Origin of the sequence: Pseudomonas sp. KD5 (assembly GCF_012932895.1) — a bacterium.
Classification (GTDB): Bacteria; Pseudomonadota; Gammaproteobacteria; order Pseudomonadales; family Pseudomonadaceae; genus Aquipseudomonas.
In genome coordinates, this window is the sequence record NZ_JDWJ01000003.1 from 111,098 (window position 1) to 284,811 (window position 173,714).

Annotated in this window: 161 protein-coding genes, 4 tRNA genes and 1 pseudogene (1 of these 166 cut by a window edge); 88 read left to right on the forward strand and 78 right to left on the reverse strand. The window is 59.3% G+C overall.

Features of this window, described 5'->3' with window-relative positions:
• The 3 genes in view from mpl to AF70_RS07515 are tightly spaced (each overlapping or abutting the next) and all read left to right on the forward strand, a layout consistent with a single transcriptional unit that may run on beyond the window.
• Nucleotides 1-303, forward strand: partial view of a UDP-N-acetylmuramate:L-alanyl-gamma-D-glutamyl-meso-diaminopimelate ligase gene (gene mpl, locus AF70_RS07505; RefSeq protein ID WP_019581356.1) — the end only. It extends 1,047 nt beyond the left edge of the window; the window shows 303 of its 1,350 coding nt (coding positions 1,048-1,350); its start codon lies beyond the left edge, outside the window; it ends in the stop codon at nt 301-303.
• Nucleotides 300-932: a flavin prenyltransferase UbiX gene (gene ubiX, locus AF70_RS07510; protein WP_007937469.1), complete on the forward strand. Its 633-nt coding sequence runs from the start codon at nt 300-302 to the stop codon at nt 930-932. The genes mpl and ubiX overlap by 4 nt, the downstream gene beginning before the upstream one ends.
• Nucleotides 925-1,209 carry a YceK/YidQ family lipoprotein gene (locus tag AF70_RS07515; RefSeq protein ID WP_028938834.1) on the forward strand — a complete coding sequence of 95 codons (285 nt, stop codon included), beginning with the start codon at nt 925-927 and terminating at the stop codon, nt 1,207-1,209. The genes ubiX and AF70_RS07515 overlap by 8 nt, the downstream gene beginning before the upstream one ends.
• A gap of 40 nt (nt 1,210-1,249) precedes the next feature.
• On the opposite strand, the gene AF70_RS07520 is transcribed toward AF70_RS07515, so the two are convergent.
• The 3 genes from AF70_RS07520 to AF70_RS07530 all read right to left on the reverse strand — a co-directional run bounded on the left by AF70_RS07520 (nt 1,250) and on the right by AF70_RS07530 (nt 4,205).
• Nucleotides 1,250-1,891, reverse strand: coding sequence for an oxidoreductase (locus AF70_RS07520; protein WP_018925742.1), 642 nt, complete (start codon nt 1,889-1,891; stop codon nt 1,250-1,252).
• Between the two features lie 27 nt (nt 1,892-1,918).
• On the reverse strand, nt 1,919-3,634 hold the full coding sequence (locus AF70_RS07525) for a C13 family peptidase (RefSeq protein WP_018925743.1): 1,716 nt from the start codon (nt 3,632-3,634) through the stop codon (nt 1,919-1,921).
• 115 nt (nt 3,635-3,749) lie between these two features.
• Entirely contained in the window at nt 3,750-4,205 is a 456-nt protein-coding gene (locus AF70_RS07530; RefSeq protein ID WP_018925744.1) for a MaoC family dehydratase, read from the reverse strand.
• 188 nt (nt 4,206-4,393) lie between these two features.
• Here AF70_RS07530 and AF70_RS07535 point away from each other — a divergent pair, with 188 nt between their 5' ends.
• Genes AF70_RS07535 through AF70_RS07545 form a run of 3 tightly spaced genes read left to right on the forward strand, consistent with a single transcriptional unit; the run spans nt 4,394 to nt 6,070 of the window.
• Nucleotides 4,394-4,756, forward strand: a complete 363-nt coding sequence (locus AF70_RS07535; RefSeq protein ID WP_019581353.1) for a CidA/LrgA family protein — start codon at nt 4,394-4,396, stop codon at nt 4,754-4,756.
• Nucleotides 4,753-5,469, forward strand: coding sequence for an LrgB family protein (locus tag AF70_RS07540; RefSeq protein ID WP_007937459.1), 717 nt, complete (start codon nt 4,753-4,755; stop codon nt 5,467-5,469). Before AF70_RS07535 ends, AF70_RS07540 begins: the two co-directional genes overlap by 4 nt.
• A 10-nt stretch (nt 5,470-5,479) precedes the next feature.
• Nucleotides 5,480-6,070, forward strand: a complete 591-nt coding sequence (locus AF70_RS07545; protein ID WP_018925747.1) for an LON peptidase substrate-binding domain-containing protein — start codon at nt 5,480-5,482, stop codon at nt 6,068-6,070.
• 39 nt (nt 6,071-6,109) lie between these two features.
• On the opposite strand, the gene AF70_RS07550 is transcribed toward AF70_RS07545, so the two are convergent.
• From AF70_RS07550 to AF70_RS07570, 5 genes are all read right to left on the reverse strand, one after another.
• Nucleotides 6,110-7,720: a hypothetical protein gene (locus tag AF70_RS07550; protein ID WP_155954610.1), complete on the reverse strand. Its 1,611-nt coding sequence runs from the start codon at nt 7,718-7,720 to the stop codon at nt 6,110-6,112.
• A 268-nt stretch (nt 7,721-7,988) separates the two neighbouring features.
• Nucleotides 7,989-9,815: a hypothetical protein gene (locus AF70_RS07555; protein ID WP_155954611.1), complete on the reverse strand. Its 1,827-nt coding sequence runs from the start codon at nt 9,813-9,815 to the stop codon at nt 7,989-7,991.
• Between the two features lie 70 nt (nt 9,816-9,885).
• The gene (locus tag AF70_RS07560) at nt 9,886-13,356 is read right to left on the reverse strand and encodes a calcium-binding protein (protein WP_231508954.1); all 3,471 of its coding nucleotides are present in this window, start codon (nt 13,354-13,356) and stop codon (nt 9,886-9,888) included.
• Nucleotides 13,357-13,626: 270 nt separating this feature from the next.
• On the reverse strand, nt 13,627-14,943 hold the full coding sequence (locus AF70_RS07565) for a bifunctional DedA family/phosphatase PAP2 family protein (RefSeq protein ID WP_028938836.1): 1,317 nt from the start codon (nt 14,941-14,943) through the stop codon (nt 13,627-13,629).
• A gap of 100 nt (nt 14,944-15,043) precedes the next feature.
• On the reverse strand, nt 15,044-15,742 hold the full coding sequence (locus AF70_RS07570) for a DNA-3-methyladenine glycosylase (protein ID WP_028938837.1): 699 nt from the start codon (nt 15,740-15,742) through the stop codon (nt 15,044-15,046).
• A 177-nt stretch (nt 15,743-15,919) separates the two neighbouring features.
• Here AF70_RS07570 and AF70_RS07575 point away from each other — a divergent pair, with 177 nt between their 5' ends.
• The 13 genes from AF70_RS07575 (at nt 15,920) to AF70_RS07635 (ending at nt 28,497) form a co-directional block, all read left to right on the forward strand.
• Complete coding sequence (locus AF70_RS07575; RefSeq protein ID WP_028938838.1) at nt 15,920-17,191, forward strand: glutamate-5-semialdehyde dehydrogenase; 1,272 nt, start codon at nt 15,920-15,922, stop codon at nt 17,189-17,191.
• 1 nt (nt 17,192) lies between these two features.
• Nucleotides 17,193-17,882 (forward strand): nicotinate-nucleotide adenylyltransferase, encoded by a 690-nt coding sequence (nadD, locus tag AF70_RS07580; protein WP_018925751.1) that lies wholly within the window; start codon nt 17,193-17,195, stop codon nt 17,880-17,882.
• A gap of 72 nt (nt 17,883-17,954) precedes the next feature.
• On the forward strand, nt 17,955-18,449 hold the full coding sequence (gene rsfS, locus AF70_RS07585; protein ID WP_019581345.1) for a ribosome silencing factor: 495 nt from the start codon (nt 17,955-17,957) through the stop codon (nt 18,447-18,449).
• A gap of 9 nt (nt 18,450-18,458) precedes the next feature.
• The gene (gene rlmH / locus AF70_RS07590) at nt 18,459-18,926 is read left to right on the forward strand and encodes a 23S rRNA (pseudouridine(1915)-N(3))-methyltransferase RlmH (protein ID WP_007937439.1); all 468 of its coding nucleotides are present in this window, start codon (nt 18,459-18,461) and stop codon (nt 18,924-18,926) included.
• A gap of 10 nt (nt 18,927-18,936) precedes the next feature.
• Nucleotides 18,937-20,832, forward strand: coding sequence for a penicillin-binding protein 2 (gene mrdA, locus AF70_RS07595; protein WP_018925753.1), 1,896 nt, complete (start codon nt 18,937-18,939; stop codon nt 20,830-20,832).
• A gap of 31 nt (nt 20,833-20,863) precedes the next feature.
• Complete coding sequence (gene rodA / locus AF70_RS07600) at nt 20,864-21,967, forward strand: rod shape-determining protein RodA (protein ID WP_050438283.1); 1,104 nt, start codon at nt 20,864-20,866, stop codon at nt 21,965-21,967.
• A 17-nt stretch (nt 21,968-21,984) separates the two neighbouring features.
• Entirely contained in the window at nt 21,985-22,995 is a 1,011-nt protein-coding gene (mltB, locus tag AF70_RS07605; protein WP_028938839.1) for a lytic murein transglycosylase B, read from the forward strand.
• Nucleotides 22,995-24,005, forward strand: coding sequence for a septal ring lytic transglycosylase RlpA family protein (locus AF70_RS07610; RefSeq protein WP_028938840.1), 1,011 nt, complete (start codon nt 22,995-22,997; stop codon nt 24,003-24,005). Before mltB ends, AF70_RS07610 begins: the two co-directional genes overlap by 1 nt.
• A gap of 182 nt (nt 24,006-24,187) precedes the next feature.
• Entirely contained in the window at nt 24,188-25,345 is a 1,158-nt protein-coding gene (locus AF70_RS07615; protein WP_018925757.1) for a D-alanyl-D-alanine carboxypeptidase family protein, read from the forward strand.
• A gap of 83 nt (nt 25,346-25,428) precedes the next feature.
• Nucleotides 25,429-25,704 (forward strand): DUF493 domain-containing protein, encoded by a 276-nt coding sequence (locus AF70_RS07620; RefSeq protein ID WP_003215438.1) that lies wholly within the window; start codon nt 25,429-25,431, stop codon nt 25,702-25,704.
• Nucleotides 25,704-26,351, forward strand: coding sequence for a lipoyl(octanoyl) transferase LipB (lipB, locus tag AF70_RS07625; protein ID WP_019581344.1), 648 nt, complete (start codon nt 25,704-25,706; stop codon nt 26,349-26,351). The genes AF70_RS07620 and lipB overlap by 1 nt, the downstream gene beginning before the upstream one ends.
• A 1-nt stretch (nt 26,352) precedes the next feature.
• Entirely contained in the window at nt 26,353-27,375 is a 1,023-nt protein-coding gene (lipA, locus tag AF70_RS07630; protein ID WP_007937422.1) for a lipoyl synthase, read from the forward strand.
• 174 nt (nt 27,376-27,549) lie between these two features.
• Nucleotides 27,550-28,497, forward strand: coding sequence for an LD-carboxypeptidase (locus AF70_RS07635; protein ID WP_019581343.1), 948 nt, complete (start codon nt 27,550-27,552; stop codon nt 28,495-28,497).
• Between the two features lie 94 nt (nt 28,498-28,591).
• Here the strand turns inward: AF70_RS07635 and AF70_RS07640 are convergent, their stop codons facing one another.
• The 5 genes from AF70_RS07640 to leuS all read right to left on the reverse strand — a co-directional run bounded on the left by AF70_RS07640 (nt 28,592) and on the right by leuS (nt 34,765).
• On the reverse strand, nt 28,592-29,914 hold the full coding sequence (locus AF70_RS07640) for a lytic murein transglycosylase (protein ID WP_019581342.1): 1,323 nt from the start codon (nt 29,912-29,914) through the stop codon (nt 28,592-28,594).
• Between the two features lie 62 nt (nt 29,915-29,976).
• Nucleotides 29,977-30,141, reverse strand: coding sequence for an alternative ribosome rescue factor ArfA (gene arfA, locus AF70_RS07645; protein WP_003176285.1), 165 nt, complete (start codon nt 30,139-30,141; stop codon nt 29,977-29,979).
• Between the two features lie 244 nt (nt 30,142-30,385).
• Entirely contained in the window at nt 30,386-31,423 is a 1,038-nt protein-coding gene (gene holA / locus AF70_RS07650) for a DNA polymerase III subunit delta (RefSeq protein ID WP_007937416.1), read from the reverse strand.
• Between the two features lie 39 nt (nt 31,424-31,462).
• Nucleotides 31,463-32,068 carry an LPS assembly lipoprotein LptE gene (gene lptE / locus AF70_RS07655; protein WP_019581341.1) on the reverse strand — a complete coding sequence of 202 codons (606 nt, stop codon included), beginning with the start codon at nt 32,066-32,068 and terminating at the stop codon, nt 31,463-31,465.
• A 90-nt stretch (nt 32,069-32,158) separates the two neighbouring features.
• Nucleotides 32,159-34,765, reverse strand: coding sequence for a leucine--tRNA ligase (gene leuS / locus AF70_RS07660; protein WP_019581340.1), 2,607 nt, complete (start codon nt 34,763-34,765; stop codon nt 32,159-32,161).
• Nucleotides 34,766-35,045: 280 nt separating this feature from the next.
• Between leuS and AF70_RS07665 the strand changes: the two genes are divergently transcribed.
• Both AF70_RS07665 and AF70_RS07670 read left to right on the forward strand, forming a co-directional pair.
• Entirely contained in the window at nt 35,046-35,366 is a 321-nt protein-coding gene (locus tag AF70_RS07665) for a hypothetical protein (protein ID WP_019581339.1), read from the forward strand.
• Between the two features lie 106 nt (nt 35,367-35,472).
• Nucleotides 35,473-36,252: a YdcF family protein gene (locus AF70_RS07670; RefSeq protein ID WP_019581338.1), complete on the forward strand. Its 780-nt coding sequence runs from the start codon at nt 35,473-35,475 to the stop codon at nt 36,250-36,252.
• 38 nt (nt 36,253-36,290) lie between these two features.
• On the opposite strand, the gene lnt is transcribed toward AF70_RS07670, so the two are convergent.
• The 5 genes from lnt to miaB all read right to left on the reverse strand — a co-directional run bounded on the left by lnt (nt 36,291) and on the right by miaB (nt 41,723).
• On the reverse strand, nt 36,291-37,814 hold the full coding sequence (gene lnt, locus AF70_RS07675) for an apolipoprotein N-acyltransferase (RefSeq protein WP_019581337.1): 1,524 nt from the start codon (nt 37,812-37,814) through the stop codon (nt 36,291-36,293).
• Nucleotides 37,815-37,828: 14 nt separating this feature from the next.
• On the reverse strand, nt 37,829-38,668 hold the full coding sequence (locus AF70_RS07680) for an HlyC/CorC family transporter (RefSeq protein WP_007909641.1): 840 nt from the start codon (nt 38,666-38,668) through the stop codon (nt 37,829-37,831).
• 5 nt (nt 38,669-38,673) lie between these two features.
• Entirely contained in the window at nt 38,674-39,168 is a 495-nt protein-coding gene (ybeY, locus tag AF70_RS07685) for an rRNA maturation RNase YbeY (RefSeq protein ID WP_018925765.1), read from the reverse strand.
• Nucleotides 39,161-40,165: a PhoH family protein gene (locus AF70_RS07690; protein ID WP_019020889.1), complete on the reverse strand. Its 1,005-nt coding sequence runs from the start codon at nt 40,163-40,165 to the stop codon at nt 39,161-39,163. The genes ybeY and AF70_RS07690 overlap by 8 nt, the downstream gene beginning before the upstream one ends.
• Before the next feature lie 229 nt (nt 40,166-40,394).
• Nucleotides 40,395-41,723 carry a tRNA (N6-isopentenyl adenosine(37)-C2)-methylthiotransferase MiaB gene (gene miaB, locus AF70_RS07695; RefSeq protein WP_019581336.1) on the reverse strand — a complete coding sequence of 443 codons (1,329 nt, stop codon included), beginning with the start codon at nt 41,721-41,723 and terminating at the stop codon, nt 40,395-40,397.
• Nucleotides 41,724-41,857: 134 nt separating this feature from the next.
• Between miaB and AF70_RS07700 the strand changes: the two genes are divergently transcribed.
• Nucleotides 41,858-42,187, forward strand: a complete 330-nt coding sequence (locus AF70_RS07700; RefSeq protein ID WP_003185742.1) for a DUF1820 family protein — start codon at nt 41,858-41,860, stop codon at nt 42,185-42,187.
• Nucleotides 42,188-42,381: 194 nt separating this feature from the next.
• On the opposite strand, the gene AF70_RS07705 is transcribed toward AF70_RS07700, so the two are convergent.
• The 4 genes from AF70_RS07705 to AF70_RS07720 form a co-directional block, all read right to left on the reverse strand.
• Nucleotides 42,382-42,936: a tetratricopeptide repeat protein gene (locus AF70_RS07705; RefSeq protein ID WP_028938841.1), complete on the reverse strand. Its 555-nt coding sequence runs from the start codon at nt 42,934-42,936 to the stop codon at nt 42,382-42,384.
• A 224-nt stretch (nt 42,937-43,160) separates the two neighbouring features.
• Nucleotides 43,161-44,444: a glutamate-1-semialdehyde 2,1-aminomutase gene (gene hemL, locus AF70_RS07710; RefSeq protein ID WP_028938842.1), complete on the reverse strand. Its 1,284-nt coding sequence runs from the start codon at nt 44,442-44,444 to the stop codon at nt 43,161-43,163.
• A gap of 16 nt (nt 44,445-44,460) precedes the next feature.
• Nucleotides 44,461-45,084: a thiamine phosphate synthase gene (gene thiE, locus AF70_RS07715; protein ID WP_019581335.1), complete on the reverse strand. Its 624-nt coding sequence runs from the start codon at nt 45,082-45,084 to the stop codon at nt 44,461-44,463.
• Between the two features lie 32 nt (nt 45,085-45,116).
• Nucleotides 45,117-45,914, reverse strand: coding sequence for a hydroxymethylpyrimidine/phosphomethylpyrimidine kinase (locus AF70_RS07720; protein ID WP_019581334.1), 798 nt, complete (start codon nt 45,912-45,914; stop codon nt 45,117-45,119).
• Nucleotides 45,915-46,341: 427 nt separating this feature from the next.
• On the opposite strand from AF70_RS07720, the gene AF70_RS07725 reads away from it, so the two are divergent.
• The 4 genes from AF70_RS07725 (at nt 46,342) to AF70_RS07740 (ending at nt 52,756) form a co-directional block, all read left to right on the forward strand.
• Nucleotides 46,342-48,723: a hybrid sensor histidine kinase/response regulator gene (locus AF70_RS07725; RefSeq protein ID WP_028938843.1), complete on the forward strand. Its 2,382-nt coding sequence runs from the start codon at nt 46,342-46,344 to the stop codon at nt 48,721-48,723.
• 75 nt (nt 48,724-48,798) lie between these two features.
• Nucleotides 48,799-50,448 (forward strand): acyl-CoA dehydrogenase family protein, encoded by a 1,650-nt coding sequence (locus tag AF70_RS07730; RefSeq protein WP_028938844.1) that lies wholly within the window; start codon nt 48,799-48,801, stop codon nt 50,446-50,448.
• A gap of 95 nt (nt 50,449-50,543) precedes the next feature.
• A complete protein-coding gene (gene amn, locus AF70_RS07735) occupies nt 50,544-52,043 on the forward strand; it encodes an AMP nucleosidase (RefSeq protein ID WP_019650901.1) in 1,500 nt (499 codons plus the stop codon).
• Nucleotides 52,044-52,114: 71 nt separating this feature from the next.
• Nucleotides 52,115-52,756, forward strand: coding sequence for a pseudouridine synthase (locus AF70_RS07740; protein ID WP_028938845.1), 642 nt, complete (start codon nt 52,115-52,117; stop codon nt 52,754-52,756).
• On the opposite strand, the gene AF70_RS07745 is transcribed toward AF70_RS07740, so the two are convergent.
• Complete coding sequence (locus AF70_RS07745) at nt 52,751-52,960, reverse strand: DUF2788 domain-containing protein (RefSeq protein ID WP_007937369.1); 210 nt, start codon at nt 52,958-52,960, stop codon at nt 52,751-52,753. The genes AF70_RS07740 and AF70_RS07745 overlap by 6 nt on opposite strands.
• A 233-nt stretch (nt 52,961-53,193) precedes the next feature.
• On the reverse strand, nt 53,194-53,673 hold the full coding sequence (locus AF70_RS07750) for an Lrp/AsnC family transcriptional regulator (protein ID WP_007937367.1): 480 nt from the start codon (nt 53,671-53,673) through the stop codon (nt 53,194-53,196).
• A gap of 448 nt (nt 53,674-54,121) precedes the next feature.
• On the opposite strand from AF70_RS07750, the gene AF70_RS07755 reads away from it, so the two are divergent.
• Nucleotides 54,122-55,264, forward strand: coding sequence for a DUF6515 family protein (locus AF70_RS07755; RefSeq protein WP_028938846.1), 1,143 nt, complete (start codon nt 54,122-54,124; stop codon nt 55,262-55,264).
• On the opposite strand, the gene AF70_RS07760 is transcribed toward AF70_RS07755, so the two are convergent.
• Together AF70_RS07760 and AF70_RS07765 are read right to left on the reverse strand one after the other, a co-directional pair.
• Nucleotides 55,258-56,154 carry a cation diffusion facilitator family transporter gene (locus tag AF70_RS07760; RefSeq protein ID WP_019581329.1) on the reverse strand — a complete coding sequence of 299 codons (897 nt, stop codon included), beginning with the start codon at nt 56,152-56,154 and terminating at the stop codon, nt 55,258-55,260. The two genes, AF70_RS07755 and AF70_RS07760, sit on opposite strands and share 7 nt — an antisense overlap.
• A 29-nt stretch (nt 56,155-56,183) precedes the next feature.
• Nucleotides 56,184-56,603, reverse strand: a complete 420-nt coding sequence (locus AF70_RS07765) for a hypothetical protein (RefSeq protein ID WP_019581328.1) — start codon at nt 56,601-56,603, stop codon at nt 56,184-56,186.
• A 97-nt stretch (nt 56,604-56,700) separates the two neighbouring features.
• Between AF70_RS07765 and hrpB the strand changes: the two genes are divergently transcribed.
• Nucleotides 56,701-59,217: an ATP-dependent helicase HrpB gene (gene hrpB / locus AF70_RS07770; RefSeq protein ID WP_028938847.1), complete on the forward strand. Its 2,517-nt coding sequence runs from the start codon at nt 56,701-56,703 to the stop codon at nt 59,215-59,217.
• Between the two features lie 83 nt (nt 59,218-59,300).
• On the opposite strand, the gene AF70_RS07775 is transcribed toward hrpB, so the two are convergent.
• The gene (locus AF70_RS07775; RefSeq protein WP_019650904.1) at nt 59,301-60,380 is read right to left on the reverse strand and encodes an endonuclease/exonuclease/phosphatase family protein; all 1,080 of its coding nucleotides are present in this window, start codon (nt 60,378-60,380) and stop codon (nt 59,301-59,303) included.
• Nucleotides 60,381-60,454: 74 nt separating this feature from the next.
• The gene (locus AF70_RS07780; protein WP_019581325.1) at nt 60,455-61,129 is read right to left on the reverse strand and encodes a YciC family protein; all 675 of its coding nucleotides are present in this window, start codon (nt 61,127-61,129) and stop codon (nt 60,455-60,457) included.
• A 177-nt stretch (nt 61,130-61,306) separates the two neighbouring features.
• Between AF70_RS07780 and AF70_RS07785 the strand changes: the two genes are divergently transcribed.
• From AF70_RS07785 to AF70_RS07795, 3 genes are all read left to right on the forward strand, one after another.
• On the forward strand, nt 61,307-62,080 hold the full coding sequence (locus AF70_RS07785) for a DUF2076 domain-containing protein (RefSeq protein ID WP_028938848.1): 774 nt from the start codon (nt 61,307-61,309) through the stop codon (nt 62,078-62,080).
• A 159-nt stretch (nt 62,081-62,239) separates the two neighbouring features.
• Nucleotides 62,240-62,719: an NYN domain-containing protein gene (locus AF70_RS07790; protein ID WP_018925783.1), complete on the forward strand. Its 480-nt coding sequence runs from the start codon at nt 62,240-62,242 to the stop codon at nt 62,717-62,719.
• Nucleotides 62,720-62,741: 22 nt separating this feature from the next.
• Nucleotides 62,742-63,353: a PolC-type DNA polymerase III gene (locus AF70_RS07795; RefSeq protein WP_028938849.1), complete on the forward strand. Its 612-nt coding sequence runs from the start codon at nt 62,742-62,744 to the stop codon at nt 63,351-63,353.
• A gap of 131 nt (nt 63,354-63,484) precedes the next feature.
• Here the strand turns inward: AF70_RS07795 and AF70_RS07800 are convergent, their stop codons facing one another.
• Nucleotides 63,485-63,931: an Lrp/AsnC family transcriptional regulator gene (locus AF70_RS07800; protein ID WP_028938850.1), complete on the reverse strand. Its 447-nt coding sequence runs from the start codon at nt 63,929-63,931 to the stop codon at nt 63,485-63,487.
• 164 nt (nt 63,932-64,095) lie between these two features.
• Here AF70_RS07800 and yedA point away from each other — a divergent pair, with 164 nt between their 5' ends.
• Together yedA and AF70_RS07810 are read left to right on the forward strand one after the other, a co-directional pair.
• Complete coding sequence (gene yedA / locus AF70_RS07805) at nt 64,096-65,028, forward strand: drug/metabolite exporter YedA (RefSeq protein WP_028938851.1); 933 nt, start codon at nt 64,096-64,098, stop codon at nt 65,026-65,028.
• A 65-nt stretch (nt 65,029-65,093) separates the two neighbouring features.
• The gene (locus tag AF70_RS07810) at nt 65,094-66,428 is read left to right on the forward strand and encodes a DEAD/DEAH box helicase (RefSeq protein WP_028938852.1); all 1,335 of its coding nucleotides are present in this window, start codon (nt 65,094-65,096) and stop codon (nt 66,426-66,428) included.
• Nucleotides 66,429-66,464: 36 nt separating this feature from the next.
• Here the strand turns inward: AF70_RS07810 and AF70_RS07815 are convergent, their stop codons facing one another.
• Nucleotides 66,465-67,706, reverse strand: a complete 1,242-nt coding sequence (locus AF70_RS07815) for a TIGR03862 family flavoprotein (RefSeq protein ID WP_028938853.1) — start codon at nt 67,704-67,706, stop codon at nt 66,465-66,467.
• Between the two features lie 185 nt (nt 67,707-67,891).
• The gene (locus AF70_RS07820; RefSeq protein WP_019650911.1) at nt 67,892-68,812 is read right to left on the reverse strand and encodes a histone deacetylase; all 921 of its coding nucleotides are present in this window, start codon (nt 68,810-68,812) and stop codon (nt 67,892-67,894) included.
• Between the two features lie 90 nt (nt 68,813-68,902).
• Here AF70_RS07820 and AF70_RS07825 point away from each other — a divergent pair, with 90 nt between their 5' ends.
• The 3 genes from AF70_RS07825 (at nt 68,903) to AF70_RS07835 (ending at nt 71,038) form a co-directional block, all read left to right on the forward strand.
• Entirely contained in the window at nt 68,903-69,472 is a 570-nt protein-coding gene (locus tag AF70_RS07825; RefSeq protein WP_028938854.1) for a GNAT family N-acetyltransferase, read from the forward strand.
• A 106-nt stretch (nt 69,473-69,578) separates the two neighbouring features.
• Nucleotides 69,579-70,448 (forward strand): acyl-CoA thioesterase II, encoded by an 870-nt coding sequence (gene tesB / locus AF70_RS07830; protein WP_028938855.1) that lies wholly within the window; start codon nt 69,579-69,581, stop codon nt 70,446-70,448.
• Complete coding sequence (locus AF70_RS07835; protein ID WP_028938856.1) at nt 70,445-71,038, forward strand: HAD family hydrolase; 594 nt, start codon at nt 70,445-70,447, stop codon at nt 71,036-71,038. Before tesB ends, AF70_RS07835 begins: the two co-directional genes overlap by 4 nt.
• A 32-nt stretch (nt 71,039-71,070) precedes the next feature.
• On the opposite strand, the gene AF70_RS07840 is transcribed toward AF70_RS07835, so the two are convergent.
• From AF70_RS07840 to AF70_RS07850, 3 genes are all read right to left on the reverse strand, one after another.
• Nucleotides 71,071-72,033 (reverse strand): alpha/beta fold hydrolase, encoded by a 963-nt coding sequence (locus AF70_RS07840; protein ID WP_028938857.1) that lies wholly within the window; start codon nt 72,031-72,033, stop codon nt 71,071-71,073.
• A complete protein-coding gene (locus AF70_RS07845) occupies nt 72,033-72,926 on the reverse strand; it encodes a neutral zinc metallopeptidase (RefSeq protein WP_028938858.1) in 894 nt (297 codons plus the stop codon). Before AF70_RS07845 ends, AF70_RS07840 begins: the two co-directional genes overlap by 1 nt.
• A 158-nt stretch (nt 72,927-73,084) precedes the next feature.
• On the reverse strand, nt 73,085-74,803 hold the full coding sequence (locus tag AF70_RS07850; protein WP_028938859.1) for an FAD-dependent oxidoreductase: 1,719 nt from the start codon (nt 74,801-74,803) through the stop codon (nt 73,085-73,087).
• A 174-nt stretch (nt 74,804-74,977) separates the two neighbouring features.
• On the opposite strand from AF70_RS07850, the gene AF70_RS07855 reads away from it, so the two are divergent.
• The 4 genes from AF70_RS07855 to AF70_RS07870 all read left to right on the forward strand — a co-directional run bounded on the left by AF70_RS07855 (nt 74,978) and on the right by AF70_RS07870 (nt 78,768).
• Nucleotides 74,978-75,754 carry an IclR family transcriptional regulator gene (locus AF70_RS07855; RefSeq protein WP_019581312.1) on the forward strand — a complete coding sequence of 259 codons (777 nt, stop codon included), beginning with the start codon at nt 74,978-74,980 and terminating at the stop codon, nt 75,752-75,754.
• 144 nt (nt 75,755-75,898) lie between these two features.
• Nucleotides 75,899-76,954 carry a Gfo/Idh/MocA family protein gene (locus AF70_RS07860; RefSeq protein WP_028938860.1) on the forward strand — a complete coding sequence of 352 codons (1,056 nt, stop codon included), beginning with the start codon at nt 75,899-75,901 and terminating at the stop codon, nt 76,952-76,954.
• Nucleotides 76,955-76,956: 2 nt separating this feature from the next.
• Nucleotides 76,957-77,772 (forward strand): sugar phosphate isomerase/epimerase, encoded by an 816-nt coding sequence (locus tag AF70_RS07865; protein ID WP_028938861.1) that lies wholly within the window; start codon nt 76,957-76,959, stop codon nt 77,770-77,772.
• Nucleotides 77,773-77,889: 117 nt separating this feature from the next.
• On the forward strand, nt 77,890-78,768 hold the full coding sequence (locus AF70_RS07870) for a DMT family transporter (protein WP_018925799.1): 879 nt from the start codon (nt 77,890-77,892) through the stop codon (nt 78,766-78,768).
• A gap of 6 nt (nt 78,769-78,774) precedes the next feature.
• Here the strand turns inward: AF70_RS07870 and AF70_RS30030 are convergent, their stop codons facing one another.
• The 3 genes and pseudogenes from AF70_RS30030 to AF70_RS07880 form a co-directional block, all read right to left on the reverse strand.
• A complete protein-coding gene (locus AF70_RS30030; RefSeq protein ID WP_371929195.1) occupies nt 78,775-79,638 on the reverse strand; it encodes a methyl-accepting chemotaxis protein in 864 nt (287 codons plus the stop codon).
• A pseudogene (locus AF70_RS30035) lies at nt 79,630-80,397 on the reverse strand (MCP four helix bundle domain-containing protein); the annotation flags it as partial. The pseudogene AF70_RS30035 and the gene AF70_RS30030, both read right to left, overlap by 9 nt.
• Before the next feature lie 97 nt (nt 80,398-80,494).
• The gene (locus AF70_RS07880) at nt 80,495-81,832 is read right to left on the reverse strand and encodes an MFS transporter (RefSeq protein WP_018925801.1); all 1,338 of its coding nucleotides are present in this window, start codon (nt 81,830-81,832) and stop codon (nt 80,495-80,497) included.
• Nucleotides 81,833-82,322: 490 nt separating this feature from the next.
• Between AF70_RS07880 and quiC the strand changes: the two genes are divergently transcribed.
• Nucleotides 82,323-84,224 (forward strand): 3-dehydroshikimate dehydratase QuiC, encoded by a 1,902-nt coding sequence (gene quiC / locus AF70_RS07885; RefSeq protein ID WP_028938864.1) that lies wholly within the window; start codon nt 82,323-82,325, stop codon nt 84,222-84,224.
• A gap of 103 nt (nt 84,225-84,327) precedes the next feature.
• Entirely contained in the window at nt 84,328-85,005 is a 678-nt protein-coding gene (locus tag AF70_RS07890; protein ID WP_019581305.1) for a TetR/AcrR family transcriptional regulator, read from the forward strand.
• Between the two features lie 109 nt (nt 85,006-85,114).
• On the opposite strand, the gene AF70_RS07895 is transcribed toward AF70_RS07890, so the two are convergent.
• The 5 genes from AF70_RS07895 to AF70_RS07915 form a co-directional block, all read right to left on the reverse strand.
• A complete protein-coding gene (locus AF70_RS07895) occupies nt 85,115-85,969 on the reverse strand; it encodes a shikimate dehydrogenase (protein WP_028938865.1) in 855 nt (284 codons plus the stop codon).
• A gap of 5 nt (nt 85,970-85,974) precedes the next feature.
• Nucleotides 85,975-86,415 (reverse strand): type II 3-dehydroquinate dehydratase, encoded by a 441-nt coding sequence (gene aroQ / locus AF70_RS07900; RefSeq protein WP_007937291.1) that lies wholly within the window; start codon nt 86,413-86,415, stop codon nt 85,975-85,977.
• Nucleotides 86,416-86,545: 130 nt separating this feature from the next.
• Complete coding sequence (locus AF70_RS07905; RefSeq protein ID WP_028938866.1) at nt 86,546-87,457, reverse strand: LysR family transcriptional regulator; 912 nt, start codon at nt 87,455-87,457, stop codon at nt 86,546-86,548.
• A gap of 132 nt (nt 87,458-87,589) precedes the next feature.
• Nucleotides 87,590-88,669 carry a tRNA (uridine(54)-C5)-methyltransferase TrmA gene (gene trmA, locus AF70_RS07910; RefSeq protein ID WP_019581302.1) on the reverse strand — a complete coding sequence of 360 codons (1,080 nt, stop codon included), beginning with the start codon at nt 88,667-88,669 and terminating at the stop codon, nt 87,590-87,592.
• On the reverse strand, nt 88,666-89,961 hold the full coding sequence (locus AF70_RS07915; RefSeq protein ID WP_018925809.1) for an NCS2 family permease: 1,296 nt from the start codon (nt 89,959-89,961) through the stop codon (nt 88,666-88,668). Before AF70_RS07915 ends, trmA begins: the two co-directional genes overlap by 4 nt.
• Before the next feature lie 226 nt (nt 89,962-90,187).
• On the opposite strand from AF70_RS07915, the gene AF70_RS07920 reads away from it, so the two are divergent.
• A complete protein-coding gene (locus AF70_RS07920; protein WP_028938867.1) occupies nt 90,188-90,643 on the forward strand; it encodes a DUF4879 domain-containing protein in 456 nt (151 codons plus the stop codon).
• 67 nt (nt 90,644-90,710) lie between these two features.
• Nucleotides 90,711-91,262: a DJ-1 family glyoxalase III gene (locus tag AF70_RS07925; RefSeq protein WP_028938868.1), complete on the forward strand. Its 552-nt coding sequence runs from the start codon at nt 90,711-90,713 to the stop codon at nt 91,260-91,262.
• A 5-nt stretch (nt 91,263-91,267) separates the two neighbouring features.
• Here AF70_RS07925 and AF70_RS07930 read toward each other — a convergent pair whose 3' ends face one another.
• From AF70_RS07930 to AF70_RS07940, 3 genes are all read right to left on the reverse strand, one after another.
• A complete protein-coding gene (locus AF70_RS07930; protein ID WP_019581299.1) occupies nt 91,268-91,555 on the reverse strand; it encodes a HigA family addiction module antitoxin in 288 nt (95 codons plus the stop codon).
• A gap of 14 nt (nt 91,556-91,569) precedes the next feature.
• Nucleotides 91,570-91,848: a type II toxin-antitoxin system RelE/ParE family toxin gene (locus tag AF70_RS07935; protein ID WP_019581298.1), complete on the reverse strand. Its 279-nt coding sequence runs from the start codon at nt 91,846-91,848 to the stop codon at nt 91,570-91,572.
• Between the two features lie 136 nt (nt 91,849-91,984).
• Nucleotides 91,985-93,229, reverse strand: coding sequence for an MFS transporter (locus tag AF70_RS07940; RefSeq protein WP_019581297.1), 1,245 nt, complete (start codon nt 93,227-93,229; stop codon nt 91,985-91,987).
• A 425-nt stretch (nt 93,230-93,654) separates the two neighbouring features.
• On the opposite strand from AF70_RS07940, the gene AF70_RS07945 reads away from it, so the two are divergent.
• The 3 genes from AF70_RS07945 to AF70_RS07955 are packed head-to-tail and all read left to right on the forward strand — an operon-like array spanning nt 93,655 to nt 96,333.
• Entirely contained in the window at nt 93,655-95,097 is a 1,443-nt protein-coding gene (locus AF70_RS07945) for a cytochrome ubiquinol oxidase subunit I (RefSeq protein WP_019581296.1), read from the forward strand.
• A 3-nt stretch (nt 95,098-95,100) separates the two neighbouring features.
• Nucleotides 95,101-96,108, forward strand: coding sequence for a cytochrome d ubiquinol oxidase subunit II (gene cydB / locus AF70_RS07950; protein WP_019581295.1), 1,008 nt, complete (start codon nt 95,101-95,103; stop codon nt 96,106-96,108).
• A 57-nt stretch (nt 96,109-96,165) separates the two neighbouring features.
• Entirely contained in the window at nt 96,166-96,333 is a 168-nt protein-coding gene (locus tag AF70_RS07955; protein WP_081625770.1) for a DUF2474 domain-containing protein, read from the forward strand.
• 71 nt (nt 96,334-96,404) lie between these two features.
• Here AF70_RS07955 and AF70_RS07960 read toward each other — a convergent pair whose 3' ends face one another.
• A complete protein-coding gene (locus tag AF70_RS07960; protein WP_028938869.1) occupies nt 96,405-97,529 on the reverse strand; it encodes a class I SAM-dependent methyltransferase in 1,125 nt (374 codons plus the stop codon).
• Nucleotides 97,530-97,700: 171 nt separating this feature from the next.
• Entirely contained in the window at nt 97,701-98,411 is a 711-nt protein-coding gene (locus AF70_RS07965; RefSeq protein WP_019581292.1) for an autoinducer binding domain-containing protein, read from the reverse strand.
• Nucleotides 98,412-98,704: 293 nt separating this feature from the next.
• On the opposite strand from AF70_RS07965, the gene AF70_RS07970 reads away from it, so the two are divergent.
• Entirely contained in the window at nt 98,705-99,481 is a 777-nt protein-coding gene (locus AF70_RS07970; RefSeq protein ID WP_028938870.1) for a ferredoxin--NADP reductase, read from the forward strand.
• Between the two features lie 44 nt (nt 99,482-99,525).
• Here the strand turns inward: AF70_RS07970 and mscL are convergent, their stop codons facing one another.
• Nucleotides 99,526-99,939, reverse strand: a complete 414-nt coding sequence (mscL, locus tag AF70_RS07975) for a large-conductance mechanosensitive channel protein MscL (RefSeq protein WP_019581290.1) — start codon at nt 99,937-99,939, stop codon at nt 99,526-99,528.
• 285 nt (nt 99,940-100,224) lie between these two features.
• Here mscL and katB point away from each other — a divergent pair, with 285 nt between their 5' ends.
• From katB to radA, 3 genes are read left to right on the forward strand one after another with little or no spacing between them, the layout of a single operon-like run.
• The gene (gene katB / locus AF70_RS07980) at nt 100,225-101,766 is read left to right on the forward strand and encodes a catalase KatB (protein WP_028938871.1); all 1,542 of its coding nucleotides are present in this window, start codon (nt 100,225-100,227) and stop codon (nt 101,764-101,766) included.
• A gap of 57 nt (nt 101,767-101,823) precedes the next feature.
• Nucleotides 101,824-102,378 (forward strand): ankyrin repeat domain-containing protein, encoded by a 555-nt coding sequence (locus AF70_RS07985; protein WP_028938872.1) that lies wholly within the window; start codon nt 101,824-101,826, stop codon nt 102,376-102,378.
• 45 nt (nt 102,379-102,423) lie between these two features.
• Nucleotides 102,424-103,791, forward strand: coding sequence for a DNA repair protein RadA (radA, locus tag AF70_RS07990; protein WP_019581287.1), 1,368 nt, complete (start codon nt 102,424-102,426; stop codon nt 103,789-103,791).
• 64 nt (nt 103,792-103,855) lie between these two features.
• Here radA and AF70_RS07995 read toward each other — a convergent pair whose 3' ends face one another.
• Nucleotides 103,856-104,224 (reverse strand): PilZ domain-containing protein, encoded by a 369-nt coding sequence (locus tag AF70_RS07995; protein ID WP_019581286.1) that lies wholly within the window; start codon nt 104,222-104,224, stop codon nt 103,856-103,858.
• 160 nt (nt 104,225-104,384) lie between these two features.
• On the opposite strand from AF70_RS07995, the gene AF70_RS08000 reads away from it, so the two are divergent.
• From AF70_RS08000 to yjiA, 3 genes are all read left to right on the forward strand, one after another.
• Entirely contained in the window at nt 104,385-106,451 is a 2,067-nt protein-coding gene (locus AF70_RS08000) for a carbon starvation CstA family protein (RefSeq protein WP_028938873.1), read from the forward strand.
• Nucleotides 106,452-106,466: 15 nt separating this feature from the next.
• Nucleotides 106,467-106,664 carry a YbdD/YjiX family protein gene (locus tag AF70_RS08005; protein ID WP_007937254.1) on the forward strand — a complete coding sequence of 66 codons (198 nt, stop codon included), beginning with the start codon at nt 106,467-106,469 and terminating at the stop codon, nt 106,662-106,664.
• Between the two features lie 121 nt (nt 106,665-106,785).
• Nucleotides 106,786-107,748 carry a GTPase gene (gene yjiA, locus AF70_RS08010; protein ID WP_028938874.1) on the forward strand — a complete coding sequence of 321 codons (963 nt, stop codon included), beginning with the start codon at nt 106,786-106,788 and terminating at the stop codon, nt 107,746-107,748.
• Between the two features lie 72 nt (nt 107,749-107,820).
• Here the strand turns inward: yjiA and lanM are convergent, their stop codons facing one another.
• The 8 genes from lanM to AF70_RS08050 all read right to left on the reverse strand — a co-directional run bounded on the left by lanM (nt 107,821) and on the right by AF70_RS08050 (nt 120,214).
• A complete protein-coding gene (gene lanM, locus AF70_RS08015) occupies nt 107,821-110,907 on the reverse strand; it encodes a type 2 lanthipeptide synthetase LanM (RefSeq protein ID WP_028938875.1) in 3,087 nt (1,028 codons plus the stop codon).
• Nucleotides 110,908-111,028: 121 nt separating this feature from the next.
• Nucleotides 111,029-111,181, reverse strand: a complete 153-nt coding sequence (locus AF70_RS08020) for a hypothetical protein (protein WP_019581282.1) — start codon at nt 111,179-111,181, stop codon at nt 111,029-111,031.
• Between the two features lie 176 nt (nt 111,182-111,357).
• The gene (locus tag AF70_RS08025; RefSeq protein WP_169342470.1) at nt 111,358-111,501 is read right to left on the reverse strand and encodes a hypothetical protein; all 144 of its coding nucleotides are present in this window, start codon (nt 111,499-111,501) and stop codon (nt 111,358-111,360) included.
• Between the two features lie 297 nt (nt 111,502-111,798).
• Nucleotides 111,799-112,494 carry a GntR family transcriptional regulator gene (locus AF70_RS08030; protein WP_028938876.1) on the reverse strand — a complete coding sequence of 232 codons (696 nt, stop codon included), beginning with the start codon at nt 112,492-112,494 and terminating at the stop codon, nt 111,799-111,801.
• A 43-nt stretch (nt 112,495-112,537) separates the two neighbouring features.
• Complete coding sequence (locus tag AF70_RS08035; RefSeq protein ID WP_019581280.1) at nt 112,538-113,242, reverse strand: FadR/GntR family transcriptional regulator; 705 nt, start codon at nt 113,240-113,242, stop codon at nt 112,538-112,540.
• A gap of 53 nt (nt 113,243-113,295) precedes the next feature.
• Nucleotides 113,296-114,609 (reverse strand): C4-dicarboxylate transporter DctA, encoded by a 1,314-nt coding sequence (locus AF70_RS08040; protein ID WP_018925865.1) that lies wholly within the window; start codon nt 114,607-114,609, stop codon nt 113,296-113,298.
• Between the two features lie 255 nt (nt 114,610-114,864).
• The gene (gene glyA / locus AF70_RS08045; RefSeq protein ID WP_019581278.1) at nt 114,865-116,118 is read right to left on the reverse strand and encodes a serine hydroxymethyltransferase; all 1,254 of its coding nucleotides are present in this window, start codon (nt 116,116-116,118) and stop codon (nt 114,865-114,867) included.
• Nucleotides 116,119-116,365: 247 nt separating this feature from the next.
• Nucleotides 116,366-120,214, reverse strand: a complete 3,849-nt coding sequence (locus tag AF70_RS08050) for a bifunctional diguanylate cyclase/phosphodiesterase (protein ID WP_028938877.1) — start codon at nt 120,212-120,214, stop codon at nt 116,366-116,368.
• A 286-nt stretch (nt 120,215-120,500) separates the two neighbouring features.
• Between AF70_RS08050 and ettA the strand changes: the two genes are divergently transcribed.
• The gene (ettA, locus tag AF70_RS08055; RefSeq protein WP_018925869.1) at nt 120,501-122,165 is read left to right on the forward strand and encodes an energy-dependent translational throttle protein EttA; all 1,665 of its coding nucleotides are present in this window, start codon (nt 120,501-120,503) and stop codon (nt 122,163-122,165) included.
• A 93-nt stretch (nt 122,166-122,258) separates the two neighbouring features.
• Here the strand turns inward: ettA and AF70_RS08060 are convergent, their stop codons facing one another.
• The 4 genes from AF70_RS08060 to AF70_RS08075 form a co-directional block, all read right to left on the reverse strand.
• A complete protein-coding gene (locus AF70_RS08060; protein WP_019581276.1) occupies nt 122,259-122,753 on the reverse strand; it encodes a GreA/GreB family elongation factor in 495 nt (164 codons plus the stop codon).
• Nucleotides 122,754-122,823: 70 nt separating this feature from the next.
• Nucleotides 122,824-123,180, reverse strand: a complete 357-nt coding sequence (locus AF70_RS08065) for a hypothetical protein (protein WP_007938453.1) — start codon at nt 123,178-123,180, stop codon at nt 122,824-122,826.
• 84 nt (nt 123,181-123,264) lie between these two features.
• Nucleotides 123,265-125,118: a DUF4105 domain-containing protein gene (locus AF70_RS08070; RefSeq protein WP_028938878.1), complete on the reverse strand. Its 1,854-nt coding sequence runs from the start codon at nt 125,116-125,118 to the stop codon at nt 123,265-123,267.
• A 107-nt stretch (nt 125,119-125,225) separates the two neighbouring features.
• Nucleotides 125,226-125,714 carry a DUF3015 domain-containing protein gene (locus AF70_RS08075; protein WP_018925873.1) on the reverse strand — a complete coding sequence of 163 codons (489 nt, stop codon included), beginning with the start codon at nt 125,712-125,714 and terminating at the stop codon, nt 125,226-125,228.
• A gap of 275 nt (nt 125,715-125,989) precedes the next feature.
• On the opposite strand from AF70_RS08075, the gene AF70_RS08080 reads away from it, so the two are divergent.
• Together AF70_RS08080 and AF70_RS08085 are read left to right on the forward strand one after the other, a co-directional pair.
• Nucleotides 125,990-128,428 (forward strand): Lon protease family protein, encoded by a 2,439-nt coding sequence (locus tag AF70_RS08080; RefSeq protein ID WP_019581274.1) that lies wholly within the window; start codon nt 125,990-125,992, stop codon nt 128,426-128,428.
• Between the two features lie 328 nt (nt 128,429-128,756).
• Nucleotides 128,757-129,098: a hypothetical protein gene (locus AF70_RS08085; protein ID WP_019581273.1), complete on the forward strand. Its 342-nt coding sequence runs from the start codon at nt 128,757-128,759 to the stop codon at nt 129,096-129,098.
• Nucleotides 129,099-129,104: 6 nt separating this feature from the next.
• On the opposite strand, the gene AF70_RS08090 is transcribed toward AF70_RS08085, so the two are convergent.
• Nucleotides 129,105-130,934: a hypothetical protein gene (locus AF70_RS08090; protein WP_028938879.1), complete on the reverse strand. Its 1,830-nt coding sequence runs from the start codon at nt 130,932-130,934 to the stop codon at nt 129,105-129,107.
• A gap of 160 nt (nt 130,935-131,094) precedes the next feature.
• Between AF70_RS08090 and AF70_RS08095 the strand changes: the two genes are divergently transcribed.
• The 3 genes from AF70_RS08095 (at nt 131,095) to AF70_RS08105 (ending at nt 132,759) form a co-directional block, all read left to right on the forward strand.
• Entirely contained in the window at nt 131,095-131,583 is a 489-nt protein-coding gene (locus AF70_RS08095) for a TIGR00645 family protein (RefSeq protein WP_007938436.1), read from the forward strand.
• Between the two features lie 134 nt (nt 131,584-131,717).
• A complete protein-coding gene (locus AF70_RS08100) occupies nt 131,718-132,011 on the forward strand; it encodes a DUF6482 family protein (RefSeq protein WP_019581271.1) in 294 nt (97 codons plus the stop codon).
• A 130-nt stretch (nt 132,012-132,141) separates the two neighbouring features.
• Nucleotides 132,142-132,759 carry an FKBP-type peptidyl-prolyl cis-trans isomerase gene (locus AF70_RS08105; protein ID WP_007938433.1) on the forward strand — a complete coding sequence of 206 codons (618 nt, stop codon included), beginning with the start codon at nt 132,142-132,144 and terminating at the stop codon, nt 132,757-132,759.
• Between the two features lie 61 nt (nt 132,760-132,820).
• Here AF70_RS08105 and AF70_RS08110 read toward each other — a convergent pair whose 3' ends face one another.
• From AF70_RS08110 to AF70_RS08120, 3 genes are all read right to left on the reverse strand, one after another.
• Nucleotides 132,821-133,078 carry a hypothetical protein gene (locus AF70_RS08110; protein ID WP_018925879.1) on the reverse strand — a complete coding sequence of 86 codons (258 nt, stop codon included), beginning with the start codon at nt 133,076-133,078 and terminating at the stop codon, nt 132,821-132,823.
• A gap of 205 nt (nt 133,079-133,283) precedes the next feature.
• The gene (locus AF70_RS08115) at nt 133,284-133,625 is read right to left on the reverse strand and encodes a zinc ribbon domain-containing protein YjdM (RefSeq protein WP_007938431.1); all 342 of its coding nucleotides are present in this window, start codon (nt 133,623-133,625) and stop codon (nt 133,284-133,286) included.
• 157 nt (nt 133,626-133,782) lie between these two features.
• Nucleotides 133,783-134,751, reverse strand: coding sequence for a polyprenyl synthetase family protein (locus AF70_RS08120; protein WP_019581270.1), 969 nt, complete (start codon nt 134,749-134,751; stop codon nt 133,783-133,785).
• Nucleotides 134,752-134,991: 240 nt separating this feature from the next.
• Here AF70_RS08120 and rplU point away from each other — a divergent pair, with 240 nt between their 5' ends.
• The 5 genes from rplU to AF70_RS08145 all read left to right on the forward strand — a co-directional run bounded on the left by rplU (nt 134,992) and on the right by AF70_RS08145 (nt 138,749).
• On the forward strand, nt 134,992-135,306 hold the full coding sequence (gene rplU, locus AF70_RS08125) for a 50S ribosomal protein L21 (RefSeq protein WP_007901869.1): 315 nt from the start codon (nt 134,992-134,994) through the stop codon (nt 135,304-135,306).
• 33 nt (nt 135,307-135,339) lie between these two features.
• Complete coding sequence (gene rpmA / locus AF70_RS08130; RefSeq protein WP_003228360.1) at nt 135,340-135,597, forward strand: 50S ribosomal protein L27; 258 nt, start codon at nt 135,340-135,342, stop codon at nt 135,595-135,597.
• Between the two features lie 195 nt (nt 135,598-135,792).
• Entirely contained in the window at nt 135,793-137,016 is a 1,224-nt protein-coding gene (gene cgtA / locus AF70_RS08135) for an Obg family GTPase CgtA (RefSeq protein WP_018925882.1), read from the forward strand.
• Between the two features lie 137 nt (nt 137,017-137,153).
• Nucleotides 137,154-138,272: a glutamate 5-kinase gene (proB, locus tag AF70_RS08140; protein ID WP_028938880.1), complete on the forward strand. Its 1,119-nt coding sequence runs from the start codon at nt 137,154-137,156 to the stop codon at nt 138,270-138,272.
• A 12-nt stretch (nt 138,273-138,284) separates the two neighbouring features.
• Nucleotides 138,285-138,749: a CreA family protein gene (locus AF70_RS08145; protein ID WP_007938427.1), complete on the forward strand. Its 465-nt coding sequence runs from the start codon at nt 138,285-138,287 to the stop codon at nt 138,747-138,749.
• Nucleotides 138,750-138,872: 123 nt separating this feature from the next.
• On the opposite strand, the gene rpsT is transcribed toward AF70_RS08145, so the two are convergent.
• Nucleotides 138,873-139,151 carry a 30S ribosomal protein S20 gene (gene rpsT, locus AF70_RS08150; protein WP_007901883.1) on the reverse strand — a complete coding sequence of 93 codons (279 nt, stop codon included), beginning with the start codon at nt 139,149-139,151 and terminating at the stop codon, nt 138,873-138,875.
• 387 nt (nt 139,152-139,538) lie between these two features.
• On the opposite strand from rpsT, the gene murJ reads away from it, so the two are divergent.
• The 6 genes from murJ to ispH all read left to right on the forward strand — a co-directional run bounded on the left by murJ (nt 139,539) and on the right by ispH (nt 147,036).
• Nucleotides 139,539-141,077, forward strand: a complete 1,539-nt coding sequence (murJ, locus tag AF70_RS08155; protein WP_028938881.1) for a murein biosynthesis integral membrane protein MurJ — start codon at nt 139,539-139,541, stop codon at nt 141,075-141,077.
• A gap of 129 nt (nt 141,078-141,206) precedes the next feature.
• Nucleotides 141,207-142,157, forward strand: a complete 951-nt coding sequence (gene ribF, locus AF70_RS08160; RefSeq protein WP_018925885.1) for a bifunctional riboflavin kinase/FAD synthetase — start codon at nt 141,207-141,209, stop codon at nt 142,155-142,157.
• Nucleotides 142,158-144,989 carry an isoleucine--tRNA ligase gene (gene ileS / locus AF70_RS08165; protein ID WP_019581267.1) on the forward strand — a complete coding sequence of 944 codons (2,832 nt, stop codon included), beginning with the start codon at nt 142,158-142,160 and terminating at the stop codon, nt 144,987-144,989.
• The gene (lspA, locus tag AF70_RS08170; protein WP_019581266.1) at nt 144,982-145,494 is read left to right on the forward strand and encodes a signal peptidase II; all 513 of its coding nucleotides are present in this window, start codon (nt 144,982-144,984) and stop codon (nt 145,492-145,494) included. The genes ileS and lspA overlap by 8 nt, the downstream gene beginning before the upstream one ends.
• A gap of 7 nt (nt 145,495-145,501) precedes the next feature.
• A complete protein-coding gene (gene fkpB, locus AF70_RS08175) occupies nt 145,502-145,939 on the forward strand; it encodes an FKBP-type peptidyl-prolyl cis-trans isomerase (RefSeq protein ID WP_172901223.1) in 438 nt (145 codons plus the stop codon).
• A 149-nt stretch (nt 145,940-146,088) separates the two neighbouring features.
• On the forward strand, nt 146,089-147,036 hold the full coding sequence (gene ispH, locus AF70_RS08180) for a 4-hydroxy-3-methylbut-2-enyl diphosphate reductase (protein WP_018925888.1): 948 nt from the start codon (nt 146,089-146,091) through the stop codon (nt 147,034-147,036).
• On the opposite strand, the gene AF70_RS08185 is transcribed toward ispH, so the two are convergent.
• Entirely contained in the window at nt 147,005-147,562 is a 558-nt protein-coding gene (locus AF70_RS08185) for a GspH/FimT family protein (protein WP_019581264.1), read from the reverse strand. The two genes, ispH and AF70_RS08185, sit on opposite strands and share 32 nt — an antisense overlap.
• A gap of 131 nt (nt 147,563-147,693) precedes the next feature.
• On the opposite strand from AF70_RS08185, the gene AF70_RS08190 reads away from it, so the two are divergent.
• Genes AF70_RS08190 through thiO form a run of 7 tightly spaced genes read left to right on the forward strand, consistent with a single transcriptional unit; the run spans nt 147,694 to nt 154,494 of the window.
• The gene (locus AF70_RS08190) at nt 147,694-148,167 is read left to right on the forward strand and encodes a GspH/FimT family pseudopilin (protein WP_019581263.1); all 474 of its coding nucleotides are present in this window, start codon (nt 147,694-147,696) and stop codon (nt 148,165-148,167) included.
• Complete coding sequence (pilV, locus tag AF70_RS08195) at nt 148,164-148,613, forward strand: type IV pilus modification protein PilV (RefSeq protein ID WP_019581262.1); 450 nt, start codon at nt 148,164-148,166, stop codon at nt 148,611-148,613. The genes AF70_RS08190 and pilV overlap by 4 nt, the downstream gene beginning before the upstream one ends.
• Nucleotides 148,610-149,323, forward strand: a complete 714-nt coding sequence (locus tag AF70_RS08200) for a PilW family protein (RefSeq protein WP_018925892.1) — start codon at nt 148,610-148,612, stop codon at nt 149,321-149,323. Before pilV ends, AF70_RS08200 begins: the two co-directional genes overlap by 4 nt.
• Nucleotides 149,324-149,334: 11 nt before the next feature.
• The gene (locus tag AF70_RS08205) at nt 149,335-149,814 is read left to right on the forward strand and encodes a PilX N-terminal domain-containing pilus assembly protein (RefSeq protein ID WP_019581260.1); all 480 of its coding nucleotides are present in this window, start codon (nt 149,335-149,337) and stop codon (nt 149,812-149,814) included.
• Nucleotides 149,801-152,923, forward strand: a complete 3,123-nt coding sequence (locus AF70_RS08210) for a pilus assembly protein (RefSeq protein ID WP_028938882.1) — start codon at nt 149,801-149,803, stop codon at nt 152,921-152,923. Before AF70_RS08205 ends, AF70_RS08210 begins: the two co-directional genes overlap by 14 nt.
• A 13-nt stretch (nt 152,924-152,936) precedes the next feature.
• A complete protein-coding gene (locus AF70_RS08215; protein ID WP_019581258.1) occupies nt 152,937-153,338 on the forward strand; it encodes a type IV pilin protein in 402 nt (133 codons plus the stop codon).
• A gap of 55 nt (nt 153,339-153,393) precedes the next feature.
• Nucleotides 153,394-154,494 (forward strand): glycine oxidase ThiO, encoded by a 1,101-nt coding sequence (gene thiO, locus AF70_RS08220; protein ID WP_019581257.1) that lies wholly within the window; start codon nt 153,394-153,396, stop codon nt 154,492-154,494.
• Nucleotides 154,495-154,513: 19 nt separating this feature from the next.
• Here thiO and AF70_RS08225 read toward each other — a convergent pair whose 3' ends face one another.
• The 4 genes from AF70_RS08225 to AF70_RS08240 form a co-directional block, all read right to left on the reverse strand.
• A complete protein-coding gene (locus AF70_RS08225; RefSeq protein WP_019581256.1) occupies nt 154,514-155,860 on the reverse strand; it encodes a sigma-54 dependent transcriptional regulator in 1,347 nt (448 codons plus the stop codon).
• Nucleotides 155,857-157,446 (reverse strand): PAS domain-containing sensor histidine kinase, encoded by a 1,590-nt coding sequence (locus tag AF70_RS08230; protein ID WP_019581255.1) that lies wholly within the window; start codon nt 157,444-157,446, stop codon nt 155,857-155,859. Before AF70_RS08230 ends, AF70_RS08225 begins: the two co-directional genes overlap by 4 nt.
• Nucleotides 157,436-157,669, reverse strand: coding sequence for a PP0621 family protein (locus AF70_RS08235; protein ID WP_019581254.1), 234 nt, complete (start codon nt 157,667-157,669; stop codon nt 157,436-157,438). Before AF70_RS08235 ends, AF70_RS08230 begins: the two co-directional genes overlap by 11 nt.
• 136 nt (nt 157,670-157,805) lie before the next feature.
• Nucleotides 157,806-158,822, reverse strand: coding sequence for an outer membrane protein assembly factor BamD (locus AF70_RS08240; RefSeq protein WP_018925899.1), 1,017 nt, complete (start codon nt 158,820-158,822; stop codon nt 157,806-157,808).
• 151 nt (nt 158,823-158,973) lie between these two features.
• Between AF70_RS08240 and rluD the strand changes: the two genes are divergently transcribed.
• The 7 genes from rluD to AF70_RS08275 all read left to right on the forward strand — a co-directional run bounded on the left by rluD (nt 158,974) and on the right by AF70_RS08275 (nt 164,064).
• Nucleotides 158,974-159,936 (forward strand): 23S rRNA pseudouridine(1911/1915/1917) synthase RluD, encoded by a 963-nt coding sequence (gene rluD, locus AF70_RS08245; protein ID WP_007901932.1) that lies wholly within the window; start codon nt 158,974-158,976, stop codon nt 159,934-159,936.
• Nucleotides 159,933-160,655: a peptidoglycan editing factor PgeF gene (gene pgeF / locus AF70_RS08250; RefSeq protein WP_028938883.1), complete on the forward strand. Its 723-nt coding sequence runs from the start codon at nt 159,933-159,935 to the stop codon at nt 160,653-160,655. Before rluD ends, pgeF begins: the two co-directional genes overlap by 4 nt.
• Before the next feature lie 130 nt (nt 160,656-160,785).
• Nucleotides 160,786-163,350: an ATP-dependent chaperone ClpB gene (gene clpB, locus AF70_RS08255; protein WP_019581252.1), complete on the forward strand. Its 2,565-nt coding sequence runs from the start codon at nt 160,786-160,788 to the stop codon at nt 163,348-163,350.
• Nucleotides 163,351-163,649: 299 nt separating this feature from the next.
• A tRNA-Asn gene (locus tag AF70_RS08260) sits at nt 163,650-163,725 on the forward strand.
• A 9-nt stretch (nt 163,726-163,734) separates the two neighbouring features.
• Nucleotides 163,735-163,811 (forward strand) — tRNA-Pro (locus AF70_RS08265).
• Nucleotides 163,812-163,816: 5 nt separating this feature from the next.
• Nucleotides 163,817-163,892, forward strand: a tRNA-Lys gene (locus AF70_RS08270).
• Nucleotides 163,893-163,987: 95 nt separating this feature from the next.
• Nucleotides 163,988-164,064 (forward strand) — tRNA-Pro (locus AF70_RS08275).
• Nucleotides 164,065-164,248: 184 nt separating this feature from the next.
• On the opposite strand, the gene AF70_RS08280 is transcribed toward AF70_RS08275, so the two are convergent.
• The 6 genes from AF70_RS08280 to AF70_RS08305 form a co-directional block, all read right to left on the reverse strand.
• Complete coding sequence (locus AF70_RS08280; RefSeq protein ID WP_019581251.1) at nt 164,249-164,650, reverse strand: EF-hand domain-containing protein; 402 nt, start codon at nt 164,648-164,650, stop codon at nt 164,249-164,251.
• Between the two features lie 340 nt (nt 164,651-164,990).
• Nucleotides 164,991-166,289, reverse strand: coding sequence for an NAD(P)/FAD-dependent oxidoreductase (locus tag AF70_RS08285; protein WP_019581250.1), 1,299 nt, complete (start codon nt 166,287-166,289; stop codon nt 164,991-164,993).
• Between the two features lie 60 nt (nt 166,290-166,349).
• Nucleotides 166,350-166,523: a DUF3094 domain-containing protein gene (locus tag AF70_RS08290; RefSeq protein WP_032830895.1), complete on the reverse strand. Its 174-nt coding sequence runs from the start codon at nt 166,521-166,523 to the stop codon at nt 166,350-166,352.
• Between the two features lie 161 nt (nt 166,524-166,684).
• Complete coding sequence (locus AF70_RS08295; RefSeq protein ID WP_007938395.1) at nt 166,685-167,311, reverse strand: DUF1780 domain-containing protein; 627 nt, start codon at nt 167,309-167,311, stop codon at nt 166,685-166,687.
• Between the two features lie 110 nt (nt 167,312-167,421).
• Complete coding sequence (locus tag AF70_RS08300; RefSeq protein WP_018930176.1) at nt 167,422-167,871, reverse strand: potassium channel family protein; 450 nt, start codon at nt 167,869-167,871, stop codon at nt 167,422-167,424.
• 22 nt (nt 167,872-167,893) lie between these two features.
• Nucleotides 167,894-168,997 carry an AI-2E family transporter gene (locus tag AF70_RS08305; RefSeq protein WP_028938884.1) on the reverse strand — a complete coding sequence of 368 codons (1,104 nt, stop codon included), beginning with the start codon at nt 168,995-168,997 and terminating at the stop codon, nt 167,894-167,896.
• A 274-nt stretch (nt 168,998-169,271) separates the two neighbouring features.
• On the opposite strand from AF70_RS08305, the gene AF70_RS08310 reads away from it, so the two are divergent.
• From AF70_RS08310 to AF70_RS08320, 3 genes are read left to right on the forward strand one after another with little or no spacing between them, the layout of a single operon-like run.
• Nucleotides 169,272-170,639 carry an aromatic acid/H+ symport family MFS transporter gene (locus AF70_RS08310; protein ID WP_028938885.1) on the forward strand — a complete coding sequence of 456 codons (1,368 nt, stop codon included), beginning with the start codon at nt 169,272-169,274 and terminating at the stop codon, nt 170,637-170,639.
• Nucleotides 170,636-171,856, forward strand: a complete 1,221-nt coding sequence (locus AF70_RS08315; protein ID WP_028938886.1) for a benzoate/H(+) symporter BenE family transporter — start codon at nt 170,636-170,638, stop codon at nt 171,854-171,856. Before AF70_RS08310 ends, AF70_RS08315 begins: the two co-directional genes overlap by 4 nt.
• Nucleotides 171,857-171,873: 17 nt before the next feature.
• A complete protein-coding gene (locus AF70_RS08320; RefSeq protein WP_028938887.1) occupies nt 171,874-173,142 on the forward strand; it encodes an OprD family porin in 1,269 nt (422 codons plus the stop codon).
• A 9-nt stretch (nt 173,143-173,151) separates the two neighbouring features.
• Here AF70_RS08320 and AF70_RS08325 read toward each other — a convergent pair whose 3' ends face one another.
• Nucleotides 173,152-173,394: a DUF2790 domain-containing protein gene (locus tag AF70_RS08325; RefSeq protein ID WP_028938888.1), complete on the reverse strand. Its 243-nt coding sequence runs from the start codon at nt 173,392-173,394 to the stop codon at nt 173,152-173,154.
• Nucleotides 173,395-173,714 lie beyond the last annotated feature (320 nt).

Genomic DNA, 173,714 nt, shown 5'->3' on the forward strand with positions numbered 1-173,714 from the left:
GATGCGCCGCTGATCGCGATCATCGAGCCGCGCTCCAACTCCATGAAGCTCGGTGCTCACCGTGATGGCTTGCCGGAAAGCGTAGTCGATGCCGATCAGGTGATCTGGTATTCGCCGGCCAACCTCGGTTGGGACCTGGGCGCCACGGCGGCGTTGTGCACCGTGCCGTCGATTGTCAGCGATTCGCTGGAAGGCATCATCGAGCGGGTGAAGAGCCAGGCCCAGCCCGGCACGCACGTGGTGATCATGAGCAACGGCGGCTTCGGCGGCCTGCACGGCAAACTGGCCGAGGCGCTGCAATGAACAATGGTCCGGAACGCATCACGCTGGCGATGACCGGCGCTTCGGGCGCTCAGTACGGCTTGCGCCTGCTCGACTGCCTGGTGCGTGAAGACCGCGAGGTGCACTTCCTGATTTCCAAGGCCGCGCAACTGGTGATGGCCACCGAGACCGATGTCTCGCTGCCGTCAAAGCCGCAGATGATGCAAGCCTTCCTCACTGAATACACCGGCGCCGCCGCTGGGCAGATTCGGGTGTACGGCAAGGAAGACTGGATGTCGCCGGTGGCATCGGGCTCCGGCTCGCCGGCGGCGATGGTGGTGGTGCCGTGTTCCACCGGAACCTTGTCGGCTATCGCGACCGGTGCCTGCAACAACTTGATCGAGCGGGCGGCCGACGTGACGTTGAAGGAGCGCCGCCAGCTGATTCTGGTACCGCGCGAGGCGCCGTATTCGAGCATTCATCTGGAGCACATGCTCAAGCTGTCGAACATGGGCGTGACGATTCTGCCGGCATCGCCAGGCTTCTATCATCAGCCGCAAACCATTGATGACTTGATCGACTTCGTCGTGGCGCGAATTCTCAATCTGCTGAACATTCCGCAAGACATGCTGCCGCGCTGGGGTGAACACCATTTGAGCAGTGATGAATAAGCTGCTGATCATTCTGCTGGCGGTGCAACTGGCGGGCTGCGCCACGGCGCGCACCCTCGATGCCGCCAAACCTGGGGCGCCGGTGGTGTATTCGGGGACGCGTCTGGATTTGTATGCAATGAACGGCGGTTGCTGCGCCAAGGACAGATTTGGCGCAGAAGCGCCGAGTTATCCCGGTGTTGATCTGCCGGCCAGTGCGTTGCTCGACACGCTGCTGTTGCCGTTGTCATTGTTGACGGTTTTAGGTGTTGGGTTTCAGGCGACCGGAGGGTTGTAAGGGTAGCTGCGCCCCCTCGCGGTCCGATGTCGACCTGAAATTACTTGCCTAACTTGCGCAACTCATCCGACTCGACAATCCGTACGCCATCCTGCTCTTCCAGCGCCAGGCGCCACATGGCGCGGGCCAGTTGGCAGGCTTCGATGCCGTGGTATTTGCCCGGAATCAATTTCGACAACGGACCGGCAACCCGTTCGGCCAGTCGCGGCTCGGCGCGATCGCCCAGCAACAGCGAAGGCCGGCAGATGGTCAGCTGCGGCCAATTCTGCGCACGCAATGCGTGTTCCATCTCGCCTTTAACCCGGTTGTAGAAAATCGGCGATCTGCGGTCGGCCCCCAAGGCACTGATCACGATCAGGTGCCGTGCGCCCATTTCCCGGGCGCGTTTGGCGAAGGCCACGACCATGTCCAGGTCCACCGCGCGAAACGCTTCCTCGGAGCCGGCTTGCTTGATCGTGGTGCCGAGGCAGCAGTAGGCGACGTCGACGCGACCGTTCAATTGCGGCAGAAACTCCGTCGGGTCACCAACCGGGTTTTCCAAGTGAGGGTGTTCGGCCAGTGGCCGGCGTGAGGGGGCTAATACGCGTGCAATCGTTGGCTCGTTGAGCAGACGGTCAAGCAAATGTTCACCGGTTAACCCGGTAGCTCCGGCAAGCAATACATGCTGAGGCGTCAAGTACATAGTTATTCCCCCTTGATACTGTTCAGCTTAGTTGCTCTTTTCATCCTTGCTGATAGAGACACTTTGCAGTGCCTTTCGTGCCTGTTGCTTGCGTAACAATTGCCAGTGGGCGAGCACGGCTTTCGGTGCCCAGATCTGTGGTTCGGAGGCTTCGAAGCTGTCGGCCAACTCACGCTCGGCCACGGTGGCGCTGGCCCGTTTGAAGGCTTGCTCCAGATCGTCGGTCTGGTTCAGCGCCTGTGCGAACAGTGCGTCGCCGAAATAGGTGAAGTTGGCTTCTTCCGAACACCCGAAGGACACCCGGTCGGCGCGCGAGGCGGTCATGATCAGGGTGTGTTCATCCTTGAGGGCAGGGATGAAGCCGCCGGAATAACAGGACGAAATCACGATAATCTTGTCGCGCTTCTTCAGGGGCGCGAGGACGGCGGCGAGTTCGTCGGCCGGCAGGTCGGCCAGCTCCATGCGTGGCTGGTCGAGTACCAGCTCGTGTTCACTGGAGCCATGGCTGGTCAGGTAAATGAACAGCAAGTCCTCCGGACCACTGCGCTCGGCCAGGGTCTGGGCGGCGCGGCGCAGGTTTTCCCGGGTGGCCATCGGCCGGTCGCCGAGGTGGTCGCGATGGTTGACCAGACGAATCTGGCCGAAAGCGCCGAAACGGCTGGCGAGCATGTTGGCGACGTAGTCGGATTCGCGCAGGAACACGCTCTGCTTGCCGTCACCGCCCAGGGTCAAGGTGTACAGTTCAACCGCCGGAGTTGAGGCCGGCACGTTGGCCAGTGCTTCGTCGAGCAAGCGGCCCTGGGCCAGCAAGCCGAGTTCCAGGGTGTCGGGCAGCAGCTTGCCGTCGGCGTCGCGCACGCGCTGGCTGTTGATCCAGGTGCCGCTCAGCACTGTGCCATCGGTCAGCACCAACGTGCCTTTGCCCTGATAGTTGTCGCCGTCGAACTGGCCGATATAGAAACTGCCATCGGCCAGGTTCAAGCGGCCCTGGCCGGTGAAGCGCCAGTCGCTGAACTGACCGATGTAGTGACTGCCATCGGCGCCGATCAACTCGCCCTTGCCGTTCAGCACGCCTTCCTTGAACTGACCGATCCAGACATCGCCATCGGCGTTTTCGTAGCGGCCTTTGCCATGCAGTTGATTATTCTTGAACCCACCGACGTAGATATCGCCATCGGCGCTGTTGAAAGTACCGTTGCCTTCCAGTTGGCCATCGACGAAATGCCCGGTGAACTGATTGCCGCTGGCATCGCTGCGCTGGCCTTCGCCGTTGGGTTTGCCGTGGGCGAACTGACCCTGGTACTGGCTGCCGTCTTCGAGTTCCAGACGACCGAGCCCTGAATATTGGTCGGCCTTGAATTCGCCACGATAGGTCATGGCGTTTTCTTTGAGGGTGCCTTCACCGTCCCGTCGACCGGCCTTGAAACCGCCGGTGTAGCTGCTGCCGGTGGTGGTCAGCGTGCCCTGGCCGTCGAACAGCCCCTGCTGGAACTGCCCGCGATAGACCTCGCCGTTGCTGCCGTGCCATTCGCCCTGGCCATGCCATTGGCCTTTGTCGAAGTGACCGGCGTACCAGCTGCCGTTCGGGTAATCGATGCGACCCTCGCCTTGCAGCAAGCCGTTGACCAGATCACCACGATAGCGTCCGCCGTCCGGCAGGCGGGCGTCGGGGGGCAGCAGCGATTCGCCATCGCCGCAAGCGGTGAGCATCAGGGTCAGGGCAAGGAGTGCAAGTGAGCGCATAGCGGGATCCGGGCAATTAGGCGACGGAGTATGCCGCAGCTATGTGTCGCATTTATAGAGACACGGCACAGACACAGCGCGAAACAGCATGAGCTGCTTCGCAATCAGGCATGTGTCAGACGAAGCAGAGGGACAGTGGCTCGGCGATATAGGCCGGTTTGTCCGATCCTTCGATTTCAAGCGTAGCGGTGGCCTTGAGCAGCCATTGGCCGGGTTTCTTCTCGGTGACGTCGTTCATGTCGACCTTGAGTCGAACCCTGGAATTAACCTTCACAGGCTGGATGAAACGCACGCTGTCCAGGCCATAGTTGACCACCATCTTCGCGCCTTCGGGCAGGATGAGGATGTCTTCCATCAGTTTGGGGATCAGCGACAACGACAGGAAACCATGGGCGATGGTGCTGCCAAAAGGCGTTTGCGCGGCTTTGACCGGGTCGACATGGATGAACTGATAATCGCCTGTGGCTTCTGCGAACAGGTTGATGCGTTCCTGGTCGATGGTGAGCCATTGGGAACATCCGAGTTCCTTGCCGACATAATCTTTGAGCTCTGCAACTGGAACATAGGGCATTGAGACTCTCCTTGGGTTCATCGGATTTATAGTTTTTCGAGTGGGGGCTTGACCTCCCTGCGAACCACTTTAGATCAACATGACAAATTGCTCCGGTCAACTGACCATGCTTTTGGCGAATGCCGACTCATAGCGTGCTTATAATGTCGGGCCCCTTCTTGGTTGGGGGAGAGCGCGGGAGAGGATGGATGTTGTTACGTGGCCTGACCTGGCTGGTGCTGTTTCAATTGCTCGGCACAGCCCTCAATCATCTGTTTTTGCCGGTGCTGCCGGGGCCGATCATTGGCCTGCTGTTGCTGCTGGTGTATCTGATCAGCCGCGGTCAAGTCGGCGAACCGCTGAACCTTGCGGCCAGCAGCCTGCTGCGTTATTTGCCGTTGCTGCTGGTGCCGCCGGCCGTGGGCGTGATGGTCTACGCCACTGACATTGCCGCGGATTTCTGGGCGATCACCGGTGCGCTAGTGTTGTCGCTGGTGCTGTCGATGGCCTTCGCCGGGGTGCTGATGCAGCGCCTGGTCAAGCGTCACACCCATTCCGAGGACAGCCAATGATGTTCGATTGGCACGGCGCCTGGGCGTCGGTGATTCATCATCCGCTGTTCGGCATCGGCATTACGCTGGGCGCGTATCAATTGGTGCTGGCGGCGTTCGAGAAAACCCGCTGGATTTTTCTGCAACCGGTGCTGGTCTCCATGCTGCTGGTCATCGGCGTGCTGGTCAGTTGCGGCCTGAGTTACGTTGAGTACCGCAAGAGCACCGAGATCCTCAGTATCTTGCTCGGGCCGGCCACTGTTGCGCTGGCGGTGCCGCTGTACCTCAACCTGCGGCGGATTCGACAGTTGTTCTGGCCGATATTTACTACGCTGGTGATAGGTGGCGTGGTCGCCACGGGCATGGGTGTGCTGCTGGGGTGGTGGTTCGGCGCCGAACACATGATCCTGATGACCATGGCCCCCAAGTCGGTGACTTCGCCGATAGCCATGCTGGTGGCCGAGCAGATTGGTGGTGTCGCGGCGCTGGCGGCGGTGTTCGTGTTGATTACCGGGGTGATCGGAGCGATCTTCGGGCCGAGTCTTTTGACCCGTCTCGGTGTCCACAGCCCGGAGGCCCGCGGTATGGCACTGGGCATGACCGCCCATGCGGTCGGCACCTCCGTGGCCTTGCAGGAAAGTGAAGAGTGCGGCGCCTTCGCGGCGCTGGCGATGAGTCTGATGGGCGTGGCCACGGCGGTGTTCCTGCCGTTGGCGGTGTCGATGGTGGTGTAAGGAAATGTCTATGAGTCTGCCGCTTTTCCCGCTGAACACAGTGCTGTTTCCGGACTGCATCCTCGACTTGCAGATATTCGAGGCGCGCTACCTGGACATGATTGGTCGCTGCATGAAACAGGGCAGCGGCTTCGGCGTGGTGTGCATTCTCGAGGGCGAAGAAGTCGGCATCGCTCCTGAAGGCTACGCGCGGGTGGGGTGCGAGGCGCTGATCACCGATTTTCATCAGCAGGACAACGGGCTGCTGGGCATTCGGGTAAAGGGCGGGCGGCGTTTCCACGTGGTGCGCACCGAGGTGCAGCGCGACCAGTTGATCGTCGCCGAAGTCGAGTGGCTCAAAGATGAGCCTGAACAACCGTTACAGGATGAAGACGCCGATCTGGTGGCGCTGCTCAAGGCCTTGGCGGAACACCCGATGGTCGAAGCACTGAGCATGGGCACCGAAGCGACGGGGCAACAGTCGCTGGCCAATCAGTTGGCCTACCTGTTGCCTTTTTCCGAGGTGGACAAGATCGACTTGCTGCAACTCGATGATCCGCAGCAACGGCTGGATGCGATTCAGGCGTTGCTCGATGAGTTGCAGGGTGAGTTATTTGCCTGATTTCAGGTGATTGATTGCGTGGGTAAGTCGAACGCCGCGTTAACTCTGATTTTCCGACAGTGAAGGCCAGACGATATCGTTGGCAAACCACTCCTTGTTGCCACTGAGCAAAAGAACCGGTTTGCCAGCCGCTGCAACTTCAGTGATCAGACGGTCATATTCATCTGTGTTGTTGGCGCCAGAGTGTGTTCGTTCTTCCACTCTTCTGGCGTAGCTGTCATCGGCGGCATCGGCGTGATCCTGCAGATCTTTGACTCGTACCGCTTTTTGGTAGCCGGAATCAAATACCCAGATCCGATCGGCGCTGATGCCTCGTCTCGAGACTGAAAGTAGTGCTTCCAGATCATCCTCGGGGAACCAGTTCGGGCCGTTTGCTGCGCGGTTGAACGCATGGTTTTCTTCGCCCAGTACGATTTCCATGTTTCGGCTGTCGATTGCATAAACGAACTGAATTTGTTGTTTGTGCCTGGTCGTTTCGTAGTTGCGCTCCAGGTCGAGTTGCAGTGAACTGTCCGATTCTGAGCCGCTGCTGGCGATTTGCGAGGTGGCGGAAACATCGGAAACATCGGAGGCGTCGGAGTCGTCATCGGGTTGCTTGCCCGGGTATTTATTGGTTTGACTGTTGTAAAGCAGATACTCCGGGTCCGGCTCGTCCGCACCATACATTTTTGCGGCCTTCAAACTCACTGTGACGCTCATGGCTTTTTGGGTGGTTGCATAGGGTTTGTGGTTGTAGCGGGGCAGCATCCAGCCATCATTCGCCAGTTCAAACGGTGTGCGCTCATCCCCCCTGAATACAGCGGGGATATCGGTCCGGTACAGGCAGTTGTTTCTGTTTCGCGAGTAGCCAGCTTTTACCAGAAAGCTATCGAGAAACTCGTTGGTCAAACTGAGATGAAGCTCATACAGGCCGGTAGTTGCTGTTCCGTTCCTCAGGTGACGTAAGTTTGGCTCTATCTCGCTGTACAGCAGGTCGTGTCGATGAGGATTGCCAGTCTCGCTGCTCATCTGCTTATGCTGTTCAGCCCATTCGGGAATCTTGAGATTTTCCAACATGTCCTTGTGCAGACGCGTTTGCTGTCCCGGGGATAAATTGTAAGACCTTAGAAGTGTTTCGAGCTCGTTGGCCGTTTTGTCTGGATAGAGCGACTTCAGTGGACCATCGATCAATTGAGTCCGTGGATTCTGACCTTGTTGCGTAATGCTCGGGCGTGAGCTTGCAGGAGTGTCTGTAACGCTCCGTTGCTCACCTGGAGACTGGACTTTTGGATGCTTATCGGGGAGGGTTGTTTCAAGCACTGACTCATTGGCCAGGGAACGTTTCAGACTGACTGTTTCTCTCGCCTGAAGCCGCTGACTCCAGGTGGCTTCCCCATCGTTTTTGTAAAGCGCAGGTCCTTGCGGCTGCTTTTTGTAAAGGTCTGTCGCTCGATAAGCCCCGGCAGCGTCATCGAATTCCACATAGACGGTTCCTTCGTTTTTAACGTCTACAAATTTGCGTGAGACGATTGTCCGAAACCCGTGTTCGTCAGGCAGTGGCATGGTCCGCAGCATGGCGGGGCGCAATAAATAGGGGGCCAGACCCGAGTTTGCCAAGGGTTGTAAAGGTTGTCTGACGAGGGTTTCCGTAATGTCCAGTTTCGTAGGCACGGGAACCCCTCTGTCGAGTGATATTGCGACAGTAGCGCCGCTCCCGTGTTCAGGCCTCGCCGGGTGTGGCGTTTGCCGATGATGAAAAACGGAGCTGCCAGGCATTGCAGATGGCGGAAGTAGGGTGTCTGGCCGTAAGCGCGGCGGATTGACGTTGATTGTAGAGATGTCAACTGCGGGAAGCTTTGTAGGAGGTTTTACAGGCATGGTAGAGGTGCTCAAATCCGTTTAAGCAAAGAAATGTTATAGGGCTTATGTAACAAATGACTTACGACATGGGCGCCACGGTGGGCCAAATAATATCGTCGGAAGAGATCGTCTGGTTTTCCGGGAGTTTGATCCCCCAGCCTTTGTCGACGACTTGAGCAACCAACTGATCATAACGATCCCGGTTATAGGCTCCGGTCCAGGTTTCATGTTCTAAAGCGTCAGCGTTGTTACCTGCCTGCTCGTAAACATCATTGACGGGAGCGGCACGTGTCAGATCGGAATTGACCAGCCATACCCGGTCGGAACTCAAGCCCCTTTTCGATATTGAGATAACGCCTTCCAGCGCGTCGGGCTGGAAGCTTGCCGAGCCATCACTATTGAGATAGAGGTTTTCTCGTCCCGGCACTACCTCAATACCTCGGGTGTCGATCATGTAGATAAAACCAACATGTTGCCTGTATCTGATGGGTTCATAGTCTCGCGACTTATCAAGGGTAAATGAGCTGTCGGAATCCGAATTCGATGACTCATTACGGTAGTCCTCATCAGAATCATCATCATTCCTGCCTTTTGGATGCTTTCGCAATCCAGGAAACAGATTGGCCTGGGCGTTATATCGCAACTTGTCGTTTTTCGCGTGCCCACCCAGGTTGCTTGCATATTCCTTCGCATCCGACAGGAGAAAAGTAGCGCTTTGCGCTCGTTGTGTGACCGTTTGGGGAAGCCCTTCGCGCGCGATCATTCGCCGATCCCTTGCCAGTTCGAACGGCGTTCGATCATCCCCCCTGAACAAGGCGGGAATATCGGTACGGTATAAAAGACCATGTTTGTTGCGCTGATAACCGATCGACGCGGAAAAATGGTCGAGAAACTCACTGGAACAATATAAATCAGGTGGGGAATAATCGCGTTGCGGTCGACGTCTCAGTTGGGGGATAACAAGCGCAACCTGTGCGGCAATGAGGTCGAACCTTTGAGGATTGTCCACTTGTGAAGATAAATGCTTATGAGTTTCCGCCCACGCAGGGAAAGTGCGAGTTTCGTTCATGTCTCGAAGTAAACGTGTAAGTTGGCCGCTGCTTAAGTTGTACGATTCGAGTAACTCAAAGCGTTCGCTTCTTGTCTTGTTCGGGTATAGCCATTTCAAAGGCCCATCGATTAACAGCCCTCCCGCATCGATAGAGTCGACGGTATCGGGTGTGCTCGACTGAGCGGTCAAGCCATACTCTGTTCTCTTGGTACTGGGTTGGGAGGCGAGTGACTCTTTCTCCAGAGAGTCCGAGCGCTTCCTGCTGTGCCCGGGTTGCGCCTCGATAATTGGAGGTTGATGTATGGCAGATTGATCAGGATTGCCTTCGCTGATCGCTTCTTTTTGACGCCAGGTCAGAGCTCCCTCATTTTTGTACAGCGCGGGGCCGGGAGGGAGCTTCTTGTAGAGATCAGTTGCGCGGTAGGTTCCGGTGACGATGTCGAACTCCACATACGCGGTTCCCTCATTTTCGATATCTACAAACTTGCGCCCTTTCATCCATCGGAACCCTTGGCCATCGGGTGGTTGCATACCGCTTAGCAGGGCGTGTCGCAGCAAGTACGTCGCCAGGCTGTCCTTGGTTGCCAGTGCGCTGGGTTGCACCCCTGGAGTATCTGATATGTCTACCCCCGATTCGGGCGCCGATACGTCTTCGACACTATTTGATACGCCGATATTTATTTCATCTGGCGGGAATGGCTGCCGGCCTTGAAGATGAGAATCGTGTGGGTTGACTATGGCTGAGTGTTGTCTCGTTGGCGTTTCGTTTCCGGTAGGCAATCTGGGTGGTTGCAGAGCGTCAGGTGATAAGTTGACTCCGTCCGGTTTTAATCGATGTGGCGGTTTTGGACGCATGTTGGCGCTCCTTGACGTTTAATAATTGGGGGCTGAATAAACGTGGAATAAAGGTTTAAGGCGGATCAGGTTAGTCTACGATTTCCAGGTTTTCGATTCTCAAACTGCGCGACCAGTCCGTGTCGATAGTCCAGTTGTCAATTTCTGTGTCGTAATAAATGTTTCCTGGTGTGGCGTCATTTGTTCGAAGGTTTTCGATGCTGATCAGTTCGGCGACAAGGCCGTCGTTTCGTTTGTGTTTAATGATGTCCGATACAATAGCGGCAATGCTTGGGTAGCGATTCGCGTTGAGGGCATGTAGGACGGCAACTTCGAACAAAGGGTCGATGCGATAGTGGCTCCCGGATGAAACAATAACGTTGATCGTTTCCAGTGGTATGTCAGACACTTCGGTATTTGGCAGTTGAATATGGACACTTCCAATTTTCAGGAAGTTGTTTTTAATGTTTATCCCATCCCGGGTGATGTTTTCTGCAAGACGAAGCGTGTAAATGTTCCAGGTCGAGCCGCTGGAGGTTTTGGCCGCGGCACCGGGAGTCGACAGCCGCAGGGATGTATTGTCGGTCGGGTAGAGGTCATAGGATGACGCTTGTCCTTCCAGCGAATAAACGGAGCTGTGTGACACTGAATCGATATCGACACGCTGCGGAACCGCTTTCAAAAGACGTCTGTCGCAGGTGGGTTTGGCGAATACATATTTTCCTGGTTTTTCACGCAATGAGCCGGTGCTGTCGATGACTCTGTACCCGGGATGTTTGTTGTCATCGAGGTAGGCGTTTTCAGGGAAGTCCAGCCAGTAGGATTTACCGTTACGCATTACCAGGGTGAACGAGTGAACGCTCTTCCAGCCCGAGGACATGATGCCGGCGCCCCTATCGGTTTTTTTTCCGGGATCCTCTTCAACACTGCCGTGAATCAGAAGAGAGCTTGCGTTCTTGAACGAAATCTGGAAATGCGTGTTTGAATAATTCAGGTAGCTAAAGCTGTGTCGAGGAGTAGAGGTCACTGTGTAAATAGCGTTGATCTCTGTGATTTCGTCACTGTCAAAGTCTACGTATAAAATGCTGGATGTATGGCTGTCAGGCGTGTCGACGAAGAAGACGGTTCTGTAAGTCTCACGGGCCACAAAGTAGGATGAGTGCTTGGTGCTGGGGACTCGTTGAACGCGGCTGTTGACAATGATGGGCGGTGTTTTTGGCGTTCCCATGACTACCACAATGACCTTGACCCTCTGTTCCGTCAGACCGTTTATAACGGCAGGCAGATCGGCCTTTAGTTGGTAACCATCCTCGGTGATAAATAAAAGCCTGGGGTTGCGTAACGAGCGTTTGTCCGTCAGCGTTTCATACACGTCATTAATGACCAGTTGCCGTTCCGGTTGGAAAGACTCCGTGTTTTGCAGGGATGAAATGACCAAAGCGTTTTCGCGGATGTGCCAGTCCTGAACACGCTCTAGCGTGACGCCAAGGTGAATGACGCTGAGATCTTGGCCATCTTCTGCAATGGACACTGAATGCGTCATGCCGTTGAGGTAGTAGGTGTCCGCACCGCGACCACCATTGACTCTGCAGTCGTTGCCTCGAATAACGATCTGATCATCGCCCGCGCCGGCATTGATGCGGTCGTGGCCGTTTGCAATGATGTAATCAGCCTCGTCGGAACCTGTAACCAGGTTATATGCACCGGCCAGGGTTTCGACTTTTTCGATGGAGTGGATGTTTGAGTGCAGGGCTGGAGCGGTAGCGGTATCCGGTGATCGTAACCCGAGCTTTCCGCTCTTCAGATCAACGTCGTACCCGACATAAAAAGTGTCATCCGGCCCATGGCGTACCGGAACATGCTTGCCCTGAAGCGATAACGTGTCTGTGCCGGCTCCGCCTCGTAATGTATTGACCTGTCCGGTTGGCGGCGCTTTCTTGAGGCTTTGAGCGGCGGACTGGAAAAGGAACGAATCGTGCTTTTCGCCTCCCTTCAGCGTTTTAATGCCGGAGGAATAGCTGAAGTAGTTCGGTTTGCTTCGAACTCCAATGATGCTGTCGTTACCGCCGCCTAGCTGCCAGAGGACGCCTTTCGAAGGACCCGTTTCACCGACAAGGGCATTGGGAATGCCTGTCGGAAGGCCTTCTGTGGCGTCGTAGACGTCATCGGTCTCTTTGACCACGGGTACGTTGACCGTTACAAAGGAGGGTTCACCGCTGGCTTCATCCCATTCGAACTTATGGTGCCGGGTGGGTTGTAATTGCACTTCATATCGCCCGTTCACCACCGCTTCGACACTGTCCTTCAGTTCATTTTTGAGCCAGTCGGTGCTGGTGCTATCGAGCGCCTTGGCATAATCGCTGTAGGTTTTGGCGACGGCAAAACGGTCCAGGACCTCTTTGTCCTGATTCTGACCGGTAAAGGCAAACCAACCTGCCCGCCAGCGTTCATGCATGCTCAACTCGATGTAATCGTCGATATCGTCAACCATCCGTGCAGCACCATAAATTCTGGCGCCGACAATCAATATCGCGGCGGCGGCGATTCCCACGGGGCCGGCGGCTTTGAATCCGAGTAGCGCGGCGCACCCCAGTATGGTGGAAAGACCTGCGCTGGTCAGGCTGAGCGCGGCATTGAAGTAATGGTCCTGCGCTTCTTTTCCCTTGGCATCGGCGGCATCGTTGAACGATTTGATCGCAGTGTAGAGATCGAAGGGAAGCGTCAGGACACTGGCCATCAGGCCGGCCCCTCTACTCAGTACTTGTCCAATGGTTGTTCTGCCGAAATGTTCAAATGTTTTTGCTCCGCTGCGAATCATGGCCTCGCCGGTCTTCGCCAGGCCGCGTTCGATAATCAGCGAGCCGATTTCTGCTGCGCCTCCCCCGACATTGATCGCAGCTTCGTCCCAATGGCCTTTTTTGATCGCTTCAGCTGTGCCGATAATCGCGCTATAGAGGCCGTATGCCTGAAGACCGACGCCCATGGAGCTCATGCCATAACTCTTGGTCCTGTCAATCCAGGCAGGCAAATGATCGGGCAAGGGGTTTTTGTTGATGTCCAGGCGTTGAGTTGATTTCAACAAGCTACCGATTTTCTGAACGGGCACTGTCGAGGCGTCTGACTCTTTTAACAAGGGAGGAGCGGTGGTTGAGCGTTGTGTGGCGATTTCAAAAAGCAGAGTGGCGGGGATGTGGCTCTGGTGTACTTCCACTGCTTTGATACGTTGTTCGACTTTGGCAGGATCAAACTCCAGTGAATCGATGAATACCTGATCAGGTATTGCAAAGTAAGTGTTGGTGCTGGTAACGAGTTCACCGTTAATCATGGCGCCCATCGCATGAAGTTCTATGCGACTGACCGAAAACTCTCCGATGTGCAGAAAACCAAATAGTGCGTCAAGATCTTGAAGGTTGGGTTGTCTGGGTTTTAGTTCAAGCGAGTTGGTTTCTGAAGTTTGCGTAATATGACGGGATTCAACCAGTGGTGTGGCGGAGGAGGGTGATAAAATATCTGTGATATTTATAGCGTCATTTCTATTTGTTAGCGTGACGGATAGGGGCATGAATTTTATCTTTTATGGGTTGTTTTTAACTGATGAGTGCTCCGTGAGTGGTGGTGAATATTGCATGGCGTTTTGTCTGTTTCGATGATATTTGTTTTTCTGGATGTTTGTTGTTTTTGATAATTGTGGGGGGCTCTGTTTAAGAAAAAACTAATAACTAGATCGATGATCTAGTTATTAGCAGTGCGTGCGACAAGGTATCGGGAGGGGGCAGGTCTGGTCATGTCCAATGAAACCCGAGCATTGCGCCCGGTTTTTTCGTAGCCGTAGTCAGTAGGCATATCGCAGCATTGCATGTGGCAAATGCCGCAACGCAAAGAACCCAAACAGCACTATCAGCGCCGGCAATATCAGCCACCAGACCTTGGGTGGCATCGCGTTGAGCGGCGTCTGACGCTGGCTCAGCCACAGGCTCGCCGCGCACACGCACGCCGCCAGCATCGCGCCGGCCAGCACATCCGTTGGCCAATGCGCGCCCAGATACACCCGAGACAGAGCAATCGCCAGCGCCGGCAAGCAGCCGAGCAGCAACCACGTCAGACGCATCCGCGGCGGTTGGTCGCGACCGGCCAGTACGGCCAGTGTCAGGAACAAGGCGAATGACCCCGAGGCGTGACCGCTGGGCATGCTGTAGCTGGTGAGTGGGTCGCTAAGCACTTCTGGGCGCACACGGGCAAAAAACTGCTTGGTAAACGTGTTGCCGAGGGCGGTAAAGAGCAGGGTGCCACCGGCGAAGATGGCCTGACGCCATTGTCGGGTAAGCAGCAGCAAGCCGGTCAGCAGGGCGCTGAACACCAGCATGTTGCGGAACTCGCCAATCAACGTAAATGTGACGGCCACTTCATCGAGCATCTGGCTACGGTGCTCCTGCACCAGGGTCATCACACCTTGATCGAGGGCGGTCAAATGCGGGTAGCCGATAAACAGCCCCACCAGAATCAGAAAGCTCATGCCGGTAATCAGCGCCGTCGCTTTGCGATGGCGGCCCATGCTGCTGGTAATACTCAAGCCCACCATGACGGCGATGCTGCCGGCAACGATCCCGGCCTCGGGCCAGAACCCTTCCGGCAACGGCAAGCGAATCGCCGCGCCTGTGGCCCAGCCGGGTATCAGATAGGCAACGCTCCAGCCCGCGGCGGCCAACAGGCTGACGGCGGCGAAGCGGGGGAAGGGCATGTCGAACATTCCTGCGACCATCGGCAGCATTGGTCGCAACGGGCCGATAAAGCGTCCGACTAACAGGCTGGCAATGCCATAACGCTGAAAATACGCTTCGGCCCCGGCGATCCATTCCGGATGATGGCGCAACCCCGGCAGGCGCCGGATGTTCTGGTGGAAATGTCGCCCCAGGAAATACGAAACGATGTCGCCCAGCACGCCGCCGAGGAAACCCAGCAGCAATGTTTCACCCAGCGACAGTGCGCCACTGCCGGCCAGTACTGCCACGGCAAACAACAACACCGTACCGGGTACGATCAGCCCGGCAATCGCCAGGCACTCCACACACGCCACTACGAACACTGCCATGGCCAGCCACTGCGGATTGACCGTCAGCCAACCGGTCACGCTATCGAGCCATGGGCCCATAAAAACAACTCCATCGAATGTTCACTTGGCCCCAAAGGGACGAATCTCCCAAATACTGAAAGACCGCTTTCACTGGGATTCCCGTTTGCCCGGGCATGTTTCAAGTCAGCAAAAAATAATCGCGCCCTTCGACCTGACCCCGACGCAACGGGTTGCGTGTGCAGTACGGCGCGTAAGCCGCATCGACGAAGCGGTACATTAAATGTCCGTCGCGCCCCTGGGGGATGCCCAGGCGTGTGGTCTGGATGATGTGGCCGGGCGCAGGCCCGATGTCTTCCACCAGCAGCACTTCATGGTCAAAACGCTTGGCGTCCCAGACCGGCACCTTCAGCCCCAGCGCCTTGCACAGCAACGTCTGTCCGGCGCACAGCTTTTGCGAGGGGCGAGGGCGGCCCTGGGCGTCGGGATTGTTCAGCAGCATCTGCGCCAGGCTGGCTGGCCCGCTCAGTTCATCGACCCATGGATAGGCGGATTTGATCAGCACCGCATTGCCCGGACCTTGGGCACTGAAGTTCAGGGAATCGCCGCCGCGGGCGTAATACATATAAATGTGGCCGCCATCCAGAAACAAAGCCTTACGCTTTTCTGTGTAACCCAAGGAGGCGTGGCTGCCTTTTTCTTCGCAGTAATAGGCTTCGGTCTCGATAATTCGGGCGCTGAGCCACAGGTCGTCGACCCGGTGGCGGATGATTTTGCCCAGCAGATCCCGGGCCAGTGTTTGGGCATCACGGTCGAAAAATGCATCCGGCAGCGCCTTGGGCGTGCGTGTGTCGGCGGTGCGAACGGTCAGATTAGTCATGATGAACAGCGTTTATCAGGGCTGATTGAGTCGTGATGATAACAATATGCGGCTTAATCACGGCTGAACGTCGGCAAATTGCTCTCCATTTCGACCATCCGCCCGTCACCGCTGTTAGTCCAGAGACGCGACAGCTATAATCTGCCGCTTTCCTCTTTACCAAGACCACAGCAGACCATGACTGAGTCCGTTCTTGACTACATGACCCGTTTGGGTCGCGCCGCCCGCGAAGCTTCCCGCGTGATCGGCCGTGCCAGCACCGCGCAGAAAAACCGCGCCTTGCAGGCGGCCGCCAATGCGCTGGACGCCTCCCGCGCCGAGCTGTCCGCAGCCAATGAACTGGATTTGGCCGCTGGCCGCACCAATGGTCTTGAGCCGGCCCTGCTGGAACGCCTGGCGCTGACTCCGGCGCGCATCGACGGCATGATCGTCGGTTTGCGTCAGGTCGCGGCCTTGCCGGACCCGGTCGGCGCGATCCGCGACATGAGTTACCGGCCGTCGGGCATTCAGGTCGGCAAGATGCGCGTGCCGTTGGGCGTGATCGGGATCATCTACGAGTCCCGGCCTAACGTGACCATCGATGCTGCCAGCCTGTGCCTGAAGTCCGGCAACGCGACCATCCTGCGTGGCGGCTCCGAAGCGATTCACTCCAACCGCGCCATTGCCGCCTGCATCCAGCGCGGCCTGGCCGAGGCCGATCTGCCGGCCGCGGTGGTGCAAGTCGTCGAAACCACCGACCGTGCCGCCGTCGGCGCGCTGATCACCATGCCCGAATACGTCGACGTCATCGTACCCCGTGGCGGCCGTGGCCTGATCGAACGGGTCAGCCGCGATGCCCGCGTGCCCGTCATCAAGCACCTGGACGGCATCTGTCACGTCTACGTCAGTGCCCACGCCGATCTGCCGAAAGCCCAGCGCATCGCATTCAACGCCAAGACTTACCGTTACGGCATCTGCGGCGCGATGGAAACCCTGTTGGTCGATCAAGCCGTCGCCAAAGAGTTTCTGCCGGCGATGGCTGCCCAGTTCCGCGAAAAAGGCGTCGAACTGCGCGGTTGTGAGCGCACTCGGGCGATCATCGAGGCCGTCGCGGCCACCGAGGAAGACTGGACCACCGAATACCTGGCGCCAATCCTCTCGATTCGCGTGGTCGACGGGCTGGATCAGTCCATCGAGCACATCAACCAGTACGGCTCCCATCACACCGACTCGATCGTCAGCGAAAACCTGGCCGACACCCGGCGTTTCGTGGCTGAAGTCGATTCGTCCTCGGTGATGATCAACACCCCGACCTGCTTCGCCGATGGCTTCGAATACGGATTGGGTGCCGAGATTGGCATTTCTACTGATAAGCTGCACGCCCGCGGCCCAGTGGGCCTCGAAGGTCTGACCTGCGAGAAGTACATCGTGGTCGGTGACGGTCAGCTGCGCGGCCAGGAGTCGCTCTGACTTGGGCGACCTCGACCCGTCAGCCCCAGTGACCGCCAGCGAGCCCCGGCCTCGACGCATTGGCGTACTGGGCGGGACCTTCGACCCGGTGCACATCGGCCATTTGCGCGGTGCGCTGGAAGTCGCCGAATCGCTGGCTCTCGATGAGTTGCGTCTGACACCCAGTGCCAGGCCGCCCCATCGGGACAAGCCGCAGGTATCGGCGAAGGACCGTCTGGCGATGGTCAAGTGCGCGGTGGCCGGTGTGGCACCGTTGGTGGTGGATGCCCGCGAATTGCAGCGGGACAAGCCGTCCTACACCATCGACACCCTGGAACTGATGCGCGCCGAACTTGCCGCTTCAGACCAGGTTTTTCTGCTTTTGGGCTGGGACGCATTTTGCGGCCTGCCCACTTGGCACCGCTGGGAAGAGTTGCTCCAGCATTGCCACATCCTGGTGCTGCAACGCCCGGATGCCGACAGCGAACCGCCGGATGCCTTGCGCAACCTGCTGGCAGCACGTTCGGTGAGCGACCCGCTGGCCCTCAAAGGGCCGAGCGGACAGATTGCATTCGTCTGGCAGACACCGCTCGCGGTATCCGCCACCCAGATCCGTCAACTGCTGGCCAGCGGTAAGTCGGTACGTTTCCTGGTGCCCGACGCGGTCCTGGCCTACATCGATGCGCACGGACTTTACCGTGCGTCGAACTGAAAAAGGGCGCGCTTCAAGGCACGTGAATGCGTGTATCGAAGCGCCCGAACATACGAGCAAAACGAGTTTTATATGACTGACAAAGACGTAAACAAAGTAAAGCGCAAGGGCACATTCAAGAGCGCACCGCTGCCAGTAGAAGCACCAACTGGCGCGCCACTGGCCGGCGAAGAGCTGGTCAAGGTTGCCGTAGCAGCCCTGGAAGACGTCAAGGCCCAGGACATCCAGGTGATCGACGTTCGTGAAAAGCAGAGCATCACTGACTACATGATCATCGCCACCGGTACGTCCAACCGCCAGATCGGCGCGATGCTGGACAAGGTCCGCGAAGCCGTCAAAGCCCAAGGCGTCAAGCCGCTGGGTGAAGAAGGCAAGGGCGACAGCGACTGGGTGCTGCTGGATATGGACGACGTCATCGTGCACATGATGACCGCCTCGGCGCGCCAGTTCTATGACCTGGAACGCCTGTGGGCCGGCGCCGAGCAAAGCCGTTCTGCCAGCGCTGCACACCACAGCCCTGAGAACACCCATGAGCATTTCACCAAGCTCAACAAAGACCAGCAATAAGGGAACGCTGTGCGACTGCGACTGATCGCCGTCGGTTCACGCATGCCCAAGTGGGTGGAAGAAGGCTGGCATGAATATGCCAAGCGTCTTCCTTCCGAGCTGGCGCTGGAACTGGTGGAAATTCCGCTCAACACCCGCGGCAAGAACGCTGACGTGGCGCGCTTTATCCGTCAGGAAGGCGAAGCCATGCTGGCCAAGGTCGGGCCGAACGAGCGCGTTGTCACCCTCGAAGTCCACGGCAAGCCCTGGAGCACCGAGCAACTGGCGGTCGAACTCGATCGCTGGCGGCTGGACTCGCGCACGGTGAATTTCATGGTCGGCGGCCCCGAGGGGCTGGCGCCGGAAGTCTGTGCCCGGGCGGATCAACGTTGGTCGTTGTCGCCGTTGACGTTGCCGCACCCGCTGGTGCGGATTCTGATCGGCGAACAGCTGTATCGTGCCTGGACAGTGCTGTCCGGCCACCCTTACCACAAGTAGTTCTGCCCTCATGTCCCAGCCGATCCGCATCAAGGACCACGAAAAAGACGCCCGTCTGGTGCGTGGCCGCGTCGTGTTCGGGGCTATTGCGGTAGTGACGCTGATCGGCGTGCTGATCGCGCGGCTGTATTTCCTGCAGGTGATCCAGTACGAGTACCACTCGACCCTGTCGGAAAACAACCGCGTCCATGTGCAGCCGATTCCGCCGACTCGCGGGCTGATCTACGACCGCAATGGCGTGGTGGTGGCCGACAACCGGCCCAGCTTCAGCCTGAGCATGACTCGCGAACGCTCCGGCGACTGGCAGCAAGTGCTCGATGTGATCGTCGAAGTGCTTGAGCTGACGCCCGAGGACCGGGTGATCTTCGAGAAGCGTATGCGTCAGGGGCGTCGGCCGTTCGAGCCGGTGCCGATCCTGTTCGAGCTGACCGAAGAGCAGATCGCCCGCATCGCGGTGAACCAGTTCCGTCTGCCGGGTGTGGAAGTGGTCGCACAGCTGGTTCGTCACTATCCGCAGGGCGCGCACTTTGCGCACTCAGTGGGATATATGGGGCGGATCAACGAGAAAGAGCTCAAGTCTCTGGACCCGGTGAGTTACAGCGGCACCCATCAAATTGGCAAAACCGGCATCGAGCGCTTCTACGAGCCCGAATTGCACGGTCAGGTTGGTTACGAAGAAGTCGAGACTAACGCCCGTGGCCGCGTGCTGCGGGTACTCAAGCGTACTGAACCGATTTCCGGCAAGGACATCGTCCTGAGCCTGGACATCAAATTGCAGGAAGCCGCCGAAGCCGCACTTGGCGGTCGCCGTGGCGCGGTCGTGGCGCTGGATCCGGCGACCGGCGAAGTGTTGGCGATGGTCAGCCAGCCGAGTTTCGACCCGAACCTGTTCGTCACCGGCATCAGTTTCAAAGCTTACTCCGAGCTGCGTGACTCCATCGACCGGCCACTGTTCAACCGCGTGCTGCGCGGTCTGTACCCGCCGGGCTCGACCATCAAGCCGGCGGTGGCGATTGCCGGCCTGGATGCGGGCGTGGTCACGGCGTCGACCCGGGTGTTCGACCCGGGCTACTACATGCTGCCCAACTACGATCACAAGTACCGCAACTGGAACCGTACCGGTGACGGCTTTGTCGATCTAGACACGGCGATCATGCGTTCCAACGACACCTACTTCTATGACCTTGCGCACAAGCTGGGGATTGATCGGTTGTCGTCCTACCTGAGCAAATTCGGCATTGGCCAGAAGGTCTCCCTGGACATGTTCGAAGAGTCGCCGGGGCTGATGCCGACACGGGAATGGAAGCGCGTGACCCGTCGTCAGGCCTGGTTCCCGGGCGAGACGCTGATTCTGGGGATCGGGCAGGGCTATATGCAGTCCACTCCGTTGCAACTGGCGCAGGCCACGGCACTGGTGGCCAACAAGGGGGTCTGGAATCGTCCGCACCTGGCCAAGACCATCGAGGGCGAGAAACCGAAGGATGAAAATCCGATGCCGGACATTATCCTGCGCGACCCTTCGGACTGGACCAAGGTCAATCACGGCATGCAACAGGTGATGCACGGTGCCCGGGGTACGGCGCGCAAGGCATCGATCGGCGCGCAATACCGGATCGCCGGCAAAAGTGGTACGGCCCAGGTGGTCGCGATCAAACAGGGCGAGAAGTACGACCGCTCCAAGGTGCAGGAGCGCCACCGCGACCACGCCTTGTTCGTCGGCTTCGCGCCGGCCGACAACCCGAAAATCGTGGTGTCGGTGATGGTCGAGAACGGCGAGTCCGGCTCCGGCGTCGCCGCGCCGGTGGTGCGTCAAGTGATGGACGCCTGGCTCCTCGACCAGGACGGCCGACTGAAAGCCGAATACGCCAGCCCTATCAGTGCGGAGGCTACGGCCCGTGAAGAATAATTTCGATCGCATGCTCTCCAGCGAGGATGTGATGCGTCGCCGTGCGACGCTGTTGCAACGCCTGCACATCGACGGCCCGCTGCTGATCCTGCTGCTGACCCTCGCCGCCGGCAGCCTGTTCGTGCTGTATTCGGCCAGCGGCAAGAGCTGGGATCTGTTGGCCAAGCAAGCCACTTCCTTCGGCATCGGCCTGGTATCGATGATCGTCATCGCCCAGTTCGAACCGCGCTTCATGGCCCGCTGGGTGCCGCTCGGCTATGTGGTCGGCGTGATCTTGCTGGTGGTGGTGGACGTCATGGGCCATAACGCCATGGGGGCCACCCGCTGGATCAATATCCCCGGGGTGATCCGCTTCCAGCCCTCGGAATTCATGAAGATCCTGATGCCGGCGACCATCGCCTGGTACCTGGCCAAGCGTTCCTTGCCACCCCAGCTCAAGCACGTGGGGATCAGTCTGGTGCTGATCGGTGTCCCGTTCATTCTGATCGTGCGTCAGCCCGACCTTGGCACTTCGTTGCTGATTCTCGCCGGGGGCGCGTTCGTGCTGTTCATGGGCGGCCTGCGCTGGCGCTGGATCCTCAGCGTGATTGCGGCCGCCGTGCCGGTGGCCGTGGCGATGTGGTTCTTCATCATGCACGACTATCAAAAGCAGCGAATCCTGACCTTCCTCGACCCCGAAAGCGATCCGCTGGGCACGGGCTGGAACATCATTCAGTCGAAAGCGGCCATCGGTTCCGGTGGCGTGTTCGGCAAGGGCTGGTTGCTCGGTACCCAGTCGCACCTGGACTTCCTGCCAGAAAGCCACACCGACTTCATTATTGCGGTGCTGGGTGAAGAGTTCGGCCTGGTCGGTATCTGCGCGCTGTTGCTGATTTACCTGTTGTTGATCGGTCGCGGGCTGGTGATTACCGCCCAGGCCCAGACATTGTTCGGCAAGTTGCTTGCGGGCAGCCTGACCATGACGTTTTTTGTTTACGTTTTCGTCAACATCGGTATGGTCAGTGGCCTGTTGCCGGTGGTAGGGGTGCCGTTGCCGTTCATTAGCTACGGAGGAACTTCGCTGGTGACGCTACTGTCAGCGTTTGGGGTTTTGATGTCGATCCATACCCATCGCAAGTGGATCGCGCAGGTTTGAATAAGGTGAAGATTTCAATGCAAGTAATGCGTGGCTGGGCGACTCGATACGCACCGTGGGTCGGCCTGGTGAGCATCCTTGGTTCCGTGCAGGAAGCATTGGCCGGCGATTACGAAGGCTCAGCCCAGGTGGCCGAGTTCGTTGGTGAAATGACCCGTGACTACGGCTTTGCCGGTGAACAGCTGATGGGCGTGTTCCGCGAAGCCGAGCGCAAACAGTCGATTCTGGACGCGATCTCCAAACCCGCCGAACGCGTCAAGCAGTGGAAAGAATATCGCCCGATGTTCATCACCGACGCGCGCATCGCCCGTGGCGTGGACTTCTGGCGTCAGCACGAGGCGGTGCTGGCCCGTGCGGAGCAGGAATACGGTGTGCCGGCGCAGGTGATCGTCTCGATTATCGGCGTCGAGACCTTTTTTGGTCGCAATACCGGTAATTATCGGGTGATCGACGCCTTGTCGACCCTGGGTTTCGACTATCCTCCCCGTGCTGATTTCTTCCGCAAGGAGTTGCGTGAATTCCTGCTGCTGGCCCGTGAAGAGCAGGTCGACCCGTTGACCCTCAAAGGCTCCTACGCCGGGGCCATGGGCTTGCCGCAATTCATGCCGAGCAGTTTTCGCGCCTATGCGGTGGATTTCGACGGTGACGGCCACATTAATATCTGGACCAACCCCGATGATGCCATCGGTAGCGTCGCCAGTTATTTCAAGCAACACGGCTGGGTCGCCGGCGAACCTGTGGTCAGCCGTGCCGATGTGCGCGGCGATCAGGTGGACGACGGGTTGACCGACGGCATCGAACCTACGAAAACCGTCGGGGAGTTGCGGGCGCTGGGCTGGTCGAGTCATGATGCGCTGCGCGATGATATGCCGGTCACGGCTTTCCGCCTGGAAGGTGACAATGGCCCTGAATACTGGATGGGCCTGACGAATTTTTACGCGATCACGCGTTATAACCGCAGCGTGATGTACGCCATGGCCGTACATCAACTGTCTGAACAGCTGGTCCAAGCACGGGGCGTCAAGTAATGCGGGCATTGCCTATGAATAAACCCCTGAAGCTCATGGCATTCGCCGCGTTGGCGTTGCTGGTCGCCAGTTGTTCGACCAGCCGCTCACCGACTCAGAAGTCTTCCACCGCCGTTCGTTCGGCCCCCGGCCTGGATATCAACCGGGCGCACAAGGATGGCGCACCCTGGTGGGACGTCGACGTATCGCGCATCCCGGATGCCACGCCGACCCTGCACAGCGGTCCCTATAAAGCCAACCCGTACACCGTGCTGGGCAAGACCTACTTCCCGCTGCAGGAATCCAAGACCTACGTCGCGTCGGGCACGGCGTCCTGGTATGGCACCAAGTTTCACGGCCAGAACACCGCCAACGGCGAGGTGTATGACCTGTATGGCATGAGCGCCGCCCACAAGACCTTGCCACTGCCAAGTTACGTTCGGGTGACCAACCTGGACAACAACAAGACGGTGATTCTGCGGGTCAATGACCGTGGGCCGTTCTATTCGGACCGGATCATCGACTTGTCCTACGCGGCTGCCAAGAAGCTTGGCTACGCTGAAATCGGCACAGCGCGGGTCAAGGTCGAAGGCATCGACCCGCAGGAATGGTGGGCGCAGAAAGGTCGTCCGGCGCCGTTGATGCTCAACGAGCCGCAAGTGGCGCAAAATGCCGCGCCGACCGTGACTGCTTCCACTGGCACCGTCGAGCAATGGACGCCACCGCCGCAGCAACACGCCGCAGCCGTTGTGCCTGTGCAGATCGATGCAAAAAAAAACGCTTCTGTACCAGCCTCTGGCCAGTATCTGCAGGTGGGCGCGTTCGCCAACCCGGACGCTGCAGAGCTCCTGAGATCGAAGCTCAGCGGGATGGTGAGCGCTCCGGTGTTCATCAGCTCGATCGTGCGTAACCAGCAGACACTGCATCGGGTGCGCATGGGGCCGATCGGCTCTGCGGGTGAAATCCAGCAGGTGCAGAACAGCGTGCGGCTGGCCAATCTCGGTTCACCGAGCCTGGTCAGCGCCGAGTAACACGTAGTACTTGATTGACGGTTCGCTTGCGGTTTGGGGGGCGAACCGGGTTGTTGGCTCGTTGAAGAACAAAAGCCCGGCAAGGGTTACAGAGTGAGCAACTGAACACGTGACAGCTTTTTGAAAAGTTGTCTGATTAGTTTTGCCCTAGGGCAGTTTCCATTAGCGATTTCGAGAGACGGATGAACATCACCACCTTTGCCAAACGCCTGTGCCTGCTAGTCCCGCTGCTTCTCTCACCCGCGGCTTTCGCGGTCGAGATGATGCCGTCGCCACCGCAATTGGCCGCCAAAGCCTACGTACTCATGGACGCCAGCAGCGGCAACGTGCTGGTAGAGAACAACGGTGACCAGCGTCTGCCGCCGGCCAGCCTGACCAAGCTGATGACCGCGTACATCGCGACCCTGGAAATCCGTCGTGGCCAGATCGGCGAAAACGATCCGGTGACCGTCAGCGAGAACGCCTGGCGTACCGGTGGTTCGCGGATGTTCATCAAGGTCGGCTCGCAAGTTACCGTCAGCGACCTGCTGCACGGCATCATCATTCAGTCGGGCAACGACGCCAGTGTTGCGCTCTCCGAGCACATCGCCGGCAGCGAAGACGCATTCGCCGACCTGATGAACAAAACCGTTGCTGATCTGGGCATGACCAATACCCACTTCATGAACCCGACCGGTCTGCCGAACCCGGAGCACTACTCGTCGGCTCACGACATGGCCGTACTGGCTCGCGCGATCATCCACGAAGACCCGGCTCACTACGCGATCTACTCGCAGAAAGAGTTTTTCTGGAACGGCATCAAGCAGCCTAACCGCAACCTGCTGCTGTGGCGCGACAAGACTGTCGACGGTCTGAAAACCGGTCACACCGACGAAGCCGGCTACTGCATGGTGTCTTCGGCCGTACGTGATGGCATGCGCCTGATCGCCGTGGTGTTCGGCACCAACAGCGAAGTGGCTCGTGCTGCCGAAACCCAGAAGCTGCTGACTTACGGTTTCCGCTTCTTCGAAACCCAGACCTTCTATCAGAAAGGCGCCGAGCTGGCTCAGGCACCTGTCTGGAAAGGCACCACCAATCAAGTCAAGGCCGGCCTGGCTGAAGACCTGACCATGACCTTGCCAAAAGGCCAGCTGAAGAAGCTTGCTGCCAGCATGACCATGAACCCGCAACTGGTTGCACCCATCGCCAAGGGCGACGTGATCGGTAAAGTCGAAGTGAAACTGGACGACAAAGTGGTGCACAGCGCCGATCTGATCGCTCTGGACGCAGTCGACGAGGGTGGTATCTTCCGCCGCATGTGGGATAGCATCCGTCTATTCTTCTACGGCTTGTTCAACTGATAGTGTGCACCTGCATGGCCCCGCGCTGATCCGGCGTGGGGCCTTGCTGTCGCCACGGCTTACGCTTACGAGGCCGTTACGCCATGACCGATACCGAAGTAAAGGCGCCTAAGATCGAATTCCCCAACGTTGATTACCCGGTTAAGGTGATCAGCGATACGGGTGTGGGCAACAAAGACAAGATCATCGAGATCGTCAAGAAACACGCGACGATCAACCATGACCGCGTTGATGAGCGCCAAAGCACCAACGGCAAGTACACCACGATTCAGTTGCACATCGTCGCCACCGACCAGGACCAGCTGTACAACATCAACAGCGAGCTGCGGGCTACCGGCTTCGTGCACATGGTGCTGTGATGCCTGGCACGCTGGGCTTTCGCGAACTCGGCCAGATGGCTTACGAGCCGGTCTGGCATGCCATGCAACGCTTCACCAACGAACGCGGCAGCGATGCCGCCGACGAGATCTGGCTGGTCGAGCACTCTCCGGTGTTCACCCAGGGCCAGGCCGGCAAGGCTGAGCACCTGTTGCTGCCAGGCGATATTCCGGTGGTGCAGGTCGATCGCGGTGGTCAGGTGACCTACCACGGTCCGGGCCAATTGGTGGCCTACCTGTTGCTGGATGTGCGCAAGCTGGGGTTCGGCGTGCGTGACCTGGTCAGCCGCATGGAGCAGTGCCTGATCGAGTTGCTGGCCAGTTACGGCGTGACCGCATCCGCCAAGCCGGATGCACCGGGTGTCTATGTCGATGGCGCGAAAATCGCGTCCTTGGGTCTGCGGATCCGCCACGGTTGTTCCTTTCATGGCCTGGCCCTGAACGTGGATATGAACCTGGAACCGTTTCGACGGATTAATCCCTGCGGCTATGCCGGGCTGGCGATGACCCAGCTGCGCGATCACGCAGGACCGATTGAATTTGCCGAGGTAAGTGCCCGGCTGCGCGCGCAGCTCGTCAAACACCTCGACTATGCTGAGCAGACGACCCTAACGGGCGGAATCGATTGATATGACTACTGATGCAGTGCAAACCATGATCCCGACGCTCGATGTCACCGAGCGTCCGGCCCCGCGTGCCAAGGTTGAAGCCGGCGTCAAGCTGCGCGGCGCCGAGAAGGTTGCACGCATCCCGGTGAAGATCATCCCGACCACCGAACTGCCGAAGAAACCTGACTGGATTCGCGTGCGCATCCCGGTTTCCCCGGAAGTCGACCGCATCAAGGCCCTGCTGCGCAAACACAAGCTGCACAGCGTTTGCGAAGAAGCATCCTGCCCGAACCTGGGCGAGTGCTTCTCCGGCGGCACCGCGACCTTCATGATCATGGGCGACATCTGCACCCGTCGTTGCCCGTTCTGCGACGTTGGCCATGGTCGTCCGAAGCCACTGGACGTGAACGAACCGGAAAGCCTGGCTATCGCCATCGCCGACCTGAAACTGAAATACGTGGTCATCACCTCGGTAGACCGTGACGACCTGCGTGACGGTGGTGCCCAGCACTTTGCCGACTGCATCCGCGAAATCCGCAAACTGTCGCCGAACGTACAGCTCGAAACCCTGGTCCCGGACTACCGTGGCCGTATGGACATCGCGCTGGAAATCACCGCTGCCGAGCCGCCGGATGTGTTCAACCACAACCTGGAAACCGTGCCGCGCCTGTACAAGGCTGCGCGTCCGGGGTCGGATTACCAGTGGTCGCTGACCCTGCTGCAACGCTTCAAGCAGATGATGCCGCACATTCCGACCAAGTCCGGCCTGATGCTGGGTCTGGGCGAAACCGACGAAGAAGTCATCGAAGTCATGAAACGCATGCGCGAACACGACATCGACATGTTGACCCTGGGCCAGTACCTGCAACCGTCCCGCAGCCACTTGCCGGTCCAGCGCTTCGTGCACCCGGACACCTTCGCCTGGTTTGCCGAGGAAGGTTACAAGATGGGCTTCAAGAACGTCGCTTCCGGCCCGCTGGTACGCTCCTCGTACCACGCCGACGAGCAGGCGAAGCTGGTCAAGGCCGAATTGATGTCGTCCTGATTCCGCGCTGAAAAAAGAACACGCCCGCAAGGTTAGTCCTTGCGGGCGTTTTCATTGGCGGTGCCCACATCCTCTTCAGGCTTTTCCTGCAAGCCGTGGTGCGACTGACCCTCTTTTGTTTATTCCCGTTCCTGACTACTGTGTGCTGAAGCATTCACACAGGGAGAATCATGGATGACTGCTCGACCGACCCACACCCTTTGTCCTCACGTCCCTGTTCCGGCCTTGCCGCCTGCAGGGCTGATCGGCGTCATTGCGCCTGCCGGCCCCGCTGCCCTGGACACCGATAAAGCGATTGCCTGGATGCGCGCTCGCGGCTATTCGCTGCGAGTGTTCCCCGGCGTTTACGAGAAAGACGGCTACCTGGCCGGCAGCGACGATGTGCGGCTCAATGACTTGCACGCGGCATTTACCGACCGCGAGGTCGACGCCATCATCTGTTTGCGTGGCGGTTACGGTACGCCGCGTTTGCTCGATCGTATCGATTTCGAGTTACTGCGCAACAATGCCAAACCGTTCATCGGCTATAGCGATATCACTGCACTGCATCTGGCAATCAGCCGTTATGCAGGTTTCGTGACGTTTCACGGCCCGATGCTCAATGCTGACCTGCTGGGTGACAAGCAGAAACCCACCGAGTCCTCGTTTTTCAACATGTTGCGCGGGCAGGTGACGGCGGACAGCGTGCTGGTGCACCCGGCGGCCTACCCGTTGACGACCGTCTCGCCAGGCATTGCTTACGGGCGTTTGCTGGGGGGCAATCTGTCGATGATCGCCGCGACCATGGGCACGCCTTACGAGATCGACGCCGAGGGCGCCATCCTGTTCATCGAAGACATCAACGAGCCGCTTTATCGCATTGATCGGCTGCTGACCCACTTGCGTCTGGCCGGCACGCTGCACAAGTTGCGCGGGGTTCTGGTGGGGGATGTGGCGGGCGTGGACACAATCGCGCTGGAGGGCTTGCTCAAGCAGACCTTCGCGTCGTTGCGCATACCCGTGCTGGCGGGGTGGCGCAGCGGGCATTGCGACCCGAACCTGACGTTGCCGATGGGGGCACTGGTCAGGCTGGATGCGGGGAGCAAGACGTTGGTGTTGGAGCAGGATGTGGTGATCAAGTAACAACACATCGCAAAAAAAGATCGCAGCCTTCGGCAGTTCCTACAGGTGTACACAAAACCCTGTAGGCGCTGTCGAAGGCTGCGATCTTTTGCTTTTAGCGGTTACGCAAACCTTCGAGCAACTTGTGCGTAGGGTACCCATCCGCCGGCCAGCCAAACGACTGCTGCGCGCTGCGGATTGCTTTACGGGTATTGGCGCCGATGATGCCGTCGGGGGTGCCGGCGTCATAGTTCCGGGCGCTCAGCAGGGTTTGCAGCTCGATTCGCTCGGTACGGCTCAGCGGCAAGTCATCTTTTGGCCATAGACCGTTGATCAGGCCACCGCCATTGAAACGCTCAGACAACAGGCTCACGCCCAAGGCGTAGGACGAAGAGTTGTTGTACTTGAGGATTGCGCGGAAGTTATCGAAGATCAGGAATGCCGGGCCGCGATAGCCTGCCGGCAGGAGCAGGGCGGCCGATAGGTGTTCGGAACCGGCCGGAACCTGGACACCATTGGGCAGGGTGACCCCCAGTTGCTGCCACTCGGCGACGCTTTTGCGGATCGCGCCATCGGCCAGGACGTAATTGAAGCTGCTCGGCAGTTGTACTTCGAAGCCCCACGGCTGGCCTTTCTGCCAGCCAGAGCTTTGCAGGTAGTGCGCGGTCGAAGCCAGTGCATCAGCGGCGCTGTTCCAGATGTCACGGCGGCCATCGCCGTCGAAGTCCACGGCGTGGGTGTTGTAGGTGGTCGGGATGAACTGGGTCTGGCCCATGGCGCCCGCCCAGGAGCCGAGCATTTTCTCGGGTTCAATATCGCCCTGTTGCAGGATTTGCAGGGCAGCGATCAGCTGCGCGTGAGCAAAGCCTGGGCGTCGACCTTCATAGGCCAGGGTTGCCAGGGAGTTGATCACAGACTTGTTGCCCTGGAACTGACCGAAGTTACTCTCCATGCCCCACACCGCCACCAATGCCTGACGGTCGACGCCATAGCGCTGTTCGATGCTTTGCAGGATATCGGCGTACTGGCTGACCAGTGCCTGACCTTTGCGCACCCGCAGCGGCGACAGCGCGCCATCGAGGTATTCCCACACCGGACGAGTAAATTCCGGCTGGCTGCGGTCGGCACGGATCACGCTGGCGTCCAAACTGACATTGGCAAAGGCACGGTCGAACAGGTCGGCGCGAATGCCGGCGGCGAGGGCGTCTTTGCGAAAACCCGCCTGCCATTCAGCAAAGGTCTGGGTGGGCTGGATGTCGAGATTCTCACCGGTCGGAACCACCGGTGGAATGACCGCAGGGGCCGTGGCAACGGCTTGGGTCTGAAGCGGCTGGGCGTCGGCGGCGGTGGGTTTTTCCGCGCAGGCGACAAGCAGAACGAGGCTGGAGGCAGCTATCAATTGGCGAAGGTGCCAACGACGGGAAAGACAAAGGGGCATGCACAGGTCCAGAGGATACGAATCAGGTGCAGACCTTAACATGTTGAGCGATGGCTTGCCTTTCAGGCTGCCAGAAAGTAAGAAGCCTCCCAGCTATTAGACTGGAAGGCTTCGCGGCGGTAGCTGCCTTTGCCCTTGCCGGCTCGTTCCTGACGGCTGCGGAACAGTGGCTGGGCGATGATGGATTTGGCCTTATTGGGGCCATGCTTGGATGGCTTTTTGCTCATGATGATCTCTCGCAAGTGAGTGGATTTTGCGGGGCAAATCATCGGCCGAAGTTGGGGTTCTGTCTAGTCCCGCATTGCGTAGGACCTTTCGCCGATCGCCCTGTAGCAGCTGGCGAAGCCTGCGTTCGGCTGCGCAGCAGTCGTAAACCCTGAGTCCGGAATCATCCTGACACACTGCGTCGTCTGACTTGGCGACTGCTTCGCAGCCGAACGCAGGCTTCGCCAGCTGCTACAGAGAGCGTGCTTACTCGGCAGGCAACGACAATCTCTGCCCAGCCATCAACAACGTCAACCGGCTCAAACTCATCCAGGGTGAACCCGCCGCCTGGCCTTTGATTTGCGCGTCGATGCGCTGTGCTTCAAGCAGCAATTGCGCCCAGCGTTGCGCCGAGTAGCGTTGCAGTGCCTTGCTCATCAGCGGTTTGCGCTTGTCCCAGACCGGCGGTCGGGCCTGACTGAAGGCTTTGTCCAGCGGCACGCCCTGGCTGTATTGCAGCGACAGGTTGGCCAGCAGGCGCAGTTCACGGGCCAGCGCCCAGAGAATCACTGGTGGTTCGACGCCTTCGCCGCGCAGCCCTTCGAGCATGCGCAGGGCATGAGCGGCTTCGCCGTTGAGGATAGCGTCGGTCAAGCCGAAGACGTCGAAGCGCGCACTGTCGGCCACCGCCGCTTGCACGGTTTCGACAGTGATCTGACCACCTTCGGCCATCAGCTTGAGCTTTTCGATTTCCTGGGCGGCAGCCAGCAAGTTGCCTTCGACCCGAGCGGCGATCAGTTCGACGGCGTCCTGGCTGGCGGAAAGCCCGGCCTGGGACAGTCGTTGACGAATCCAGCTCGGCAACTGGTTGGTGTCCACGGGCCAGATTTGCACGAACTGGGTCTGCGGACCTTCGACCAGCGCCTTGCCCCACTTGGTTTTCTGCGCACTGCCATCAAGCTTGGGCAGGCTGATCAGCAGCAGCGTGTCTTCTGCCGGGCGCGAGCAGTACTCGATGAGCGCGGCGGCGCCTTTGTCACCAGGTTTGCCGGAGGGCAGGCGCAGTTCCAAAAGACGTTTTTCGGCGAACAGCGACATGCTTGCACCAGCCTGCAGCAGCGTACCCCAGTCGAAACTGGCGTCGGCGGCGAAGACCTGGCGTTCATCGAAACCTTGTTGGCGGGCAGCGGCGCGAATGGCGTCGGCGGCTTCCTGGCACAGCAGTGGGTCATCGCCACTGATGATGTAGACCGGCGCAAGAGCGCCTTGCAGGTGTTTGCCGAGTTGGGCGGGGGCGAGTTTCATAAGAGGAGGCGAACGGGGCGTCTGAGCGCCCCGTAAGTCTTACTGCTGCGGCAGTTCGACAGGCGACTGACGCGGAGTCTCCGCTTCAGCCTTCTGCGCCGCTTCCAGCGCGGCGGCTTCAGCCTTGGCCCGGGCGTCGGCGGTCTGTTGCAGCTGTTCCAACTGAGTCGGGGTGAGCTGTTGCAGACGCAGCATCATGCGTTGAACCAGTTCACGACGAATGTCCTTGCGGGCATCGTTGGCTTCCTGGTCGGAACCCACCAGGTTGTTGCCGTCATGGATGAACACCTTCTGCACTTCAAGTTTGTCGCTCAGCAGTGGCAGGTCACCCTGACCACGGATGTCGTAATTGAGCACGGTGTTCACCTGGTACTCGCCAGTACGGCCGGCACCGGCATAGCTGAGGATGCGCTGGCTTTCCTGCTCATCGGTCAGCACCAGTTTGTAAGGTGCGCCGGTGTAGACCCGGACGCCGCTGCTTTCCAGTATCTGACGCAATTGTGTCACGGTTTCGCCGTAGGCATTGCGGGCGCTCAGGTCGAGTTCCTTGATCGCCAGTTCGGTGGTGCCGGTGCCACGCAGGTGGAAACCGCAGGCGCTCAGCAGGACTGCAAGGCCCATCACCAGCAAATTGCGTTTGATCATCTTGTTGCTCCCCTTGAAACCATGTGGGCCGGTCAAACGGCCCGAAAGGTTTTACTCGGCGCCAGGCTCACCTGGCGCCCGATCCAATTTTTAGCTGGCGACGATATTGACCAGTTTCCCGGGCACTACGATCACTTTACGAATAGTCAGGCCATCGACGAAGCGCAGGACGTTTTCGTTGGCCCGTGCGGCGGCTTCAACTTCTTCGCGGCTGGCGCTGGCTGGCATTTCGATGTGGCCGCGCAGCTTGCCATTCACTTGAATGACCAGTTGCAGGCTGTCTTGTACCAGGGCGCTTTCGTCCAGCACCGGCCAACCGGCGTCGATCACCGGGTCGGCGTGGCCCAGGCGATGCCACAGCTCGTGGCTGATGTGCGGGGTGATCGGGGCGAGCAGCAGAGTCACGGTTTCCAGACCTTCGTGAATCAGCGCGCGATCCTGTTCGGTGCCTTGCGGGGCTTTTTCCAGCACGTTCATCAGCGTCATCACCTGGGCGATGGCGGTGTTGAATTTGTGGTTCTGGCCGACGTCGTGGCTGGCCTGCTTGATGGCCTGGTGGATCGAACGGCGAATGGCTTTCTGCTCGTCGTTCAGGCTGGCGACATCCAGTTTGCCCGGCAGGCCCTGAGTGACGTGTGCTTGAGCCAGGCGCCAGACACGCTTGAGGAAGCGGTGCGAACCTTCAACTCCGGAGTCGGACCATTCCGCGCTCATGTCAGGTGGCGAGGCGAACATCATGAACAGGCGGCAGGTGTCTGCGCCGAACTGGTCAATCATCGACTGTGGGTCGACGCCGTTGTTCTTCGACTTGGCCATCTTCTCGGTGCCGCCGATTTCCACCGGCAGGCCATCTGCGATCAGCTTGGCGCTAATGACCTTGGCCTTGCTGTCGCGTTCGAGTTCGACGTCCGCCGGGTTGAACCAGGTGTAGGCACCGTTGGCTTCGCGACGGTAGTAAGTCTCGGCGATCACCATGCCCTGGGTCAGCAGGTTCTTGAACGGCTCGTTGGAGCTCACCAGGCCTTCATCGCGCATCAGCTTGTGGAAGAAGCGCGCGTAGAGCAGGTGAAGAATCGCGTGTTCGATACCGCCGATGTACTGATCCACCGGCAACCAATGGTCGGCCGCCGATTTTTCTACCAGGCCACCTTCAAAGTGCGGCGAGGCGTAACGGGCGTAGTACCACGAGGACTCGACGAAGGTGTCCATGGTGTCGGTTTCACGCTTGGCCGGTGCGCCGCATTTCGGGCAAGCGCACTCGTAGAACTCGGGCATGCGCGCCAATGGCGAACCAGCGCCATCCGGTACCACGTCTTCCGGCAGCACGACAGGCAGTTGATCTTCCGGGACCGGCACATCACCGCAAGTATCGCAGTGGATGATCGGGATCGGGCAGCCCCAGTAGCGTTGACGGCTGATGCCCCAGTCGCGCAGACGGAACTGGGTGCGCGAGGCGCCGAGGTTTTTCTTGATCAGTGCGACTTCGATGGCGTCGAAAGCGCCTGCGAAGTCGAGGCCGTCGAACTCGCCGGAGTTGATCAGCGTGCCGTACTCGCCGTAAGCGTCCTGCCACGGGGCAGGATTGGTGTCACCTGCACTTGTGCGCACCACCGATTTGATCGGCAGGTTGTACTTGTGAGCGAACTCGAAATCACGCTCGTCGTGCGCCGGAACTGCCATGACCGCGCCATCGCCGTAGTGCATCAGCACGTAGTTGGCGACCCATACCGGGAGTTTCTCACCGGTCAGCGGGTGCTCGACGAACAGCGAGGTCGGCAGGCCTTTTTTCTCTTGAGTGGCGACGTCGGCTTCAGCAACGCTGCCGCCCTTGCATTCAGCGATGAACGCTTGCAGTTCAGGGTTGTTCTGCGCCGCCAGGGCAGCCAGAGGGTGTTCGGCGGCCACGGCAACGTAGGTTGCGCCCATCAGGGTATCCGGACGGGTGGTGAAGACTTTCAACGCGCCGGCTTCACCGATGGAAGCGACGTCGTATGGGAACTGCACTTCCATGCCGCGGGATTTGCCGATCCAGTTGCGCTGCATGGTCTTGACCTGTTCAGGCCAGCCAGTCAGTTCGTCGAGGCTCTCCAGCAGCTCATCCGCGTAAGCGGTGATCTTGAAGTAGTACATCGGGATTTCGCGCTTTTCAATCAGCGCGCCGGAACGCCAGCCGCGACCGTCGATCACTTGCTCGTTGGCCAGAACGGTCTGGTCGACCGGGTCCCAGTTCACGGTGCCGCTTTTTTTGTAGATCACGCCTTTTTCGAACAGGCGAGTGAACAGCCATTGTTCCCAGCGGTAGTAATCGGGCTTGCAGGTGGTCACTTCGCGCGACCAGTCCACCGCCAGGCCCAGGCTACGCAGCTGGCTTTTCATGTAGGCGATGTTTTCGTAGGTCCACTTGGCGGGCGCTACGTTGTTCTTCATCGCGGCGTTTTCCGCCGGCATGCCGAAGGCGTCCCAACCCATGGGTTGCAGGACGTTCTTGCCTTGCATGCGCTGGTAGCGGGAGATCACGTCGCCGATGGTGTAGTTGCGCACGTGCCCCATGTGTAGCTTGCCGCTGGGGTAAGGGAACATCGACAGGCAGTAGAAAGTCTCCTTGCCTGGCTGTTCACTGACTTCAAAGGACTTTTGCTCGTCCCAGAACGACTGGGCGGCGGCTTCGATTTCACGGGGCTGATATTGTTCGTGCATGGCTACTTTTGAACTGAATAGGGGTGGCCTAATCCTCTTCAATGCAACGCTGGACGGTGATGACGCCAAATCGGCGTTTCGCTGCCCAGCCGAGCTGGAAGTGGAGTTACAGGAAGCGCCGTAGCATACATGACGGCACTCTACCGAGGGAAACCCTGATTACACGCAAGGGCGCGGCCAATTCCCGCCCCAAGGGCCGTTGGTCGCGGCGCTCAGCCGGTTTTTTCAGCGAAGCTAAGCTCTAAAAGGGGAGTGAGTCTTATCTTCAATGAGGTGATGGATGGTTGATTCACAGCAAAAAGCTACAAAACCGGAGTTGTACGAAAGACTGATCGACCGTCTCGCAATGGCCCTGGACGCGGCCAAAACCGCTGGACGGCTTCGCGACGAGCGTCCCCTGGAGCTGGAACTGCGTGGTTTGACCCCCGCAGAGTTTGAACTGGTCAAGGCCTATCTGGACCGCAGTGAACGTGAAACGCACGGATGCTTGTCAGCAGCAGTGAAGCAACTCGAGGCACCACGTACGGCCAAGATTGTCTGGCTCAAGGATAAGACACCCGGCGGAGGCGCGGTAAAGGTCCGGTCTCTGCAGTTCAAGTAAGGACACTTGAAACCATCGCATATGGTTTTTTGAAATAAAGTCCTTCCGCATTTGTTGTCGCATTGCGTTAACCCACTTAGGCTTCGGGCATCTATGGAGATGCCCGATGCCTTTTCGTTATTTCATTAAACAACTTCTATTGCCGCCCGGCGTTCTTTTGCTGTTACTGGTACTCGCCTGGTGGTGGCGCCGCTCAAGGCCGAGGCTGGCGGGAGCGTGCTTCGTTATGGGGGTGGGCGGCTTCTGGTTGATGAGCCTGCCAGTCATGGTGGAGTGGACTGCCAGGGTTCTGGAGCGCGAGCCGCCGCTCGTACGCGAGGAATGGGCCACCCTGGGCCAGCGCGCCGATGCGATCGTGGTGCTGGGTTCCGGGCGTGAGCGTGGCGACCTGGCCTGGGGCGTCGACCAGCCCACCGGCGTAGGACTTGGGCGCGAGCGTTATGCCGCGCGTCTAGCCAAGGCTTCCGGCTTGCCGATTCTGGCCAGCGGCGGCCTGCATTACGGGACACCGCCGACTGAAGCGCAGCTGATGGCGGATTCGTTGCTCGATGATTTTGGCGTGACGGTACGCTGGCAGGAAGGGCGCAGCCGCACAACGTGGGAAAACGCGCAGTTCAGCGCCCAGGTATTGTTGCCGCAGGGGATCAAACGGGTGGTGGTCGTGACTCAGGCGTGGCATATGCCGCGGGCGGTCTGGAGCTTTGAACAGGCCGGATTTGAGGTGGTGCCGGCGCCGGTGGGGTTTTTAGGCGTGGACAATGCGCGGCCACTGGGTGGCTGGATGCCAGAATTCAAATCGATCTGGCAATCGGGGCAGTTGATGAATGAGCTCGTGGGGCAGGTCGGGTATTGGATGTTCTATCGAGGCGAGCCCGTTGAGGAGTGATCATTCCCACTCCAGTGCATGGGAATGATCCTGCCGGGTTAAACGGTCTTCGCCATCCGGTTGGCCATCAACGCCCAGCCAAACAACAGCACGCAAATGATGATCAACGGCCACGAACGCCATTGCAGATACGGCGTCAGGTTATGCATTGGCACCACTTCGCCGTACAGAATACCGCGTTCGAACTGCGGGATCCGGGCAGTGATCTGGCCGAACGGATTGATCAGGCCGGTCACGCCGTTGTTGGTGGCGCGGATCATCCAGCGGCCGGCCTCGAGGGCGCGCATCTGCGCCATCTGCAAGTGTTGCAATGGGCCGATCGAGGTGCCGAACCAGGTGTCGTTGCTGATGGTCAGCAGCAAATCGCTGCGGGCGGCGAGGCCGGCGGCGAATTCCGGGTAGACCACTTCGTAGCAGATGTACGGCGCAATCTGATAGCCCTTGGCCTGTAGCAGCGGTTGATCGGCCGGTCCACGGGCAAAGTCGGACATCGGCAGGTCGAAGAACGCGATCAGGCCGCGCAAGACTTCCTGCAACGGAACGTATTCACCGAATGGCACCAGTTTCTGCTTCAGGTAAGTGCCATCACCTTCACCGACAACGGTGATGCCGTTGAAGTAGCGCTTCTCGTGATGGACTTCCTGGCGAATCGGCACGCCGGTAATCAGCGCGGATTTACGATCTGCAGCGAAGCTGCCCATCATGTCCAGATAGCCCTCGGCGGACTCCTTGAGCACCGGGACCGCCGTTTCCGGCCAGATCAGCAGGTCGACGGGTTTGGAGCTGAAACTCATGTCGCGGTACAGCGCCAACTGCGCGTTGATCTGCGACGGGTCCCATTTCATGCTTTGTTCGATGTTGCCCTGAATCGCCGCGACGCTCAGCGGCGCACCCGAAGGGCTGGTCCAGGCGTGTTCCTTGAGCGCGATGCCGATCACCCACGGGCCGGCCAGCAGCAACACGCCAGCGGCAATAAAGCCCTTGCGAGCGGTGCGAATCAGGCGCGGTGCGTTGTAGATCAGCGCGGCGGTCAGGGCCAGCGCGAAGGAAATCAGCCACATCCCGCCGACCGGCGCGAGCCCGGCCAATGGGCCGTCGAGCTGGCTGTAACCGGAATATAGCCACGGGAAACCGGTGAGGAACCAGCCGCGAAAGGCTTCCTGGCCCACCCACAGCGCCGCAAACGCCAGGGCATCGGCCAGCGGCGCTTCGTTACGGCGCAGCCAGCGCGCCCAAATCCAGGCAGGCAGGGCGAAGAACCAGGCAATCGCTGCGGTGAAGAGCAGCATCAAGAACCCGGCCAGCAGTACAGATGCGCCGCCGAAGTTGTGAATGCTGTAGTAGATCCAGCTGGTTCCGCCGGCAAACAGGCCGAAACCGAAACACCAGCCACGGCCCAAGGCCTGGCGGGGGCTCAGTTCGCGCAAACCGGCGTAAAAGAAACCGACCGCCAGCAATGCCAGCGGCCAGATATCGAATGGCGCCAAGGCCAGGGTGGTGAGTGCACCGGCCGCCACGGCCAGCAGGTTACCGGGCCAGCCGGGGCGGGTCATCCAGCGCATTTCAATCCTTAGAGTTACCGAGCTATAGGTGTCAGACGCAGCAAATGAATCCGACGGCTGTCGGCGTTCAGGATGCGGAAACGATAGGCGCCGATTTCGGTGATTTCGTTGCGTTTTGGCAAGTGCCCGAACGCGCTCATTACCAGACCGCCGACGGTGTCGAATTCGTCGTCGGAGAATTCGCTGTCGAAGAACTCATTGAAGTTTTCGATCGGCGTCAGGGCCTTGATCAGGAAGTCACCGCTGGGCAGCGGCTTGATGTAGCTGTCTTCTTCGACGTCGTGCTCGTCTTCGATGTCGCCGACGATCTGTTCGAGCACGTCTTCGATGGTCACCAGACCGGCCACGCCGCCGTATTCGTCAATGACGATGGCCATGTGGTTATGGTTGGCGCGGAACTCGCGCAGCAGCACATTCAGGCGCTTGGACTCGGGCACGAAGGTGGCCGGGCGCAACAGGTCCTTGATGTTGAAGCTGTCGCCGTTCTCCTTGAGGATCAACGGCAGCAAGTCCTTGGCCAGCAACACGCCCATCACGTCATCATGGCTTTCGCCGATCACCGGGTAGCGGGAGTGGGCCGAGTCGACCACGGCAGGCAGGAACTCGCGAGGTGTCTGGGTCGCCTTGATGCTGATCATCTGCGAGCGCGGGACCATGATGTCCCGTACTTGCAGGTCTGCAACCTGGATGGCGCCTTCGACGATGGCCAGCGCTTCGCTGTCCAGCAACTTGTTTTGGTGTGCATCGCGCAGCAGCTCCAGCAGCTCCTGGCGGTTCTTCGGCTCGTGGGCAAAAGCCTGGGTGAGCTTACCCAGCCAAGACTTCTGCCCGTTGCTCGATCGATCTTCGCTCATAGCGATTACTCTGAATCCTTTGTTGTAACGATAGGGGATGTGTCTGTTTCGTCGTCCGCATAAGGGTCCGGATGACCCAGTTCTGCAAGCAACGTTCGTTCCAGTGCTTCCATTTCTTCGGCTTCGTCGTCATCTATATGGTCGTAACCAAGCAGATGCAAGCAGCCGTGAATGACCAGATGCGCCCAATGGGCGTTGAGTGCCTTGCCTTGTTCGGCGGCTTCGCGCTCGACCACGGCCACGCAAATCACCAGATCGCCCAGTAACGGGATATCCAGCAACTCGTCCGGCACGTCGGCAGGAAATGACAGCACGTTGGTGGCGTAATCCTTCTGCCGCCAGGTGTGATTCAGTTCGCGGCCTTCTTCTTCGTCGACCAGACGAATGGTCAGCTCGGAGTCGGCGGTGCGCTGGCGCAGGGCCAGTTCGCACCATTTCCGGAACTCGGCTTCACTCGGGGCAGGTGCGTCGCTGGCCAGTTGCAGATCAAGCTCAAGCATCGTGTGGGGTGTCCTTTGGCGCGGCATCGGCAGCGCGATTTTCGAAGCGCTCGTACGCCTCGACGATGCGTTGCACCAGCGGATGGCGCACCACGTCCTTGGGCTGGAAGTGGGTGAAGCTGATGCCCGGAACGTCCTTGAGCACTTCGATCACATGATGCAGCCCGGACTTGGTGCCGCGTGGCAGGTCGACCTGGGTGATGTCACCGGTGATGACTGCCGTGGAGCCAAAGCCGATCCGGGTCAGGAACATCTTCATCTGTTCGACGGTGGTGTTCTGGCTTTCGTCGAGGATGATGAAGCTGTTGTTCAGCGTGCGGCCGCGCATGTAGGCCAGTGGCGCGACTTCAATGACCTGACGCTCGATTAGCTTGGCGACATATTCGAAGCCGAGCATTTCATAGAGCGCGTCGTAGAGCGGGCGCAGGTACGGGTCGATTTTTTGCGACAGATCGCCGGGCAGGAAGCCGAGTTTTTCACCCGCTTCAACCGCCGGACGCACCAACAGAATGCGACGAATCTGCTCGCGTTCCAGTGCATCTACCGCGCAGGCAACAGCCAGATAGGTCTTGCCGGTACCGGCCGGGCCGATGCCGAAGTTGATGTCGTTACCGAGGATTTCCTTCACGTAGCGCAGTTGATTCAAGCCGCGAGGACGAATCATGCCTTTTTTGGTGCGCAAGGCGACGGACGGTTCGGCGGGGGAGTGGTTGTCCAGTTCCTCGACGGCCGATTCCTGCAGGAACAGGTGAACCATGTCCGGCGACAGCTCGGTACCCTTGGTTTCCCGGTACAAGCGACGCAGGAGGTTTTCCGCGGAGGTGGTGTGCTTGGGCTCGCCGATCAGTTCGAACTGGTTTCCGCGGTTGCGGATCTCGATGGTCAGGCGCTGTTCGATCAAGCGCAGATGCTCGTCGAATTGCCCGCACAGATTGGCGAAGCGGCGAGCTTCAAAAGGCTCGAGGATGAAGCGATGTGGTTCTATGGGTGCGTTCAAGGTCGTATTTAGCCGCCCTGGGGCAATATTGATGAAATAAAGGATAACGCCAGTCGCCTGGGTGCGAAAGCTCTTAAATAAGATGCCGGAATCTGACACTTGAACTGTGGCGAGGGGGCTTGCCCCCGTCCGGCTGCGAAGCAGTCGCAAAGTATTGGGGACCGCTTCGCGATCCAACGGGGGCAAGCCCCCTCGCCACAAAAGCCCGGCTCCCGCAGGAGGCGAGGTGTTATTGGATCAACGAACCCCGTAGCGAGTGCGGTTGCGCGGCGTCGATGTGCACGTCGGCGAACTGGCCGATCAGGGTCGGATTGTCGCAGCGGAAGTTGACGATACGGTTATTCTCGGTGCGCCCCTGCAGTTCGCCAGGGTCTTTTTTCGAATAATCGGTGACCAGAATCCGCTGAACGGAGCCCACCATTTGTCGGCTGATCTCGAACCCCTGCTGGTTCAGGCGATGTTGCAGGGCATTCAGGCGTTCTTTTTTCAGTTCCTCCGGCGTTTCGTCGGCGAGGTCGGCGGCCGGGGTGCCCGGGCGTTGGCTGTAGACGAACGAGTAGGAGAAGTCGAAACCGACGTCTTCGATCAGCTTCATGGTCTGTTCGAAGTCTTTTTCGGTCTCGCCCGGGAAGCCGACGATGAAGTCCGAACTGATGCAGATCCCCGGCACGGCGGCCCGCAGTTTGCGCAGTTTGGACTTGTACTCCAGCGCGGTGTGATTGCGCTTCATCGCCGCGAGGATTCGGTCAGAGCCCGATTGCACCGGCAAGTGCAGGTGTTTTACCAGTTCCGGCACGTCGGCGTGGGCCTGGATCAGGCTGTCGGAGAACTCCAGCGGGTGCGAAGTGGTGTAGCGAATCCGGTCGATGCCATCGACGGCGGCGACCACCCGGATCAATTCCGCCAGGTCGGCCAGACGACCATCGTGAGTGGTCCCGCGATAGCCGTTGACGTTTTGCCCCAGCAGGGTCACTTCGCGCACGCCGTTTTCGGCCAGGTGGATGATCTCGGCGATCACGTCGTCGAACGGCCGGCTGACTTCTTCACCGCGGGTATAAGGCACCACGCAGAAGGTGCAGTACTTGCTGCAGCCTTCCATGACCGACACGTAAGCGCTCGGTCCATCGATGCGCGGTTCGGGCAAGTGGTCGAATTTTTCGATTTCCGGGAACGAGACGTCGACTTGCGGCAGTTTGGTAGCGCGTGCGGCGTCGATCATTTCCGGCAGGCGGTGCAGGGTCTGCGGGCCGAACACCACGTCGACATACGGAGCGCGATCACGGATGGCCGCGCCTTCCTGGCTGGCCACGCAACCGCCGACAGCGATGACCATTTCCGGATTGGCCAGTTTCAGTTCGCGCCAGCGGCCGAGCTGGGAATACACCCGGTCCTGGGCGCGTTCACGGATCGAGCAGGTATTGAGCAGGATCACGTCGGCGTCTTCAGCGCGGGCAGTGACTTCCAGGGCCTGATGTTCACCCAACAGATCGACCATGCGCGAGCTGTCGTACTCGTTCATCTGGCAACCGTGGGTTTCGATGTAAAGCTTCTTGGCCATGGAAAGATTCATCACGTGATTCAAAGAACCGCGCATTATAGGGAACATGTCCCAAGGTTCCTACCGCTGCGCGTCCGGTGGCTATGCTATAGTTCGCGCCCTCATTTTTATCCCCGATGTGTTACCCGCCCACCATGACCAAACGTGAAGCTCCAATCTACAAGGTGATTTTCCTCAATCAGGGCCAGGTGTTCGAAATGTACGCCAAGCAGATCTATCAAAGTGATCTGTGGGGCTTTCTGGAAGTGGAAGAGTTCGTCTTTGGCGAGCGCACACAAGTGGTCGTCGATCCGAGCGAGGAAAAGCTCAAGGCTCAGTTCGAAGGCGTTGTGCGCAGTTTTGTGCCGATGCATTCGATCGTGCGCATCGACGAGGTCGAACGCCTTGGCACGCCGAAAATCAGCGAAGCCCGCGGCGCGGTCGGTAATGTCATGCCGTTTCCGATGCCGATGCCTGAGAAGTAAGCAGCAGGTTGATTGGCTGAAGGAGCTTGTTGTGGCGAGGGGGCTTGCCCCCGTTGGGCTGCGAAGCGGCCCTGAGATCAGCCACCTCTATCTTCCAGGCAAGCCGCGTGTGCTGACTTTACGACTGCTGCGCAGCCGAACGGGGCGATGCGGCGTTCCGACAAGCCCCCTCGCCACAGGAGCCCGTGTTCAATTCAGGGAAGTGGCGAAAACGGCGTACGCCCGTCGGCGCTCTGCAATTCCATCAGGTATTTACGGAAAATTTGCCCCAGCACCTGGGTAGCAACTTCCAGATCTTCGCGGGGCATTTTTTCGGCGACTTCGTCGGCGGTGTCCAGCGCGTCTTCGGCGCCGTTGACCGCGGCCATTTTCAGCACGATATACGCCTGAATGTTATTGGCCGGTACGCCTTCGCCATGGAAGAACATGGTGCCGAGTTTGAATTGCGCCTGGGCATGACCTTGCAGCGAGGCCTTTTCGAAGTAGCTCAGGGCTTTATTGAGGTCGCGCGGCACGCTTTTGCCTTCGTAGTAGAACTCACCCAACTCGTATTGCGCTTGCGCATCCCCTTCATCCGACGCTTTCTGGCAGGCGGTGAGCGCTTGCGTCAGGTCTTGCGGCTGAGTATTGAGGGTGCAGCGACCCATCGCCGGGATCAACAACGAGTTGCCGCCTGCTTGTGCGAGCGCGAGCAGGGGCTGAAGGAGCAACAGGCAGCCCAATGCAAGGGTGCGGCCGGTGCGGTTCATGGGAATCGACTTACCTCTGAGGGGCGCGCGGACCCGTCGAGGGATCCAATAAGCGCGCATTATGAAATAAGCAGGGCCAACCTTACAAAGTCTTTACTCGTTTTTCTGCTGCGCGGGGACTATATCACCCACTTTGCGGGGGATTATTGGCAGCTGAGCAGGAAAAAGGCTGCGGATGTAGGTAAAAGCTGACGCTGGCAATCGCCAACGTCAGCGTCGCAGAATTACTTCAGTGCGGCGAAGGCACGTTCGGCGGCGTCCAGCGTCAGTTTCAACTCGGTTTCGCCGTGGGCGATCGAGGTGAAACCGGCTTCGAAGGCGCTCGGCGCCAGGTACACGCCGCCCTCGAGCATTAGGTGGAAGAAGCGCCCGAACAGGTTCGCATCGCTGGCCATCACGTCATCGAAGGTGACGATGTCGTCGGCGCCGCTGAAGTACAGACCAAACATGCCGCCGGCCTGAGTGGTCACGAACGGAATGCCGGCGGCGTCGGCGCGCTGTTGCAGGCCATCGAGCAGGCGGCTGGTGTAGTCGCTCAGTTCGGCGTGGAAACCCGGACGACTGATCAGGCGCAGCGTGGTCAGGCCAGCCGCCATCGCCAGCGGGTTACCCGACAACGTACCGGCCTGGTAGACCGGGCCCAGTGGTGCGATGTGTTCCATGATTTTGCGTTTGCCGCCGAAGCAGCCCACCGGCATGCCGCCACCGATGATCTTGCCGAAGGTGCTCAGGTCCGGTGTTACGCCGTAATAGGCTTGGGCACCGCCGAGGGCGACACGGAAACCGGTCATCACTTCGTCGAAAATCAGCACCACGCCGTGCTTGTCGCACAGGGTCCGCAGGCCTTCGAGGAAACCCGGTGCCGGCGGTACGCAGTTCATGTTGCCGGCCACCGGTTCGACGATGATGCACGCCACGTCCTGGCCGACTTCGGCAAGCATGGCTTCTACTGCGTCGATGTTGTTGAACGGCAGGGTCAGGGTGTGTTTGGCGAACGCCGCCGGTACACCGGCCGAGCTCGGTACGCCTTGGGTCAGGGCGCCGGAACCGGCCTTGACCAGCAGGCTGTCGGAGTGGCCGTGGTAGCAGCCTTCGAATTTGATAATGCTGTCGCGACCGGTGAAACCACGGGCCAGACGGATCGCACTCATGGTCGCTTCGGTGCCGGAGCTGACCATGCGCACCATTTCCATCGATGGCACGATCGAGCAGACCAGATCGGCCATCTCGGTTTCCATCGCGGTCGGGGCGCCATAGGACAATCCGTGCTCAAGCTGTTTGCGCACCGCGTCCAGCACGTCCGGGTGGCTATGGCCGAGAATCATCGGGCCCCAGGAACCGACGTAATCCACATAGCGCTTGTCGTCTTCGTCAGTGACGTAGGCGCCTTCGGCGTGTTTGAAGAACAACGGCGTGCCGCCAACGCTCTTGAACGCACGAACAGGCGAGTTCACGCCTCCGGGGATGTGTTTCTGGGCATTGGCAAACAGGGTTTCGGAACGAGACATTATTTGGCTCTCAAAATCAGGATTTGAACAATTCGTTAAAGGCGCGGGCGCGACGCGTCACTTCAGCCGTGCTCTCGGCGCCGAACAGGCCATGCACCACCGCCAGCAGATCGACCCCATGGGCCACCAGCGGGGCGGCGTTGTCCAGGGTGATGCCGCCGATCGCACAGATCGGCAGGTGCAGTTTGCTGCGGGCCTGGTCAAGCAAGTCGAGGCTGCATGCCGGTGCGCCGGGCTTGGTGTTGGAATTGAAGAAGCGGCCGAAGGCGACGTAACTGGCGCCTTCCTTGGCGGCTTGTTCGGCGAGTTCGAGTTGTGCGTGGCAGGTCGAGCCGATGATCGCTTGACGCCCGAGCAGTGCTCGCACCGGCATCAGTGGGCCATCAGTCTGGCCCAGGTGCACGCCGACATTCAGTCGCGCGGCCAGTTCAGCGTCGTCATTGATGATCAGCTGGGTCTTGTAGCGATCGCACAGATCACGCAGGGCTTCGGCCTCGCGCAGGCGGCGGGCCTCGTCGCTGCTTTTGTCGCGGTATTGCAGCAGGGTGACGCCGCCTTCGAGCGCCGCCTCCACGTACGAAAGAAATTTACCGGCCAGTAGCTGGCTGTCGGTAATGGCGTACAGGCCACGTAGTTTCATCGGACAAGCCTCTGCGCTTTACGCATCGAAAGTTACGAACAGAAATCCAGCGGCAGGCGGCGGGGCACGAACTGGCCTTTGCCCAGCTGTTCCGCATCTCGCAGGGTGCGCCAAGTGTAGTCAAGCGCGCTCTGTACGGCACTGGCGAGGTGTTCACCCTGGGCCAGGCGGCCGGCGAGGGCGCTGGCCAGCGTGCAACCGGAACCGTGATAACTGCCAGGCAGGCGCTGGCAGGTAAAGGTTTCGCGGCGACCGTCGCGGCTGTACAGGCGGTTGTGGATTTCGTGTTCGTCGCCATGGCCGCCGGTGATCAGCAGGTGTTTGACGAATGGCAGGAGTTTTTCCGCGCACTCGTCGGCGGTGCCTTCGGGCAGTTCGGCGAGGATGCGGGCTTCGGGAAGGTTAGGGGTGGCGATAATCGACAATGGCAGCAAGCGTTCGCGCATGGCGTAGCCGACTTCGTCCTTGCCCAGTCGTCCGCCACCGCCGGCGCGCAGCACCGGGTCACAGACCACTGGCAAATGCGGGTGCGCTGAAAGCAGTTCGACCACGGTGTCGACCATTTCCAGGGAACCGAGCATGCCCAGTTTGACGGCGGCGACTTCGGAGTCGTTGAGCACGGCATTGGCCTGGGCCAGCACCCACTCACGATCGAGTACGCGGAAGTCAGTGACGTTGACCGTGTCTTGCACGGTCAGGGCGGTGACGGCCGGAGCCGCATGGCAACCCTGGGCAAGCAGGGCTTCGATATCTGCCTGCAAGCCGGCGCCACCACTAGGGTCGTGGCCGGAGAGACAGAGGACAACGGGGCGAGAGCTGTAGATATTCATGGTGCGCGAGCTTACCACCAAACATGTTTTTCGGGTGTTGTGGCAGCCATCGCGGCCAATACATTGTGGCGAGGGGGCTTGCCCCCGTTGGGGTGCGAAGCGCCCCCTTTGCCTTCTGTCTGGAACACCGCGTCGGCAGATTTACGACTGCTTCGCAGCCGAACGGGGGCAAGCCCCCTCGCCACAGGTGTTCATCACCCACCGGGGCATTGTCACATCCTGATCAAGCCAACAGCTCTAGCTCAATACATTGCGCTGGAACGCCCGTTCTAGAGCCTTTGTAGGAAAAATTTCAATGGTGTTCAATGGCCAGCAACGGCTATGCTAGAGTGGATCCAAACCAATAACAGGTAATACCGGTTTTACGTCTACTCAAAAGGAATGGGGGGCTTCCTGACAGAACCGGACAGGCCACGCTGGGGCTTAAATGCGCTATTTGTTGATGTTGCTGTTGTGCTTGCCCCTCCTGGCGAGCGCCGTCGAGTTCGACGAGTTCACCCAGAGCCTTCCCCTGGGCCGAACGATGCAGGTTTATGAAGACGCGGGCGGTCAAGCGACCATTGCCGATGTCCGTGCGCAAGCCGCGGCCGGGCACTTCAAACCCCACGATAAAGCCACCCTCAACGCCGGCTATTCGCGTTCGGCGTTCTGGCTGAAAATCGACCTGCAATACCGTCCGACCAATCCGTCGGCGCAACGAACCTGGCTGTTGGAACTGGCCTATCCGCCCCTCGATCATCTTGATCTGTACTTGCCCGATGCTGGCGGTGACTATCAATTGGCCCGACAGACGGGCGATGCACTGCCGTTCGCCACTCGAGAGATTCGTCAGAACAACTATCTGTTCGATCTGAACTTTGCGCCCGGGCAGGCGCAAACCGTGTACCTGCGTCTGCAAAGCGAAGGCTCGATTCAGGCGCCCGTCACCTTGTGGTCGAGCACTGCTTACCTTGAAGAACAGCCGGTGCGGCTCTACGTGCTGGGGCTGATCTACGGCGTGTTGCTGGGGATGCTGGTCTACAACCTGTTCATCTTTCTCAGCGTGCGCGATACCAGTTACCTCTATTACATCTTTTACATCGCCTCGTTCGGCTTGTATCAGCTGTCGGTGAACGGCGCGGCCGTGGAGTATTTCTGGCCGAACAATCCGTGGTGGGCCAACGCCGCCACGCCGTTCTTCATCGGCTGTTCGGGGTTGTTCGGCAGCCAGTTTGCCCGCAGCTTCCTGCGGACGGCCACCCACAGCCGCTGGCTGGACCGTGTGCTATTGGCGCTGATCGCGTTCAGTGCGCTGGTGGTCGGGTTGTCTTTGATGACCAGTTACGCCCTGGCCCTGCGTCTGGCGACGGCGTTGGCGCTGGTCTTTACCGTGGTGATTTTCGCTGCCGGGGTTTTCGCCTGGTGGCGTGGCTTGAGGGTGGCGCGTTACTTCATCATTGCCTGGTCGGCATTTTTGCTCGGTGGTGTCGTCAACACGATGATGGTGCTGGGTTATTTGCCCAACGTGTTCCTCACCATGTACGCCAGCCAGATCGGCTCGGCGATCGAAGTGGCGCTGCTGTCCCTGGCCTTGGCCGATCGTATCAACGCGATGCGCGAACAACAGGCGCAGACGTTGTTCGATGCCGGTCAGAAACTCGAAGTACTGAACCAGCAACTGGCTCACAGCAACAGGCTCAAAGACGAATTCCTCGCCACCCTGACCCATGAACTGCGCACGCCCATGAACGGTGTGATCGGTTCGCTGGAGCTGATGCAGACCGTCGAGATGAACCCAGAGCTGGAGCAATATCAGCAAACGGCGGCAGGTTCGGCGCGGGACATGATGCGCATGGTCAATAGCATCCTCACCTTGACCGAGTTGCAGGCCGGCAAGCTCAAGGTCTATCCGGACACGTTCAGCTTGCGCAGTACAGTCGAGTCTTTGCGCGGGCAATTCGATGGCAATGCGTCGGGCAAGTCGCTGGACTTCAAGGTCGAGGTAACGCCCGGGTTGCCGGATCGTTTGTTCGGCGACAGCGGCAAGCTGGTGCAATGCCTGGAATGCCTGTTGGACAACGCAATCAAATTTACCCGAGTCGGTGGTCTGGCGCTGCGGGTGACGGGTAAACCGGCGGCAGAGCCGGGTCGGCTGGCGCTGTCTTTTGCGGTGATCGACACCGGCATCGGTTTTACCGATTTGGGAGAGGCGACGCTGTACCAGCGCTTCTTCCAGCTCGACGGTTCGATGACCCGTGAGTACGGCGGTCTGGGTGTTGGCCTGGCGATCTGTCGGCAGTTGGTCGAATTGCTCGGCGGCCGCCTGAGCCACCGTTCGGAACTGGGCCGTGGAAGCCGCTTCCAGCTCGACGTCGAGTTCGAGCTGGCGGTGGTAGAGCCCGCCTCCTCGATCACCCGGCAAACCACCGGCCTGCGCTTGCCCCAGGAGTGCACGGTATTGCTGGTCGATGACAACAGCATCAATCAATTGGTGATGCGCGGCATGTTGCTCAAGCTTGGGTTCCGGGTACGCACCGCTGACAATGGCCTTGCTGCGCTCGATCAATTGCAGTGTGAAGCGGTTGACGCGGTAGTGCTCGATTGCCAGTTGCCGCCAGCGGACAGCGCCTCCATCTGCCGCCGGATCCGTGCGTTGCCGGGTTGCGCCGAATTACCTGTGTTCATGATTGCCCTGAGTGTGGACCGAGTGCACTGCCCGAGCGACACCGTGGTCGACTACCTGAACAAACCGGTGAAATTCGAGGACCTGCAGGCTGCGCTCTATCGACGGGTGCTCTGTTCTGGACAAGGCGAAAGCGCCGACAGTTAGGCAGATATGCCACTTTGTTCAGCCTCGGGGCGGTGCTTAACTGAAAGTCCCTTGGCTGACCAAAGGAGCCCCGTCATGAACCTGCATCAGTTCGCCGAAACCCACGAAGTCACCAACCAGCCACCGTCGTTGGACGGCACCAACCTCTATCGCATCGACCTGCCTTTGCAGGAATGGTCGCGGCAGTTCGATGCCGGTTGGGCCGAGTCGCGGATCGACGCTTACGGCGCATTGGCCGGCGGGCCGCTGATGGAGGCCGGGTTTGCGGCCAATCAAAACAAACCGGTGTTTGTCAGCCATGACCGTTACGGCCATCGCATCGACCTGGTGGAATTTCATCCGGCTTATCACCAGTTGATGCGCACGGCGGTGGAGCATGGCCTGACAGGGTTGCCCTGGACCGATCCGCAACCGGGCGCCCACGTTGCCCGCGCGTCCATGACGTATTTGCACAGTCAGGCTGAAGCCGGCAGCGGTTGCCCGTTGACCATGACCTTCGCCAGCGTCCCGGCGATGCGCCTGCAACCGGATCTGGCCCGGCAATGGTTGCCGAAAATCCTCGCCACCGAATACGACCCGCGCAATGTCGGCATGGCCCACAAGGCCGGGGTCACCATCGGCATGGCGATGACCGAGAAGCAGGGCGGCACCGACGTGCGGGCCAACACCACCAAGGCCTATCCGGTCGGCGCCGGTGGGCCGGGCCAGGCGTATGAACTGGTGGGCCACAAGTGGTTCTGCTCGGCGCCGATGTGCGACGCCTTCCTGACCCTGGCCCAGACCGACAAAGGGCTGACCTGTTTCCTGCTGCCGCGTCATCGCCCGGATGACACGCGCAATCAGTTCTACATACAGCGGCTGAAAAACAAACTCGGCAACTGGTCCAACGCCTCCAGCGAGGTGGAGTTCCGTGGCGCCCTGGCCTGGATGGTCGGCGAAGAGGGCCGGGGTGTTCCGACCATTATCGAAATGGTCGCCATGACCCGCTTCGATTGCATGGTCGGCTCCAGCGCGCTGATGCGCCAGGCCCTGACCCAGGCCAGCCATCACTGCGCCCACCGCCAGGTCGGTGGCAAGTTGCTCAGCAAACAACCCTTGATGCAAAACGTGCTGGCCGACCTGGCCCTGGAAAGCGAAGCCGCCCTGGCGTTGAGCCTGCGCATGGGCCGGGCGCTGGATCATCTGGATGACGAGCACGAAGCGAAATTCGCTCGATTGGTGACGGCAGTGGGCAAGTACTGGATCTGCAAACGCGCGCCCGCGATGATCAACGAAGCGGCCGAATGCATGGGCGGCGCCGGTTACGTCGAAGAAAGCATCTTGCCGCGACTGTACCGTGAGGCACCGGTCAACTCGACGTGGGAAGGTTCCGGCAACGTGCAATGCCTCGACGTGTTGCGCGCGTTGTCGAAAGAACCGGGCGTGCTCGATGTGCTGTTCAACGAGTTGGGCGATGGCCATGGCGACAAACGCCTGGCCACACACATCGGCCAGTTGCAGAGGGCGTTCAAGGACACTGACGACATTCAATATCGCGCCCGCCAGCTCACCGAAGATATCGCCTTGGGGCTTCAGGCCAGGCTGTTGCTGGAGGCGGGCAATGCGGCGGTCAGTGATGCGTTTATCGCCAGCCGCCTCGGTTCGGCCGGTCGGGTGTATGGAACGTTGCCACGTGGGCTGGATGTGGAAGCGATTGTGGCGCGGTCGACGCCGCAAGGGTTTTGACCATGATTTGATGAACACTACCGGGATTATCTGTGTCTCAGAATTGATGTACAGCCAACACGCCACTGTTCCCGTGAAGCGATGATGCAGGCAAGATGAAGGTCTGCAAGTCAGAACACAGGAAGCTGATCGTGACCGAAGCGTTTATTGTCGTTCAAACCGCCGAGCAAGCCGTGGACCGGCTTGCTGTCTTGCACGAGCGTGCAACCACAGCGCTGAATCAGGCGCTCAAGCGTTATCTCAAGGATCGCGTCGAGCCGGACGCTGAACAGCGTGCCCTGTTTCGTTATCCCGAGTTGCGTCTGACCTACCTCTGCCAGGGCGAAGTCCCACAGACCACTCGCGCCTATGCCAAGGTTCAATTGCCGGGGACCTACAGCGTCACCGTCACTCATCCGGCAGCCTTTCGCAAATACCTGCTGGAACAACTCGTTCCGTTGATGCACGACTTCACCGTGACCGTGGAAGTCGGCGTCAGCCAGCAAAACATTCCTTATCCGTATGTGGTCGAGCAGGGCGATGAACTGGCCGGCTCTGGCGTTACGGCGGCGGTACTGGCGCGGGTGTTCCCGAGTACGGATCTGTCGGCCGCCACCGATGGCATCGCCGATGGCTTGTACGATTGGGAAAACACCGACCCGCTGCCACTGGCCCTGTTCGATGCCGCGCGGGTGGACTTCTCCCTGCGGCGCCTGGTGCACTACACCGGCAGCGACTGGCGGCATGTGCAGCCGTGGATTCTGCTGACCAACTACCACCGTTACGTCGACCAGTTCATCGTTCATGGCCTGGAGCAACTGCGCAAAGACCCGCGTTTTGTGCGCATGGTGTTGCCGGGCAACGTGATCATTGAAAAGTCCATGGACCATGGCGAAGCCTCGGCGATTGCGGCGGGCGTGGTCTGGCATCGTTACCAGATGCCGGCCTATCACCTGATCGCCAGCGACGGCCATGGCGTAACCCTGGTGAACATCGGCGTCGGCCCGTCCAACGCCAAGAACATCACCGACCATTTGGCCGTGCTGCGTCCGCATTGCTGGCTGATGATCGGCCACTGCGGCGGCTTGCGTCAGTCGCAGACCATTGGCGATTACGTGCTGGCCCACGCTTACATGCGCCGCGATGGGATTCTCGACCGGGTGGTGCCGCCGAACATTCCGATTCCGGCCCTGGCCGAAGTGCAGTTGGCGTTGCAGCAAGCAGCGGCCAACATCACCGGTGAGAAGGGCGACGAACTGAAGAAACGCCTGCGTACCGGCACCGTGTTGACCTACGACGACCGTAACTGGGAACTGCGCTGGGCGCAGGAACGTCCGCTGATCAACCTGTCCCGCGCCGTGGCGGTGGACATGGAAAGCGGTACGATTGCGGCCCAGGGTTATCGCTTGCGGGTGCCCTATGGCACGTTGCTCTGTGTGTCGGATAAACCGCTGCACAGCGAAATCAAACTGCCGGGGTCGGCCAACGCGTTCTATGAGCGCGCGGTCAGTCAGCACTTGAAAATCGGCATCGAGGCGGTGGATCTGTTGCGCACCGAGCTCAACTCGCTGCACTCACGCAAACTGCGCAGCTTCGACGAGCCGCCGTTCCGCTGATTGTTCTCATGGTCATTTAACAGTCAGGGCACTAGCATTAGCAGCCCTGACCGTTAGATGTTCTTCTTGCCATGTCCCGTCCTCAACGTCCCGTCTCCCGCCGCCCTGGCGTGAAGCCTGTGTCATCCTCTTCAGCCCCGCGCCGTGTCGCCAAAGCGCCACCGGCCGAGCCGAGGCTGATTCTGTTCAACAAACCTTTCGATGTGCTGACGCAATTCAGCGACGGCGAAGGGCGGGCGACGCTCAAGGACTTTATCGAGATCCCGGGGATTTACCCGGCAGGACGGCTGGACCGTGACAGCGAAGGCTTGTTGCTGCTGACCAACGACGGCCAGCTTCAGGCGCGGATTGCCGACCCGAAACACAAACTGGCCAAGACTTACTGGGTGCAAGTGGAAGGCGAGCCAACCGCCGAGCAGTTGCAGCGTTTGCGCGAGGGCGTCGAGCTGAACGACGGTATGACCTTGCCCGCCGAGGCGCGGCAGCTTGATGAGCCTGAGCTGTGGCCGCGCAATCCGCCTGTGCGTTTTCGCAAAAGCGTGCCCACCAGTTGGCTGGAGTTGGTGATTCGTGAGGGGCGCAACCGTCAGGTGCGGCGCATGACCGCGGCGGTCGGCTTGCCGACGTTGCGCCTGGTGCGGGTCAGAATCGGTGACTGGTCGATCGAAGGGCTCGATCAGGGCCAGTGGAAGGAAGTACCGGCGCGTTTATAGCGTGCCGGATTCGATCAGGCCGATGACCACGCTTTTGATCACGAATGCGGCCACGCCGAGTCCCAATACAAAGAACAGGATGAACGAGCCGAAGCGCCCGGCCTTGGATTTTTTTGCCAGATCCCAGACGATGAAACCCATGAAAATGATCAGGATGCTGACCAGGCCAGTCATCATCCACTCTTCGAAAACTGCAGGATCCATTGAACATCTCCAGCGCGGGTGGGGCTAAAAAGGCCGGAGGAGTATACGCCAAGGGGGATTGGCGAGGTATTGACCTGCGTCGGATTGTGGCGAGGGGGCTTGCCCCCGTTGGGTTGCGAAGCAGCCCCAAAGCCAGCCCATGAGTTTTACCTGACACACCGCGTTCTTTGATTTTACGACCGCTGCGCGGCCGAACGGGGCGGTGCGGCGTTCCGACAAGCCCCTCGCCACAATCAGCTGCGCAGGTGGGTTAGAGGCAGTTCAGTGCTGTTAAGCACCTGGTTCAACACAAAACTCGACCGTACACTCGTCACCCCTTCAATCCGGGTCAGATGCCCCAGCAGCAGCTTCTGATAGTGATCCATGTCCGGCACCACCACCTTGAGCTGATAATCTGCGTCCATCCCGGTCACCAGGCTGCATTCCAGCACTTGCGGTAACGTGCGAATGGCGGCTTCGAAGTTCTCGAAACGCTCGGGAGTATGGCGGTCCATGCCGATCAGCACGTAGGCGGTCAGGCTCAGGCCGAGCATCTTGCGGTCGAGCAAGGCGACCTGGCGGGAGATGTAGCCGTCGTCTTCCAGTTGCTTGACCCGCCGCGAGCAAGGCGAAGGCGACAGGCCGATGCGTTCGGCCAGCTCCTGATTGGAGATGCGCGCGTCGCGCTGTAATTCCGCCAAAATACTCAGGTCGTATCGGTCGAGTTTGCTCATCAATCAGGCCTTTGTCATAACTATTGCGGCAGATTATCTATCCTGAGTTAAAAATTGCGCAAGTGATGTTTATTTGAGCAATCTTCGCAATCCTCTGTCGGTGCTCCGGGCCTATTCTTATTACCAGAATCACTGCTCGGACAAACAGTCCAGTGCGGCTCGCCCAATCAGGCCAGCTGCGGTCGCCACCCCCACCGGGGATGCGTCGGCCCCCGAGCTACACACTGTCCAGAAGACGGCGTGAGGTGAGCCGACGTCATAAGCGTCGAGCACGGACGAAGTTCTCAAAGGGAGGCCGACGGGTCTCCCTTTTTTCTTGCCCGCAATTTGGCATGCCCTTAATAAAGAGCCGCTCAATAAAAAAGTTACGTGACTGATAACCTGTTGCAGAACCGGCCTGCGCTTTCCCAGTCTTACGTACAGGCCCTAACCCGCCGTGAGGAAAAGAATGAAATCGCGCATCTGGCGTTTGGCCGGTGTTGGTTTGCTGTGTGTGAGTGTCACTGCACAATCGCTTGCCGATGAACCGCAGAACCGCGGCCCCGATGGCGGGCAACATGGGCCTGATCATCGTGGCAATGACCAGGGCCAGGGCCGTGGCGGCAGCAATCAGCCACGCCCGCAGAACAACGAAATCATTCGTGGCGACAACAGCCGCAAGTTTGAACTCCACGACCAGAATCAGGGCGGCCAGTGGCAGAACCGGGCGCCGCACGAGTCCAACAATCAGGGCGGTCAGTGGCAGAACCGTACGCCGCACGACTCCAGCGTTCAGGGCGGCCAGTGGCAGAACCGTCCGCTACACGATCCAAACGTTCAGGGTGGCCAGTGGCAGAACCGTACACTGCACGACTCCAACGTTCAGGAGCGAGCGCCGCAACAACCGAGTAATAATCTGCCAATCCAGAGTCGGCCCGATACCGTGCGCCAGACCCAGGAACCGCGGCGTGGCTACTATCAGGACGAACCGTGGCGTAACAATCGCAACCAGCCATGGCAGACCGGGGGGCGGGAGCCACGTCACGATGACCGTCGCTGGCCCGGTCGCCCGGAGGGGCACGGCACAGGCTGGGGCCCCGGTCCGCAGTATCGTCCTGGGTACGTGATCGACCGCTTCCCGGAGGAGCGTCACTTCCGTGTGCCGTATCGTGGCCAGGATTATTTCTATTCCGGTGGTTACTGGTATCGCCCGCAAGGCCCGCGTTATGTGGTGGTTCAGCCGCCTCGCGGGATTCGTGTCAGCTACTTGCCCGATTACGCCCGTGAAGTGTGGATCGGCGGCACGCTGCTGTTCCTGGCGGCCGGCGCGTATTACGCCTACCAGGAGAGCACTCAAGATTACGTCGTGGTCGAACCGCCCGTGCAGCCGCAACCGGTGAGCAATGGTTATGACGTGGTGGCGTACCCGGCCAACGGCCAGTCGCCGGAGGAAGTCAGCCGGGACGCTTATGAATGTTATCGCTGGGCCGTGCAACAGAGCGGTTTCGATCCACGTACCGCCACCTACCAACCGGATCCGTCGGTGGTGCAAGCTTATCGACAGGCTCAGGGCAACTGCCTGAGCAGTCGCGGTTATCAGGTGAGTTACTGAGCCCTGGCGGCCTTCACCACTTCCTGCGGGTCGGCGTGCACCAGCACTTCGGCTCGCGGGTAGACGGCATGAATCGCATCGGCGGCTTGATCGCTGATGCCGTGGGCGACTGACAGGGTCAAGTCTCCCGGCAATTCCAGATGCAATTGCACGAACCACTGGTTGCCGGAAATCCGTGTGCGCAAGTCGTGGGCACCCAGAACGCCGGGTACGCTGCAGGCCAGTTCGAGCATGTGCTGGCTGACATCGGTCGGCAACTCTTCATCCATCAGCACTGCAAAACTTTCCCGGGCGATTTGAATCGCGCTCCAGAGGATGTAAGCAGCGATCCCCAGGCCGAACCACGGGTCGACTTGCTGCCAGCCAAACCCTGCCAGCACCAGCGCTACGAGAATGCCGCCGTTGAGCAGCAGGTCCGAGCGGTAATGCAAGGAGTCGGCATTCACTGCGTTGGAGCCGGTAGCCTTGATTACCCGGTGCTGCAACATCAGCAGGGCCACGGTCAGGACGAGGGAGAACACAATCACCCCGATGCTGAGCCACGCTGCGCCTATCGGTTCCGGATGTTTCAACCGTTCGATCGCCTGCAGGGCAATCAGCACCGCACTGCCGCCAATGAACAGCGCCTGAGCCATGCCCGCCAGTGATTCAGCCTTGCCGTGCCCATAACGATGATCGTCATCGGCCGGGCGCAAGGCGTAATGCACGGCCATCAGATTGAGCAGCGAGCTGACGCCGTCGAGCGCCGAGTCGGTCAACCCGGCGAGCATGCTCACCGAGCCGCTCAGCCACCAGGCGATGGCTTTGGCGATGATCAATATGCACGCGACCGCCACCGAGGCGCGCGTCGCCAACCGCAGCAGGCGGGCGTGGTCGGTAGGGGTAGTCATCAGTGCTGTGGTTCCTTCAAATGCACGAATTATGCAGCCGGTTGCAGGCCGAACATAGCCAGTTGCTGGGCGCTGCCCTTGTGCTGGATCAGGCGCGGATCGTCCAGCGGGAAGCTGCGGCCCAGTTCACTTTCGAGAATAGTCTGCAACTTGTGGTTATCGACCTTGCCGTCGGCACCGATCGCTTCCTTGAGTTTTTCCGGGGCCACCTGAGCGGTCCGGCCGGGCTCGAAGTAAATGGCACCGGTGGCGAAGTCGACTGCAAAGGCGATCAGGCCGGGGATGATATAGAACAGCAGACCCACGGCATCCAGCGCGGCAATGGCCGGGTCGATCTTGCCGTCAATCTGGCCGCGGCGATCGGGGTAGAAAATCGAGCCGCAGGCGGTCATTTGGGTCAGCAAGGACGCGATCAATACACCGCCGATCAAGCGAAAGGGAGCACGCATTTGAAATCTCCTGGGTTATCTAGGAACGAAGCATCGTCGATATGAATTAGGACCGCGCTGAACGCCGTTATACTCGCCGCTCTGTTTGGGAGCCAGTATGATTTCTTTGCCGATTGATGAAGTTTTACCCGCCCTGCGTGAAGCCCTCGCTACACGCCACGAAGCCGTGCTCGAAGCACCGCCCGGTGCCGGTAAAACCACCCGGGTACCGTTGGCCTTGCTTGATGAGCCGTGGCTGGCCGGGCAGACCATTCTAATGCTCGAACCGCGCCGATTGGCAGCGCGGGCGGCGGCGGAGCGCTTGGCCAGTGAATTGGGCGAGAAGGTCGGCGAAACCGTGGGCTATCGCATTCGTCTCGACAGCAAGGTCGGCCCCAATACCCGCATCGAAGTGGTCACCGAAGGCATCCTCACCCGGCGCTTGCAGGATGACCCGGCGCTGGAAGGCGTGGGCTTGCTGATTTTCGATGAATTCCACGAGCGCAGCCTCGATGCCGACCTGGCGCTGGCCCTGAGCCTGAATGGCCGGGAGCTGTTCCGCGACGATCAACCGCTGAAAATCCTCTTGATGTCGGCAACCCTGGAAGGAGAACGCCTGGCCGGGTTGCTGGATGACGCGCCAATCCTGCGCAGCGAAGGGCGCATGTACCCGGTAGCGATGCGCTGGGGCCGGCCGTTTCAGCCCGGTGAGTTCATCGAGCCAAAGGTGGTGCAGACCATCCTCGACGCACTGAACGATGAAACCGGCAGCCTGCTGGTGTTCCTGCCGGGGCAGGCGGAAATTCGGCGGGTGCATCAACAATTGGCCGATGCCTTGGGCGAGGGCACGCCGGTGTTGCTGTGCCCGCTACACGGCGAACTGGACCTGGCGGCGCAGCGGGCGGCGATTGATCCGGCGCCAGCGGGCAAGCGCAAAGTGGTGCTGGCCACCAACATCGCCGAAACCAGCCTGACCATCAATGGCGTGCGCGTGGTGATCGATGCCGGGTTGGCGCGCGTGCCGCGTTTCGACCCCGGCAGCGGCATGACTCGCCTGGACACCCAACGCATTTCCAAAGCCAGTGCCACGCAGCGCGCAGGCCGGGCCGGGCGTTTGGAGCCCGGCGTGTGTTATCGCTTGTGGTCGCAGGATCAACACGAGCAACTGGCGGCTTACGCCAGTGCGGAAATCCTCTCGGCGGACCTTGCCGGGCTGGCCTTGCAACTCGGTCGTTGGGGCGTGACGCCGGTGCAGTTGGTTTGGCTCGATGTTCCTCCGGCAGCGGCTTATGCACAGGCCCAGGATCTGCTTGAGCGCTTGGGCGCGCTGGAGGGCGAAGCGCTGACCCGTCATGGTCAGGCCATGGCCGAACTACCGGCCCACCCTCGGATCGCCCATTTGCTGCTACGTGGCCAGGCGCTCGGTCTGGCCGACATGGCCTGCGATGTCGCGGCACTGCTTGGTGAGCGCGATATCTTGCGTGGTGCTGGCGCGGACCTGCACAGCCGACTGGTGCTGCTGTCCGGCGAAGAGCGGGCCGCTCGCGGTGCGCAGGGCGGTGTTCAACGGGCCCGGCAACTGGCGCGGCAGTATCGCGGTTATTTGCGCGGCAAAGCGTCGGAGCCGGTCAGCGATCCCGAGCATCCGCGTTGGCTCGGTGCGTTGCTGGCATTGGCTTATCCTGATCGGGTCGCTCAACAGCGGCGGGCCGGTGGCGCTGAATATCGCCTGGCCAACGGTCGCGCAGCACTGTTCGCCGAAGCCGACAGTTTGATGAAACAACCGTGGCTGGTGATCGCCGATCTGGGCAGTCGTCAGGGCCAGCGTGAAGAACGGATTTATCTGGCGACGGATTTTGATCCGGCGCTGTTCGACTCCGTGCTGGCCGAACAGGTGCGGTGTGTCGATCAACTGGATTGGGATGAGCGCGAAGGTGTGCTGCGGGCCGAGCGTCAGCGCAAGGTCGGCGAGTTGATCCTCAGCCGCGAACCGCTGACCGGGCTCGATGAAAGCGCTCGCAGTCAGGCATTGGTGAATCTGGTGCGACGCAAAGGTCTGGAGCTGTTGCCCTGGACGCCAGAGCTGCGTCAGTGGCAGGCGCGGGTGGCGTTGTTGCGGCAGTTGGATCTCGCGGGTAAAGGCGAGAGCGAATGGCCGGATGTCAGCGACGCAACCTTGCTCAAAAGCCTCGAACACTGGCTGATGCCGTACCTGGGCAAAGTCTCGCGGCTCAGTCACTTCGCCAATCTGGACCTGTCGAGCATCGTTCACAACTTGCTGCCGTGGCCGTTGCCGCAACGGCTCGAAGAGCTGGCGCCGCATCATTTGAGCGTGCCGTCGGGTTCATCGATTCGTCTGGATTACAGTGAACAGCCACCGATTCTGGCGGTGCGGTTGCAGGAGTTGTTCGGCCTGGCCGAGACCCCGCGCATTGCGGGTGGTCGGCAAGTGGTGAAACTGCATCTGTTGTCCCCGGCGCGGCGGCCAGTGCAGGTGACTCAGGATTTGGCGAACTTTTGGCGCAGTACGTATGCCGAGGTGAAGAAGGATTTGAAGGGGCGGTATCCGAAGCACTACTGGCCGGATGATCCGCTGGTGGCCGAGGCGACGGCGCGGATCAAACCCCGTAAATAATATCGACGGCCCCGCATTGCGAGGGACTTGTGGCGAGGGGGCAAGCCCCCTCGCCACAAAGGCTGGCAATGTGCCGGATGAATTTAAGGCGCGGCCGGCAACAAAAACCGCGCAATCACCGGCAAATGATCGGAAATGCGCAACGTATCGTCCTGCCGCACCCGCGCTTCGACCCGTTTGATGCGCGGGCTGTAAAACAGGTAGTCGACGGTCCGGTCCGGCCCGTTCAAGCCGGGATCATTCGGGTAATGGGTCAACCATTGTGCCCGGTCGATACCGCTGGCTTCGTTGTTGGTGGGGATCATCGGGTATTTGTCCCACAGCACATGCAGCGCGCTGTCGGCAGAGTAGGGTGTGCGTTGCTCGGCGGGCAGGCGTTGATACTGGCCCAGTGGCAATAGATTGAAATCACCACCGATCAACCACGGCGTGCCGCGGCTTTCGAACTTGTCGAGCACCTTGGCCACAGCCGTCACCTGGGTTTGCAAGGTATCGTCGAGCTGGCTGGCGCGGTCCAGATGGGTGTTGAGCACGGCCATCTGGCCACCGTCGTTCAATGCCAGGTACGTGACCAGCAAGGCGTCTTTCGGCTTGAACTGACGGCTGATGACATTGGCCGGCGCGACCGGCAATTGCAGGCGTTCGGCGTGTTCGATCCGGTAGCGGCTCAGGGTTGCCAATTGCCGGCCAACGCTGCCGAAGATGTGCAGTTCAGGTACGAAGTCGGCTTTCCAGTCGAAGGCCTGAGTGGTGCACGGATACAGGTCGGTGACCCGATCCTGAAGTAATTTGAACTGGTTCTGGTAGTCGCTGGCCTTGGCGCCGTCATCGAGTTCCTGCAACAGCACGATGTCCGGTTGCTCGTCGCGAATCACCCGCGCCACTTCGTCGAGGCTGAAGGCCATGTCTTCAGGTGTAGGGGTTTCGTCGTCTCCTGCGGCCAGGTCGTTCCAGAACACGTAGCGCTTGCCGGCCAGATACTGGACGTTCCAGGTCATCACCTTCAACGCCTGGCCGGGCACCAGCGTCGGCGCCTGGGCGTTGCAACTGACCGGCAGCGCTTCCTTGGCGTCGGGACGCCAGGTCAGGCTGTAGATCAGCAATGCAATCAGGCTGATGGCGATCAGCAGGCACAGCAGGGTGTAGCGCAGTAGACGGGGCATCGCTCGGCTTATCGCGTTACAAGATTGACCCCGAGCATAACCGAGAGCAGCGCCAAAGCCCAAGGGTAGAGCGGTCAGAGCCGCTCATCAGATTTCTCGGGCGCATCGGCGATCAGCATGAACAAACGGAACAGCACCACGCTGGTGAACAGCTGCAGGAAGCTGTGGGCGCTGTCGATCAGCAGCGAGATCACCGGGTTCTGCGGGTCAGGGTAAACCGCCAGCGTCGCTCCCTTGAGCACCCACAGCGGGCCCATCACGCACAGAATGCACACCAGGATGCGTATGAAATGCCCGCGGGTCAGGCGCAGGCTTTCCTTCATCGCCGCCAGCGGTGCCAGGCCGCGCAGCACCAACAGGTACTCGCCGAACGCCAGCGTCACCATCAGCCAGATGCCCGGCAGGAAATAGAGCGACAGGCCGATCAGGATCAGCAATGTATTGAGGGCGGTCAGCACGGCGAAGCGCGGCCACAGGGTCGCGGCGGCGGCCAACAGGTCGCGGGTACGTGGCGATTCGCCTCGGCTGCGGGCATCGAGAAACAGGATCAGCGCGGCGGTGTACAGCGGATACACCAGCAAGCCGACAATCACACTGATGCCGGCGAAACTGTCCGGCCCGGTAGAGCGGTCGACTACTTGTTGCAGCAGCGCCTCGACAATCACCAGCGGCAGGCACAGCTGCACGATCTGGCTCAGATTGCGCTTGAAGAAATACAGAGAGTCACGCAGTACATCGAACGAATTCATCAGTCGGTATCGCAGGTTGAAAGCAGTGCCTCACTTTAACCGATCAACCCCTTCGGGGCACAAACGTAAACGTTCGGTAAAGGTCATTGAAACATCCTGTATCAGCCCCATTACTGGTGAGCACCTTATCCACTGTGGGTGAGGGCAATGATATTCCCGGCAATCTACGAGGTCGCCATGAACAGCGAAGAACAAACCCTGATCGATGGACTGTTTTCCCGGCTGCAACAGGCCGAAACGGACTCAGCCCCGCGCGACGCCCAGGCCGAGACGCGGATCAAGGAACACCTGACTCGCCAGCCAGCGGCGGGCTATTTCATGACCCAGGCGATTCTGGTGCAAGAGGCAGCCATCAAGAGCCTCGACGAACAGAACAAGCAACTCACCCAGCAAGTCCAGCAATTGCAGGCCGAACTGCAACAGGCCAAGGCGCAGACAGCGGCGCCGGCGCCAAGCGGCGGCTTTTTGTCGAGCATTTTCGGCGGCGCTTCCCGTGATCCGCAGCCTGCGCCGACTCAAAGCGCAGCCCCCTCGAATGGCGGCTGGCGTGAACCAGGACGGCCGTCGTTCAACTCGCAGCCGCAGCAAAACTTCGGTGCACCGCCTGCTCAGCAGAGTTTCGGAGCGCCGCCTCAGCAGAATTACGCACCGCAACAGCCTGTCGGCAGCGGTTTCCTCGGCGGTGCATTGAAAACGGCAGCGGGTGTGGCCGGTGGCGTGATGCTGGCGCAAGGCATCAGCAGCCTGTTCCATCACAATCAGCAGCCGGAAGTGGTTGAAGTCATCAAGGAAGAACCGGCCAAGGTCAACGATCAGAGCGATAGCAGCGGTTGGGGCAATGATCAGCGCGTGGCTGACAACTCCAGCGATCAGGGCGGTTTCACCGACGCGGATTACGATGATGACAGTTCATCGTTCTTCGGTGGCGATGACGACGACTCCTTCATCTGACCTGCCATTCGTCCGGAGCGCCATGGCGCTCCGGGCCGATTATTCGCGGAACAATCCTTCTGGCTGGCATACTGGGCGACTTTTCGGGCCTGGAGCCTGATCCAGCCCGCGCGCCTGTGCGCCACGACCCCGCGCGCCAACGCGCTGAGAGGATGTACGGTGAAAAAAATCGCAGTGTTCGCCGATGTCCAGAACCTCTACTACACCGTGCGCCAGGCCTATGGTTGCCACTTCAACTATGCCGCCTTGTGGGCTGACGTCAGCAAGCAGGGGCAGATCGTCGAGGCCTACGCCTATGCGATCGATCGTGGCGACAGCAAACAGCAGCAGTTCCAGCAGATCCTGCGCAACCTCGGCTTCGTCGTGAAGCTCAAGCCCTACATCCAGCGCAGCGACGGTTCGGCCAAAGGCGACTGGGACGTGGGCATCACCCTCGACATCATGGACGCCGCCGACCATGTCGACGAAGTGGTGTTGGCCTCTGGCGACGGCGATTTCGACATGCTGCTGGAGCGCATCATAGCCAAGCACGGCGTGCAGGCGGTGGCCTACGGCGTGCCGGGCCTGACGGCCAACTCGCTGATCCGCGCCGCCAGTCGTTACGTACCGATCGAAGGCGCGTTGCTGCTCAAGAATTGATTTTTACGGAGTTGAAACAGGTTTGGAACGCATAGCAGTCATCGACTTTGAAACCACCGGGATCTCCCCGAGCAGCAGCTGCCGGGCCACGGAAATTGCCGTGGTGATTCTTGAACAGGGGCGCATCGTCGAGCGTTACCAAAGCCTGATGAATGCCGGCGTGCGGGTGCCGGCGTTCATCGAACAACTGACCGGCATCAGCAACGCCATGCTGCGCACCGCCCCCTCGGCCGAGCAGGTGATGAACGAGGTCAACGAATTCGTCGGCATCACGCCGCTGCTGGCGCACAACGCTGCGTTCGACCAGAAGTTCTGGGACTACGAGCTTGGGCGAATCAAACGTACACGCTTGCAGAACTTTGCCTGCTCGCTGTTACTCGCCCGCCGCCTGATGCCTGCCGCGCCGAACCACAAACTCGGCACCCTCACCACCTTCGCCCGCCTGCCCAATACCGGCAAGGCTCACCGGGCCATGGCCGATGCGGAAATGGCCGCCAACCTGACGGCGCATCTGGCGCAAGAGCTGCGGCAAAAGCATGGATTGCGCGAGTTGTCCCATGATCTGTTGTGCAGCCTGCAGAAAGTGCCGGCGGCGAAGATCAATGAGCATTTGAAGCGGTATCGCGGGTTTTAAGGTCTTGTAGTGTTTCTACTGGCCTCTTCGCGGGCAAGCCTCGCTCCTACGGATTTATGGGCGCCCCGACATTGGGGTCGCCTCAAAAACCGTAGGAGCGAGGCTTGCCCGCGAAGGCGTCAGTCGCCTCACTATTTCCCCTCCAGTTGACCCAACGGCACGCGTTTTTCGATGGCGCTCGACAACACAATCGAGGTCTTGCTGAACCCGAACGTGGCGATCCGGTTGATCAACTCTTCCAGCTCCGGCATCGAGCCTACCGCCGCTTGCATGATCACGCACGGGTCGCCGGTGACGCGATGGCATTCGGTGAGCTGTGGGATTTTGATCAGTTCGTCGTAGGTTTTCTGTTTACCGTGCTGGTTCAGGCGCAGTTCGATGACGCACTGGATCGGCAGGCCGATTTTGGACATGTCGACTGTCGCCTGGTAACCAGTGATCACCCCGCAGGCCTCAAGTTTGGCAACGCGTTCGGCCACCGCCGGAGCGGACAGGTTCACCTTGCGCGCCAGATCGGCGTAGGACGCACGACCGTTTTCCAACAGGGCGCTGAGGAGCATGCGGTCGTATTTGTCCATCGTGGCCTACCTGAAAAATGACTGACTTTCGAAAGCACGGTTTATAGCGTCGAACTCCGTGTTTTGAAAAGTGTACCGGCGCTATAAACAGGTTTTGTAGCTTATTTTCCGCTGTTGGCCTTTCTAGAATAGCGGCTCTCCTTGTCTTGTTCATCGAGCTGCCCATGTCTGGTCTACGCCGTTTTTCCTTACCGCTGATCGCTGCTTTTTTCGCGTTGTACGTGATTTGGGGGTCGACCTACCTGGTGATTCGCATCGGCGTGCAGTACTGGCCGCCGTTGCTGCTCGCGGGTATCCGCTTCGTGCTCGCCGGGACGTTGATGTACGCGTACCTGCGCTGGCGCGGGGCGCCGGCGCCGACCTGGGCGCAGTGGAAAGCGGCGGGGATCATCGGGATTTTGCTGCTGACATGCGGTAACGGTGCGGTGAGCGTCGCCGAGCATACGGGCGTAGCCTCTGGCGTGGCCGCGTTGGCGGTGGCGACGGTGCCGCTGTTTACCTTGTTGTGCGGATATTTCTGGGGCGCGCGTAATACCCGTCTCGAATGGGCCGGGATTGTGCTCGGGCTGATCGGTATTGCCATGCTCAACCTCGGCTCCAACCTGCAATCGAGCCCGTTGGGCGCAGCGTTGCTGGTGTTCGCGGCGGCGTCCTGGGCCTTCGGCTCGGTGTGGAGCAAACACTTGCCGTTGCCTCAGGGCGCGATGGCTAGTGCTGTGGAGATGCTGGTGGGTGGCGTGGTGTTGCTGATCGGCAGTGCGGTGAGTGGCGAGCGTCTGGAAAGTCTGCCGCCGATCGAAGGCTGGGCGGCGCTGGCGTACCTGATCCTTTTCGGCTCGATCATCGCCTTCAACGCCTACATGTACCTGTTGAAACACGTGCGGCCGGCCGCAGCCACCAGTTATGCCTACGTCAACCCGGCGGTGGCGGTGTTGCTAGGGATCGTATTCGTTGGCGAGACCATCGGTGTCGAGGAAGCGCTGGCCATGGCGGTGATCATCAGTGCCGTGGTGTTGATCGGGTTGCCGCAGTGGCGCCGTGGTACGGATCGGTCGGCCCCTGCTGTAGTGGTGCCGACAGAATCCCGAGCGAATTAGGGTAAACTGCGCGCCATTGCACACTTGTGTCGCACAAACGCGCTGATTTTTCCTACGGTACTCCCATGACTTTCGCCACCCTTGGCCTGATCGAACCCTTGCTGCGCGCCCTTGAGACGCTCGGCTACCAGACCCCGACGCCGGTTCAGGCGCAAGCGATTCCGGCGGTGCTGGCCGGTCGCGACCTGATGGCCGCGGCCCAGACCGGCACCGGCAAAACTGCCGGTTTCGCCTTGCCGCTGCTGCAATTGCTGGCCATGGAAGGGCCGAAAGTCAGCGCCAACTCCGTGCGCGCGCTGATTCTGGTGCCGACCCGCGAACTGGCCGAACAGGTTCACGAAGCCGTGCGCCAGTATGCCGAGAACCTGCCGTTGAGCACCTACGCGGTGTACGGCGGTGTCAGCATCAACCCGCAAATGATGAAGCTGCGCAAGGGCGTCGACCTGTTGGTAGCGACCCCTGGCCGCTTGCTCGACCTGTTCCGTCAGAACGCGCTCAAGTTCAACCAGTTGCAAACCCTGGTGCTGGACGAAGCCGATCGCATGCTCGATTTGGGCTTTTCCGAGGAGCTGGGGAATATCTATAAAGCCCTGCCTTCGAGACGTCAGACGCTGCTGTTCTCCGCGACCTTCTCCGATGCGATCCGCATGCTGGCCGGGCAAATGCTCAACGACCCGCTGAGCATCGAAGTCAGCCCGCGCAACGTGGCCGCCAATACCGTCAAGCAATGGGTGGTGACGGTGGACAAAAAGCGCAAGCCGGAGTTGTTCGTTCACTTGATGCGCAAGGGCAAGTGGAAGCAGGTGCTGGTGTTCGCCAAGACCCGCAACGGCGTAGACGCGTTGGTGGAAAAACTCCAGGGCCTGGGCGTCAATGCCGACGGCATCCACGGCGACAAACCTCAGGCGACCCGTCAGCGGGCGCTGGATCGTTTCAAGGCCAGCGAAGTGCAGATCCTTGTGGCCACCGACGTGGCTGCCCGTGGTCTGGATATCGAAGATTTGCCGTTAGTGGTCAACTTCGACCTGCCGATCGTGGCCGAGGACTACATCCACCGCATCGGTCGTACCGGCCGTGCGGGCGCAACCGGGCAGGCTATTTCGCTGGTCTGCGCCGATGAAGTGAATCAGCTGTCAGCCATCGAGATGCTGACCCGTCAGACGTTGACTCGCCAGATGGAGCCGGACTTCGAACCTGAACACCGCGTGCCGGATACCGATGCCAGCGGTCAGGTGATCAAGAAGCCGAAAAAACCGAAGAAGCCCAAAACCTCCGGTGGCGGCAAGCGCAACCTGGGTAAATGGGTCGAGAGCGGTGAGGCGTCGGCGCCGGAGCCTTCGATCAAGCCGGTACGTAAAGTGCCAGTGTTCAATACCGGGCCGCGTAAGCGTAAGCCTTGATCCTCTGAAGATCGTTCCCACGCAGTGTGGGAACGATCAGCGTCGGTTCTTCAACCACTCCACCATCCCCAACCCCGCCGCTCGCCCACTGGCGAAACACGCGGTCAGCAGATAGCCGCCGGTCGGCGCTTCCCAATCGAGCATTTCCCCTGCGCAGAACACGCCGGGTAGTTGCTTGAGCATCAAACGTTCATCCATCGCTTCGAACATCACGCCACCGGCACTGCTGATGGCTTCGTCCAATGGTCGGGTTTTCACCAGCGTCAGCGGCAATGCCTTGATTGCTTTGGCCAGCAGGGCCGGATCGGCAAAACAGTCAGCCGGTGTCAGTTCCCGCAACAATGCTGCTTTCACGCCATCAAGCCCAAGCTGACTGTGCAGGTGTTTGGCCATGGAGCGTGAGCCGCGCGGTTTGCTCAGCGCTGCCTGGACTTTATCCACAGGCTTGCCCGGCAACAGATCGAGGTGAAGGGTTGCCGAGCCGTGTTGATTGATCGCTTCGCGGATCGCTGCCGACAGGGCGTAGATCAAACTGCCCTCAATTCCCGTGGCAGTGATCACGCACTCGCCGAGTCGCGGCGCGTCGTCATTGAGGCCGATGGCGATGTTTTTCAGCGGGCTGCCGGCGAATTTGCTGACCATCAATTCGCTCCAGGCCTGCACTTCGAAGCCGCAATTGCTCGGTTGCAATGGCGCCAGCCCTACACCACGCTGTTCCAGCGGCAGCATCCAGGCACCGTCCGAGCCCAGGCGCGACCAGCTGCCGCCGCCGAGTGCCAGCAGGCTCGCATCCGCGTGAACGGTTTTTTCGCCTTCGGGGCTGTCGATGCGCAAATCACCGTTGTTATCCCAACCGAGCCAGCGATGGCGGGTGTGGATAACTACGCCGGCATCGCGCAGGCGTTTGAGCCAGGCACGCAACAGGGGCGCGGCTTTCATGTCGGTGGGAAACACCCGGCCGGAGCTGCCGACAAAGGTTTCGATGCCCAGGTCATGAATCCATTGGCACAAGGCTTCGGCGCCGAACGAGCGTAACAGCGGGGCAATCTGTGGCGCCCGTTCGGCATAGCGTGAGAGAAATGCCGGGTAGGCCTCGGAGTGGGTGATGTTCATGCCGCCGACCCCGGCGAGCAGGAATTTTCTCCCCACTGAAGGCATGCCGTCGTACAGATCGACCTTGATCCCGGCCTGGCTCAACACTTCAGCCGCCATCAAGCCGGCGGGGCCGCCGCCGATGATGGCGACGTGAGGGGGGAGGGAAGTGGAGGGCTGGGTCATGGCGAGAGCTGCGGCGTGGCGGAATAAGCCGCGCATTCTACCAGCCCTGCTCCCTGTGAGAGGATTCGAGGGCTGGTTAAAAAACAACCACCGCTCTGTAGCCTATACCCCGCATGGGCTGCAGGCCCTTTCACTCAGGTTATCCACAGGCGGTTCCACAGGCATTGTGGGTAAAGACTCACACATCAATGACAACCTGATGACTGCCACACCCGTTGGGCGCTGTGATGGAGGATGCCATGACGGCGCGCCAGGGCCTTGCGGTCCTTGCTGTAGCCGCCGCCGATCACGCCGACCACCGGAATATCCCGGCCCAGGCAATGGCGCATCACGCTTTCATCACGAGCGGCGACGCCTTCGTCGGTCAGCTTCAGATAACCCAGGGCGTCATCCTTGTGCACGTCGACACCGGCGTCGTACAGCACCAGATCCGGTTGATAGAGCGGCAGCAAATAGTTGAGCGCATCGTCCACCACCTTCAGGTAATCGGCATCGCCCATGCCCATCGGCAACGGGATGTCCCAGTCGCTTTCGGCTTTGCGTGCAGGAAAATTCTTTTCGCAGTGCAGGGAAACGGTCACCGCTTCTGGGGTGTTTTGCAGGATTCGTGCAGTCCCGTCGCCCTGATGCACATCGCAATCGAAGATCAACACCCGATTCACCCGGCCACTTTCCAGCAGGTAATGGCTGATCACCGCCAGGTCATTGAAGATGCAGAACCCGGCAGGGTGATCGTAATGCGCGTGGTGTGTGCCGCCGGCCAGGTGACAAGCCAAGCCATGTTCCAGCGCCTGTTCGGCCGCCAGCAGCGAACCGCCGACCGCCCGCACTGTGCGCCGGGCCAGTGCTTCGCTCCAGGGCAGGCCAAGGCGCCGCTGGTCTTCGCGGGACAACTCGCCATCCATGTAGCGTTCGATATACGCAGGGTCATGGGCGAGGGCGAGAATATCCGCCGGGCACAGCTCCGGGCGCAGCAGGTCGATGTCACGGGTCAGGCCACTGTCCACCAGGTGATCGCGCAGCAGGCGAAACTTGTCCATGGGGAAGCGGTGATCCGCCGGGAACTCGGGACTGTAGTCTTCGTGGTAGATCAGGGGCAGGGGCATGGCTGATTTATCGGGGAAGCATGTAGGAATGAGTGAACGATCCTACCAGCGATGTAGACTTGCGGCATGGAAACAGAGAGGCGGGGCACGATGGAGCCGATACTGGAACTCGAAAGCGCGCGACTGTCATTACGGCAGTGGCGCGATGAGGATTTGCCGGCGTTTGCGGCGATGTGCGCCGATCCACAGGTGATGCGTTATTTTCCGGCACCCTTGAGTCGGCTGGAAAGTGCCGCGCTGATCGGGCGGGTTCGCGGGCATTTTGCCGAGTATGGCTTCGGCCTCTGGGCACTGGAGCGCAAGGACACCGGAGCGTTCATCGGGTTTACCGGGCTGAGTGTGGTCGGCTTTGACGCACCGTTCACGCCAGCCATCGAAATCGGCTGGCGCCTGGCGCGCGAGCACTGGGGCCTGGGTTATGCCAGCGAGGCGGCATGGACCGCTCTGCGCTGTGGGTTTGATCGCTTGGCACTGCAAGAGGTCGTGGCGTTCACCACCGAAACCAACCTGCCTTCGCAAAAAGTCATGCAGGCGATCGGCATGCACCATGCCCCCGCCGATGACTTCGAGCACCCGCGGCTTGCAGAGGATCATCCGCTGCGCCCGCACGTGTTGTACCGCATCACCCGTGAGCAATGGCTGCAAACCTTGCATGGATAAGCAGGCACGGACGTTTACAATGGCCCTCATGTTGAACCGGGCCATAAACTGAATCGACCGCCGCAGCCCAGACTGCGCGGCATTGCTTTGTGTGAGGAGAGTCTGAATGAGCCAAGTGTTGGAAGATCTGGTAGACCTGCTGACCCTGGAACCGATTGAAGAAAACCTGTTCCGTGGCCGCAGCCAGGACCTGGGTTTCCGTCAGTTGTTCGGCGGCCAGGTGCTCGGCCAGTCCCTGTCGGCGGCCAGTCAGACAGTCGAAGAGACGCGCCATGTGCACTCGATGCACGGTTACTTCCTGCGTCCGGGCGATGCGAAGTTGCCGGTGGTGTATCAGGTCGATCGGGTGCGCGATGGCGGTAGTTTCAGCACGCGCCGGGTGACGGCGATCCAGAAGGGCAACCCGATTTTTACCTGCAGCGCCTCGTTCCAGTACGACGAAGAAGGCTTCCAGCACCAGAGCGAAATGCCGCAAGTGGTCGGCCCGGAAAATCTGCCGTCGGAGCTGGAGCTCACTCAGCAGCGCGCACACCTGATCCCGGAGCACATGCGCGAAAAACTGCTGTGCCCGAAACCGATCGAATTCCGCCCGGTGACCGAGAAAGATCCCTACAACCCGCAGCCTGCCGATCCGGTCAAATACGTCTGGTTCCGCGCCGATGGTGCGTTGGCTGACACTCCAGCGCTGCACAAATACCTGCTGGCCTACGCGTCGGACTTCGGCCTGCTGACCACCTCGATGCTGCCCCATGGCAAATCGGTCTGGCAGAAAGACATGCAGGTCGCCAGCCTTGATCACGCGTTGTGGTTCCACGCCGACCTGCGCGCCGATGACTGGTTGTTGTACGCCATGGACAGCCCGTGGGCCGGCAACTCGCGTGGATTCTCCCGTGGCAGCGTGTTCAACCGTGCCGGGCAACTGGTGGCCTCGGTCACTCAGGAAGGCCTGATTCGTCATCGCAAGGACTGGATATGAGCCTGGCCGAGGTGCGGCACTGGGTGTTCGACATGGACGGCACCCTGACCGTGGCCGTGCATGACTTCGCGGCGATCCGCGTGGCGTTGGCGATTCCTGCAGAACACGACATCCTCACTCACCTCGCTGGGCTGCCGGCCGAAGAAGCGGCGGCCAAACATGCGTGGCTGCTGGAACACGAGCGGGATCTGGCGCTGGGTTCGAAACCGGCTCCGGGCGCGGTGGAACTGGTGCGTGAGTTGGCCGGGCGCGGTTATCGCCTGGGTATTCTCACGCGCAATGCCCGTGAGCTGGCGCATGTCACGCTGGAGGCGATTGGCCTGGCCGATTGCTTTGCGGTGGAGGATGTACTGGGTCGCGATGAAGCGCCGCCCAAACCGCATCCCGGTGGTTTACTGAAACTGGCCGAAGCCTGGAAGGTGCCGGCGAGTGAAATGGTAATGGTCGGTGATTACCGCTTCGATCTGGATTGTGGTCGGGCGGCGGGGACACGGACGGTGCTGGTGAACCTGCCGGATAATCCGTGGCCGGAATTGACCGATTGGCATGCGCGCGATTGCGTGGAGTTGCGGCAGCTGCTTTCGGCTTGAGAGATTGGGCGTCCGATCAGACGCCCCAAAACTCACTGCCCGAACAACGCCTTTTGCCCCTCGGGCGAGGTAAACATCCCGTCCCCATCGTGCCCGACGCCGGGCACTTCGATCAGCTGCTGACTCAATCCTTGAGGATGGCGCCGTTTCAGATAATTGAAATAATTGCTCCCGCGAATCAAACGAGAAGCGCCCTGGGCTTTGGCTTCGCAACTTTTATCCAGCGCCGGGTGATTCGGGTCGATGTCCTGCTGCCCGAGCAAATAAACGATGTCGCGTTTGACGTAGTTTTCTTCCAGCTGCGCAGGCGTTTGCCCATTGGCATAGGCGGGCAAGTCCGCCAGCCCATACTTCCAGCGATTGAAGTTCGGACACCCCGCGTGACTGAACGCCACCGGCCGTTGCTCATTGAAATAGGCATACGACGAAGGATTGGCGATCACATAACGCACCTTCACCCCTGCCGTGTCGAGGGCTGGCTGAGGGTGGCTCAACATGGCGTAACGCTGAACCACCTGAGCGCCGCCCGAGTGACCGGCAATGACGATTTGCTTCACGTCCGGAAACTGTCGCCGATCACCCAGGCGAGCGATGATTTCGTCGAGCGCCGCGTAGGAGCTCAGCGTAAATGGCGCGGTGGATAAGCCGCCGGCCATCCAGTCATTGCCGTGCCAGCGTAAAACGCTGTCAGGCACCGGGTGGCTCGCGATGTCGGTTTCATTGAGAAACTGCGGGGCGAGCACTAAGGTGTTATCGCTTTGCCCGGCTTGCTGGGCCGCGTGCTCGGCGCTCTGGCGGTAGGTTTCAGCGTTGCGCAAACGACCATGAATGATGATCAGCACCCGTTCGATGTTCTTCGCCGGTGTCGGGCCGATGCCCACCGCGATTTCGCCGGCGCTCAACAGCAGGCGCCCGGAACTGATCTCCTTGACCCCCTGCTCGGCAGCCTGGGCGCTTGTGCAGGTGATCAACAGAGCTAACAACCACTTGTGCATTACAGATTCTTCGCGGCAAAGGTATCGCACTGGCCAACCTGGCCTTGTGCAAATCCGGCTTTGAACCAGCGCACCCTTTGCGCTGACGTACCATGAGTGAACGAGTCCGGTACCACGCGGCCCTGACCTTGCTGCTGCAAGCGGTCATCGCCGATGGCGTTGGCGGCGTTCAAGGCTTCTTCGATGTCACCGGGTTCCAGCCAGTTCAGGCGCTTCTGCGCAATGTTGGCCCAGACCCCGGCCAGGCAATCGGCCTGCAGTTCCTGACGCACCAGCAAACCACCGTCGCCCTCCATTTGCCGGCCCTGCTGCCTAGCGGTCTGAATCTTCGCCGAAACGCCGAGCAAGGTCTGCACGTGGTGTCCGACTTCGTGAGCGATCACGTAGGCCTGGGCGAAATCACCTGCGGCGGAAAAACGCTGGGACATTTCCTGGAAGAAACTCATGTCCAGATAGACCTTCTGGTCTGCCGGGCAATAGAACGGACCAGTCGCCGACGTCGCCAATCCGCACGCCGAGTTCACCTGATTGCTGAACAGCACCAGGGTCGGGTCTTTATATTGCCGACCGGCCTGTTGGAAAATCTGGCCCCAGGTGTCTTCGGTGTCGCCGAGGATCGAGCGCACGAATTCGGCGTTTTCATCATTGGCCGGCGGTGCCTTGCGGGTGTGGGTGGTGGTTGGGGCCGATTGCTCGCTCATTTGTCCGGTCAATTGACCGAGGATCTGCATCGGGTCCTGGCCGGTGATCCAGCCGATCCCGACGATCAACAGGATCGCCGTCAGGCTCAGGCCCTTGCCCCCGCCGAAGCGCATCCCGCTGCCCCCACCGCCGACATCATCGCCACGGGCATCGACCACGTTGTCGCTGCGTCGGCCTTTTTTCCATAGCATGGGGGGGAATCCTCGTTTGAATATGGTGATGAGTGTTGCTGGTCAGTGAGAGCGGCGCCAGTCCGGTCGTCTGTCTTTTACTCGGCTCGAAATATTTCAGACTTGTATTGAACATGGATCGCCCGTCGAATTCCCTCAGACGATGGTTTTTTATCAGATCAAGTCCGTCCCACGCCGGCGATATGCCGGGCAGCGATGTAGCCGAAGGTCAGCGCCGGGCCGAGATTGATGCCACCAGCGGGATAGTGACCGCCCATGATGCTGGCCATGTCGCCGCCCGCCGCATACAACCCGGCGATGGCCTGCCCCGACTCGCCAAGAACCTGGGCATGTTCATTGACCTTGAGCCCGGCGAAGGTGCCAAAGCAGCCAGGCTGAACCTTCACGGCGTAGAACGGGCCTTGTTCAATCGGCGCGACGCACGGGTTGGGTTGCTGCAACGCATCGCCCTGTTTGCGGTTGTAGGGCGTCGAGCCACGACCGAACAACGGATCTTCGCCGTTGCGCGCATGCCGGTTGTAATCATCCACCGTGCTGCGCAATCCGTTTGGGTCGATGCCGCAGGCCAGGGCCAATTCCTCGACAGTGTTGCCGGTTTTCAGATAACCGCTGCGGATAAAGGATGACAGTGGCACCGGAAACGGCCGAGAAATTCCCAGGCCATAACGCCGTTGAAAACCATGAGTGCAGATCAGCCAGGAGGCGACTTCTTCGCCCTGCGGTGCGGCGGCGACCATGGCCGTTACGTAATCGTAGTAGCCGTCGGCTTCGTTGACGAAGCGCTGGCCGTTGCTCAATACGCCGATAATCCCCGGTTTGCCGCGTTCGATGATGTGCGGGAAGTGACCGATGCTGCCGTCACTGTGCGGCACATGCGAAACCGGCGCCCAGGCCACGGGCGATGCCATGTCGGTGTTGACCCGCGCACCGGCGCTTTCGCCCAATCGCAAACCATCACCGGCGACGCCCAGAGGCGGCAGCGCCAGGTGTTCGTTGCCGGTCGGTGTGCGGGGGAACAGCGCCTTGCGCCGCTCGATATCATTGGCGAAACCTCCGGTCGCGAGCACCACGGCCTTGCGTGCATGGATGCGGATATTGCCTTTGGCGGTACTGACGATCGCGCCTTGCACCTGATCGCCTTCGCGAAGCAACTCGGTCACCGGTGCCGATTCCCAGAGCAAGACGCCCAGGTCTTCGGCGGACTTTGCCAACCGCGCAACCAGCGCCACGCCGTTGACCAGTTGCATCGCCCGACCATGAACAGCGAGGTCGAACAAGTGCCGGGTGAAGCGCCGGGTCACGTGCCACGCTGCGGGCAAAGAGCGCGTCAGGTTGAGAAATGCGCTCAGGTCCGTTCCCGCCATGATCGGCATGCCCATGAACGAAGTTTCCCGCATGGTTTTGCGAAGGCGCTTCAGTAGCTTGCCGACTTTTCGTCCGTCATAAGGCGCAGCGATCACCGACCGTCCGCCGGTACCGGCGCCCGGCGTGTCGCCATGAATGTCGGCGATGGCGTTGCCATCGGCGAATTGCAGGGCAGTGTGTTGCTCGAAGAACGCGACCATTCGCGGGCCAGCCTCAAGGAACGCGTCGATCATCGCTGGATCGTAACGCTCACCCAATTCGTGCTTCAGGTAAGTGCGCGGTTGCTCGACGTCTTCAACGATGCCGGCACGACGCGCCAGAGGATTGCACGGCACCCAGGCCCATCCGCCGGACCACGCCGTGGCGCCGCCGAACACCGGGTCTTTCTCGACCACGATCACTTTCAAGCCATGCCAGGCCGCGGTAACGGCTGCGGACAATCCGGCCGCACCGGAGCCGACGATCAGCACATCGCATTCGATGTCCGCAAGGAGGGGAGAGTCGGCAGGCATCGTTTAAAAGCTCCATCGCGTATTTTTAGAATTTGATTCCAGAAAATATAAGAATGAGATTGGCCTCGGCAATCATTCACGGTGTAAAGAGGGCGGTTATCGGACAGCGGGTTCCAGATTTCGCATTACGTGGTTTGTCTTCTAGAATCGGCAAAATTTCGAGTGGAACCCCCCATGGCCGGCAGTCAGATCGAACGTGTTTTCAGCGTGCTGGAAAGCCTCACCAGTGACCCTCGCGGCCTGCCGATGCAGACGTTGGCGGAGCAACTGGACATCCCCAAAAGCGCGACCCACCGCCTGCTCGCCGAGCTGATTCGGCTGGGTTACGTGCGACAGAATCCGGAGAACCTGCGCTATCACCTGTCGACCAAACTGGTGGCGATGGGTTTCCGTTACTTGTCGAGCAGCGGCGCCGATATCGTGCAACCGGTGCTCGATCGCCTGGCCGAGGAAACCGGTGAGCTGGTGCGCCTTGGCGTTATTGAAGGTGAACGCCAGGTCTGGATCGCCAAGTCTCAGGGTGCCCGCTCGGGCCTGCGCTACGACCCGGACATGGGCCGTGATGCGCCGTTGTTCTACACCGCGTCGGGCCATGCATGGCTGGCGTGCATGAGCGATGCCGAAGCGTTGTCGCTGGTGGAGCGTCAGGGGAGCGAACGGCCGAAAGACCTGGGGCCGAACGCGCCGCGTTCCAACATTGAGTTACTGGAACGCCTGCGTCTGGCGCGTGAGCAGGGCTACGCCTGGGTCGAAGAGAGTTCGGCCGTGGGCACCTCGGCGATTGCGGCGGTGGTGCGCCACCCAGGCGATGGTCGAGTGATCGGTGTACTGAGCATTGCCGGGCCTAGCGCGCGGATGCCGGGGGCACGGTTGCATGAGTTGGCGCCGCTGTTGTTGAAGTTTACTGAAGAGCTGTCTGCCGCAAGTCTGGCTTCGGAGTTGTTCGTTTAGTTCTGCCCGCACAGACCCAATGTGGGCTATGCGAATCTGTGCGTTGTTCGAACACAAATTGCCGTTACTCCTGTAAGAATATGGAACTTGGTTCTAAATTATCGGAATTCATCCTTCCGACAATAATCACAAGAGAACCGCACCATGACTTCGCCCCTTCGCATCGCCCTGATCGGTGCCGGCAACATGGGCCAGCAGCATTACCGGCATCTGCAAACCCTGACGCAAGCGACGTTGTGTGCGGTAGCCGATCCCGGGCCACAAGCGGCAGGCCTCGCGGGCGAATGGGGCGTGGGGTATTTCGCTGATCACCGTCAGATGCTGGAGCAGGCGAAGCCAGACGCGGTGATCGTTGCCAACCCGAACACGCTCCACGTCAGCACTGCGCTCGATTGCCTCGCCGCCGGTGTGCCGGTGCTACTGGAAAAACCGGTGGGTGTGCACCTGGATGAAGCGCGCGAACTGGTGGCCGCGTCGAAAGCCACCGGAGTTCCCGTGCTGGTCGGCCATCATCGCCGGCACAATCCGTTGATCGTCCGCGCCCATGAACTGGTGCAGGGTGGCGCTTTGGGGCAGCTGACGACGGTGACGGCGCTCTGGCAGCTGCGCAAACCCGACAGCTATTTCGAAACGCCGTGGCGCCGCGAGCCCGGTGCGGGGATGTTGCTGACCAACCTGATTCATGACCTCGACCTGCTGCGTCATCTTTGCGGCGAAGTGCGGCAGGTGCAGGCAATCACCAGCAATGCGGTGCGCGGGTTTGCCAACGAAGATTGCGCGGCGGTGTTGCTGCAGTTCGACAACGGTGCGCTGGGCAGCCTGACCGGTTCCGACGCGGTGGCGGCGCCCTGGAGTTGGGAGCTGGATTCCGGCGAGAACCCGGCCTATCCGCGCCAGGCCGATCAGCCCTGTTACTTGCTGGCCGGGACGGGTGGTGCATTGAGCATTCCGCAGCTCAAGCGCTGGCACTACGCCGACGTCGATGGCGGATGGCATCAACCGTTGCTGGCGGAGCAGGAAAGTTTCAGCGCCGATGAAGCATTGCGTTTGCAGTTGCAGCATTTCGTGCGCGTGGCGCGCCGAGAAGTCGAACCGTTGGTGAGCGCTGCCGATGCTGCGCGCACCCTGGCGCTGGTTGAAGCGATTCGCGAGGCCGCCGAAACCGGTCGTGCCTGCACCCCGATGTTGATCGAGGAATGAACATGAGTGAGCGGATCTTTTCCCTGGCCAGCCTGACCGTGCTGGAGTTGTCTCCGCCGCAGATGGTGGACGTTGCGGCGCGTGCCGGTTACAGCCATGTCGGATTACGCCTTGAACCGGCGACACCCGAAGAACATCACTTTGCGCTGGTAGCCGATGTCGGTTTACGGCGCGAGACGCTGGCACGTCTGCGCGATACCGGCATTCGTGTGCTGGATGTTGAAATCCTGCGCCTTAAACCGCAAACCGTCGTCGCCGACTTCGAGAAGATTCTGGCGGTCGGAGCGGAATTTGGTGCCAGCGAATTGCTGGTGGCCGGTAACGATTCTGACGAACAACGACTCACCGAGAACTTCGCCCGGCTGTGTGATCTGGCGGCACCTTACGGGTTGCATCCGCACCTGGAGTTCATGCCGTGGACCGATGCACGCAATCTCGAACAAGCGGTGCGTATCGTCGAAAATGCAGACCGTGAAAACGGCGCGGTGTTGGTGGACGCGTTCCATTTCGACCGATCGGGTTCGCGGCTGGAAGATCTGGCCAAAGTTGCCCCGTCACGGTTACGGTACACACAGTTATGCGATGTCGCGGGGGCACGGCCAACGGACATGGCGGAGATTTTGCGTCAGGCGCGTAACGAGCGGCGTTTTCCGGGCGATGGTGATTGTGATCTGGCGGGGTTGTTGCAGTGTTTGCCGGCCGATATCCCGTTAAGCCTGGAGATTCCCACCGTGAAGTTGCTGGAGCAGGGTGTGAGCGGGTTGCAGCGGGCGCAGATGGCGTTGGATAAGACTCGGGAATTGTTGGCGCGGCGGTAAGCGGTGCTGCGCACCTATCGCGGGCAAGCCACGCTCCCACAGGTTATCCGGTGTTCATGCAGGAACGAGGCTTGCCCGCGAAGCTTTTGATTTTTGATGCAAAAAAAAGGATCGCTAATGACCATCAGCACCCCGCTCTCCGGCGTAAACCAACCCTTCAAGGGGATTCTGCTGATTGTCGTCGCGACCTTTCTGTTTTCCAGTCACGACGCCTTGTCGAAATATCTATCGGGGTTCTATCCGATCGTCATGGTGGTCTGGGCCCGCTATGTGGTTCACACCTTGCTGATGGCCGGGATTTTCCTGCCGCAATCGGGGTTGCGCGTCCTGCGCACCAAACGTCCGTTGCTGCAGTTGTTCAGGGCGTTGTGCCTGTTGGGCACCAGTTTGTTCTTCACCACCGGTTTGCAGTACATCCCATTGGCCGAAGCCACGGCGGTCAACTTTCTCGCTCCGGTTCTGGTCACCGCGTTGTCGGTGCCACTGCTGCGTGAGCGGGTCACTCGTGGCCAATGGATCGCAGTGATTTGCGGATTTGTCGGTGTATTGATCATCGTCCATCCCGGCGGTGATCTGTTCACGCCAGCAGTCTTGCTGCCGCTCTGCTCGGCACTTTTTTTCTGCTTCTATCAATTGCTCACCCGCAAGCTCAGTGAAGTCGACAGCCCGACCACCAGTAACTTCTTCGCCGGCCTGTGCAACACCCTGGTGATGAGCGCATTGGTGCCGTTTTTCTGGAAAGTGCCAAGCCTTGGGCATGGATTGATGATGGTTGCACTGGGCGCCTGCGGGATGACGGCGCACCTGTTTCTGACCCAGGCGTTCCGCCATGCCGCCCCCGCGCTGCTGGCGCCATTCGGCTATTGCCAGATTGTCTTTGCCGGTTTGCTCGGCTGGTTGCTGTTTTCTCACACGCCGACCCTGACCACGGTGGTCGGGATCGCGGTGATTTGCTGCAGCGGGTTGGCGGCGGCGTGGCAACAAAGCCGCCGCTGAACCCGGTCAAAATTTGAAACGCACCACCAGGTTTTGCAGGCCCGCCGCCAGTCGCGACAACTCCTGGCTGGTGGCGCTGGTCCGGGTTGCGGCGTCGGCGCTTTCCAGCGACAGGTCGCGGATGTTCAGCAGATTACGATCCACCTCACGGGCCACCTGCGCCTGTTCTTCCGAGGCGCTGGCGATCACCAGGTTACGTTCATGGATCTGCTCCATCGCCCGGGTGATTTCTGCCAGCGCCAGCCCGGCCTGTTCAGCAATCGACAAGGTTTCAGCAACACGCTGACTGTTGTCGTGCATCGACATCACCACACCGTTGGTATCGCCCTGAACCCGGCCAATGATCTGTTCGATCTCCCGGGTTGATTGCTGAGTGCGATGCGCCAGCGCCCGAACTTCATCGGCCACCACCGCGAAACCACGTCCGGCTTCCCCGGCCCGCGCAGCCTCGATGGCGGCATTGAGCGCGAGCAGGTTGGTCTGTTCGGCGATGGCGCGGATCACGTCCAGCACCTTGCCGATTTCCCGGGACTGCTCGGCCAGGGTCTGAACCTGTTGCAGCGCGACACCCGCATTGCTGCTCATCGCCTGAATCGAATCCAGGGTTTCAATCACTCGCGCCTGGCCCTGATTGGCTTGATGTGTGGACTGTCTGGTGCTGTCGGAAGTCGACACCGCGTTGCGTGCCACTTCTTCCACCGCGACGGTCATTTCGTTGACGGCCGTGGCGGCTTGCTCGATTTCATTGTGTTGCTGTTGCAGCCGACTGGAATCCTGTTGAGTGCTCTGATTCATCTGCAGGGCGGCGGCCGCCAGTTGAGTCGACGTGCCGCTGATCAGTTGCAGGGTTTCCCGCAGGCTGGTCTGCATGGCCGACAGGGCCTTAAGCAAGCGTGCGGTTTCATCGGCGCCGTGGCTGCGGATCGGTTGACTCAGGTCACCGGCGGCCACTTGCTCGGCCACGTCGACCGCCTGACGGATCGGCATGACGATGCTGCGTATCAACAGCCAGGCAAGGCACAGGGTCAGGAGCGCGACGGCTATCAGCGCACCGATCACGGTGATTTTTACCTGATTGTAGAGCGAGTCAGCCTGGTTGGCCGAGAGGCTGACTTCGTTGGCGGAAAGCGCCATCAACTCGGCGAACTGGTCACCGGTCTGGGTCGAGTAGTCCTGGATTTTTCCATTGAGCAACGCGGTCATTTCTTCGCTGCGGTTTTCCCGCGACAGCGCTTCGTATTGCGCCAGCGCCTGGCGGTAACTGGTGACGGTGGTGACGAACTTTTCGTACGGCCCCCGGTTGTAATCACCGACCAGCGGAGTGAATTTTTCCAGCGTCTCTGCAAGCCAACCCTGCACTTGGTGCAGACGTGTGACGGTGGCATCGAGCACCTTTGGATCGCGGTTGAGCGCCATGCGCAGGCTGAGCACGCGAATGCTCAGGATGTAGTCGCGGATTTCACCCAGGTGGCGAATGCTGGGCAGGGAGACGTTTTCAGTGTGCTGGCCGGTGGCGCGGACTTGCGCGACCTGTTTAAGGGCGAACAGCCCCTGCAACAGGACCAGCAGGGCGATGACGCCGAAGCTGATCACGGCACGCTTGGCGATGCTCAAGTTACCTGGCGACATGGTGTGCCTCTGTGGCTGTGAGAAAAAAAGGGTGAAATGGATAAATCGCGGCCATAAAAAAACGCAGGCCCGGGATCAGGCCTGCGTTTGTGGTGTATCAATCTTTTACGGTCGGAATCTTGCGCGGTGCCATGAAGTACATCCAGGTCAGCGCGATGAAGTACATCGCCGGAATGATGGTGAACAACACGGTGTAGTTGTTGTTGGTGATGGTCAGAATGTGGCCGACCAACTGGGTCATGAACATCCCGCCGATCGCCGCGCACATGCCGCCGAAGCCGAACACCGTACTCATCATGTGTTTAGGCGTGTAGTCCATCACCAGGCTCCAGATGTTCGCGGTCCAGGCCTGGTGCGCGCCGATGGCCAGGGAGATGGCGAACACCGCGAGCCACAGGCTGCTCGAACCGGCGGCCATGACCACGCCGATGATGCAGCAGGCGAACAGGAACATGGACATCAGTCGGGCCTTGATCGGGTTGATCCCGCGACCGATCAGGAACGAAGACAGGATCCCGCCGCCGACGCTGCCGAAGTCAGCCGTGAGGTAGATGATGATCAGCGGAATACCCATCTGGGTCACGTTGATCCCCAGGTTGTATTGCTGATTGAGGAACGGCGGCAGCCAGTACAGGTAGAACCAGAACACCGGCGCGGTGATCGAGTAGGCGAGGGCGAAGGCCCAGGTGCCACGCATGCGCAGGATTCGCGAGAACGGTACGCGGGATTGTTCCGGTTCGACTTCCTTCTGGATGTAGTCCAGTTCCGATTGTTTAACGCTCGGGTGATCTTCCGGGTTGAAGTACTTCAGGCCCCAGAACAGCAACCAGATTCCGCCCAGCGCCGCCATGCACAGGAACGCGGCTTGCCAGCCCCAAGCGTGAAGAATCAGTGGCAGCAGCATCGGTGTGAACATCGCACCGACGTTGGTCCCGGCGTTGAAAATACCGGTGGCCACGGCGCGCTCGCCAGCCGGGAACCACAACCGGGTGGTTTTCACGCAGGCCGGGTAGTTGGCGGCTTCGGTCAGGCCGAGAATGAACCGGCAGACCATGAAGCCCGCCGCCGAAGTGGCCAGGCCATGAGCGCCGGTGGCCAGGCTCCAGAGCAGTACCGCGAAGAAGAACACGCGCTTCACGCCGACCCGGTCGATCAACCGGCCTTGCAGCACGAAACCGACGGCGTAGCCGACCTGGAACCAGAAGTTGATGTTGGCGTAGTCCATCGCCGTCCAGCTCAGTTCCTTGGCGAGGATCGGCTGCATGACGCCCAGGGCAGCGCGGTCGATGTAGTTCAGGGTGGTGGCGAAAAATACCAGCGCCAGCATTCCCCAGCGGGTTTTGCCGACGGCCATGGCGCCGCGGATTTTGTCGCCGATGCCGCCAGTGGCGACACTTTGGGCCGAAGCCACGCGAGAGCTTTGAGAAGGAAACATGTGTGTGCCATCCGTTCAATGACTGACAAGCGAGGCTTGTCGGGACTTCAAGGGCGCGTGATCAATCGATGGCGACGGGCGCGAGTGAGATTGATCGGCTGAGGTGTTTTCGTCAGGCGACGACAACGTTTTATTCAGCGAGCGGCACGGTTCGGCCGAGGGGGCGCAAGGTTCGGATGGACACCAGGTCTGGCGTGAGATCGGTGGAGCAAGCAAACAAGGCGTTGAATGAGCGCATGAGCGTGTACCCGTTTTTTGAAATTTTTATGTGGTGTTCAGGGTCTTTGGTAACCGAGTCCATGGGGTCGTGACCGGACTCAATGTGGTGTCGATGGTGCGCAGTGGACGAAAAATCGTCAATTCGCCAACCGCCATTGTGTTCGATAATCGCCCGCAAAACTAACCGGGTAGTACACTTTGAATTGCTGTGCGGATTCGTCAAGCCAATAATTTGCCCAACAAGAATGTCCCCACCACCGGGAGTCGACACATGCAGCGTTCCATTGCCACCGTTTCCTTGAGCGGTACCCTGCCGGAAAAACTAGAAGCCATCGCCGCCGCCGGTTTTGACGGGGTGGAAATTTTCGAGAACGACCTTCTCTACTACGACGGCAGCCCACGGGAAATCAGGCAGATGTGCGCTGATCTCGGGATCGCGATCACTCTGTTCCAACCCTTTCGGGATTTCGAAGGTTGCCGCCGCGATCGACTGCCGCGCAATCTGGAGCGGGCCGAGCGCAAGTTCGATTTGATGCAAGAGCTGGGCACCGACCTGGTGCTGGTGTGCAGCAACGCCTCGGCCGACTCCATCGGCGATGAGCAGATCCTGGTCGACGACTTGCGCCTGCTCGCCGAACGGGCCGGCGCTCGTGGTTTGCGGATCGGTTACGAAGCGCTGGCCTGGGGCCGCCACGTGAACACGTATCAACAGGTGTGGAACATCGTTCGCCAGGCCGACCATCCGAGCCTCGGCGTGTTGCTGGACAGTTTCCATACGCTGTCGCTCAAGGGCGACCCGAAGGCGATCGCCGAGATTCCCGGTGACAAGATCTTCTTCGTGCAAATGGCCGATGCACCGATCCTGGCCATGGACGTGCTGGAGTGGAGCCGGCATTTCCGTTGTTTCCCCGGCCAGGGCGAATTCGATCTGCCGGGGTTCCTCGCGCCGATCATCAAGAGTGGCTACACCGGCCCGCTGTCGCTGGAGATCTTCAACGACGGTTTCCGCGCCGCGCCACCCCGGGCCAACGCCGCCGACGGCTTGCGTTCGTTGCTGTACCTGGAAGAGAAAACCCGCCAGCGTCTGGAGCAGGAAGCCACGCCTGTGGCCAATCGCGACATTCTGTTCGATACCCCAGGCGCCAGCGAATACAACGGCATCGAGTTTCTTGAATTCGCCGTGGACGAAAGCCTCGGTGCCAAGCTGTCCCATTGGTTGGAGCGACTGGGTTTCGTCAAGGCCGGACAGCACCGTTCCAAGAGTGTCAGCCTGTTGCGTCAGGGCGATATCAACCTGATCCTCAACTCCGAACCTTATTCCTTCGCCCACAGTTTTTTCGAGGCCCATGGGCCATCGCTGTGCGCCACCGCCGTGCGGGTCAAGGACAGCGCCAGTGCGTTGGCCCGAGCCGTGGCTTACAAAGGCCAGCCGTATCGCGGGCTGGTAGGCCCCAATGAGCTGGAACTCGCCGCCGTGCGTGCGCCGGACGGCAGTCTGATTTACCTGGTAGACCAGGACGCCGACGTCTATGGCACCGACTTCAATCTGCAACCGGCGGCCGTGGCCAGCGGTGGCCTCAAGCGCATCGACCACATGGCCATGGCGCTGCCCGCCGACAGCCTCGACAGCTGGGTGTTGTTCTATAAAAGCCTGCTGGATTTCGAAGCCGACGATGAAGTGGTGCTGCCCGACCCGTATGGTCTGGTGAAGAGCCGTGCCTTGCGCAGCCGTTGCAGTTCGATCCGCCTGCCGCTGAACATTTCCGAGAACCGCAACACCGCAATCTCACACGCACTGTCGAGTTATCGCGGTTCCGGTGTGCATCACATCGCTTTCGATTGCGACGACATCTTTGCCGAAGTTAGCCGTGCCAAGGAGGCGGGCGTGCCGCTGCTGGATATCCCGCTCAACTACTACGATGACCTCGCCGCGCGCTTCGATTTCGACGATGAGTTCCTCAGCGAGTTGGCGTATTTCAACGTGCTCTATGACCGCGATGCCCTGGGTGGCGAGCTGTTTCACGTGTACACCGAGCCGTTCGAAGGGCGGTTTTTCTTTGAAATCATCCAGCGCAAAAACGGCTACGCGGGTTACGGCGCGGCCAACGTAGCCGTGCGACTGGCGGCCATGGCCAAATCCCGAAGTGGCGGCGTACGTCAGACAAAGTTGTAGGAAAATCGTAAACACGGGTACAAAACCGCTGCCGCGTGACTTCCTTCACTGTGCGCGGCGGCCCATAATCGCCTACTTGTGCAGTGATGGCCGTGAGCCCGCAATGACAATAATTTCAGAACTCCCCGTAGCGCCCGAAAAGCCAATTGCCGAGCCTCGCAAGAGTCGCAAGAACAACCCGGAAAAAACCCGCGAGAACATCCTTCAAGAGGCTATCGTCGAGTTCGTCCAGCAGGGGCTTTCCGGTGCGCGCGTCGATGCGATCGCCGAGCGCATCCACACCTCCAAACGCATGATCTATTACTACTTCGGCAGTAAGGAACAGCTCTACGTCGAGGTGCTGGAGAAGCTCTACGGGGATATCCGCAGCACCGAAAGTCGCTTGCACCTGGCCGAGTTGGCACCGGTGGAGGCGATTCGGCGGTTGGTGGAATTCACCTTCGACCACCATGACCGCAACGTTGATTTCGTGCGTATCGTCTGCATCGAGAACATTCACAACGCCGAGTATGTGAAGCGCTCCGATGCGATCAAGGCGATGAACAACACCATCCTCGATTCACTGGGCGAGATTTTGCGTCGCGGGGCCGCAGAGGGTGTATTCCGCGCCGGCCTCGATCCGCTGGATGTGCACCTGCTGATCAGTTCGTTTTGCTTCTATCGCGTGTCGAACCGTCATACCTTTGGTGAGATCTTTCAGATCGACTTGCCGGACGAAAGTATCAAGCAGCGTCATCGGGAAATGATCTGCGAGTCGGTGTTGCGGTATCTGCAGGCCTGATTTGCAGGGTCCTTAAAAGATCGCAGCCTCGTTTCACTCGACAGCTCCTACAAGTACCCATACCCCTGTAGGAGCTGTCGAGTGAAACGAGGCTGCGATCTTTTGCATTTCAACCATTCATGCTTTGAAAATGCGCCAGCATCCGCTGGGCATCCGGCACCACGCCGCTGAATAATTCAAACGCCTTCACCGCCTGAAACACCGCCATGTTGCCGCCGTCCAGGGTTCGGCAACCCAGCGCGCGAGCGTTGCGCAGCAGTTCGGTTTCCAGCGGGAAGTAAACGATCTCCGCCACCCACAACTGCGCGCGAAGCAGCTCTACCGGCACTGGCATGCCAGGCAGCTTTTTCATGCCCATGGGCGTGGTATTCACCAGTCCATCAGCCTGACCCAGCGTGCCCGGCAAGTCATGACCGGCCACGGCGCGGCCAAAACCGAAATGCTGATTGAGGTTGTCCGCCAAAGACTGAGCCCGGCTGTGATCCACATCGAAAATGCTCAGCAGTTGTACGCCTTCGCTCAATAACGCGTGGGCCACCGCTGCGCCTGCGCCACCGGCGCCCATTTGCACCACACGCTCACGGGCAACGTCCTGCAGGCCGCGACGAAACCCTTCGGCGAAGCCCAGGCAATCGGTGTTGTGGCCGATGCGTTTCCCGTCCTTCAACACCACCGTGTTCACCGCGCCAATGCCGCGGGCTTCCGGCGACAATTCGTCGAGCAACGGGATGATTGTCTGCTTGCACGGGAAGGTGATGTTCAGCCCGGTGAAATTCATCCGCTCGGCGGCCATCAGCAGGTCGGGCAGGGCGCCGCTGTCGAGTTTCAGCTGATCCAGATCGATCAGTCGATACAGGTAGCGCAGACCCTGCGCATCGCCTTCGTGCTCGTGCAGCGCCGGAGTGCGGGAAGCCTGAATGCCGGCGCCGATCAGCCCGGCCAATACCACGGTGTTCTGTGTCATCACGCTTAACCTTTCAAACGTTGGCTGAAATGCTCCAGCGCCAAACGATAGCCGTGGCTGCCGAAACCGCACATCACGGCCGTGGCGATGGACGAGACAAAGGAGTGATGCCGGAAGGGTTCGCGGGCATGGACGTTGGACAGATGCACTTCGATCACTGGCAGTTCGCTGGCGACCAAGGCATCGCGAATGGCGACCGAGGTGTGAGTCCAGGCGGCCGGGTTGATGACGATCCCGGCGCAGCGGCCACGGGCGGCATGAATCCAGTCGAGCAGTTCGCCTTCATGGTTGGTCTGGCGAAACTCCACCTTCAGGCCGAACTCTTCGGCGGCGCGACCGCACAGCGCTGAAATATCCGCCAGGGTTTCGTGGCCATAAGTCGCCGGTTCACGGGTGCCGAGCAGGTTCAGGTTCGGGCCGTTGAGCACCAGAACGATAGGGGACATCGGGTCTCTCCACTTATTATTTTTGGCATTGGCCGAGGGTCTCAGCCTGTGGAGATAAATTGTACTAACTGGTTAATAAGGTCAATTGAAGAGGCGCCGGCCCTGGATTATCTGTGCGGTGATCGAACATTCAGCGTGGAAGACGCTCAACCAGAAAATCGATAAACGCCCTGAGCCGCAACGGCACATGGCGGCTTTGCGGATACAGCAAAGTGAAGGGGCGGGAGCGCCCGCCGTAGGGCTTGAGCACTTCCACCAGCGAGCCATCCGCCAGTTCGTTTTCGACGATGAAGCGATAGGTTTGAAACAGCCCGGCGCCGTGTTTCGCCAGCGTCACGCCACCCAATACATCATCGGAACAGCAGTAATTACCTTCGGCCAAAATCTCCAGCGGCACGCCGTTATCGTTGAACAGCCAGGCAATCCGCCGCCCGCTGCTGGGTAGCTCGAACTGAATGCATTCGTGGTGCGCCAGGTCGTCCAGGGTTTGTGGCATGCCGGCACGCTTCAGATAGTCAGGGCTGGCAATCATCACCAGCGCAGCGTCCTCCAGTGGCCGGGCAATCAGCCCGGAGTCGGGAATCGCCCGCACACGGATGGCCATGTCATAGCCTTCGCCGACAAAATCGATGTTGCGATTGCTGATGTGCACCTCGACTTTCACGGCGGGAAAACGCGCCCGGAACGTCGGCAGCAGCGGCAGGATGCGGTGGTGGGCATAGGTGGTGGGAATGCTGATACGCAAGGTGCCGGAGGGTTCCTGCTGTTGGCCCATGACTTCGCGCTGAGCCTCGACCAATTGCGCAAGGGCCAGGCGACACTCCTCGAAATAGCGCCGGCCACTGTCGGTCAGCTTGACGCTGCGGGTGGTCCGCGCGAACAGCCGTACACCCAGGCGTTCTTCCATCCGCGACACCGAGCGGCTGACCGCAGCCGGCGTCACGCCAGCCACCAGGGCTGCGGCAGTAAAGCTGCCGGCTTCGGCGGCCAGGCAAAACAGTTCGATGCTGCCGAGCTGAAGATCGTCGAAATGTCGCTGCATGATTGATTACACCAAGAATCAAATGGGATGCCTGAGGTTGTGTTTATCAAAGATGGGCGCACAAATACAGGGCGTTTCAATCGCCCACAAAAAAGCCGTCCCAAGGACGGCTGATTTGTATAACGGCTGCAATCAACGACGGGTCAACAACACTCCGGATTCCATGTGATGGGTCCACGGGAACTGGTCGAACATCGCGCATTGAGTAATGCGGTGAGTGTCGTTCAGTTGGGCGATGTTGGCCGCGAGGGTTTCCGGGTTGCAGGAAATGTAGAGGATGTTGTCGAAGCGCCGGGTCAGTTCGCAAGTATCCGGGTCCATGCCGGCGCGGGGCGGATCGACGAACACGCTACCGAACTCGTAGCTCTTGAGGTCGATGCCGTGCAGGCGACGGAACGGGCGAACTTCGTTCAGGGCTTCGGTCAATTCTTCGGCAGACAGACGCACCAGCGTGACGTTATCCACCGCGTTTTCGCTCAGGTTGCTGAGTGCCGCGTTGACCGAGGTCTTGCTGATTTCGGTGGCCAGCACTTTGCGCACACGGGTAGCGAGTGGCAGGGTGAAGTTGCCGTTGCCGCAATACAGCTCCAGCAGATCATCCGGGCGATCACCGAGAGCGCCATACGCCCAATTGAGCATCTTCTGGTTCACCGTGCCGTTGGGTTGGGTGAACGCGCCTTCCGGCTGGCGATAGCTGAAGGTACGGCCGCCGACTTCAAGTTGCTCGACCACGTAATCGTGACCGATCACTTCGCGTTTGCCCTTCGAGCGACCGATGATGCTGACGTTCAGGTCGGCTGCCAGCTTCGACGCCGCCGCGTGCCAGTGCTCGTCCAGCGGGCGGTGGTAGCACAGGGTGATCATCGCATCGCCGGCCAGCGTGGTCAGGAACTCCACTTGGAACAGCTTGTGGCTCAGGGCTGCACTCGCTTGCCACGCCGCCTTGAGCTGCGGCATCAACTGGTTGATGCGCAGGCTTGCGATCGGGAACTCTTCGATCAGGATCGGCGTGCGTTTGTCTTCCTGGGAAAACATTGCGTAGTGGCGCTCGCCGGCTTCACGCCACAGGCGGAATTCGGCACGCAGGCGGAAGTTTTTCAGCGGCGAATCGAACACCGCAGGCTCGGGCGCACCGAACGGGGCCAGCAGATCACGCAGGCGCGTGACCTTTTCTTCGAGCTGAACGGCGTAGGCCTGGGAATCAAAAGTCATGCGTTGAACCAACCTAACTTGATCACGAACAGAATCGACAGAACCACCAACGCCGAGTTCAGCTCACGGCCACGGCCGGATAGCAACTTGATGGCGGTCCAGGAAATGAATCCGAACGCGATACCGTTGGCGATGGAGTAAGTGAATGGCATAGCCAGAGCGGTGACTACCACTGGCGCTGCAACGGTGATGTCGTCCCAGTCTATTTCCGCCAGCCCCGAGGTCATCAATACGGCGACGAACAGTAAGGCAGGTGCGGTGGCGAAGGCCGGTACGCTGGCGGCCAGTGGTGCGAAGAACAGCGCCAGCAGGAACAGAATCGCCACCACGACGGCGGTCAGGCCGGTGCGGCCACCGGCACTCACGCCGGCTGCGGATTCGATATAGCTGGTGGTGGTCGAGGTGCCCAGCAACGAACCGGCCATGGCCGCGGTGCTGTCGGCGATCAGGGCACGACCCATTTTCGGCATGTGGCCGTCCTTGCCCATCAGGCCGGCGCGCTTGGCGACGCCGATCAGGGTGCCGGAGTTATCGAACAGATCGACGAACAGGAACGCGAAGATCACGCTGACCAGACCAATGTCCAGTGCGCCTTTGATGTCCAGTTGCAGGAAGGTTGGCGCCAGCGACGGTGGCATCGACATCACGCCGCCGAACGGGCTGAAGCCCAGCAGGATGGAAACGATGGTCACCGACAGAATGCCGATCAGCACCGCACCGCGCACTTTCAGGGCCTCCAGGGCAACGATCAGGGCAAAGCCCAGGGTTGCGAGGATCGGCGCCGGTTGCTTCAGGTCGCCAAGGCCGACCATGGTCGCCGGGTTGCTGACGACGATGCCAGCGTTGTGCAGGGCGATCAGTGCCAGGAACAGGCCGATGCCGGCGGCAATCGCCGAACGTAGCGCCAACGGGATGCTGTTGATGATCCATTCACGGATGCGGAAGATCGACAGCAGGAAAAACATCACCGCCGAGAGGAACACCGCACCCAGCGCCACTTGCCAGGTGTGGCCCATGTGCAGGACCACGGTGTAGGTGAAGAAGGCGTTCAGGCCCATGCCCGGTGCCAGGGCGATCGGGTAGTTGGCGATCAGGCCCATGGTCGTCGAGCCGATGGCGGCGGCCAGACAGGTGGCGACAAACACCGCGCCCTTGTCCATGCCGGTCTCGCCGAGGATGCTCGGGTTGACGAACAGAATGTAGGCCATGGCCAAAAAGGTCGTGACGCCCGCCAGAATCTCGGTCCGCACGTTGGTGTTGTGTGCCTTGAGTTGAAACAGCCTTTCCAGCATGTCTGCTCCCCGTGGCGCGCCCGGCGCCGTGAATGTATCGACCTCAACAGCAAAGCACAGACCGCCGTAGGCGCCTGGGAATTTTCTGTGGGTCGGAAAAAGCCGCGCATCATACCAGCAGCGTGGGGCTATGGCTGCTTATGGCTGCGATCGTCGTCGATGTTTTGCCAAAAAGGGAACTGCGCCATACTGCGCGCTGTTTTTTTAGGGCAGGGAAGGGCGGAATATGAAGTACATGAGCACGCGCGTGGTTGTCGCATTCGCAATGTTGATCGCGTTGTTCCTGGGTGCCCAAACCGCCTCGGCAGCGACGGCTCCACCTCTGAGTCAGGTCAAGGTGCTCAAGGTCGAGTCGCCCAACTGTGGCTTTGAAGATATTGCGGACAAGCAGGAGCAGACTCGTTGCGATCACCAGGGGCCGAACATCAAGGTGTATGTGCTGGAAGTCGGCTACGGTCGCGAAGCCCATGTTGCCCTGGACGGTTTCGAGGTGGATGGCACCCGGACCCCAGTCTGTGCTTTTGATACCGGCAACCTGACCGAGTGCTCAGTCGGGAAAAAAACTGTCGGCTATCTGTACATCTTCAACCTGGCAGGCAAGCAGGACGGCATCTTCACGTTCAGCAACACCTCGATCAACGCGCCGGGCAACACGATGTCGACGCAGCTTTACATCAAGTAACGGCCAGGCTCGAACAAGGGTCAGGAAAGCTGACTACGCTTTAAAGATCATTCTCTGGACCGCGCCCATGACCTTTAGAGCCCTGATTACCCTCGCCGAGGGCATCGACGATCTGCAAACCGTGACCCTGATCGATGTACTGCGCCGCGCCAAGGTTGAAGTGGTGGTGGCCAGTATCGAGTCGCGGCGCATGCTGACCTGCGCGCGCGGCACCCGCCTGACCGCCGATGCGATGCTGGTCGATTTGCTGGCCCAACCCTTCGACTTGATCGTTTTGCCCGGCGGCGCCGTGGGGACGCAGCATTTGGCGGCCCATCAACCTCTGCAACAATTGATCAAGGACCAGGTCGCCGCCGGACGCTTGTTCGCCGGCATTGCCGAAGCGCCGGCGCTGGCGCTGCAGACTTTTGGCGTGCTGCGTCAGCGGCGCATGACGTGCCTGCCTTCCGTCAGCCATCAATTGTCGGGCTGCAACTTCGTCGATCAACCGGTGGTGGTCGATGGCAACTGCATCACCGCCCAGGGTTCGGGCGCCGCGCTGGAGTTTGCGCTGACGCTGGTGGAGCAACTCTGCGGCAAAGCCACGCGGTCGGCGGTGGCGGGGGAATTGCTTGTTTAGAAATATCAGGCGTGGACAGCAATCGGCTCGATGAGCGGTTGCTCACGCTGCTCCGCCTGCCAGAGATCGTAGTCGGTCTGAACGCCTAACCACATACGAGCCTTACCGATTCCAGCCCGCTCCAGGCGTACCGCCAGATCCGGACTGATGGGCGCATGGCCGTGCAGCACTCGCGAAAGATGCGGGCGGGCGAATCCAAGGTGTCGGGCCAGTTCGGTGACGCTGATGCCAAGCTCGGGCAATACATCCATCAAAAGTGTTTCGCCAGGGTGTGGCGGGTTGTGCATGGGCATGGTCCTGCCTCCTGTCAGTGATAGTCCAGATAGTCGACCAGTTCGATATCCGAACCAATAAAACGAAAAATAACCCGCCAGTTCCCCGAAACACTGAGTGACCAATATTCGACCAGATCGCCCTTGAGCGGATGTAATCGCCACCCCGGAAGGTCGAGGTCGTCGGGAGTCGCTGCGCGATCCATAAACTGCAGCATGCGAGCCAGACGCTTCGCATGATCTGCTCGAATCCCACGAGTCGAACCGGTTTCGTAGAAGCCACGAAGGCCTTTGTGCTGAAAGGATTTGATCATGCTCAGAGTGTAAGGCGATACATTACACTTGATGCACTATCTATGTATTGCACTTGGTCGGAGAATTTATGCTTGGTGCTGATTGCCGGCCTTTTTTGGATGCAGGTGTGGGACATTCCTGTCCCCCTGATCAGCTTCAGGCCCTGACTTCTTCCACCGGTCCCGGTACATGCATACGGTCGCGGTTGGCCAGGGTCGGGAACAGTTTGACCCAGGCCCCGGTCACCATCAGTGTGCCGATGCCGCCCATCACCACGGCCGGTACGGTGCCGAACCAGTGGGCCGTCAAGCCAGACTCGAATTCGCCGAGCTGATTCGAAGCACCGATGAACAAGCCATTCACGGCACTGACCCGGCCGCGCATCTCGTCCGGGGTTTCCAGCTGCACGAACGAGGCGCGGATCACCATGCTGATCATGTCTGCCGCGCCTAAAACCACCAACACAGCGAGAGAGAACCAGAACGAAGTCGACAGGCCGAAAGCGATGGTTGCCACGCCGAATACACCCACGGCGGTAAACATCACCCGTCCGACGTTGCGTTCCACGGCAAATCGCGCCAGAAACAGCGACATCAGCAGTGCGCCCACCGCCGGGGCCGAACGCAGCAGGCCCAGACCCCAAGGGCCGGTCAGCAGAATATCTTTGGCGAACACCGGCAGCAGCGCAGTCGCGCCACCCAGCAAGACGGCAAACAGATCCAGGGAAATCGCCCCGAGAATATCCGGACGGCTGCGAATGAAGCGGATGCCTGCGAGCAGCGAATCCAGGGTCGCCTTGCCCTTGTTCAACGGTGTCTGCCGAGCCGGTAGGTTAAGCATCAGCGCACAGGCGATGAGGTAGAGGATCACCGTCGGGCCATACACCCAGACGCTGCCGAAGGCGTAAAGCAAACCGCCCAGCGCCGGGGCAACGATGGTGGCCGATTGCTGCGCAGATTGCGCGGCAGCAACCGCGCGCGGGAATAAAGCACTGGGCACGATGCTCGGCAGCAAGGCCTGGGTGGTTGGCATCTCGAAGGAGCGGGCGGCGCCGAGCAGGAATGCGAGGATGAAGATCATCTCCCGGGTGACATGGTCCGTCGCGCTGCCGATGGCCAGCGACAGGGCGATCAGCGCTTGCACGGACTGACAGATCGCCGCGACCTTGCGCCGGTCATAGCGATCCGCCACATGCCCGGTGTGCAGCATGAACAACACCCGCGGGGCAAATTCCACCAGACCCACCAGACCCAGATCGAGCACGTTGCCTGTCAGTTGATACAGATTCCAGCCGATGGCCACGGTCAGCATTTGAAAACCGCTGGCGGTAAATACCCGAGCCAGCCAGAACGCGATAAAAGGGCGGTGATGACGTAACAGCAGGGGCGCTTGGCTGGGCATCTGAAGGCAAGTCTGGGTGAGGGGAAGGGCGAGATTATCACCAACCTGTAACCAGAGGTTGCGAGCGCGGAAAATTTAGTTAGCTAGACACCGATCCCACAGAACATACAAATTCCCTGTGGCGAGGGAGCAAGCTCCCTCGCCACAGGGAATGCATTGCAACGCATGACCAAACCCGTGAGGCAACCTGTCACGCGGCAATAGACCACACCGTCCATCGGCAAAAATGCGACTACTCTTTCAACGTTGCTTGATCCAGATCAAGACCCTTCGTGGAAATGATCCGGTGGCCAGATGGCCAGATTCCCTACGTTGTGATGATGGTAGAAAAAGAACGAGTTCAAATTCGCCACACTCCATAACCGTGGGGGCAGTGGGTGCAGGCCGCAAGCCTTCAGCCAGTATTACCTGACAGAGGAAGACTTATGTTCGGTTTGGAGGCACTTGATCTCGCCCGGATTCAGTTCGCGTTCACCATTTCGTTCCACATCCTGTTCCCGGCCATCACCATTGGTCTGGCGAGTTACCTGGCGGTACTCGAAGGCCTGTGGCTGAAGACGCACAACGACACTTACCGCGATCTGTACCATTTCTGGTCGAAGATCTTTGCCGTCAACTTCGGCATGGGTGTGGTGTCCGGCCTGGTCATGGCCTATCAGTTCGGCACCAACTGGAGCCGCTTCTCGGATTTCGCCGGTTCCGTGACCGGGCCGTTGCTGACCTACGAGGTACTCACCGCGTTCTTCCTCGAAGCCGGTTTCCTCGGCGTCATGCTGTTCGGCTGGAACAGGGTCGGGCGCAAGCTGCACTTCTTCGCCACGGTCATGGTCGCCATCGGTACCCTGATCTCGACCTTCTGGATTCTCGCCTCCAACAGCTGGATGCAGACCCCGCAGGGCTACGAAATCGTCAACGGCCAGGTCATTCCGGTGGACTGGTTGGCGATTATCTTCAACCCGTCGTTCCCCTACCGGCTGATGCACATGGCTACGGCGGCGTTCGTCGCTACCGCCTTCTTCGTTGGTTCGTCGGCGGCCTGGCATTTGTTGCGCGGCAAGGACAACCCGGCCATCCGCACCATGCTCTCGATGGCCATGTGGATGGCGCTGATCGTGGCGCCGATCCAAGCCGTCATCGGTGACTTCCACGGCCTCAATACCCTCGAGCACCAGCCGGCGAAAATCGCTGCGATTGAAGGTCACTGGGAAAATGTCGGCGATGAACCGACCCCATTGATCCTGTTCGGCTGGCCGGACATGAAAGCCGAAAAGACCAAATTTGCGGTCGAGATTCCGTACCTGGGCAGCTTGATCCTGACCCACACCCTGGACAAACAAGTGCCGGCGCTCAAGGAGTTCCCGCCTGAAGACCGGCCGAATTCGACCATCGTGTTCTGGTCGTTCCGGGTTATGGTCGGCCTGGGTTTCCTGATGATCTTCACCGGTTTGTGGAGCCTGTGGCTGCGCAAGCGCGACACGCTGTATACCTCGCGTCCGTTCCTGTACCTGGCGCTGTGGATGGGCCCATCCGGCCTGATCGCGATTCTCGCTGGCTGGTTCACCACTGAAATCGGCCGTCAGCCGTGGGTGGTCTACGGCTTGATGCGCACGGCGGATGCGTCCTCCGGGCACAGCTTCGTGCAGATGAGCATCACCTTGGTCATGTTCGTTGTGGTGTATTTCGCGCTGTTCGGTGCCGGTCTTGGCTACATGATGCGCCTGGTGCGCAAAGGGCCGAAGATCGACGAAGGCAAGGAAACCAACGAGGGTGGTCCTGGCCAGAAACGTACACCGGCCCGTCCGCTGTCCGCCGCCGACGACGACAACGGTGACGGCGATCACAACCACAGCCTGACCAAGGAGATTTGAATCATGGGTATTGATCTTCCGCTGATCTGGGCCGTGATCATCATCTTCGGCATCATGATGTACGTGGTCATGGACGGCTTCGACCTGGGGATCGGGATTCTTTTTCCGTTCATCAAGGGCAAGACCGACCGTGACGTGATGATGAACACCGTCGCCCCTGTGTGGGACGGCAACGAAACCTGGTTGGTATTGGGTGGCGCGGCATTGTTCGGCGCCTTCCCGTTGGCCTATTCGGTGGTGCTCTCGGCGTTGTACTTGCCGCTGATTTTCATGCTGATCGGGCTGATTTTCCGTGGCGTGGCCTTTGAGTTTCGCTTCAAGGCCAAGGACGCCAAGCGCCACTTGTGGGACAAGGCATTCATCGGTGGTTCGATCGCCGCGACCTTCTTCCAGGGTGTGGCATTGGGTGCGTTCATCGATGGGCTGCCGGTGGTCAATCGTCAGTTTGCCGGTGGTTCACTCGACTGGCTGACGCCGTTCACGATGTTCTGTGGCGCGGCGCTGGTAGTGGCTTATGCGCTGCTCGGTTGCACCTGGTTGATCATGAAGACCGAAGGCAAGCTGCAGGAGCAGATGCATGATCTGGCGCGACCATTGGCCTTCGTGTTGCTGGCGGTGATTGGCGTCGTCAGCATCTGGACGCCGTTGGCCCACGCCGAGATCGCCGCACGCTGGTTCACCCTACCGAATCTGTTCTGGTTCCTGCCAGTGCCGATTCTGGTGCTGGTGACCCTGTACGGTCTGATTCGCGCGGTGGCCCGCAATGCGCACTACACGCCATTCCTGCTGACCCTGGTGCTGATTTTTCTCGGCTACAGCGGTCTGGGTATCAGCCTGTGGCCGAACATCGTGCCACCGTCGATTTCGATCTGGGACGCTGCCGCACCGCCGCAGAGCCAGGGCTTCATGCTGGTGGGCACGCTGTTCATCATCCCGTTCATCCTGGGTTACACCTTCTGGAGCTACTACGTGTTCCGCGGCAAGGTCACCCACGAAGACGGTTACCACTAGCCCATACGAATACGGCGCAAGGTTGATACCTGCGCCGTTGCAGAGGAGAACGCGATGATGGCTGGCAAACCTGATTTGCAGGAAATCGAAGCCGCAGAGAAAAAGCCGCTTTGGCAACGACTCGGCTGGCTGGCGTTGATCTGGGCAGGCAGCGTTGGGGCACTGTTCATCGTGGCCACGCTGATGCGCATGTTCATGAATGCCGCGGGCCTGAGTACCCACTGAAATTCCCATCCCGTTGCCTTGCGGCACGGATTTATAACCCTCCTGCGACGGAGGGTTTTTTTTGCCTGCTGTTATTTGCGTGCCTTGAGAATTACGAACTTGGGTGTGGCCGCTACTTGCTCCACGCCGCGGAACAACCGCGCAAGCTTGCTGTGATAGCCCAGATGACGGTTGCCGACGATGTGCAGCGCGCCGCCCACCACCAGCGCTTCGCGCGCCTGCTGGAACATCCGCCAGGCCAGGAAATCGCCGACCACTTGCTGTTGGTGGAATGGCGGATTGCACAGCACCACGTCGAGGGATTGGGGTTCCTGCCCCGCCAACCCATCGCCGGCACGTACGATCACGTCACGATCACCCAGCGCCGCGCGCCAGTTTTCAGCGGCCGATTGCACGGCCATGAATGACTCGTCCACCAATGTGTAATGGGCCTCGGGGTTTTGCAGGGCGCTGGCGATCGCCAGCACGCCGTTGCCACACCCCAGATCGGCGACCCGCGCTGTGCCGAGGTTGTTCGGCAAGTGCGGCAGAAAGGCCCGCGTGCCGATATCCAGCCCTTCGCGACAGAACACATTGGCGTGATTGAGCAGTTCGATTGCAGGCGTGTCGAGTCGATAGCGCGTCGGGTATGGAGAGACAGCGGGGGCTTTGGCTTCGGGCGTGGCGATCAGCAACCGAGCCTTCTTCATGGCCAGCGAGGCTTGCACCGGGCCGATATAGCGCTCCAGCAGATCGCCCGCGGCACGTGGCAGATGCTTGACCATCGCGGCGGCAATCACTTGAGCGCCGGGAGCCAATTGACCCTGTAGCCGGATCAGTTGCTCTTCCAGCAAGGCCAGGGTTTTCGGTACCCGGATCAATACCCGGTCAAACGGCCCGACGAAGGCTTCGCTGGCAGGTACGCTCGGCACCGAATCAAACGCCTGGCCGTTGCGCATGAGGTTTTTTTCGAGCCCCTGAAAGGCCAGAAATGAATCGCCGCTGCTGGTGACCCGGACCTTGCCCGCCAGGCTAACGGCCAATGCGCCGAAGCTGTCGTTGAGTACCAGTACGCGAGTATCTGCTGTCGGTTGTTGCCCGGCCAGATGATTGAGCAGGTATTCGTCTGCGGCATCGAACGCTTGCAGCGGTTCGTTCTGCTGTTCTGGCTGGCGGATCAGATTGAGTTGAGCGAAGGGGGTTTCGAGCAAGGGCATGAGGCGGGGCTCTGATAATCAACGGGGGCCGCCGCTTCGGGGCGTTGTAGCGGGCGGAACCATCCGAGCGGACGGCGTCGTGGAACTTTCCACGGCATCACTCAGAAAGGATCGCAATGGTACGTTTTTTTCGTCCGGATTACTCGCAGGGATTACCAGATTCGAACAGTTTCAGATAACCCCCGACCTTGCTGCGCTGATCACCGCTGCAATCTTGTTGTTGACGCCAAATTTGCGGATAGCGCCCTTTATATGGAAATTTACTGTGCTTTCACTCAGTCTGAGGATGATTGCGATCTCGCAGGCCGTCTTGCCGTCGGCTGAATATTTCAGTACTTCAATTTCTCTGCATGATAAATGCACCGTGGCCGGCTTCAGCGAGGAGACATGCAGGTCTTTCGCGACAAGCCCGTGCAGGTGACGGCTAATAAATATCGCGTAGCCCAGATTTTTGTACAGTTCATATGCGGTAATCGGGCAATGGGTTCTGGCCACGCTCAGCATGCTGCAAAGCCCGTTCCTATCATGAACGGATTGGGACCAGCCGTAGTTCAACCCCTGGTTTTTTTTCGCTTGCCACAGCCTTGGTGTTTTTGAATAGCACTCTTCTTGCCAGAGAATCGGCACTTCGGAATCATGGCAGTGGGCTAGTATTGGATCAACCGCATCGTAATGCTCGTTTTCATATTTCGTGTTCCATTCTCTAGGGTAATTATTCAAATTTATCTTATGGTGGTGTGTCCCTGTTGTTGGGGATGTTATTGAAAATGCACAGAAATTAAAGCCCATATTTTTGACGAGATTAAGCGACATCTCATATGCAGACTTTATTTCTTGAGCGCCAGAAAGCTGTGTTAACTGTGACTCCTTCCACACTTTCATTTGGTAACTCCATGCGGACTTTCTTGGGGGTGCCAATTGGATCCAAGATCCGGCACGTCCCAGAGTGTAGGAGGATTCTTACAAACATGCTGAACTATTTTGCTCTTTAAAAAAGCGTGGAGCGGCATAACTGGTTCTTAGCTATTCTTTATGGAAAGACAAAATCCGACGCTCATGTATTTGTTTTTATTGTTGTACTGTTTTGTTACCCGGATGAAAGACATTACAAATCATCGGTGTTTACACAGCCCGCTTTGCGGGACACTGGGGTCATCTGTTGAATGGAGCGACCCATGACTGCCAGTGCAGAAAAATTCACTCGCCAGACGCTGTTTAACGTCCAGCCATTGACTCCCAATCTGTTTACTCTGCGGACCACCAGGGATCCGGGCTTTCGTTTTCGCGCAGGGCAATTCGCCCGGCTGGGAGTGACCAAGGCAGACGGCAACATAGTATGGCGGGCCTATTCCATGGTTTCGTCACCCTATGACGAGTTCCTTGAATTTTTCTCCATTGTTGTGCCGGGAGGGGAGTTCACCAGTGAGCTGAGTCGGCTGGAAGTTGGCGATACGCTGCTGGTCGACCGTCAGGCCTTTGGTTATCTGACCCTGGATCGCTTCGTCGATGGCCGTGACCTCTGGTTGTTATCCACCGGCACGGGCGTAGCGCCGTTTCTGTCGATCCTTCAGGACTTCGAAGTTTGGGAGAAATTCGAACGAATCATCCTGGTCTACAGCGTGCGCGAAGCGCGGGAGCTGGCGTACCAGGCATTGATTACGGAGCTGGCGCAACGTGACTACCTGGCCGAGTACGCGCACAAACTGCAATTCATCGCCACCGTCACCCGCGAACAGCATTCGGGTGCCTTGAACGGGCGGATCACCAGTCTCATTGAGAATGGTGAACTGGAACAGACGGCTGGTGTAGCACTGACCGCGGAGCATTCACGGGTGATGCTCTGCGGTAACCCGCAGATGATCGATGACACGCGCAAGCTGCTCAAACAACGGAATATGCACTTGAGCCTCAGTCGCCGACCTGGCCAAGTGGCGGTGGAAACCTACTGGTAAACAAACGGCGCCCCGAAGGCGCCGTTTCTCTGGGCAATCAGCGATCAGGGCCGATTGTTCTGAGCCTTGAGCAGATCGCGGATCTCGCTCAGCAGTTCTTCTTCCTTGGTCGGAACCGGCGGCAGGGTTGGCGCAACGGCCTCTTCGCGTTTCAGACGGTTGATAGCCTTGACGCCCATGAAGATCGCGAAGGCAACGATGATGAAGTCGATCATGCTCTGGATGAACTTGCCATACGCCAGCACCACTGCCGGGACATTACCGTTAGCGGCCTTGAGCGTAATGGCCAGATCACTGAAGTCCACCCCACCGATCAGCAAGCCGATTGGCGGCATCACCACATCGCCGACAAACGAAGAAACGATTTTGCCGAAAGCAGCGCCGATGATGATACCGACGGCCATGTCGACCACATTACCTTTGACCGCGAAGGCCTTGAACTCACTTATCACGCCCATAGGTTATTTCCTTGTTACAGATGAGGTTGGTGAGCGCAGTGTAAATCAGCAAAGCGTCCCTTGCTTGAAACGCCTTCTTACAATGCCCGTTTCTATCGACACATCTTCTGGTAATTAGTTTACAAAACGCCACTATTCGCGCGCGTTTACCCGCTCTAGACCGGGCTTTCCAGAACCTTCTTGCTATCGGCCCGGTACGGGATTTCTATTTATGTTTTGGCCTTTGGGTCACTAGCCTCTGTGGTGCGCACCAGGATGCGCTTAATAAAACCAGAGGAAACTTCCATGACAACTCCCCTTGGCCTCGGGGCTTTTCCCCTCCGTCGTACCTTCGGCGTTCTGACCGTCAGCCTGCTGTCCTTCTCCATCAACGCTGCGACGTTGACCCGTGATAATGGTGCCGCTGTCGGCGACAACCAGAACTCGCAAACCGCCGGCGCGACCGGGCCGGTGCTGTTGCAAGATGTACAGTTGATTCAGAAGCTGCAGCGTTTCGACCGTGAACGCATTCCTGAGCGTGTGGTGCATGCCCGTGGCACCGGCGCCCATGGCACGTTCACCGTGACTGACGACCTCAGTGACTTGACCAAGGCCAAGGTATTCGCCGGTGGCCAGAGCACGCCGGTATTTGTGCGTTTCTCCGCAGTGGTCCATGGCAACCACTCACCGGAAACGCTGCGTGACCCACGGGGGTTCGCCACCAAGTTCTACACCGCAGACGGTAACTGGGACCTGGTTGGCAACAATTTCCCGACCTTCTTCATCAGGGACGCCATCAAGTTTCCGGACATGGTCCATGCCTTCAAGCCGGACCCGCGCACCAATCTTGACGATGACTCCCGTCGTTTCGATTTCTTCTCTCATGTTCCGGAAGCCACTCGCACCTTGACCGAGTTGTACTCCAACTCCGGCACCCCGGCCAGCTATCGGGAGATGGACGGCAACGGTGTACATGCCTACAAGTTGGTTAACGCCAAGGGCGAAGTTCACTATGTAAAGTTTCACTGGAAAAGTTTGCAGGGAATAAAAAATCTCACTCCTAAAGAAGTCGCCAATGTTCAAGGTCAAGATTACAGTCATATGACCAACGACTTGGTTGTCCATATCAACAAGGGGGACTTTCCGAAGTGGGACTTGTACGTCCAGGTTCTAAAACCTCAAGATTTGTCCAAGTTTGATTTCGATCCATTGGACGCCACCAAGATTTGGCCTGGTGTTCCTGAGCGAAAAGTTGGACAGATGGTATTGAACCGTAATCCGGCGAATGTATTCCAGGAAACCGAACAAGTGGCGATGGCACCGGCCAACTTGGTTCCGGGTATCGAGCCTTCGGAAGATCGTTTATTGCAGGGGCGAGTGTTTTCGTATGCCGATACCCAACTGTATCGCCTGGGGGCCAATGCTCTGCAGTTGCCGATCAACGCACCGAAAATCGCCGTGAACAACGGTAATCAGGATGGTGCGATGAACATCGGCGCCAGCAGCACGGGGGTGAATTACCAGCCGAGCCGTCTGCTGCCCCGTGAGGAGCCGCAAACCGCGCGTTACAGCCAGTCGACCCTGTCGGGCAGCACGCAGCAGGCGAAGATTCAACGTGAGCAGAACTTCAAGCAGGCCGGCGATCTGTATCGCTCGTTCAACCAGAAGGAACGTCAGGACCTGATCGACAGCTTCGGCGGCTCACTGGCCACCACCGATGAGGAGAGCAAGCACATCATTCTGTCCTTCCTGTACAAGGCCGACCCGGAATACGGGACAGGCGTAACCAAAGTGGCCAAGGGTGATCTGGCCCGGGTCAAGGCGTTGGCGGCCAAACTGGTCGACTGATCTATCTGCCTGAAGCGGGGCCTCGCAAGAGGTCCCGTCTGACCAAGGAGTCCCGCCATGCGTGTTTATCTGTCTGTGTTTCTGGCGTGCGTGTCGTTCGGTGTATTCGCCGGTCCTGACGCGCAAGTCTCGAAGGACCCCGAGGCGCTGAAAGCGCAATTACAGGATTACTATTTCGATGCCGCCCGAAGGGGGGATGTGCCGGTGCTCGAGACCTTCATCGAGGCCGGCTATTCCCTCGACGCCCGCGACAGCAAGGGTTACACCGCGTTGATCCTGGCTGCCTATCACGGTCAGGGTGCCGCCGTGGAGCGTTTGTTGGCGGCCGGGGCGGACGCCTGCGCTCAGGATCAACGCGGCAATACCGCGCTGATGGGCGCGATTTTCAAAGGCGAAGTGCAGATCGCTCGAACCCTGCTGGCCGCCAATTGCAGCCCCGACCAACGCAACGGCGCCGGGCAGACTGCCGCGATGTATGCCGGATTGTTCAAGCGCGTCGAGTTGCTCGACGCACTCAAGGCCAAAGGGGCGGACCTGAACGCCGAGGATCCGCTGGGCAACAGTGCCGCGCGTCTGGCCAGCGGTGAAATCCGCACGGCGGCGCCGCGCTGATCCGCGTCAGCTGAGCTATCATCGCGGTTTTTGCCGGGAGTTCAGATGGCCAAGGCCAAGCGCATGTACGGCTGCACCGAGTGTGGCTCAACCTTCCCCAAGTGGGCCGGCCAGTGCGGCGAATGCGGGGCCTGGAACACGCTGACCGAAACCATGGTGGAGAGTGGCGGCGCCGCAGCCCCCAGCGGTCGCACCGGTTGGACCGGCCAGCAGGCTCAGATCAAGACCCTGGCCGAAGTCAGCGTCGAAGAAATTCCGCGGTTCTCCACGGCGTCCAGTGAGCTCGATCGTGTTTTGGGCGGTGGTCTGGTGGATGGCTCGGTGGTGTTGATCGGTGGTGACCCCGGTATCGGCAAGTCGACCATTCTGTTGCAAACCTTGTGCAACCTCGCCAAGAGCATGCCGGCGCTGTATGTCACCGGCGAAGAGTCCCAGCAACAAGTGGCCATGCGTGCCCGACGGCTGGGCTTGCCTCAGGATCAACTGCGGGTGATGACTGAAACCTGCATTGAAACCATCATTGCCACCGCCCGGCAGGAAAAGCCCAAGGTGATGGTGATCGACTCGATTCAGACGATCTTCACCGAGCAACTGCAGTCGGCACCGGGCGGTGTCTCCCAGGTGCGCGAAAGTGCGGCATTGCTGGTGCGTTACGCCAAGCAAAGCGGCACGGCGATTTTCCTCGTGGGCCATGTCACTAAAGAAGGTGCGCTGGCCGGCCCCCGAGTGCTGGAGCACATGGTCGACACCGTTCTGTATTTCGAAGGCGAATCCGATGGGCGCCTGCGTTTGCTGCGGGCGGTGAAAAACCGGTTCGGCGCGGTGAATGAACTGGGCGTGTTCGGCATGACCGACAAAGGCCTGAAAGAAGTCTCCAACCCTTCGGCGATTTTCCTGACACGCGCTCAGGAGGAAGTCCCGGGCAGTGTGGTCATGGCCACGTGGGAAGGCACCCGGCCGATGCTGGTGGAAGTTCAGGCGCTGGTGGACGACAGCCACCTGGCCAACCCGCGCCGGGTGACGCTCGGTCTGGATCAGAATCGCCTGGCCATGTTGTTGGCGGTTTTGCACCGCCACGGCGGCATCCCGACTCACGATCAGGACGTGTTCCTCAACGTGGTCGGCGGTGTGAAGGTCCTGGAAACCGCTTCCGACCTGGCCTTGATGGCGGCAGTCATGTCCAGTTTGCGCAACCGGCCGCTGCCCCATGATTTGCTGGTGTTTGGCGAAGTCGGGTTGTCGGGTGAAGTGCGCCCGGTGCCGAGTGGCCAGGAGCGTTTGAAAGAGGCGGCCAAGCACGGCTTCAAACGCGCCATCGTACCCAAGGGCAACGCGCCGAAAGAGCCGCCACCGGGGTTGCAGATTATCGCCGTGACGCGCCTGGAACAGGCCCTCGACGCACTGTTCGAATAAACCGTAAATGGGACCCAAACCCTGTGGGAGCGAGCAGGCTCCCACAATGGAAGGCGGGAGGCCTTCAGTCTTCGATCAGGGCAGCCAATTCGCGCTCTAGTTCCCGGGGATCGCCCAGGTTGAACTCAATCAACCGCCGCAGGCGCTCGATGGATTCCAGGCTGATGTGTTTGCAGACGAACCCGAGCTGGCCATGGTCATCGTGGGTCAGTTGCACATCCATCTTGATGGCGACGTCATCGTTGAGATGAATGTCGACCAGGAAATGCCATTCCCGATTACCCAGCCATGGCTCGGGCTTCTCGACCAGCAGTCCCTTGAGCGACAGGTCAATCAGCCGCACCGGCCAGGTGAATTCCCCTTGGCTCAGTTCGGTTCGGGCATCGAACGCAATACGTCTGAAGCGGCGGCGATCGGCAGGTTGTTCGCTCATGGCGCAATCCTCGTAAAGGTTCGCTGACTATAGACCTGCATTGCCGAAGGCTGCCAGCACAGTGATGGCTCTAGACTGATGTCGAACTATGGTCTTTGCCGCCAGTAGCGCTAAACTCGAGATGGCTGTCTTTCTTGTCCACTCTGGCTGGAATCATAAAATGAAAAATAATAATAGCCCGCTACGCCACTTACCCTGGCTGCTGCTGGCAGTCGTAGGAGCGTGCGCCCTGGGCGTAGTGGCATTGCGCCGAGGCGAGGCGATCAACGCCTTGTGGATCGTTGTCGCAGCCGTCGCTATCTATCTTGTCGCATATCGCTACTACAGCTTGTTCATCGCTAACAATGTGATGCAACTCGATTCGCGTCGGGCTACACCTGCCGTGATCAACAATGACGGTCTGGACTACGTGCCGACCAACAAACACATTCTTTTCGGCCACCACTTCGCGGCCATTGCCGGCGCGGGGCCGCTGGTCGGTCCGGTGTTGGCGGCGCAGATGGGCTACCTGCCCGGTACGCTGTGGCTGATTGCCGGCGTGGTGCTGGCCGGTGCGGTTCAGGACTTCATGGTCCTGTTCATGTCCACCCGCCGCAACGGCCGNTCCCTGGGCGACATGGTCCGTGAAGAAATGGGCCGCATCCCCGGAACCATCGCGCTGTTCGGCTGCTTCCTGATCATGATCATCATCCTCGCGGTGCTGGCGCTGATCGTGGTCAAGGCCCTGGCCGAAAGCCCTTGGGGCATTTTCACCGTGATGGCGACCATCCCGATCGCGATGTTCATGGGCATCTACATGCGCTACATCCGCCCGGGCCGCATCGGTGAAATCTCGGTGATCGGCGTGGCGTTGCTGCTGGGTTCGATCTGGCTGGGCGGGCAGATCGCCGCTGACCCGGTCTGGGCCAAGGCGTTCAGCTTTACCGGGGTCCAGATCACCTGGATGCTGATCGGCTACGGCTTCGTGGCGGCGGTGTTGCCGGTGTGGTTGATTCTGGCGCCACGTGACTACCTGTCGACCTTCCTCAAAATCGGCACCATCGTCGCACTGGCGATCGGTATTCTGATCACCATGCCCGAGCTGAAAATGCCGGCATTGACCCAGTTCATCGACGGCACCGGGCCGGTGTGGAAGGGTGGGCTGTTCCCGTTCCTGTTCATCACCATCGCCTGTGGCGCAGTGTCGGGTTTCCATGCGCTGATCTCCTCCGGCACCACGCCGAAGCTGCTGGATAACGAAGTCAACGCTCGCTACATCGGTTACGGCGGCATGCTGATGGAATCCTTCGTGGCGATCATGGCGATGGTTGCCGCTTCGGTGATCGAACCGGGCGTGTACTTCGCCATGAACAGCCCGGCCGCGGTCGTCGGCGGTGATGTGGTGGCGGTAGCGACAGCGGTCAGCAACTGGGGCTTTGCCATCACGCCGGAAGCGTTGCAAGCGGTGGCCAAGGACATCGGTGAAACCACCGTCCTGGCCCGTGCCGGCGGTGCGCCGACCCTGGCGGTCGGTATCGCGCAGATCCTGCACAGCGTGCTGCCGGGTGAAAACACCATGGCGTTCTGGTACCACTTTGCGATCCTGTTCGAAGCGCTGTTCATCCTCACCGCGGTCGACGCCGGTACCCGTGCCGGACGTTTCATGCTGCAGGACTTGCTCGGCTCCTTCGTACCGGCGCTGAGACGCACCGAATCCTGGACCGCCAACCTGATTGCCACCGCCGGTTGCGTGGCGATGTGGGGCTATCTGCTGTACCAAGGCGTGATCGACCCGTTGGGTGGCATCAACACCTTGTGGCCGCTGTTCGGTATCTCCAACCAGATGCTGGCCGGTATCGCGCTGATGCTGGCAACCGTCGTGCTGATCAAGATGAAACGCCAACGCTACATCTGGGTCACCATGCTGCCCGCCGTTTGGTTGCTGATCTGCACCACCACTGCAGGCTTCATCAAGCTGTTCGACGCCAACCCGGCGATCGGCTTCCTGTCGCTGGCCAAGAAGTACAGTGATGCCCTGGCCAACGGTCAGATCCTCGCTCCGGCCAAGAGCATCGAGCAGATGCAGCACGTGATCTACAACGCTTATACCAACGCAACGCTGACCGCACTGTTCCTGTTCGTGGTGTTCAGCATCCTGTTCTATGCGCTCAAGGTCGGCATTGCCGCCTGGGGCACCAAAGAACGCACGGATAAAGAGTCGCCATTCCAGGCTCAGCCGGATGCGTAACCTGAGGATTGCACCATGTTCAATGACCTGAGTCGCCTCGGTAAATACCTCGGTCAGGCCGCACGCCTGATGGTCGGCATGCCCGACTACGACAACTACGTCGAGCATATGCAAACCAAACACCCGGACAAACCGGTGATGAGTTACGAGGCGTTCTTTCGGGAGCGCCAGGAGGCTCGTTACGGCGGCAAGGGTGGACCGAAGTGCTGTTGATGTATGCGGTTTAGGTAACACACCACTGTAGGAGCACGGCTTGTCGGCGAAGGCGATCTTCAAGATGCTTTCGCCGGCAAACCTGGCTCCTACAGTTTTTTTGCGTCCGGGAGATCTTATTTTGTTAGCGCCAATCCCTGTCACGATCCTCAGCGGCTTTCTCGGCGCTGGTAAAACCACCTTGTTGCGCCACCTGCTCAAAGCCGAGCACGGCCTGAAAATCGCCGTGATCGAAAACGAGTTCAGTGACGCCGGCATCGACACCCAGCTGTTGGGCGACGAGCCCGTGCAAGTGATGACGCTGTCCAACGGCTGCGTCTGCTGCACCATCCACACCGATTTGACCAAAGCGCTGTACCTGCTACTGGAGCGCCTGGACAGTGGCGAAATCGCCTTTGACCGCCTGGTGATCGAATGCACCGGTCTGGCCGACCCGGCTCCGGTGGCACAAACCTTTTTTATCGATGAAGAGCTGCGCGAGCGCTACATCCTCGACGGCATCATCACCCTGGTGGACGCGGCTCATGCCGAACTGCACCTGACCCAGACCATTGCCCAGGCGCAGATCGGTTTTGCCGACCGCTTGCTGGTGAGCAAGCGCGATCTGGTGGATGAGCCAACCTTCACGGCCCTCTGCGAACGCCTGACCCGCATCAACCGTCGCGCGCCGATTTGTGTGGTCGACCACGGCAAGATTGATCTGGCCGAATTGCTCGATGTGCGTGGCTTCAACCTCAATGCCGACCTTGGTGGTGGCGTGAGTTTGCGCCCGGTGAGCAAGGCGCCCTCCATCGACCGTATTTCCAGCCTGGTGCTGCGTACCGACAAGCCGCTGGATATCGACAAGCTCAGCGAGTTCATGAACGAACTGCTCGAAGAGCATGGCAAGCAACTGCTGCGTTACAAGGGCGTGCTGAACATTGCCGGCGAGGACCGGCGTCTGGTGTTTCAGGGAGTTTTGAAACTCTATGGTTTTGATTGGGACACCGAATGGGCCGAGGGGGAGAGGCGCGATAGTGTGATGGTGTTTATTGCCGATGACTTGCCGGAAGAGAAGATTCGGGCAGGGTTTGCCATGCTTTGATCCGCCAGGTTTTCGCACAAAAAACCGGCCTGAGTGATCGCCGGTTTTTTGAGCTGCCGTTGTCAGGTGTGCCTATGCCGGCACGCTGAAGTCGAGCGACAGTATGTTGGGAATCGTCGGGTCAACGGAATATAGCAAGGCATACCCGACACCTGATATCCCCGTCAGTAGACTGATGTCGGGAACCTGATCGCTGCTGAGAAAATTGCCCTCGAAAAAGTTATGGGCGACTTGTTCAAATGCTTTTTCAACTCTGGTGACGCCCTCGTGATTGCCTGAATCCCGGTACCAATCGTACAAGCAGATCAGATTGCCAAAGTCACCATGACACAAGCTATAACCGCTCCCAAGGCCATGACGCCAGAGATTGCTCTCGCACCTGGAAATATCCTCATCCACTTTCTGTCTGGTTGATGTCTCCAGGACATCTCCCATCGACTTCAAGAGCTGTCGCCTGGCAATCAGAATTCCACCATCTCCGTGGCACCACTTGGTCAAATGCCCAGGATTCTCCTTGTCTCTCAAGTCCAGCCAGAACCCGTCGCGAGTCAAGCGGTTTTCGCTCTCGAACACCTCAATGGCCAAGGGCACCAGAGACTTGTCGTAAGTCACGTCATAGGCCTTGCACAAGGCGTGGATCACTCCTGAGAGCCCGTGGGACAGGCCCGTCAAAATGACAGACTGATCGTTGCGTCGGAAAAAACGGCCCTCTTCAATGACGAGCTCACTTTTTATGTAATCGACCATACGCCTGATGGCTGATAGCAGATCTTCTCGCGGATTCAATACATAGACATTTGCCATTAGCGTCACCGCACCACAGCAGCCCGACAGAAAATCAAAGTCATAATCCTTGGGGGGGACTTCTATTATTCTGGTCAGTAAGTCTTCCAGTGTATCGTTATATTTTTGATCGCCGGTGATCTGCTGGCGGCTCAAGAGGAGGTAGATATAAGAGCCCAACCCATGAAATGCACTGACACTCGAGTCGCTCTTGAAATAACCGAATGATTCGGCCAGTGAGTGCAGCACTCGATCAGCGCAGGTCAAATAATGAGGTGTTTGGCTTACTTTGAATAGACTCAGATAAAACAGTCCAACCCCGGCGATCCCGGAATACAGGCCATTACCCATTGGGGAAAGATATTTTTTATGTGTCGTGGGGTGTGTATGGAAGGATAGCCATCTAATGTCCGCGCCCGCTTTCGTCACCGCGAGCTCCTCGACGCGGGAAGCGATTTTGATGATGTTTTCAAGACGATCAGTCGGTGCCGAACGTTCAGTTTTCGTATGAGTATGCGTGAGATTAAGAGGCTGAAGGTCATTTGGCTTTGGAAACAGACATGTTTCGAGAATAGTGCGTTGCAAGGCTTTATCCGCTAGAGACAAGCTGTCCATTTTTTTCAAGCAGCTTTCGTACGGCGGTCTTACTTGAGGTGTTTCGATTTTTTCACCGTGTGCACTCACTAGATAACGGGAGGTGAGGGGCATGGTAAAACACGGAATGCTTAACCTTTGCAGGTCCATTATTTCGTGCCGGGGAATGCCTATTGTAATGTAGGCATCTTTCAAATCTTTCCACAGGGTGGCGAGTAAGAGCTCTCTATCGAGCATGTTTTGCATAAAGCGTGGATGACGGCTCAGTCCGATAAAGTCGGCATAACGTTGGGTGTTTTTCACCAGTACACGGGTTGAGAGCTGTTCTGCAGATAGTTCAAGCATTCGAACAACGGTTTGCCGATGGGTCATTAACGCATCATAGGAAAGTTCAAAGCTCTCTAAGAAAGCTTCTTTATAATGCTCCAGCCCTTTTCGTTCATCGGCCAACAGAGGCAGGTGTTTTTGCTGAAGGCAATGTTCTGTATTGATTTTGCGCAAATGGTAAAAGCCGTTTTCATGAACGAGCGATTTGCCAGTGGAGAGGAATCGCTCTTGTCGTGTCAACCCGCTCAAGTCGTTACCTGAACCTTGCGCGAAAGGTACAAAGCCGCTGGAAAAAACTGAATGCCGAGTCGACGTAAATGCCTTGAACAGAGCAGAGTCAGCCGGCAAGTCATAAAGCAGGTCGCTGATAGAAGCCGTAAACAAACATTCCAGGTCAATCATGACCGGGTTGCTTCCATGCGCAATAATGTTTTCGTGATGAAAGTCGATACCGTTCAAAGCATGGATAACGGCGATTTGTGCTCCCATTTTTCGGTAGAACAGTTCAACCTCCGCCAGGTTTGCACAGGGTAGGTTCTCGATTACCTCTATCCAGCTATGTTTTCCACGACTGACAATTCTGGGCGAATAAATAGAAAAACACTCAGCGCCTGTCTGCTCGTGCAGTTCACCAAGGAGACGATTGAAAAACAGTGCCTCCTGGCTCGCCCTTGGTTTGTATACCAGGGGCATTGCACCGACCTCAACCCGACAAACCGTTTCACCGCGGCCATGCGGGTCTCCCAGACCAAATTCGATAGCGCTTATTTTATCGCAGGGGATTGAAAACTCGTTTCGCAGAGATTCAACGTCGGCAGCGAAGTCGAGAATGACGGTATACAAATAGTCAATTGCATCCTCCAGCAGCCCAAACAATAAGCTCGCCAACACCGGGTAGGCTTCAAAAAATGTGCTGAGTGAAAGAGTTCTCAGTTGCTGGCTGAGTTCAGGCAATTCAACGTTGTTGCCTTGGGCAATCTGAGTGTTCAAATAGTGAACAAGGCTCTGTTCGGAGGTGCGGCTGATTCTGTCTAATATAAAATTTTCAATACTTGAAAGTAACGTTTGCTCACAGATGTGTGTCGACGCACTCAAGTAGCGTTCGTCTGTTTTGAAAGCATCGATAAAATAAAGGTAAAAGCGGTAGGCGAACCAATAGAAATTTTCACTGTTTTTCGGGGCTGGCTTCTCGTCGGTATTTATGGCGTCTAGTGCAGTTACTTTTTTTCGCAAAGAATTTAGTGATGCTTCACTGCTGCTGGGCAGCAGGTGCGTATTGGTGGGTTCTTCCACAAGCGAAGCCAATTCCTTCCGGTCCATTCCAAAATAATGCAGGACGGCCTGGTCGTCAATTTCATGCAGGCGGATCATGTTATTTCTGAAGTTGATAAGTTCATTTTCAGAAGAAAATCTGCGTTTACCTCGCTGACGCAACGTCAAGAAATTAGCCAACATGCCGAAACTCCCTGTATGGATCGAGCAGGCGTTGCCTGCTCGATCTTTTTATTGTTGATCACTTGACAGACTGACTGGCTGGTAATTTATCCAGGTCGGTCGTCGGTATAACGGCCAATGATCAAGGAATCGAACAACCCAGGCCTGTGCATTGCAAGGTGCCACAGTCAAGAATGGTGGTGCCCATTGCTTCAATGTTGTCTTTGTCGCAAGACTGGTACGCTTCAAAGTCGCGATCAAAATCGCCGGACATATTTAGAATCTGCTCGTTCATAGTGTTATTCTCATTGTTGGTCAGGTACTAAATGCAGTGAGCAACGGTCAGCCGGATACCGGTAATTACCTTTGGCTACATTGTATTCAGAGTTTTTATAGGGCTGAGCTGCTTTTATCTAAAAGAAGATTTACGCAGAGGCGTATTTCTGGCTTTAGACAGGCTCTGCCACAGTTTTAGCACAGAATGGCGGTGCAGTTTTCGGTGCCACACTCGACGATTGTCAGTGCTGCCGATTCAATGCCGTTTCGGCTGACTTGTTGATAGGCTTCGAACTCGCTATCGAAGTCGCCGGACATGGCCATAAGTATCTCGCTCATCATGTTCCTCTTTTTATTAACCACCGGTATGGTGTGCGAAAAAAGTTAACATGCTCCGGGCGGGACACCAATACGTAGCTTATAACCTCATATTTCAGTTGTTGGTTGTCAGGTTGTAATTTTCAGGGCGTGTTGGGTGTCGTGCTGTAATGATTTCAGGGTGATATTCAAGTGGTCTGAATAACTGGCTGAAGAAAATATGAGTTTGTTTATATCGAATTCGCAACAAATAGTATGATTGTTTCGCGTCATGACTGGGGCGAAACATTAATAACTACGTGTCAGCCCCGATCTTTATCATGTCTGGAATAGTTGTTTCTCCAATTTATCGAGGTGCGTGTTCATCAGCCTGACCGCAGCCGACACATCGCGGCGCTCAACCGCATCGACTATCGCCCCGTGTGATTGCCATGCATCGTGATCATTCCACGGAACTTCACACTGCGCGATTGCCAGGGAAATCGGTGGTACCAGGCTTCCGAGAAACCAGGCCAGTGGAACGTTGCCGACGAATTCAGCCAATAGCAGGTGAAATTCACCGGACAGGCGAAGCGTCGGTCCACGCAACCCACGCTCGGCGGATTCGCGCTCTCTGGCAACCAGGTCACGTAAATGTCGCAACTGCGTTGATTGTGGTTGTTGGCAAGCCAGCCGGATCAAGGTGGATTCGGTCAGGCGTCGAGCATGGAGCGTCTGGCGGGTCCGCTCAGCATCTGGCGCCGCCACTTGAGGTCGATGATTGGGCAGCAGCAAGATCACCTGCTGCTGAGACAATCTCGCAAGTACCTGGCGAATGATGTTGCGATTCACGCCGAACATCTGGCCCAGGCTCGCTTCGGTAAAACGACTGTCAGTGTCGATACGCCGTTCAAGAATCGCGTCGAAAACCCGCGGGTAGAAGTTGTCCACCAGATGGGTTTTCTCCTCTGCTCGGCGACGGCGTAGGGTCACGGGGAAAGTGAGGTGCTGTGAATTCAAGGCGCAGCTGGCCATGGCCTGTCTCCAGTCCGGTTGCCGAAATGAAAGTGAAAGAGGTTCAGTTGTGCATATGGTCGTCCGGGATGTTCAATTCGATGCCCATCCGTTGGCTTTCCCGAAGGATGTGCCGACGCATTTCGGCGCTGGCCTGGGCGCTGTTTTTGCTGCGGATCGCTCGTACCATGGCTTCGCTTTCTTCAAGGCGCTCAGCCAAGTGCTCCGGAGAATTGCGCAGCACGTCGGCGCTTTGCTTGAGGGCATTGCTGGTCTGCTGCACCACGCTCTGGAAAATCGGGTTCGAGGTCAGGGTGAACAACTCTTCGTGGAACGCGATGTAGGCGTTCACACCGGCTTCGCTGTCATTGGCTTCCAGGGCTTCGCGCATGTCCATCAGGGTCAGGCGCAGTTGCCCGACTTCCTTGCTGCTGATGGACTGTGCCACCAGGCCGACGATGAACGGTTCGAGGGTGTAGCGCAGTTGCAGCACGTCTTCCAGGCTGGCCCCGGCGACCGCGCTGTCGTGGCTTTGGCTGTCGCTGAGATTGGCCTCCAGCACCACCACGCCTTTGCCCGGCATCGAGCGCACCAGCCCGAGGGTTTCCAGCACGATCACCGCTTCGCGCAGGCTTGGGCGGCTGATGCCCAGTTGTTCGGCCAGTTCACGCTGGCCCGGCAGCATGTCGCCGGAACGCCACTGACCGCGGGCCAGCGCGGCCCGAAGTTTTTCTACCACTGAATTTACGACGGTTGACGAGGTAATCACTGTTCGCTCCAAATCGCGATAAATGTGCCTGCCTGTGGGCAGGCACACGTTGTTTAAAATTCCTGCTGATGTGCCGGGACCACCGGTTTTCTCGGCTGGAAGGTATAACCCACCTGGCCGGACAGCACTTTGTTTGCCCGTTGGATATCGATGTCCTTTTCCCAGCGGGCAATGGCCACCGTGGCGACGCAGTTACCAATCAGATTGGTCAGTGCCCGGCCGATGCCCATGAACCAGTCCACCGCCAGCACCAGCACCAGGCCCACCACCGGAATTGCCGGGATCGCCGTCAGGGTGGCGGCGAGAATCACCAGCGCCGAGCCGGGAATCCCGTGGGCACCTTTGGAGGTGATCAGTGACACCAGCAGAATCGTCAGCAGGTCAGTCATGGCCAGCGGCGTGCCGGTGGCATTGGCGATGAACACAATGGCCAGGGTCAGGTAGATCGAAAAACCATCAAGGTTGAACGAATACCCGGTCGGAATCACCAGCCCGACCGTAGAGCTGCCGATGCCCAGATGCTCAAGCTTGCGCATGATTTGTGGCAGCACGGCGTCGGAAGAAGCGGTGCCCATGACGATCAGCAGTTCTTCACGCAGGTACTTGAGCAGTGGCCACATCCGCAGACCCGAGAGGCGCATCACCAGGCCGAGAATCAGCGCCACGAATGCTGCGCAGGTCAGGTAAAACAGGCCGACCAGGCTACCCAGGTGTTGCAGCGAGTCCAGGCCATATTTGCTGGTGGTGAAGGCGATGGCGCCGAAGACGCCAATCGGTGCCAGGCGCACGATCATGCCCATGATGCGGAAGATCACATGGCTCAGCTCGTTGATCAGCCGGGAAATACCCGACGCCGCTTCACCCACCAGATTCAACGCGCTGCCGAACAGCACCGAAAACAGCAGGACTTGCAGGATGTTGTTGTCGGCGAAGGCACCGATCACCGACGTCGGAATCAGGTCCATCAAGAACTGCGTGGTGGTGTGCATGTGCTGACCGCGCTGGGCGATGTCGCCCATGTCGGCGGCGGAGAGTTGCTCCAGATGAATGTTCGCGCCGCTGCCTATACCGGTGGTGAAGGCGAACACCAGGCCGATCACCAGGGCGATGGTGGTCAGTATTTCGAAGTAGATGACCGATTTGAGGCCGATGCGTCCGACCTTCTTCAGGTCACCGGCACCGCTGATGCCGCTGACCACTACGCAAAACACGATCAGGCCAATGAGCATCTTGATCAGTTTGATGAAGCCGTCGCCAAGGGGTTTGAGTTGGGCGGAGTATTCGGGAAGGGTCAGCCCGCAGACGATGCCGAGCACCAGTCCGAGAACCACTTGAAGGAAGATTGAACGCGAGCACCATCTGAGCATGGGAGGAATCCTGGTCGGTGTCCTGGCTGCCGTGCGCCAAGCGCATCAGATTCAGGACTTAATTATTGTGGTCTTACCGGTATGTCCAGTGCAGGCGCAGTCTACGCTGGATTTTTTCAGGATTACAAGGGGACGCAGCAAAATTGGCATGACCGGTCTGACCAGTGGTGCCAACCCCCATTGATCTTTATGGCGGACGAAAAAAAACCGGCCATCACTGGCCGGTTTTTTCATTGCTGCGGTTTAGCGGGGCAATTAAGCGCCGTACACCGGCAGTTTCTTGCAGATGGCCTTGACCTTCTCACGAACGGCGTCGATCACCGCTTCGTTGTTCAGGTCAGCCAGGATGTCGCAGATCCAGCCGGCCAGCTCTTTGCACTCTGCTTCCTTGAAGCCGCGAGTGGTCACAGCCGGGGTACCGAAACGCAGGCCGGAGGTGACGAACGGGGAGCGTGGATCGTTCGGTACCGAGTTCTTGTTCACGGTGATGAACGCTTTGCCCAGTGCAGCGTCGGCGTCTTTACCGGAGATTTCCTGCTTGATCAGCGACAGCAGGAACAGGTGGTTCTGAGTACCGCCCGACACCACGTCGAAACCGCGCTCGATGAACACGCCGGCCATGGCCTGGGCGTTTTTCACCACTTGTTGCTGGTAGGCCTTGAACTCAGGCTGCAGCGCTTCCTTGAAGCAGATCGCCTTGGCAGCGATCACGTGCTCCAGCGGGCCGCCCTGGGCACCCGGGAATACTGCGGAGTTCAGCTTCTTCTCGATGTCGGCGTTGGCGCGAGCCAGGATCAGGCCGCCACGTGGACCGCGCAGGGTCTTGTGGGTGGTGGTGGTCACCACGTCAGCGAAAGGCACCGGGTTCGGGTAGACGCCAGCGGCGACCAGACCGGCCACGTGGGCCATGTCGACGAACAGGTAAGCACCAACCTTGTCAGCGATAGCGCGGAAGCGTGGGAAGTCCAGGATCTGCGAGTAAGCCGAGAAACCGGCCACGATCATTTTCGGCTTGTGCTCGACCGCCAGACGCTCGACTTCGTCGTAGTCGATCAGGCCGTTGCTGTCGATGCCGTACTGCACGGCGTTGTACAGCTTGCCGGAGGACGAAACGCTGGCACCGTGGGTCAGGTGACCGCCGTGAGCCAGGCTCATGCCCAGAATGGTGTCGCCCGCTTGCAGCAGGGCCAGGTAAACGGCGCTGTTGGCTTGCGAACCGGCGTGCGGCTGAACGTTGGCGTAATCGGCGCCGAACAGTTCCTTGGCTCGATCAATTGCAAGCTGCTCGACGATGTCGACGAACTCGCAACCACCGTAGTAGCGCTTGCCTGGGTAACCTTCGGCGTACTTGTTGGTCAATACCGAGCCTTGAGCTTCCATCACCGCAGGGCTGGTGTAGTTTTCCGAAGCGATCAGCTCAATGTGTTCTTCCTGACGCTGAGCTTCTTGCTCCATGGCGGCAAAGAGATCGGCGTCGTACTTGGCAATAGTCAAATCACGGCTGAACATGGCGGTCCTCAAGGATCGGGGGCAGAAAAGGGAGGCATTCTAACCCAACCGCTTTTAGATGGCATATGAAAGGACATCATGTCGCAGACAAGTGGGCTTCATGACGGGATCAGCGGTGATCGTGCGGGCCTCATCGCGGGCAAACCCGCTCCCACAGGGATCTTCAGTGGTCAAAAATCTTGGGTTCACCCAAAAAACTGTGGGAGCGGGCTTGCCCGCGATGGGGCCGTCCGCAGCACTCTGAAACTCAGTCGAACATGAACAACGCATCATTGCTGAACTGCGCTTCGAACCGGCCGGCCGGCATCGGGCGGCCGAACAGGTAGCCCTGAACCTCATCGCAACCATGCTCGCGCAGGAAGTCGAGCTGTTCGTGGGTTTCTACACCCTCGGCGATTACCGCCAGATTGAGGCTGTGGGCCATGGCGATGATCGCCCGGGCAATCTGCGCATCCTGCTCGCCCGACGGCAGGCCATCAACGAAGGTGCGGTCGATTTTCAGCACATCGATCGGGAATTGCTTGAGGTAGTTGAGCGATGAATAACCGGTGCCGAAGTCGTCGACCGCAATGCTCAGGCCGAGGTTTTTCAGTCCGGCGAGGATTTGCATCGCCTCGCTGACTTCGCGCATCAGGATACTTTCGGTCAGCTCCAGCTCCAGGCACGCCGGCGGCAGGCCGGTTTCCCTGAGGATGGTGGCGATCCGCGTGCCGAGCTGCCCGTCGGAGAACTGCCGGGCCGAAATATTCACCGAGACCTTCGGCACCCGCACCTTGGCCTGGTGCCAGGTCTTGAGCTGACGGCAAGCCTCACCGATCACCCAGTCGCCGACATCCACCACCAGCCCGAGCTCTTCGAGCACCGGAATGAAATCTCCCGGCGGCACCAGACCGCGGCGCGGATGGCGCCAGCGCAGCAGGGCTTCGGCGCCGGTCAGGCGTTTGCCGTCGCCGCTGAATTGCGGCTGGTAGTACAGCACGAATTCGTTTTGTTCCAGGGCGTGGCGCAAGTCGCTTTCCAGTTCCAGACGCTCCAGGGCGCTGGCGTTCATGTCGGCCTGGTAGAACTGGAAGTTGTTCTTGCCGCGCTCCTTGGCGTGGTACATCGCGGTGTCGGCGTTCTTCATCAGCTGACTGAGTTCGCTACCGTCCTGAGGACTCAGGGCGATGCCGATACTGGCGGTGACGAAGAACTCGCGACCTTCGAGCACGAACGGCTTCACCAGGCTGGCGAGGATCTGTTCGGCCACGTGAATGGCTCGGTTCAGCGCGATCTCGCGGTTGACCCGGGGTTGCAGCAGCAATGTGAACTCATCACCGCCCATGCGCGCCACGGTGTCGTCATCGTCGACGCAGCCGAGCAGGCGCGTGGCCATTTCCTTGAGCATGCGGTCGCCGGCGGCATGGCCCAGGGAGTCGTTGATCGGCTTGAAGCGGTCCAGGTCGAGGAACATCAGCACCACCCAGGACTTCTGCCGTTCGGCCGATTGCAGTGCGGTGTGCAGGCGATCCTGGAACAGCGTGCGGTTGGGCAGGTGGGTCAGGGCGTCGTAATAGGCGAGGCGGTGAATCCGTTGCTCACTGGCCTTGCGTTCGCTGATGTCGCTGAAGAAACACACATAACTGGCCAGATCGCCTTCGTCGTCGAGCACCGCCGTAATCCCGACCCAGGCCGGGTAGTGCTCGCCGTTGCGACGCTTGAGCCAGACTTCGCCTTCCCAGGTGCTGTGCTGATGCAATTGCTTGAGCACGTAGCGCAGATGAGTTTCCTGCTGCTCGTCGACGGTGAGCATGTTCGGCAACTGATCGAGCACCTGGGACACCGCATAGCCGCTGACGCGACTGAAGGCCTCGTTGGCCTGGACGATGTAGCCGGCCGGGTCAGTGATCAGAATCGCCGAGGTCGAGTGCTCGAATACCGTGGCCGCCATGCGCAGGTCCTTCTCGGCCCGGCGTTGCTGGCTGATGTCGCGACCGACCCCGAGCACACCTTCGAAGGCGCCGTGTTCGTCCCAGACCAGCACCAGACGCAACTCGATAGGGATCTTGCGTCCATCGGCCCGCAGGCAGTCGAACAAAAACAGTTGGGTCTGCACCTGACTGCGCAGCAGTGTCAGTTGATCGGGTTTATCCAGCGCTTTGCTGACCCGGTCCATCAGGCTGTAGATGCCGCTCAGTTGTTGCGGGTTGGCGATGGTCGATTGCCAGCCGTTCTGGAATATCCAGTCGGCGTCGAAGCCCAGCACCGCTTGTACCGAAGGGCTGACGTAATTGAGCGCCATCTTGCTGTCAGTGGAGAAAATCACGTCGCTGATACTTTCAGCGAGCATCCGGTAGCGCTGCTCGCTGTCGCGCAGGGATTCACTGGCTTCGATCTGCTCGGTGATGTCCTTGGCCACGCCGATGATGCGCGTGACCTGATCGTGCTTGTCCCGCGCCAGGGCCTGTTCGCGAATATCGAAACGCCGCCATTTGCCATCGCGATGACGGAAGCGCAGCTGGCACTGCAGTAATTGGGTGTAACCCGCCTGACGCTGAGACTGGCGAGAGCGGTGGTAGTAGTCGGCATCTTCCGGGTGCAAGAGGATTTCCCAGAAGTACTCGCCCATCTGGTGCAGCTCGGTGCGGTTGTAACCCAGCGTCTGCCCAAGGTGATGGTTGCTGAAGATCATCCGCTGGCTGATCACGTCTTGCACATACAGGTGATCCGGCACGGTACGCACCACATCGGACCAGAATCCTTCGCGCTCCAGCAGCGAAAGCTCGATGAGTTTGCGGCTGGTGATGTCGCTGATGCTCAGGATCACCGCTCTATAGTCGGGCTGATCTTCCGGCAGGCGCAGCACGAGCCACAAGTGCTGGTCGCGGCCATTGGCGTCCTGAAGCTTGATTTCCAGTTCAAGTTGTTTCTGCTGGTGGAGCACCGCTTCGAGCACTTGATTGCCGATGGCCGTGCAGTCCAGTGGGCAGCCGTTGATCAGCAGTTTCCAGGCCTGATCGCAGGAATTGACGTTGAGCAGTTGCAGGGCGACCTGGTTGACTTCGGTGATGCGCAGTTCCTGCAACAATTGCTGGCGTTGCTCCGGTATCTCGAGCCAGGTTCTCAGCTGCTCGCTGTTGGTGAGTTGCGCCTTGTCGAAAAAACTTTTGAGTCCGGACAGGTCCAGCACGCACAGGGCAACGCCGGTGCCTTCGAAGATGTCCTGATAGCGTCGGCGGCCTTCATGCAGTTGGCGTTGGCGGCGACGAATGTTCAGCAAAGCGATGAACGGTAACAGCGAGAACGCCAGGCCCAGAAGGCATTTGCCGATGAACGCCGGCAGCATTTGTTCGATCACCCGTTGCCGGTCAAACAGCCCGCGCAGTTGCCAGTCGCTGCTGCTCAGGGGGACGATCAATACGCTGTTGGTCAGTTCGTCGGGTGTCAGCGCCGCGGGTTTGGCTGAAGGCAGGGCGTCATCGCGACTGATGATCTGATGATTGATGCGGTTTTCCACCAGCCACAGGGGGCGAAGGCCGGCGTCGCCCTGTTTGGTCAATGAAGAAAAAAATGTCGGTGTCAGGCGCAGGGCCCAGTAGCCGCGAGTGCTGCCGCTGGCCTGGTGCAGGAGCAGGTGCACCACCGAGCCGTCATCGGCATTGCTGAAATAGTGGGCCTGGGCGCGGCTGCGCTGGACCAGTTCGCTCAGGTAGTTGGCGTCCTGGCTGTCGACGGCGCTGTCACTCAGGATTTTCCCGGAGGGGCTGAGCAGCGCCAGGCTGCGCAGGTCGGGCAGCGACTGTTGCAGCTTGCGCAGCAATGCCTGCTGTTCGTCGGCGCTTTGCGGTTGTTCGACGATCGGTAGCAGATTAAGGGCGATCTGGGCGTTGAGCGCCATGTTGAGGCTGACTTGCGAAGCCAGGTCGGCGGTGTAGTCGATGGTGTACTGGCGCTGGTTTTTCTGGGTTTCGCGCAGTTGATCCAGCAACTGCCAGAACAGCAATGCGAGCAGCAACAGCACGAGAGTCGCCAGCGCGCCCTTCAAGCTTCCGCGCAGGGGCGAGCCGAGCCCAGGGTTGAGCACGCTCGCGGACGGTGGCGGAGTGACATTAGACAAACTGTAATCCTGCGGTTTGGCTGGACTGGCGCGGCGTGCACTATAAGCCGGACGCCCGAAGGGCGGCTAGCATGCCTTGAGTTGTGGCGAAGTGCCAGCCCCGCTCGGCTGGACTGCCTTCTGTCAATGAGGTAGCTTTGCCGGTTACGCGGGAGCGTTCCAGCTCCTAGACTCAGGTTTTTTTCAGCGCGCACGCCTTGATACCCATCAAACGAACGACGCGCATGGCCTGGCCGGGCATCGCCTGCGCTCCAATCATTCATCAGTCACTGACCCTAGGTTCTCCATGGCTCAATACGTCTTCACCATGCATCGGCTGGGCAAAGTTGTTCCGCCGAAGCGGGAAATCCTGAAAAACATTTCGCTGTCGTTCTTCCCCGGCGCCAAAATCGGCGTCCTCGGTCTCAACGGTTCGGGTAAGTCCACGCTGCTGAAAATCATGGCAGGCGTCGACACCGAGTTCGACGGTGAAGCCCGTCCGATGCCGGACCTGAACATCGGCTACCTGCCGCAAGAACCGATCCTGGACCCGACCAAGACCGTGCGTGAAGTGGTCGAGGAAGCGGTCAGCGTGATCAAGGACGCCCAGGCGCGTCTGGACGAGGTCTACGCGGCCTACGCCGATCCGGATGCCGACTTCGACAAGCTGGCTGCAGAGCAAGCCAAACTTGAAGCCATCCTGCAGGCCAGCGATGGCCACAACCTGGATCGCCAACTGGAAGTCGCTGCCGATGCGCTGCGTCTGCCGGCCTGGGATGCCAGGGTTGAACATCTTTCCGGTGGTGAAAAGCGTCGTGTGGCCCTGTGCCGCCTGCTGCTGTCCGCCCCGGACATGCTGCTGCTCGACGAACCAACCAACCACCTGGACGCCGACTCCGTCGCCTGGCTGGAGCACTTCCTGCACGATTTCCCGGGCACCGTGGTTGCGATCACGCACGACCGTTACTTCCTGGACAACGTTGCCGGCTGGATCCTCGAACTCGACCGCGGCGCCGGTATCCCGTACGAAGGCAACTATTCGGGTTGGCTCGAAGCCAAGTCCGATCGTCTGGCGGCCGAATCCAAGCAGCAATCGGCTCACGAAAAGGCCATGAAGGAAGAACTGGAGTGGGTGCGCAAAGGCGCCAAGGCCCGCCAGTCCAAGTCCAAGGCTCGTCTGCAACGCTTCGAAGAAATGCAATCGCAGGAATTCCAGAAGCGCAGCGAAACCAACGAGATCTACATCCCGGCCGGTCCACGCCTGGGCGACAAGGTCATCGAGTTCAAGAACGTCACCAAGGGCTACGGCGATCGCGTGTTGATCGACAACCTGTCGTTCTCCATGCCTAAAGGCGCCATCGTTGGCGTGATCGGCGGTAACGGTGCCGGTAAATCGACCCTGTTCCGCATGTTGATGGGCAAGGAAACGCCGGATTCGGGCAGCATCGAAGTCGGCGAAACCGTGCAACTGGCGTGCGTCGACCAGAGCCGCGAAGACCTGGATGGCAGCAAGACTGTGTTCCAGCAGATCTCCGACGGTTCCGACCAGATTCGCATCGGCAACTACGAGATCCCGTCGCGTACCTACGTCGGTCGTTTCAACTTCAAGGGTGGCGATCAGCAGAAGTTCGTCAAGGACCTGTCCGGTGGTGAGCGTGGTCGCTTGCACCTGGCCCTGACCCTGAAAGAGGGCGGCAACGTCCTGCTGCTCGACGAACCGTCCAACGACCTCGACGTTGAAACCCTGCGTTCCCTGGAAGAAGCCTTGCTGGACTTCCCGGGCGCCGCCATTGTGATCTCTCACGATCGGTGGTTCCTTGACCGCGTCGCGACTCACATCCTGGCGTACGAAGACGACTCGCAAGCGGTGTTCTTCGAAGGCAACTACACCGAGTACGAAGCCGATCGCAAGAAACGCCTCGGCGAAGCGGCCTCCCAGCCGCACCGGGTACGGCACAAGAAACTGGCCTGATTTCAGGTTGGTCGAAAAAAAACGGAGCCTTCGGGGCTCCGTTTTTTTTGCGCTCAGTAAGACCGAGGCTTGCCGGCAAAGGCGTCATCGAACTCACCCGATCTCTATAGCCAGCACCTCAATCACCAAATCCCCCGCCGGGCGTTTCCACGACACTTCATCGCCCACGTGCGCACCCAGCAACGCCCGTCCCAGCGGCGAACTCCAATTGATCAACCCATGGGCGGCATCCGCCTGGTCTTCTCCAACCAATTGCACGCGCTGCTCGTGATCGTGTTCGTCGGCAAAAGTTACCCAATTGCCAATCTGCACTTTGTCGGTGGAGGAGGCTGGTGCAACCACCTGCGCACTTTGCAGGCGCTGCTTGAAGTAGCGCCAGTCGCGATCGAGGTCAGCCTGGCGCTGCTTGTCGGCCAGGTCACCTTTGGCGCTTTCCTCGTCGAGCAGGCTTTGCAGCGCGGCGACTTTCGCCTGAAGCTGCGCGAGCCCGGCGGGTGTGACGTAATTGGGCTGCGCGCTGACCTGTCGTTCGACTGGCAGGTCGGCTTGCGCGGCAGCGTTATCTTCATTGACGAAGGCGCGACTCATGTTGTTCTCCCGTTATAGGGTTTGGGCCATGGTCGCGTGCTTTAAGTTTCGACGAATGTCTGTAAACGACTTATTGCGAGCGATAGGCTCGCGCGGCGTCCCGGTCTTTCTGCTGTTGCCAGGCCCGTTCGCGCTCGTCCCAATGGCGTTCCCTGTACTCGTTTCGATCCTCGTTTTCGCGCATGGCCTGGCACTGACGGAAGCCATCGGTCCAGCCTTCGGCGTATTGCTTGTCCTTGAGGTAGCGTGGGACATTTTTGCGAAACTCACCGGTGATTGCCCCGGCGGCTTGCCGGCCACTGCTGCAACCGTCATCGAAGCCATCGGCGAACGCTGGCGGATAACCCTTGGCGATCAGGTCCTCGTGGGTCGACTGACACCCTGTGATCAGGACCAATAACCCCAATACTCCCACGCAACGCCACATCTCGGACTCCAGGGCCGTTCAACGGCCTATAGGGGAAGTCTAGAAGCGGATTTGTCGGATGGGAGTGAAAGAAAGGTCAAAAGATCAATAGTGATACCACTTCACTTCAAGCATCACTTCGTTTTCGGGTGACGCCAGGTGGCTGAATTCGCGCTGGGCACTCAGGCGCAGCCCGAGGTTGCGCGACAACTCCCACTGCTGATTCAGGCTCATGTTCCGGCGCACTTCGCCGTTGGTGAAGTAATCGCCCTTGGCTTCCAGGCTGAAATTCCCCAGCGGGTTTTTCCACAGCAGACCGCTGTTGAAGCCCGCTGCCGGGGCAATGAAGCCCGCGAAGTCGTTGTTGTGCTCCACGCGCACGGTGCCCAAGGCGAACCCGAGCATGTCGTCGCTCAGTTGCCAGGTCCCGCCGCCGCCACCGTTGACATGACTGACCAGGGTTTCGTCATCGTGCTTGCCCGGCACACGCTCCAGGCCGCCGGTGACTTGCCACGACAGCGGCTGCAACAGCGCGTTGCGCGGGGTCAGGGAGCGGATGGTCGCCAGGTCCAGTTGCTGCAACTGCCAGTGATTGCCTTCGTATTGGCGCAGCTTCATCTGCAGGATTTCGATCTGCGCGCCAAGAGGGAAGCTTTCGGCGTTGTCGTTGAGGTCGTGGTAGGCCATGCGCAGGCCATATTCGCCGAAGGCTTTGTCATCCCGGGTGCCGATGCCTGCCTGCCAGGTGCGGGACTCGTGGCCATCCTCGGGCAAGCCAGGTCGCGCAATGTCCAGTTCAGGAGGCGGGTTCTGATTGATCGCGCGCAGTAATTCGAAACTGCGCTGAGCTCGTTGCGGGTCACGTTCCTGGCCGTTGGCGCGATAACGCTCCAGACGATAGGCCGCATCGATGATCAACGCCTGTCGCTCGCGCGGTTGCGCCTTGAACGCCGGTTCCTGCAATTGCTTCTGATCGGCGCTGATTTTCAGCACCCACTGCTGCTCTTCATCGGTCAACGGCTGCGCGCGGCTCAGCAGTTCACGCTCGCGGGACGGGCGATATTCGATCGACTCCACGAGTCCGGCCTGTTTCACCGCTTTGACGGTGTCGGTGGGAATGGCGGTCAACGGGAACTGATCGGTCAGCTTCAGGCCCGGCCGCGCCACCTGGAGCAGCTCAAGCAGGCGATAGGAGCAGTTTTCATCGAAGAAGAAGTAGTCGAACTGGATCTGCTTGAGCTCCCAGACGTGTTCGACCATGCGCTCGGTTTCCTGCTGGGTCAGGTTCAGGCGGTATTCCCACAGGTCGCGGTTTTCGAGGCTACGGTATTCCGAGAGTTTTTCCTGATAGGGCACCAGTGCAAACAGCCCGGGATAACCACCCATCAGGCCTTTCCACGCGTACAAAATGCTGTTGTCCGACCCTTCGATGTAGGCGCCGAAATTGATCGCGTAACTGAGCAGCGAGGTCTTGTCGCGCTGCACATCGGCCTGATCGATGCGTAGCAAGGTATGGCCGAACATCGACGACGGGCTGTTCAGGTAGGCGGCCGGGAAAATCATCACCGCGCTGTGGGGGGAAACGTCCTTGAACCATTGCTTGAATTCAGCACAGTCCAGCGACGGCAGGTCCGTCAGGTCAAGTTGCGCCTTGAGCCAGCGAGTACGGGCCGGATAGACACATTGCGCATGCTGCTCGCCGGCACTGGCCGGGGCATATAGCGCCTGTACGGTCGCCGCCAGTTCGCGGTCGGGGTGTTCGTTGCCGTCGGAGGCGAGAAAGAATTTTTTGTCGCTGACATAGCTGCGCCAGCCACCGAGCTTGGCGGTTTCGTAATGCCCCAGGGAAATCCAGAAGGGGTCGTTGGCCAGTTGCTGCAAACGTTGATTGTCGATGTGGGGCGCGGCGGACAGCGGGGCGCAGACACAGAGCGCCAGCCAGGCAAGGCGTTTGAGCATAGTGAGCAACTTAAGTCGAAAGAAACAAAGACCCAAAGAGGCAGGCGAAAAAGGGCCCGGGTCAAAAAATAAAACCCGCTCCCCAAAGAGAGCGGGACGGGTCGAGCTTAAGCTTGAGTGGCGTACTTGGCCAGACGAGGATCGTTCTTCAATACGGCCAGGGTGTTGGTATGCACATCCTCAGCGGTCACGTCAGCTTTGCTGAAAATTTGCTGGAAGTGTTGATGAGTCACGGCGGCGAAATGCGCACGGTCTTCCGGCGCCACGCCCAGTACCACGGCGTAAGTGGTCAGCGCTTCGCCCTGACCTTTGGCCATGTCTTCGGACAGCTCGTTCATCATGCCATTCATGGCGATCCAGGATTTGCCGCCATAGGTCAGCGCCGCATTGGTCGAGCAACCGTTGGTACCGGAGGTCATGCCGAAAGTTGCGTTACCGGAAGTGCCGTTGGTGGTGGATGCCAGGAAGTGTGCCGGGGTGCCACGCTGACCTTCGAACAGCATGTTGCCCCAACCGCAGTCCGGACCGCCTGGCGCCTGAGCCATGGCGTTGATGGATACAACGGTGAAGAGAGTACCAAGAAGAATCCGTTTCATAGCTATGTTCTCTTTGTGTGCATACCAATGGACAGGGTGCTGGCCCCTAATGGTGCCAGTGGGCCGGTTATTCGTTCCAGCCGCGCAGTTTGGAGTTTAGGCAGGTTCCAGGGGTTCCGTGATTTTTTGCGAAACATTCCCTGAAAACCTTGATTTTGACCCGCGCGGCCCGAGGATGGGGGCTTGTCTAAGCTTTGGCTTGAGGTGCGCCTTGCCAGTGGGTACGGGCAGCGCCAGAATGCCGTTATCTGCCCCGCCTGATGTAAGGAAGCCCGATGCCTGATCCTGTTGCTGCCAGCTTGCGTCTAGCGCCTGAAGCGCTGACCCGTCCGTTTTCCGCTGAACAGTTCAGCTTCTCTACCACCAATGATCTGGAGCCTTTCCGCGGTGTGCTTGGCCAGGAACGTGCGGTCGAAGCCTTGCAGTTCGGTGTGGCCATGCCACGCCCCGGTTACAACGTATTTGTCATGGGCGAGCCCGGCACTGGCCGGTTTTCGTTCGTCAAGCGCTATCTCAAGGCCGAAGGAAAGCGCATGCAGACCCCGGCGGACTGGGTCTACGTCAATAATTTCGATGAGCCGCGCGAGCCTCGCGCCCTGGAGTTGCCGTCGGGTACCGCTGGCGCCTTTATCGGTGACATCAATGGCTTGATCGACAACCTGCTGGCGACCTTTCCGGCGGTGTTCGAGCACCCGTCCTACCAGCAGAAGAAAAGCGCCATCGATCGCGCCTTCAACCAGCGTTATGACCGCGCGCTGGATGTGATCGAGCGTCTGGCGCTGGAGAAAGACGTCGCGCTCTACCGCGACAGCAGCAACATTGCCTTCACCCCGATGAGCGAAGGCAAGGCCCTGGATGAGGCGGAATTCGCCCAGTTGCCGGAAGCCGAGCGCGAGCGCTTTCATGATGACATTTCCGGGCTCGAAGAGCGGTTGAACGAAGAACTCGCCAGCCTGCCGCAATGGAAGCGCGAGTCGAGCAATCAGCTGCGCCAGCTCAACGAAGAAACCATCACCCTGGCCTTGCAGCCATTGCTGGCGCCGCTGTCGGAAAAGTACGCGGAAAACGCAGGCGTTTGCGGTTACTTGCAAGCGATGCAGGTGTACCTGCTCAAAACGGTGGTCGAGCAACTGGTGGACGACAGCAAGACCGACGCCATCGCCCGCAAATTGCTTGAAGAGCAATACGCCCCGAGCCTGGTGGTCGGGCATCCGCACAGCGGCGGTGCGCCGGTGGTGTTCGAGCCGCACCCGACCTACGACAACCTGTTTGGCCGTATCGAATACAGCACCGATCAGGGCGCGCTCTACACCACCTATCGCCAGTTGCGACCGGGTGCTTTGCACCGGGCCAACGGCGGTTTCCTGATCCTCGAAGCGGAAAAAATGCTCAGCGAGCCATTCGTCTGGGATGCGCTCAAGCGTGCCTTGCAATCGCGCAAGCTGAAAATGGAATCGCCACTGGGTGAGCTGGGCCGTCTGGCCACCGTGACGCTGACGCCGCAACACATTCCGTTACAGGTCAAAGTCGTGATCATCGGCGCCCGGCAGCTCTACTACACGCTGCAAGACCTCGATCCGGACTTCCAGGAGATGTTCCGCGTCCTGGTGGATTTCGATGAAGACATTCCGATGGTTGACGAAAGCCTGGAGCAGTTCGCCCAGTTGCTCAAAACCCGTACCTCGGAAGAAGGCATGGCGCCGCTGACCGCCGATGCGGTGGCGCGTCTGGCGACTTACAGCGCACGTCTGGCCGAGCACCAGGGACGTTTGTCGGCACGGATCGGCGATCTGTTCCAACTGGTCAGCGAGGCAGATTTCATTCGCGACCTGGCGGGTGATGACATGACCGACGCCGGGCACATCGAGCGTGCGCTCAAGGCCAAGGCCACCCGTACCGGGCGCGTTTCGGCGCGGATTCTCGATGACATGCTGGCCGGGATCATTCTGATCGACACCGATGGCGCGGCGGTCGGCAAGTGCAACGGGCTGACGGTACTGGAAGTCGGCGATTCGGCCTTCGGGATACCGGCGCGGATTTCCGCCACGGTGTATCCGGGCGGCAGCGGCATCGTCGACATCGAGCGCGAGGTCAACCTCGGCCAGCCGATTCACTCCAAAGGCGTGATGATCCTCACCGGGTACCTGGGCAGCCGTTACGCCCAGGAATTCCCGTTGGCGATTTCCGCGAGCATCGCCCTGGAGCAGTCCTACGGTTATGTCGACGGTGACAGCGCATCGTTGGGCGAGGCCTGTACGCTGATCTCGGCCTTGTCGAAAACTCCACTCAAGCAGTGCTTTGCGATTACCGGTTCGATCAACCAATTCGGTGAAGTGCAGGCGGTAGGCGGGGTCAACGAGAAGATCGAAGGCTTCTTCCGGCTCTGCGAGGCTCGCGGCCTGACGGGCGAGCAGGGAGCGATCATTCCTCAGGCTAACGTCGCCACGCTGATGCTTGACGAGAAGGTGCTGGCGGCGGTGCGCGCGGGGCAGTTCCATGTCTACGCGGTGCGCCAGGCCGACGAAGCCCTGAGCCTGCTGGTCGGCGAGCCGGCCGGTACGCCGGATGAGAATGGCGAGTTTCCCGAGGGCAGCGTCAACGCGCGGGTGGTGGAACGCTTGCGGGTGATCGCGGAAATGGTCAGCGACGAAGACCTCAAGGAGGCCGAAAAGGAGTTGGCGCAGGAAGCATTGCTGGAAGTCAAACCGGCCTGAGTCAATCTCGAAACTGAGGAGGCTCCCTGTGGCGAGGGAGCTTGTCGGACCGCCGCACCGCCCCGTTCGGCTGCGTAGCAGTCGTCACATCGGCGATGAGGTCTGTCTGATAAATTTCGGGGCCGCTTCGCAGCCCAACGGGGCAAGCCCCCTCGCCACATCTCTGGCGTCAATATTTGCACGGCGACCACTCGGCGCCTTCTGGCTGCGGGCCGCGTGCGAGCTGAACTTTTCTTCTATTCTCTGCTCAAGGATATCGACAGTTATCACTGGATCGAGACAGCCTTCCCGTGGAGGCTGAATACCGGATCTACCGAGGGTCGCCGCCATGTCGCGCAACCTCTGCCTCACCCGTCAATGCCTGGGCCTTGTGACCCGTATCGAATGTGCTATCCGCCCGCTGGCGGGAGATACGGGCATGTGGACCTTGCTTTTTGCCGCCGGAATGGCCGGCGAGCAACCTTCAGCCATCAAGGCTCAAGGCCCGTTCCGTGGGCCGGTCGTGGCTGAATCGATCCTCGACACCATCGTCGAAAGTCTGACTCTGCATGGCTACGAGCTGGCCGATGACCCGCAAATCTGGTGCCTGCACCTGCAAGCCCAGTTGCGAGAGATCAACGGTGGCCGTTTCCACAACCTTGCCGGTCCCGGGTTTCGACCTGAAGGCTGATCCAGGCTATTGATCCAGGTTACCTGGCTCGGTCTTGTCGAGTTTGACCTCGAAACCGTATTGCACGGTGGTGAGGTTGGTTCGCTGATAAGTTTCCAGACGTGTGGGCTGGCCGTAGAAGTAATGCACTGCGAATAACCCCGGACCTTGCGCGTTCGCGTCGTGACTGACCGAAAGAATCTCCTTCAGATAGTTGCCACTGTCGTCCTTGGCGAAAAAGCGCCAGTCCTGGTCGGGGAACAGCTTCAGATCAACCACCAACTCATTCCCTTTGAGCGCCAGGCCCTTGGGCAGTTGGTGGGCGTCGTAGGTTTGCTTGTCGACAGTCGCCAGGAACAGCGGCATGGAGCCCACTGCGTAGGCCGGAGTTTCTGCAAACAGATTCAGATCGTAGGTGATGCTGCCGCGTAGCGGGTCGACCTGATACGCCTCCGGTGGCAGCTCGATCGGCCCGTCGCGCCGGCCATTGCTGTCTTGGGTAAAGAACGTCACGGGACTTTCGCCGGGATTGAACGAGGTGCCGAGCAGTTCATCATTGAAACTTCTGGGGTGATCGAAATCGATGCGCGCGGCGCTCGGGTCTTCGATCGACTGGCTGATACTGATGCTTTTTTTCAGTTGGTTCTCGTCCAGCGTCGCACCCTTGAGCCAGGTCGCAGCCTGGTCGTCGTATACCACCACGGGCAAGGTCAGTGGCTGGATGGTTTTTTCCGTCGTGTGCGGGTCGAAGCGGCGTACTGGCAGGTCCAGGTTCTTGCGGGTCACCGTGACCGCCGAGAAGTCCAGCAAGCTGACTTCGAGCGTGTCGATCGGTCCGTTGAAGTACACCTTGGCGTACTGTCGGGTTTGTTGTTTTTCAAAGGCACGCTGGTTGTCCTCGAGCTGTTTTTCGAACGCTTCGCTCCAGGCTTTCTGCTGTTGCATTTGCGCCAGTTGTTTTTGATAGAACGCAATTTGCGCGGCGGTTTCATGGATCGCGCCCGAGCGCGAGAGGAATTGTCCGGTGATGTCCCTGGCCTGAACGATCAGCGGGTTGGGCGGTGTATCGCGAACCTCGGGGGCCGGTGGTGCGCTGTTACTGAATTCGATTTCGGCATGGTTTTTTTCAAGCTTCAGCAGCGTGACACTGAGGTTGTCATTGGTGCGCGTCTGGCCGACGTCCTTTTTTGTCAGGTCGAAGCTGTAGATTCGGCGTGGGGCGATGACCTCCACCTTGCCTTGCAAACTCACCGGTTGTGGCAGGTTCTTCTTGTCCACACCCAGGCCTTCGATGAAGGGGTAGGTCACCGTCAAATCATCGGGGTTGGTCAGGTTGGAGCTCGACGGGCTCAGCTGGATTCCTGGATCGGTTTCCGACCATTCCGGCTGAAACGCGATGACGCGCTTGTTGCTGAGGGTCACCGATTGCCATTCCAGGTTATGAGGGAAAAGGAATGCGCCAGGGGTGTTGAAGTGGAGGGGGAATACCGGTTGCAGATCGGTCAGGTAATCCGAGCTGGACTCCTTGTGCAGCACGAACAGCCCGTTGATGTAAGTGTCGACCAGCGCCTGGGGCGTGGGGTAGTGCTTGAATACGGCGAGGGCATCTTCGCCGTACTCGGTGACCACCGGTTTACTGTCGAGCTTGAGTTGCGCACGCTCGAGCAGCAGCAGTGAACCGCCGAGTTCGGTCACGACGTCCTTGAGTTTCGGATCCTTGATCGCCTCCAGAGACTTTTCGAACTGCGCGGTCTTTTCTTCGAGGCTGACCTGGCGTTTCTCATCGCTGGGTGAACAACCACCGAGCAGCAATGCGAGGCAAAGTCCGGCACTCGTTAAAGGCAATCGCACATCCATTTCCAGTTTTCCTGTCCGATGTCGCTGACCTGTCATTGATCTGGACACTAGCAGAAAAACTTTGTCACACACACGCAGGTTGCGGATTTTCCGGCGGTTTCTGGGTGTAACAGGCGGCTGTTATACTCGCCGCCATTTCCAGCCCCTTGTGTGAGATTCAATGGAACGCTTTATCGAAAATACAATGTACGCCTCCCGCTGGTTGCTGGCGCCGATCTATTTCGGTTTGTCGCTGGGCTTGCTGGCGTTGGCACTGAAATTCTTCCAGGAAGTCATCCACGTCATCCCTAACGTGTTCTCGATGGCCGAGTCGGATCTGATTCTGGTGTTGTTGTCGCTGATCGACATGGCGCTGGTAGGCGGCTTGCTGGTAATGGTGATGATCTCCGGTTACGAGAACTTCGTTTCCGAACTGGATATCGACGACAGCAAGGAGAAGCTCAACTGGTTGGGCACCATGGATTCGTCTTCGTTGAAGATGAAGGTCGCGGCTTCCATCGTGGCAATTTCGTCGATCCACTTGCTGCGGATTTTCATGGACGCCAAGAACGTCGATCCGGAGCATTTGCAGTGGTACGTGATCATCCACATGACCTTCGTGGTGTCGGCGTTTGCCATGGGTTATCTGGACAAGCTGACCAAGCACTGATCCGCCCTTACTCGGTCCACCGCACCGCCCGTCTGTTGCGAAACAGACGGGCGGTGTCGTTTGTGGCTTGTACTTTGGCGCGTCGAGGCATATCCCTGTAAGAACCCTGGCTCTCCACTGCGTGAGGTGCGCTCATGAACCTGCAAGAGTTGAATGCGTATGCCATCGCCGGAAAGATCGATGAGTTGAACCTGATCTCGATGGAAGGCGTGTTCTACGTGCTGGAGGCTCGGATGCATGGTGCGGCGCATCCAGTGCTCGATGCTCATGGCGAGACATTGCAGCTGCGCTCGGTCGAGCATGCGCGTGAAGTGCTTCACGCCTGTCCCAAGCCATTCAACGTTGTATATACCTCGGCCCATGATGAAATGTGCGGTACCAGCGCCGAGGAAAGTCCGAAATTACCGAGCGCCTTCCGTTCTGCGTAACAGGGCTGACGCCGCTCATCAACGTGGCGGCATCTGTGCTAGTCTGCTCGCCCTTTTGATTCCGGGCGCTCCGGGATGCGCTGTGCACGCACGGCAAGTTCCAGGGCCGTCCGCACAGCGGAGCAGTGTCATGTCCGAAGTAAATCTGTCCACCGATGAAACCCGCGTCAGCTACGGCATTGGCCGTCAGTTGGGCGACCAGCTGCGTGACAATCCGCCACCGGGCGTGAGCCTGGACGCAATCCTGGCGGGTCTGACCGACGCGTTCGCCGGCAAGCCAAGCCGTGTGGGTCAGGAAGAAATGTCCGCCAGCTTCAAAGTGATCCGCGAGATCATGCAAGCTGAAGCGGCTGCCAAGGCTGAAGCTGCTGCTGGCGAAGGCCTGGCTTTCCTGGCTGAAAACGCCAAGCGTGAAGGCATCACTACTCTGGCTTCGGGCCTGCAATTTGAAGTGCTGACTCAAGGTGAAGGCGCCAAGCCAACCCGTGAAGATCAAGTGCGCACGCACTACCACGGCACTCTGATCGACGGCACTGTGTTCGACAGCTCCTACGAGCGCGGCCAGCCTGCAGAATTCCCGGTAGGCGGCGTTATCGCTGGCTGGACCGAAGCCCTGCAACTGATGAACGCGGGCAGCAAATGGCGTCTGTACGTGCCGAGCGAACTGGCTTACGGCGCTCAAGGCGTTGGCAGCATTCCGCCGCACAGCGTACTGGTATTCGATGTCGAACTGCTCGACGTTCTGTAATCCCGGTGTTGGAGCTGGCCCGCTCCTGCAGGGCCAGCTCCGGCATTTTTACAAATGATCTTCATACCTCGAACTTGGTATTCAGATCATGACTCGGGCGCAACGCCCGGGCATAGCAAAACAGAAACAGATTGCGCACCAGTTCCTTGAGCACCACCGGCTCGCTGGAACTCAGGCCGTTGACGTCCAGATCACCCTGATCCTGCAGCTCGTTCAAGGCTTCTTCTTCAAGCACCGCACAGACTTCCCCGGTTTCCCGATGCAGGATTCTGAGGTAGGGATGTGGGCGGTCCAGCCAGGCATCGATCAAATAAGTCATGGGTCTCATCTCCATTGATTGGGTTCAATGAGAATAATTCCTATTCATTAAATAGCAAGGGCCTATTGGCGGTTTGCGTTTTTTATCGGGTAAGGATTGCGTAAGGTCAAAGCGGCTGGCGTTTGGCTATTGCGAGGAGTGCTGGGTGAGGCGGGGAAGAGCAAAGCACCATCCCACGCAGGGCGCGGGATGGAATACAGCGGGCTCAGACTTTTCTGACGAACTCGGATTTGAGTTTCATCGGGCCGATGCCGTCGATCTTGCAGTCGATGTCGTGGTCGCCATCGCACAGGCGGATGTTCTTGACCTTGGTGCCGACCTTGACCACCAGGGAAGTGCCTTTGACCTTGAGGTCCTTGATCACGGTGATGGTATCGCCGTCCTGCAGGACGTTGCCGACCGAGTCCTTTTTCACGGTATCGTCGGACGCTACTTCGGCTTCGCCGTTGGCGGACCACTCATGGGCGCACTCCGGGCAGATCAGCTGTGCGCCGTCTTCGTAGGTGTATTCGGAATTGCATTTCGGGCAGGGTGGCAACGTGCTCACTAAAGCTCCTTGGGTTCAGGATGGCTAAAAAGCGCACATTATATAGGGATTTATCGCAGGAGGGGGCGAACAGCAAAAGATCGCAGCCTCCGGCAGCTCCTTGGTGTACCCATGTGGAGCTGCCGAAGGCTGCGATCTTTTGATTTTGCTGTGAATATCAGTGCGTGCGAGCGACCGCAAACTCACTCAATTCCACCAGCGCATCGCGGTATTCGCTGGCGGGCAGGGCGTCGAGGCACTTGATCGCACGGGCCACGTAGTCGCGGGCCAGTTGCGCGGTGTAATCCAGCGAGCCGGAAGCTTCGACCGCTTCGCGAATGCTTTCCAGGTCTTCGATGCCACCTTTCTGGATCGCCTGACGAACCAGCGCGGCCTGCTCCGGAGTGCCTTCGCGCATGGTGTAGATCAGCGGCAGCGTCGGCTTGCCCTCGGCCAGGTCGTCACCGACGTTCTTGCCCAGGGTCTCGGCATCGCCACGGTAGTCCAGCAGGTCGTCGACCAGTTGGAAGGCTACGCCCAGGTGATCGCCGAAGGTGCGCAGCGCTTCGCTCTGTTCCAGCGAGGCACCGGCCAGGGCCGCGGCACTGTGGGTCGAAGCCTCGAAGAGCATCGCGGTTTTGCCGCGAATGACTTCCATGTAGGTTTCTTCGGTGGTGCTGGCGTCGCGGACCTTCGACAGCTGTAGCACCTCGCCTTCAGCGATGATGCGCGTGGCTTGCGAAAGGATCTTCATTACCGGCATGGAGCCCAGTTCGACCATCATTTCGAAAGAACGCGAATACAGGAAGTCGCCCACCAGCACGCTCGGCGCGTTGCCCCACATGGCATTGGCGGTCGAACGGCCACGGCGCATGCCAGACATGTCGACGACGTCGTCGTGCAGCAGGGTGGCGGTGTGCAGGAACTCGATGGTCGCGGCCAGCAGGCGCAGGTCATCGCCTTCGCGGCCCAGTGCCTTGCCGCACAGCAGCACGAGCAAGGGACGCAGGCGTTTACCGCCAGCCGAGGTAATGTAGTCGCCGATTTTCGATACCAGCGGCACTCGGGAAGTCAGCTGCTTCTTGATGATGCCGTCGACGGCGTTAAAATCGTCCGCCACCGCGCGGTAGAAAGCTTGGGGTTGCATCAGCGACAGTTGCTCCAGAAGGGTTGCGCGGCATGCTAGGACCCACGTCCGGGCCTGTCAAGGCGCGATGGACGGCCACTTGCAACGCCAGAGTAGCTTGCGTACAATCGCGCACCCTGAACTTCCTGGGCAGCACCTGCCTTACGCAATTGCAAACGGGCCTTCCAGCCTTATGCAGCCATGCCAGCCAATACCTCTTCTTATAAAGAGCTGGGTGAGCAGGATTATCGGAGAAATACCATGTCTTATGCAGTAATCGTTACTGGTGGCAAGCAGTACAAAGTTGCTCCAGGTGAATACCTGAAGATCGAAAAACTGGAAATCGCTACCGGCGAATCCGTAACTTTTGATCGCGTTCTGTTGGTTGCCAATGGCGACGACGTGAATATCGGCGCTCCAGTTGTTCCTGGCGCTACCGTTGTGGCTGAAGTGATCTCCCAAGGTCGTCACGATAAAGTCCGCATCATCAAGTTCCGTCGCCGTAAGCACCACATGAAGCGTATGGGCCACCGCCAGTGGTACACCGAGATCAAAATCACCGGTATTCAGGCTTAATCAGCCTAATTCCTCACTAGGAGAATTGAACTCATGGCACACAAAAAAGCTGGTGGTAGTACCCGTAACGGTCGCGACTCAGAAGCCAAACGCCTTGGCGTGAAGATGTATGGCGGCCAGGTCATCAAGGCCGGTAACATCATCGTGCGTCAGCGCGGCACCCAATTCCACGCTGGCTACGGCGTTGGCATGGGTAAAGATCACACCCTCTTCGCGAAAATCGAAGGCGTGATCAAGTTTGAAGTAAAAGGCGCCTTCGGTCGTCGTTACGTGAGCGTCGTCGCAGCTTAATTGCGCGATCGCTGGAAAAGCCCTGTCTTGCGACGGGGCTTTTTCGTTTGTGGGGTGAGTCTCTTGCAAAGCTGTTTGTGATGGGCTCCAGCGCTGTATTGGCGGTCGTTGATTGAGGTCGCTGCGCTCATTTTTGCAAGAGTCTTATGTCTTGGTTGTTTTTCGGCTCGTCCGTATGGCGAGAGGCGTTTTGTTATGAAGTTTGTTGATGAAGTATCGATTCGAGTAAAGGCCGGCGACGGTGGCAACGGTTGCATGAGTTTCCGTCGAGAAAAATTCATTGAAAACGGCGGCCCGAACGGCGGCGACGGTGGTGATGGCGGTTCCATCTACATGATGGCCGACGAAAACCTGAACACCCTGGTCGACTACCGTTACACCCGGCACTTCGATGCCGAGCGCGGTTCCAACGGTGGCAGCACCGACTGCACCGGCAAAAAAGGTGAGGATCTGATCCTGCGGGTGCCGGTCGGTACCACAGTGATCGACTCTGCCACCCAGGAAGTCATCGGCGACCTGACCAAGGCCGGCCAGAAGCTGATGGTGGTTCAGGGCGGTTGGCACGGTCTGGGTAACACTCGTTTCAAATCCAGTACCAACCGTGCGCCGCGCCAGACTACGCCGGGCAAGCCGGGTGAGCAGCGCGACCTGAAACTGGAAATGAAGGTGTTGGCGGACGTCGGTCTGCTCGGTTTGCCGAACGCCGGCAAAAGTACCTTCATTCGCTCGGTGTCGGCTGCCAAGCCGAAAGTCGCCGACTACCCGTTCACCACGTTGGTGCCGAACCTGGGTGTGGTCAGTGTCGATCGCTGGAAGAGCTTCGTGGTCGCGGATATTCCGGGCCTGATCGAAGGTGCTTCCGACGGCGCAGGCCTGGGGATTCGCTTCCTCAAGCACTTGTCGCGTACGCGTCTGCTGCTGCACCTCGTCGACATGGCGCCGCTGGATGACACCAGTGCGCCGGATGCCGCTGAAGTGATCGTCAGCGAGCTGACCAAGTTCAGCCCGTCCCTGGCTGAGCGTGATCGCTGGCTGGTGCTGAACAAGTGCGACCAGATCCTTGAGGAAGAGCACGATGCTCGCGTCAAGGAGATCGTTGATCGTCTGGAGTGGACCGGTCCGGTCTATGTGATCTCGGCGATCGCCAAGCAAGGCACCGAGCGCCTGTGTCACGACATCATGCGTTACCTGGAAGATCGCGCCGATCGCCTGGCTAACGACCCGGCCTACAAGGAAGAGCTGGCTGAACTCGATCAGCGCATCGAAGATGAAGCTCGCGCTCAGTTGCAGGCGCTGGACGATCAGCGTGCTCTGCGCCGCAGCGGCGTGAAGTCGGTCCATGACATCGGTGACGACGATTGGGATGAAGAAGATGTGGATGACGAAGACGGTCCGGAAATCATTTACGTGCGTGACTGATTCGTTGCGATAAACTTAAGCGCCGCTCACTGGAGCGGCGTTTTAGTATCTGGAAATCGACTGTTGGTCACGAAGAACCACGAATAACGTCACGGGCAGTGCCAGGTCGCGCTGCCCTCAAGCTAAGGTTGAAGATGATGCGGAGCAAGGTGACAGGTGCGCAGCGTTGGGTCGTGAAGATCGGCAGCGCTTTGCTGACGGCGGACGGCAAGGGCCTGGATCGCGCAGCAATGGGTGTCTGGGTCGAGCAGATGGTTGCCCTGCATGAGGCGGGCGTTGAGCTGGTGCTGGTGTCCTCCGGGGCAGTGGCGGCGGGCATGAGCCGTCTGGGCTGGACCTCACGACCCAGTGCGATGCACGAGTTGCAGGCGGCTGCCGCTATCGGTCAGATGGGGTTGGTGCAGGCCTGGGAGTCGAGCTTCGCCGAACATGGTCGGCATACCGCACAGATTCTCCTGACTCACGACGATTTGTCCGACCGCAAGCGCTACCTGAATGCTCGTAGCACCCTGCGTGCGCTGGTCGAGTTGAAAGTGATCCCGGTGATCAACGAAAACGACACCGTGGTCACTGACGAAATCCGTTTTGGCGACAACGACACGTTGGCGGCGCTGGTGGCGAATCTGGTCGAAGCCGATTTGCTGGTGATCCTCACTGATCGCGATGGTATGTTCGATGCTGATCCGCGCAGCAATCCCGACGCCAAGCTGATTTATGAGGCGCGGGCCGACGATCCGGCGCTCGATGCGGTAGCCGGTGGCACTGGCGGTGCGTTGGGGCGTGGCGGCATGCAGACCAAGCTGCGCGCTGCGCGTCTGGCGGCGCGCTCCGGTGCGCACACCATCATCGTTGGCGGGCGTATTGAGCGAGTGCTGGATCGCCTCAAGGCTGGCGAGCGCATCGGCACTTTGCTGTCGCCTGAGCGCGGCATGCTGGCGGCCCGCAAACAGTGGCTGGCCGGGCATCTGCAGACTCGCGGCACGCTGGTGCTGGATGCGGGTGCGGTGACCGCTCTGTCTCAGGGCAACAAAAGTTTGCTGCCGGTAGGTGTAAAGCTGGTCCAGGGCAGCTTCCGTCGTGGTGAAATGGTGGTCTGTGTGGCGCCGGACGGTCGTGAAATCGCCCGTGGCCTGGCTAACTACAGTGCTCTGGAGGCACAAAAAATCATCGGTCAGTCGTCTGAGGCGATTATCGGTCTGTTGGGTTACATGGCGGAGCCGGAGCTGGTTCACCGCGATAACCTGATTCTGGTCTGAAGGAATACCTGAATGCGTGTGGCAAAAGGATTATTGGGCTTATTGTTGGCGATGCCATTGCTGGCCTCGGCCGAGGAAATCGGCCAGGTGTCGACGGTGTTCAAATTTGTCGGCCCGAACGACCGTATTGTTGTCGAGGCGTTTGATGATCCGAAAGTGGAGGGCGTGACCTGTTACCTGTCGCGCGCCAAGACCGGCGGCGTGAAGGGTGGTCTGGGGTTGGCGGAGGATCGCGCTGAAGCGTCTATTGCATGCCGTCAGGTCGGGCCGATCAACTTCAAGGGTGAGCTCAAGGATGGCGAGGAGGTGTTCAAAGAGCGCACCTCGCTGGTATTCAAGACTATGCAGGTGGTGCGATTCCTCGACAAGAAGCGCAATACCCTGGTGTATCTGGTCTACAGCGATCGTTTGATCGAGGGTAGTCCGCAGAATGCGGTGACGGCGATTCCGATTCTGCCGTGGACGCACGCTCAGTAAGATAGCGAAGGTCCAAGTGTGGGGGCGAGCCTGCTTGCCCCCACATTTTTTTTGCATTGTATTTGATAAATCGCAGGCAATAAAAAACCGACCCTGAGGTCGGTTTTTTAACGAGCGCGTCGCTTAGGCAGCAGCGGCAACGTTCAGGGCCTTGACGTGGCCATTCAGACGGCTCTTATGGCGAGCAGCTTTGTTCTTGTGGATGATGCCTTTATCGGCCATACGGTCGATAACTGGCACGGCCAGAACGTAAGCAGCTTGAGCTTTAGCAGCGTCTTTTGCGTCGATGGCTTTAACTACATTCTTGATGTAGGTACGAACCATGGAACGCAGGCTGGCGTTGTGGCTGCGACGCTTCTCAGCCTGTTTTGCACGTTTTTTGGCGGAAGGTGTGTTGGCCACCGTCGAGCTCCTCGAAAGACTTTTTAGGAAATAGCAAACAAAATAGGCCGCGAATCATGCCGATGAGTTGATGGCTTGTCAAGGGCGGGAGAGACGTTCCGCTAAGTGGCCGGTTCCGACCCCATGAAAACTACTGCGCTCGGCAATACAGCGTTGAAAGCAGACTCGAAATGCTCATTGACTAAAGTCAACTCCGCTTTCTCGCCTGCTTTCGCCTTGTCTTGCCTTCGCTCGCTACGTTTTCAAGGGGACGGTGCGCTGGATATTTCTTTCCGGCGCGCGACCTGTAAACTCGCGAGCTTTGGCTCTGTGCTGTTGCGGCGCGGAGTATCGCATAAGTGGGCGCGTTGTTCGCCTGCTGTTTATCGACAGGCACAAACTCTTTCAATGAATCTGCTCAAATCGTTGGCCGCTGTCAGCTCTATCACGATGCTTTCCCGGGTGTTGGGGTTTGTTCGTGACACTCTAATCGCCCGTGCATTTGGTGCCGGAATGGCGACCGACGCCTTCTTTATCGCCTTCAAGCTGCCCAATCTGCTGCGGCGGATCTTCGCCGAAGGGGCGTTTTCCCAGGCCTTTGTGCCGATTCTTGCCGAATACAAAAGCCAGAAGGGCGAGGAGGCGACGCGGACCTTCATTGCCTACGTCTCAGGCCTGCTGACACTGGTACTGGCGCTGGTCACTGCGTTGGGCATGCTCGCCGCCCCCTGGGTTATCTGGGCCACGGCACCGGGTTTCGTCGATTCTCCGGAAAAATTCCAGCTGACGACCGATCTGCTGCGGGTCACTTTCCCTTATATATTGCTGATCTCCCTGTCATCGCTGGCCGGGGCGATCCTCAACACCTGGAACCGCTTCTCGGTGCCAGCCTTTGTGCCGACCCTGCTCAATGTCAGCATGATCATCTTTGCGGTGTTCCTGACGCCGTATTTCGATCCGCCGGTGATGGCGCTGGGCTGGGCCGTTCTGGTGGGTGGGCTGGCGCAGCTGCTTTATCAACTGCCGCATCTGAAAAAAATCGGCATGCTGGTACTGCCGCGTTTGAACCTGCGCGATAGCGGTGTCTGGCGGGTCATGAAACAGATGCTGCCCGCGATCATCGGCGTTTCGGTGAGTCAGATTTCGCTGATCATCAATACCATTTTTGCCTCGTTTCTGGTGGCCGGCTCCGTGTCCTGGATGTATTACGCCGACCGCCTGATGGAATTGCCATCCGGCGTGCTGGGTGTGGCGCTGGGCACGATTTTGTTGCCGACCCTGGCCAAGACCTATGCCAGCCAGGATCGCCACGAATACTCGCGAATCCTCGATTGGGGGCTGCGCCTGTGCTTCATGCTGGTGTTGCCGTGCTCCCTGGCGCTGGGGATTCTGTCTGAGCCACTGACGGCTTCGCTGTTCCAGTATGGCCAGTTCAGCGCTTTCGATGCGGCCATGACTCAGCGCGCGTTGATCGCTTATTCCGTCGGCTTGCTGGGGATTATCGTGATCAAAGTGCTGGCGCCGGGCTTCTATGCGCAACAAAACATCCGCACTCCAGTGAAAATCGCGATTTTCACCCTGATCGTCACTCAGCTGTTCAACCTGGTGCTGATCGGTCCGCTGGCGCATGCCGGCCTGGCCCTGGCCATCAGCGCGGGTGCCTGCATCAACGCCGGTTTGCTGTTTTATCAACTGCGCAAGCAGCAGATGTATCAGCCGCAACCGGGCTGGGCGAAGTTCGGGCTCAAATTGCTGGTGGCGGTAGCGGTGATGTCTGCAGTATTGCTGGGTGCGATGCACTTTATGCCGGCCTGGGGGCAGGGGCCTATGCTTGAGCGGCTGCTGCGTCTGGGGGCATTGGTGATCGCAGGCGTCGTGGCGTATTTCGGCATGTTGCTGTTGATGGGCTTCCGTTTGCGCGACTTCAATCGCAAGGCCTTGAGCTGAAGACGTTATCTCGATAATCATGGGCGAACCGGCAGTTTTGTCGGCTCGATTACTTTGGGTTACGGTGTTGCCTGTCGTCGGCCGCCGGGTGTGGTTATAATCGACCACTTTATGAGCAAGAAGCGCGTTATGCAGCTGGTTCGAGGTCTCCACAACCTGCGCCCCCAGCATCGGGGCTGTGTCGCCACTATTGGCAACTTTGACGGTGTTCACCGTGGCCACCAGGCTATCCTGGTCCGGCTGCGAGAGCGTGCGCTCGAGTTGGGCGTGCCCAGCTGCGTGGTGATTTTCGAGCCGCAGCCGCGGGAGTTCTTCGCTCCGGACACCGCCCCGGCCCGTCTGGCCCGCCTGCGGGACAAACTGCAGCTGCTGGCCGAAGAAGGTGTCGACCGGGTGTTGTGCCTGGCTTTCAACCATCGCCTGAGCAAACTCAGCGCCAGGGAGTTCGTCGATACCATTCTGGTGGACGGCCTCGGCGTGCAGCATCTGGAAGTTGGTGACGATTTCCGGTTTGGCTGCGACCGGCTGGGGGATTTCGACTACTTGCAACAGGCCGGCGTCCTTCAGGGCTTTACCGTCGAAGCGGCGCAGACCGTCGAGCTGGACGGCATTCGTGTCAGCAGCACTCAGGTCCGCAATGCCCTGGCCGCTGCCGATTTCGCCTTGGCCGAACAACTGCTCGGTCGCCCGTACCGGATTGCCGGTCGGGTCCTGCATGGCCAGAAGCTGGCGCGCCAGTTGGGTACGCCCACGGCCAACGTGCAACTCAAGCGTCGTCGTGTGCCGTTGAGCGGGGTTTACCTGGTCAGCGTCGACATCGATGGCAAGACCTGGCCAGGCGTCGCCAATATTGGTGTGCGGCCAACGGTCGAAGGGGATGGCAAAGCCCACCTCGAAGTGCACCTTTTAGATTTTGCCGGCGATCTGTATGACCGGCGTTTGACGGTGGTTTTCCACCACAAGCTGCGTGAAGAGCAGCGTTTCGCCTCTCTGGAGGCGCTTAAGACGGCGATCAATGCGGATATCGCCGCCGCCCGTGCCCTGTCGCACCTAGCGCCAATCGCTAATGAAGAGCCTTAAATGACCGACTATAAAGCCACGCTAAACCTTCCGGACACCGCCTTCCCAATGAAGGCCGGCCTGCCTCAGCGCGAACCGCAGATTCTGCAGCGCTGGGACAGCATTGGCCTGTACGGTAAGTTGCGCGAGATTGGCAAGGATCGTCCGAAGTTCGTACTGCACGACGGTCCTCCGTACGCCAACGGCACGATTCACATCGGTCATGCGCTGAACAAGATTCTCAAGGACATGATCATCCGCTCGAAAACCCTGTCGGGTTTCGACGCACCTTATGTTCCGGGCTGGGACTGCCACGGTCTGCCGATCGAGCACAAAGTCGAAGTGACCCATGGCAAGAACCTGGGCGCCGACAAGACCCGCGAACTGTGCCGTGCCTACGCCACCGAGCAGATCGAAGGCCAGAAGTCCGAATTCATCCGTCTGGGCGTGTTGGGCGACTTCGCCAACCCCTACAAGACCATGGACTTCAAAAACGAGGCCGGTGAAATCCGCGCCCTGGCGGAAATCGTCAAGGGTGGCTTCGTGTTCAAGGGCCTGAAGCCTGTGAACTGGTGCTTTGACTGCGGTTCGGCCCTGGCTGAAGCGGAAGTTGAGTACGAGAACAAAAAGTCCGCGACCATCGACGTGGCCTTCCCGATCGCTGATGAGGCCAAACTGGCTGCCGCGTTCGGTCTGCCATCGTTGGCCAAGCCTGCTTCGATCGTGATCTGGACCACCACGCCGTGGACCATCCCGGCCAACCAGGCGCTGAACGTTCACCCGGAGTTCAACTACGCCCTGGTCGACGTCGGCGACAAGCTGCTGGTACTGGCTGAAGAGCTGGTCGAATCCTGCCTGGCCCGCTACAGCCTGGAAGGTTCGGTGATCGCCACCACCACTGGTAAAGCACTGGAACTGATCAACTTCCGTCACCCGTTCTACGATCGCCTGTCGCCGGTTTACCTGGCCGACTACGTTGAGCTGGGCGCGGGCACCGGCGTGGTTCACTCCTCGCCAGCCTACGGCGTAGACGACTTCGTGACCTGCAAGAAGTACGGCATGGTCAACGATGACATCATCAATCCGGTGCAAAGCAATGGCGTGTATGTGCCATCGCTGGAGTTCTTCGGCGGCCAGTTCATCTGGAAGGCCAATCCGGCCATCGTCGATAAACTGACCGAAGTCGGCGCGCTGCTGCACACCACCACCATCGAACACAGCTACATGCATTGCTGGCGTCACAAGACCCCGCTGATCTACCGCGCCACCGCGCAGTGGTTCATCGGCATGGACAAAGAGCCAGCAGCGGGCGACACCCTGCGCAAACGCGCGATCAAAGCCATCGAAGACACCAAATTCGTCCCGGCCTGGGGCCAGGCACGCCTGCACTCGATGATCGCCAACCGTCCGGACTGGTGCATCTCCCGTCAGCGCAACTGGGGCGTGCCGATCCCGTTCTTCCTGAACAAGGAAAGCGGCGAACTGCACCCACGCACCGTCGAACTGATGGAAATCGTCGCCCAGCGCGTCGAAGTCGAAGGCATCGAAGCCTGGTTCAAGATGGACGCCGCCGAGTTGCTCGGTGAAGAAGCACCGCTGTACGACAAGATCAGCGACACCCTGGACGTCTGGTTCGACTCGGGCACCACGCACTGGCACGTCCTGCGCGGTTCGCACCCGATGGGTCACGAGACCGGCCCACGCGCCGACCTGTACCTGGAAGGTTCGGACCAGCACCGCGGCTGGTTCCACTCGTCGTTGCTGACCGGTTGCGCCATCGACGACCACGCACCGTACCGCGAACTGCTGACCCACGGTTTCACCGTCGACGAATCCGGTCGCAAAATGTCCAAGTCCCTGGGCAACGTGATCGCGCCGCAGAAGGTCAACGACACCCTGGGCGCCGACATCATGCGTCTGTGGGTAGCGTCTACCGACTACTCGGGTGAGATGGCGGTTTCCGAGCAGATCCTGCAACGCAGTGCGGACGCCTACCGGCGCATCCGTAACACCGCGCGCTTCCTGCTTTCCAACCTGACCGGTTTCAACCCGGCCACCGACCTCCTGCCGGCCGAAGAAATGCTCGCCCTGGACCGTTGGGCCGTGGATCGCACGCTGTTGCTGCAACGCGAGCTGCAGGAGCACTACGGCGAATACCGCTTCTGGAACGTCTATTCCAAGATCCACAACTTCTGCGTGCAGGAGCTGGGCGGTTTCTACCTGGACATCATCAAGGACCGCCAGTACACCACTGGCGCCGACAGCAAGGCCCGTCGTTCGTGCCAGACCGCGCTGTTCCACATCAGCGAAGCGCTGGTGCGCTGGATCGCGCCGATCCTGGCGTTCACCGCCGACGAGCTGTGGCAATACCTGCCGGGCGAGCGTAACGAGTCTGTGATGCTCAACACTTGGTACGAAGGCCTGAGCGAACTGCCGGAAGGCTTCGAGCTGGATCGCGCTTACTGGGACCGGATCATGGCGGTCAAGGTGGCGGTCAACAAGGAAATGGAAATCCAGCGTGCAGCCAAGGCCGTCGGTGGCAACCTGCAAGCCGAAGTGACGCTGTTCGCCGAAGACGCGCTGAGCGCCGACCTGGCCAAGCTGAGCAACGAGCTGCGTTTCGTGCTGATTACTTCGACCGCCAGTGTCGCGCCATTGGTGCAGGCACCGGCCGATGCCGTGGTCACCGAAGTCAGCGGCCTGAAGCTCAAGATCGTCAAGTCGGCTCACGCCAAGTGCGCCCGTTGCTGGCACTGCCGTGAAGACGTCGGCGTGAACCCGGAACATCCGGAAATCTGCGGTCGTTGCGTCGACAACATCAGCGGCGCGGGCGAGGTTCGTCACTATGCCTAATGCGGCTGGCCGTTTCGGACGGCTGAGCTGGCTCTGGTTGAGTTTGCTGGTCCTGGTCATTGACCAGGCCAGCAAGTTCTACTTCGAAGGCAAGCTCGAGATGTACCAGCAAATCGTGGTGATCCCCGATTTGTTCAGCTGGACCCTGGCCTACAACACCGGGGCGGCGTTCAGCTTCCTGGCTGACAGCTCCGGCTGGCAGCGCTGGTTGTTTGCGTTGATCGCGGTGGTGGTCAGTGCGGTGCTGGTGATCTGGCTCAAGCGCCTGGGGCGCAACGACACCTGGCTGGCGATTGCGCTGGCCCTGGTGCTGGGTGGCGCGCTGGGCAATCTGTACGACCGCATTGCCTTGGGCCATGTGATCGATTTCATTCTGGTGCACTGGCAGAACCGCTGGTATTTCCCGGCGTTCAACTTTGCTGACAGCGCCATTTCTGTCGGTGCCGTAATGCTCGCGCTGGATATGTTCAAAAGTAAGAAGACCGGAGAAACCGTTCATGACTGAACAGGTATTGGCTGAACAACGTATCGGCCAGAACACGGAAGTCACCTTGCACTTTGCATTGCGCCTGGAGAACGGCGACACCGTCGACAGCACTTTCGACAAAGCCCCGGCGACCTTCAAGGTCGGCGACGGCAACCTGTTGCCAGGCTTCGAGGCCGCGCTGTTCGGCTTCAAGGCCGGCGACAAACGCAGCCTGTCCATCGAGCCGGAAAACGCTTTTGGCCAGCCTAACCCGCAAAACGTGCAGGTCATCCCGCGCTCGCAGTTCCAGGACATGGAACTGTCGCCAGGATTGCTGGTGATCTTCAATGATGCCGCCAATACCGAGCTGCCGGGCGTGGTGAAGGAATTCGATGACGCGCAAGTGACCATCGACTTCAACCACCCGCTCGCCGGTAAGACCTTGACCTTTGACGTCGAGATCATCAACGTCAAAGCGTTGTAACTGACCGAATACGGTCACCTGTAGGAGCAGAGCTTGCTCGCGAAGGCGTCATCACATTCAGCATCAATGTTGACTGACACACCGCTTTCGCGAGCAAGCTCTGCTCCTACAATGATCTAACTTCTTGCGCGCAAGACACGAGGCACAGCATGCAAATCAAACTCGCCAACCCCCGTGGCTTCTGCGCCGGTGTGGACCGGGCGATCGAAATCGTCAACCGCGCCCTGGAAGTCTTCGGGCCGCCGATCTATGTGCGCCACGAAGTGGTCCACAACAAATTCGTCGTCGAAGACCTGCGTGCCCGTGGGGCGATCTTCGTCGAGGAACTGGATCAGGTGCCGGACGACGTGATCGTGATCTTCAGCGCTCACGGCGTTTCCCAGGCCGTGCGTACCGAAGCCACAGGTCGTGGCCTGAAGGTGTTCGACGCGACCTGCCCGCTGGTGACCAAGGTGCACATCGAAGTCGCGCGTTACAGCCGTGACGGCCGTGAATGCATCCTTATCGGTCATGCCGGCCATCCGGAAGTCGAAGGCACCATGGGCCAGTACGATGGCAGCAATGGTGGCGCGATCTATCTGGTCGAAGACGAGAAAGATGTCGCCGAGTTGCAGGTGAACAACCCTGAAAAACTGGCTTTCGTTACCCAGACCACCCTGTCCATGGACGACACCAGTCGCGTGATCGACGCCCTGCGTACGCGTTTTCCGGCGATCGGTGGTCCGCGCAAGGACGACATCTGCTACGCCACGCAAAACCGTCAGGACGCTGTCAAGCAACTGGCGGACGAGTGCGACGTGGTGCTGGTGGTCGGCAGCCCGAACAGCTCCAACTCCAATCGTCTGCGTGAACTGGCCGAACGCATGGCCACTCCGGCCTATCTGATCGATGGCGCCGAAGACCTGCAAAAGAGCTGGTTCGACGGTGTCGAGCGCATTGGCATCACGGCCGGTGCCTCCGCTCCGGAAGTGCTGGTGCGTGGCGTGATCCAGCAACTGCAGGCCTGGGGTGCCACGGGGGCCGATGAACTGGCCGGCCGCGAGGAGAACATCACCTTCTCCATGCCTAAAGAGCTGCGCGTGCGTTCGCTGCTGTAATACTTTCCGCCTTTCGACACAGCGCCTGCTCAGCCTTACGGTTGGCCAGGCGCACTCGACCGCTCGCCGCCAGCACCACCTGGAGCTGGCTGACCGGCTCGCGAGCCGAGCAAATATGTAGCGTCCCTGCCTGAAATGCCCGCCCGGGCATCAGCGGTTGGCCCAGACTGCTGAAACGCACGAAACGCCTGACCCACCAATTGCCGACAATCGGCGTTCGCGCATCACCTGCGCGCTCGACCAGTAGCGGATTGCTGCTGTCCTCTGGCCCTTTGCCGCTGATGTCCAGAATGATCCGCCAGCCCTGGCTCCAATCGCCGTTGATGCCATGAATGACCACGCTCTGGTTGCGGGTTATGGCCAGGGTTCTGGCCTGCCGGATCCCGCTGATCAGCGACTCGGCCGCCTGCTCCCGATGATTCGATTCCGTCAGTGCAGCGAACGCCGGACTGACCAAGTGCAGAACAATCCCGACAATCGTCAGTCCCATGAGCAGTCCGATCAGGCTGAAACCTTGCTGATGCATGTCATCTCCCTCCATGGAGTGCTGCGGCCCGCGCGATCCTTGCGCGAGTAATGGCAAAACAACCGTACATCTGTCGGTCGAATGTTCTAGCGTGTAGAAGCAGGTATAGCCGACGGCAACGGAGGGCACTGATGGATCATCGTACAAAAGGTTTCACGCTGATCGAGCTGCTGGTCACGCTCGCGGTGTTTCTGATCCTGATTACACTGGCCGTTCCGGCGTTCACCCGCTCGGTGCAAAGCAACAAGGCCGACACCGAGGTCGGCGATTTGCAACGGGCACTCAATTACGCACGGCTTGAGGCGATTGATCGGGGCCTCACCACTCGGGTTCGCCCGACGGCCGGCGGCAGTGTCTGGACCGGTGAGCTGAGCGTTTATGACAGTACTGGCAATCCGGCCAATGTATTGCGGGTTGTTCCAGCGATGAGCAGCGGAGCAACTCTGACGCTAACCTCAGGAGTGACCGCGATTGATTTCAACAATCTCGGCGGCTTGGCAGCGCCGTCCACTGCGGTGGTGATCAGTTATGTGCTGGGGGCGCAAAGCAGGACGCTGAATGTGTGTTTGAACGGACGAATTCTATTGGGTGGAAGTTGCGGATGAGGGGTTGGAGCAAGCGTGCACAGGAGGGCATGACGCTGATCGAGGTACTGGTCGCGTTGTTGGTGCTGGCTGTGGGTCTGTTGGGCGCGGCGGCGATTCAGCTCAATGCGCTGAAGTACACCGACAGCTCACGGATGACCAGCCAGGCGAGTTTTATCGCCTACGACATGATGGACCGCATTCGCGCCAACTCCGGCGCCGATTACACCGTCACGCCACCGACCTCGGGCAACCTGAGCGTGGCCCGGGATCAGGACCTCTACGACTTCACCACCAATATCGTCAATTTCGGCGGCGCCACGGCCACCGGCAGCATTGTCCGCTACCAGCGGGTGTACACCATCACCATTACCTGGGACGACTCCCGGGCTGCCAATGTCGCCGATTCGCGCCGCAGTTTCGTCCTCACCAGCCGTGCCACCGTTGATCCGGTGACGACACCATGAACAGAACCAGCAGAGGTTTCGGCCTGATCGAATTGCTGATCGCCCTGGCGTTGAGCCTGATCGTGGTCCTGGGCGTGGCGCAGATTTTTATCGCCGCCAAAAACACCTACGTCAGCCAGAACACCGCCGCCGGGATGCAGGAAGATGCGCGGTTCGTCCTGAGCAAGATGATTCAGGAAATTCGCATGGTCGGCATGTTCGGTTGCCTGGGTACGATTACCGATGCCAGCTCGGCGGGGGATTTCAATGCCAGCCTGCTCACGCCGATCAGTTGGGACAATGCCAATCTCAAATTAACTCTGGTCACCGCAGATGTCGGCGGCAGTGGCGGAGTGCCGACTTGGACGGTGGTTTCCGACTGCCGAAATACTGCGACGGCCTACACCGGTTTACGCACGCCGGCATCGGGGCAGTTGGCGTTTCCGATCCGGCGGCTGGTCTACAGCTTCAGCAACAACCAACTGCTGATGGGCTCCGGCACTGGCACGCCGACTCAGGCGGTGCTGGTAAACAACGTCAGTGCCTTTGGCGTGAGCTTCGGCATCGCCAGTTCAGCCACGGACACAGCCGCTTCCAGCTACAGCAGTAATCCGTCCGATCCGGCGCGAATCCGCAGTGTGCGGCTAACGCTGACCCTCACCGACCCGAACAATCGGGTCCGCAATCAAACCTTCAACGTAGTTGCCGCCTTGCGCAACCGGTTGCAATGAGGGGAGGGCCGATGAGTCGTGCGCCCATGACATCTCACGCCCAGCGCGGCATGGCGCTGCTGGTCAGCCTGGTGTTTCTCCTGGTGCTGACATTGATCGGTCTCTCGTCGATGCAGAGCGCCACGTTGCAGGAGAAAATGACCAGCAGCGTGATCCTGCGCAACCAGTCGTTCCAGGGCGCGGAAGCGGCGTTGCGGGTCGGTGAAAGCGCGGTGCAACTGAACTCCTACTCATTGCCGGTCTGCAGTGGCACCAGCCAGTGCGCACCACCGGCCGAGGCGTCGGTCATTACCGCCGCCGGGTTCAACTCCACCTCGGGGGTGAGCTGGATCGCCGTCGGCAACGGCTTTTACGGAGTGCAGAACATCGGTACCACCCTGACGGCCGTGAACGTGCCGAGTAACACATCGGCAACACTTTACCGGGTGACCGCCGTGGGTATCGCGGGCAGCTCGCGCAGTGTGGTGGAGAGTATTTATGCGAAGTACTGAGACCCGCACAGGCTGGCGCCGTTGGTTACTGCAGCTGCTCTGCGGCGCGGCCTTGAGCCTTTACCTGGCCGCGCCGACCTACGCCTTCACGCCCTCGGATTCTCCGCTGTTGAGCGCCGCCGCCGTGCCTCCCAATGTGATGCTGCTGCTCGATGACTCGGGGAGTATGAACAACATTATCTGGGCAGCCGGCTTCGACCCGACGGTCGTACGCACCCCGGTGACGATTTGCCTCTCCAATGGATCGTGCAACAAAGGCCGCGACCTGGACATGACCGATAACAATATCGCCTTGTCGAGTTTGAATCATGGAACATGCTCGAAGGCCGGATGGTACGGTTTTTATAAAAACAGCCTTCTCGGTCTGGATTCGCTTTGCCTGAAGCTTCCCGATCCGGTGGGAAGCGAGGACACGCGGTATACGGCGAATTATTTGTCCTACCTGATTAGCCTGGCCAACAACACTGACCGGGACTTCACCGACGGCTCGATCCCCAACGATTACCGGATGAACGTGGCGCGCAACGTTTCCAAGACGTTGGTGGCCAATAACCGTTCGCTGCGCATCGGCCTGTCGACGTTCAACCTGGCGGTCGGCAACCATAAGGATGACGGTGGTTACATCGCTCGCTCGATCAGCGATTTGTCGGCGGTCAGCGGCACTGTGACCCAGGCTCAGGCCGATACCAATTACAACGCACTGATCGCCGGTATCGATGAGTTGAGCGCGCAAGCCAATACGCCACTGGCGGAAGCCTATTACGAGATCACTCGTTATTTCCGTGGCATGGCGCCGTACAACAACTCGACGCCCGACACCTATACCAGTCCGATTCAGTACCGTTGCCAGAAAAATTACGGGGTGGTGATCACCGATGGTCTGCCGACCTACGATCGAACCTTTCCGACCGATGATCCGCTGGGTGGCAGCCGGTTACCGAACTGGGACGGGATCAGCAGTAACGATGGTACCGACCCCTCAGGCGACGATGAAGGCGACACCCTGTACCTGGATGACATTGCCAAGTTCGCTTTCGACATCGACATGCGTTCCACGGGAACCGATGCCACAGGCAATAGCTGGAACGCCCTGGATTTTCCCAAGCAGAACATGAACACCTATACCGTGGGTTTCACCGCTGCAAACCAGATGTTGGTGGATGCCGCGACCTATGGGCAGGGCAAGTATTACCAGGCGAGCGACAGTGCGGGACTTAACAATGCACTGTCTGCAGCCCTGAGCGACATCACTTCCAAGGCCGGTTCAGGTGGCAGTGGCGTGGCCAGCGGCACAACCCTGACCAGCAACTCGAGCTATTTCCAGACCAGTTACGATCCCAAGGACTGGCGGGGTACGATCAAGTCCTTTGGTTTCACGTCGGCGGGCGCGGTTAACACCGCCGCCGTGCTGTGGACGACCGACACCACCATCGTGCCCGGCGCCACTGCGCCGACCTACCAGTCCTGGAACACGCAAACCAACGCCGCGGTCAGCCTGGCTTACAGCAATTTCTCTGCGGCGCAGCAGACAGCCCTCAACCAGGGGCTGCCCACTGGCATCAACGGCAACGATCTGGTGGAGTGGAGCAAGGGCATCAACAAAACCGGGCTGAAAGTTCGCAGTGTATTGCTCGGCGACATCATCAATTCGCCACTCGTGCTGGCCTCACCCACGGACAAAACCGCGTCCGATCTGGTGGCAGACACCAGCTACAGCACTTACCTGACCACCAAAGCCGCCAACATGAATGCCAGCCTGGTGGTGAATGCCAACGACGGTTTTGTAAACATCATCAACTCGGCCAATGGTGTCAGGCGTTATGCCTACATGCCCTCCAGCGTGCTGCCATCGCTGAACGACATCGCTGATCCCACTTACATCAACGGTGTGAGCCACAAGTTTCTGGTCGATGGCCAGGTCGGCGTGTTCGATGCCCAGCTCAATAGCGCCTGGAAAACCCTGGCGATTGGCGGCACGGGGGCGGGCGGCAAAACCTTCTATGCGCTGCAGTTGTTCGACGCATCGGCCGGTAACGAAACTAAAGCGCTGTGGGAAATCAGTGCACCGGCCACGGCCAGTACAGCGAACGTTTTCAATGATCTGGGTTATGCCTATGCGCGCCCCGAAGTGGCACGCTTGGCCGATGGTCGCTGGGCCGCGTTTATCTCCAACGGCTATGGCAGCAACTCCGGGGTGGCGGCGTTGTATGTGGTGGATATTCGCGACGGCTCGCTGATCAAGAAAATCGTGGTCGACAGTACCGAAACCACCAACGGCCTGTCGTCGGTGAAGCTCAGGGTCAACTCGCAGAATGTGGTGCAGGCTGCCTATGGGGGCGATCTGAAAGGGCGGTTGTGGAAGTTCGATTTGAGTGGCACCACCCCTGACACCTGGGGCGTGGCGTTTTCCGGCAAGCCGTTGTTCACCACAGCAGGTGGCGCGACCCAGCCGATTACCGCGCAACCGTTGCTGGCGGATCACGTGTTGGGCGGCAAGGAGGTGTTTTTCGGCACCGGCAAATTCAATGAGGTTGCCGACAAGACCAACAAGGATCTGCAGGCGTTCTACGCGGTATGGGATGCCGAGGGGGGCGCAGGACAAATCACCGTTTCCAGTTTGCAGGCGCAGGCGGTGACCGGCGTGTTTTCGGGCAGTACCGGGCAATTCATCACCACCAGCCAGAACGAGGTGACCTACCCGGCCAAGAAAGGCTGGTACTTGCCCCTGGTATACAACGACGTGCTGACGGGGGAGCGAGTGATCTATCAGGCCAGCCTGGTGTCGGGGCGGATCGTTTTTACCACGCTCAGTGTGGATACCGTGGACCCCTGTGCCAGCTTCGGCACCGGCAAACTGGTCGAACTCGATGCGTTCAGCGGTAAGATGCTCAATTACGCGGTACTCGACACCAATGCCGACGGGGTGGTCGACGGCAACGACACGATTTCCAGCGGGGTGATCTTCACCGGTGGTATCCCGACCCTGAACGCGGTCGTCAATGACGCAACCCGCAAGATTGTGAACGACTCCGGTGGTGGCGTGACCACTCTGGTGGAAAAATCCGGTGGCGGCAGCGGCCGTCGCATCATGTGGCGACAAATACAGTAAGTGAGAGTGAGGCATGCGCAGATCCAACCGAGGTTTTACCCTGATCGAAATCATGATCGTGATTGCGATCATTGGGATCGTCATCACCATTGGCTATCCGAGCCTCACCGAGTACGTAAAAAAGGGCCGCCGTACTGAAGTCGCCGGGTTGCTTTCCGAGCAGGCGCAGATCCTCGAGCGTTTCTATTCGAAGAATAATGTCTACACCAATGCCACTGGCCTCAGCGCTGGCAATGATTTCTACACCATCACCCCGACCCTGACCGATCAGACCTTCCTGCTGACGGCAACACGCAAGGCCGGTTCGACCATGGCCAGCGACAAGTGCGGTGATTTCACTCTCACCAATACCGGTGTCAGGAGTATGGTCAATGCCGCGTCCGGCCTGGCCACCAAGGATTGCTGGGGTCGCTGAGTTCCTTTTCGGGCGCCTTTTGCGCTCTCTGTCTATTGAACGGTTGGATCAGAACATGAGCAGTCAACAGCAAGTGGTGATTGTCGGTGGCGGGGTGATTGGCCTGCTGACGGCGTTCAATCTCGCGTCCGAAGTGCAGAGCGTGGTGCTGCTGGACCGCTCGAACGTCGGTCAGGAATCTTCCTGGGCCGGTGGCGGGATCGTTTCACCGCTCTACCCATGGCGCTACAGCCCTGCGGTCACTGCACTGGCTCATTGGTCCCAGGATTTTTATCCACAGCTGGCCCAGCGTTTGTTCGCTGCCACCGGTGTCGATCCTGAAGTGCACACCACCGGGTTGTATTGGCTGGACCTGGATGACGAGGCCGAAGCACTCGCCTGGGCCGAACGGGAGAACCGTCCGCTGCGGGCTGTGGATATCTCTGCGGCCCACGATGCAGTGCCGGTATTGGGCGCCGGTTTTTCGCGGGCGATCTACATGGCCGATGTGGCCAATGTGCGTAATCCACGGCTGGTGAAGTCCCTCAAGGCCGCCTTGCTGGCGTTGCCGAACGTGACGATCCATGAACAATGCGAGGTCAGCGAATTTATCCGGGAAGGTTCTGCGGTGGTCGGGGTACGGACCTCGATGGGGGCCATTCGGGGTGATGAGGTGGTTTTGACAGCGGGGGCCTGGAGCGGTGACTTGCTGAAAAAGCTGGGCCTGGAGCTGCCGGTCGAACCGGTCAAGGGACAGATGATTCTCTACAAGTGCGCAGCGGACTTCCTTCCGAGCATGGTCCTGGCCAAGGGGCGCTATGCCATTCCCCGGCGTGACGGGCACATCCTGATCGGCAGTACGCTGGAGCATGAGGGCTTCGACAAGACGCCAACCGACACGGCGCTGGAAAGCCTGAAGGCATCGGCGGTGGAGTTGATTCCGGCATTGGCGGATGCCGAGGTGGTGGGGCATTGGGCGGGGTTGCGGCCCGGGTCGCCTGAAGGAATCCCCTATATCGGTCGGGTGCCGGGATATGACGGGCTCTGGCTCAACTGCGGGCATTACCGTAACGGGCTGGTGCTGGCGCCGGCGTCGTGTCAGTTGTTTGCCGATGTGATGCTGGGGCGGGCGCCGATTATTGACCCTGCGCCGTATGTGCCAGCCGGACGAATCTGACAGAAGAGCTGTTAACGGTTCAATCCAGCCCCAATTTCTTCAGCCTGTAACGCATCGACCGAAATGACAGATTCAATCGCTGGGCCGCCGCCGTGCGGTTCCAGCGGGTTTCTTCCAGGGCCTGGAGGATGAGTTTGCGTTCGACGTTTTCCAGATAGGCTTCCAGATTGTCGATCTGTGTCAGGTCTGGCACGCCGCCGTCCGGATTGCAGTTGCCTTCCGCCAGGCGCAGGTCGCTGGCTTCGATCTGTTTGTTCTCGCACAAGGTGTGAGCCCGTTCGAGCATGTTCTCCAATTCCCGCACGTTTCCAGGAAAGCGATAGTTTTTCAGCGCTTCGAGGGCTTGTGGGTGGAGTTTTGCGGGGGGCTGGCCAGTGCTGGCCGCCAGTCGCTTGAGCATATTGTTGGCCAGAAGCTCAATGTCGTCGCGGCGTTCGCGCAAGGACGGTACTCGCAGCTCGATCACGTTCAGGCGGTAGTACAGGTCCTGGCGAAAGCGTTCGGCGGCGACTTCGGCATCGAGGTCTTTGTGAGTGGCGCAGAGGATGCGCACATCGACCACGGTTTCCTGCTGGCCACCGATGCTGCGAACGGCTTTCTCCTGTATGGCCCGCAGCAGTTTGACCTGCATTGCCAGCGGTAGGTCAGCCACTTCGTCGAGGAACAAAGTACCGCCATGGGCAGCCTGGAACAGCCCAGGCTTATCTTCGATGGCGCCGCTGAAACTGCCTTTGCGATGGCCGAAAAACTCGCTTTCCATCAATTCCGACGGGATTGCCCCACAGTTCACCGGGACGAACGGTCGGCTGGCGCGCGGGCCTTGGTCGTGGATAAGTCGAGCGACCAGTTCCTTGCCGCTGCCGGACTCGCCACTGATGTAGACCGGGGCTTGGCTGCGGGCCAGTTTGTCGATTTGTTTGCGCAGGTTGCGCATTGGCAGCGAGTCGCCCAGCAGCCGACGGTCGATGGCGCTGCTGGCGCCGCCTGGCGCTGGCAAGCTCAGGGCGCTGATGACCAGCTCACGCAGGCGGGTGAGGTCGACCGGTTTGGTCAGAAAGTCGAAGGCGCCGGCCTTGAGGGCATTTATAGCGGTCTCCAGGCTGCCGTAGGCGGTGATCATCGCCACCGGCACTTGCGCATAGCGCTGCTGGATGTGTTGTACCAGCGCCAGTCCGGTGCCGTCAGGCAGGCGCATGTCGGTCAGGCACAGGTCGAACGTATCCTGTGCCAGCAGCGCCTGCGCTTCCGCGAGGTTGCGTGCGCTGAAGGTGTCGAGTTTCATCCGTCCCAGGGTGATTTCCAGGAGTTCGCGGATATCCGGCTCGTCGTCGACGATGAGGATTTTTTGCCGTGGGCTCGTGTTCAACTTTGTTTCCGTCCGTGAGCAAAGGTGATGCGAAAGCAGCCGCCGCCTTGGCGTGATTTGAAGTCTAGGCGGGCTTGATTGCTTTCGCACAGCTCACGGGACAGATAAAGCCCCAGGCCAGTACCCTGGCTGCTGGTGGTGAAGAACGGTTCGAACAAGTGCGTGCGCTGCTCCGGCTCGACGCCGGGGCCATCATCGAGCACTTCAAGGGTCGGCAACTGGCTGTCCGGGTCGATAAACAACTCGAGCCAGGCCTGTGCCTGATCATGCTTGAGGGCGCTATGGCGCCAGGCATTGCGCAACAGGTTATCGAGAATCTGGGTCAGCTGATTCGGATCCATCAGGGTTTTGAAGTTTCCCAAGCCGATGCGCAGGTGAATCTGCTGATGTTCTTTCGAGCCCTCGCGGGTTTCGGCGACGAAATGCTCCAGCCACGGCTTCAAATCGAGCCGTTGCGGCACGGTTTGCTGACGACGGGATAGTTGCAGGACGTTTTCGATTACCCGATTCATGCGCTGAGAGTGGTTTTGAATAATCTGCGTCAGACGCCGGTCCGCACCGTTCAGTTCCTCGGATTCCTGCAGTAACTGCGCGGCATGACTAATGGCGCCCAGTGGATTGCGGATCTCATGGGCAATCCCGGCGGTCAGGCGACCTAGGGCGGCGAGTTTCAGTTGTTGGGCCTGTTGGGCGATTTGGGCGAGGTCTTCGAGAAAAACCAGCGTCTGGTGGTGCGGGCTTTGGTCCAGGGCAATGAAGCTTGGTTGCAGCTCGAGGCCGTTGCTGGCGATCTGCAGGCTTTGCGGGCGCAATGTTGGATTGTTGAGCCATAGTTGGAGCCGCTCGACCAACGGCATCGAGTAATCGTCGATCAGCTGGCCGTCCAGTTTTTCCTGCCCCAGCAAGGTCAAGGCGCTGTGATTGGCCAGTTGCACTCGCCGCTGGTCGTCGAGCACCAGAATGCCTGTGCGCATGCGTTGCAGGATCAGTGCGTTGAGGGCTTCGAGACCGAGCACTTCACTGGCCCGCTGTTCGGCCAGGGTTTCGCTGACCTCCAGTCGTCGGGTCAAGCCCTGCACCAGCAGGGCCGCGGCAAAACACAGGGCGCCGAGGGTGCCGATTTGCAGGTAATCACTGGGGCTGGCGGGGTGGTTGAAGCTCAGGATGAAGCTAAAACCCACGATGCCAAGGGCACCGACCGCTGCGATCAGCAGACCGATACGCCCGCGCAGCAAGGTATTGCTGATGGCCACTGAGACGATCAGCAAATTGCCGATGGCGCTGGCCATGCCGCCTGCGGCATAGAACAAGCCGCACAGCAGCAGGACATCGACCAGCGCCAGGCCGAACAGCTGCGCGGGGCGCTGGGTGTTCCCCAGAAAGACCACCAGCAGGATATTCAGCACCAGGTACAACCAGCTGCCGTTGCGCAGCAGGTCGTCATTGGCGAACTTCAGCAACTGGTTGTCCATGTTGCTGGAGATCAACAGCACCAGGGTGATGCCGACGCTTAAGCGGTAGAGGTGATAGAGGCGCAGCAGTCGCTGGGCCTGTTTGTTGCTTGGGCTGGGCGTCTCAGCGATCACTGGGGCCCGGGCCTTGCTCAAGGTGAGCCTGGCTGCAATACCACTGTTGTTCGAGTTTCAACGCGCGGTCGCGGGGCAGGTGTACGCCGCAATGAGCACAGCGAACCATGGGCGGAGCATCTTGCTCGCGCGGCATATTGGCGACCGACGTCGGGCCCTTGAACTTGCGCCAGAACCATACGGCAGCGGCAATCAGGGCGATCCAGAACAATAGACGAAGCATGGTGAGCTGCTTTTTGATTAATGAATTGGCAGTTTAGCCAAGGACGGGTCAAGCGCACAGCGCAATACACTCACCCTAAAGTCCGGCAATAAAAAAGGCGCCTCGAAAGGCGCCTTCCCGGTACAACATCCCCGCGTCAGTCGAACAGACCGAAGGTCATGTGACTGAACCAGGAACGGTCGGTGTTGCTGGACTCGGGTTCCGGTTCTTCGATCACATCGCCGTTTTCATCTTTAGGCTTGAGCTCGTTCGGAATCGCGTCCTTGGCATCCTGGAACTGCTTCTGCACGTCCTGGTTGGCGCGGGTTTCGCCCGGCGGCAGTGGCGGACGGGATTCGATCAGGCCCAGGGTGGCCTTGCTCAGCCACGAACGGTTGTCGGCTTCGGCTACCGATGGCACGAACTGACCGTCCACCAGGCTCGGGTGGTTCGGGTAGTTGAGTTTCAGGGTTTCGAGGCTGGTCGCAGCCAGTTCGTCCAGGTGCAGACGCTGGTAGGCTTCGGTCATCACCGCCAGGCCGTCGCCGACCGATGGGGTTTCCTGGAAGTTTTCCACTACATAACGGCCACGGTTGGCGGCGGCAACGTAGGCCTGACGGGTCAGGTAGTAGTCGGCAACGTGGATTTCATAGGCCGCCAGCAGGTTGCGCAGGTAAATCATGCGCTGCTTGGCGTCCGGCGCGTAGCGGCTGTTCGGGTAGCGGCTGGTCAGCTGGGCGAACTCGTTGTAGGAGTCGCGGGCAGCGCCCGGGTCACGCTTGGTCATGTCCAGTGGCAGGAAGCGCGCCAGCAGGCCGACGTCCTGGTCAAAAGAGGTCAGACCCTTGAGGTAGTAGGCGTAATCGACGTTCGGGTGCTGCGGGTGCAGACGAATGAATCGCTCGGCGGCGGACTTCGCAGCCTCAGGCTCGGAGTTCTTGTAGTTGGCGTAGATGAGCTCGAGTTGAGCCTGATCGGCATAGCGACCGAACGGATAACGCGACTCCAGGGCCTTCAGCTTGGCTGTGGCGGCGGTGTAGCTATTGTTGTCCAGATCGTGCTGAGCCTGCTGGTACAGCTCGACTTCGCTCAGGTTTTCGTCTACGACTTCCTTCGATGAGCAAGCAGCGGTCAATGCGAGGATGGCGATCAGCAGCAGGTGTTTCACTTGCATGGCGGCTTGCGTCCCTATGACGGCCGCTGTCTTGGGCGGGGCCGTCCTGTTATGATGAGTGCCCCGTTGAAAAGCCTCGGGGCAAAAGACGCCGTATTTAACCACAAGCGCGCAGCCGAAACCAAAGGCTGTGCCGACGCCTAGTCTGAGCATGTCCGATAAAATTGAACTTCGCGCAGAGGTGCCGTCCGAATTGGGCGGCCAACGCCTCGATCAAGTCGCCGCACAATTATTCGCTGAGCACTCGCGCTCGCGCCTTTCCGCCTGGATCAAAGACGGCCGCCTGACTGTGGATGGGGCGGTTATCCGCCCGCGAGACATCGTTCACGGTGGCGCCATTCTTGAACTGACTGCCGAGCAGGAAGCTCAGGGCGAATGGATCGCTCAAGACATTGAGCTGGACATCGTCTATGAAGACGACGACATCCTGGTGATCAACAAGCCTGCGGGCCTGGTGGTGCATCCGGCCGCTGGTCACGCCGACGGCACCTTGCTCAACGCCTTGCTGCACCACGTGCCGGACATCATCAATGTGCCCCGCGCCGGTATCGTGCATCGCCTGGACAAGGACACCACCGGTCTGATGGTGGTGGCCAAGACCATTCAGGCGCAGACACAGCTGGTCACGCAATTGCAGAGCCGCAGCGTCAGCCGGATCTACGAGTGCATCGTGATTGGTGTAGTGACCGCAGGCGGCAAGATCAACGCGCCGATCGGTCGTCACGGCCAGCAACGCCAGCGCATGGCGGTGATGGAAGGTGGCAAGCAAGCCGTCAGTCACTACCGCGTGCTCGAGCGTTTCCGCTCCCACACTCATGTGCGAGTGAAGCTGGAAACCGGTCGTACGCACCAGATTCGCGTGCACATGGCGCACATCAACTACCCGTTGGTCGGAGATCCTGCCTACGGCGGTCGTTTCCGTATTCCACCGGCCGCCAGCGTGACCATGGTCGAATCCCTGAAGAATTTCCCGCGTCAGGCGCTGCATGCGCGGTTCCTGGAGCTGGATCATCCGACCACCGGTAAACGCATGAGCTGGGAATCGCCACTGCCGGATGACTTCGTCTGGTTGCTGTCGCTGCTCAAGCAAGACCGCGAGGCGTTCATCGGATGACCTGGCTGACGCCTGACTGGCCCGCGCCGGCCAGCGTCAAAGCCTGCGTTACCACCCGTGCGGGCGGCGTCAGTCTGGCGCCGTTCGACAGCCTCAACCTCGGCGATCACGTCGACGACAGCCCTGAAGCCGTCGCCGAAAACCGCCGTCGTCTCACCGATCGTTTCTCGATTCAGCCGGCCTGGTTGCAACAGGTTCACGGCATTGTCGTGGCCCAAGCGGACCCGAACCTGGTAGCCACTGCCGACGCCAGCTGGACGGCAACACCCGGTATCGCTTGCACAGCGATGACCGCCGACTGCCTTCCTGCGCTGTTTTGCGACCGTGCCGGCACCCGCGTCGCTGCCGCCCATGCCGGTTGGCGCGGGCTGGCGGCGGGTGTGCTGGAGGCGACCCTCGACAGTCTGGCTGTACCGCCCGAAGACGTACTGGTCTGGCTCGGCCCGGCCATTGGCCCTCAAGCCTTTGAAGTCGGCCCGGAAGTGCGCGAAACCTTCGTCCAGCAATTGCCTGAAACCGCTAACGCCTTTGTGCCGAGCCACAATGCTGGCAAATTCATGGCTGATATCTATGAGCTGGCGCGTTTGCGTCTGGCCGCTCGCGGTGTCACCGCTGTTTATGGCGGTGGTTTCTGCACAGTGACCGATCCACGTTTCTTTTCTTACCGCCGCAGTCCTCGCACCGGCCGGTTTGCCTCTCTGATCTGGCTCGAACGCTAGACTTCTCTGATCTGCATCAACTCCACGACGCTTGAATCTCCCAGAATCGACCACATCTATAGCGGTATCTGGCAGGTTTCTTTATTCGGGATGTTTATAGGTCCGGCCTGCTCAAAAGGAAGGTGAACCCATGCGTATAGACCGTTTAACCAGCAAGCTACAGTTAGCCTTGTCCGACGCCCAGTCCCTGGCTGTCGGCCTCGATCATCCGGCCATTGAACCGGCGCACTTGATGCAGGCCATGCTTGAACAGCAGGGCGGTTCGATCAAACCCCTGCTGATGCAGGTGGGTTTCGACGTCAACAGCCTGCGTAAAGAACTGACCAAAGCGCTCGATCAGCTGCCGAAAATCCAGAACCCGACCGGCGACGTGAACATGTCGCAGGATCTGGCACGCCTGCTCAACCAGGCCGATCGCCTGGCCCAGCAGAAGGGTGACCAATTCATCTCCAGCGAACTGGTGCTGCTCGCCGCGATGGACGAGAACAGCAAGCTCGGCAAATTGCTGCTCGGCCAGGGCGTGAGCAAAAAGGCGCTGGAAAACGCGATCAACAATCTGCGCGGCGGTGAGGCGGTTAATGACGCCAACCAGGAAGAGTCTCGGCAGGCGCTGGATAAATACACCATCGACCTGACCAAGCGCGCCGAAGAGGGCAAGCTCGATCCGGTGATCGGCCGTGACGATGAAATTCGCCGCACCATTCAGGTACTGCAACGCCGCACCAAGAACAACCCGGTGCTGATCGGTGAACCTGGCGTGGGTAAAACCGCCATCGCCGAAGGCTTGGCTCAGCGCATCATCAACGGTGAAGTGCCGGACGGTCTCAAAGGCAGGCGCCTTTTGTCCCTGGATATGGGGGCATTGATTGCCGGTGCCAAATACCGCGGCGAGTTCGAAGAGCGCCTCAAGTCCCTGCTCAACGAACTGTCGAAGCAGGAAGGGCAGATCATTCTGTTCATCGACGAATTGCACACCATGGTCGGCGCGGGCAAGGGCGAAGGCTCGATGGACGCGGGCAACATGCTCAAACCGGCATTGGCTCGCGGTGAGCTGCATTGCGTCGGCGCGACCACGCTCAACGAGTACCGTCAATATATAGAGAAGGATGCGGCCCTCGAGCGGCGGTTCCAGAAGGTCTTGGTGGACGAGCCGAGCGAAGAAGACACCATCGCCATCCTGCGTGGTCTGAAAGAGCGCTACGAAGTTCACCACAAGGTGGCAATCACCGACGGTGCAATCATCGCCGCGGCCAAGCTCAGTCATCGCTACATCACGGACCGCCAGTTGCCGGACAAGGCCATCGACCTGATCGACGAAGCCGCCAGCCGCATCCGCATGGAAATCGATTCCAAGCCGGAAGTGCTGGACCGTCTGGAGCGTCGCCTGATTCAGCTGAAGGTGGAGTCCCAGGCGCTGAAGAAAGAAAGCGACGACGCGGCGAAGAAACGTCTGGAAAAGCTGCAGGAAGAAATCGCCCGTCACGAGCGTGAGTATTCGGACCTCGAAGAAATCTGGAACTCGGAAAAAGCCGAGGTCCAGGGTTCGGCGCAAATCCAGCAGAAAATCGAACAGTCCCGTCAGGAACTGGAAGCCGCACGCCGTAAAGGCGACCTGAACCGCATGGCCGAGCTGCAATACGGGGTGATCCCGGACCTGGAGCGCAGCCTGCAAATGGTCGACCAGCACGGCAAAAGCGAAAACCAGTTGTTGCGCAGCAAGGTGACTGAAGAAGAGATCGCTGAAGTCGTGTCGAAGTGGACCGGCATCCCAGTGGCGAAAATGCTCGAGGGCGAGCGCGAAAAACTGATGAAGATGGAAAGCCTGTTGCACCAACGTGTGATCGGTCAGGACGAAGCAGTGATCGCCGTCTCCAACGCAGTGCGGCGTTCCCGTGCGGGGTTGTCCGATCCGAATCGCCCGAGCGGTTCGTTCATGTTCCTCGGCCCGACCGGTGTCGGTAAAACCGAGTTGTGCAAGGCGTTAGCCGAGTTCCTCTTTGATACTGAAGAGGCGATGGTACGGATCGACATGTCTGAGTTCATGGAGAAACATTCCGTGGCTCGTCTGATCGGCGCGCCACCAGGCTACGTGGGCTATGAGGAGGGCGGTTACCTGACCGAGGCGGTGCGTCGCAAGCCTTACTCGGTGATCCTCCTGGATGAGGTCGAGAAGGCCCACCCGGATGTGTTCAACATCTTGCTGCAAGTGCTCGAAGATGGCCGTTTGACCGACAGCCATGGCCGCACGGTGGATTTCAAAAATACCGTGATCGTCATGACCTCCAACCTGGGCTCGGTACAGATCCAGGAACTGATAGGCGATCGCGAAGCGCAGCGTGCAGCGGTGATGGATGCGATTTCCACGCACTTCCGGCCGGAGTTCATCAACCGGGTCGACGAAGTGGTGATCTTCGAGCCGCTGGCTCGGGATCAGATCGCGGGCATTACCGAGATCCAGTTGGGTCGCCTGCGTAGCCGTCTGACCGAGCGCGAGCTGAAGCTTGAGCTGAGTCCGGAAGCGATGGATAAGCTGATCGCCGTCGGTTACGACCCGGTCTATGGCGCACGGCCGCTCAAACGGGCGATCCAGCGCTGGATCGAGAACCCGCTGGCACAGCTGATTCTATCGGGTCGTTTCATGCCCGGAGAGACCGCCAAAGGTGTGGTGGAGCACGACGAAATCGTCTTTGCCTGATCCTCGGTGGCAACAAAATGAAAGAGGCCTCGCATTGCGAGGCCTTTTTTTCGATAGGCTGTTGAACTCAAAGGAAAATGCTTGTAAAGTGCGCCCCGCAGTAAGTCACCCCGAAAGGGTTTCTGCTCCCCAAGCAGGAATCTGAAATAAGTTGCAAATCATTAACTTGAAAGCAATTTAGGGGGTTGACAGAGGTGCTTAAGATTGTAGAATAGCGCGCCTCAGACACACGAACGCAGCGATGCGAACGGGTCGAAGAGGTGAAGCAAGCTTCACAGTTGTAAATTGAAATATGTAGTTCCGTGATAGCTCAGTCGGTAGAGCAAATGACTGTTAATCATTGGGTCCCAGGTTCGAGTCCTGGTCACGGAGCCAATTTCAAACCGGGGTATAGCGCAGTCCGGTAGCGCGCCTGCTTTGGGAGCAGGATGTCAGGAGTTCGAATCCCCTTACCCCGACCATTTTTGGGTCGTTAGCTCAGTTGGTAGAGCAGTTGGCTTTTAACCAATTGGTCGTAGGTTCGAATCCCACACGACCCACCATTTTTGAAACCAGTTAACACTGGGATCGAATCTTAAGATCAGACGCCAAAAGCTCTGTTCGCAGAAGGCGCCTTTCAAAGGTGCCTTTTTTTTACCGGGGTATAGCGCAGTCCGGTAGCGCGCCTGCTTTGGGAGCAGGATGTCAGGAGTTCGAATCCCCTTACCCCGACCATATTAAAAATCCTCGTATCGAAAGATACGGGGATTTTTTTTGCCTCGAACAAATGCAGATTGCTTCCAGTGCAACCGAAGCGCAGGGCAGGGCCGGTGCTTTCGGTAAATCCGCCAGACAAAAAAAGCCCTGCTCATCGGTGGAAAAGCAGGGCTTGCCTCTTCAGGGCTAAGTCTTCGCAGACTTAGCTGTTGTCTTTCAGGTGCTCGAACAAGCCTTTTGGCATTTGTTTGCCATTGGCTTCGTAGTTGGCTTTCACGTTATCGAAAGCCTCTTGCTCCGAGATTTGACCATCGTGGTTGGTGTCGATCTTGTCGAAGTCTGCCTTGGGCGCCACTTTCAGGAACTCCGCACGGGACACCTGACCATCGCCATCGGTGTCGGTCTTGGCCATCGAGGCATCGCCGCACTTGCCTTCGCCACATTTGCCTTCTGGGGTTTTTACCGAAGTTTCGGCGGAGGCGACCATGTAGCCCTGGGTCAGTGGCTGCGCGGCGAATACGGAACCGGACAACATCAGGCCGCCGGCCAGGACAGCGCCGAGCAGGCCAACGGTGTTTTTGCTGAGAGTAGTGGTACGGGACATTACAAATCTCCTGGGTTGCACGACACAACCGTTCGATAAAGGACGCCACGCAAGTGCGGCGATGACCGAAGCAGGCGGTGCCTTGCTCGGGTGTGGCCATTTAGCGGGCGCGGTGTATCGCTACTGTGTCGCGCAAGGAGGGAGTTTGTAAGCGAAGGGGTGAAATCGTGGGGGAGATACAGTGAGACACAGAAGTGTTCACGGGGGTAGACCGAGGCGCCTGCATCGCGGGCAAGCCACGCTCCCACAGTTGATCTTTGTTGGCCGCATATTTGCGTACGACGCAGATCCTGTGGGAGCGTGGCTTGCCCGCGATGGGGCCCTGATAGACGCCGAAAATTTAGTGCAGCTTGAGCCGTGGCTCGGTCCCACGCCCAATCTTGCTACCCAGCATCAACATCGCCGTACGGAACGCGCCATACAGCGCCATCTGGTGCATGCGGTACAGCGACACGTAAAACATCCGTGCCAGCCAGCCCTCGAGCATCACGCTACCGGTCAGGTTGCCCATCAAGTTACCCACAGCCGAAAACCGCGACAGCGAGATCAGCGAGCCGTAGTCGGTGTATTTGTATTCCGGCAGGGCCTTGCCTTCGATCCGCAGTTTCAGCGATTTGGCCAGCAACGAAGCCTGTTGGTGGGCCGCCTGGGCACGCGGCGGCACATTGCGGTCGCTGCCCGGTTGCGGGCAGGCCGCACAGTCGCCGAAGGCGAAGATGTTCTCGTCGCGGGTGGTTTGCAGGGTCGGCAACACTTGCAGCTGGTTGATGCGGTTGGTTTCCAGGCCATCGATGTCCTTGAGGAAACCCGGCGCACGAATCCCGGCGGCCCAGACTTTGAGGCTGGCGTTGATTACCTGGCCGTCGGCGGTAATCAGGCTGTCGGCGGTCACTTCGCTGACCGCGGCATTGGTCATGACGTTGACCCCGAGTTTCTCCAGGGTTTTATGCACAGGCCCGCCGATCCGCTCCGGCAGCGCCGGGAGAACCCGTGGCCCGGCTTCGATCAGGGTGATGTGCATGTTTTCCGGCTTGATCCGGTCCAGGCCATAAGCGGCCAGTTCATGGGCGGCGTTGTGCAGTTCCGCTGCCAGTTCGACCCCGGTGGCACCGGCGCCGACGATGGCCACGCTGATCTGTTGCACGGTGTCGGTCTGTCCGGCGTGCGCGCGCAGGTAGTGATTGAGCAGTTGCTGATGGAAGCGCTCGGCCTGTTTGCGGGTGTCGAGGAACAGGCAGTGTTGCGCCGCGCCTTGAGTACCGAAGTCGTTGGTGGTGCTGCCGACAGCAATCACCAGCGAGTCGTAAGGCACTTCGCGCGCGGGTACCAGTTCAAGGCCAGCGTCGTCGTAGGTGGCGGCCAGCTGGATTTTCTTCTGTGTGCGATCGAGCCCGCTCATGCGCCCCAGCTGGAACTCGAAATGGTTCCATTTTGCCTGGGCAACATAGTTGAGTTCGTCTTCGGAAGAGTTGAGCGATCCAGCGGCCACTTCGTGCAACAGCGGTTTCCAGATGTGGGTCAGGTTCGCGTCGACCAGCATCACACTGGCCGTGCCGCGCTTGCCCAGAGTCTTACCCAGACGGGTAGCCAACTCCAGACCGCCGGCGCCGCCGCCAACGATGACAATACGATGAGTCATGGGGATATCTCGCAAGGCTAAAAGAAATCGGTGCAATTACCCGAGCGAGCGCGATGCAGCTCATAGCGTCAGGTAACTGATAAGTCGGCTCAACAGGCCCAGGCCAATGGTCACTGCCAACACCACCACCAGGAGCATCCACGGCCGGAAAGGCCGGCGCTCGACTCGGTGCTGGGACAGGTGCAGGTACTCTTCGACATGCTTTTGGTCGTCGGGGTTCAGGCGGCTGGTCATAAAGGCCTCGTCGGGTAGACGTTGCTGAATGTGCAGACGTTACAGCAGATTGTCTGCAAGCGTTGAACGGTGCATGTGGTTCGGGTGAACGATTGCGCTTTGTAACATTCGGCCAGTGATTGCGCCATCTTGTGCAGTGTTGCCGGTATCTGTGGCGGGACTCACAAGCTGATCCCGACATCGAAGACGATGCTGCGCCCCAGGTTGCTGCGCAGGAAATCCGGGGCATCCGGGTGGGCGAAGAGCACGCGGGCGAAGGTCGGGCCGACCAGCGACAGCGAACGCCAGCCCTGGCGCAGGTATTCGGTGGGGGGCGGAAAGTGGCTGTTGAGGTCCAGCACTTCGCGCTTGAGGCTGGCGAAGGCGATGATGTCCAGATCCCCCAGGTCCATACCGCGCTCTTTGTAGTTGTGGGCTTTTTTGCGCAAGGTTGGCGCCAGTCTCAGCAGAAATTCATTGGCAGGGATCCGCCGGGGCTTGGCCTCGCGGCGCACCAGCTGGCTCAGGGAAAACGCGCTGCGCCGACGTTGCAGCTCATCACGCCATTCATCATTGAGGCGCCGGCCCTCGTCGAGCACGAAGAACACCTCGAAATTCGCGTCGCGAAACAGCACGTCCGGCGGCTCTCCGGCGGGGGCAAATTCGTCGGCGCGATAGGGAATGTTCAGACCTTGCAGCAGGCGCTGGCAAACCCAACGCTCACGCTCCCATTTGCGGGCATTGGAAAGGAACGTGTTGGCTTGCTCGGCCGCGATGGTCAGCAGGCGTAAATAATCTGAGTCATCCATAGGCCCAAGCTTAGCGTTCAAATGTGATCTGAATAATAAAGTCTGTCGCAAAAGAAAAAAGGCTGTCGCGATTTCTTCAGATAGAACCTTACCTGCTTTTTCTGACGTACCTATAGGTGTTCGCGTTGTTGTAGCCTTTCCATGCTGTGTTTGATGACATCCATCACCGCAGCGGTCATGACTGAGGTAGAGACACCAAACATCAGGATGCCGTTGGCTGCTTCCAGTGGGCCAAGCAGACGCCAGCGTGGGGACATGATGATATCGCCATAGCCCAGCGTGGCGAAGTTGACTGCCGAGTGATAGAGCGCAGTGGCGAATTCGTCGAATTCGTCGAGCAACATGAACAGCGTGGCCCAGATGGCGATCTGCACGAAATTGCCGAGCAACATCAGCACCATGACCATCGATAGCAACAGGATATTCAGCCATTGCGATTCACGATTTGGATGGGTATGCCTGAAATGCACGTAATGGCGCAAACAGATAGTTATGAAAACGGCTTGCATCAGCAGGCAGAACAGCATCACGGGGAGACCGGCGAGTAGATTCAACAGCATGGCGATATCCTCGGCAGACGTGTCAGGTCGGTCCCTGGTGGTCTGTCCCGGGTTCTTGCGCTTGATCGTCCACCCATTGCCAGAACAGCCGATAACCGACCGCCAATATCACAGGACCGATAAACAGGCCGAGGATACCGCTCGTGACCATGCCGCCCAAGGCACCGATCAGCACCACCGGCATTGGCACATCGACACCTCGACCTAGCAGCAACGGTTTGAGGACGTTATCGACCAGGCCCGCAACGAAGACATAGATGGCAAACACAATGGTCGCCGTACTGGCACCTTCGCTCGCGAAGACGTAGACGATGACCGGAAGGGTAATCAGGGTGGCCGGTAATTGCATTATGCCAATAAGCAGCACCGCCAAGGCGAGAAGACCTGCGCCGGGGATGCCCATGGACACAAAGCCGATGCCGATCAACAGCATCTGGATGAAGGCGATGCCGACCACGCCCAACGCCACTGCCCGAATGGTCGCGGTGCACAGCTCGGTGATTTTCGGTCCCTTGACCGGGCCGCAGAAGCGCGAAGCGATTTGCACTGCGCTGCGGTGGCCACTTTCACCATAGGCTAAAAAAATACCGGCAATCATCAGGGCGAAGATGAATAACAGGAGCCCCATGCCGGCCCCCGCCAGCTTGCTCAGCAGGGAGAGGCTGACACCTTTGATTTGCGGTATGAACTTCTGTAGCAGGTCGGGCAGGTTGGTGACAGCTTGTGTCCATAAGCCATGAAGGGGTTTGCCCACGAGCGGCCAGCTGGCCACCGCATCGGACGGAGGGGGGATATGGAAACTGTCACTTTTGACCATGCTTATCGCCCGTTCCACGGAGTCTGCAATCGAGGTTCCCAACAAATAGGCAGGCACCATAAGGATGCAGATGGCGATCAGCACAATCAGCGTCGCGCTGAGCCCATCCTTGTCTCCCAGCACGCCTTTGAACCTGACTTGTGATGGGTAGAGGGTGATTGCCAGGATTATCGACCACAGCATCAGATCGAGGAATGGACTGAATATCTGGAAGCAGAAAACCACCAGAATGGCAATCAACCCGGCACGAATCAGAACATCGAGCAGACCTCGGGAGAAAGCCTTCTCGGAAATGGGCGTGGGAACCATTGATTTTTCCTCCTGTAGATAGGAGCAAAGGCATGAGCGGTGTAAGTCCAGCATAGACGTGCTGACGTTGCGGTGTTGGCCGCTCTCACGACTGGCCGCATCGCGCCATGCCCACAACAATCCCCATCCAACGCCCGGTTCCGGGCGGTGCACAAAACGGATAGCGATCTGCGCAAAGCGGATATTGCCCCGTGCCTGGCGACTTTACCCTCGGCTGTACGGACGTTAGCCGCGTTACCGACTCTTAAAAAAACAACAACAAGAGATAGATGCCATGCGCAAGATTGACGTACATGAGGTTATCGACAAGGCACGATTCAACCGCTTTCACTGGATGGTGCTGTTCTGGTGCGCCCTGATCATCATTTTCGACGGTTACGATCTGGTGATCTACGGCGTGGCGTTGCCGATGCTGATGAAAGAGTGGGGGCTCAGTCCTCTGCAAGCCGGCGCACTGGGAAGCTATGCACTGTTTGGAATGATGTTCGGCGCGCTGTTTTTCGGCCCGCTGTCAGACAAGATCGGTCGTAAAAAAGCCATCACCCTGTGCGTGATGCTGTTCAGCGGTTTTACCGTGCTCAACGGTTTTGCCAGTAACCCCACCGAGTTTGGCCTCTGTCGGTTCATTGCCGGGCTGGGCATTGGCGGGGTGATGCCCAACGTCGTGGCGCTGATGAACGAATACGCGCCGAAGAAAATCCGCAGCACGCTGGTGGCGATCATGTTCAGTGGCTACTCGGTGGGCGGCATGCTCTCGGCGGGGCTCGGCATCGTGCTGATCCCAAGTTTCGGCTGGCAGTCGGTGTTTTACGTGGCGGTGCTGCCGTTGCTGCTGTTGCCGTTGATCATGTACTTCCTGCCTGAATCGGTGGGTTTCATGCTGCGTCAGGGGCGCCATGAAGAGGCGCGCAACATTCTCCAGCGAGTCGATCCGGCATACATCGCGCAAACCGGCGATCAGCTGCACATGAGCGAAGTGAAGGGCAGCGGCACCCCGGTGTTGCAGTTGTTTCGTGAGGGGCGGGCGCTGCGCACGCTGATGCTGTGGCTGGCGTTTTTCTGCTGCTTGCTGATGGTCTACGCCTTGAGTTCCTGGCTGCCAAAACTGATGGCAAACGCCGGTTACAGCCTGGGCTCGAGCCTGTCGTTCCTGCTGGTGCTCAACTTCGGCGCCATTTTCGGCGCGGTCGGCGGCGGTGTGCTGGGTGACAAACTCAACCTGCCGCGCGTGTTGGCGGTGTTCTTCGCCGGTGCAGCCGTATCGATCACCTTGCTTGGCTTCAACAGCCCGATGCCGGTGTTATACCTGCTGATCGCCATCGCTGGCGCCACCACCATCGGCTCGCAGATTCTGCTGTACGCCTGCGCCGCGCAGTTCTACTCCATGGCCATTCGCTCCACCGGTTTGGGCTGGGCGTCGGGCATCGGCCGCAACGGCGCCATCGTCGGCCCGCTGCTGGGCGGTGCCTTGCTGGGGATCAGCCTGCCGCTGCAACTGAACTTCATGGCGTTTGCCTTGCCCGGTGCGGTGGCCGCTATCGCCATGACCGTGTTCGCGATCAGCAGTCAGCGCAGTGTCAAACAAGCGCTGTCGGGCCTGCGCCATGGTTCGCCTGGCGGGTCTGTCGGCGACGTTTCATGAAAGCGTTATTCCGGGATTTTTCCTTGTCGGCTGCCGTCGCCGGATTTATCGCGACGGTGATTTCCTACGCGGGCCCCTTGGTGATCATCTTTCAAGCCGCCGAAACCGCTCACCTCTCGCGAGAAGTGCTGTCGTCGTGGGTCTGGGCGATTTCCATCGGCAGCGCCGTGCTCGGCATCGGTTTGAGCTTGCGTTACCGGGTGCCGGTGATCATCGCGTGGTCGGCGCCGGGCTCGGCGTTGCTGGTGGCGCTGTTGCCGGGAATATCCATGCCCGAAGCGGTGGGCGCGTACCTGGTCAGCAGCCTGATTATCTTTCTGGTCGGGGTGTCGGGGGCATTTGACCGGATCATCGGCAAACTGCCCGCGGCGATTGCGGCGGCGATGCTGGCGGGGATTCTGTTCAGTTTCGGCACCGGGTTGTTCGTCTCGTTGCAAGGCAAGCCGCAGCTGGTGCTGGCGATGTTTGCCACGTACTTGATCTGCAAACGGGTGATGCCGCGTTATGCGGTGTTGATGGTGCTGCTGGTGGGCTGTTCCATCGCGTTTCTCGCCGGTGATTTGCACCGCGAAGCGCTGGTGATCGGTTTGGCCACGCCAGTGTGGATCACGCCTGCGTTCAGTTTGAGCGCGACGCTGAATATCGCCTTGCCGCTGGTGATGGTGGCGCTGACCGGCCAGTTTGTCCCCGGCATGGCGGTGCTGCGCGCCAGCGGCTACGCAACGCCCGCCGGCCCGATCATCGCCAGCAGTGCGTTGGGCACTGCGCTGTTGGCGCCGTTCGGTTGTCACGGGCTGAATCTGGCGGCGATTACCGCCGCCATCTGTACCGGTCGCGAGGCCCATGAAAATCCGGGCAAACGCTATGTGGCCGGGGTGGTGGGCGGTCTCTGTTATTTGGTGCTGGGGATCTTTGGCGCCACGCTGGTTTCGTTGTTTTCGGCGTTTCCCAAGGAGTTGATCGCGGCCCTGGCCGGGCTGGCGTTGTTCTCCGCGATAGCCGGGGCACTGGCTGGCGCAATGGCGGTGCCGAGTGATCGTGAAGCCGCGCTGGTGACCTTTCTCACCACCGCCTCGGGCATGTCGTTGTTTGGGTTGTCTGCCGCTTTCTGGGGACTGATTTTCGGCATGGTCACCCACTGGTTGTTAAACGCCCGGCGTCCCATCGCTCGCAGCGCAAATGCTGCGACTGAAGCACTTCAACCTGTCGATCAATAAAAATAAGAGAAAAAACGATGAAACAGATTTTTCCAACAACCGGGTCAGTGTTGTCCATCGCTGTCGTCTCGAGTTTCTCCACCGGTGCGGTGGCCGCCGAGGGCGGCTTCATCGAAGACAGCACCGCCACCTTGCAAGCGCGCAATTACTACTTCAGCCGGGACTTCTCCGACATCGTCGGGGCCAATAAACAGTCGAAGGCCGAAGAGTGGGCACAGGGCTTCATTCTCAACGTCAAATCCGGTTATACCCAGGGGCCTGTCGGTTTTGGTGTAGATGTCATTGGCCTGCTCGGCCTCAAACTCGACAGCAGCCCGGACCGGGTCAATACCGGTTTGTTGCCGGTGCGCGATGATGGACGCGCGGCGAATGAATACAGTCGTCTGGAGGGCGCGCTGAAGGTGCGTTACTCCAAGACCGAATTGAAGGTGGGGGAACTGCAACCCAACCTGCCGGTGCTGGCCTTCAGCGATATCCGTCTGTTGCCGCCCAGTTATCAGGGCGCAAGCATCAGCTCCAATGAGATCGATGGCCTGACCTTACAGGGCGGTCATTTGAGTTCGACCAGCCTGCGCAACGAGGCTGGCGATGAAAAGATGCAAGCCATGCTCGGTCATGTACCCCAGCGTCAGGTCAGCAGCGATGGTTTCAACTTTGCCGGCGCCGACTACGCGTTCAATGATAAACGCAGCTCGGTCAGCGCCTGGTTCGGGCAATTGGAGGATATCTACAACCAGCGCTTTCTCGGCTTCAAGCACAGCGAGCCGTTGGGTGACTGGACCCTGGGCGCCAACCTTGGCTATTACGATTCGCGCGAGGACGGCAAAAAATTACTGGGCAACATCGACAACCAGGCGTTCTTCTCTTTGCTGTCGGCCAAGCGCGGCGGTCACACGTTTTATGTCGGCTATCAGGGTATGTTCGGCGACAGCGCCTTCCCGCGAGTGTTTGCCAACATCACTCCGTTGGGCAATGAGGTGCCGACCTACGAGTTTGCCTACACCGATGAGCGTTCCTGGCAGGCGCGTTACGACTACGACTTCGCTGCCCTCGGTGTGCCGGGGCTGACCAGCACCGTGCGTTACATCACCGGCAATAACGTCGACACCGGCAAGGGGTTTGAAGGTAAGGACCGCGAGCGCGATCTGGACATCGGCTATGTGTTGCAAAGCGGCAGCCTCAAAGGCCTCGGGATCCGCGTGCGCAACGCCATGGCGCGCTCCAACTACCGCAGTGATATCGACGAGAACCGCCTGATTCTCAGCTACACATGGAAGTTGTTATGACCGGAGCGATCACAGATCGGTGGTGCAGTTGCCCATGACTTCGTACGTCACGCGATGGGTCTGGCCCTGATGGTCGACATATTCCATGGTCGCTGGCACGACTCCGCAGGCGGTTGCGGTGTCTGTCACTGAAACGACCTTGGCGATGTCCAGTGGCTGTGCCGGGTTGTACGGGGTGGCTGCTGGTTCGTTGCTGGCGGCTAGGGCCGAGGTGGCTGCGAGGGTCAGGAACAGGCTGGTCAGGGTTTTCATTTTTCTGTGCTCTGTGTGGGTTCCAGTGTCTGAATTTTAGTCTTTGCCTGTGGGGGATAAAGGGGGCTGGGTCTGATTCAGTCTTGCAGGGAATGTAACAATCGCTGGGTCTTTGATCGTGTGCATATCCGTTTCTGCGGTAGTGCCGGCTGGCGGTTTCGCTCTTACAGCGAGTCACTTTGAAAAGCCCAAAGTAACCAAAGGCTCTTGCCCCTTTCGTTCGGCCCTTCGCCTAGGCTCAGGGTGCCCTCGCTCCGGTCCTGCTCCGTGGGCCCGCCGCCATCGGCCATCCATGGCCGGGGGCGGCTAACCCGGCATCC

Bases quoted from the DNA above. Each gene is read 5' to 3' on its own strand.
- hemL (WP_028938842.1), bottom strand. From the start codon at position 44,444: ATGTCTCGTTCCGAAACCCTGTTTGCCAATGCCCAGAAACACATCCCC.
- trmA (WP_019581302.1), bottom strand. From the start codon at position 88,669: ATGACTTTTGATTCCCAGGCCTACGCCGTTCAGCTCGAAGAAAAGGTC.
- lptE (WP_019581341.1), bottom strand. From the start codon at position 32,068: ATGATCAAACGCAATTTGCTGGTGATGGGCCTTGCAGTCCTGCTGAGC.
- pgeF (WP_028938883.1), top strand. From the start codon at position 159,933: ATGACCTGGCTGACGCCTGACTGGCCCGCGCCGGCCAGCGTCAAAGCC.
- rpmA (WP_003228360.1), top strand. From the start codon at position 135,340: ATGGCACACAAAAAAGCTGGTGGTAGTACCCGTAACGGTCGCGACTCA.
- AF70_RS07940 (WP_019581297.1), bottom strand. From the start codon at position 93,229: ATGCCCAGCCAAGCGCCCCTGCTGTTACGTCATCACCGCCCTTTTATC.
- ribF (WP_018925885.1), top strand. From the start codon at position 141,207: ATGCAGCTGGTTCGAGGTCTCCACAACCTGCGCCCCCAGCATCGGGGC.
- cydB (WP_019581295.1), top strand. From the start codon at position 95,101: ATGGGTATTGATCTTCCGCTGATCTGGGCCGTGATCATCATCTTCGGC.
- lipA (WP_007937422.1), top strand. From the start codon at position 26,353: ATGACTACTGATGCAGTGCAAACCATGATCCCGACGCTCGATGTCACC.
- AF70_RS07520 (WP_018925742.1), bottom strand. From the start codon at position 1,891: ATGTACTTGACGCCTCAGCATGTATTGCTTGCCGGAGCTACCGGGTTA.
- AF70_RS07620 (WP_003215438.1), top strand. From the start codon at position 25,429: ATGACCGATACCGAAGTAAAGGCGCCTAAGATCGAATTCCCCAACGTT.
- AF70_RS07915 (WP_018925809.1), bottom strand. From the start codon at position 89,961: ATGCTGGAAAGGCTGTTTCAACTCAAGGCACACAACACCAACGTGCGG.
- AF70_RS07755 (WP_028938846.1), top strand. From the start codon at position 54,122: ATGAAATCGCGCATCTGGCGTTTGGCCGGTGTTGGTTTGCTGTGTGTG.
- AF70_RS08025 (WP_169342470.1), bottom strand. From the start codon at position 111,501: ATGAGCGAGATACTTATGGCCATGTCCGGCGACTTCGATAGCGAGTTC.
- AF70_RS08320 (WP_028938887.1), top strand. From the start codon at position 171,874: ATGAAACAGATTTTTCCAACAACCGGGTCAGTGTTGTCCATCGCTGTC.
- AF70_RS07935 (WP_019581298.1), bottom strand. From the start codon at position 91,848: ATGATCAAATCCTTTCAGCACAAAGGCCTTCGTGGCTTCTACGAAACC.
- AF70_RS08030 (WP_028938876.1), bottom strand. From the start codon at position 112,494: ATGGCCAGCTGCGCCTTGAATTCACAGCACCTCACTTTCCCCGTGACC.
- AF70_RS08215 (WP_019581258.1), top strand. From the start codon at position 152,937: ATGCGCAGATCCAACCGAGGTTTTACCCTGATCGAAATCATGATCGTG.
- AF70_RS07610 (WP_028938840.1), top strand. From the start codon at position 22,995: ATGCGGGCATTGCCTATGAATAAACCCCTGAAGCTCATGGCATTCGCC.
- AF70_RS07740 (WP_028938845.1), top strand. From the start codon at position 52,115: ATGTCCCGTCCTCAACGTCCCGTCTCCCGCCGCCCTGGCGTGAAGCCT.
- rsfS (WP_019581345.1), top strand. From the start codon at position 17,955: ATGACTGACAAAGACGTAAACAAAGTAAAGCGCAAGGGCACATTCAAG.
- AF70_RS07540 (WP_007937459.1), top strand. From the start codon at position 4,753: ATGATGTTCGATTGGCACGGCGCCTGGGCGTCGGTGATTCATCATCCG.
- AF70_RS07615 (WP_018925757.1), top strand. From the start codon at position 24,188: ATGAACATCACCACCTTTGCCAAACGCCTGTGCCTGCTAGTCCCGCTG.
- lnt (WP_019581337.1), bottom strand. From the start codon at position 37,814: ATGCGCTGGATGACCCGCCCCGGCTGGCCCGGTAACCTGCTGGCCGTG.
- AF70_RS07665 (WP_019581339.1), top strand. From the start codon at position 35,046: ATGGTTGATTCACAGCAAAAAGCTACAAAACCGGAGTTGTACGAAAGA.
- AF70_RS07775 (WP_019650904.1), bottom strand. From the start codon at position 60,380: ATGCCCCGTCTACTGCGCTACACCCTGCTGTGCCTGCTGATCGCCATC.
- AF70_RS08305 (WP_028938884.1), bottom strand. From the start codon at position 168,997: ATGGTTCCCACGCCCATTTCCGAGAAGGCTTTCTCCCGAGGTCTGCTC.
- AF70_RS07835 (WP_028938856.1), top strand. From the start codon at position 70,445: ATGAGCCTGGCCGAGGTGCGGCACTGGGTGTTCGACATGGACGGCACC.
- AF70_RS08190 (WP_019581263.1), top strand. From the start codon at position 147,694: ATGGATCATCGTACAAAAGGTTTCACGCTGATCGAGCTGCTGGTCACG.
- thiO (WP_019581257.1), top strand. From the start codon at position 153,394: ATGAGCAGTCAACAGCAAGTGGTGATTGTCGGTGGCGGGGTGATTGGC.
- mscL (WP_019581290.1), bottom strand. From the start codon at position 99,939: ATGGGCGTGATAAGTGAGTTCAAGGCCTTCGCGGTCAAAGGTAATGTG.
- hrpB (WP_028938847.1), top strand. From the start codon at position 56,701: ATGATTTCTTTGCCGATTGATGAAGTTTTACCCGCCCTGCGTGAAGCC.
- AF70_RS08315 (WP_028938886.1), top strand. From the start codon at position 170,636: ATGAAAGCGTTATTCCGGGATTTTTCCTTGTCGGCTGCCGTCGCCGGA.
- murJ (WP_028938881.1), top strand. From the start codon at position 139,539: ATGAATCTGCTCAAATCGTTGGCCGCTGTCAGCTCTATCACGATGCTT.
- AF70_RS07570 (WP_028938837.1), bottom strand. From the start codon at position 15,742: ATGACTAATCTGACCGTTCGCACCGCCGACACACGCACGCCCAAGGCG.
- AF70_RS07965 (WP_019581292.1), bottom strand. From the start codon at position 98,411: ATGAAAGTGTGGAAGGAGTCACAGTTAACACAGCTTTCTGGCGCTCAA.
- AF70_RS07670 (WP_019581338.1), top strand. From the start codon at position 35,473: ATGCCTTTTCGTTATTTCATTAAACAACTTCTATTGCCGCCCGGCGTT.
- AF70_RS08310 (WP_028938885.1), top strand. From the start codon at position 169,272: ATGCGCAAGATTGACGTACATGAGGTTATCGACAAGGCACGATTCAAC.
- AF70_RS07780 (WP_019581325.1), bottom strand. From the start codon at position 61,129: ATGAATTCGTTCGATGTACTGCGTGACTCTCTGTATTTCTTCAAGCGC.
- AF70_RS07920 (WP_028938867.1), top strand. From the start codon at position 90,188: ATGAAGTACATGAGCACGCGCGTGGTTGTCGCATTCGCAATGTTGATC.
- rodA (WP_050438283.1), top strand. From the start codon at position 20,864: ATGCGTCGCCGTGCGACGCTGTTGCAACGCCTGCACATCGACGGCCCG.
- AF70_RS07635 (WP_019581343.1), top strand. From the start codon at position 27,550: ATGACTGCTCGACCGACCCACACCCTTTGTCCTCACGTCCCTGTTCCG.
- AF70_RS07865 (WP_028938861.1), top strand. From the start codon at position 76,957: ATGAGTGAGCGGATCTTTTCCCTGGCCAGCCTGACCGTGCTGGAGTTG.
- rplU (WP_007901869.1), top strand. From the start codon at position 134,992: ATGTCTTATGCAGTAATCGTTACTGGTGGCAAGCAGTACAAAGTTGCT.
- AF70_RS08090 (WP_028938879.1), bottom strand. From the start codon at position 130,934: ATGGATGTGCGATTGCCTTTAACGAGTGCCGGACTTTGCCTCGCATTG.
- AF70_RS07860 (WP_028938860.1), top strand. From the start codon at position 75,899: ATGACTTCGCCCCTTCGCATCGCCCTGATCGGTGCCGGCAACATGGGC.
- AF70_RS08020 (WP_019581282.1), bottom strand. From the start codon at position 111,181: ATGAACGAGCAGATTCTAAATATGTCCGGCGATTTTGATCGCGACTTT.
- AF70_RS08095 (WP_007938436.1), top strand. From the start codon at position 131,095: ATGGAACGCTTTATCGAAAATACAATGTACGCCTCCCGCTGGTTGCTG.
- AF70_RS07750 (WP_007937367.1), bottom strand. From the start codon at position 53,673: ATGAGCAAACTCGACCGATACGACCTGAGTATTTTGGCGGAATTACAG.
- AF70_RS07530 (WP_018925744.1), bottom strand. From the start codon at position 4,205: ATGCCCTATGTTCCAGTTGCAGAGCTCAAAGATTATGTCGGCAAGGAA.
- ispH (WP_018925888.1), top strand. From the start codon at position 146,089: ATGCAAATCAAACTCGCCAACCCCCGTGGCTTCTGCGCCGGTGTGGAC.
- AF70_RS07760 (WP_019581329.1), bottom strand. From the start codon at position 56,154: ATGACTACCCCTACCGACCACGCCCGCCTGCTGCGGTTGGCGACGCGC.
- arfA (WP_003176285.1), bottom strand. From the start codon at position 30,141: ATGAGCAAAAAGCCATCCAAGCATGGCCCCAATAAGGCCAAATCCATC.
- AF70_RS08085 (WP_019581273.1), top strand. From the start codon at position 128,757: ATGTCGCGCAACCTCTGCCTCACCCGTCAATGCCTGGGCCTTGTGACC.
- lanM (WP_028938875.1), bottom strand. From the start codon at position 110,907: ATGTTGGCTAATTTCTTGACGTTGCGTCAGCGAGGTAAACGCAGATTT.
- thiE (WP_019581335.1), bottom strand. From the start codon at position 45,084: ATGAAACTACGTGGCCTGTACGCCATTACCGACAGCCAGCTACTGGCC.
- AF70_RS07555 (WP_155954611.1), bottom strand. From the start codon at position 9,815: ATGCGTCCAAAACCGCCACATCGATTAAAACCGGACGGAGTCAACTTA.
- AF70_RS08200 (WP_018925892.1), top strand. From the start codon at position 148,610: ATGAACAGAACCAGCAGAGGTTTCGGCCTGATCGAATTGCTGATCGCC.
- AF70_RS07890 (WP_019581305.1), top strand. From the start codon at position 84,328: ATGACAATAATTTCAGAACTCCCCGTAGCGCCCGAAAAGCCAATTGCC.
- rluD (WP_007901932.1), top strand. From the start codon at position 158,974: ATGTCCGATAAAATTGAACTTCGCGCAGAGGTGCCGTCCGAATTGGGC.
- AF70_RS07895 (WP_028938865.1), bottom strand. From the start codon at position 85,969: ATGACACAGAACACCGTGGTATTGGCCGGGCTGATCGGCGCCGGCATT.
- AF70_RS08210 (WP_028938882.1), top strand. From the start codon at position 149,801: ATGCGAAGTACTGAGACCCGCACAGGCTGGCGCCGTTGGTTACTGCAG.
- AF70_RS07535 (WP_019581353.1), top strand. From the start codon at position 4,394: ATGTTGTTACGTGGCCTGACCTGGCTGGTGCTGTTTCAATTGCTCGGC.
- AF70_RS07745 (WP_007937369.1), bottom strand. From the start codon at position 52,960: ATGGATCCTGCAGTTTTCGAAGAGTGGATGATGACTGGCCTGGTCAGC.
- AF70_RS07515 (WP_028938834.1), top strand. From the start codon at position 925: ATGAATAAGCTGCTGATCATTCTGCTGGCGGTGCAACTGGCGGGCTGC.
- AF70_RS08185 (WP_019581264.1), bottom strand. From the start codon at position 147,562: ATGCATCAGCAAGGTTTCAGCCTGATCGGACTGCTCATGGGACTGACG.
- AF70_RS07810 (WP_028938852.1), top strand. From the start codon at position 65,094: ATGACTTTCGCCACCCTTGGCCTGATCGAACCCTTGCTGCGCGCCCTT.
- AF70_RS07705 (WP_028938841.1), bottom strand. From the start codon at position 42,936: ATGAACCGCACCGGCCGCACCCTTGCATTGGGCTGCCTGTTGCTCCTT.
- AF70_RS07725 (WP_028938843.1), top strand. From the start codon at position 46,342: ATGCGCTATTTGTTGATGTTGCTGTTGTGCTTGCCCCTCCTGGCGAGC.
- AF70_RS07850 (WP_028938859.1), bottom strand. From the start codon at position 74,803: ATGCCTGCCGACTCTCCCCTCCTTGCGGACATCGAATGCGATGTGCTG.
- AF70_RS07565 (WP_028938836.1), bottom strand. From the start codon at position 14,943: ATGGGCCCATGGCTCGATAGCGTGACCGGTTGGCTGACGGTCAATCCG.
- AF70_RS07985 (WP_028938872.1), top strand. From the start codon at position 101,824: ATGCGTGTTTATCTGTCTGTGTTTCTGGCGTGCGTGTCGTTCGGTGTA.
- AF70_RS08075 (WP_018925873.1), bottom strand. From the start codon at position 125,714: ATGAAACGGATTCTTCTTGGTACTCTCTTCACCGTTGTATCCATCAAC.
- AF70_RS08285 (WP_019581250.1), bottom strand. From the start codon at position 166,289: ATGACTCATCGTATTGTCATCGTTGGCGGCGGCGCCGGCGGTCTGGAG.
- AF70_RS07815 (WP_028938853.1), bottom strand. From the start codon at position 67,706: ATGACCCAGCCCTCCACTTCCCTCCCCCCTCACGTCGCCATCATCGGC.
- lipB (WP_019581344.1), top strand. From the start codon at position 25,704: ATGCCTGGCACGCTGGGCTTTCGCGAACTCGGCCAGATGGCTTACGAG.
- AF70_RS07560 (WP_231508954.1), bottom strand. From the start codon at position 13,356: ATGCCCCTATCCGTCACGCTAACAAATAGAAATGACGCTATAAATATC.
- ettA (WP_018925869.1), top strand. From the start codon at position 120,501: ATGGCTCAATACGTCTTCACCATGCATCGGCTGGGCAAAGTTGTTCCG.
- AF70_RS07730 (WP_028938844.1), top strand. From the start codon at position 48,799: ATGAACCTGCATCAGTTCGCCGAAACCCACGAAGTCACCAACCAGCCA.
- AF70_RS08060 (WP_019581276.1), bottom strand. From the start codon at position 122,753: ATGAGTCGCGCCTTCGTCAATGAAGATAACGCTGCCGCGCAAGCCGAC.
- AF70_RS08235 (WP_019581254.1), bottom strand. From the start codon at position 157,669: ATGCTTCGTCTATTGTTCTGGATCGCCCTGATTGCCGCTGCCGTATGG.
- AF70_RS08005 (WP_007937254.1), top strand. From the start codon at position 106,467: ATGTTCAATGACCTGAGTCGCCTCGGTAAATACCTCGGTCAGGCCGCA.
- AF70_RS07995 (WP_019581286.1), bottom strand. From the start codon at position 104,224: ATGAGCGAACAACCTGCCGATCGCCGCCGCTTCAGACGTATTGCGTTC.
- AF70_RS08290 (WP_032830895.1), bottom strand. From the start codon at position 166,523: ATGACCAGCCGCCTGAACCCCGACGACCAAAAGCATGTCGAAGAGTAC.
- AF70_RS07925 (WP_028938868.1), top strand. From the start codon at position 90,711: ATGACCTTTAGAGCCCTGATTACCCTCGCCGAGGGCATCGACGATCTG.
- proB (WP_028938880.1), top strand. From the start codon at position 137,154: ATGCGGAGCAAGGTGACAGGTGCGCAGCGTTGGGTCGTGAAGATCGGC.
- AF70_RS07800 (WP_028938850.1), bottom strand. From the start codon at position 63,931: ATGGACAAATACGACCGCATGCTCCTCAGCGCCCTGTTGGAAAACGGT.
- quiC (WP_028938864.1), top strand. From the start codon at position 82,323: ATGCAGCGTTCCATTGCCACCGTTTCCTTGAGCGGTACCCTGCCGGAA.
- AF70_RS08120 (WP_019581270.1), bottom strand. From the start codon at position 134,751: ATGCAACCCCAAGCTTTCTACCGCGCGGTGGCGGACGATTTTAACGCC.
- AF70_RS07905 (WP_028938866.1), bottom strand. From the start codon at position 87,457: ATGCAGCGACATTTCGACGATCTTCAGCTCGGCAGCATCGAACTGTTT.
- AF70_RS07840 (WP_028938857.1), bottom strand. From the start codon at position 72,033: ATGCACAAGTGGTTGTTAGCTCTGTTGATCACCTGCACAAGCGCCCAG.
- AF70_RS07640 (WP_019581342.1), bottom strand. From the start codon at position 29,914: ATGCCCCTTTGTCTTTCCCGTCGTTGGCACCTTCGCCAATTGATAGCT.
- AF70_RS08295 (WP_007938395.1), bottom strand. From the start codon at position 167,311: ATGGATGACTCAGATTATTTACGCCTGCTGACCATCGCGGCCGAGCAA.
- AF70_RS08065 (WP_007938453.1), bottom strand. From the start codon at position 123,180: ATGTGGCGTTGCGTGGGAGTATTGGGGTTATTGGTCCTGATCACAGGG.
- AF70_RS07845 (WP_028938858.1), bottom strand. From the start codon at position 72,926: ATGCTATGGAAAAAAGGCCGACGCAGCGACAACGTGGTCGATGCCCGT.
- mltB (WP_028938839.1), top strand. From the start codon at position 21,985: ATGCAAGTAATGCGTGGCTGGGCGACTCGATACGCACCGTGGGTCGGC.
- AF70_RS07700 (WP_003185742.1), top strand. From the start codon at position 41,858: ATGACCAAACGTGAAGCTCCAATCTACAAGGTGATTTTCCTCAATCAG.
- ubiX (WP_007937469.1), top strand. From the start codon at position 300: ATGAACAATGGTCCGGAACGCATCACGCTGGCGATGACCGGCGCTTCG.
- AF70_RS08325 (WP_028938888.1), bottom strand. From the start codon at position 173,394: ATGAAAACCCTGACCAGCCTGTTCCTGACCCTCGCAGCCACCTCGGCC.
- pilV (WP_019581262.1), top strand. From the start codon at position 148,164: ATGAGGGGTTGGAGCAAGCGTGCACAGGAGGGCATGACGCTGATCGAG.
- AF70_RS08110 (WP_018925879.1), bottom strand. From the start codon at position 133,078: ATGACTTATTTGATCGATGCCTGGCTGGACCGCCCACATCCCTACCTC.
- clpB (WP_019581252.1), top strand. From the start codon at position 160,786: ATGCGTATAGACCGTTTAACCAGCAAGCTACAGTTAGCCTTGTCCGAC.
- AF70_RS07680 (WP_007909641.1), bottom strand. From the start codon at position 38,668: ATGAGCGAAGATCGATCGAGCAACGGGCAGAAGTCTTGGCTGGGTAAG.
- AF70_RS07720 (WP_019581334.1), bottom strand. From the start codon at position 45,914: ATGAATATCTACAGCTCTCGCCCCGTTGTCCTCTGTCTCTCCGGCCAC.
- AF70_RS08105 (WP_007938433.1), top strand. From the start codon at position 132,142: ATGTCCGAAGTAAATCTGTCCACCGATGAAACCCGCGTCAGCTACGGC.
- aroQ (WP_007937291.1), bottom strand. From the start codon at position 86,415: ATGTCCCCTATCGTTCTGGTGCTCAACGGCCCGAACCTGAACCTGCTC.
- AF70_RS08205 (WP_019581260.1), top strand. From the start codon at position 149,335: ATGAGTCGTGCGCCCATGACATCTCACGCCCAGCGCGGCATGGCGCTG.
- AF70_RS08240 (WP_018925899.1), bottom strand. From the start codon at position 158,822: ATGCAAGTGAAACACCTGCTGCTGATCGCCATCCTCGCATTGACCGCT.
- AF70_RS07930 (WP_019581299.1), bottom strand. From the start codon at position 91,555: ATGCCCATGCACAACCCGCCACACCCTGGCGAAACACTTTTGATGGAT.
- lspA (WP_019581266.1), top strand. From the start codon at position 144,982: ATGCCTAATGCGGCTGGCCGTTTCGGACGGCTGAGCTGGCTCTGGTTG.
- miaB (WP_019581336.1), bottom strand. From the start codon at position 41,723: ATGGCCAAGAAGCTTTACATCGAAACCCACGGTTGCCAGATGAACGAG.
- AF70_RS08280 (WP_019581251.1), bottom strand. From the start codon at position 164,650: ATGTCCCGTACCACTACTCTCAGCAAAAACACCGTTGGCCTGCTCGGC.
- katB (WP_028938871.1), top strand. From the start codon at position 100,225: ATGACAACTCCCCTTGGCCTCGGGGCTTTTCCCCTCCGTCGTACCTTC.
- AF70_RS07820 (WP_019650911.1), bottom strand. From the start codon at position 68,812: ATGCCCCTGCCCCTGATCTACCACGAAGACTACAGTCCCGAGTTCCCG.
- ileS (WP_019581267.1), top strand. From the start codon at position 142,158: ATGACCGACTATAAAGCCACGCTAAACCTTCCGGACACCGCCTTCCCA.
- AF70_RS07545 (WP_018925747.1), top strand. From the start codon at position 5,480: ATGAGTCTGCCGCTTTTCCCGCTGAACACAGTGCTGTTTCCGGACTGC.
- AF70_RS07960 (WP_028938869.1), bottom strand. From the start codon at position 97,529: ATGCCCTTGCTCGAAACCCCCTTCGCTCAACTCAATCTGATCCGCCAG.
- AF70_RS07825 (WP_028938854.1), top strand. From the start codon at position 68,903: ATGGAGCCGATACTGGAACTCGAAAGCGCGCGACTGTCATTACGGCAG.
- AF70_RS08080 (WP_019581274.1), top strand. From the start codon at position 125,990: ATGCCTGATCCTGTTGCTGCCAGCTTGCGTCTAGCGCCTGAAGCGCTG.
- radA (WP_019581287.1), top strand. From the start codon at position 102,424: ATGGCCAAGGCCAAGCGCATGTACGGCTGCACCGAGTGTGGCTCAACC.
- leuS (WP_019581340.1), bottom strand. From the start codon at position 34,765: ATGCACGAACAATATCAGCCCCGTGAAATCGAAGCCGCCGCCCAGTCG.
- AF70_RS07870 (WP_018925799.1), top strand. From the start codon at position 77,890: ATGACCATCAGCACCCCGCTCTCCGGCGTAAACCAACCCTTCAAGGGG.
- AF70_RS07970 (WP_028938870.1), top strand. From the start codon at position 98,705: ATGACTGCCAGTGCAGAAAAATTCACTCGCCAGACGCTGTTTAACGTC.
- AF70_RS08300 (WP_018930176.1), bottom strand. From the start codon at position 167,871: ATGCTGTTGAATCTACTCGCCGGTCTCCCCGTGATGCTGTTCTGCCTG.
- ybeY (WP_018925765.1), bottom strand. From the start codon at position 39,168: ATGCTTGAGCTTGATCTGCAACTGGCCAGCGACGCACCTGCCCCGAGT.
- cgtA (WP_018925882.1), top strand. From the start codon at position 135,793: ATGAAGTTTGTTGATGAAGTATCGATTCGAGTAAAGGCCGGCGACGGT.
- AF70_RS07945 (WP_019581296.1), top strand. From the start codon at position 93,655: ATGTTCGGTTTGGAGGCACTTGATCTCGCCCGGATTCAGTTCGCGTTC.
- AF70_RS07855 (WP_019581312.1), top strand. From the start codon at position 74,978: ATGGCCGGCAGTCAGATCGAACGTGTTTTCAGCGTGCTGGAAAGCCTC.
- mrdA (WP_018925753.1), top strand. From the start codon at position 18,937: ATGTCCCAGCCGATCCGCATCAAGGACCACGAAAAAGACGCCCGTCTG.
- amn (WP_019650901.1), top strand. From the start codon at position 50,544: ATGAAGGTCTGCAAGTCAGAACACAGGAAGCTGATCGTGACCGAAGCG.
- glyA (WP_019581278.1), bottom strand. From the start codon at position 116,118: ATGTTCAGCCGTGATTTGACTATTGCCAAGTACGACGCCGATCTCTTT.
- AF70_RS08070 (WP_028938878.1), bottom strand. From the start codon at position 125,118: ATGCTCAAACGCCTTGCCTGGCTGGCGCTCTGTGTCTGCGCCCCGCTG.
- yedA (WP_028938851.1), top strand. From the start codon at position 64,096: ATGTCTGGTCTACGCCGTTTTTCCTTACCGCTGATCGCTGCTTTTTTC.
- AF70_RS07955 (WP_081625770.1), top strand. From the start codon at position 96,166: ATGGCTGGCAAACCTGATTTGCAGGAAATCGAAGCCGCAGAGAAAAAG.
- AF70_RS08145 (WP_007938427.1), top strand. From the start codon at position 138,285: ATGCGTGTGGCAAAAGGATTATTGGGCTTATTGTTGGCGATGCCATTG.
- tesB (WP_028938855.1), top strand. From the start codon at position 69,579: ATGAGCCAAGTGTTGGAAGATCTGGTAGACCTGCTGACCCTGGAACCG.
- AF70_RS30030 (WP_371929195.1), bottom strand. From the start codon at position 79,638: ATGCAGACCAGCCTGCGGGAAACCCTGCAACTGATCAGCGGCACGTCG.
- AF70_RS08040 (WP_018925865.1), bottom strand. From the start codon at position 114,609: ATGCTCAGATGGTGCTCGCGTTCAATCTTCCTTCAAGTGGTTCTCGGA.
- AF70_RS07880 (WP_018925801.1), bottom strand. From the start codon at position 81,832: ATGTTTCCTTCTCAAAGCTCTCGCGTGGCTTCGGCCCAAAGTGTCGCC.
- AF70_RS07575 (WP_028938838.1), top strand. From the start codon at position 15,920: ATGACTGAGTCCGTTCTTGACTACATGACCCGTTTGGGTCGCGCCGCC.
- AF70_RS07525 (WP_018925743.1), bottom strand. From the start codon at position 3,634: ATGCGCTCACTTGCACTCCTTGCCCTGACCCTGATGCTCACCGCTTGC.
- holA (WP_007937416.1), bottom strand. From the start codon at position 31,423: ATGAAACTCGCCCCCGCCCAACTCGGCAAACACCTGCAAGGCGCTCTT.
- AF70_RS07785 (WP_028938848.1), top strand. From the start codon at position 61,307: ATGAACAGCGAAGAACAAACCCTGATCGATGGACTGTTTTCCCGGCTG.
- AF70_RS07765 (WP_019581328.1), bottom strand. From the start codon at position 56,603: ATGCGTGCTCCCTTTCGCTTGATCGGCGGTGTATTGATCGCGTCCTTG.
- AF70_RS08100 (WP_019581271.1), top strand. From the start codon at position 131,718: ATGAACCTGCAAGAGTTGAATGCGTATGCCATCGCCGGAAAGATCGAT.